This window comes from Microbacterium sp. Leaf436 (assembly GCF_001424715.1).
Taxonomy (GTDB): domain Bacteria; phylum Actinomycetota; class Actinomycetes; order Actinomycetales; family Microbacteriaceae; genus Microbacterium.
In genome coordinates this window covers 228552-451828 of record NZ_LMRB01000001.1, presented here as the reverse complement: position 1 = coordinate 451828, position 223277 = coordinate 228552, and the positions used below count along the sequence as shown (strand labels likewise).

Annotated in this window: 222 protein-coding genes and 3 tRNA genes (2 of these 225 cut by a window edge); 95 read left to right on the top strand and 130 right to left on the bottom strand. The window is 70.2% G+C overall.

The features are described 5' to 3' along the window. Nucleotides 1–1614 carry the 5' portion of a cytochrome c oxidase assembly protein gene (locus ASG45_RS02075; RefSeq protein WP_055832518.1) on the bottom strand. 372 nt of this gene lie to the left of the window's left edge, so 1614 of the gene's 1986 nt are visible here — the first part of the coding sequence; it begins with the start codon at nt 1612–1614; its stop codon lies off the left edge, out of view. Between the two features lie 77 nt (nt 1615–1691). Beyond that, nucleotides 1692–1979 carry an HU family DNA-binding protein gene (locus ASG45_RS02070; protein WP_055832516.1) on the bottom strand — a complete coding sequence of 96 codons (288 nt, stop codon included), beginning with the start codon at nt 1977–1979 and terminating at the stop codon, nt 1692–1694. Between the two features lie 431 nt (nt 1980–2410). On the opposite strand from ASG45_RS02070, the gene ASG45_RS02065 reads away from it, so the two are divergent. Together ASG45_RS02065 and ASG45_RS16545 are read left to right on the top strand one after the other, a co-directional pair. Then, on the top strand, nt 2411–3895 hold the full coding sequence (locus tag ASG45_RS02065; RefSeq protein WP_055832514.1) for a helix-turn-helix transcriptional regulator: 1485 nt from the start codon (nt 2411–2413) through the stop codon (nt 3893–3895). After that, nucleotides 3888–5360: a helix-turn-helix transcriptional regulator gene (locus ASG45_RS16545; RefSeq protein WP_055832512.1), complete on the top strand. Its 1473-nt coding sequence runs from the start codon at nt 3888–3890 to the stop codon at nt 5358–5360. The genes ASG45_RS02065 and ASG45_RS16545 overlap by 8 nt, the downstream gene beginning before the upstream one ends. Nucleotides 5361–5420: 60 nt before the next feature. Here ASG45_RS16545 and rpsN read toward each other — a convergent pair whose 3' ends face one another. The 11 genes from rpsN to ASG45_RS02005 all read right to left on the bottom strand — a co-directional run bounded on the left by rpsN (nt 5421) and on the right by ASG45_RS02005 (nt 13412). Beyond that, complete coding sequence (rpsN, locus tag ASG45_RS02055) at nt 5421–5726, bottom strand: 30S ribosomal protein S14 (protein ID WP_055832510.1); 306 nt, start codon at nt 5724–5726, stop codon at nt 5421–5423. A 4-nt stretch (nt 5727–5730) separates the two neighbouring features. Next, the gene (gene rpmG, locus ASG45_RS02050) at nt 5731–5901 is read right to left on the bottom strand and encodes a 50S ribosomal protein L33 (RefSeq protein ID WP_013584775.1); all 171 of its coding nucleotides are present in this window, start codon (nt 5899–5901) and stop codon (nt 5731–5733) included. Next, the gene (gene rpmB, locus ASG45_RS02045) at nt 5901–6137 is read right to left on the bottom strand and encodes a 50S ribosomal protein L28 (protein ID WP_055832508.1); all 237 of its coding nucleotides are present in this window, start codon (nt 6135–6137) and stop codon (nt 5901–5903) included. The genes rpmG and rpmB overlap by 1 nt, the downstream gene beginning before the upstream one ends. A gap of 191 nt (nt 6138–6328) precedes the next feature. After that, nucleotides 6329–7003 (bottom strand): DNA-3-methyladenine glycosylase, encoded by a 675-nt coding sequence (locus tag ASG45_RS02040; protein WP_055832505.1) that lies wholly within the window; start codon nt 7001–7003, stop codon nt 6329–6331. Continuing rightward, the gene (locus ASG45_RS02035) at nt 7000–8424 is read right to left on the bottom strand and encodes a hypothetical protein (protein ID WP_055832503.1); all 1425 of its coding nucleotides are present in this window, start codon (nt 8422–8424) and stop codon (nt 7000–7002) included. Before ASG45_RS02035 ends, ASG45_RS02040 begins: the two co-directional genes overlap by 4 nt. Beyond that, the gene (locus tag ASG45_RS02030) at nt 8414–9271 is read right to left on the bottom strand and encodes a TIGR03943 family putative permease subunit (RefSeq protein WP_055832500.1); all 858 of its coding nucleotides are present in this window, start codon (nt 9269–9271) and stop codon (nt 8414–8416) included. Before ASG45_RS02030 ends, ASG45_RS02035 begins: the two co-directional genes overlap by 11 nt. Next, nucleotides 9264–10292, bottom strand: coding sequence for a permease (locus ASG45_RS02025; protein WP_055832498.1), 1029 nt, complete (start codon nt 10290–10292; stop codon nt 9264–9266). The genes ASG45_RS02030 and ASG45_RS02025 overlap by 8 nt, the downstream gene beginning before the upstream one ends. Continuing rightward, a complete protein-coding gene (locus ASG45_RS02020) occupies nt 10279–10692 on the bottom strand; it encodes a Fur family transcriptional regulator (RefSeq protein ID WP_055832496.1) in 414 nt (137 codons plus the stop codon). Before ASG45_RS02020 ends, ASG45_RS02025 begins: the two co-directional genes overlap by 14 nt. Nucleotides 10693–10735: 43 nt before the next feature. Continuing rightward, entirely contained in the window at nt 10736–11596 is an 861-nt protein-coding gene (locus tag ASG45_RS02015; protein ID WP_055832494.1) for a metal ABC transporter permease, read from the bottom strand. Next, the gene (locus ASG45_RS02010; protein ID WP_055832492.1) at nt 11593–12405 is read right to left on the bottom strand and encodes a metal ABC transporter ATP-binding protein; all 813 of its coding nucleotides are present in this window, start codon (nt 12403–12405) and stop codon (nt 11593–11595) included. Before ASG45_RS02010 ends, ASG45_RS02015 begins: the two co-directional genes overlap by 4 nt. After that, the gene (locus ASG45_RS02005) at nt 12402–13412 is read right to left on the bottom strand and encodes a metal ABC transporter solute-binding protein, Zn/Mn family (protein WP_191916058.1); all 1011 of its coding nucleotides are present in this window, start codon (nt 13410–13412) and stop codon (nt 12402–12404) included. The genes ASG45_RS02010 and ASG45_RS02005 overlap by 4 nt, the downstream gene beginning before the upstream one ends. 168 nt (nt 13413–13580) lie before the next feature. Between ASG45_RS02005 and ASG45_RS02000 the strand changes: the two genes are divergently transcribed. Continuing rightward, on the top strand, nt 13581–15095 hold the full coding sequence (locus tag ASG45_RS02000) for a CoA-acylating methylmalonate-semialdehyde dehydrogenase (protein WP_055832490.1): 1515 nt from the start codon (nt 13581–13583) through the stop codon (nt 15093–15095). Between the two features lie 85 nt (nt 15096–15180). On the opposite strand, the gene ASG45_RS01995 is transcribed toward ASG45_RS02000, so the two are convergent. After that, nucleotides 15181–16692: a PucR family transcriptional regulator gene (locus tag ASG45_RS01995; RefSeq protein WP_055832488.1), complete on the bottom strand. Its 1512-nt coding sequence runs from the start codon at nt 16690–16692 to the stop codon at nt 15181–15183. Nucleotides 16693–16777: 85 nt separating this feature from the next. On the opposite strand from ASG45_RS01995, the gene ASG45_RS01990 reads away from it, so the two are divergent. Further along, a complete protein-coding gene (locus tag ASG45_RS01990) occupies nt 16778–18103 on the top strand; it encodes an aspartate aminotransferase family protein (RefSeq protein ID WP_055832486.1) in 1326 nt (441 codons plus the stop codon). Between the two features lie 346 nt (nt 18104–18449). On the opposite strand, the gene ASG45_RS01985 is transcribed toward ASG45_RS01990, so the two are convergent. From ASG45_RS01985 to ASG45_RS01970, 4 genes are all read right to left on the bottom strand, one after another. Beyond that, entirely contained in the window at nt 18450–18866 is a 417-nt protein-coding gene (locus tag ASG45_RS01985; RefSeq protein WP_055832484.1) for a DoxX family protein, read from the bottom strand. A 183-nt stretch (nt 18867–19049) separates the two neighbouring features. Next, nucleotides 19050–19649 carry a methionine ABC transporter permease gene (locus tag ASG45_RS01980; protein WP_207301769.1) on the bottom strand — a complete coding sequence of 200 codons (600 nt, stop codon included), beginning with the start codon at nt 19647–19649 and terminating at the stop codon, nt 19050–19052. Between the two features lie 53 nt (nt 19650–19702). Next, a complete protein-coding gene (locus tag ASG45_RS01975) occupies nt 19703–20728 on the bottom strand; it encodes a methionine ABC transporter ATP-binding protein (RefSeq protein ID WP_055832480.1) in 1026 nt (341 codons plus the stop codon). After that, complete coding sequence (locus tag ASG45_RS01970; protein ID WP_055832478.1) at nt 20725–21627, bottom strand: MetQ/NlpA family ABC transporter substrate-binding protein; 903 nt, start codon at nt 21625–21627, stop codon at nt 20725–20727. The genes ASG45_RS01975 and ASG45_RS01970 overlap by 4 nt, the downstream gene beginning before the upstream one ends. 193 nt (nt 21628–21820) lie before the next feature. Between ASG45_RS01970 and ASG45_RS01965 the strand changes: the two genes are divergently transcribed. After that, nucleotides 21821–23224, top strand: a complete 1404-nt coding sequence (locus ASG45_RS01965; RefSeq protein ID WP_055832476.1) for an MFS transporter — start codon at nt 21821–21823, stop codon at nt 23222–23224. Between the two features lie 26 nt (nt 23225–23250). Here ASG45_RS01965 and ASG45_RS01960 read toward each other — a convergent pair whose 3' ends face one another. The 4 genes from ASG45_RS01960 to ASG45_RS01945 all read right to left on the bottom strand — a co-directional run bounded on the left by ASG45_RS01960 (nt 23251) and on the right by ASG45_RS01945 (nt 27921). After that, nucleotides 23251–24564, bottom strand: a complete 1314-nt coding sequence (locus tag ASG45_RS01960) for a dihydrolipoamide acetyltransferase family protein (RefSeq protein ID WP_055832474.1) — start codon at nt 24562–24564, stop codon at nt 23251–23253. A 79-nt stretch (nt 24565–24643) separates the two neighbouring features. Further along, complete coding sequence (locus ASG45_RS01955; protein ID WP_055832473.1) at nt 24644–25621, bottom strand: alpha-ketoacid dehydrogenase subunit beta; 978 nt, start codon at nt 25619–25621, stop codon at nt 24644–24646. Then, the gene (locus ASG45_RS01950; RefSeq protein ID WP_055832470.1) at nt 25618–26748 is read right to left on the bottom strand and encodes a thiamine pyrophosphate-dependent enzyme; all 1131 of its coding nucleotides are present in this window, start codon (nt 26746–26748) and stop codon (nt 25618–25620) included. The genes ASG45_RS01955 and ASG45_RS01950 overlap by 4 nt, the downstream gene beginning before the upstream one ends. A gap of 96 nt (nt 26749–26844) precedes the next feature. Further along, complete coding sequence (locus tag ASG45_RS01945) at nt 26845–27921, bottom strand: histidinol-phosphate transaminase (protein ID WP_055832469.1); 1077 nt, start codon at nt 27919–27921, stop codon at nt 26845–26847. Between the two features lie 120 nt (nt 27922–28041). Between ASG45_RS01945 and ASG45_RS01940 the strand changes: the two genes are divergently transcribed. From ASG45_RS01940 to ASG45_RS01925, 4 genes are all read left to right on the top strand, one after another. After that, nucleotides 28042–28446: a phage holin family protein gene (locus ASG45_RS01940; protein WP_055832467.1), complete on the top strand. Its 405-nt coding sequence runs from the start codon at nt 28042–28044 to the stop codon at nt 28444–28446. Between the two features lie 34 nt (nt 28447–28480). Beyond that, nucleotides 28481–28987: a low molecular weight protein-tyrosine-phosphatase gene (locus ASG45_RS01935; RefSeq protein ID WP_055832465.1), complete on the top strand. Its 507-nt coding sequence runs from the start codon at nt 28481–28483 to the stop codon at nt 28985–28987. 27 nt (nt 28988–29014) lie between these two features. Then, nucleotides 29015–30394 (top strand): adenylosuccinate lyase, encoded by a 1380-nt coding sequence (gene purB, locus ASG45_RS01930; protein WP_055832463.1) that lies wholly within the window; start codon nt 29015–29017, stop codon nt 30392–30394. 192 nt (nt 30395–30586) lie between these two features. Next, nucleotides 30587–31627, top strand: a complete 1041-nt coding sequence (locus ASG45_RS01925; RefSeq protein WP_055833171.1) for a zinc-dependent alcohol dehydrogenase family protein — start codon at nt 30587–30589, stop codon at nt 31625–31627. Nucleotides 31628–31846: 219 nt separating this feature from the next. On the opposite strand, the gene ASG45_RS01920 is transcribed toward ASG45_RS01925, so the two are convergent. Continuing rightward, nucleotides 31847–32275, bottom strand: coding sequence for an amino acid transporter (locus ASG45_RS01920; protein WP_235561546.1), 429 nt, complete (start codon nt 32273–32275; stop codon nt 31847–31849). Further along, nucleotides 32272–32904: a hypothetical protein gene (locus ASG45_RS01915; protein WP_055832461.1), complete on the bottom strand. Its 633-nt coding sequence runs from the start codon at nt 32902–32904 to the stop codon at nt 32272–32274. Before ASG45_RS01915 ends, ASG45_RS01920 begins: the two co-directional genes overlap by 4 nt. Nucleotides 32905–33155: 251 nt before the next feature. Between ASG45_RS01915 and ASG45_RS01910 the strand changes: the two genes are divergently transcribed. The 3 genes from ASG45_RS01910 to ASG45_RS01900 all read left to right on the top strand — a co-directional run bounded on the left by ASG45_RS01910 (nt 33156) and on the right by ASG45_RS01900 (nt 35982). Then, nucleotides 33156–33929: an ABC transporter ATP-binding protein gene (locus ASG45_RS01910; RefSeq protein ID WP_055832459.1), complete on the top strand. Its 774-nt coding sequence runs from the start codon at nt 33156–33158 to the stop codon at nt 33927–33929. Then, on the top strand, nt 33926–35254 hold the full coding sequence (locus tag ASG45_RS01905) for an FtsX-like permease family protein (RefSeq protein WP_055832456.1): 1329 nt from the start codon (nt 33926–33928) through the stop codon (nt 35252–35254). Before ASG45_RS01910 ends, ASG45_RS01905 begins: the two co-directional genes overlap by 4 nt. A 320-nt stretch (nt 35255–35574) precedes the next feature. Next, entirely contained in the window at nt 35575–35982 is a 408-nt protein-coding gene (locus tag ASG45_RS01900) for an NUDIX hydrolase (RefSeq protein WP_055832454.1), read from the top strand. Between the two features lie 496 nt (nt 35983–36478). Here the strand turns inward: ASG45_RS01900 and ASG45_RS01895 are convergent, their stop codons facing one another. The 3 genes from ASG45_RS01895 to ASG45_RS01890 all read right to left on the bottom strand — a co-directional run bounded on the left by ASG45_RS01895 (nt 36479) and on the right by ASG45_RS01890 (nt 39479). Further along, a complete protein-coding gene (locus ASG45_RS01895; protein WP_442922815.1) occupies nt 36479–37969 on the bottom strand; it encodes an SDR family NAD(P)-dependent oxidoreductase in 1491 nt (496 codons plus the stop codon). A gap of 157 nt (nt 37970–38126) precedes the next feature. Next, nucleotides 38127–38285 (bottom strand): hypothetical protein, encoded by a 159-nt coding sequence (locus ASG45_RS16055; RefSeq protein ID WP_156459327.1) that lies wholly within the window; start codon nt 38283–38285, stop codon nt 38127–38129. A gap of 9 nt (nt 38286–38294) precedes the next feature. Next, on the bottom strand, nt 38295–39479 hold the full coding sequence (locus tag ASG45_RS01890) for an acyltransferase family protein (RefSeq protein ID WP_055832452.1): 1185 nt from the start codon (nt 39477–39479) through the stop codon (nt 38295–38297). A 260-nt stretch (nt 39480–39739) separates the two neighbouring features. Here ASG45_RS01890 and ASG45_RS01885 point away from each other — a divergent pair, with 260 nt between their 5' ends. Together ASG45_RS01885 and ASG45_RS01880 are read left to right on the top strand one after the other, a co-directional pair. Beyond that, the gene (locus tag ASG45_RS01885; RefSeq protein WP_055832450.1) at nt 39740–41581 is read left to right on the top strand and encodes an AMP-dependent synthetase/ligase; all 1842 of its coding nucleotides are present in this window, start codon (nt 39740–39742) and stop codon (nt 41579–41581) included. After that, on the top strand, nt 41578–42516 hold the full coding sequence (locus ASG45_RS01880; protein ID WP_055832448.1) for a DUF1295 domain-containing protein: 939 nt from the start codon (nt 41578–41580) through the stop codon (nt 42514–42516). Before ASG45_RS01885 ends, ASG45_RS01880 begins: the two co-directional genes overlap by 4 nt. Nucleotides 42517–42560: 44 nt before the next feature. Here the strand turns inward: ASG45_RS01880 and ASG45_RS01875 are convergent, their stop codons facing one another. From ASG45_RS01875 to pdxH, 4 genes are all read right to left on the bottom strand, one after another. Next, the gene (locus ASG45_RS01875) at nt 42561–43205 is read right to left on the bottom strand and encodes a HEAT repeat domain-containing protein (protein WP_055832446.1); all 645 of its coding nucleotides are present in this window, start codon (nt 43203–43205) and stop codon (nt 42561–42563) included. A gap of 188 nt (nt 43206–43393) precedes the next feature. Next, complete coding sequence (locus ASG45_RS01870; RefSeq protein WP_055832444.1) at nt 43394–44551, bottom strand: GTPase family protein; 1158 nt, start codon at nt 44549–44551, stop codon at nt 43394–43396. Between the two features lie 123 nt (nt 44552–44674). Beyond that, nucleotides 44675–45361, bottom strand: a complete 687-nt coding sequence (locus tag ASG45_RS01865; protein WP_055833164.1) for an MBL fold metallo-hydrolase — start codon at nt 45359–45361, stop codon at nt 44675–44677. 77 nt (nt 45362–45438) lie between these two features. After that, a complete protein-coding gene (pdxH, locus tag ASG45_RS01860) occupies nt 45439–46086 on the bottom strand; it encodes a pyridoxamine 5'-phosphate oxidase (protein WP_055832442.1) in 648 nt (215 codons plus the stop codon). A 226-nt stretch (nt 46087–46312) separates the two neighbouring features. Between pdxH and ASG45_RS01855 the strand changes: the two genes are divergently transcribed. Both ASG45_RS01855 and ASG45_RS01850 read left to right on the top strand, forming a co-directional pair. After that, nucleotides 46313–46894 (top strand): hypothetical protein, encoded by a 582-nt coding sequence (locus ASG45_RS01855; RefSeq protein WP_055832440.1) that lies wholly within the window; start codon nt 46313–46315, stop codon nt 46892–46894. 131 nt (nt 46895–47025) lie between these two features. Beyond that, on the top strand, nt 47026–48102 hold the full coding sequence (locus ASG45_RS01850; RefSeq protein WP_055832439.1) for an alkene reductase: 1077 nt from the start codon (nt 47026–47028) through the stop codon (nt 48100–48102). Nucleotides 48103–48189: 87 nt separating this feature from the next. On the opposite strand, the gene ASG45_RS01845 is transcribed toward ASG45_RS01850, so the two are convergent. Genes ASG45_RS01845 through ASG45_RS01830 form a run of 4 tightly spaced genes read right to left on the bottom strand, consistent with a single transcriptional unit; the run spans nt 48190 to nt 52024 of the window. After that, entirely contained in the window at nt 48190–48816 is a 627-nt protein-coding gene (locus ASG45_RS01845) for a hypothetical protein (protein WP_055832437.1), read from the bottom strand. Then, nucleotides 48813–49829, bottom strand: a complete 1017-nt coding sequence (locus tag ASG45_RS01840; protein WP_055832435.1) for a tripartite tricarboxylate transporter substrate binding protein — start codon at nt 49827–49829, stop codon at nt 48813–48815. Before ASG45_RS01840 ends, ASG45_RS01845 begins: the two co-directional genes overlap by 4 nt. A 46-nt stretch (nt 49830–49875) precedes the next feature. Further along, nucleotides 49876–51393, bottom strand: a complete 1518-nt coding sequence (locus tag ASG45_RS01835; RefSeq protein ID WP_055832433.1) for a tripartite tricarboxylate transporter permease — start codon at nt 51391–51393, stop codon at nt 49876–49878. Nucleotide 51394: 1 nt separating this feature from the next. Beyond that, nucleotides 51395–52024 carry a tripartite tricarboxylate transporter TctB family protein gene (locus tag ASG45_RS01830; protein WP_235561545.1) on the bottom strand — a complete coding sequence of 210 codons (630 nt, stop codon included), beginning with the start codon at nt 52022–52024 and terminating at the stop codon, nt 51395–51397. 147 nt (nt 52025–52171) lie between these two features. On the opposite strand from ASG45_RS01830, the gene ASG45_RS01825 reads away from it, so the two are divergent. Next, the gene (locus ASG45_RS01825) at nt 52172–53011 is read left to right on the top strand and encodes a MurR/RpiR family transcriptional regulator (RefSeq protein WP_055832427.1); all 840 of its coding nucleotides are present in this window, start codon (nt 52172–52174) and stop codon (nt 53009–53011) included. Continuing rightward, nucleotides 53008–54195, top strand: a complete 1188-nt coding sequence (locus ASG45_RS01820) for an MFS transporter (RefSeq protein ID WP_055832425.1) — start codon at nt 53008–53010, stop codon at nt 54193–54195. Before ASG45_RS01825 ends, ASG45_RS01820 begins: the two co-directional genes overlap by 4 nt. Before the next feature lie 10 nt (nt 54196–54205). Here the strand turns inward: ASG45_RS01820 and ASG45_RS01815 are convergent, their stop codons facing one another. Together ASG45_RS01815 and ASG45_RS01810 are read right to left on the bottom strand one after the other, a co-directional pair. Next, a complete protein-coding gene (locus tag ASG45_RS01815) occupies nt 54206–54769 on the bottom strand; it encodes a dihydrofolate reductase family protein (protein WP_055832424.1) in 564 nt (187 codons plus the stop codon). 4 nt (nt 54770–54773) lie between these two features. Then, nucleotides 54774–55775 (bottom strand): helix-turn-helix transcriptional regulator, encoded by a 1002-nt coding sequence (locus ASG45_RS01810; RefSeq protein ID WP_055832422.1) that lies wholly within the window; start codon nt 55773–55775, stop codon nt 54774–54776. 98 nt (nt 55776–55873) lie between these two features. On the opposite strand from ASG45_RS01810, the gene ASG45_RS01805 reads away from it, so the two are divergent. Both ASG45_RS01805 and ASG45_RS15790 read left to right on the top strand, forming a co-directional pair. Beyond that, entirely contained in the window at nt 55874–56329 is a 456-nt protein-coding gene (locus ASG45_RS01805; RefSeq protein ID WP_055832421.1) for a VOC family protein, read from the top strand. 371 nt (nt 56330–56700) lie between these two features. Next, nucleotides 56701–57099 (top strand): (deoxy)nucleoside triphosphate pyrophosphohydrolase, encoded by a 399-nt coding sequence (locus ASG45_RS15790; protein WP_082516409.1) that lies wholly within the window; start codon nt 56701–56703, stop codon nt 57097–57099. Here the strand turns inward: ASG45_RS15790 and ASG45_RS01800 are convergent. The 3 genes from ASG45_RS01800 to ASG45_RS01785 form a co-directional block, all read right to left on the bottom strand. Next, a complete protein-coding gene (locus tag ASG45_RS01800; protein WP_055832420.1) occupies nt 57096–58199 on the bottom strand; it encodes a hypothetical protein in 1104 nt (367 codons plus the stop codon). The genes ASG45_RS15790 and ASG45_RS01800 overlap by 4 nt on opposite strands. 279 nt (nt 58200–58478) lie before the next feature. Then, the gene (locus ASG45_RS01790) at nt 58479–59042 is read right to left on the bottom strand and encodes a dihydrofolate reductase family protein (RefSeq protein ID WP_055832417.1); all 564 of its coding nucleotides are present in this window, start codon (nt 59040–59042) and stop codon (nt 58479–58481) included. Nucleotides 59043–59172: 130 nt separating this feature from the next. Then, on the bottom strand, nt 59173–60045 hold the full coding sequence (locus tag ASG45_RS01785) for a helix-turn-helix domain-containing protein (protein ID WP_055832415.1): 873 nt from the start codon (nt 60043–60045) through the stop codon (nt 59173–59175). A gap of 142 nt (nt 60046–60187) precedes the next feature. Here ASG45_RS01785 and ASG45_RS01780 point away from each other — a divergent pair, with 142 nt between their 5' ends. From ASG45_RS01780 to ASG45_RS01770, 3 genes are all read left to right on the top strand, one after another. Next, nucleotides 60188–61456: a multidrug effflux MFS transporter gene (locus ASG45_RS01780; RefSeq protein ID WP_055832413.1), complete on the top strand. Its 1269-nt coding sequence runs from the start codon at nt 60188–60190 to the stop codon at nt 61454–61456. Beyond that, on the top strand, nt 61453–62019 hold the full coding sequence (locus tag ASG45_RS01775) for a cyclophilin-like fold protein (protein ID WP_235561544.1): 567 nt from the start codon (nt 61453–61455) through the stop codon (nt 62017–62019). Before ASG45_RS01780 ends, ASG45_RS01775 begins: the two co-directional genes overlap by 4 nt. 79 nt (nt 62020–62098) lie before the next feature. After that, a complete protein-coding gene (locus tag ASG45_RS01770) occupies nt 62099–63133 on the top strand; it encodes a zinc-binding dehydrogenase (RefSeq protein WP_082516408.1) in 1035 nt (344 codons plus the stop codon). A 101-nt stretch (nt 63134–63234) separates the two neighbouring features. Here ASG45_RS01770 and ASG45_RS01765 read toward each other — a convergent pair whose 3' ends face one another. After that, nucleotides 63235–63666 (bottom strand): cupin domain-containing protein, encoded by a 432-nt coding sequence (locus tag ASG45_RS01765; protein WP_235561543.1) that lies wholly within the window; start codon nt 63664–63666, stop codon nt 63235–63237. A 1-nt stretch (nt 63667) separates the two neighbouring features. Next, nucleotides 63668–64003 carry a carboxymuconolactone decarboxylase family protein gene (locus tag ASG45_RS01760; protein ID WP_055832409.1) on the bottom strand — a complete coding sequence of 112 codons (336 nt, stop codon included), beginning with the start codon at nt 64001–64003 and terminating at the stop codon, nt 63668–63670. A 121-nt stretch (nt 64004–64124) separates the two neighbouring features. On the opposite strand from ASG45_RS01760, the gene ASG45_RS01755 reads away from it, so the two are divergent. Beyond that, nucleotides 64125–65084 carry a helix-turn-helix transcriptional regulator gene (locus ASG45_RS01755; protein ID WP_055832408.1) on the top strand — a complete coding sequence of 320 codons (960 nt, stop codon included), beginning with the start codon at nt 64125–64127 and terminating at the stop codon, nt 65082–65084. Between the two features lie 18 nt (nt 65085–65102). Here the strand turns inward: ASG45_RS01755 and ASG45_RS01750 are convergent, their stop codons facing one another. Beyond that, nucleotides 65103–65972 (bottom strand): helix-turn-helix transcriptional regulator, encoded by an 870-nt coding sequence (locus ASG45_RS01750; RefSeq protein ID WP_055832406.1) that lies wholly within the window; start codon nt 65970–65972, stop codon nt 65103–65105. 124 nt (nt 65973–66096) lie between these two features. On the opposite strand from ASG45_RS01750, the gene ASG45_RS01745 reads away from it, so the two are divergent. Next, nucleotides 66097–67077 carry an aldo/keto reductase gene (locus ASG45_RS01745; RefSeq protein ID WP_055832404.1) on the top strand — a complete coding sequence of 327 codons (981 nt, stop codon included), beginning with the start codon at nt 66097–66099 and terminating at the stop codon, nt 67075–67077. A 55-nt stretch (nt 67078–67132) separates the two neighbouring features. Here the strand turns inward: ASG45_RS01745 and ASG45_RS01740 are convergent, their stop codons facing one another. Next, complete coding sequence (locus ASG45_RS01740) at nt 67133–67975, bottom strand: SDR family NAD(P)-dependent oxidoreductase (RefSeq protein WP_235561542.1); 843 nt, start codon at nt 67973–67975, stop codon at nt 67133–67135. 55 nt (nt 67976–68030) lie between these two features. On the opposite strand from ASG45_RS01740, the gene ASG45_RS01735 reads away from it, so the two are divergent. Continuing rightward, nucleotides 68031–68615 (top strand): TetR/AcrR family transcriptional regulator, encoded by a 585-nt coding sequence (locus ASG45_RS01735; RefSeq protein WP_055832401.1) that lies wholly within the window; start codon nt 68031–68033, stop codon nt 68613–68615. Nucleotides 68616–68697: 82 nt separating this feature from the next. On the opposite strand, the gene dnaB is transcribed toward ASG45_RS01735, so the two are convergent. The 11 genes from dnaB to rpsF form a co-directional block, all read right to left on the bottom strand. Further along, on the bottom strand, nt 68698–70065 hold the full coding sequence (gene dnaB / locus ASG45_RS01730) for a replicative DNA helicase (RefSeq protein ID WP_055832400.1): 1368 nt from the start codon (nt 70063–70065) through the stop codon (nt 68698–68700). A gap of 586 nt (nt 70066–70651) precedes the next feature. Next, nucleotides 70652–71395: an amino acid ABC transporter ATP-binding protein gene (locus tag ASG45_RS01725; protein ID WP_055832399.1), complete on the bottom strand. Its 744-nt coding sequence runs from the start codon at nt 71393–71395 to the stop codon at nt 70652–70654. Further along, nucleotides 71392–72258 carry an amino acid ABC transporter permease gene (locus ASG45_RS01720; RefSeq protein ID WP_055832397.1) on the bottom strand — a complete coding sequence of 289 codons (867 nt, stop codon included), beginning with the start codon at nt 72256–72258 and terminating at the stop codon, nt 71392–71394. The genes ASG45_RS01725 and ASG45_RS01720 overlap by 4 nt, the downstream gene beginning before the upstream one ends. Nucleotides 72259–72263: 5 nt before the next feature. Next, nucleotides 72264–73130 carry an ABC transporter substrate-binding protein gene (locus ASG45_RS01715; RefSeq protein WP_235561541.1) on the bottom strand — a complete coding sequence of 289 codons (867 nt, stop codon included), beginning with the start codon at nt 73128–73130 and terminating at the stop codon, nt 72264–72266. A 61-nt stretch (nt 73131–73191) separates the two neighbouring features. Next, on the bottom strand, nt 73192–73620 hold the full coding sequence (locus ASG45_RS01710) for a cupin domain-containing protein (protein WP_055832394.1): 429 nt from the start codon (nt 73618–73620) through the stop codon (nt 73192–73194). Beyond that, entirely contained in the window at nt 73617–74912 is a 1296-nt protein-coding gene (locus ASG45_RS01705) for an amidohydrolase family protein (protein WP_055832392.1), read from the bottom strand. Before ASG45_RS01705 ends, ASG45_RS01710 begins: the two co-directional genes overlap by 4 nt. Further along, nucleotides 74909–76279 carry an adenosylhomocysteinase gene (locus ASG45_RS01700; RefSeq protein ID WP_055832390.1) on the bottom strand — a complete coding sequence of 457 codons (1371 nt, stop codon included), beginning with the start codon at nt 76277–76279 and terminating at the stop codon, nt 74909–74911. Before ASG45_RS01700 ends, ASG45_RS01705 begins: the two co-directional genes overlap by 4 nt. Before the next feature lie 187 nt (nt 76280–76466). Continuing rightward, nucleotides 76467–76919, bottom strand: coding sequence for a 50S ribosomal protein L9 (gene rplI / locus ASG45_RS01695; RefSeq protein ID WP_055832388.1), 453 nt, complete (start codon nt 76917–76919; stop codon nt 76467–76469). 10 nt (nt 76920–76929) lie between these two features. Beyond that, nucleotides 76930–77184 carry a 30S ribosomal protein S18 gene (gene rpsR, locus ASG45_RS01690; protein WP_055832386.1) on the bottom strand — a complete coding sequence of 85 codons (255 nt, stop codon included), beginning with the start codon at nt 77182–77184 and terminating at the stop codon, nt 76930–76932. A gap of 101 nt (nt 77185–77285) precedes the next feature. Then, nucleotides 77286–77813 carry a single-stranded DNA-binding protein gene (locus tag ASG45_RS01685; RefSeq protein WP_055832383.1) on the bottom strand — a complete coding sequence of 176 codons (528 nt, stop codon included), beginning with the start codon at nt 77811–77813 and terminating at the stop codon, nt 77286–77288. A gap of 5 nt (nt 77814–77818) precedes the next feature. Beyond that, nucleotides 77819–78211, bottom strand: coding sequence for a 30S ribosomal protein S6 (gene rpsF / locus ASG45_RS01680; RefSeq protein WP_055832381.1), 393 nt, complete (start codon nt 78209–78211; stop codon nt 77819–77821). A 225-nt stretch (nt 78212–78436) separates the two neighbouring features. Here rpsF and ASG45_RS01675 point away from each other — a divergent pair, with 225 nt between their 5' ends. Both ASG45_RS01675 and ASG45_RS01670 read left to right on the top strand, forming a co-directional pair. Beyond that, nucleotides 78437–79561: a hypothetical protein gene (locus ASG45_RS01675; RefSeq protein ID WP_235561540.1), complete on the top strand. Its 1125-nt coding sequence runs from the start codon at nt 78437–78439 to the stop codon at nt 79559–79561. A gap of 28 nt (nt 79562–79589) precedes the next feature. Next, a complete protein-coding gene (locus ASG45_RS01670; RefSeq protein ID WP_055832377.1) occupies nt 79590–80708 on the top strand; it encodes a hypothetical protein in 1119 nt (372 codons plus the stop codon). 48 nt (nt 80709–80756) lie between these two features. Here ASG45_RS01670 and ASG45_RS01665 read toward each other — a convergent pair whose 3' ends face one another. Next, nucleotides 80757–81827: a putative FMN-dependent luciferase-like monooxygenase gene (locus ASG45_RS01665; RefSeq protein WP_055832376.1), complete on the bottom strand. Its 1071-nt coding sequence runs from the start codon at nt 81825–81827 to the stop codon at nt 80757–80759. Nucleotides 81828–81853: 26 nt separating this feature from the next. Further along, entirely contained in the window at nt 81854–82987 is a 1134-nt protein-coding gene (gene sfnG, locus ASG45_RS01660; protein ID WP_055832374.1) for a dimethylsulfone monooxygenase SfnG, read from the bottom strand. A gap of 123 nt (nt 82988–83110) precedes the next feature. On the opposite strand from sfnG, the gene ASG45_RS01655 reads away from it, so the two are divergent. Then, a complete protein-coding gene (locus ASG45_RS01655; protein ID WP_200943380.1) occupies nt 83111–84172 on the top strand; it encodes an LLM class flavin-dependent oxidoreductase in 1062 nt (353 codons plus the stop codon). A 481-nt stretch (nt 84173–84653) separates the two neighbouring features. On the opposite strand, the gene ASG45_RS01650 is transcribed toward ASG45_RS01655, so the two are convergent. From ASG45_RS01650 to ASG45_RS01635, 5 genes are all read right to left on the bottom strand, one after another. Then, on the bottom strand, nt 84654–85970 hold the full coding sequence (locus ASG45_RS01650) for an O-acetylhomoserine aminocarboxypropyltransferase/cysteine synthase family protein (RefSeq protein ID WP_442922813.1): 1317 nt from the start codon (nt 85968–85970) through the stop codon (nt 84654–84656). Further along, the gene (locus tag ASG45_RS01645) at nt 85957–86898 is read right to left on the bottom strand and encodes an ATP-grasp domain-containing protein (protein WP_055832372.1); all 942 of its coding nucleotides are present in this window, start codon (nt 86896–86898) and stop codon (nt 85957–85959) included. Before ASG45_RS01645 ends, ASG45_RS01650 begins: the two co-directional genes overlap by 14 nt. 157 nt (nt 86899–87055) lie before the next feature. After that, nucleotides 87056–87562 carry a hypothetical protein gene (locus ASG45_RS16050; protein ID WP_156459326.1) on the bottom strand — a complete coding sequence of 169 codons (507 nt, stop codon included), beginning with the start codon at nt 87560–87562 and terminating at the stop codon, nt 87056–87058. Further along, complete coding sequence (locus tag ASG45_RS01640; protein WP_055832370.1) at nt 87559–89325, bottom strand: alpha/beta hydrolase; 1767 nt, start codon at nt 89323–89325, stop codon at nt 87559–87561. The genes ASG45_RS16050 and ASG45_RS01640 overlap by 4 nt, the downstream gene beginning before the upstream one ends. Then, nucleotides 89322–89612: a type VII secretion target gene (locus ASG45_RS01635; RefSeq protein ID WP_055832368.1), complete on the bottom strand. Its 291-nt coding sequence runs from the start codon at nt 89610–89612 to the stop codon at nt 89322–89324. The genes ASG45_RS01640 and ASG45_RS01635 overlap by 4 nt, the downstream gene beginning before the upstream one ends. Before the next feature lie 195 nt (nt 89613–89807). On the opposite strand from ASG45_RS01635, the gene ASG45_RS01630 reads away from it, so the two are divergent. From ASG45_RS01630 to ASG45_RS01615, 4 genes are read left to right on the top strand one after another with little or no spacing between them, the layout of a single operon-like run. Then, the gene (locus tag ASG45_RS01630; RefSeq protein WP_055833146.1) at nt 89808–90737 is read left to right on the top strand and encodes an ABC transporter ATP-binding protein; all 930 of its coding nucleotides are present in this window, start codon (nt 89808–89810) and stop codon (nt 90735–90737) included. Beyond that, a complete protein-coding gene (locus tag ASG45_RS01625; RefSeq protein WP_055832366.1) occupies nt 90734–91531 on the top strand; it encodes an ABC transporter permease in 798 nt (265 codons plus the stop codon). Before ASG45_RS01630 ends, ASG45_RS01625 begins: the two co-directional genes overlap by 4 nt. A 28-nt stretch (nt 91532–91559) precedes the next feature. Next, entirely contained in the window at nt 91560–92678 is a 1119-nt protein-coding gene (locus tag ASG45_RS01620) for a sensor histidine kinase (RefSeq protein ID WP_235561539.1), read from the top strand. A 7-nt stretch (nt 92679–92685) separates the two neighbouring features. Next, nucleotides 92686–93291 carry a response regulator transcription factor gene (locus ASG45_RS01615; protein WP_082509391.1) on the top strand — a complete coding sequence of 202 codons (606 nt, stop codon included), beginning with the start codon at nt 92686–92688 and terminating at the stop codon, nt 93289–93291. Here the strand turns inward: ASG45_RS01615 and ASG45_RS01610 are convergent. From ASG45_RS01610 to ASG45_RS01590, 5 genes are all read right to left on the bottom strand, one after another. Further along, nucleotides 93288–93584: a hypothetical protein gene (locus ASG45_RS01610; protein ID WP_055832363.1), complete on the bottom strand. Its 297-nt coding sequence runs from the start codon at nt 93582–93584 to the stop codon at nt 93288–93290. The two genes, ASG45_RS01615 and ASG45_RS01610, sit on opposite strands and share 4 nt — an antisense overlap. 191 nt (nt 93585–93775) lie before the next feature. Next, a complete protein-coding gene (locus tag ASG45_RS01605) occupies nt 93776–94168 on the bottom strand; it encodes a DUF779 domain-containing protein (RefSeq protein WP_055832361.1) in 393 nt (130 codons plus the stop codon). 96 nt (nt 94169–94264) lie between these two features. Further along, nucleotides 94265–95815, bottom strand: a complete 1551-nt coding sequence (gene exaC / locus ASG45_RS01600) for an acetaldehyde dehydrogenase ExaC (protein ID WP_055832360.1) — start codon at nt 95813–95815, stop codon at nt 94265–94267. Between the two features lie 355 nt (nt 95816–96170). Then, nucleotides 96171–96695, bottom strand: a complete 525-nt coding sequence (locus ASG45_RS01595) for a hypothetical protein (protein WP_055832358.1) — start codon at nt 96693–96695, stop codon at nt 96171–96173. Between the two features lie 81 nt (nt 96696–96776). Continuing rightward, on the bottom strand, nt 96777–98063 hold the full coding sequence (locus tag ASG45_RS01590) for a GAF domain-containing protein (RefSeq protein ID WP_055832356.1): 1287 nt from the start codon (nt 98061–98063) through the stop codon (nt 96777–96779). 138 nt (nt 98064–98201) lie between these two features. Between ASG45_RS01590 and ASG45_RS01585 the strand changes: the two genes are divergently transcribed. After that, the gene (locus tag ASG45_RS01585) at nt 98202–99236 is read left to right on the top strand and encodes an alcohol dehydrogenase catalytic domain-containing protein (protein ID WP_055832354.1); all 1035 of its coding nucleotides are present in this window, start codon (nt 98202–98204) and stop codon (nt 99234–99236) included. Between the two features lie 85 nt (nt 99237–99321). On the opposite strand, the gene ASG45_RS01580 is transcribed toward ASG45_RS01585, so the two are convergent. Both ASG45_RS01580 and ASG45_RS01575 read right to left on the bottom strand, forming a co-directional pair. Beyond that, nucleotides 99322–100749, bottom strand: a complete 1428-nt coding sequence (locus ASG45_RS01580) for a CCA tRNA nucleotidyltransferase (protein ID WP_055832352.1) — start codon at nt 100747–100749, stop codon at nt 99322–99324. 98 nt (nt 100750–100847) lie between these two features. After that, nucleotides 100848–102362, bottom strand: coding sequence for a DUF7059 domain-containing protein (locus ASG45_RS01575; protein WP_156459325.1), 1515 nt, complete (start codon nt 102360–102362; stop codon nt 100848–100850). Nucleotides 102363–102468: 106 nt separating this feature from the next. Here ASG45_RS01575 and ASG45_RS01570 point away from each other — a divergent pair, with 106 nt between their 5' ends. From ASG45_RS01570 to trxA, 4 genes are all read left to right on the top strand, one after another. Then, a complete protein-coding gene (locus ASG45_RS01570) occupies nt 102469–104718 on the top strand; it encodes a DUF6049 family protein (RefSeq protein WP_156459324.1) in 2250 nt (749 codons plus the stop codon). Beyond that, nucleotides 104715–106313, top strand: a complete 1599-nt coding sequence (gene murJ, locus ASG45_RS01565; RefSeq protein ID WP_055832348.1) for a murein biosynthesis integral membrane protein MurJ — start codon at nt 104715–104717, stop codon at nt 106311–106313. Before ASG45_RS01570 ends, murJ begins: the two co-directional genes overlap by 4 nt. 73 nt (nt 106314–106386) lie before the next feature. After that, complete coding sequence (gene trxB, locus ASG45_RS01560) at nt 106387–107373, top strand: thioredoxin-disulfide reductase (protein ID WP_055832346.1); 987 nt, start codon at nt 106387–106389, stop codon at nt 107371–107373. Nucleotides 107374–107435: 62 nt separating this feature from the next. After that, on the top strand, nt 107436–107759 hold the full coding sequence (gene trxA / locus ASG45_RS01555; protein ID WP_055832344.1) for a thioredoxin: 324 nt from the start codon (nt 107436–107438) through the stop codon (nt 107757–107759). A gap of 187 nt (nt 107760–107946) precedes the next feature. On the opposite strand, the gene ASG45_RS01550 is transcribed toward trxA, so the two are convergent. From ASG45_RS01550 to rpmH, 9 genes are all read right to left on the bottom strand, one after another. Next, complete coding sequence (locus ASG45_RS01550; RefSeq protein WP_055832342.1) at nt 107947–108294, bottom strand: hypothetical protein; 348 nt, start codon at nt 108292–108294, stop codon at nt 107947–107949. 83 nt (nt 108295–108377) lie between these two features. Then, nucleotides 108378–109349, bottom strand: coding sequence for a ParB/RepB/Spo0J family partition protein (locus ASG45_RS01545; protein ID WP_055832340.1), 972 nt, complete (start codon nt 109347–109349; stop codon nt 108378–108380). Then, nucleotides 109349–110275 carry a ParA family protein gene (locus tag ASG45_RS01540; protein ID WP_374754284.1) on the bottom strand — a complete coding sequence of 309 codons (927 nt, stop codon included), beginning with the start codon at nt 110273–110275 and terminating at the stop codon, nt 109349–109351. Before ASG45_RS01540 ends, ASG45_RS01545 begins: the two co-directional genes overlap by 1 nt. A gap of 4807 nt (nt 110276–115082) precedes the next feature. Beyond that, nucleotides 115083–115712 (bottom strand): 16S rRNA (guanine(527)-N(7))-methyltransferase RsmG, encoded by a 630-nt coding sequence (gene rsmG, locus ASG45_RS01535; RefSeq protein ID WP_055832337.1) that lies wholly within the window; start codon nt 115710–115712, stop codon nt 115083–115085. Between the two features lie 5 nt (nt 115713–115717). After that, complete coding sequence (locus ASG45_RS01530; RefSeq protein WP_055832334.1) at nt 115718–116221, bottom strand: Jag family protein; 504 nt, start codon at nt 116219–116221, stop codon at nt 115718–115720. 17 nt (nt 116222–116238) lie between these two features. Beyond that, nucleotides 116239–117312, bottom strand: coding sequence for a membrane protein insertase YidC (yidC, locus tag ASG45_RS01525; protein ID WP_156459323.1), 1074 nt, complete (start codon nt 117310–117312; stop codon nt 116239–116241). Between the two features lie 2 nt (nt 117313–117314). Next, complete coding sequence (yidD, locus tag ASG45_RS01520; RefSeq protein WP_055832332.1) at nt 117315–117671, bottom strand: membrane protein insertion efficiency factor YidD; 357 nt, start codon at nt 117669–117671, stop codon at nt 117315–117317. Continuing rightward, nucleotides 117668–118006, bottom strand: coding sequence for a ribonuclease P protein component (rnpA, locus tag ASG45_RS01515; RefSeq protein WP_055832331.1), 339 nt, complete (start codon nt 118004–118006; stop codon nt 117668–117670). The genes yidD and rnpA overlap by 4 nt, the downstream gene beginning before the upstream one ends. A gap of 8 nt (nt 118007–118014) precedes the next feature. Then, nucleotides 118015–118152, bottom strand: a complete 138-nt coding sequence (rpmH, locus tag ASG45_RS01510; protein WP_013584598.1) for a 50S ribosomal protein L34 — start codon at nt 118150–118152, stop codon at nt 118015–118017. A gap of 294 nt (nt 118153–118446) precedes the next feature. Between rpmH and dnaA the strand changes: the two genes are divergently transcribed. The 10 genes from dnaA to ASG45_RS01460 all read left to right on the top strand — a co-directional run bounded on the left by dnaA (nt 118447) and on the right by ASG45_RS01460 (nt 129159). Beyond that, nucleotides 118447–119874 carry a chromosomal replication initiator protein DnaA gene (gene dnaA, locus ASG45_RS01505; RefSeq protein ID WP_055832328.1) on the top strand — a complete coding sequence of 476 codons (1428 nt, stop codon included), beginning with the start codon at nt 118447–118449 and terminating at the stop codon, nt 119872–119874. Nucleotides 119875–120323: 449 nt separating this feature from the next. After that, entirely contained in the window at nt 120324–121475 is a 1152-nt protein-coding gene (gene dnaN / locus ASG45_RS01500) for a DNA polymerase III subunit beta (RefSeq protein ID WP_055832327.1), read from the top strand. 47 nt (nt 121476–121522) lie between these two features. Continuing rightward, nucleotides 121523–122677 (top strand): DNA replication/repair protein RecF, encoded by a 1155-nt coding sequence (gene recF, locus ASG45_RS01495; protein WP_055832325.1) that lies wholly within the window; start codon nt 121523–121525, stop codon nt 122675–122677. Then, entirely contained in the window at nt 122670–123158 is a 489-nt protein-coding gene (locus ASG45_RS01490) for a DUF721 domain-containing protein (protein ID WP_055832323.1), read from the top strand. Before recF ends, ASG45_RS01490 begins: the two co-directional genes overlap by 8 nt. A 119-nt stretch (nt 123159–123277) precedes the next feature. Then, nucleotides 123278–125311: a DNA topoisomerase (ATP-hydrolyzing) subunit B gene (gyrB, locus tag ASG45_RS01485; RefSeq protein ID WP_055832321.1), complete on the top strand. Its 2034-nt coding sequence runs from the start codon at nt 123278–123280 to the stop codon at nt 125309–125311. 53 nt (nt 125312–125364) lie between these two features. Continuing rightward, a complete protein-coding gene (gene gyrA / locus ASG45_RS01480; RefSeq protein WP_055832318.1) occupies nt 125365–127995 on the top strand; it encodes a DNA gyrase subunit A in 2631 nt (876 codons plus the stop codon). After that, nucleotides 127992–128396, top strand: coding sequence for a DUF3566 domain-containing protein (locus tag ASG45_RS01475; protein ID WP_055832316.1), 405 nt, complete (start codon nt 127992–127994; stop codon nt 128394–128396). The genes gyrA and ASG45_RS01475 overlap by 4 nt, the downstream gene beginning before the upstream one ends. A gap of 68 nt (nt 128397–128464) precedes the next feature. Then, nucleotides 128465–128538: transfer RNA gene (locus tag ASG45_RS01470), tRNA-Ile, on the top strand. 14 nt (nt 128539–128552) lie between these two features. After that, nucleotides 128553–128625, top strand: a tRNA-Ala gene (locus ASG45_RS01465). 102 nt (nt 128626–128727) lie between these two features. After that, a complete protein-coding gene (locus ASG45_RS01460) occupies nt 128728–129159 on the top strand; it encodes an NUDIX hydrolase (RefSeq protein ID WP_055832315.1) in 432 nt (143 codons plus the stop codon). Between the two features lie 6 nt (nt 129160–129165). Here ASG45_RS01460 and ASG45_RS01455 read toward each other — a convergent pair whose 3' ends face one another. Both ASG45_RS01455 and ASG45_RS01450 read right to left on the bottom strand, forming a co-directional pair. Next, on the bottom strand, nt 129166–129639 hold the full coding sequence (locus ASG45_RS01455; protein ID WP_082516407.1) for an aminoacyl-tRNA deacylase: 474 nt from the start codon (nt 129637–129639) through the stop codon (nt 129166–129168). Next, complete coding sequence (locus ASG45_RS01450; protein ID WP_055832313.1) at nt 129636–130208, bottom strand: hypothetical protein; 573 nt, start codon at nt 130206–130208, stop codon at nt 129636–129638. Before ASG45_RS01450 ends, ASG45_RS01455 begins: the two co-directional genes overlap by 4 nt. A gap of 101 nt (nt 130209–130309) precedes the next feature. Between ASG45_RS01450 and ASG45_RS01445 the strand changes: the two genes are divergently transcribed. Together ASG45_RS01445 and ASG45_RS01440 are read left to right on the top strand one after the other, a co-directional pair. After that, nucleotides 130310–130867, top strand: coding sequence for a peptidylprolyl isomerase (locus ASG45_RS01445; protein WP_055832310.1), 558 nt, complete (start codon nt 130310–130312; stop codon nt 130865–130867). Between the two features lie 171 nt (nt 130868–131038). Beyond that, nucleotides 131039–131812, top strand: coding sequence for a rhomboid family intramembrane serine protease (locus ASG45_RS01440; protein WP_235560498.1), 774 nt, complete (start codon nt 131039–131041; stop codon nt 131810–131812). 63 nt (nt 131813–131875) lie between these two features. On the opposite strand, the gene ASG45_RS01435 is transcribed toward ASG45_RS01440, so the two are convergent. Next, complete coding sequence (locus ASG45_RS01435) at nt 131876–132115, bottom strand: cell division protein CrgA (RefSeq protein ID WP_055832306.1); 240 nt, start codon at nt 132113–132115, stop codon at nt 131876–131878. A gap of 53 nt (nt 132116–132168) precedes the next feature. On the opposite strand from ASG45_RS01435, the gene ASG45_RS01430 reads away from it, so the two are divergent. Genes ASG45_RS01430 through ASG45_RS01425 form a run of 3 tightly spaced genes read left to right on the top strand, consistent with a single transcriptional unit; the run spans nt 132169 to nt 133759 of the window. Beyond that, nucleotides 132169–132960 carry a class E sortase gene (locus ASG45_RS01430; RefSeq protein ID WP_055832304.1) on the top strand — a complete coding sequence of 264 codons (792 nt, stop codon included), beginning with the start codon at nt 132169–132171 and terminating at the stop codon, nt 132958–132960. Continuing rightward, entirely contained in the window at nt 132960–133115 is a 156-nt protein-coding gene (locus ASG45_RS16345) for a DUF4175 domain-containing protein (protein WP_162239381.1), read from the top strand. Before ASG45_RS01430 ends, ASG45_RS16345 begins: the two co-directional genes overlap by 1 nt. Beyond that, nucleotides 133112–133759, top strand: coding sequence for an anthranilate synthase component II (locus ASG45_RS01425; RefSeq protein WP_055832302.1), 648 nt, complete (start codon nt 133112–133114; stop codon nt 133757–133759). The genes ASG45_RS16345 and ASG45_RS01425 overlap by 4 nt, the downstream gene beginning before the upstream one ends. On the opposite strand, the gene pknB is transcribed toward ASG45_RS01425, so the two are convergent. From pknB to ASG45_RS01390, 7 genes are read right to left on the bottom strand one after another with little or no spacing between them, the layout of a single operon-like run. Continuing rightward, nucleotides 133737–135437: a Stk1 family PASTA domain-containing Ser/Thr kinase gene (gene pknB, locus ASG45_RS01420; protein WP_055832300.1), complete on the bottom strand. Its 1701-nt coding sequence runs from the start codon at nt 135435–135437 to the stop codon at nt 133737–133739. The two genes, ASG45_RS01425 and pknB, sit on opposite strands and share 23 nt — an antisense overlap. A 33-nt stretch (nt 135438–135470) precedes the next feature. After that, nucleotides 135471–137261, bottom strand: a complete 1791-nt coding sequence (locus tag ASG45_RS01415) for a serine/threonine protein kinase (protein WP_055832298.1) — start codon at nt 137259–137261, stop codon at nt 135471–135473. Continuing rightward, a complete protein-coding gene (locus tag ASG45_RS01410) occupies nt 137258–138712 on the bottom strand; it encodes a peptidoglycan D,D-transpeptidase FtsI family protein (protein ID WP_055832295.1) in 1455 nt (484 codons plus the stop codon). Before ASG45_RS01410 ends, ASG45_RS01415 begins: the two co-directional genes overlap by 4 nt. Nucleotides 138713–138761: 49 nt before the next feature. Then, complete coding sequence (locus ASG45_RS01405; RefSeq protein ID WP_055832293.1) at nt 138762–140162, bottom strand: FtsW/RodA/SpoVE family cell cycle protein; 1401 nt, start codon at nt 140160–140162, stop codon at nt 138762–138764. Beyond that, a complete protein-coding gene (locus ASG45_RS01400) occupies nt 140159–141397 on the bottom strand; it encodes a PP2C family protein-serine/threonine phosphatase (protein WP_055832291.1) in 1239 nt (412 codons plus the stop codon). The genes ASG45_RS01405 and ASG45_RS01400 overlap by 4 nt, the downstream gene beginning before the upstream one ends. 9 nt (nt 141398–141406) lie before the next feature. Beyond that, nucleotides 141407–141946 (bottom strand): FHA domain-containing protein FhaB/FipA, encoded by a 540-nt coding sequence (locus ASG45_RS01395; RefSeq protein ID WP_055832289.1) that lies wholly within the window; start codon nt 141944–141946, stop codon nt 141407–141409. Further along, complete coding sequence (locus ASG45_RS01390) at nt 141943–142680, bottom strand: FhaA domain-containing protein (RefSeq protein ID WP_055832287.1); 738 nt, start codon at nt 142678–142680, stop codon at nt 141943–141945. Before ASG45_RS01390 ends, ASG45_RS01395 begins: the two co-directional genes overlap by 4 nt. 154 nt (nt 142681–142834) lie before the next feature. On the opposite strand from ASG45_RS01390, the gene ASG45_RS01385 reads away from it, so the two are divergent. The 8 genes from ASG45_RS01385 (at nt 142835) to ASG45_RS16430 (ending at nt 149933) form a co-directional block, all read left to right on the top strand. Further along, nucleotides 142835–142918 (top strand) — tRNA-Leu (locus tag ASG45_RS01385). 133 nt (nt 142919–143051) lie between these two features. Then, nucleotides 143052–144332: a sensor histidine kinase gene (locus ASG45_RS01380; protein WP_055832285.1), complete on the top strand. Its 1281-nt coding sequence runs from the start codon at nt 143052–143054 to the stop codon at nt 144330–144332. Continuing rightward, on the top strand, nt 144325–145014 hold the full coding sequence (locus ASG45_RS01375; RefSeq protein WP_055832283.1) for a response regulator: 690 nt from the start codon (nt 144325–144327) through the stop codon (nt 145012–145014). The genes ASG45_RS01380 and ASG45_RS01375 overlap by 8 nt, the downstream gene beginning before the upstream one ends. Before the next feature lie 202 nt (nt 145015–145216). Continuing rightward, entirely contained in the window at nt 145217–147751 is a 2535-nt protein-coding gene (gene lanKC, locus ASG45_RS01370; protein ID WP_055832280.1) for a class III lanthionine synthetase LanKC, read from the top strand. A gap of 5 nt (nt 147752–147756) precedes the next feature. Further along, on the top strand, nt 147757–147879 hold the full coding sequence (locus ASG45_RS16690; protein WP_268772704.1) for a hypothetical protein: 123 nt from the start codon (nt 147757–147759) through the stop codon (nt 147877–147879). Nucleotides 147880–148385: 506 nt separating this feature from the next. Then, complete coding sequence (locus ASG45_RS01365; protein WP_055832279.1) at nt 148386–148652, top strand: GlsB/YeaQ/YmgE family stress response membrane protein; 267 nt, start codon at nt 148386–148388, stop codon at nt 148650–148652. 78 nt (nt 148653–148730) lie between these two features. Then, nucleotides 148731–149729: an endonuclease/exonuclease/phosphatase family protein gene (locus ASG45_RS01360; protein WP_055832277.1), complete on the top strand. Its 999-nt coding sequence runs from the start codon at nt 148731–148733 to the stop codon at nt 149727–149729. 66 nt (nt 149730–149795) lie between these two features. Continuing rightward, the gene (locus tag ASG45_RS16430) at nt 149796–149933 is read left to right on the top strand and encodes a hypothetical protein (RefSeq protein ID WP_181015909.1); all 138 of its coding nucleotides are present in this window, start codon (nt 149796–149798) and stop codon (nt 149931–149933) included. Here ASG45_RS16430 and ASG45_RS01355 read toward each other — a convergent pair. The 3 genes from ASG45_RS01355 to ASG45_RS01345 are packed head-to-tail and all read right to left on the bottom strand — an operon-like array spanning nt 149930 to nt 151470. Beyond that, a complete protein-coding gene (locus ASG45_RS01355) occupies nt 149930–150340 on the bottom strand; it encodes a hypothetical protein (protein ID WP_055832275.1) in 411 nt (136 codons plus the stop codon). The two genes, ASG45_RS16430 and ASG45_RS01355, sit on opposite strands and share 4 nt — an antisense overlap. A gap of 44 nt (nt 150341–150384) precedes the next feature. After that, complete coding sequence (locus ASG45_RS01350; protein ID WP_055832273.1) at nt 150385–150813, bottom strand: GNAT family N-acetyltransferase; 429 nt, start codon at nt 150811–150813, stop codon at nt 150385–150387. 48 nt (nt 150814–150861) lie between these two features. After that, complete coding sequence (locus ASG45_RS01345; RefSeq protein ID WP_235561538.1) at nt 150862–151470, bottom strand: GntR family transcriptional regulator; 609 nt, start codon at nt 151468–151470, stop codon at nt 150862–150864. Nucleotides 151471–151830: 360 nt separating this feature from the next. Between ASG45_RS01345 and ASG45_RS01340 the strand changes: the two genes are divergently transcribed. Next, on the top strand, nt 151831–152037 hold the full coding sequence (locus ASG45_RS01340) for a cold-shock protein (protein ID WP_055833134.1): 207 nt from the start codon (nt 151831–151833) through the stop codon (nt 152035–152037). A gap of 72 nt (nt 152038–152109) precedes the next feature. On the opposite strand, the gene ASG45_RS01335 is transcribed toward ASG45_RS01340, so the two are convergent. Genes ASG45_RS01335 through ASG45_RS01315 form a run of 5 tightly spaced genes read right to left on the bottom strand, consistent with a single transcriptional unit; the run spans nt 152110 to nt 158129 of the window. Next, entirely contained in the window at nt 152110–154173 is a 2064-nt protein-coding gene (locus ASG45_RS01335; RefSeq protein ID WP_055832270.1) for a bifunctional lysylphosphatidylglycerol flippase/synthetase MprF, read from the bottom strand. Between the two features lie 39 nt (nt 154174–154212). Then, nucleotides 154213–155424 carry a hypothetical protein gene (locus ASG45_RS01330; protein WP_055832268.1) on the bottom strand — a complete coding sequence of 404 codons (1212 nt, stop codon included), beginning with the start codon at nt 155422–155424 and terminating at the stop codon, nt 154213–154215. After that, entirely contained in the window at nt 155417–156109 is a 693-nt protein-coding gene (locus ASG45_RS01325) for an HAD hydrolase-like protein (RefSeq protein ID WP_055832266.1), read from the bottom strand. Before ASG45_RS01325 ends, ASG45_RS01330 begins: the two co-directional genes overlap by 8 nt. Nucleotides 156110–156165: 56 nt before the next feature. Then, a complete protein-coding gene (nucS, locus tag ASG45_RS01320; protein ID WP_055832263.1) occupies nt 156166–156861 on the bottom strand; it encodes an endonuclease NucS in 696 nt (231 codons plus the stop codon). Between the two features lie 32 nt (nt 156862–156893). After that, nucleotides 156894–158129: an MFS transporter gene (locus tag ASG45_RS01315; protein ID WP_055832261.1), complete on the bottom strand. Its 1236-nt coding sequence runs from the start codon at nt 158127–158129 to the stop codon at nt 156894–156896. Nucleotides 158130–158206: 77 nt separating this feature from the next. Here ASG45_RS01315 and ASG45_RS01310 point away from each other — a divergent pair, with 77 nt between their 5' ends. The 7 genes from ASG45_RS01310 to mnhG all read left to right on the top strand — a co-directional run bounded on the left by ASG45_RS01310 (nt 158207) and on the right by mnhG (nt 165658). Continuing rightward, nucleotides 158207–159256, top strand: a complete 1050-nt coding sequence (locus ASG45_RS01310; RefSeq protein ID WP_055832259.1) for a LacI family DNA-binding transcriptional regulator — start codon at nt 158207–158209, stop codon at nt 159254–159256. A gap of 98 nt (nt 159257–159354) precedes the next feature. Next, entirely contained in the window at nt 159355–162282 is a 2928-nt protein-coding gene (locus ASG45_RS01305; protein ID WP_055832257.1) for a Na+/H+ antiporter subunit A, read from the top strand. Then, entirely contained in the window at nt 162279–162854 is a 576-nt protein-coding gene (locus tag ASG45_RS01300) for a Na(+)/H(+) antiporter subunit C (protein WP_055832253.1), read from the top strand. The genes ASG45_RS01305 and ASG45_RS01300 overlap by 4 nt, the downstream gene beginning before the upstream one ends. Next, nucleotides 162851–164407 (top strand): Na+/H+ antiporter subunit D, encoded by a 1557-nt coding sequence (locus tag ASG45_RS01295; RefSeq protein ID WP_055832246.1) that lies wholly within the window; start codon nt 162851–162853, stop codon nt 164405–164407. Before ASG45_RS01300 ends, ASG45_RS01295 begins: the two co-directional genes overlap by 4 nt. Continuing rightward, nucleotides 164404–165018: a Na+/H+ antiporter subunit E gene (locus ASG45_RS01290; RefSeq protein ID WP_055832244.1), complete on the top strand. Its 615-nt coding sequence runs from the start codon at nt 164404–164406 to the stop codon at nt 165016–165018. Before ASG45_RS01295 ends, ASG45_RS01290 begins: the two co-directional genes overlap by 4 nt. Then, on the top strand, nt 165015–165281 hold the full coding sequence (locus ASG45_RS01285; RefSeq protein ID WP_055832242.1) for a monovalent cation/H+ antiporter complex subunit F: 267 nt from the start codon (nt 165015–165017) through the stop codon (nt 165279–165281). Before ASG45_RS01290 ends, ASG45_RS01285 begins: the two co-directional genes overlap by 4 nt. Continuing rightward, nucleotides 165278–165658 carry a monovalent cation/H(+) antiporter subunit G gene (mnhG, locus tag ASG45_RS01280; protein WP_055832240.1) on the top strand — a complete coding sequence of 127 codons (381 nt, stop codon included), beginning with the start codon at nt 165278–165280 and terminating at the stop codon, nt 165656–165658. Before ASG45_RS01285 ends, mnhG begins: the two co-directional genes overlap by 4 nt. Nucleotides 165659–165660: 2 nt before the next feature. On the opposite strand, the gene ASG45_RS01275 is transcribed toward mnhG, so the two are convergent. The 3 genes from ASG45_RS01275 to ASG45_RS01265 all read right to left on the bottom strand — a co-directional run bounded on the left by ASG45_RS01275 (nt 165661) and on the right by ASG45_RS01265 (nt 168603). Continuing rightward, the gene (locus tag ASG45_RS01275; RefSeq protein ID WP_055832238.1) at nt 165661–166203 is read right to left on the bottom strand and encodes an SRPBCC family protein; all 543 of its coding nucleotides are present in this window, start codon (nt 166201–166203) and stop codon (nt 165661–165663) included. A 191-nt stretch (nt 166204–166394) separates the two neighbouring features. Continuing rightward, entirely contained in the window at nt 166395–167102 is a 708-nt protein-coding gene (locus ASG45_RS01270; protein WP_055832236.1) for an ABC transporter ATP-binding protein, read from the bottom strand. Between the two features lie 28 nt (nt 167103–167130). Beyond that, nucleotides 167131–168603 (bottom strand): ABC transporter permease, encoded by a 1473-nt coding sequence (locus ASG45_RS01265; RefSeq protein WP_055832235.1) that lies wholly within the window; start codon nt 168601–168603, stop codon nt 167131–167133. A 121-nt stretch (nt 168604–168724) separates the two neighbouring features. Here ASG45_RS01265 and ASG45_RS01260 point away from each other — a divergent pair, with 121 nt between their 5' ends. Together ASG45_RS01260 and ASG45_RS01255 are read left to right on the top strand one after the other, a co-directional pair. Next, nucleotides 168725–169459 carry a response regulator transcription factor gene (locus ASG45_RS01260; RefSeq protein ID WP_055832233.1) on the top strand — a complete coding sequence of 245 codons (735 nt, stop codon included), beginning with the start codon at nt 168725–168727 and terminating at the stop codon, nt 169457–169459. Continuing rightward, nucleotides 169456–170916, top strand: a complete 1461-nt coding sequence (locus tag ASG45_RS01255) for a sensor histidine kinase (RefSeq protein ID WP_055832231.1) — start codon at nt 169456–169458, stop codon at nt 170914–170916. The genes ASG45_RS01260 and ASG45_RS01255 overlap by 4 nt, the downstream gene beginning before the upstream one ends. A gap of 67 nt (nt 170917–170983) precedes the next feature. Here ASG45_RS01255 and ASG45_RS01250 read toward each other — a convergent pair whose 3' ends face one another. The 6 genes from ASG45_RS01250 to ASG45_RS01225 form a co-directional block, all read right to left on the bottom strand. Continuing rightward, nucleotides 170984–172921: a YhgE/Pip domain-containing protein gene (locus tag ASG45_RS01250; RefSeq protein WP_055832229.1), complete on the bottom strand. Its 1938-nt coding sequence runs from the start codon at nt 172919–172921 to the stop codon at nt 170984–170986. Further along, complete coding sequence (locus ASG45_RS01245; RefSeq protein WP_055832227.1) at nt 172918–173532, bottom strand: hypothetical protein; 615 nt, start codon at nt 173530–173532, stop codon at nt 172918–172920. Before ASG45_RS01245 ends, ASG45_RS01250 begins: the two co-directional genes overlap by 4 nt. After that, nucleotides 173529–174134 carry a TetR/AcrR family transcriptional regulator gene (locus ASG45_RS01240; RefSeq protein WP_055832225.1) on the bottom strand — a complete coding sequence of 202 codons (606 nt, stop codon included), beginning with the start codon at nt 174132–174134 and terminating at the stop codon, nt 173529–173531. Before ASG45_RS01240 ends, ASG45_RS01245 begins: the two co-directional genes overlap by 4 nt. 123 nt (nt 174135–174257) lie before the next feature. Further along, complete coding sequence (gene argG / locus ASG45_RS01235) at nt 174258–175700, bottom strand: argininosuccinate synthase (RefSeq protein ID WP_055832223.1); 1443 nt, start codon at nt 175698–175700, stop codon at nt 174258–174260. Nucleotides 175701–175770: 70 nt separating this feature from the next. Then, nucleotides 175771–176427 carry a peptidylprolyl isomerase gene (locus ASG45_RS01230; protein ID WP_055832221.1) on the bottom strand — a complete coding sequence of 219 codons (657 nt, stop codon included), beginning with the start codon at nt 176425–176427 and terminating at the stop codon, nt 175771–175773. Nucleotides 176428–176483: 56 nt separating this feature from the next. After that, the gene (locus ASG45_RS01225; RefSeq protein ID WP_055832220.1) at nt 176484–177176 is read right to left on the bottom strand and encodes a Pr6Pr family membrane protein; all 693 of its coding nucleotides are present in this window, start codon (nt 177174–177176) and stop codon (nt 176484–176486) included. 107 nt (nt 177177–177283) lie between these two features. Here ASG45_RS01225 and ASG45_RS01220 point away from each other — a divergent pair, with 107 nt between their 5' ends. Continuing rightward, entirely contained in the window at nt 177284–178570 is a 1287-nt protein-coding gene (locus tag ASG45_RS01220; protein WP_055832218.1) for an adenylosuccinate synthase, read from the top strand. Between the two features lies 1 nt (nt 178571). After that, nucleotides 178572–179771 carry a lactonase family protein gene (locus tag ASG45_RS01215; protein ID WP_055832216.1) on the top strand — a complete coding sequence of 400 codons (1200 nt, stop codon included), beginning with the start codon at nt 178572–178574 and terminating at the stop codon, nt 179769–179771. A gap of 149 nt (nt 179772–179920) precedes the next feature. On the opposite strand, the gene ASG45_RS01210 is transcribed toward ASG45_RS01215, so the two are convergent. After that, nucleotides 179921–181045: an AI-2E family transporter gene (locus ASG45_RS01210; RefSeq protein WP_082516406.1), complete on the bottom strand. Its 1125-nt coding sequence runs from the start codon at nt 181043–181045 to the stop codon at nt 179921–179923. 81 nt (nt 181046–181126) lie between these two features. Between ASG45_RS01210 and ASG45_RS01205 the strand changes: the two genes are divergently transcribed. The 4 genes from ASG45_RS01205 to ASG45_RS01190 all read left to right on the top strand — a co-directional run bounded on the left by ASG45_RS01205 (nt 181127) and on the right by ASG45_RS01190 (nt 185035). Further along, the gene (locus ASG45_RS01205; RefSeq protein WP_055832214.1) at nt 181127–181432 is read left to right on the top strand and encodes a chorismate mutase; all 306 of its coding nucleotides are present in this window, start codon (nt 181127–181129) and stop codon (nt 181430–181432) included. 407 nt (nt 181433–181839) lie between these two features. Further along, nucleotides 181840–183159, top strand: a complete 1320-nt coding sequence (locus tag ASG45_RS01200; RefSeq protein ID WP_055832212.1) for a quaternary amine ABC transporter ATP-binding protein — start codon at nt 181840–181842, stop codon at nt 183157–183159. Beyond that, a complete protein-coding gene (locus tag ASG45_RS01195; RefSeq protein ID WP_055832210.1) occupies nt 183159–184067 on the top strand; it encodes an ABC transporter permease in 909 nt (302 codons plus the stop codon). Before ASG45_RS01200 ends, ASG45_RS01195 begins: the two co-directional genes overlap by 1 nt. A gap of 62 nt (nt 184068–184129) precedes the next feature. After that, the gene (locus ASG45_RS01190; protein ID WP_055832208.1) at nt 184130–185035 is read left to right on the top strand and encodes a glycine betaine ABC transporter substrate-binding protein; all 906 of its coding nucleotides are present in this window, start codon (nt 184130–184132) and stop codon (nt 185033–185035) included. A gap of 150 nt (nt 185036–185185) precedes the next feature. On the opposite strand, the gene ASG45_RS01185 is transcribed toward ASG45_RS01190, so the two are convergent. Then, entirely contained in the window at nt 185186–185917 is a 732-nt protein-coding gene (locus tag ASG45_RS01185; protein ID WP_055832207.1) for a YqjF family protein, read from the bottom strand. Between the two features lie 47 nt (nt 185918–185964). Between ASG45_RS01185 and ASG45_RS01180 the strand changes: the two genes are divergently transcribed. Continuing rightward, on the top strand, nt 185965–186225 hold the full coding sequence (locus tag ASG45_RS01180) for a DUF3253 domain-containing protein (protein ID WP_055832205.1): 261 nt from the start codon (nt 185965–185967) through the stop codon (nt 186223–186225). 24 nt (nt 186226–186249) lie between these two features. Here the strand turns inward: ASG45_RS01180 and ASG45_RS01175 are convergent, their stop codons facing one another. The 4 genes from ASG45_RS01175 to purL form a co-directional block, all read right to left on the bottom strand. Next, nucleotides 186250–186987: a hypothetical protein gene (locus ASG45_RS01175; RefSeq protein WP_055832203.1), complete on the bottom strand. Its 738-nt coding sequence runs from the start codon at nt 186985–186987 to the stop codon at nt 186250–186252. Nucleotides 186988–187020: 33 nt separating this feature from the next. Further along, nucleotides 187021–188010, bottom strand: a complete 990-nt coding sequence (locus tag ASG45_RS01170) for a hypothetical protein (RefSeq protein WP_156459322.1) — start codon at nt 188008–188010, stop codon at nt 187021–187023. Between the two features lie 158 nt (nt 188011–188168). Next, nucleotides 188169–188303, bottom strand: a complete 135-nt coding sequence (locus ASG45_RS16685; protein ID WP_258027439.1) for a hypothetical protein — start codon at nt 188301–188303, stop codon at nt 188169–188171. Nucleotides 188304–188357: 54 nt separating this feature from the next. Beyond that, the gene (purL, locus tag ASG45_RS01165; RefSeq protein ID WP_055832199.1) at nt 188358–190700 is read right to left on the bottom strand and encodes a phosphoribosylformylglycinamidine synthase subunit PurL; all 2343 of its coding nucleotides are present in this window, start codon (nt 190698–190700) and stop codon (nt 188358–188360) included. Between the two features lie 304 nt (nt 190701–191004). On the opposite strand from purL, the gene ASG45_RS01160 reads away from it, so the two are divergent. Next, complete coding sequence (locus ASG45_RS01160) at nt 191005–191997, top strand: glycerate kinase (RefSeq protein ID WP_055832197.1); 993 nt, start codon at nt 191005–191007, stop codon at nt 191995–191997. A gap of 89 nt (nt 191998–192086) precedes the next feature. Here the strand turns inward: ASG45_RS01160 and ASG45_RS01155 are convergent, their stop codons facing one another. Beyond that, on the bottom strand, nt 192087–194411 hold the full coding sequence (locus tag ASG45_RS01155; RefSeq protein WP_055833130.1) for an FdhF/YdeP family oxidoreductase: 2325 nt from the start codon (nt 194409–194411) through the stop codon (nt 192087–192089). 64 nt (nt 194412–194475) lie between these two features. After that, complete coding sequence (gene fdhD, locus ASG45_RS01150) at nt 194476–195354, bottom strand: formate dehydrogenase accessory sulfurtransferase FdhD (protein ID WP_055832195.1); 879 nt, start codon at nt 195352–195354, stop codon at nt 194476–194478. Nucleotides 195355–195691: 337 nt separating this feature from the next. On the opposite strand from fdhD, the gene ASG45_RS01145 reads away from it, so the two are divergent. From ASG45_RS01145 to ASG45_RS01120, 6 genes are read left to right on the top strand one after another with little or no spacing between them, the layout of a single operon-like run. Further along, nucleotides 195692–196174 (top strand): Asp23/Gls24 family envelope stress response protein, encoded by a 483-nt coding sequence (locus ASG45_RS01145; RefSeq protein WP_055832194.1) that lies wholly within the window; start codon nt 195692–195694, stop codon nt 196172–196174. After that, a complete protein-coding gene (locus ASG45_RS01140; RefSeq protein WP_055832192.1) occupies nt 196171–196359 on the top strand; it encodes a DUF2273 domain-containing protein in 189 nt (62 codons plus the stop codon). The genes ASG45_RS01145 and ASG45_RS01140 overlap by 4 nt, the downstream gene beginning before the upstream one ends. After that, on the top strand, nt 196356–196748 hold the full coding sequence (locus ASG45_RS01135; RefSeq protein WP_055832190.1) for a hypothetical protein: 393 nt from the start codon (nt 196356–196358) through the stop codon (nt 196746–196748). The genes ASG45_RS01140 and ASG45_RS01135 overlap by 4 nt, the downstream gene beginning before the upstream one ends. Beyond that, nucleotides 196748–197329, top strand: a complete 582-nt coding sequence (locus tag ASG45_RS01130; RefSeq protein ID WP_055832187.1) for a hypothetical protein — start codon at nt 196748–196750, stop codon at nt 197327–197329. Before ASG45_RS01135 ends, ASG45_RS01130 begins: the two co-directional genes overlap by 1 nt. Further along, nucleotides 197326–197913 carry a hypothetical protein gene (locus tag ASG45_RS01125; protein ID WP_055832186.1) on the top strand — a complete coding sequence of 196 codons (588 nt, stop codon included), beginning with the start codon at nt 197326–197328 and terminating at the stop codon, nt 197911–197913. Before ASG45_RS01130 ends, ASG45_RS01125 begins: the two co-directional genes overlap by 4 nt. Before the next feature lie 19 nt (nt 197914–197932). After that, nucleotides 197933–198847, top strand: a complete 915-nt coding sequence (locus tag ASG45_RS01120; protein WP_055832184.1) for an Asp23/Gls24 family envelope stress response protein — start codon at nt 197933–197935, stop codon at nt 198845–198847. A gap of 280 nt (nt 198848–199127) precedes the next feature. On the opposite strand, the gene ASG45_RS01115 is transcribed toward ASG45_RS01120, so the two are convergent. After that, on the bottom strand, nt 199128–199622 hold the full coding sequence (locus ASG45_RS01115) for a DUF1990 family protein (protein ID WP_055832182.1): 495 nt from the start codon (nt 199620–199622) through the stop codon (nt 199128–199130). 371 nt (nt 199623–199993) lie between these two features. On the opposite strand from ASG45_RS01115, the gene ASG45_RS01110 reads away from it, so the two are divergent. The 3 genes from ASG45_RS01110 to ASG45_RS01100 all read left to right on the top strand — a co-directional run bounded on the left by ASG45_RS01110 (nt 199994) and on the right by ASG45_RS01100 (nt 202183). Further along, entirely contained in the window at nt 199994–201178 is a 1185-nt protein-coding gene (locus tag ASG45_RS01110; protein ID WP_055832181.1) for a molybdopterin molybdotransferase MoeA, read from the top strand. Then, on the top strand, nt 201172–201732 hold the full coding sequence (gene mobA / locus ASG45_RS01105; RefSeq protein ID WP_055832179.1) for a molybdenum cofactor guanylyltransferase: 561 nt from the start codon (nt 201172–201174) through the stop codon (nt 201730–201732). Before ASG45_RS01110 ends, mobA begins: the two co-directional genes overlap by 7 nt. A gap of 181 nt (nt 201733–201913) precedes the next feature. Continuing rightward, nucleotides 201914–202183, top strand: coding sequence for a DUF6457 domain-containing protein (locus ASG45_RS01100; protein WP_055832178.1), 270 nt, complete (start codon nt 201914–201916; stop codon nt 202181–202183). Between the two features lie 61 nt (nt 202184–202244). Here ASG45_RS01100 and ASG45_RS01095 read toward each other — a convergent pair whose 3' ends face one another. The 4 genes from ASG45_RS01095 to ASG45_RS01080 all read right to left on the bottom strand — a co-directional run bounded on the left by ASG45_RS01095 (nt 202245) and on the right by ASG45_RS01080 (nt 205590). Then, nucleotides 202245–202565, bottom strand: a complete 321-nt coding sequence (locus ASG45_RS01095; RefSeq protein WP_055832176.1) for a type II toxin-antitoxin system VapC family toxin — start codon at nt 202563–202565, stop codon at nt 202245–202247. Nucleotides 202566–202611: 46 nt separating this feature from the next. After that, nucleotides 202612–203502, bottom strand: a complete 891-nt coding sequence (locus ASG45_RS01090; RefSeq protein ID WP_200934053.1) for a hypothetical protein — start codon at nt 203500–203502, stop codon at nt 202612–202614. A gap of 3 nt (nt 203503–203505) precedes the next feature. Then, complete coding sequence (locus ASG45_RS01085; RefSeq protein WP_055832174.1) at nt 203506–204282, bottom strand: helix-turn-helix domain-containing protein; 777 nt, start codon at nt 204280–204282, stop codon at nt 203506–203508. A 129-nt stretch (nt 204283–204411) separates the two neighbouring features. Continuing rightward, nucleotides 204412–205590 carry a citrate synthase gene (locus tag ASG45_RS01080; RefSeq protein WP_055832172.1) on the bottom strand — a complete coding sequence of 393 codons (1179 nt, stop codon included), beginning with the start codon at nt 205588–205590 and terminating at the stop codon, nt 204412–204414. A gap of 52 nt (nt 205591–205642) precedes the next feature. On the opposite strand from ASG45_RS01080, the gene ASG45_RS01075 reads away from it, so the two are divergent. Beyond that, nucleotides 205643–206728: a citrate/2-methylcitrate synthase gene (locus ASG45_RS01075; RefSeq protein ID WP_055832170.1), complete on the top strand. Its 1086-nt coding sequence runs from the start codon at nt 205643–205645 to the stop codon at nt 206726–206728. Between the two features lie 77 nt (nt 206729–206805). After that, complete coding sequence (locus ASG45_RS01070) at nt 206806–207999, top strand: MFS transporter (RefSeq protein WP_055833124.1); 1194 nt, start codon at nt 206806–206808, stop codon at nt 207997–207999. Nucleotides 208000–208044: 45 nt separating this feature from the next. On the opposite strand, the gene ASG45_RS01065 is transcribed toward ASG45_RS01070, so the two are convergent. Beyond that, complete coding sequence (locus tag ASG45_RS01065) at nt 208045–208935, bottom strand: helix-turn-helix domain-containing protein (protein WP_055832168.1); 891 nt, start codon at nt 208933–208935, stop codon at nt 208045–208047. Between the two features lie 113 nt (nt 208936–209048). Between ASG45_RS01065 and ASG45_RS01060 the strand changes: the two genes are divergently transcribed. After that, the gene (locus tag ASG45_RS01060; RefSeq protein ID WP_156459321.1) at nt 209049–209558 is read left to right on the top strand and encodes a hypothetical protein; all 510 of its coding nucleotides are present in this window, start codon (nt 209049–209051) and stop codon (nt 209556–209558) included. Between the two features lie 29 nt (nt 209559–209587). Here the strand turns inward: ASG45_RS01060 and ASG45_RS01055 are convergent, their stop codons facing one another. Next, complete coding sequence (locus ASG45_RS01055; protein WP_055832164.1) at nt 209588–209959, bottom strand: hypothetical protein; 372 nt, start codon at nt 209957–209959, stop codon at nt 209588–209590. A 101-nt stretch (nt 209960–210060) separates the two neighbouring features. Here ASG45_RS01055 and ASG45_RS01050 point away from each other — a divergent pair, with 101 nt between their 5' ends. Beyond that, entirely contained in the window at nt 210061–210819 is a 759-nt protein-coding gene (locus ASG45_RS01050) for a DUF429 domain-containing protein (RefSeq protein WP_055832162.1), read from the top strand. 9 nt (nt 210820–210828) lie between these two features. Here the strand turns inward: ASG45_RS01050 and ASG45_RS01045 are convergent, their stop codons facing one another. Both ASG45_RS01045 and ASG45_RS01040 read right to left on the bottom strand, forming a co-directional pair. Next, the gene (locus ASG45_RS01045; RefSeq protein WP_055832160.1) at nt 210829–211572 is read right to left on the bottom strand and encodes a nucleotidyl transferase AbiEii/AbiGii toxin family protein; all 744 of its coding nucleotides are present in this window, start codon (nt 211570–211572) and stop codon (nt 210829–210831) included. A gap of 95 nt (nt 211573–211667) precedes the next feature. Continuing rightward, entirely contained in the window at nt 211668–212207 is a 540-nt protein-coding gene (locus tag ASG45_RS01040) for a hypothetical protein (RefSeq protein WP_055832158.1), read from the bottom strand. A gap of 223 nt (nt 212208–212430) precedes the next feature. Between ASG45_RS01040 and ASG45_RS01035 the strand changes: the two genes are divergently transcribed. Then, nucleotides 212431–212811, top strand: a complete 381-nt coding sequence (locus ASG45_RS01035) for an ArsR/SmtB family transcription factor (protein ID WP_055832156.1) — start codon at nt 212431–212433, stop codon at nt 212809–212811. 19 nt (nt 212812–212830) lie between these two features. Next, on the top strand, nt 212831–213808 hold the full coding sequence (locus ASG45_RS01030) for an SRPBCC family protein (RefSeq protein ID WP_055832154.1): 978 nt from the start codon (nt 212831–212833) through the stop codon (nt 213806–213808). 268 nt (nt 213809–214076) lie between these two features. On the opposite strand, the gene fdhA is transcribed toward ASG45_RS01030, so the two are convergent. The 4 genes from fdhA to ASG45_RS01010 all read right to left on the bottom strand — a co-directional run bounded on the left by fdhA (nt 214077) and on the right by ASG45_RS01010 (nt 217971). Continuing rightward, nucleotides 214077–215294, bottom strand: coding sequence for a formaldehyde dehydrogenase, glutathione-independent (fdhA, locus tag ASG45_RS01025; RefSeq protein WP_055832152.1), 1218 nt, complete (start codon nt 215292–215294; stop codon nt 214077–214079). Between the two features lie 189 nt (nt 215295–215483). Beyond that, nucleotides 215484–215882 carry a hypothetical protein gene (locus ASG45_RS01020; RefSeq protein ID WP_442922812.1) on the bottom strand — a complete coding sequence of 133 codons (399 nt, stop codon included), beginning with the start codon at nt 215880–215882 and terminating at the stop codon, nt 215484–215486. Between the two features lie 368 nt (nt 215883–216250). Continuing rightward, complete coding sequence (gene sufU, locus ASG45_RS01015; RefSeq protein WP_055832147.1) at nt 216251–216712, bottom strand: Fe-S cluster assembly sulfur transfer protein SufU; 462 nt, start codon at nt 216710–216712, stop codon at nt 216251–216253. Then, nucleotides 216709–217971: an aminotransferase class V-fold PLP-dependent enzyme gene (locus ASG45_RS01010; protein ID WP_055832146.1), complete on the bottom strand. Its 1263-nt coding sequence runs from the start codon at nt 217969–217971 to the stop codon at nt 216709–216711. The genes sufU and ASG45_RS01010 overlap by 4 nt, the downstream gene beginning before the upstream one ends. Before the next feature lie 261 nt (nt 217972–218232). Here ASG45_RS01010 and ASG45_RS01005 point away from each other — a divergent pair, with 261 nt between their 5' ends. Further along, the gene (locus ASG45_RS01005; protein ID WP_055832144.1) at nt 218233–218709 is read left to right on the top strand and encodes a hypothetical protein; all 477 of its coding nucleotides are present in this window, start codon (nt 218233–218235) and stop codon (nt 218707–218709) included. 98 nt (nt 218710–218807) lie between these two features. Here the strand turns inward: ASG45_RS01005 and nagA are convergent, their stop codons facing one another. The 4 genes from nagA to kdpC form a co-directional block, all read right to left on the bottom strand. Beyond that, nucleotides 218808–219773 carry an N-acetylglucosamine-6-phosphate deacetylase gene (gene nagA, locus ASG45_RS01000; RefSeq protein ID WP_268772679.1) on the bottom strand — a complete coding sequence of 322 codons (966 nt, stop codon included), beginning with the start codon at nt 219771–219773 and terminating at the stop codon, nt 218808–218810. A gap of 5 nt (nt 219774–219778) precedes the next feature. Next, on the bottom strand, nt 219779–220450 hold the full coding sequence (locus ASG45_RS00995; protein ID WP_055832141.1) for a response regulator: 672 nt from the start codon (nt 220448–220450) through the stop codon (nt 219779–219781). Then, nucleotides 220447–222996, bottom strand: coding sequence for a DUF4118 domain-containing protein (locus ASG45_RS00990; protein WP_055832139.1), 2550 nt, complete (start codon nt 222994–222996; stop codon nt 220447–220449). The genes ASG45_RS00995 and ASG45_RS00990 overlap by 4 nt, the downstream gene beginning before the upstream one ends. 254 nt (nt 222997–223250) lie before the next feature. Further along, nucleotides 223251–223277, bottom strand: the final stretch of a protein-coding gene (gene kdpC, locus ASG45_RS00985) for a potassium-transporting ATPase subunit KdpC (protein ID WP_055832137.1). It continues 558 nt past the right edge of the window; the window shows 27 of its 585 coding nt (coding positions 559–585); its start codon lies beyond the right edge, outside the window — the gene reads right to left on this strand; its stop codon occupies nt 223251–223253.

The following is a 223277-nucleotide window of genomic DNA, read 5'->3' as shown; positions in this document are numbered from 1 at the left end:
GCGGTAGGGCACCGGATCGATGCCGACGAGGCTCAGCACGAAGAGGTACCCCGTGACGAGGAAGTGCGCGACCATCCAGATGTGGCCGACGTGGTCGTACAGCGACCACCGGAAGAGGTCGGTGTAGTAGAACGCCCACAGCGAGCCGATGAACAGCCCCGCCGCGACGTACGGGTTGGTGAGCACCTTCGCGACCGGGTTGTGCACCGCCCAGAGGATCCACTCGCGACCACCGCGGGTGCCGTCGTCGCGTTTGCGGATGGCCCGCGCGGCCAGCGTCACCGGCGCCCCCGTCACGAGCAGCAGGGGGATCGCCATCGACAGCAGCATGTGGCCGATCATGTGCATGCTGAACAGGTAGTCCTGGTACACGTTGATCGGTCCCGAGGTGACCCAGAACACCCCCAGCATGCCCAGGGTCCACATCACGGTGCGGTGGATGGGCCAGGCGTCGCCGCGGCGGTGCAGGCGCCAGACGCCGGCCAGGTAGAAGAACAGGGCGAAGGCGACGACGAACGCCCACAGCAGGTCGACGTCCCACGCGGTGAACCAGCGCTCGAGGGTGAGCTCGGGCGGCAGCGGCGAACCGGTGAGCACCTCGGCCGGGGTCTGACCGACCAGCGGCGCCTCGACGGGCGGGGCGGTGCGCGCCAGCGCGGCGGCCGCACCGCTGGCGACACCCATGAAGACCAGTTCGAGCGTGAGGATGCCCCAGAACCGCCGCGAACCGGGCTCGTCGGCCATGCGTGAGATGAGGCGGCGGCGGTACCACGCGCCGAGGACGCCCATCGCGAGAAGTGCGGCGACCTTGACCAGCACCAGGAAGCCGTAGGTCGAGAAGAGGTTCGACACGTCGAGGAGCGTGATCGAGGCGCGGACGGTGCCCGAGACGGCCACGACGACGAAGGCCACCAGCGCGATCGACGAATAGCGCAGCAGCACCGCCTGCAGCTGCCGGCGCGACATCGCCGGGCGCACGACCACGAGCAGGACGAGACCGCCCAGCCACACGGCCGCGGCGATGATGTGCAGGACGAGCGAGATCACCGCGGCGTTGTGACTGGCCTCGGTGCCCGCGTGCCCCTGCGTCCCCATCGGGATGAGAGATGCCAGAGCCAGGATCGCGACGAGCAGGGTGGGGATCCACGACCGCACGGCGAAGGTCAGCACGGTCAGCACGGCACCGGCGATGGTCGTGATGAGCCACGCCTGACCCAGCGGACTCTCGACCAGGAAACGGCCGAGCTGCTGACCGAAGACGGCGTCGAGGGTGGGCTTGGCGTTCAGGACGTTCAGGAACGTCAGGTACCCGGTGGTGGCGGCGGCGATGGTGAAGACCGCCGCGCCGATCGACGCGGTGTCGAGCGCGATCTCGAACGGCCGCTCCCCCGCGGGCAGGGCGAACAGCGCCAGCACGAGGGAGCCGACCAGGGTGGCCGCCGAGAGGTTGACCAGCACGGTCGCGATCGGGAGCCCCCACCGCACGACCGGACCGGGGTCGGCGAGCTGCACCTCGGCGGCTCCGCCGCCGTACGCCAGTCCCGCCACGACGGCGATCAGCGAGACCGCGATCAGGATGACGGGTCCCGCGACGCGGAGAAGGCGGGGATTCACCCCTCCAGACTACGTCGCGTACACACAGCACAGGGGGGATGCCGATGGCATCCCCCCTGTGAAGGTTCGAGGTCGTCTTACTTGACGGCGGCCTTCAGCTTCGAGCCCGCGGTGACCTTGACGCGCTTGCCGGCGGGGATGGCGATCTCTTCGCCCGTCTGCGGGTTGCGGCCCGTGCGAGCCGACGTGGCGACCTGCTCGAAGGCGATCCAGCCGGGGATCGAGACCTTGCTGCCCTTGGCGACCGCCTCGGAAACGGTGGAGAAGAGGGAGTCGAGCACGCCCGACACGGCGGACTGGCTCTGGCCGGTCGCGCTGGCGATGCTCGCGACGAGCTCGGTCTTGGTGATGGACTTGTCGGCCATGTGGTGTGTCCTCCAGGCGGCGACGAGCGCCGTCTCTCGTTACTCGGACGAGGAGGAATCCTCCTCGGTGGTCGGGAGACCGCCTCGACAGTATCAACCGAACCGCGGAAATACGCGGATTTTGACGGATTTCGTCCCTTTCGCCGGGGGTGTGTCGCGGGCTCGGGGATTTCGCGGGCCGGTGACGGCGCACGGGTCGACCCGTGGACGACCTCATCCTTCGAGCTCTCGGCAGGGCTCGGGTCTCCGGGCGGGTGAATCGCGAGGCGCAGGCGGGCGAAGTCCGGCGGCTTCACCCCGCGGTTGATGCGACGCTCGAATTCACCTGGAAAATAGTGAAATTCGTACCCCTATGATGTGCCTACGAGAACGGGCTCCGGTTCGTGCCCGACGAACCGCCCCCGTTCGATCGGCCCGAATGTGGAGGGTCCATGCCCCGTAGCCGCACCTCGATCGATGCGCGAGCCGCCCAGCACGCGGCCGTCGTCTCCACCGTCATTCGCCTCGCCCCCGGGCACGGACCCCCGCACCAGCGGCATCTGTCGCTCCTCACCGCCGCCGCCGCTCCGCCCGTCCCGCCGACGTGGACCGACCCCGCCGCCCGAGCGGTGATCGCCCTCTTCGCCGCGCGCGCACGCCGCGACAACCTCACCGACGGTGCGGCCTTGGTCCGCCGCTACTTCGAGGGGGTGAGACTCACCCGCCCCGCCGAGTTGGCCGACGGCACACGCTCCCAGCTCCACGCGAGCGTCGGCGAGTACTGCAACGCCGTCGGGTGGCCGCAGATGGGCGCCCGTTTCGGGGCCGAAGCCCTGCTCTTCGCCGACACCGAGGCGCTGCGCTACCGTGCGCTCACCGTCGTCGCGCTCGGCCAGGCGCTCAACGGCGAGTACGAATCAGCCCGGGTGTCTCTCGCGAACGCGCGAGAGGTGTTCGCCGCGCAGGGCTGGGCACGGGCGGACACCGCGTACGTCGAGTTTCTGGCGGAGACGCTCATCGCCTCCGCCCATCTCCAGGTCGACCGCCTGCATGCCGTGTCGGCCGCGATGGCAGCCGCTCAGCCCGACGACCCGTACTGGGCTCATTCGGCACGATCCGTCGAAGCGATGGCCCGGATGCTGCGCGGCGACATGGACGGTGGCCTGGCGGCGATCCAGACCCTGCTGTCAGAGGAGGGCGCACGGCACAGCCACACGATGACGCGGCATTTCCTCGTCTGCATGCGCTCCGACATGCTCGTCGCACAGGGTCGTTCCACCGAGGCCTTGGCGACGCTCGCGCCGTACGAGAACCCGGACGGACACGGCATCTGCTTCTCGATGCAGCGCGCGGCGAGCCTGCTCCACCTGGGCCGCGAGCGGGAGCTCCTCGCCGAGACCGACGCCTGCGTGGCGACCGGGGCCGACCATTGCCTTCGCACGCTCACCCCGCTTCTGCTGCGCAGGGCGCTGGCGCATCGGCGACTCGGCGAGCGGGACCGCGCAACCGCCAGCACCGAGGCGGCGATGGTTCTGCTGCTGCGCACGGGCACCTCGGGGACCCCCTTCGTCATGCTTCCCCACGGCGAGACCCGCGATCTCATCGCCGCCGTCATGCTCGAGCGTCCGGAGTTCCGCGACGCGATGCCGTGCGTGTTCGACGCCCTGGCGGTCGTCACCGCACCCGACCTCCCCGCACCCCGCTTCGGCCTGCTCGCCGGGCTGACCCCGACGGAGCGCACCCTGACGCACCGATTGACCACATCGCTCAGCATCGCGGGCATCGCCGAGGAACGCGGGGTCTCGGTGAACACGGTGAAGAGTCAGGTGCGATCGGTCTACGCCAAGTTGGGGGTACGCGGCCGGTACGAAGCCGTCGAGGCGCTGACGCGCTCGGCGAACGCGCAACCCGCCTGCGGTCGGACCGCCGATGGCTGATCCCGGCGAGGCGATCAGGCGGGCACACCCCCTGAACGTCGAGCCGCACGACACGCTTCGAGCGGCCGCGCTCCTCACCGCGAGTCGACTGCTTCCCGGCTCCGGTGTGCCCGAACCCCGCCACCTCGCCCTGCTCGCCGAGACGGAGGCCTTCGACCCCCCGCGACGATGGACCGACGACAGTGCACGGATCCTCTCCGCCCTCCTCGTCGCTCGCGCACGCCGCGACGCCCTGGGCGACGGCATCGCGCTGATCGCGCGCTACTTCGACGGCACGCATCTGAACCGCCCCGCCGGACTGTCGCCGGGCGCCCGGTCGGAGCTGCTCTCCAGCGTGGGCGAGTACCTCTGCGCGGTCGGGTCCCCCCAGTCGGGTGTCCGCTTCGGGGAAGAAGCACAGCTCTTCGCCGACACCGACGCGCTGCGCTATCGCGCTCTCTCGGTGAGCAGCTTCGGCCTCGCCCTGAACGGAGAGAACGAGCGGGCGGCGCCCACGGTGCGCGCGGCCGCCGACCTCTTCGTCGAGGCCGGATGGGACCCCCGCGAGGGCTCCTTCCTGATCCTGCTCGCCGACTGCCTGGTCTCAGCGGCACGCATGGACCACGACAGGCTGTCCGCGATCAGCGGGGAGCTCGCCGCCCTCGCCCCCGACGACCCCTACCTCGACTACGCCTCGCTTGCCACCGAGGTCATGTGCCGCCTCACCCGGCGGGAGTTCGCCGACGGCATCGCGGCGAGCTGGCAGTTGCTGCACGGCAGCCGGCGGCACAGCAGCCAACGGGTGGTCCGCCATCTGCTGATGTGCATCCGCTCCGACCTGTTCCTGGCGCACGATCAGCCCGCCGACGGGCTCGCGGTGGTGGCCACGGCGCTCAGCCCCGAGGGGCACGGCACGTGCTTCGCGACGCAGCGCGCCATCGCGCTGCTGCTGCTGGGCCGCGAGCGCGAGGCGCTCCTCGAGACCGACGCGTGCGCCGCCTCGGAAGACGACCACTGCCTGCGCACCCTCCCGCGGTTGATGCTGCTGCGTGCGATCGCCTTCCGGCGCATCGGTCAGGAGCGACGCGCCCGCCAGAGCATGGCATCCGCGCTGATGCTGATCTCGCGCACCGGGAGCTCGCGGACGCCCTTCATCATGATCCCCGCCGCCGAATGCGCCGATCTCGTCGAAGCCGCGGCCGAGGATCATCCCGAACTCGCGGGCACGGCGGCATCGATCCGTGACGCCCTGCTCCAGCTCGCCGCGCGCCCCCACGCCGCGCCGCCCGCCCGCGACGTACCCGGGCTCACCCCCACGGAGCACGCCCTGGCCGCGCTGCTGGCCACCGGCTCGAGCCTCGCCCAGATCGCCCGCGAGCGAGGCGTCTCGGTGAACACGGTCAAGAGCCAGGTGCGATCCATCTACGTCAAGCTCGGCGTCAGCACCCGGGCCCAGGCGGTCGCGCACCTGAGCGCGGACGCCTGAGAACGCCGAAGGGCGGGGATCCCTTTCGGAACCCCCGCCCTCGGCGTGTGTGTCTGGTGCTTACCAGCTCGACTTGGTCACACCGGGCAGCTCGCCACGGTGGGCCATGTCACGGAAGCGGACGCGCGAGACGCCGAACTTGGTGAGGACGCCACGGGGGCGGCCGTCGATGACGTCGCGGCTGCGCACGCGGGCGGGCGAGGCGTTGCGGGGGAGCTTCTGCAGCCCCACGCGGGCGGCCTCGCGGGCCTCGTCGGTGGCGGTCGGGTCGACCAGGGTCTTCTTCAGCTCGGCGCGCTTCGTCGCCCAGCGCTCGACGACGACCTTGCGCTGCTCGTTGCGCGCGATCTTGCTCTTCTTGGCCATGTGCTTAGCGCTCCTCTCGGAAGTCGACGTGCTTGCGGACCACGGGGTCGTACTTCTTGAGCACGATGCGGTCGGGGTTGTTGCGGCGGTTCTTGCGCGTCACGTAGGTGTACCCCGTGCCGGCGGTCGAACGCAGCTTGATGATGGGACGTACGTCCTGAGCCTTCTTCGCCATTACAGCTTCACGCCCTTCGCCTGCAGGTCACGAACGACGGACTCGATGCCGCGTGCGTCGATGACCTTGATACCCTTCGCCGAAACGTTGAGCTTGATGTTGCGACCCAGCGACGGAACGAAGTAGGTCTTCTTCTGCACGTTCGGGTCGAAGCGGCGCTTCGTCCGGCGGTGCGAGTGCGAGATGTTGTGACCGAAGCCGGGAACCGCTCCAGTCACCTGGCACACTGCTGCCATGGTGATGTCTCCTTCTGTACCGTGACACCGGACGGTGCCACCCAAGATCCCTTGTCTGCACCCCGCTCGAGCGCAACACGAGGCCGCGGTCGAAAGTCGGGGAGCGAACTGCGTGCTGGAGTGCGCGCAGACAAGGAGTCAGTCTAGCACGGCCCGGATCCGGACCCCCGAACCGGTCGACGGGACCGGCCTCAGCCCCCCGCCGCCTCGGCCGCGCCCCGCCCCCACCGGAACGCCGACACCGTGGCATCCCCCTCGATCCAGAACCGCCACGGGAACGCCGCGGTTCCCGCGACCCCCGCCACCCCCACGCGCGGCCCCGTCGCGACGTCGCGCACCGGCGTCTCGGCCAGCAGCAGCCGCGCCCGCGCGCCCGCCTTCTCGACCCCGGTGATCGCGTCGATGCCGTCGTGCACGGGATGCCGCAGCCCGACCGCATCGCCGAGTCGCCCGGGTCCGCGCGCGAGGTCGCGGGCGGAGCGCACCGCCCCGCGTCGTTCGAGTCGGCGCCGTTCCGCCACGTCGGCCCCCTCGACGACCTCGCCGCCGCGCAGCAGCACACCGCCGGCCACCCCGTCGGGTGCGCAGACGACGTTGACGCACGAATGGATGCCATGACTCAGGTACACGTAGAGGTGCCCCGGCTCGCCCCACATCGTGGCGTTGCGCGCGGTCGGTCCCATGCGGGCGTGCGAGCCCGGGTCGGGCTGCTCGCCGGTTCCGCGGCCGTGGTACGCCTCGACCTCCGTGACGCGCAGCACGACGCGCTCCCCGCCGACGACGGTCTCGAGCCGCGCGCCGAGCAGACGCGGCGCGACCTCGACCGGCAGGGCCGAGAGGTCGTCCCGCGTCGCGGCGCGGCTCACTGCGGGGGCACCTGGCACCACGACAGGTCGAAGCCCTGCAGCGCGACCAGCTCCTGGCCCGTGTCGACCTCGACGAGGTGCGTCTGCAGCTTCTCGGGCAGCGGCAGTTGGTAGCGGTCGAACGGGTTGTCGACGGCACGGGGCGCCACGAGCACGGCCGCGTACCGACCGCTCGGCGAGACGCAGGTCTGCAGCACCGTGTCGGAGCCCGGCACCTCGAGCAGCGATCGCACGGCACCGTCGGTGTCGACGTGCGCCACGGTCGTCGAGCGCGACACCCCGTCGGCGCTGATGTCGGCGAACGAGCGGATGGTCCCCGCCCCGGCGCCCGGCACGGGGGTCGCCCGCCCCGCCAAGCCCGGGGGGTCGACCGGTTGCACGAGCGGCTGCTCGGATCCATCGGTCAGGTTGATCTCGCGGATGCCCTCGACCCGCTCGACGATCGCCACCGACGACCCGCGGGCGATGCCGTCGATCGACACCGCGCTGCCCAGCGGAGCGGCGTTGCCGCCCTGCGCGTCGGTGAGCAGCAGGCGCGAATCGAAGGTGAGCACGAGCATGCTGTCGGTGTCGGGCACGAACCGCCAATCGGCGATGCGCACGTCGCCGCCGTTCAGGCCCACCTCGGTGGGGGCGGCGTCATCGGCCGCCGATGCCGTGAACAGGCGGCTCTCGCGTCCGCCGGCGGCGCCCAGATCGGCATCCGAGAAGGTGAAACCGATGCGCTCCCCGCGATCGGCCGACTGCAGGTTCGACACGAAGCCGGGTCCGGGCAGGGCGATGTCGCGCGGATTGCCCCCGTCGGAGTCGGTCACGATGACGCGGGCCGTGTCGCCGTCGCGCACCGAGATGACCAGGTGGTTCGCCGTCGCGCGGAAGTCCTCGATGTGCGCGTTGACGAAGACCGGCAGCCCCGCCTCGCCCTGCAGGTCGGTGCGGAAGATCGTGTCGCCCTCGGGCGTGCCGCGCTGCATGAGATAGGCCTGCAGCGGCGGTGTGCGGAACGTCTCGGTGAGGGTCGACGCCGGCCCCGCGCCGAGGCCGCTGACGCCGTTGACGGTGATGCGGTAGTCGGTGTCGTCGCGCAGCGGCAGCGTGAAGCGCACCCCGACGCTCCGTCCGGCGGTGTCGACCGTGAACGGCGTCGCCGGCTCGACCTGCACCTGCGAGGGGTCGACGGTCTCGAGGGACTGCGTCGTGGTGAGGATGACCCGGGATCCGGATGCCGCGACGGCGGCGATCGGGTCGACCTGCACGTCGGTGACACGCGGGCCCTGCGCCACGGCGACGACGCCGCCCACGCCGCCCACCAGCGCCAGCGCCCCCAGCACGGCGGCGAACGCGACGAGGAAGCCGCGCCCGCGCCGGCGGCGGGCGCGAGTACGACGGGAGTCGCCGCCGCGGCGCGAATCAGTACTCATACGGGTCCGTCGGCTCGTCGATCGAGGCGACCTGCTCGGCGTGCACCTCGAGCTTGCCGTCGCCGCTGGAGCGCACCGTTCCCGTGACCGTGACCCACTGCCCGGTCGAGGGCGCATCGCCGGTCGCAGCGATGGGCAGGCGCGCGGTCTGCGCGTCGATGACGCAGTGCGTGATGACCAGGCGCGTGAGATCGAAGCTCGCGCCGTCGCCGCCGGGGGTGATGAACCCGGTGAGGGTGACCGGCTTGCCGTCGAAGGTCTCGGGGTTGGTCGCGTGGGCGAAGACCGCCGACCAATCGCCGACGCCGAACGTCGAGGTGTCGCCGGAGGCCGCCAGGGTGATCACGTCGGATCCGGCGAACAGCGGCGGAGCCCCCACGTCGCGCGACACGGCGAGCTCGGTCGAGAGCGAGGCGGCCGGAGTCAGCAGCACCGCGATGACCGCGCCCGAGGCGAGCACGCCCCCGGCGAAGGCCGCGACGCCCCCGGGGGTGAGCCGCGGACGCGCGGCGAGATGGTCGTGCGCGGCCCGGTCGTGGGCGTCGGTCGGATCGGAGTGCTCGTGGTCGGCGTGCGCGAAGGCCTCGCGGCGAGCCGAGGCCGCCGCGGGTGCGTGCCCGTGCTCGTGATCGTGCCCGTGGTCGGCTTCCGCGCCGAGGGGCAGGGCGAACGAGGCGACCGCCCCGATCAGCGCGACGACCGACATCCCGACCGCGAACCACGCCGAATCGGGGTTGATGTACAGCGACATGCGGCCCGTGACCCACAGGGTGATCGTGGTGATCGACAGGCAGGCCGTCAGGCCCACCCCGAGCCAGCGCGTGGCGAGGGCACTCGTTCTAGACAAGGAGGTTCACCACCGTTCCGAGGGCGAAGGCGAACAGCACGACCACCACGGTCATCCCCACCAGCACACGGGTGCTGAACGTGGTGCGCAGCAGCGCCATCATCTTGAGGTCGATGATCGGGCCGACCACGAGGAAGGCCACGAGCGATCCGGGCGTGAACGTCGAGGCGAACGACAGGGCGAAGAACGCGTCGACGTTCGAGCAGAGCGAGACCACGATGGCCAGCAGCATCATCGCGGCGATCGACAGGGCCGGGTCGGACCCGATCGCCAGCAGCGCGCTGCGCGGAATGAGCACCTGCACCGCGCCCGCGATCAGAGACCCGATGATCAGCGCCGGCATGACCGACCGCAGCTCGACGACGAGCTGGGCGAGCGTCCGGCGCCCGCGGCCGCCGCGCTCCTGCACGACGATCTCGCAGGTTTCGAGGAACCGCTCGGTGAGCAGCTTGTCGGGATCGGGATGCCGGCTGTACAGCCAGCCGAGCAGGTTGGCGACCAGGAACCCGCCGATCAGGCGCGCCACCAGGATGCCGTCGCTGAAGCCGAAGGCCGCGTGCGTGCTGATGATGACGATGGGGTTCACGATGGGCGCGGCGACGAGGAAGGTCAGGGTGTCGGAGACCCCGAAGCCGCGCATGAGGAGCCCGCGGGCGAACGGCACGTTGCCGCACTCGCAGACCGGGATGAACATGCCCAGCAGCGACAGCACGGCTCGGCGCGCCCAGGGCGCGCGCGGCATCCATCGCTCGATCGCCCCCGGCGGCACCCACACCTGCACGATGATCGACAGCACGACGCCGAGGATCACGAACGGCAGCGACTCGATGAGCACGCTGAGGGCGAGGGTCAGCCCGTCCTGCGCGCGGGTGGGGAGCGGCTGCGAGAAGAACGTGGGCGCGAACGCGTCGACGAGGAACAGCGCCGAGACCACGACGACACCGAGTCCGAGCGCGACCAGCGTCCGCGACGCGCCGGTGCGCGCGGGCGTGGACGCGGCGGTGCGACTAGTCGTCGCCACGCTCGCGAGCCCGCGCCTGGGCGCAGGCGGTGCAGATGCCGAAGATGTCGACCACGTGCTCGGCCTCGGTGAAGCCGTGCTGCGCGGCGGTGCGCTGCGCCCACTCCTCGACGTCGGTGGCGGCGATCTCGACCGTCACGCCGCACGAGCGGCAGATCAGGTGGTGATGGTGACCGCGGGTCTCGCAGGCGCGGAAGAGGTTCTCGCCCTCGGGGCTCTGCAGGGAGTCGGCGTCGCCCTTGGCGGCGAGGCCCGCGAGCGTGCGGTACACCGTGGCCAGGCCGATGCCGGTGTTCTCGTCGCGCAGTGTGGCGTGCAGCGCCTGCGCGCTGACGAAGCCGCCCGCGCCGGACAGGGCTTCGCGCACGCGTTCGCGCTGCCACGTATTGCGCTGGACCATGGCGGCGAGTCTATCGAGGGGATCGGTGAATCGGCTGGGCGCGTTACAAGGCGCGGGTGGTGCGATCGCGCCGGGCGCCGATGACGCGGCAGACCAGGTAGATCAGGAACGAGATCGTCGTGATGTACGGGCTGACGGGCAGCGTGCCCGCGACCGCGAGCAGCACGCCACCCACCGCCGAGACGAAGCCGAACAGCGCGGCCAGCACGGGCACCGACAGCGGACCCGACGCCACCCGCATCGCCGCCGCCGCCGGCGTCACCAGCAGTGCCATCACGAGCAGCGCACCGATGATGTGCACCGCGACCGCGACGATCAGGCCCAGCAGCAGCATGAACGCCAGCGACACCGCCGTGGTGGGCACGCCCCGCGCGGCGGCGGACTGCGGGTCGAGCGAATCGAAGCGCAGGGGGCGCCAGATGAACAGCAGCGCGAGCAGCACGAACAGCCCGATGACCACCAGCCAGCCGAGCTGCGCGCTCTGCACCGACACGATCTGGCCGGTGAGCAGGCTGAACCGCGTGGAACTGCGGCCGTTGTACAGCGACAGGCACAGGATGCCGACACCCAGACCGAACGGCATGAGCACGCCGATGATCGAGTTGCGGTCGCGGGCGCGGGCGCCGAGCAGGCCGATCAGCGCCGCCGCGATGAGCGAGCCGACGATCGAGCCGGTCACCACGTCGACGCCGATGAGCAGCGCCACCGCGGCGCCCGCGAACGACAGTTCGCTGATGCCGTGCACGGCGAAGGCCATGTCGCGCTGCATCACGAACACGCCGATGAGCCCGCCCACGAGGCCGAGGACGGCCCCGGCGTAGACGGAGTTCTGCACCAGCTCGAGGATGGCGCCGTACTGGCTCACCCCGCCGAAGAGGGCGGTGCCGACGTCGGACCAGTTCATGCGTCGTCCTCGTCGTGGTGGTGGTGGGCCTCGTCGGCATCGGGGGCTCCGACGACGATGAGCTGATCGCCGGCGCGCACCACGTACACCGGAGCCCCGTAGAGGGCGGTGAGGGTCTCGGTCGTGAGCACCTCGTCGGGGGTGCCCAGGGTGAAGCGTCCGTGGGCGATGTAGAGGATGCGGTCGACGCGCGAGAGCACGGGGTTGATGTCGTGGGTGACCAGCAGCACGGCGGCGTCGCGCTCGCGGCGGTGCCGGTCGATGAGACGCACGACCGCCTGCTGATTCGCGAGGTCGAGGCTGGTCAGCGGCTCGTCGCACAGCAGCAGTGCGGGATCGTCGGCGAGGGCCTGGCCCACGCGCAGCCGCTGCTGCTCACCGCCCGAGAGCAGTCCCACCGGACGATCGCCGAACTCGGAGGCCCCGACGGCCTCGAGCAGCCCGTCGATGCGCGCGCGGTCCTTCTTGCGCGACAGCGGCAGGCCCAGGCGGTGGCCGTCGACGCCGAGGCCGATGATGTCGCGACCGCGCAGTGGCGTCTCCCGCGGCAGCGGGCGCTGCTGGGGGATGTACCCGATGCGGCGGTTGCCGGCGCGACGCACCGGCGCTCCGAGCGCCTCGACGGTCCCGGCGCTCAGGCGCTCGAGGCCGAGGATGGCGCGCAGCAGCGTGGTCTTGCCCGAACCGCTGGGTCCGAGCACCGCGACGAGCTCGCCGGGCTCGACCTCGAGGTCGAGCCCGGACCACAGCTCGCGGCCGCCCCGCTCGAGGGCGGCTCCGCGGATGCGCAGCGGTGCGGCGGCGTTCACGCCGCCAGGGCGTCGGACAGGGCCGTGATGTTGCTCTGCATCCACGAGAGGTAAGTCTGTCCCTCGGGGAGCGTTTCGGTGAACTCGACCACCGGGATGTTCTTGGCCTTGGCCTCGTCCTCGACCTGCGTGACCTCGGCGCCGCCGGTCTGCGGGTTCACGATCATGACCGAGATCTGCCCCGAATCCAGCAGCTGCAGCGACTCCAGCAGGGTCGCGGGCGGCACGTCCTGGCCCTCTTCGACCGACTCGCTGAACTCGTTCGGGGTGGCGTTGGTCAGGCCCGCGGCGGTCGTCAGGTACAGCGGGACCGGCTCGGTCACGAAGATCTTCGCTCCGGCATCCGTCGCCTCGATCTGGCCGAGGGAATCCTCGAGACCGGCGATCTCCTTCGTGAACGCCTCGGCGTTGGCGGTGAAGGCGGCGGCGTGGTCGGGCGCCAGCTGGCCGAGCTCGGTGGCGATGGCCGCGGTGAGGTCTTCGACCGTGTGCGGGTCGTACCAGACGTGTTCGTTGAAGCCCTCGATGTGATCGTGTCCGTCGTCGTCGGCGTGGTCGTGGTCGTCGGCGCTCTCGCTCGGCGCCGGGCTCGCCTCGTCGGCGTGGGCCTCGTCGTGCGACGCCGCCCCCGGGTAGTCGTGGTTGTACTCGACGGCCGTGATGACCGGGGCGGTCGAGCCGCTGGCCTGCACGAGGCCCTCCATGAAGGCGTCGTAGCCCGCACCGTTCTCGATGACGAGACCGGCGTTCTTCAGCGTCAGCTGGTCTTGCGCGCTCGCCTCGTACTCGTGCGGGTCCTGGGTGGGCGAGGTGATGATCGAGGTCACGTCGACGAAGTCGCCGCCGATCGCCTCGGCGATCGAGCCGTACACGTCGGTGGATGCCACGACGCTGACCTTTCCGGCCGAATCGGCGGAGGAGGCCGCGGGGGAACCGCCGGCGCAACCGGCGAGCGCGAGAACGGAGACGGCCCCGAGGGCGACGGGGGCGAGGATGCGACGGGTCATACCGACACCGTATCGCTCGTGATAATCGTTCTCAAACTCAGTCCGCGTCGCATACGACTCTCTCAGGGATCGACCCGCAGACATCCCGTGCCGATCTGTCCCGCAGTCGGCGACGAGCTCGCCGCTTTGTCAGCGGCGCGAGACGCGTGCGCGGCCTTTACTGGGGGCATGACCGACACCGATCTCCCCGTCATCACGCACTGGATCGACGGCGCCGCCGCCGCATCCGCCGGCGGACGCACCGCCCCCGTCTACAACCCGGCCACCGGCGCGGTGCGGGCCCACGTCGCCCTCGCCGACGAGGCCGACGTCGCCGCCGCCGTCGCCTCGGCCGGACGCGGATTCGTCGCGTGGAGCGCGTTCTCGATCGCCAAGCGTCAGAGCGTGCTGTTCGCCTTCCGCGAGCTGCTCAACGCCCGCAAGGGCGAGCTGGCCGAGATCATCACCGCCGAGCACGGCAAGGTGCACTCCGATGCCATGGGCGAGATCCTCCGCGGCCAGGAGGTCGTGGAACTGGCCACCGGCTTCCCCCACCTGCTCAAGGGGGCGTACTCCGAGAACGCCTCGAACGGCATCGACGTGTACTCGCTGAAGCAGCCGCTCGGGGTGGTGGGCATCATCAGCCCCTTCAACTTCCCGGCGATGGTGCCGATGTGGTTCTTCCCGATCGCCCTCGCCGCCGGGAACGCCGTGATCGTCAAGCCCAGCGAGAAGGACCCCTCGGCATCCCTCTGGCTCGCACAGCTGTGGAGAGAGGCGGGCCTGCCCGAGGGCGCCTTCACCGTGCTGCAGGGCGACAAGGTCGCCGTCGACGGACTGCTGAACGCGCCCGAGGTGCAGTCCATCTCGTTCGTGGGGTCGACCCCCATCGCGCAGTACATCTACGAGACCGCCTCGCGCAACGGCAAGCGCGTGCAGGCCCTGGGCGGCGCGAAGAACCACATGCTCGTGCTTCCCGACGCCGACCTCGATCTCGTGGCCGACCAGGCCGTGAACGCCGGGTTCGGGGCGGCCGGAGAACGCTGCATGGCCATCTCGGTCGTGCTGGCCGTCGAGCCCGTCGCCGACGCGCTGATCGCCAAGGTCACCGAGCGCATCGCGAAGCTCCGCATCGGAAACGGCGCCGCCGCCGACGAGCCCGACATGGGCCCCCTCATCAGTGAGGCCCACCGCGACAAGGTGTCGTCGTACGTCGACATCGCCGAGGCGGACGGGGCGAGGGTCGTCGTCGACGGCCGCGGCTACGTGGTCGACGGCCACGAGGACGGCTTCTTCTTCGGTCCGACGCTGCTCGACGCGGTTCCCACCAGCTCACGCGCCTACACCGAGGAGATCTTCGGCCCCGTGCTGTCGGTCGTGCGCGTGCAGACCTACGACGAGGGGCTCGCGCTCATCAACAGCGGCGAGTTCGGCAACGGCACGGCCATCTTCACCAACGACGGGGGAGCGGCCCGTCGCTTCCAGAGCGAGGTGCAGGTGGGCATGATCGGCATCAACGTGCCCATCCCCGTGCCCGTGGCCTACCACTCGTTCGGCGGCTGGAAGAAGTCGCTCTTCGGCGACGCCAAGGCCTACGGCGTGCACGGATTCGACTTCTTCACGCGCGAGAAGGCCGTCACCAGCCGCTGGCTCGACCCCGCCACCCACGGCGGCATCGACCTGGGCTTCCCGCAGAACACCTGACGCCGCCGGCCTCTCCCCCCGAGGTGCCGATTTTCGTCGCTTCACACTCGGTGGGGGCGACGAGATCCGGCACCTCACGCGGGTCTCACTCGGGGTCGGCGAACTCCAGAGCGGCCCACAGCTCGGCCCGCGCCGCGAACGACGACAGGTCGAGCTGGAGGAGCTGCTCAAGGTGGGCCATGCGCGCGCGCAGCGTATGACGGTGGATGCCAAGACCTCGCGCCGCGGGATCCCAGGCGCCATTGGCCTCCAGCCACGCCCGCGCCGACGCCCGCAGCCGCTCGCGCTCCTCGACCGGCAGCGCCTCCAGCGGTTGCAGCACGGTGCGCGCGAGCACGGAGCCCCCTCGCTCGCGGAGCGCCTCGACCAGCCCCCGACCGGCGAGCTCCGCGTACGCCCGCAGGTGTCCGGGGGCGGCGTCGCGCGCGGCTTGTTCCGCGTGGCGCAGGGTCGACGCGAGCGCGTCGCCCGCGCCGTGTCGCGCGGTGCCGACCGCGAGGCCGCGCCGCTCGGCCAGCGCCGCGAGCGCGTCGCCCGCCCCCTCGGCGAGCAGCACGATCACGTCGTCGCCGCGCTCGGCCGAGAACAGTCGCTGCGGGTCGCTCGAGACCAGATCGAGCTCGTCGAGCAGCCCGGGGACCGCGGCCGCGCCGCGGACCACCCCGACCAGGTGGGGAGCCGCGGGAAGGCCCCCGAGCGACGAGACGGCGACGCGGCGCGCCGTGTCTTCCTGCCCCGCGACGAGCATGTCGACCACGCCCGCGCGCACCCCCCTCATCGAGGTCTGCAGGTTCCGCTGCTGCTCGAGCGCGATGCTCGCCAGGGCCACGACCGTGGCCACCAGGTCGCGACCGGCCGGATCGAGCGGCTCCGGACCGCCGACGGCGAGCACCCCGCGCAGGCGGGAGCTCTGCCCGATCGTCTGCAGCAGCGCGCCGTTCGCCGACGGGATGACGAGGCTCGCCGCCGTGCGCCGTTCGAGCAATCGCCGCACTTCGCGCCCGACCTCACCCTCGACATCGTCGGGGGCCGATCGCAGCCCGGGCAGCGCCAGACGCCCGCCGACCGCGTCGTACAGGTCGACCCACGCACCGAGCAGGCGCGACAGCGTGTGCAGGATCTCGCGCAGACCGTCGTCGCGCACCGCCGCCCGTGCCACGGCCCGCTGCGCGTCGAGCAGCCACGAGAAGCGGGCCGCGCGCTCGGCGGCGAGGATGTCGGCGACGAAGCGGATGATGCCGATGAAGGGCGCCCGCCCGGCGATCTCCACGATCGGAAGCCCTGCCGCCTCTCCGGCACGCACGACGGCATCGGGCACCCGCGCGTGGATGATGTCGGTCGCGAAACCGACTCCCACGACCCCGTGCTCCCGCAGACGGCGACAGTACGCGGCCACCGTCTCGGCATCCGGATCGTCCGAGAACTGGGCGCCGTTGGTCAGCAGCAGGTTCCCCGACTCGAGCCACGGGGTGGGGTCGAGCAGGTCGGAGCTGTGCACCCACGACAAAGGCAGATCGAGCGCGTCGTCGTCGAGCCCCGTCAGGGAGCGCACGGGGAACGAGCCGTCGTCGAGGAGGACGCGAAGGGTGGCGGGCATGGGGGGCCAAACTGTCGATCGTTCCCCGACATTACCGACAAAACGGCGCTGCCGACGTGTGCCCCCGGCGTCGCACACTGGGGGCATGGCCACTCCCCTCACGACGACCCGAAACGCCGAGATCAGCGAGCGCGACCGCTCGAGCGTCTTCCATTCGTGGTCCGCTCAGCGCACCCTCGCTCCGCTCCCCCTCGCCGGAGGCTCGGGCGTGGAGGTGTGGGATGCCGACGGCCGGAGCTACCTCGACTTCTCGAGCATGCTGGTCAACGTCAACATCGGCCATCAGCACCCCCGCGTCGTCGCGGCGATCCAGGAGCAGGCGGCGCAGCTGACCACCGTCGCCCCCGCGCACGCGAACGAGATGCGCGCGCACGCCGCCGAGCTCGTGCTCGAGCGCGCCCCCGAGGGTTTCTCGAAGGTGTTCTTCACCAACGGCGGTGCCGACGCCAACGAGAACGCCATCCGCATGGCGCGGCTGACCACCGGCCGCGACAAGATCGTGTCGCACTACCGCTCGTACCACGGCAACACCGGGGCGGCCATCGTCGCCACCGGCGACTGGCGACGGATGCCGAACGAGTACTCCCGCGGCCACGTGCACGTCTTCGGTCCCTACCTCTACCGCTCCGAGTTCTGGGCCGAGACGCCCGAGCAGGAGTGCGAGCGGGCACTGCGCCACCTCGAGCGCACGGTCCAGGCCGAGGGGCCCGACACCATCGCGGCGTTCCTCTTCGAGACGATCCCCGGCACCGCCGGCATCCTGGTTCCCCCGCCCGGCTACCTCGCCGGGGTCCGCGAGATCGCCGATCGCTACGGCATCCTGCTCATCCTCGACGAGGTCATGGCCGGCTTCGCACGGGCGGGCGAGTGGTTCGCCTTCGACGCCTTCGACGTGCGACCCGACCTGATCACCTTCGCCAAGGGCGTGAACTCCGGCTACGTGCCGGTGGGCGGCGTCGTCATCTCGGATGCCGTGGCCCAGACCTTCGAGGACCGCGTCTTCCCCGGCGGGCTGACGTACTCCGGACACCCGCTGGCGGCAGCGTCCATCGTCGCGGCCCAGCAGGCCATGGCCGACGAGGGCGTGATCGAGAACGCGCGGCGCATCGGCGACGAGGTCATCGGCCCGCGCCTGCGCACCCTGGCGGAGGAGTCGCCGCTGGTCGGCGAGGTCCGTGGTCTCGGAGTGTTCTGGGCCGTCGAGCTCGTCGCCGACCGGGCCACCCGCGAGCCGCTCGCCGCCGCGCGCATCGGCGCGATCAAGGCCGCGATGCTCGAGAAGGGCGTGCTCGGCTTCTTCGCCGAGAACCGCGTGCACGTCGTTCCCCCCGCCGTCATCGGCGATGCCGACGCCCACCGCGGCCTCGACGTGCTGGCCGAGGTGCTGAAGGCCGAGGGCGCCCGCGGCTGACGCCGCGCCCCTCGGGGTTGAGCGTCCAGGACACGCCGCGGTCGCCGGTCCGGCACGGCGTGTCTCGGACACTCAACGCCTCCGCACCGCCGCGTCACCGCGTCGCGCCGCCCTCACGTTGAGTGTCCAGAACACGCCGCACGCGCAAGGCCGAAGCGGCGTGTCTTGGACGCTCAACGCCTCCGCACCGCCGCGTCACCGCGCCGCGCCCACCTCACGTTGACTGTCCAGAACACGCCGCACTCACAAGGCCGAAGCGGCGTGTCTTGGACGCTCAACAGGGTGGGGGATGCCGCGACCACGCGGCGCGTCGAGCAACGCGGAGGCCAGCGCGCCCGACCGCGACTCAGCGCCCGCGGGCTCGTCGCCCCGTTCGCCAGGCCTTCCACGCTCCGGTCGACCACAGGGCCCAGATCACCAGCAGAGGCTGGAAGAGCAGACGGATGCCGCGGGCCAGGTCGGTGTCGAGGCCGAACGCGTCGGTGCCCCGGACGAACTGCTCGATGTTGCCGGGGAAGATCGCGACGAAGAAGGCCGCGACGATCCAGCCGACTGCCACGCGCCGACGGCGGAGGACGACCAGAGCGAGTCCGAGCGCGATTTCGACGACCCCGGATGCCACCACCGTGACGTCGATCGGGAGCGGAAGCCACGACGGAACCTGAGCGACGAACTCGTCGCGCGCGAACGAGAGGTGCGCGGTGCCGGTGAACACGAGCGCGGCACCGAGCAGCCAGCGGGCGAGGGTGCGGGGGAGGCTCATCCTCCGAGGGTAGGCGGGATCGCCGTCATGACCCGTCGTCCCGGGGTCGTCGCCCTCCGTCGAGCGTCCAAGACACGCCGTGCGCAGGGGCCCCCCACCGGCGTGTCTTGGACACTCGACGAGCTCGACGCGCGAACGGTGCGCGGCTGCGCGTTGCGACGGCCGCCGGCGCCCGAGGAGGAGTCAGCGCCGCAGGATCCTCTGCGCGAGCGCGTTGCCGATCAGCTGCCCCGCCTGCACGATCACGACGATGATCGCGACCGTCACCCAGGTCGCCTGCGCGTTGAACTGCTGGTAGCCGTAGATGATGGCGAAGTTTCCGAGCCCGCCGCCGCCGATGTAGCCCGCCATCGCCGACATGTCGACGACCGCGATGAACATGAACGTGTACCCGAGGATCAGCGGCGCGAGCGCCTCGGGGATCACGACGCCGAACAGCACCCCGATCCGCCGGGCGCCGACCGCGCGGGCAGCCTCCACGGTGCCGGGGTCGACGGCGACGAGGTTCTGCTCCACCACGCGGGCGATCACGACCGTCGCCATGATCGTGATGGGCACGATCGCGGCATCCGTCCCCAGGGTCGTTCCCGTCACCGCACGCGTGACCGGGGCCACCGCGGTGAGGAAGATGATGAACGGAATGGGGCGGATCAGATTGATCACGAGGTTCGCGATCGCGAAGACCACGCGGTTGGCGAACAGGTTGCCCGGACGCGTGGCGTACAGCAGTGCGCCGATGACCAGCCCCGCGATGCCCGCGATGAGCAGCGACACGGCGACCATGTAGACCGTCTCGCCGATCGACTGCAGCAGAACCGGGGTCAGGGTCTCCCACTTCACGAGCGCACCTCCCGTGCGGGCAGCACGACGTCGGTGTGCGCGCGCAGCTCCGCCACCACGGCGTCGAGATCGTCGCTGTGCACGCGGTAGGTGAGCGTGCCCAGCTGCCGGCCGAGCACGTCGGTCACCCCGCCGTAGACGACCGAGTGACGGGCGTCGTGGCGGTGGAACACGTTCGAGACGTCTTCGCTCGAGAACTCGTTCACCTCGACGCTGACCAGGTCTCCCCCACCCGCGGCGAGCGCGGCCAGCGCCTCACCCGAGGGCACGCCCTGCGTCACCGCGGCGACGAACCGCTTCGTCAGGTCGGCGCGCGGGTGTGCGAACACGCGGTACGTGTCGCCGCTGTCGACGACGCGGCCGCCGTCCATGACGATCACCTGGTCGCACAGCTCGTGCACGATCGAGATCTGGTGCGTGATGACGACGATCGTGATGCCGAGGCGCCGGTTGATCTCGCGCAGCAGGTCGAGCACCTCGGCCGTGGTCTGCGGGTCGAGGGCGCTGGTCGCCTCGTCGGCGAGCAGGATGCGCGGGTCGGTGGCGATCGCCCGGGCGATGCCGACGCGCTGCTTCTGCCCGCCCGACAGGCGCCGGGGGTACTGCTTCGCCTTGTCGCCGATGCCGACGAAGTCGAGCAGCTCAGCGACCCGCTTGTCGCGGTCGGCTCTCTTCCACCCGGCCACCTTCAGCGGATAGGCGACGTTGGCCGCGACGGTGCGCGAGGTGAACAGGTTGAACTGCTGGAAGATCATGCCCACGCGGCGCCGCAGGTCGCGCAGCTTCGCCTCGGATGCCGCCCCCACGTCGACGCCGAGCACCTCCACGGTGCCCGACGTCGGCTGCTCGAGTCCGTTCAGCAATCGCACGAGGGTGGACTTGCCTGCGCCGGAGTACCCGATCACCCCGACGATCGACCCCTCCTCCACGCTCAGCGACACGTCGTCGACGGCCGTGGTGGTGGAGCGGCGATCGGTGCGGAAGCTCTTCGAGACGCCCCGCAGCTCGATGACCGCGGTCATCCGTTCTGGGCCTTGAGTGCGTCCTCGAGGCTGGTCAGTTCGTCCTGCAGCTGGGCGGCGGTCCAGTCCGCCTTGAACTGCAGGTTGCCCTGGTTGAGCTCGGTGACCGCCGCCTCGACCTCGGTGCTGTGATACGCCGTGACGAGCTTCTCCCAGCGGGGGTCGTCCTTCTTGTCGTCGCGCGTGACGAAGGCGTTGATGTACGGCGCGAGCTGCGGATTGTTCAGGTCTTCCTTGAAGATGATGAGCTCGTCGCCGAGCCCGCCCTTCTGCGCCTGCGTGTTGTTCACGATCGCGGCCTGGGCGCTGCCGTCCTTCAGCGCCGTGACGGTCTGGTTCGTGTCGACGGGCAGCAGCTCGACCTTGGTCGTGACGATGTCGGCCGGCGTCGAGAGGGCGCTGCCGCCGTCCTTCAGGGTGAGGAGCCCCGCCGTCTGCAGGTTGAGCAGACCGCGGGCGAGGTTGGTGGGGTTGTTGGGGATCGCGACCTTGGCGCCCTCGGGCAGGTCCTTCACATCGGTGTACTGCTCGGAGTACAACGCGAGCGGGTAGACCGCGGTGGCCCCCACCGGCACGAGGGTGCCGTTGTTCTCGACGTTGAACTGCGAGAGGTAGATGAGGTGCTGGAAGAGGTTCACGTCGAGCTCGCCGTCTTGCACGCCCTGGTTGAGCTGCACGCCGTCGTTGATCGTGCGCACCTCGAGGTCGATGCCCTCTTCGGCGAGCTTCTGCTTCAGCACCGTCCAGTGCGCTTCGGTGCCGTCATCCGCGCCGAGGACGATGCGCGAGGAGTCGTCACCGGATGCCGCACCCCCGGCGCACCCGGTGAGGGCGAAGAGCAGGGCTGCGGTGGAGGCGCCGAGGATCGTGGCCAGGCGTGCGGTGCGGCGTGAAGTCATGGGTCCACGTCATCACGCGCGCCGGGGATGCCGAAGTCGAAGCGTTACGCGTGGTCACGGGGTGTCATGCGGGGTAACGGATTGGGCGGATGCCGAGTGCTCGGCGATGATCGCGCGGCCCGGGTGCCGCGACCGACGGATAGCCTCGAGAGTGATGTCACGGGATGAGAACGCGCGAAGAAATCTGTCCCGGATGCCAGGGCAGGGCGTCATTGTGGCCGTCCTGGCCCTCGCGGGCCTGTGCTCGTCGTTCATGTTCACCCTGGTGGTGCCCATCCAGTCGCAGCTGCCCCAGCTGCTGGATGCGTCGCGCGACGACACCGCCTGGGTCGTGACCTCGACGCTGCTCGCCGCGGCCGTCACCACCCCGATCGCCGGCCGCCTCGGCGACATGTACGGCAAGCGGCGCATCGTGCTCGTGCTGCTGGCGGTGATGATGCTGGGCTCGGTGATCGCCGCCCTGTCGACCGGCATCATCGGCATGATCATCGGGCGCGCTCTGCAGGGGGCCGTCGTGGGCGTGGTGCCGCTGGGCATCTCGATCCTGCGTGACGTGCTGCACGAGAACCGCGTCGACAGCGCGATCGCGCTCATGAGCGCCACGCTCGGCGTGGGTGGCGCTCTAGGACTGCCGATCAGCGCCCTGGTGGCCGAGAACACCGACTGGCACTGGCTGTTCTGGATCGCCGGCGGCCTCGGCGCCGTCGTCTTCGTGCTGACGCTCTGGATCGTTCCGGTGAGCGTGCTCCGCACCGCCGGACGCTTCGACTACCTGGGCTCCGCGGGTCTCGCGGTCGGCCTGATCGGCGTGCTCCTCGCCGTGTCGCGGGGGAACACGTGGGGCTGGACCTCACCCGTCACCCTCGCCCTCGCGATCGGCGGTGTCGCGGTGCTGCTGCTGTGGGGCTGGTACGAGCTGCGCATCGACTCCCCGCTGCTCGACCTGCGCGTCGCCGCCCGCCGCCCGGTGCTGCTCACGAACCTCGCCTCGGTCGCGATGGGCTTCGCCCTGTTCACCTCGAACGTCGCGTACCCGCAGATGCTCGAGCTGCCGGTCGCGACCGGCGTGGGTCTCGGCCTGTCGCTTCTCGCGGCGAGCCTGGTCGTCATGCCCTCGGGGCTCGTGATGATGGTGCTCTCGCCGATCTCCGGCGCCCTCGCGCGCACGATCGGCCCGCGCGTGCTGCTGGTCGCCGGAGCGATCTCGCTCATCGTGGCCTACGGCTTCAGCCTCGCGTTCTCGAGCGAGGTCTGGCACTTCGTCGTCGCGAACATCCTCATCGGCTTCGGGATCGGCTTCGGCTACGCCGCGATGCCGATGCTCATCATGCGCGCGGTCCCGCCGAGCGAGACGGGCGCCTCGAACGGCCTCAACGCCCTGGCCCGCTCCCTCGGCACGAGCACCTCCGCCGCGATCGTCGGCGTGGTGCTCGCGACGCTGTCGACCGGTGAGGGTGACACCCGCGTGCCGACGGCCGACGCCTTCCAGGTGTCGTTCCTGCTCGGCATCGGCGCGGCCGTCATCGCGCTGGTCCTGGCGCTGCTGATCCCGAAGCGGAGTACACCGGCACCGGAGCGGGCGTCACTCCCGGAGTGACCCCGTCGACCTGAACCGCTCCCCGCTCAGTCCAGCAGCAGCGCCGGCTCCTCGAGCACGGATGCCACATCGGCGATGAACCGCGAGATCCCGTCGCCGTCGACCACGCGGTGATCGAACGACCCCGACACGGTGGTCACCCAGCGCGGGCGCACCTCGCCGTCGACGACCCACGGCTTCTGGCGGATCGCGCCCAGGGCGATGATGCCGGCCTCACCCGGGTTGATGATCGGGGTACCGGCATCCACCCCGAAGACGCCGATGTTCGTGATCGTGAACGTTCCGCCGGTCTGGTCGGCCGGGCTCGTCTTGCCCTCGCGCGCGGTGAGGGTGAGGTTCTCGAGCGCCTTGGCCAGCTCGCGCGTGTTCATCGCCTGCGCGTCCTTGATGTTCGGCACGAGCAGGCCGCGCGGGGTGGCGGCGGCGATGCCGAGGTTGACGTAGTGACGCACGCTGATCTGCGCGCCGTCCTCGGTGTCGACCCAGGCGGCGTTGATCATCGGGGTGCGGCGCAGGGCCCAGATCACGGCGCGCGCCATGATCAGCAGCGGCGAGATCTTCACGTCGGCGAAGTCGGCCGAGGCCTTGAGCCGCTTGACGAACTCCATGGTGCGCGACGCGTCGACGTCGACCCACACCGAGACGTGCGGGGCCGAGTACGCGCTCGAGGTCATGGCGTTGGCCGTGGCCTTGCGCACTCCGCGCACCGGGATCGACTCCTCGCGGGCATCGGCCACCGGCGCCGGGGCGGCGGGGGCGGCCACGGGGATCGTCTCTTCGCGCACGGCGCCCCACGCCGGCGTCTCGATGTTGCGGAAGACGCTGGCCTGGTCGGCGTGCTTCACGACGTCGTCGCGGGTCACTTCGCCCGCGGGGCCGCTGGGCGTGACGGCCGACAGGTCGACCCCGAGGTCGCGCGCGAGCTTGCGGATCGGGGGCTTGGCGACCACGCCGACCGATGCCTTGACCGGACGCTCCGCGGGCGCGCGACGCCGCGACGACACCGCTCCGCCCGTGCCGTAACCGACCAGCACGGCACCGCCGGCGTCGTCGGGCTCGGGCACCGTGGCGGGGGCCGCGGGGGGCGGGGTTGCGGCATCCGCGGAGCCGATGGTGATGATCGGAACGCCCACCTCGACGGTGGCGCCCTCGACGGCGAGGAGTTCTCCGACCGTGCCCGCGAAGGGCGAGGGCAGCTCGACGAGCGACTTGGCGGTCTCGATCTCGACGATCACGTCGTTGACCTCGACGGTGTCGCCGGGGGCGACGCGCCACTGCACGATCTCGGCCTCGGTGAGGCCTTCTCCGACGTCGGGGAGAACGAAGGTCTGCTCGGTCACGGTGTGTCCTTTGCTCGGGAGCCAGCTTGTCACCGGCGACGCCGCAACGGAATGCTCCGGCGGGCGGGAGGGCAGCGGGTCAGTAGGCGAGAGACCGGTCGACGGCCTCGAGGATGCGGTCGGCGTCGGGCAGGTACGTGCCCTCGAGCTTCGCGGGAGGGAACGGCACGTCGAAGCCCGACACCCGCAGCACGGGGGCCTCGAGGGCGAAGAACGCCCGCTCCATGACGGTGGCCGCGATCTCGGAACCGAGCGAGGTGAAGCCCGGCGCCTCCTGCGCGTAGACCATGCGTCCGGTGCGGCGCACCGAGTCGAGCAGCGGGCCGTAGTCGACCGGCGAGAGCGACCGCAAGTCGATGACCTCGCAGCTCGTGCCCTCGCTCTCGGCGAGCGCAGCGGCCTGCAGCAGGGTGGTGACCATGGCGCCGTGACCGACGAGGGTGACGTCGGTCCCGCGGCGCACGATGCGGCTGGCGTGCAGCGGCAGCGCGGGGGCCTCGGTGTCGACCTCGCCCTTCTGCCAGTACTTCGCCTTGGGCTCGAGGAAGATGACGGGGTCGGGCGAGGCGATGGCCTGCTGCATCATCCAGTACGCGTCGTTGGCGTTCGAGGGGCTGACGACCCGCAGGCCCGGGGTGTGCGTGAAGTACGCCTCGGGGCTCTCCTGGTGGTGCTCGACCGCGCCGATGTGTCCGCCGTAGGGGATGCGGATGACGACGGGCATGCGCACGCCGCCCTCGTGGCGGTTCGTGATCTTCGCCAGCTGCGAGGTGATCTGGTCGAACGCGGGGAAGACGAAGCCGTCGAACTGGATCTCGAGCACGGGCTTGAACCCGCCCATCGCGAGACCGATCGCGGTTCCGACGATGCCCGACTCGGCCAGGGGCGAGTCGATGACGCGGCGCGGTCCGAAGTCCTTCTGCAGCCCCTCGGTGACGCGGAAGACGCCGCCGAGCGGCCCGATGTCCTCGCCCATGAGCAGCACGCGGTCGTCGGTCTCGAGCGCGCGGCGCAGGCCCGCGTTCAGGGCCCGGCTGATCGGCAGGTTCTCGGTCACTTCGCGCCCCCGTCCATCGACGTCTCGTAGTCGTCGAGCCAGCGCTGCTCCGACTCGATGAGCGCGTGCGCCTCGGAGTAGACGCTCTCGAACATGTGCACCCGGGGCAGGCCGCCGAGCTCGTTCGTGCGGGTGCGCACGTCGTCGGCGAGCGCCCGGCCCTCGGCATCCGCGTCGTCGAAGAACTGCTGCGAGGCGCCGCGGCCCTCGAGGAACGCGCGCATGCGGACGATCGGGTCGCGCCGGCCCCATGACTGCTCCTCGTCGGAGGTGCGGTACTTGGTGGGGTCGTCGCTCGTGGTGTGCGCACCCATGCGGTAGGTCATTGCCTCGATCGCGCGGGGTCCGCCACCGGCCCGGGCCTCGTCGAGGGCGAGCTTCGACACGGCGTAGCTGGCGAGGACGTCGTTGCCGTCGACCTGCAGGCTCGGGATGCCGTACCCCTCGCCGCGCTTGTACAGCGGCGAGCGCGACTGGGTGGCGACGGGCACCGAGATGGCCCACTGGTTGTTCTGCAGGAAGAAGACCTCGGGGGTCTGGAAGCTCGCGGCGAAGACCATCGCCTCGTGCACGTCGCCCTGGCTGGAGGCACCGTCGCCGTAGTAGACGATGACGGCCTCGTCGCGCTCGGGGTCGCCGGTGCCGCTCTTGCCGTCGAAGACCAGGCCCATCGCCAGGCCCGTGGCGTGCAGCGTCTGCGCGCCGAGCACGAGCGTGTAGATGTGCGTGTTGCCGTTCTTCGGGTCGGTCGGGTCCCACCCGCCGTGGGTGAGTCCGCGCATGAGGCGGATGATGTCGAGCGGATCGACGCCGCGGATGCGGGTGACCACGTGCTCGCGGTACGAGGGGAAGAGGTGGTCCTGGGCCCGCGCGGCGCGGGCGGAGCCGACCTGCGCGGCCTCTTGACCGAACGAGGGGGGCCACAGGGCGAGCTGCCCTTGACGCTGCAGGTTGGTCGCCTGCACGTCGAAGGCGCGGATCGAGACCATGTCGCGGTAGAACGTCTCGAGTTCGGCGTCGGTCAGCGCGTCGATGAGCGGCAGATAGCGCTCGGCCGCGGGCGTGGGGGCCAGCGAACCGTCGGCGGCGAGAACGCGCACGAGAGCGGGGTCATCGAGCGGGGTCATGCTCCCACGCTAATGCTCGCCTTATGCCGAGGACCGCATGAGGTGCACAACGGATGCCGCGATTCGGGGTTCGATACCGACAAACGTCGCACCCGGTCAGCGCGGAGCGACCGAGGCCGCGGCCTCGACGATCCGGTCGAGGGACTCCTCTTCGCCGATCGAGATGCGCACGCCGTCGCCCGCGAACGGACGCACGACCAAGCCCGCCTCTTCGAACGCCGCGGCGACCTCGACCGCCCGCTCCCCCGCGGGGAGCCACACGAAATTGCCCTGGGCGTCGGGCACCGGCCAGCCCGCCTCGCGCAGACGCGCGACGAGACCGTCGCGGCGCTGGGCGATGACGGTGACGCGCTCGAGCAGTTCCGACTCGGCGCGCAGGCTCGCGAGCGCGGCCTCTTCGGCGGCGGCCGTCACCGACAGGGGTATGGCCGTGCTGCGCGCGGCGTCGAGCACGCGCGTGTGGCCGATGGCGTATCCGACGCGCAGGCCCGCCAGACCGTAGGCCTTGCTGAAGGTGCGCAGCACCACGATGTTGGGGCGGGCGATGATCGCGCGCACGCGGTCGCCCTCGACGGATGCGGGGTCGGTGACGAACTCGGCGTAGGCCTCGTCGAGCACGATGAGCACGTCGGCCGGCACGGAGTCGACGAAGACGGCGAACTCGTCGTGGGTGACGGTGGGGCCCGTCGGGTTGTTCGGGCTGCACACGATGATCAGGCGCGTGCGATCGGTGACCGCGGCGGCCATCGCGGGCAGGTCGTGACGGAAGTCCGCGGTGAGCGGCACCGGCACGCTCGTCGCCCCGGCGACGGCGACCAGAGACGGGTAGGCCTCGAACGAGCGCCACGCGTACACGACCTCGTCGCCGGGACCCGAGGTCGCCAGCAGCAGCTGCGCGAGTAGCGACACGCTGCCGGCGCCGACGTGCACGTCGTCGGGCGAGACGCCGTGGCGTGCGGCGAGACGTTCGCGCAGGCGGGCGGCCGTGGCATCCGGATACCGGTTGATGCCGGTCGCCCCCTGGATCGCCTCGAGCACCCCGGGGAGCGGGTCGAACGGGTTCTCGTTGCTCGACAGCTTGAACGCGTCGGGGCTGGCCTGACGCCCCTGGCGGTACGCCGGCAGCGCGGCGATCTCGGGGCGGATACGGGGCAGAACCGGCTCGTCACTCACCCCGCGAGCCTAACCGCGAGGCCCCCGCGCGCGTCAGTCCCCTCTTTCGACGGCTTCTCCACAGCCCGCGGAGCGGGATCGGTCCCGGGCGCAGCGCCCCGTCCGTGCCAAGGTGGAGGCATGCGCTTCGTCGTTCGCGTGGCCGTCAACGCCTTCGCCATCTGGATCGTCACCCTGCTGCCCGCCCTACAGGTGCGGCTCATTCCGTTCGCGCCGGGCGAGGCCCTGCAGGTCGCCCTCACCGTGCTGGTGGTCGGGCTCATCTTCGCGCTCGTGAACACCCTCATCGGCACGGTGGTGAAGTTCGTCGCGATCCCGCTCTACATCCTCACGCTCGGACTCATTTCGCTCGTCATCAACGGATTCCTGCTGTGGCTGACGGCCGTCATCACCGAGAACTGGGACTGGGGCCTGCGCACCGGCGAGTTCTGGCTCACCGCCGTCGCGGCCCTGCTCATCGGCATCATCAACGCCATCCTCGGCGGGCTGCTGCGCCCGCGCAAAGAAGAGCGCTCACGCCGCTGATGCGCGGAAAGCGCTTCCCCGCCATGATGGGGGGATGACCGCGAGTGCCGACGCGCCCTTCCGCGTCGTGTTCGTGTGCAGCGGCAACATCTGCCGCTCCCCCATGGCCGACGTGGTGTTCCGCCATCTCGCGGAGATCTCGGGGCTCTCGTCACGCGTGGCCTCCAGCTCGGCCGGTACCGGCGACTGGCACGTGGGCGAGCGCGCCGACCACCGCACCCTCGCGGTCCTCGACCGCCACGGCTACGACGGCTCCTCGCACCGCGCGCGGCAGTTCCAGTACGCCGACTTCGAGCACAACGACCTGGTCGTGGCGCTCGACCGCAGCCACGAGCGCGTGCTGCGCGGCTGGGCGCACGACGACGACGCGGCCGACAAGATCGCGCTGCTGCAGTCGTTCCTCCCCGATGCCGACACCCTCGACGTGCCCGACCCGTACTACGCCGGGGCCCCGATGTTCGACGAGGTGCTCGGTATGATCGAACGCGCAAGCCGAGCCCTGTTCCGACAGCTCGAGCCCGCCATCCGTACCGCGGGCTGACCCGTTCGCGCGATCCCCGGGAGACCCGTGTCCTCTCTGCCTCCGCAGCCCCTCAGCCCCCTCGACGGCCGCTACTTCGCCACCGTCGCAGAACTCGGCGACTACCTGTCGGAAGCGGGCCTGAACCGCGCCCGCGTCGAGGTCGAGGTCGAATGGCTACTCGCCCTGACCGACCGTTCGCTGTTCGGCACCTCGCCCGTGTCCGACGCCGACCGCACGCGTCTGCGGGCCCTGTACGAGGAGTTCGGCGCCGACGAGATCGCCTGGCTCAAAGAGAAAGAAGCCGTCACCCGCCACGACGTCAAGGCCGTCGAGTACCTCGTGCGCGACCGACTCGACACCCTCGGGCTGACGGCGCTCGCCGAGCTGACGCACTTCGCGTGCACCAGCGAAGACATCAACTCCACCGCCTACGCCCTCACCGTGCAGCGCGCGGTCGAGCGCGTGTGGCTGCCGAAGCTCCGCTCGGTCACCGCCGCCCTCGCCGAGCTCGCCGTCGAGCACCGCGACGCGGCCATGCTCTCGCGCACGCACGGCCAGCCCGCCACGCCCACCACCATGGGCAAAGAGATCGGCGTCTTCGCGTGGCGCCTCGAACGCGTCATCCGCCAGCTCGACGCCGGGGAGTACCTCGCCAAGTTCTCGGGCGCCACCGGCACCTGGTCGGCGCACGTCGCCGCCGAGCCCGACGTCGACTGGCCCGAGCTCACGCGCACGTTCATCGAGTCGCTCGGCCTGGGCTTCAACCCGGTCACGACGCAGATCGAATCGCACGACTGGCAGGTCGAGCTGTACGACCGCGCGCGGCACGCGGGCGGCATCCTGCACAACCTCGCCACCGACATCTGGACCTACATCTCGCTCGGCTACTTCACGCAGATCCCGGTCCCCGGCGCCACGGGGTCATCGACCATGCCGCACAAGATCAACCCGATCCGCTTCGAGAACGCCGAGGCGAACCTCGAGATCGCCGGTGGACTGTTCGGCACCCTGGCATCCACCCTCGTCACCAGCCGCCTGCAGCGCGACCTCACCGACTCGACCACCCAACGCAACATCGGGGTCGCCTTCGGCCACTCGCTGCTCGCGCTCGACAACCTGCAGCGCGGGCTCACCGAGATCTCGCTCGCCGAGAAGGTGCTGCTGGCCGACCTCGACGTGAACTGGGAGGTGCTCGCCGAGGCCATCCAGACCGTGGTGCGCGCCGAGATCGCCGCGGGTCGCTCGCGCATCACCGACCCGTACGCCCTGCTCAAGGACCTCACGCGCGGTCGCCGCGTCGGCGGCGCCGAGCTGGCCGAGTTCGTGCGCGGCCTCGACATCGGCGACGCCGCGAAAGAGCGCCTGCTCGCGCTCACGCCTGCCGCGTACGCGGGGCTGGCGTCGAAGGTGGTCGACGCGCTCTGAGGCGTCGCGCGGCGCGTGCGATTGGTCGGCGCGTCTCGCCGTCGCGCGGCGTGATCGCTCCGTCGCGCTTCGCGCTGCGCGGGCACGTCCCGCGCTGAGCGTCTCTGACACCCGGACGGTGTCGAGCGGCATCCGGCCACCCCCGCCCCGCGGCACCGGTCGCGCCCCGCGTGCCCTGGAACAATGGATGCCATGCGCGCGATGATCATGGATGCCCTGGCCGAGCCGCTCGAGGTGCGCGAGGTCGAGGCCCCGACCGCCCCGGCGGGCGGCGTCGTGGTCGAGGTGCACGCGACCGGCCTGTGCAAGAGCGACTGGCACGCCTGGGTCGGCCACGACGACGTGTCGCTGCCGCACGTTCCCGGTCATGAGCTGGCCGGTCTGATCGTCGAGGTGGGCGACGGCGTCCAGCGCTGGAGCGTCGGCGACCGCGTGACCGTGCCGTTCGTGATGGGCTGCGGCGCGTGCGAGTGGTGCCTCGGCGGCAACGCGCAGGTGTGCCCCGACCAGCAGCAGCCCGGCTTCACGCAGTGGGGATCCTTCGCGGAGCGGGTGGTGCTGCGTGCGGCCGACACGAACGTCGTGCGCATTCCCGACGGCGTCTCGTTCGAGGCGGCCGCGGCCCTCGGGTGCCGCTTCGCCACGGCGTACCGCGCGCTCACCGGCCGCGCGCGCGTGACGGCCGGGGAGTGGATCACCGTGGTCGGTGCGGGCGGGGTCGGACTCAGCGCGGTGATGATCGGCGTCGCCCTCGGCGCGCGCGTGATCGCCGTCGATCGCACTCCCGCCGCCCTCGACGCGGCGCGGCGCCTCGGCGCGGAGCACGCCCTCGTCGCCGACGGCTCCGACATCGCCGCGGCGGTGCACGAGCTCACCGGCGGAGGAAGCCACGTCTCGGTCGACGCGGTCGGCAGCGCGCAGACGGCCCGCGACGCGGTGCTGAGCCTGCGGCGCCGCGGACGCCACGTGCAGATCGGCCTGCTGCCCACGGCTGACGGCATGACGTCGATGCCGATGGCCCGCGTGATCGCGTGGGAACTCGACCTGCTCGGCAGCCACGGCATGGCCGCGGTCGACTACCCTGAGATGCTCTCGCTCATCGAGAGCGGCGCCCTGCGCCCGCACGACCTCATCGAGCGCGTCATCGGCCTCGGCGAAGCTGCGACGCTGCTGCCGGGCATGGACTCCGCGTCACCGGCGGGCATGACGATGATCGACCCGCGTCGGGCCTGAGCGCGGGGGCGGCACGCGCCCAACGTCACGGTCGGTGCGCGCCGAGGTCGGTGCGGGGCCGAAGCCGACGCACGGCTGGCGCGCTCCGGGGGCCGGAATCCGGCCGGGATCGGTGCTCGGCGGAGGAGATGTGGCCGAGGGAGTACCGAATCGCCCGCTGAGCCCTCCGCTCGTCCCAGACCCTCCGCTCGTCACCGCGCGGGCGCGATGCAGTCGGCGTCAGGCCTTCGGGGCGGCGGTGTCGCCGTCGGGTCCGTCTGCGGCGCTCCGGGTCGGTCGCTTCGCGTCCGTGGGGTCGGTGGACGCCGGCTCGCTGGCCGCACTGGTCGTCGCCGCCGTCGCCGCGCCGGTGGGAGCGGCATCCTGATCATCCGTCGGCAGCAGCAGCGGACGGTCTATGGTCGCGGTGACCTTCGAGGGGTCGACCATGAGCAGCAGCAGCGCCACGCTCACGAGTGTGACGATGAACGTCGCTCCCGCGGCCACCGCCGCCACCACGAGGGCGCGCTGGATCTCTTCGGCGGGCCGGGTCTGGAAGAACCCCATCGACATGAGCGTGACGAAGCCTGCGAACAGAGCGGCGACGAAGGCGAGGCCCAGAAGCTGAACGGGCTTCATCAGGTCGCGGCGGGTGGGCTTGTCGGTCATGACGCGGCCTCTTCCGAAGGTAGGGCCGGAGCGGCCTCGGGGCGGCGGGGTGAGAAGCCCGCGATGGCCAGGAACACGGCGACGACCGCCGCGTATCCGCCGAAGAGTCCCACGGCGATGGTGATTCCGGTGAGGGTGAACGAGCCCGCCCCGGCGATGCTGTAGTCGAGCGTGTACTGCTGGAACGGCAGCAGCAGCGCGGCGCCGAGAACCAGGCTCAGGATGCCGATGAGCACCCCGTCGCGCACACCGTCGGTGCGGCCGGCGCGGCGATCGCGCCGTGCCCCCAGCAGTTCGATGAGCCCGGTGAGCAGAGCCCACGCGATGACGACGCCGAAGAAGAAGCCCGTGGTGCGCCACGCGGGAACGCTGCTCGCCAGGCCCGCGAGGATCGAGACGACCGCGAGCAGCACGGGAGTCGCGCGCTCGGCGCGGGGGAAGACGAGCCAGGCCGACAGGGCGAAGACGAGGCCCGTGGCGAGCGCGAACCCGCTGAACACGCCGAGCCCGAGGGGCGCCGAGTGATCCGGCGAGAACGTCACCATGACGGCGGCGAGCGCCGCGAAAAGGGCGCGCGCGAGTTGCACGTGGCGCAGGTCGAACGAGCGCACGGAGGAAGGAGTGGTCACGGAGAGTCCCGGAGAGGCGGAGTCGATGGCATCCAGTCTATTCCTCGGCACCTGTGCGGACCTCGGGGCCGCTCGACGTCGAGACGCCCGGGCCCCACGGGTCCCTGCCACGGTCGACGCCGACGGGAGCCTCGTCTCGGCTCGGTCTTCGAGCGCTACGAGGCGACCGGGCCCGCGAATCGTCCTCGCGACCGACCCGGATACCTCCCCCGACGGACGACCCACCCGCCCCCTCTCGCTGGAATGGAGGCATGACTTCCTCCCCCGTCCTCACCGCCACCGGCCTCGTCAAGCGCTACGGAGAGCTGCGCGCCCTCGACGACGTGTCGCTGACCATCCGCGGCGGCGAGTCCGTCGCCGTCATGGGCGCTTCGGGCTCGGGCAAGACGACGCTGCTGCACTGCCTCGCGGCAGTGATCGCCCCCGACTCCGGCTCCGTCGTACTCAGCGCCCCCGGCGTCGAAGCCCGCGAACTCGTCGGACTCGGCGAGGGCGAGCGCGCCCGCGTGCGCCGCGAGTCGCTGGGCTTCGTCTTCCAGGAGCACCTGCTGCTGCCCGAGCTCACCGCCGTCGAGAACGCCGCCCTGCCGCTGCTGTTGAAGGGCGTGCGCCGACCGGATGCCGAACGCCACGCCGCCGGCTGGCTCGCCGCCCTGGGACTCGCCGGAATGGAAGACCGCCGCATCGGCCAGCTCTCGGGCGGCCAAGCGCAGCGCGTGGCGATCGCCCGCGCGCAGGTCACGGGTGCCCCGGTGGTCTTCGCCGACGAGCCCACCGGCGCCCTCGACTCGACGACCTCGGCCGAGGTGCTGACCGCGCTGCTGCACGCGACGACCGGGCAGGGGCGCACGCTCGTGATGGTCACGCACGACGCCGACGTGGCCCGCCGCTGCTCGCGGATCGTGCAGGTACGCGACGGGCGCATCGTCGCGGATTCGGCGGCGGATGCCACGGCGTCGGGCGCCGGTTCCGCCACCGCGACGCTTCCGGGTGCCGCATCGCTCTCGACGGGTCTCGACCGATGAGCGCCGTCGTCCCCCTCACCCGCCTGCTGTCGCGTCCCGCCCGGCAGGGTCGCGCGGCGATCGCCCTGCCCGTCGTGGCGTTCGCCGTCACCACCGCGTTGCTGCTGGTGGTCGCCGGGGGCGCGCGCATGTTCCTCGTCGACCCGCGCACGGCGGACGAGGGCGGGTTCTACGGCATCCTGGCCGTGCTCGCCCTGGTGCTGCTGGCCGTCCCCCTCGTCACGCTGGGAGCCGCGGCCGCGCGCCTGACCAGCCGCCGCCGCAACGACCGCCTCGCGACCCTGCGACTGCTCGGCGCGAGCGGACGCGAGCTGTGGTCGCTGACGGTGCTCGAGGCGACGGTCATCGCCGCGGCCGGAGCCGTCGCCGGTGTCGTCCTCTACGGTGCGCTTCTGCCGCTGGTGGGTCTGCTGCCGTTCTTCGGCGGCCCCGTGGGCATCGCCGCCGTCGCCGTCGACCCGCTGCTCGGCGCCGCCGTGCTCGCCGCGGTCGTGCTGATCGGCGCGGTGAGCGCGGCGGCGAGCCTGCGCCGCGTGACCGTGACCCCGCTGGGGGTGCGCACCCGCAGCGAAGCCCCGCCGAAGAAGACCGCGGCGTTCGTCACCGGCGGCATCCTGATCGTGGGCGTCGTGGCGCTGGTATCGAACTTCAGCGTCGTGGGCGAATTGGTCGGCCCCGCCGTGAGCGTCGCCGTGCTGCTGGCCCTGTTCGCGGGAGCGCTGGGTCTGCTCAACCTCATCGGCGCCCCGATCATCGCCGCCCGCGGGCGCGCGATGGCCCGCCGCGCCCGCACCGCCGCCCAGCTCGTCGCGGGCCGCGAGCTCGCCGCGCACGCCGGCCCCGCGTGGCGCCGGGTGTCGGGCATGGCCCTCGTGTCGTTCATCGCCGTCGTCGCGGGCTCCGGTCTGGCGATCGCCGACGTCGCGTCCGAGGCCGGGCCCCTCATGGCCGACATCCGCACCGGGGTGCTCGTCACCCTCGGCATCGCCTTCGTGCTGCTCGCCTGCGCGGTCGGCGTCACCCAGGCGGCGTCGGTGCTCGAGGAGCGCGAGTTGATCGTGGGGCTCGACCGCCTCGGCATCCCCGAGGCCGAACTCCGCCGCGCCCGCCGCCTGACGGTGATGGTGCCGCTGCGCTGGGCCGCCGTCGGAGGCGCGGCCCTCGGCCTGATGCTCGCCGCGCCCGTCGTCGGGATCAGCCTGCTCGTCGCCCCGCTCGCGGTGCTGACGATCGTGCTCACGTTCGCCGCCGGGTTCGCCCTGGTCGCCGCCGCCCTGGCGTCGACGCGGCCGATCGTGAACGGGATCCGCCGCAGCGCGGCGTGACGGGGGCTGGGCGGGTGGGGCTGCGAGAGCGCGCGGGCCGGGCGGCCGCGGGCCGCGAGGGCGCGGGCGGGGCTGCGGAGGCGCGGCTGCGGGGTGCGGCTGCGGGGGTGCGAGGGCGCTGGCGGGGCTGCCGACACGGGCCGTGAGCGACACGGGGCGTGAGCGACACGGGGCGTGAGCGACACGGGGCGAGCTCCCTCTCGGGCCTCGCCCACACGCCGTCGAGTGTCCAAGACACTCCGCACCCACCCCACGCGCAGCGGCATGTCCTGGACACTCGACGATCCTTCCCGCGCCCGGGCGAGTGCTACCGTGCCGGAGTGATCCCGGATGCCACTCCCCCGCGCCGTATCCACGTCTCGGCCGCGGTCATCACCGACGCCGAAGGCCGCTTGCTGGTCGTGCGCAAGGCCGGCACGACGGCGTTCATGCAGCCCGGCGGCAAGCCCGACCCCGGTGAGACGCCGGCCGAGACGCTCGCCCGCGAGCTGGCTGAAGAGATCGGCGTGCGCGTCTCGCCCGACACGCTCGAGCCGCTCGGATCCTTCACCGCGAGCGCCGCGAACGAGCCGGGCTTCGAGGTCGTGGCCGAGGTGTTCCGCGTCGACATCGGCGATCAGCAGCCGATCCCGGATGCCGAGATCGCCGAACTCCGCTGGGTCACCGCCGCAACGGCATCCGGGCTCGAGATCGCCCCCCTCGCCCGCGAGTTCTTCCTGCCCGCCTGAGCGCCCGCAGGCGGTCCAACCGCCGTTGAGTGTCCAAGACACGCCGCAAAGCCCGCCACCCGCACGGCGTGTTCCGGACACTCAACACTGGGCGGGACGCGGCAGCGACCGAGCGACGCCCAGCGCGGCGCCGCGGCGAACCGCACCGACGCGACGGCTCACCAACGCACCGCCGCCGACCGCCACACCCCGCGCGCGGTCCAACCGCCGTTGAGTGTTCAAGACGCGCCGCAAAGCACCCCGCTCGCACGGCGTGTTCCGGACACTCAACACCGGGGCACGGTGCGGCAGCGCGGCGCACCAACAACGCGCGCGACGCGACAGCGTCACACCCCCGCGGGCGGTCCAACCACCGTTCAGTGTCCAAGACACGCCGCAAAGCCCCCCGGCCGCACGGCGTGTTCCGGACACTCAACACCGGGGCGCGCGGCGCGCGACCCGCCAGCACGGCGTGCCCCGGACACTCAACCGCGCGGAACGCGACCCGCGGCCGACCTCACCACGAGCTCTTGCGGTAGTCCTTCAAGAAGATGCCGAACAGGTCTTCGCCGGCCTCGCCGCGCACGATCGGGTCGTACACGCGGGCGGCGCCGTCGACGAGGTCGAGCGGGGCGTGGAAACCCTCCTCGGCGAGGCGCACCTTGGTGAAGTGCGGGCGCTCGTCGGTGATCCAGCCGGTGTCGACAGCCGTCATGAGGATGCGGTCGCTCTCGAACATCTCGCGCGCGCTCGTGCGGGTGAGCATGTTCAGCGCGGCCTTGGCCATGTTGGTGTGCGGGTGGCCGGGGCCCTTGTATCCGCGGCCGAACACGCCCTCCATCGCCGAGACGTTGACGATGTACTTGCGCTCAGCAGTCGAGGCGGCCATGGCCGGGCGCAGGCGGCTGACGAGCAGGAACGGCGCGGTCATGTTGGCCAGCTGCACCTCGAGCATCTCGAGCGGCTCGACCTGGTCGACGTGCTGCGTCCAGCTGTTGATGCGGTCCTCGTCGGGCACGAGCCCGCCGGCGTCGATCGCGGTGCCCGCGGCCAGACGGTCGAGCGACGAGGAGCCCGCGGCCATCGCCTCGGCGGTGAGCTCGTCGGCGGTGCGGGCGGCGGCCGCGAGGATCGGATGCGACGACACCGACTGCGCGAGCGCGAGCGGGTGCGCGTCGTTGGTGTGGCCGAAGGTGAGCAGCTCGGGCAGCGGGCCGTCGGGCAGCGGTGCCAGTTCGGCATCCACCAGGGGTTTGTATGCCCCCGGCGAGCGCCGCACGGTTTGCGCGGCGTTGTTGATGAGGATGTCGAGCGGGCCCGCGGATGCCACGGACTCGGCGAGTCCGATCACCTGGGCGGGGTCGCGCAGGTCGATGCCGACGACCTTGAGCCGGTGGATCCAGTCGGCGCTGTCGGGCAGCGATGAGAAGCGCCGGACCGCATCGCGCGGGAAGCGCGTGGTGATGGTCGTGTGCGCGCCGTCGCGCAGCAGGCGCAGCGCGATGTACATGCCGATCTTCGCGCGACCGCCGGTGAGCAGCGCGCGCTTTCCGGAGAGGTCGGTGCGGGCGTCGCGCTTGGCGTGGCTCATGGCCGCGCAGTCGGGGCAGAGCTGGTGGTAGAACGCGTCGACGAGGGTGTAGTCCTCTTTGCAGATGTAGCAGGCGCGCGCCTTGATCAGCTCGCCCGCGAACGGTGTGGTCGCGCGGGTCGCCAGCGGAATGCCGCGCGTCTCGTCGTCGATGCGGTCGGCGGCCCCCGTCGCGGTGGCGGCCACGACTGCGCGGTCGGCGTCGGCGATGCGCTGGCGCTTCTCACGGCGCGACTGGCGCTTGACGTCTTTGTAGAGCTTTCCGGTCTGGCGGCGCAGGGCGATGTACGCGGGGTCTTCGGGGTCGAGGGATGCGGCGGCGTCGATGACGCGCAGCGCGATCTCGAGCTCGGTCGGATCGATGGATGCCGCGGCCCCGGCGTCGAGGGCCGAGTCGGTCGCCACGTCGCGCGGCACGTCGCGGGGCGCGTCGTGAGGGGCGTCGAGGTCGGGGTTCGAGGGCGTTTCGGGCACAGGGAAGTGTACCGAGGCGTTGCTGAACGGCGAATGGGCCGGATGCGGCGGCGGAACGGATCAGCCTGTTCCGGAAGCCGCGCCCGTTCCGGTGGCGCGGCTAGGGCTTCCCGCCGTCGATCCACCGCGTGTGCGCCTTCAGCGCGTGCAGCACGGCCACGCGCACGACGACGTACAGCGCCGCCCCGACCACCACGAGACCGAGGCCCCAGGTGAGCAACAGGATGAGCAGGTGGGCACCGCCGACGGCCGAGAACATCCGGCGATGCTACCGGCGGGCGTCGGCCGCCGCCAGGGTCGCGGTCGAGCGGGCCGTCGCGCGTGCCCGATCGCGGCGCAGCAGCCACCGCTGCGCGGGGACCTCGACCGCTTTGTGCAGCACCCAGGCGATCGCCAGGGCGATGCCGAACGCGGCGAGCGCGAGCAGCACCGCGCGCCGCCACGGCAGCTGCGGATGCCCGTCAGGCCAGGCCGACGACACCGACGCGATCACGAGCAGGTGCACCAGGTAGAACGCGAACGAGACACGGCCGAGCTCCTGCCAGAGCGGCCGGGCCAGGAACGTCGAGTTCGACCGGGCGTCGGCGTCCGCGAGCGAGGCGACGAGCAGGGCGAAGAAGCCCACCGTCGCGGCGAGGCCGGGGTGCACGTCGGTGCCGGGAAGGGTCGGGGCCTCGGACAGCGCGTATCCGGCGAGGGCGAGCGGCACCGCGAGCGCGAGGCGCACCGGACGCCAGTCACTGTTCTTCATCAGCAGCGCCAGACTCACGCCGATGACGAACTCGGGCATGCGCAGCAGCGGTGTCGATGCGGCCGACAGGGGCACGGGCGACACCGCGGCGATCTGGGGCATGAGGGCCACGAGAACAAGGGATGCCACGACCACCACCACGAGGGTGCGATTCGACGCGCGCACGAGGGGGCGGATCAGGAACGGGAAGCTCAGGTAGAAGAACGCCTCGCACACCAGCGACCAGCTCGCGGGGTTGCCCGCCTGCCACCAGTCGGGCACCCAGCCGTTGACGAGGAGCACGTTGGCGACGACGGGCGCCGCGCCGTCGGCACGGATCTCGGGCACCAGTGTCGCCGCGGCGACCAGCGCGAGCCCGACGCCGACGAGGTGCAGGGGATAGACGCGGGCGAAACGGTGCCACCAGAACGACCGCGCCGACTGCTGCGGCTTGTAGCCCCACGCCAGCACGAAGCCCGAGAGGATGAAGAACAGCGTCACCCCGGTCTTGCCGGCCTCGAACAGCACGCCCCACACGACCCCGGCGTTCCCGCCGAAGTACTCGACCGCCATGATGTGGTGGCCGAAGATCAGCATCGCGGTCGCCCAGCGCAGCCCCGTGAGCGACGGCAGGTTGCGCACGTGCGAGAGGGGGCCGGGGGCGGCCTCGGCCGCGGAGCGCTGCACGGTCGGCGCGGAGGCGGTCATCGTGCTGATGGTCATCGCCTCCGTCTCGTGTTCGGGCGCGACCCCGTGCTCGTCGACGACGCCAGAGGAGTCGACCTGAGCACGTGCAGTCGCGCAGACCGGATGAGACGGTACTCCTCCGCGTTGAGGAGATGCCTGAAAAGGTCGGGGCTTGACGGGGGGCCCCTCCCTTCCTCCCCTCCCTCGCACGCAGTACCCATCCGATTCGCGCACTCCTCCGAACACTGATCGGCGGCCTGTCTCTCCGATGGCCGCGCACTCGCACCGGAGGACACATGCTCGAGACGACCACGCCTGCGCTGGCGAGCCTGGACGCGTTCGCCAACGTGACCGACCTGCTCGCGCTTCGAGCGGCCGAAGCCCCGGAGCACGTCGCGTTCGAGGTGCCCACCGACGACGCCTCGTCGTGGCGCCCGGTGACGACCGCCGCGTTCCTCGACGACGTGCGCACTCTCGCCAAGGGAATGATGGGCGCCGGCCTCGCCGCGGGCGACACGGTCGCCATCATGGCTCCGACACGCTACGAGTGGGCCGTCGCCGATCTCGCGACCTGGTTCGCCGGCGGCGTCGTCGTTCCGGTCTACGACTCCTCGTCGGCCTCGCAAGTCGATGCGATCGTGCGCGATGCCGGCGTGCGCCTGGCCGTCGCCGGGTCGCGCGCGCACGCCGACCTGCTGCACGCGGCGCTCGCGCAGGCGGAGACCGACGCGCTCGGCACCTGGGCGATGCGGGGAGTCGATGGCATCCCCTCCCTCGACGACCTCGTAGCGCTCGGTGCGCACGTCTCCGACGCCGAGCTCGAGAGCCGGCGCACGCTCGCGGGGCACGACGACCCCGCGACGATCGTCTACACCTCGGGCACGACGGGCGAGCCGAAAGGCGCCGTGCTCACGCACGCGAACTTCCTCGGCCAGGTGCTCAACATCGCCGCGGCCTACCGCGAGGTGGTCACCCCGACGGGCAACACGATCATCTTCCTTCCGCTCGCGCACGTACTCGCCCGCGGCCTGCAGTTGATCTGCATCGCCAGCGGCATGCGCATCGCGCACCTCTCCGACCCGGCGAAGGTCGTGCCCGCCCTGGCGGTGCTGCGCCCGACGTTCCTCGTCGTCGTGCCGCGCGTGCTGCAGAAGATCCAGGCCGCCGCCGCCGACAAGGCCGCCGCGAAGGGCCTCGGCCGGGTCTGGGCGCGCGCCGTGTCGACGGCCGTCGCCCGCGGACGCTTCGCCGAGAAGCAGGATGCCGGCCATCGCCGCCGCGTTCCCCTCGGCCTCCGCGTGCGCGCCGCCGTCTTCGACGCCCTCTTCTACTCACGGCTGCGCGCGGTGATGGGCGGACGCGTCGGCTACATCCTGTCGGGCGGGGCGACCCTCGACGGCATCCTGTCGCTGTTCTTCCGCGGGATCGGGGTTCCGGTCATCGAGGGCTACGGGCTCACCGAGACCACCGCGCCGCTGACCGGCAACCTGCCCGGCCGCATCGTCTCGGGCACGGTCGGGCTTCCGCTGCCCGGCTCGACGGTGCGCATCAGCGCCGAGGGCGAAGTGCTGGCTCGCGGGGTGGGCGTGTTCGCCGGGTACCGCGACCCCCGCCACGACGCCGAGGCCTTCGTCGACGGCTTCTTCCGCACGGGAGACCTGGGCCGCATCGACGACGGAGGGCGCCTGATCCTCGAAGGCCGCCTGAAAGACGTCATCGTCACCTCGAACGGCAAGACCGTGGTCCCCGCCCGCTGGGAGGGCGCCGTCGAGGCGAGCCCGCTCGTGCAGCACGCCGTGATGGTCGGCGAGGGCAAGCCCTACCTCTCGGCCCTGCTCATCCTCGACCCCGAGCAGTCCGCCGCGTGGGCCGCTGCGAACGGCGCGGTGCTCGAGCCCGGCTCACCGGGAGAGCTGCGCGCGATCGACGAGCCGCTCCTGTGCGCGAACCTGCAGTCCACCGTCGACGCCGCCAACGCCCTCGTCGCGCGCAGCGAGCAGGTGCGCCGGTTCACCCTCGTGCTCGCCGACCTCGACGACCGCGAGCTCGTCACCCCCACGCTCAAGATCAAGCGCCGCGAGGTGCTGCATCGCGCCGCCGACACGATCGACACCCTGTACCGAGGAGCCGCATCATGACCGCACCCGTTCCCCCCACCACCAGCGGGTCCGCCGACACGCAGAACCGCAAGGCCATCGTCGCCGTCGTCGTGGCCCTCGCCATCGGCGCCGGGGTCGCCGTGGCCGGCAGCCATCGCGGCGCGCAGGTCGGCGGCATCCCGGTGTTCGCCCTCGCGGTGGCCGCGGCCTTCGTCATCCAGTTCCTCGTCTTCGTGCCCTCGGCGCTTCGCCGCACCGAGCGGTTCTTCGACCTCACCGGCAGCCTGACGTTCATCTCGGTGTCGGTCGCGCTGGCGTTCCTCGCGCCCGCGCAGGATGCCCGCGGGTGGATCCTCGCCGCCATGGTGGTGCTGTGGGCCGCACGCCTGGGGTCGTTCCTGTTCGCGCGCGTGCACCGCTCGGGCTCCGACGGACGGTTCGACGAGATCAAGACGAAGCCGCTGCGTTTCTTCCAGGTGTGGTGCATCCAGGGTCTGTGGGTCGCTCTCACCGCCTCGGCCGCGTGGATCGCGATGAGCGCGGATGCCACCGACCGGGCGCCCCTCGACGGTTTCGCCGCGGCGGGCATCGTGGTCTGGCTGCTCGGAATGGTGCTCGAGGTGGTCGCCGACCTGCAGAAGCAGGCGTTCCGCGCCGACCCGGCGAACAAGGGCGAGTTCATCCGCACGGGTCTGTGGTCGCGTTCGCGCCACCCCAACTACTTCGGCGAGATCCTCGTGTGGGTCGGCGTCTTCCTCGTCGCGGTGCCGGTGCTGCAGGGGTGGCAGTGGATCGCGGTCCTCTCGCCGCTCTTCGTCATCCTTCTGCTCACCCGGGTCAGCGGCATCCCGTTGCTCGAGAAGCGCGCCGACGAGCGCTGGGGCGACCGCGCCGACTACGTCGCGTACCGCGACAGCACGCCTGTGCTGATTCCTTCGCTCACCGCGCCGTCGGCGAAGGCGGCGCGGCGGTAGGTGCCCGCGGGATCGACCCGCGGCCGGGCTCAACGCCCCGGACGTCACTCCTCCGCGGGGAGCGCCCGCTGCGCTTCGACGACGGCCTCGGCGAACTCGGTGTCGGGGTCGTCCATGACGATCGCCGTGGCCCGCGCGTGGGCGCTCACGACGTCGTAGGGCGACGCGGCCGCGCGCGCGACGGCCGCCTCGGCCCGGAATCCGATGGCGGCGAACGCGCGGCTGAGGCTGCGCTGCGTGTCGTGGTCGCCGCGGCCGAACTGGGTCGACAGTTCATCGGCGAGGCTCTCGTGCTCGCCGTCGAGAACGAGCCCGGATGCCGTTCGCCACGCCGCCCGCGCCACCTCGGGGTGCCGATCGCGCAGCACCGCCGGGGTGATCGCCGCGAACGCCGCGGGGTCGCCGATCTTCGACAGGGTGTGCAGCGCTTGGCTGCGCGCCTGGGGGATCTCGGATGCCACTTCGGGAAGCAGGGCCGGCACGGTGCGGGCCGGGTCGTGCCGCGTGAGCGCCCAGGTCAGCATGTCGCGCACGAAGAAGTCGGGCTCGACCCCGCACCGGGCCACCAGCTCGGCGACGTAACTGTCGTCGGGTCGCGTTCCCGCGGCGAGCGCGGACTGCAGGCGCGCGGACGCATCGGGGTGTCCGAGGGCGGCGCGGAGGCGGTCGGCGGGGGTTTCGTCGGTCATGGTGCCTCCCAGGGTTTCACGCGGCGGGGCCGCGGGGGTCGTGAGGCCTGGTCGGCTGCGGTGCGGGGAGCCGTGACCAGCGGAGGGGAGGGGGCCACGGGAGGACGCCTCAGCGGCATCCGCCCTCCGCTCATCCCTCGCCCTCCGCCCTTCCCGGGCTCGATCATGCGACCCCGGCGCCGGATGCGCTATTTCTTCAGCACCCGCCGCTCGATCAGCTTCCGAGCGACGTCCATGAAGTTCGGCGCGTACTTGGCCCACTCCTGGTCGAGCTTGCGGACGTCGATCTTGCCCGTGTGCAGGAGTTCGCAGATCCTCAGCCAGCTCTCTCCGGTCGCCGCCGTGAGGGCGCCCGCCACCGCCGCATTCACCACGACGCCGGCGCCGGGGATCAGCTTCAGGAAGCTCGTCGCCAGAGCCCGACCCGCCACCTGCACGCCGAACTGGGCGAGGGCCCCGGCCGAGAGCATCGTCTTGACCTCGAGGTCGTAGACCGCGGCGATCCGCCCCATCATCGTGAGCTGGATCGGCGCAAGAGTGAAAGCATCCGAGACAGGAAGCGGAACGGTCGCCGCTCCCGCGGCTGCCGCGGCCGCTGCCGCGATGATCGGGCGAGCCATCTCGCGCTTCCACGGGAGGTTGAGGCGCTGTGCGATGCGAAAGGCGTCCTTGTCACGCTCGGGAGCGAGGGCGAGCGTCTCGGTGACAAGGTCACCGAGGCCGTGCCCCTTCCCCTTCCCGTGCCGGTCGCGCGTAGAGGTGAGGATGACGCGCCGATACGGCACACGTAGGCGTTCGCCGGTCGCGGCATCCGTCGGGTCGTTCAGCCAGTCGACGAAGGCCTCCACGTCTTTGGCCACGCTCTGATGCCCGGTGATCGGGTTCTTGATCCAATCGACCTTGGTGAGCACCAGGATGACGGGGAGTCCACGGGCGTCGAGTTCACGGATCATGGCGATGTCGGCGGGCGTGAGGCGATCGTCGTTGGCCTTCACGCAGTACCAGACGACCGAGATCTGGTGGTCGCCGGAGTGCGCCGCGATCGCGTCGAGGTGGTTTCGGAGTTGCTGATCGGGCGGAATGGGCGATCCGATCTCGAAGCCCTCGACGTCCCAGATGCCGAGGGAGTCGTCGCTGTAGAACTGCACCCCGCGCGTGACCGGGAGCCCTCGCCCGACCTTCGCCCAGTCGCGCCCGAACACGGCGTTGACGAGCGACGACTTGCCCACTCCGGAAGTCCCGACGATCGCGAGATTGAACCGGCCGTAGCGCGACCGCGCCTCCGACGACGCGTCGACGAACGCCTTCTCGTCGATCGCGGGCTTCTTCGCGTCTTTCTTCGCCATTGCGCCCCCTCGCTCGTGCATGTCTCGTCAGTGTCGCATTCGATGCGCCCCCGGGACCGCCCATGGACATCGGCGCCGCGCGGTGTCCCGAGCACGGACGACAGCGAACCGACGGCATCCGGCTCAGGGCTGACGGCTGAGAAGCTCCTGCAGGTGTGCGTACTCGGCATCCATCCCCTCGTTCGCACGCCTCGGGTCGTTCGACCGGCCGGTGCGCCGGACGTCGGTGAGGTAGCGGCGGTCGGCGTCGAGGCGAGCGCGGGCGTCGGTGCCCACGTTCCCGTGGCCCGGGATGACGAGGCGCGCGGCGTCGGCGTAGGGCTCGAGCGCATCGAGCGCCCGCTCGTAGGCCGGCACGTCATCGGGCCAGAACGGAAGCGGAAGCTCGACGTCGCTCAGCATGTCTCCTGCCACGAGCACGCGCGGCTCCGGCAGCCAGAGCGCCGTGTGCCCGGGGGCGTGCCCGTCGTGCACGATGAGCTCCACGTCGAAGGCCGGGATGCCGGCATCCACCCGTCCCATCAGGTCGACGAGGTCGTCGGAGAACGCCGGCCCGAGAGCGGCGACCAGGTCGGCACGCTCGGTGCGGGCGAGCTCGGCGGTGCGCGCCGACGCCCAGCGGGGCACGTCGCCGAATTCCGGATGCCAGAGCACATGGTCGTGGTGGGCGTGGGTCGCGAAGCCCTCGACCACGGTGATGCCGCGCTCCCGCAACTCGCGGGCGAGCGCGGCGAGTTCGTCGGGCATCCACGCGGGGTCGACGAGCAACGCGCGGCCTGAGTCGACGATGACCGTCGTGTTCGTCTGCATCGTGCGACTCGTGCTCACGAGCACACCGGGCGCGATCTCGCGCAGTGCCGACCCGCACTCAGCCGAGGAAGGCGTCGTCACGGCTGCCGCCGGTACGCCGCCCACTCCCCCGCCGGACCCTCGCGCGAGAACACGATGCGGTCGTGCAGTCGCGACGGCCGCCCCTGCCAGAACTCGATCTCGCGCGGCTCGACCCGGTATCCACCCCAGTGCGGGGGGCGCGGCACGGACTCGTCGTCGGCGAATCGGGCGCCGATCCGGGCCATCTGCTCCTCGAGGGCGGTTCGGGATGCCACCTGCTCCGACTGGTGGCTCGCCCAGGCCGACAGCTGCGAAGCGCGGGGCCGCGAGGCGAAGTACGCGTCGTCACGCTCGGGCGGCAGCGGCGTCGCCGTACCGAGCACGATGACCTGGCGCTGCAACGCGTACCAGGGGAACAGGATCGACACCGAAGGGTTCTCGGCGAGCGCGCGGCCCTTTCGCGACAGGCGGTTGGTGAAGAACCACAGCGCGCCGTCGTCGTCGATGCCACGCAGCAGCACGGTACGCGAGGTGGGTCGGGCCTCGGCATCCACCGTCGAGACCACCATCGCGTTCGGCTCGGAAAGGCCGGCAGCATCGTTCAGCCACCGGAGGAGAAGAGCGATGGGCGATGCCGAGAGCGCGGCGTCGTCGAGCTCGTCGAGCGTGTAGTCCCGTCGGTGGGCGAGGGGGTTCTCGGTCATCGCGGTCCTCCGGTCGGTCGCGGCACCATCGTATGGCGGTGTCGTCGCTCGGGGCGCGGGGTCGCGCCGAAGGAGCGGTTGAAGCCAGCGGAGGAGGTGTGACCGCGGGAGGAGGTGTGAGCAGAATCGATCCTCCGCCCCTCCCTCCCCCTCCGCTCGTCACGTGCGCGCGCACCGCCGGCGCCCCCTCTAGCCGGTGTCGGTGGCCCGGAGTACCGTCGTCGCCATGACGCCCGCCGAACTGTTTCTGCGCTCCGACGCCGCGCTGCGCGATGTCATCGACCGCCTCGATCCCGCTGACTTCTCGGCCCCGGTGCCGAAGGAATGGAGCCAGCTCGAGTCGCCCACGCTGCTCGACATCATCGGGCGGCACGCGTACGACGAAGCCTGGGTCCCCGACGTGATCGCGGGCCGCGCGGCGGCCGACGGCGACCCGTTCGCCGAGGGCGACCTCTTGAGCGGCGACGATCCGATCGCCGCGTACGACGCGCTCAACGACGCCGCGACGGCCGCGGTGAACAAGGGCGACATCGCCGACACCTTCCACTTCACGTACGGCGACTACCCGGCGGCCGAGGGCTTCGCTCATCTGGCGACATACCGCGCTTTTCAGGCGTGGATGATCGCCAAGACGTTCGGCGTCCCGTTTCACCTCTCACCCGAGCTGATCGCGGGGATGAACGAACACGTCGTTCGCCACGCCGACGAGTGGCGCCAGTGGGGCGTGTTCGGTCCGGCGATCGACCCGCCGGCGGACGCCGATGACGAGACGCGACTGCTGTGCACGCTGGGGTTCTGGATGCCGTAGACGCGGCGGCCGCGAAGCTGATGTCGCTCTCACGTCACGCCATCCGGTCTGCGGATGTGGCCCCGGTGGAATAGGCAGCCGCTGCCCCTCGTTGGGAGGCGTGGCCCCCGTTTCCCCACGAAAGGACCCCCGTGAGCCTGTTCCACCCCACCACCGTCGGCGATGTCGATGTTCGCAACCGCGTATCGCTCGCTCCGATGACCCGTCTGCGCGCGTCGGCCGACGGCGTTCCCGGCCCGATCGTGGCGAAGTACTACGCGCAGCGCGCGGGCATCGGCCTCCTCGTCACCGAGGGCGTCTTCCCGAGCGACGAGTCGCGCGCCTACCCCGGACAGCCCGGCATCGTCACCGACGCCCAGGCCGCCGGCTGGGCCAAGGTGGCAGAGGCCGTGCACGCCGAGGGCGGCACCGTCTTCATGCAGCTGATGAACGGCGGACGCGTCACGCACCCCGACATCACCGGCACCGACCGCATCGTCGCCCCCTCGGCGATCGCGATCCAGGGCGACACGCGCCTGGCCGACGGAACCAAGGTCGCCTACGCCGAGCCGCACGCGCTCGAGACCTCCGAACTCGCCACGGTGCGTGACGAATTCGTCGCCGCCGCCCGTAGGGCGGTGGATGCCGGCTTCGACGGTGTTGAGCTGCACGGCGCCAACGGATACCTGCTGCACGAGTTCCTCTCCCCCGCCTCCAACCAGCGCACCGACGAGTACGGCGGGTCGCCCGAGGCCCGCGCCCGCTTCGTCATCGAGGTCGCCGAGGCCGTCGTGGCCGAGATCGGCGCCGGTCGCGTCGGCATCCGCATCTCGCCCGCCCACAACATCCAGGACGTGTGGGAGAAGGACGAAGCCGAGACCCGCGCCACCTACGAAGCGCTCATCGCCGGCCTCGCGCCTCTGGGCCTCGCGTACCTGAGCGTGCTGCACGCCGACCCCGCGGGCGAGCTGATCCAGGACCTCCGCCGTGCGTTCGGCGGCACGGTCATCGTCAACACCGGCTTCTCGAGCATCACCACGCGCGACGAGGCCGTCTCGGCCGTCGACGACGGCATCGCCGACCTGGTTGCCGTCGGTCGCCCCGCGATCGCCAACCCCGACCTCGTGACGCGCTGGGAGCAGGGCGCCGATGAGAACGAGGTCGACCAGGCGTCGGTCTACGGCGGCGACGAGCGCGGCTACACGGATTACCCGTTCTTGCAGGGCTGAATCACGTCGAAGGGCCTCGCACGGACGGTGGATGCCGTTCGCGCGAGGCCCTTCGTCATAACCGGGGATGCGGATGCCGGTGAGGACTCAGCCCACGGACGCCCGGATGCTCGCCCGCTTCCGGGCCTCGCTCTCGAGCTTCTGCTCCGCCAGGTCGACGATGGTGTCCAGCTGCGCGCGGGGGATGAACACGACGCCGTCGGCGTCGGCGACCACGACGTCACCCGTGAGCACGGCCACTCCCCCGATGGCGACGGCGCCGCCGATCACGCCGGGACCGTTCTTGTAGGGACCGGCCGGGGTCACCCCGCGGGCGAAGACGGGCAGGCCCAGCTCGCGGATCGCGTCGACGTCGCGCACGCAGCCGTCGACGACGAAGCCCGCCACTCCGAGGCTCCGCGCCCGCTCGGCGATGAGGTCGCCGATCAGCGCCCGCGTGGTGTCGCCGAACCCGTTGAGCACGATGACCTCGCCCGGCTGGACGACGTCGAGCGCCGCGTGGACGATCTGGTTGTCGCCCGCCGCCGTGAGCACGGTGAGCGCCGGACCCACCAGGCGCGCACCCACCCACGTCGGTGAGATGCCGGCATCCGGAGACCCGAGGCGCTGCATGGAGTCGACGACCGCCGAGGCGGCCAGGGGCGCGAGACGTTCGCGCTCGGAGGCGCTGAGGGGTGCGCGCTCGGCGACGGGTGTCGCGACGGCCGAGGTCACTTCGAGACCTGCAGCAGCTCGTCGATGATGGGAGAGATCGTGGCTTCGCGCTCTTCCCACAGCGTCTCGACCTCGGCACCCGGCATCCACGAGGCGACGGTGGCCGCGTTGGTGAGCTTCTCGATGACCGCGGGGTCCTCCGCGGCGACCTTGAGCGCGGCCTCCAGCGAGGAGCGGATGTTCTCGGGCGTCTCGGCCGGCACCGACAGGGTGAAGCGGCTGTTCATCGGCGCCACCTCGTAGCCCGCTCCGGTCAGGGTGGGCACGTCGGGCATGAGCTCGCTCTGCTCGTCTTCGACGATCGCCAGCAGGCGGATGTCGCCCGACTTGTACGGGCCGTAGAAGCTCGAGACCCCGCCCAGGGCGAAGTTCACCTCACCGGACATGACAGCGGCCACCTTGTCGGCACCACTGTTGTAGTGGACGATGTTGAACCCCAGGTCGAGTTCGTTCTCGAGGATGCGCAGGTTGACGTGGTCGTCGCCGGCGCGCGAGTCCGTTCCCGCCGTGATCGTGCCGGGGTCGTCTTCGACGGCGGCGAACAGGTCGTCGATGGTCTTGTAGGGGCTGTTGGCAGCCACGCCGATCACGACCGAGTTGGTGGCGAAGGAACCGACCGGCAGGAAGCTCTCACGATCGAACGTGGCATTCTTCGAGGGGTCGAGGTAGCGACCGAGGATCGACGGGATGTTCGTGTAGCCGAACGTCGTCCCGTCGGGTGCCGAGGTGGCGAGCTTGCTGAGGCCGACGACCTGGCTGCCGCCCTCGAGGTTCACGACCTGGATGTTGGCGTCGAGGGATTCCTGCATGGCCGGCGCGACGATGCGGGCCAGGATGTCGTTGCCGGCACCGGCTGCCGAGGGGACGATCCATTCGATGTCCGTTCCGGCGGCGGGCCAGGCCTCGTCGGCGCCGTTGCCGTTCGAGGTGGTGCCGGCGGCGGACGAGCATCCGACGAGGGCTACGGCCGCGAAGGCTGCGACGGCGGTGAGGGTCAGGGAGCGGGTTCGCATGCTGATTTCTCCTTCTGGTGGGGATGACGGGTGAGCAGGGACAGGATTAGGCGTCGATCCGCGCGCGGGACCGTGACCGCGACCGCACGAAGGCGGCGAGGGCGGGGCGGCTCGCTCCGAGCGCGACGGCGAGGGCGCAGACGATGAGCAGGCCGGTGGCGATCGGGCTGCTGGTGAACACTCCCCAGTCGCCGCGCGACAGGGCGAGCGAGCGCTGGAAGTTCTCCTCGAGCATCGGGCCGAGGATGATCGCGAGCACGAGAGGTGTGAGCGGCACGCGCAGCAGGTGGAAGACGTAGCCGATCACGCCCGCGGCGACCATGACGAAGATCTCGAAGGTGCTGCCGTTGATCGAGTAGGTGCCGAGGAACATGAACGCGAGGATCGCGGCCATCAGGTAGGCGAAAGGCAGGCGCAGGACCGCGATCCAGACGCGCACAAGGGGCACGTTGAGGATGAGCAGGATGACGTTGCCCACCAGGAAGCTGGCGATGATGGCCCAGGCGACCTCGGGGTTGTCGCGGAACAGGAGCGGCCCGGGGATGAGGCCGTTGACGGTGAACGCCCCCGCCATGATCGCGACCGTGGCCGACGTCGGGATGCCGAGGGTGAACAGCGGGATCATCGACGACACCGCGAGGGCGTTGTTGGCGGACTCGGGCCCGGCGACGCCCTCCATGGCGCCGCGGCCGAACTCCGAGCGGTGCTTCTTCGAGAAGCGCTTCTCGGCGGCGTACGAGGCCAGCGACGTCGCGGCTCCGGGAGAGCCGGGGAGCAGACCCATGAAGAAGCCGATGATCGAGCCGCGGAAGAAGGGCTTCCACGAGCGCCGGAAGTCGTCGCGGGTGGGGTAGAGCCGTCCGATCGAGAGGGGCTTGGCGATGCCGCCGGGTCCACGCTGGGCCTGGGCGAGGATCTCGCTGAGCCCGAAGGCGCCCATCACGATCGCGACGAGGCCGATGCCGTCGAACAGCTGTGGCATGTCGAATCCGAAGCGCACGATGCCGACGCCCGGGTCGAGGCCCACCGTCGCGATCGCCAGGCCCACGCCGGCGCTGATGAGCGCCTTGGCGGGGTTGCTGCCCGCGAAGCTCGTGATGAGCAGCAGCCCGAGGAACGACACGAGGAACAGCTCGGGGGCGCCGAACTCCAGTGCGATCCGCGCGAAGGGGGCGACGAGCACGAACCCGACGACTCCGACCAGCCCGCCGATGAAAGAGCCCACCGCCGCGATCACGAGGGCCGGGCCGCCGCGGCCGCGCTTGGCGAGCTCGTATCCGTCGAGGGTCGTCGCCACCGAGGAGGCTTCGCCGGGGATCCGCAGCAGGACGGCGGTGATCGTGCCGCCGAAGGCCGCGCCGTAGAGGATGGCGGCGAGCATGATGATCGCCGTCGTGGGCGAGAGCCCGAACGTGACCGGGATGAGCAGCGACACGGCTGCTGCGGGCCCGAAGCCGGGCAGCACGCCGACGAGCATGCCGAGCACGCAGCCGAGAAGGGCGAAGAGCAGGTTCTCGGGGGTGAGAACGGTGAGGAGTCCTTGGAAGAGAGCGCCGAATTCCATGTCAGAGGCCGATCATGCGGAGCACGGTGATGCTCGAGTGCGGGAGGGCGGTGCCGAGCAGGTCGGCGAAGACGAACCGGCTGATGACGGCGACACCGACGGCGATGAGAAGGGCGACCCACCAGCGGCGAGCGCTCACGAGCGTCATCACGCTGAAGAGCAGCAGCGTCATGGTGATGAGGTAGCCGAGCACCGGGAGCAGGATCGCGGAGAGCACGAGCGCCCCCGCCACGATGGCGACGCGCAGCACTCCGCGCCGGTCGGGAAGGGCGATGTCGTCGTCTTCCTCGTCGATCCCGTCGACGACGAGCACGCCGATCGCCGTGTCGGTGGGCGGGTCGACGCGGTTGCCCTCGAACGGGGGCCGTGTGTCCGACCGGCTCGCCTCGCGGCGCCGCGCCGCAGCCGCACCGAGCAGCTGGAGCGCCCAGAGCACCGCGCCGAGCGCGATCGTGGCGCCCGCGACGACCGGGAAGAACCCCGCGCCGACCCCGGTCACGTTCGTCAGGCCGTAGCCGAAGCCCGACACCATGACCGCGATGCCGGCGACGGCACCGATCGCCACGACAGACCATTCCAGGTACTGCCGCGCCCTCGTCGAGGACGAGGTCTCCACCACATCAGACGCCATCGTCATCCGCCTCTCTGCGGGTTTCCGTGCTAGGTGTGTGTGCAAGGCATTTAATGCAACTTGCGCACTTGCACAGGATTGCAGGATGGTCCAGACTTGTCAACAACCGACCCGCTCGATCGGCGTCGTGCCCTCGAAGGAGAGAACATGAGCTTTCGCGCCGTCGCGACTCGCAACACCGCCGCCCTGAGCGCTACGGAGCAGAAGGTCATGACGGTGCTGCTGAGCGCCGCGACGTCGTCGACGACGGCGGCCGACGTGGCTGCCCAGGCCGGCACGCACGAGTCGACCGTGGTGCGCCTCGCGCAGAAGCTGGGCTACCGCGGGTACCCCGACCTGCGCCGCGACCTGCGCGCCGACGAGGTGAACCCCGCGCTCTCGGGTGCGCCGATGCGGCAGGAATCCGGGGCCGACCTGGCATCCTTCGTCGCCGACGAGCGAGCCGGCCTCGAACGCCTGTCGGAGTTCGTCCCCCAGTCCGCGATCGACGCCGCCGCCCGCGACATCGCCGGCGCCGGGGTTGTCTACATCTTCGCGAACGGCGACGCCCGCTCGCTGCAGGAGCTGCTCGCCCGACGCTTCCGTCGGCTGGGAATGGTCGTGGTCACCCTCTCGCCCCAGGCGAAGGATCTCGCCGAGCGCTTCGTGCCGTTCGACTCCACCAGCATGCTGATCGGCTTCGCGCTGCGCGAGACGCCGCGGATGCTCCCCGCCCTCATCGCCGAGGCGCAGCGCCGACGCGGACGCAGCCTGCTCATCACCGACGTGCCGGGCGCCCAGTTCCGGCCCGCGCCCGACCACCTGATCGCGGCCCTCCGCAGCGCCGACAGCGAGTACCGCACCCTCTTCGTGCCGATGGCCATCTGCTATGCGCTCCAGCTCGCGGTCTACCACCTCGACTCCGAGCGGTACCACGCCGTGCGCGAGGACATCGACGGTCTCACCCGCATGCTCGGCGGCACCGACGAGATCCCCCTGCGGCCGTGACCGGCCCCGCCTGGCGGGCGGCACTCAGCACCCAGGCGGCACTGTCGCAGGCCTCGTGGGTCGGTGTCCGGCTGATGGTCGGCTACCGGGCGCTCGAGCTGGGCGGGGATCCGCTGCTGCTCGCCGCGCTCGCGGCATCCTTCGCCGTTCCGACGATCGTCGCGGCGCTTCCCGCGGGCCGGATCTGCGACCGCTTCGGCGGCAGCACCGTCGCCTTCGCCGGCCTTCTCATCGCCTCGGCCGGCGCGATCGTCGTGCTCACCCTGCCGTCGACCGTGCTGCTGTTGTTCGCCGCGGCCCTCACGATCGGCTTGGGCCACCTCTGCGTGATGATCGGCCAGCAGACCTTCGTCGCGCACGCGAGTCGCGGAGGCTCGATGGACAGCGGCTTCGGCACCCTCAGCGCAGCGGCATCCATCGGTCAACTGATCGGTCCCCCGGCCGTCACCGTCGCCGCGACCCTGGCCGCACGCGATCAGCCCGACACGACCGCGGGCTTCGCCGTCTGCCTCGCCTTCACGGTGCTCGCCACACCGCTGATCCTCTTCCTGCGCCGCGGCGACACGCACCGCCGTGCCACGACCGTGAAGACCCCGCGTGCCCCGCTCTCTGCGGTGATGAAAGCCCCCGAATTGTGGCGGGCCCTCGCCGTCAGCGGGGCCGTGCTCGTGACGGTCGACCTGCTCTACACCTTCGTGCCGCTGTGGGCGGTCGAGAAGGGCATCGCCCCGGTCACCGTCGGCCTTCTGCTCGCCCTGCGCGCGATCGTCTCGGTCGTGAGCCGCCTCGGCCTCGCCCGCATCGTCGCGCGATTCGGCCGCCGCACCCTGCTCGTCGTGGCGATGCTCATGGGCGTCGCGAGTCTCGTCGCCCTGCCCTTTGCGAACCAGTGGGGTGCGATCCCCGTGATGATCGCGCTCGGCATCGCCCTCGGCCTCCCCCAACCCCTGACCATGGCCTGGACGACCGCCATCACCCCGCCCGCGGTGCACGGCGCCGCCCTCGGCCTGCGCCTGACCGCCAACCGCGTGCTGCAGGTGCTGATCCCAGTGAGCGTGGGCCTCGTCGCCGGCCCCTTCGGACTCGTGGCGATCTTCTGGTCGAACGCGGCCGTGCTCGCCGTGGGGGTGGCGATTGTCGCCACCTCGCGTACAAGCGATCGCGATGGGGCGGGTTCGGAGTAGCGGGCGGGCGCTATGAGGCGGCTCGGTATCGCTGCGCGGTGGCGCCCGAGCGGAACTCCCGGCGCTCGACGAGCTCGAGTCGCATTTGATTCCGGATGCCATCGAGCAGGCGTGGCCCGCGCCCGGCGACCACCGGGTGTACGACGAAGGTGTACTCGTCGATGAGCCCGGCCGCGGCGAGCGCGGCCGGGAGTTGCACGCCGCCGAGCGAAATGCCCCGCCCCGGCCGTTCCTTCAGCGCCCGAACGGCTTCGACAACGTCACCACTGATGAGTTCGGCGTTCCAGTCCACGGCGTCGATGGTTCCGGATGCCACGACCTTCCGCATCGGATCCATCACCTCCGAGAAGGCCACCTCATCGGCATCCATCCAGTCCGGCCACTCCCCCGACTCCGGCCGCCGCCACGCCCCCAGCATCAGCTCGTACGTGACGCGGCCGTAGAGGAGTGTGTCCGAGCGTCGCAGCTCGTCGGTCCAGAACGCCATGGATTCGGAGTCCGGCGGAAGGCCGGTCTCGTGGTGGACGCAGCCGTCGAGCGTGACGTTGATGGCGTAGCGGAGCGGCTGGGTCATGCCGCTAGCTTGGTCGTCGGATCCCCTCGGCGGAAGGGCCTCCGCCCGCCGCCGCGAACCGCTGTGCCTGCACCGCGAACGCCTCCGCCAACTCCGCTGGCCCCACCACCTCCATCGCCACCTCGAACCGTCCGAACGATGCGGCGAGGGCACCCCACGACCACGAACCGGCTTCGAGGGTGCAGCGCTCGTCGTCCACAGCCGTGACGGTGCCGTCGCCCGCGAAGGGCAGCACATCGCGGGCCGGCGCGTGCAACAGCACCGTCCCCCGGCAGGCCCACTCATTCGTGTCCGACCCCTTGAACCGCGCCGAGACGAACGCGTCGACATCACCGCCCGGCACGATCCGCGGCAGGAACGGAGCTCCCGACGGCACTCGCGGCCGCACTCGATGCGCCGAGAAGAGCCGCCAGTCCTCCCGGTCGAGGTCCCACGCGAGCAGGTACCACCTGCCCTGCGATGCGACGAGATGGTGCGGCTCGACCCGCCGGACCGGCCCCGGCTCGGCGTCGTCCCCCTCGCGAGGCAGGTAGTCGAAGCGGACTGTCACCCGGTCACGCAGAGCCTGCCCCAGCGTCAGGAGCACGTCCAGGGGCACCGCGACGGCCGGCCCGTCACCGGGTCGCCCGACCGTGGTCACCTCGATGGCATCGAGCCGGTGCCGTAGCCGCGATGGCAGCACCTGACGCATGGTCCCGAGTGCGCGCACCGCCGCCTCCCCGATACCGGCGCCCAGCGCAGGAGCCGCCCGCAGCGCGATCGCGACCGCGAGCGCCTGGTCGTCGTCGAAGAGCAGCGGGGGCATGTCGTTTCCCGCCTCGAGGCGGTATCCGCCGTCGGGACCCATCGCTGCCTCGATGCGGTAGCCCATCTCGCGAAGACGGTCGATGTCACGCCGCACCGTGCGATGGCTGATACCCAGCCGCGACGCCAACACCGACCCCGGCCAGTCGCGCCGGGCCTGCAGCAGCGACAGCAGAGTGAGCAATCTCGACGTCGTAGCCATGTCGTCCACGTTAGAGCGAATAGAGGACAGAAACAGACCTACACGGCTGAGACCGTTGATTCACAAGCCGATCCCGGCCGAGACATCGAGGAGCAGACATGTCCGTGCAGACCACCACCCACCTGAACTTCCGCGGCGACGCCCGTGAGGCGCTCGCTTTCTACCAGTCCGTCTTCGGCGGACACCTCGTCGTCAACACCTACGCCGACTTCGGGATGCCGGCCGACATCCCCGGATCCGACAAGGTCGTCTTCGGCCTGGTCGCCGCCGAGAACGGCTTCCGCATCATGGGCTACGACATCCCCGGCCGCACCGAGGGCGGCATCGTCGGCGGCGGGTCGACCCACCGCGAGAACAACACGACGGTCACGGAGCAGGCGCTGTTCGTGTCGATCACCTCTCCCACGCTCGACGAGCTGCAGGGCCACTGGGACGCCCTGGCGGTGGATGCCACGATCGTCGAGCCCCTGGCGGCATCAGCGTGGAGTGCCGGCTTCGGGATGCTGACCGACCGGTTCGGGGTCACGTGGAGCGCGTCGGTCGCGGCGGCGTGACCCCAGGGGTCGTGGCGCGGGCCTTGGGCTTGCGCCACGACCCCCCGCGAGGTTTGGCCAGAGAAGCGGGCTTTGGCTACGCGTTGCGGCTGCACGGCGCCAGCTGCGCGAATTTCTCTCCCCGCCTCTAACCAGCCGACCAGAACGCATCCCAGACCTTGTCGACCCGACTCTTCATTGGACCTGTCACCACAGACTCTCCCGACTCGCGTGCAACCCTCCTACGCTAACCGAGGCGGCGAGCACGGGAAGCTCGGCTCTGACGGGGCGATGGTGTCGTCATCGGGCAGAACGGATGCGGCGCACGCTACCCAGCCGCAGGGGCTTCAGCCGGGCGCACGTGGTGCCCCAGCTGCGACTACGGTCGTGCCATGGCCATTGTGCTCAGGGTTGTGGCAGCCGTGATTCAGGACGGAGATCAGTTCCTCGCGTGTCGACGTCGCCCAGGAAAGGCCTCGGGTGGGCGTTGGGAATTCCCAGGGGGCAAGGTCGAGGACGGAGAGAGCGCAGCTGAGGCCCTGCGCCGCGAGATTCAAGAAGAGTTGGCCATCAGCATCCGCGTTCTGGGAGAACTGACGACCGACGAAACGTTGGTCGGTGATCTCGTCATTCGGTTGACCTGCCTTCGCGCTGAGCTCGAAGGACCACGGCCGACCCAGAGCACCGATCATGACAGCCTGGCGTGGGTAGCTGCGCGAGCTCTTGAGCACTTGCATTGGGCCGAGCCCGACTGGCCCGCCGTGAAGATCCTGATTGCGCGCGGATACTAAGGCGCAGAGACCTCAAAGCCGTCATCGATTCTCCGAACCAAAGTAATACCGAGGGTGTGCATCAACTCGCGGAGATCTTCCTCCGGGGGTCCCGGGAGAAGAATGACGGGAGTGGCATCCAGCCCCGCCTTTCGAGCCACGTGGACGTAATCCAGAACCTGCCCGATCGCCGTTCGCACGTGCCCTCGCGCGGTCGACTTTTTCGCCTCCACGATCCAGTCGCGTTCCGGGACGAACATGTCTGGCTCGATCAGTGCACTCCCCGCTCGGAGCGGGAGTCGTTGCGGTGAAAGCCCCTGCGTGCCCAGCCACTCACCGAACGCGGCCTGCAGCTCAAATTCGATCCGAGAAACGACACGCTCGCCAGGGGCGGCCTCGGTAGCGGCCAACACCACATCGTCGTACTCAGGGGGCGTCCACGCGCGCGGCGTAGCCGAGTAGTGGGTAAGTGCGTCCGGTCCCAAGCCGCCCCCATAGGCAGGGAGCAGCTCGACGTTCGCATTGATCGGCAGGAGGTTGAAGATGATTCCTGCGCGGGGATTTCCAGAAGCGTCAGGGATCGTTTCGATCTCATGCGTGGGTGTACCTGTCGTGAACGCTCCGACATAGGTCGCTGACGTGCCGCGTGTTCTGAAGAGCCGGATGGTCCTCCCGTCCTTAGCGCAATCGCGCAAGGCACGGTTCCCGCGCACGAACTCCTGTTGCCCGTACTGCCCCTCACCGGTGTACGAGTAGGAGCCGTCCTCCCGTAACCCCTCGAACTTGTCGTATCCGTATCTGGCCCCCGACTCCGGGTCCGTGAAGATGAAGATGTCATTCTGTCCCCGTGGTGTGGAGATCCCACCTTGCTGCTGACCGCCGTATGCGTCGTGCATTGATCGTCTGCGAACGGTGTCGCCCGGCTCAAGCAGCCAGTCATCCCGCTTTACCCGACGACCGTCGCGGAAACGTTCTCGGACCCCCTCAGCCTGCTCGTCAGACAGATGCCAGCGCGGCGAACCTTGCTCGAGAGTCCCGTACACGGAACGCAGATGGTCCCGAATTCTTTTCTGTGGCACTTGAAGCTCGATGGAAAGTTGAGCCGGGGTGATCGTAACCATTGATGAAAGCTATCGGCCAATCAGCTATACCGATCAAAGGAGGCCATTCATTCGCCGAAATGCGCGCTGACGAGATGGCGACCGGCACGCCCACCGAGGCCACAGCCCACCCTTTCCTCCACGTCGACGCAACGTTTCGCCGTGTCGTCGATCAGCTCCATGCGGCCGCTAAACCGCGGCAGCGGGGCTTGATCCCGCGGTTGATCGAGCCGCCGGCCAACACCGACAACGAGACCCGGCTGATGTGCGCTCTGGGATTCTGGAAGCGCTAGTAGACCGTCAGGCCGATTCCGCCCGGCGGTACCGCTGCACCACAACGCCCCGCCCCAACTCCCACCGCTCAACCAACTCCAACGGCCCCCACACCCCCTCCAGCAACCGCGGCCCCCGCCCCGCGACCACCGGGTGCACGACGAACGTGAACTCATCGATCAGCCCGAGCTCCGCGAGCGCCGCCGGCAGCCGCACCCCACCCACCAAGATCCCCCGCCCCGGCTGCGCCTTCAACTCGTCGACCGCGGTACCGAGGTCACCCCGCACGAGCGAGGCGTTCCAGTCCACGGCATCCAGTTCCGTCGAGACGACGTACTTCCGCATCGGGTCCATCACCTCCGAGAACGCGACCTCGCTGGCATCCATCCAGTCGGGCCACTCCCCCGACTCGGGTCGACGCCAGGCGGACTCCATCAGCTCGTACGTGACGCGGCCGTAGAGCAGCGAGTCGGAGCGGCGCAGTTCGTCAGTCCAGAACGCCATGGATTCGGCATCCGGAGGCAGGCCCGCCTCGTGGTGAACGCACCCGTCGAGGGTGACGTTGATGCCGTAGCAAAGCGGTTGGGTCACGGCGGTCTCCCTCGACGCGGGCGGTGGTGGCGTCAGGCTAGCGCGGCCGCCGCAACGCCGACAGGGCGCGGAAACCGACACACACCGTCAGCCGCCGGGGGCGACGACGATGGCACCCCGGCATCCCCCGTCAAGACGCCGGTTGCGCCGCCGCCTCAGCAGCCCACGACGCCAGCAACCCCAACCGCTCGGCAGACGGCGAGCCGGGCTCGGCGGAGTAGATCAGCAGAACCTGCCCCGGCTCGGCCGTGATCGCGAGCTCCTCGTAGACGAGGGTCACCTCGCCGACGACGGGGTGGTGGAATCGCTTCTGACCGGATCCGTGGGTGCGCACGTTGTGTGCCGCCCAGAGCGTGCGGAACACCTCGCTTCTCGTCGAGAGTTCGCCGACGAGGTCTTGGATGCCCTTGTCATGCGGATCGCGGCCGGCCTCGGCGCGGATGACGGCGACGCACATGTCGGCGAACAGGTCCCAGTCGGGGTAGAAGTCGTGCGCGGCCGGGTCGAGGAATTGGAAGCGGGCGAAGTTCGGCACGCGTCCCGCGTCACCGATCAGGGGCGAGTAGAACGCCTTGCCCAAGGTATTGAACGCGACGATGTCCTGCCGCTGATCCCGCACCACCGCCACCGAATCGGTTATGGATGCCAGTGCCCACTCCAAGCTGTTCCGGGGTGAGGCGGGTTTGCTGCCACGGCGGCGGGTGCGGCCCGACGACGGGATCCCGTCGGCGTTGCGCGCAAGGTCGAGCAGGTGGGAGTGCTCGGCATCCGAGAGCTGCAGGGCGCGCGAGACCGCGTCGAGCACGGCCGCGGAGGCCCCCGCGATCGACCCGCGTTCCAGCTTCGAGTAGTACTCGACGCTGACCCCGGCGAGCGCGGCGACCTCGCTGCGGCGCAGCCCCTCGACCCGGCGATTCGGCCCGGCGGGGATGCCGGCGGCATCCGGCGACACCCGGGCGCGACGGGTCATGAGGAACTCCCGCACCTCTGATCGATTGTCCATGTGCCCCAGGGTAGGTCGCCCCGCCCGCGGGAGGGATGCCCTCTCAGAGGACCCCACGCTCCTCGCTCAGGAGGGGTTCCCTGCCGGTACACCTCTCATCAGAGACTCCCCGGCTACGCGCTGAGCGCGCACCGTGGATGACATGACCGCACAGATCTCACCCTCGCGGACGGAGTTCAGCCGCATCCTGCCCACTCTGCTCCTGCTGCTGACGGTGTTCGGTCCGATCTCGATGGACCTCTACCTCCCCGCCCTCCCCGCCTTGGCTGCGGAACTCGGCGCGGCCACCTCGGTGGCCCAGCTCACCGTGACGGCCTGCCTGATCGGCCTCGCCCTCGGGCAGCTGGTCGCGGGCGCCCTGTCGGACCGATTCGGGCGACGCGGCATCCTGCTCATCGGCATCGTCGCGTACATCGTCACCTCGGCGCTGTGCGCAATCAGCCCCACGGTCGAACTGCTGATCATCGTGCGATTCGTGCAGGGTCTGGCCGGCGGGGTCGGGATCGTCATCGCGCAGGCAGCCGGTCGTGACATCTACACGGGTGGCGCACTGGTGCGTTTCTACGGCCGCCTCACCGTGGTCGGCGGACTCGCCGCGATCATCGGACCGCTCCTCGGCGGGGTGCTGAACACGGTGGCCGACTGGCGGGGACTTTTCGTCTTCCTGGCTCTCATCGGCGCGGGCATCCTCGTTATCGCCCTGCGGATGTTCCCCGAGACCCTGCCTGCCGAGAGCCGCGCGACGGGCGGCCTCACGCACACCCTGCGCGACTTCCGCACGCTGCTCTCCGACCGGGTGTTCGTCGGCGCGATCCTGAACCAGGGGTTCCTGTACGGCGCCCTGTTCGCCTACCTCGCCGGGTCCACGTTCGTGCTGCAGGACATCTACGGGCTGTCCCCCCTCGCGTACGCACTCGCCTTCGGCCTCAACTCCGCGGGGTTCATGACCCTCGGCTACCTCGCCGGCCGGGCCGCGGAACGGTGGAGCATCACCGGCACCCTGACCGTCGGCATCCTGGTCGCCGGCATCGGCGCGCTCGGGTTGCTGTCGTCGGGACTCACCCGGATGCCGTTGTGGGTGGTGATCGTGTCGCTGTTCCTGCTCGCCGGTGGGGTCGCGATCTCGTCGCCACCCGCGACCACCCTCGCGCTCGTCGACTACCCGCAGATGGCCGGCACCGCCTCATCGCTGCTCGGCATGGTGCGGTTCGGGTTCGGCGGAATCGCCGCGCCCCTGGTCGGGGTAGCGGGGGCGCTCAGCATCCTCCCGCTCGGCGTGGTGACCACCGTCGCGGTGCTGCTCGCCGGCGCCGCCTTCCTCCTGCTCGCCCGCCGACCCCAGCCGCGTGCGTCAGCCGGCCCCCTCACCGACGACGAGCACGCCGGGACCGCGAAGGATCGCAGCCGATGACCGCGTTCACCGGCAAAGCACGGGAACACCGACGTCGTGCGCTGCTCGCCGTCACCGTCGGCGCGCTCATGACCGCGGCGCTCACCGCCTGCTCCCCCACCGCCGCATCGTCGGTTCCGCCCGCGGCCTCCGCCATACCGACGGCCGCCGGCGTCGAGTCATCGTCGGCACCGACACCGACCGATGAACCTGGGCAAATCGTGGGCACGGTGGTGCGGTTCACGTCCGACCGCACGAGCGTCGACGTCACCGTCGGGGAGGACAGCCCCGGCGTGCGCGACTTCCTCTCCCTCCTCCCCACGGAGCTCACGTTCGAGGAGTTCGCCGGCCGGGAGAAGATCTCGTACCTCCCCCGCGAGCTCGCCCACGACGGCTCGCCCGGCTCCGATCCCGAGGACGGAGACCTCATCTACTTCACCTCGTGGGGGAACCTCGGCTTCTACTACAACGCCGACGGCATCGGCTTTTCGGATGCCACCCTGCACATCGGTACGTACGTCGCGACCGAGGAGCAACTCTCGCTCCTCGAGGGCGGTCCCGTGACCGTCGAGATCGTCGACTGACGCCGGCGAGCGCCGTGTTCGCCTGACGCGACGGCGGCTCGTCCGATCCCACCCGCACCACCCGTAGAAAGAGAACATCATGCGCGCAACCCTCATGTACGCCGCCGGTGACGTCCGCGTCGTCGACGTGCCCGAACCGACGATCCAAGAGCCCACCGATGCGGTCATCCGCGTCACCTACGCCTGCGTCTGCGGGTCGGACCTGCACCCCTACCATGACCTCGGCGACACCCCCGAGGGTCGCCGCATGGGCCACGAGGCCATCGGCGTCATCGAGCAGATCGGCGCCGACGTCACCACCCTCGCCGTCGGCGACACCGTCATCGTCCCGTTCGCCTGGTCGGACGGCACCTGCGCGTTCTGCCGCGACGGGATCACCACCTCGTGCGTGCACGGTGGATTCTTCGACGGCGCCCCCTCGGCCACGCAGGCCGAGATGCTGCGGATTCCCTACGCCGACGGAACCGCCGTCGCCATCCCCGCCGGGACCGACGAGGCGCTCATGCCCGCGCTGCTCACCCTCTCCGACGTGTACCTGACCGGCTACCACGCCGCCGTGCGCGGCGGCGTCGAGGCGGGCAAGACCGTCGCCGTGATCGGCGACGGAGCCGTCGGGCTCTCCGCCGTCCTGGCCGCACGTCAGCTCGGCGCCGAGACGATCATCCTGATGGGCCGTCACACCGCCCGCACGGATCTCGGCCGGGAGTTCGGCGCCACCCACGTCGTCGCCGAGCGCGGCGAAGAGGGGATTGCGAAAGTCCTCCAGCTCACCGGCGGCGAAGGGGCGCACGTCGTCCTGGAAGCGGTCGGACACATGCCCGCGTACGAGCAGGCGTACGGCATCGTCCGCCCGGGCGGTGTCATCTCGCGCGTGGGCGTTCCCCAGTACGAGGATGCCGCCGTCGGCTTCGCCTCGCTGTTCGGCAAGAACGCCACCCTCACCGGCGGCCCCGCCACCGTGCGCGCCTACCTCGAAGCCGCCATCCCCCAGGTGATCGACGGCACCATCGATCCCGGAAAGGTCTTCGACCGGGAACTCCCGCTCGACGACATCGCCGAGGCCTACCGGCTGATGGACGCGCGCGAAGCGTTGAAGGTGCTCATCCGCCCCTGACGGGATGAGCGGCGCCCGCGCGGGGTGTCGGGGCGCCCGCCCCGCCCCCGCGCGTGGACACCTCCGCCGCGAGCGGGGTGCTGCTTTCAGACGATCTCGGCTCAGCCTGCCGATTGCCCTCCCCGCTCCAGGCCGAGCGCGGCGTAGTCCTCGTCGGCGACGGGCTCGAGCCACTCGTTCGAGGTGTTCTCCCCCGGCACGGCGATGGCGACGTGGCTGAACCACGAGTCGGCCTTGGCGCCGTGCCAGTGCTTCGTGCCGGCGGGGATCTCGATGACCGTGCCGGGGATGAGGCTGACGGGCTCCTCGCCCTCCGCCTGATACCAACCGCTGCCGGCGGTCGCGAGCAGGATCTGCCCCCCACCCGCGGTGGCGTTGTGGCGGTGCCAGTTGTTTCGGCATCCCGGCTCGAAAGTGACGTTCGCGATGCTCATTCCGAGGCTCGCGAGGGGGGCGAGGTAGCTCTGCCCGATGAAGTACTGCGCGAAGGCGTCGTTCTCGTCGCCGCGCGGAAACAGGCTGTCGAAGGTCATTTCAGTCATCCTTCTCGTCGGTGATGTCTTTCAGCACGGTCATCGCGGCCATGCCATTGGGCCAGCCCGTGTAGAACGCGAGATGGAGGATGGCCTCCTTCAGCTCGTCGGTGGTGACCCCGTTCGTGCGGGCATAGTCGAGGTGGAACCGCAGCTGATCGGTCTTGCCCATGGCGGTCAGGGCGGCGACGGTGATGAGACTCCGGTCGCGTTTGGAGAGGTCGCCGCGCTCCCACACCTCGTCGAACAGCACCTTGTCGGTGTAGTGGACGAGGCCCGGTGCGAAGTCTCCGAAGGCGCGCTGCCCTCCGGTCCATCCGTTCTGCACTTCGGTCATGGTGTCCTCCTTCTCAGACGTCACCACTGAACCGCCTCCCGCGCGGAGGAGGAAGTCTCTGGTGTGACGTGTACTGACAGGGCATTCCACGGCGCGCAGGCCCGCGCGTAACGTCGAACTCATGGACAACAGGGCAGAGGTGCGGGAGTTCCTCACCTCTCGTCGCGCGAAACTCATCCCGGACGACGTGGGGATCCCCGGTGGCGGCAACCGGCGGGTGCCGGGCCTGCGCCGCAACGAGGTCGCCACGCTCGCCGGCGTGAGCATCGAGTACTACTCCAAGATCGAACGCGGGCAGATCGCCGGCGCGTCCGAATCCGTCCTGCACGCGATCGCGCAGGCCCTGCAGCTCGACGACGCCGAACGCGAGCACCTGTTCGATCTGGCCCGAGCGGCTGGACAGACGCCGCCGAGATCGCGCCGCAAGCCGGGCACCCCGGCATCCATCCGCTCCGGCATGGAGCTGATGCTCGACGCGATCACGGGCGGCGCCGCGATGGTGCGCAACGGCCGGATGGACATCCTCGCCGTCAACGCCCTCGGACGCGCCCTGCAGACAGAGGTGTTCGAGTCACCGGGCGACGGGAACCTGGCCCGGTACACCTTCCTCGACCCTCGCGCCCGCGACTTCCACCCGAACTGGGAGAAGGCGGCAGACATCACGGTCGGCATCCTCCGCACCGAGGCCGGCCGCGACCCCTACGACCGCGCCCTGCAGGATCTCGTCGGTGAACTCTCCACCCGCAGCGACGAGTTCCGCGTCAGATGGGGTGCCCACGACGTGCGGCAACACGGCGCCGGGACGAAGCACTTCACCCACCCCGTCGTCGGAGCGCTGGAGCTCAGCTACGAAGACATGCAGTTCGTCCAGCATCCGGGACTCACGTTCCTCGTCTACGTTCCACAGACCGGTTCGGAGAGCGAGGAGCGGTTCCGACTGCTCGCCAGTTGGCAAGCGACGAACGATGCCGCACCGTCCACCAGACCACGTCATTCGCCGACGGCGGCGTCCGAGCGGCTGTCCCCTGCTTCAGCGAAGAGAACCGGAAAGCCAACGACCCCCTCGCGGCATCACGACTGAGTTCGAATGCCCTAGAGATCAGTGCGGGAGGGGCGTGCGGGTTTCGGCCCAGTTGGCCAAGAGTTGCATCCGCTCGTGAGTGGTCGATCCGGGTTCGGCAGAGAAGACGATCATCTGCAGGCCACGGTCGGATGCCAGATCCATGGCCTGGAATGTCAGGTCGAGGTCGCCGACCACGGGGTGGTGAACGGATTTGAGTCCGGTGCGATGCTCGCGCACGTCGTGGGCACCCCAGAGTTTCCGGAACAGGTCGCTCCGGGTGGACAGCTCCCCGACGAGGTCACTGAGCTGCCGGTCATAAGGCGAGCGGCCCGCCTCGGCGCGGAGGACCGCGACGATCTGGCGGGTCTGCGCCTCCCACTCCCGGTAGAACGTTTGCGCGCGCGACTCGAGGAACATGAAACGGGCAGCATTCGCGGGCTGCTGGGCGCCGTCGAGCATCTCCGAGAACAGCGCACGACCGAGTCGGTTCGTGGCGACAGCGTCGAGGCGCCCGTTCTGAACGTAGACGGGCACCGTCGACATCGCATCGATGGTCTGCTGCAAACCCTCGGTGACCTGCGACTTGCGAGACACGTTGCGCCGCTGCGGCGGTCGAGCGCCGGCGTTGGCCGAACGGATCAAGTCGTTGAGGTGCGCATGCTCCGCCTCGTCGAGCTGCAGCGCTCGGCTGACCCCATCGATCACCGCTTCGGACACGCCCGTCGCGTTCCCCCGCTCGAGGCGCTTGTAGTACTCCGCGCTCATCCCCGCCATGAGTGCGACTTCTTCCCGGCGCAGCCCGGGCACCCGCCGACGCCCACCGAAATCCGGAAGGCCGACGTGTGCAGGCGTCAGTTTCGCGCGCCTCGTGGTGAGGAACTCGGTGATCGCGGCGGCGGTGTCCATCTCATCGAAAGTACGCCGATTCCGAGCGGGGAGAGGGTCCCTGTCAGTGCACCCGTAACCAGGGCCACGCTAACTCGGGAACAGGAGCGTTGACTCGAACCGATCACCACGACAGGGGAACACCATGAAGAACGCACACCTCGGAGATCTCGACGTCTCCCGCATCGGCCTCGGCGCGATGACCATGGCCGGCACCTATACGACCGGCGGAGGGCTCGACAACGACGAGTCGATCCGCACGATCCACCGCGCACTCGAGCTCGGGGTCACCCACATCGACACCGCCGAGATCTATGGGCCGTACCTCAGCGAGGAGATCGTCGGTCAGGCGATCAAGGGACGCCGTGACCAGGTGAAGATCGCGACCAAGTTCGGTCTCGTCTCCCACTCGGGCGGTGGCCCCGGCACGATCGACAGCAGCCCCGCGAACATCAAGGCAGCGGTGGAGGGGTCACTGCGGCGCCTCGGCACCGACCACATCGACCTCTACTACCAGCACCGCGTCGACCCGAACACGCCCATCGAGGAAACCGCCGGGGCTGTCGCCGATCTGATCGCGGAGGGAAAGGTCTTGCACTTCGGTCTTTCTGAAGCGTCAGTGCAGACCATCCGCCGCGCACACGCCGTGCAGCCGGTGACCGCTCTGCAGACGGAGTACTCGCTGTGGACCCGCGACGTGGAAGCGGAGATCCTGCCGGTCCTGCGTGAGCTCGGCATCGGCTTCATGCCGTATTCGCCGCTCGGGCACGGCCTGCTCACCGGGCAGATCCGCTCCGCAGCCGACATTCCCGACGACGACTGGCGCAAGACCAACCCCCGCTTCGTCGGCGAGAACTTCGCACGCAACCTCCGTCTGGTCGACGAGGTCCGCGCGATCGGCGCGGAGATCGGAGCCACCCCCGCGCAGACCGCCCTCGCCTGGATCCTCACCCGTGGCGACGACATCGCCCCGATCCCCGGCACCCGCCGCGTGGAGCGGATGGAAGAGAACACCGCGGCGGATCAGGTCGAGCTGACCGAGGACCAGATCACCCGTCTGACGAGCTTGGAGCCGGCCGCGGGCGACCGCCACGACGAGGCGAACATGGTGTCGATCGACACGTGAGCCCTTCTGACACGCGCCGCCCGGCGGCACGACGAACGACCCCGATCGCAACCGGTCAAGTACCTGCCTCATCGGTCGCAGCCGACGGCCAGCGCGGGTCGAGGTCGTAGTCCTCGATCCGCCTATCCAGCGCGGCACGCACGTGCCCGGGAGCGTCCTCTCCAACGAGAAGGCGCAGGCGACGATCGCTATGGTCCGCAACGTGCGATAGGACGGCGGCCGCGATTGCGGTGGACGACGTTCCACCGCCCGTGCCGCTGGGCGGCCACGGCACTTCGGCTGTGCCGAAGAGACGGACCCGCAGGTTGTCGTAGGCAGGAGCGGGCGTCGCAAAATGCATGCTGCCGGCGCCCCATTCGGTGTCGATAGCTCCGGGCTCGACGATGGTCGTGCGGACACCGAACTCGGCGACTTCGGCCGCCATCGCCTCGCTCCACCCTTCGAGACCCCACTTCGCCGCGTTGTAGAGACCCAGCGTGGGCATAGTGCCGGCGGCTCCGACCGTCGATATCTGGACGATGTGCCCTCCTCCCTGGCGGCGCATGACCGGAAGCGCAGCCTGCGACAGCCAGAGCGGCCCGAGAAGGTCGGTATCGAGGAGATCTCGCGCCTCGTTCTCGTCCACTTCTTCGATCGCTCCGATGAGGCCGTAGCCGGCGTTGTTCACCAGGACGTCCAGGCGCCCGAGCTCCGACGCCGCTGTCTCGACGACAGCCGTCGCCATCGCCCGATCCCGCACATCCAGATGTCTGACGTGCAACTGCTCATGAGCGGGGAGGGTGTGTTCGCCGCGCACGGTAGCCACGACCGTGTGCCCCTCCGCCAGCGCAGCGAGAGTAAGGGCACGGCCGAGCCCGCGGCCGGCTCCGGTGATCATCCAGACCTGTCGAGTGCTCATCCGGTCACTCTATCCAAAACGAGACGCAGCGTTCCTTTTTGGATATGATCAGACCATGGCCAGCACACGAACGCGCGCACGGGTGCATGAGGCGGCTCTTGCTCTCGTAGGTGATGCCGGAATCGCAAAGGTCACGATGGAGGGCATCGCCGCCCGCGCGGGCGTGGGCAAACAAACTCTTTACCGAACCTGGCCGTCGACGTCGACGATCCTGTTCGACGCGTTGCTCGCCCGGAGCGAGACTCCCGAGGGCGTTGTCGCCGTGCCCGATAGCGGCGACTTGAGGTCCGATCTTCTCCTGCTGGTGCAGCAGACAATCCATGAGCTGACCTCGCCCGCGACTGAGCCGTTGTTGCGCACAGTCACCGCCGCCATTCAGACGGACTCTGACCTTGCCCGCCAGTACCGCGACCTATTGCTCGAGCCCCAGATGTCCGCCGTCGCCCAACGCCTCGAACGTGGCGGAGTCACCGAGCCCGATGCGGCGGCGGAACTCTTGCTCGGTCCAGTCCTCCATCGCTGGCTGCTCCGCAGGGGCACCTTCGACCACGGTTGGATGGAAGATCACGTCGACCGCACGTTGCGTGGCGTGGCGTGGAGGTCGACTGACCAGATGAGCTCGACTAGCCGAAGGTCGTGAACCGCGTCCGCCAGGAGCTTGTCGCCTCGAGGCATTCACGGCGGCAATCTGACGTCTTCCGCGGGGATCCACAAAAAGAGAACTACATCCCCGGCGCCATATCCGCGAACCGCGAATAATGCCCCTGGAACGCCACCGTGATCGTGTCCGTCGGCCCGTTACGGTGCTTCGCCACGATCAAGTCCGCCTCGCCCGCGCGCGGCGAGTCCTTCTCGTACGCGGCCTCACGGTGCAGCAGCACCACCATGTCGGCATCCTGCTCGATCGAGCCCGACTCACGCAGGTCGCTCAGAGCCGGCTTCTTGTCGGCGCGCTGCTCGGCACCACGGTTCAGCTGCGACAGGGCGATGACGGGAACCTGCAGCTCTTTCGCCATCAGCTTCAGCGCGCGTGAGAACTCACTGACCTCCTGCTGACGCGACTCGACGCGCTTACCGCTGGTGAGCAGCTGGAGGTAGTCGATGACGACCATCTTCAGACCCTCGCGCTGCTTGAGGCGGCGGCACTTCGCCCGGATCTCGACCAGCGTCATGTTGGGGCTGTCATCGATGTAGAGGGGCGCGTCGTTGATGCGACCGCGCGTGGAGGCGACGGTGGTCCAGTCGCGGGAGTCGAGCGTTCCCTTGCGCATGCTCTGCAGCGGGATCGAACCCTCAGCGCTGAGGAGGCGCATGGCGATCTCGGAACGACCCATTTCGAGCGAGAAGAAGATGCACGGCGCGTTCGACTTGATCGCGGCGGCGCGGGCGAAGTCGAGCGCGAGCGTCGACTTACCCATGGCGGGGCGCGCGGCGAGCACGATCATCTGGCCCGGGTGCAGACCGTTGGTGAGTTGGTCGAGACCGGCGAAGCCGGTGGGGATGCCGGTCATCGACCCGTCGCGACCGCGGGCGGCCTCGATCTCTTCGACCGCGGCATCCACCGCCATCGTCAGCGGGATGTAGTCGTCGGCGCTGTCGTCGCCCGAGACGTTGTAGATCTCGGCCTGGGCGCTGTTGACGAGATCGACCGGATCGCCCTCGCCCGCGTAGCCCATCTGCACGATGCGCGTGCCGGCCTCGACCAGGCGGCGCAGCAGCGCGCGCTCGGCGACGATCGAGGCGTAGTACCCCGCGTTGGCGGCGGTCGGCACGATCGAGGTGAGGGTGTGGAGGTAGTCCGCTCCCCCGGCTCGCTGCAGCTCACCGGTCTTGATCAACTCGTCGGTGACGGCCACGACGTCGGTGGGCTCGCCGTGCGAGTACAGGGTGAGGATGGCCTCGAAGATCAGCTCGTGCTTCGGCACGTAGAAGTCGGGGCCGCGCAGGCTCTCGATGACGTCGGCCACGGCGTCTTTCGACAGCAGCATGCCGCCCAGTGCGCTCTGCTCGGCGAGGGTGTCGTGCGGCGGAGTGCGCTCGGGACGCGGGGCTTTTCCGAGACGCTCTTCGGCGATGTCAGCGATCGACACGGGCTCTCCTTCTGATCTCGGGCGCCCTCCGTCTCGGCGTTCCCCCGCGCGCGCGTGCGGCTGCGGGGACGGGACGTCGCGGCGACCTCGGAAGCATCAGATCACGGACGTCCGACATCGACACGAGCGGGTGGTGAGGGGATGCCCGATGGGCTGCCCCCACGTTAAGAGCACCTCTTGTCCCACGCAAATGTGCCTGTGGATAACTCTGTGGAGAAGATGCGGGAAACGCCGTCCCGTCTGTGCACAACTGCTGTGGATAACCCGGTGGATGGATCGGATTTTAGGCATCGAAACACAATCTGATCAGGTTTTTACTTCTCCACAGGTTTCCTGAAGAAATTCGATGTGAAGTTTGCGTTGAAGGTTGTCCGCTAGGGACGCACATGTGTACAACTCGGGGGATAACTTCGTCGAGTCGTACTGACGGGCGGGGTCCATGTCAAGTTTTTGCCGACCCTCGGCGTGTCGTTCGGACACCCCGAGGTCAACCGGTGTTAACCCGCGCCTCAACCGTCACAGGAGCCCCGCTGCGGGCACGCCGACCGCCCCGACGACCACGAGCACGGGGTCGAGCTAATCGTCGTCAGAGCGCCCCGCCGCGACGTTCGCGCTCGAGGAACGCGATCGTGTCGGGGTGCTGTGGAGTGTCGAGGATCTGAGCCGGAGTGCCCTGCTCGACGATCCGTCCGCCCTTCATGAACACGATGCGGTCGGCCACCTCGCGGGCGAACGACATCTCGTGCGTCGCCATGAGCATGGTCGACCCGCGATCGCGCAGCACGCGCACCAGGTCGAGCACCTCACCGACGAGCTGCGGGTCGAGCGCCGAGGTGATCTCGTCGAGCAGCAGCAGCTCGGGGTCGGTCATGACCGCGCGCACGATGGCCACGCGCTGCTGCTGACCGCCCGAGAGGCGGTCGGGGAACTCCCGGGCCTTCGCCCCCAACCCCAACTGCTCGAGCAGCTCGGTCCCGCGTGCGTACGCCTCGCTCTTGCTCGCGCGGTGCACCTTGCGCGCCGCGAGGGTGACGTTGTCGATGACCCGCAGGTGCGGGAAGAGGTTGAAGTGCTGGAAGACCACGCCGATGCGGGCCCGAGCGGCATCTTGATCGACGGTCGGATCGGTCAGATCGTCGCCGTTCAGCAGGATCTGGCCGTCGTCGACGCGCTCGATGAGGTTGATGGTGCGCAGCAGGGTCGACTTGCCCGACCCCGAGGCGCCGATGAGCACGACGACCTCGTGCTGGTCGATCGACAGGTCGATGCCGTCGAGCACGACGTGGTCACCGAAGGCCTTGCGCACGTTCTTGACGTCGAGGACGCTCATACGACGCCACCCATCTGCTCGCGGCGGGCCAGTCGCGCCGAGACGTAGTCGGTGAGCCGGATCATCGGTAGGGCCATGGCCACGAACAGCAGCGCCGCCACGATGTAGGGCGTGAAGTTGTACGACTGTGCCGCGGCGATCTGCGCCGCGCGCACGGCATCCACCGCCCCCAGCACCGAGATGAGACCCACGTCTTTCTGCATCGACACGAAGTCGTTCATGAGGGCGGGGACGACCTTGCGCACGCCCTGGGGAATGACGACGATGCGCAGCGTCTGGCCGTGGGTCAGGCCCAGCGAGCGGGCGGCGACGCGCTGCGAGGGGTGCACGGCCTCCATACCCGCGCGGAGCACCTCGGCGATGTAGGCCGAGTACGTCAGCACGATGGCCACCGTGCCCCACAGCACCACCGGCACTCGGCCGAAGACGCCGAGGGCGGGCAGACCGAAGCCGACCAGGTACAGCACGATCAGCAGCGGAATGCCGCGGAACAGATCGGTGTACACCGTGGCGAGGGCGCGGAGCGGGAAGAACACCGGGCCCCGCAGCGAGCGCAGCACGGCCAGGGTGGTGCCGAGGATCGCGACCGAGATGGCCGCGACGATCAGCACCTGGATGTTGACCCACAGCCCCGCGAGCACCGACGGGAAGCTCGCCAGCGCGACGTCGACGTTGAAGAAGCTCCGCCGCACGTCTTCCCAGCCGGGACTCGACAGGATCGCCCAGCCGACGACGACGACGAACACGACCGAGCTGATCAGCGCGATCAGCACCGACCTGGTCGACTGCTGACGCCGTGTGGAGCGCCGGGCGAGTTCGAGCTCGCTCGGGCTCCACACGCCGCCGGGTGCGGGGGTGGCCACCGTGGTTACTTGAGCACGGGCGCGGCGGCCGTGCCACCGAGCCACTTCTGCTGCAGCTCGTCGAGCGTGCCGTCGGCGCGCAGGGCGTCGACCGCCTCGGTGACCGGGGTGGTGAGGGCCGAGTCCTTGGGCAGCACGTAGGCGAGCTCGTCTCCGCCGGCCGACGAGTCGGGCAGCTGGCCGACGACCTTACCGTCGTCGAGCACGGCACCGGCGAGGTAGAACGCGGTCGGCAAGTCGACGACGATCGCGTCGACCTGGCCCGACTGCAGGGCGGCGACGGCGTCGTCGTTCGAGTTGAAGACGCTGAGGTTCGTGGTACCGAGCTGGTCGGCGGCCACCTGGTAGCTCGTGGTGGCGCTCATGACGCCCACGGGAACGTTCGTGAGCTCGGCGACGCTCGTCGCGCCGGCCACGGGCGAAGCACCGGTCGTCACGACGGCCTGCGTGGTCGTGTAGTACGGCGACGAGAAGTCGACGGCCTCTTTGCGCTCGTCGGTGATCGAGAACTGCTGCACGTTCATGTCCCAGTCCTTCGGGCCGGGAGCGATGGCGCTGTCGAAGTTGGAGCGCACCCACACCACGTCGCTTGTCGCGAAGCCGAGCTTCTCGGCGACGGCGCACGAGACGGCGGCCTCGAAGCCCTCGCACGACGCGGGGTCGTCGTTCTCGACCCACGGCGAGAACGCCGGCTCGCCCGTGGCGATGGTGAGCTTGCCGGCGGTGACGGTCTGCAGCGCCCCCTCGGAAGCGGGGGCGGCGCCGGCGTCGGAGCCCGTGGGGGCGAAGGCGCAGGCGGTGAGCGAGACGACCGTGGCGGTGGCCACGGCGGTCAGGGCGGCGGCGCGGCGCAGGCGTGCGAAAGTGGTCACGATGTCTCCTCGTGGACGTATCGGGGTCATCCCCGGAGTGCTGTGATGTGCACAGCCTAAATCACGGGGCGAGGCGCCAATCCTCGAAGCTGAAACCTGGCGACACGAGGCAGCTGACGACGACCTCGGACTCCCCCGCCGGCCGAGCGGACTGCCATACCCCGGCGGGCACGGTGTGCTGCAGCACGTGGCCCGCGGCGAGGTCGGGACCGAGCGTCACGGTGCGCGCCTCCCCCGGCTCGGCGCCGTCACCGCCCAGCGACAGCTCGAGCGTTCCGGGGCCGTGCCAGAGCCACACCTCGTCGCTCGTGACGACGTGCCACGCGCTCTCTTCGCCCGGGGTGAGCAGGTAGTGGATGCAGGTCGCCGCGGGCCGCACGCCCGCCGGCGTCTCGACCGCGTAGCCGCCGGTCCACATGCGGCGGAACCAGCCGCCCTCGGCGTGGGGCTCGAGATCGAGCAGGACGGCGGTGGCGGGGCGATCGGTCATGCGAGGACTCCGGTCTCTCGGGTGAAGCCGGCCGAGACCCACCGGGCCTCGCCGTCGATGAAGGTGGCGGCCGCGGAACCCGCGCCGTCCACCGCGAGATGCTCGATGGTGTCATCGACGTCCGACACCGCGACGTTGAAGAACGCCAGGTCGGCGACGGCGCCCACGGCGAGGTACCCCGTGCGGGCGGGTCCGGTGTCGAGGCCCATCGCGTGCGCCCCACCCAGCGTGGCCGCGCGCAGCAGCAACTCCGACAGATCGCGGTTGACGTACCCCTGGGTCCGCGCCAGGCGATGCAGGGCCGAGACGTCGGCGAGCAGGTCGAGTGAGGGACTGGATGCCAGGGAGTCGGTGCCCACGGCCAGCGCATTGCCCTCGACGAGGTAGGCGGCCACGGGCGGCTCGTCGAGCCCGATGACGGCGTTGGAGCGCGGGCAGAGCGCCACCGTCGTGCCGCGGGCGCGCAGGATCGCCCGGTCGCGCGCGGTCATGTAGACCCCGTGCGCGATGTGGCAGTCCGGCCCCAGAACGCCCAGCTCGTCGACGAACTCCGTCGCCCCGGTGCCGAAGCCCTCGTCGCGCAGCGCCCGGAAGCTCGAGGGCCGATGCACCTGCCACGGCACGGCCTCGCCGTGCTCACGTTCGAACGCCGCCTCGCCCAGGTGCAGGTGCAGCCGACTCCCCCGCTCGCGCACGATGTCGGGGATCTCGAGCAGCGGCTCCACGTCGAGCGAGTACGGCGCGTGCGGCGACAGCCCCGTACCGGGAGGACCGGGCAGCGCGTCGAGCCGTGCCTCCACCTCCGCGCGGCCGCGTTGGGCCCACGCCGCGTTGGTCCAGCTCATCACCTCCCAGTAGGTGATGCCGTGCAGCCGCGCGTCGTGCAGCGCCGAGGCCGCCTCGACGTCGGTGACGATGTCGGCCACCGCCGTGGTCCCCGCGGCGATCATGGCGAGCGCGCCGGTTCTGGCATCCGCCGCCCAGTCGTGACCCTCGCGGTAGACGGGCGTGAACGCCTCGTCCCAGTCGTCGAAGCCCGCGTAGGAGCCGCGTCCGACCTCGGCCATGCCCGTGTACTGCAGGTGCGAGTGGGCGTTCACCAGGCCGGGGGTGAGCACGCCCGGCCAGTGCACCTCGTCGAACGCCACCCCTCGCGCGCGCAGCTCGTGCCGCACCCATTCCCGGTCGCCGACGTGACGGATGCGCCCGCCCGCCACGGCGATCGCCCCGCCCGGAATCGGCGGAGCCGTGATGGGCAGAACGAGGGATGCCGAATACAGCACGACGTTCATGCGGCACCGCCCCGGTAGCGCGGGGAACGCCAGTCGTCGAGGCCGTCGGCATCGAGGGCGCGAGGGGCGTCGAGGTCGGCCCCGCGCACGGCCAGCGCCGCACGGGCCACGAGGTCGTCGACGCCGACGTCGAGCGCGTGCACCCCGGGGGCAGGGCGACGCGACAGCAGTTCGCCGAGGGCGGCGAGCTGCACGGCGAAGGACAGGTCCATGATCTCGATGGGGTTGCCCTCGGCTGCGGTGATGTTCACCGCTCCCCCACCGCCGAGCAGCAGGGCGGCTCCCGCGTCGGACACCTCGCCCGGCACTCCCCCGGCGACGGCGACGATCCGCGCGCCCGTGGCGATCTCGGGGGTCACGGTCGCCGGAACACCGGTCGCCGACACCACCAGGGCTCCGGATGCCAGCTCGCGCGCCGCCCCCGTGGCGAAGCCGTCGTGCCGCGCCTCGAGGGCCCGGACGGGATCGGTCTCGGCGATCCGCACCTCTGCACCGAGGGCACGCAGGTGCGCCGCCACACCCCGACCCACCGGACCGTAGCCGAGCACCAGCGCGGGCTGGTCGGTCAGCGCGATCCCCCGCTCCTCCAGAAGATCGGCGATCGCGAATACGCACGATTGCCCGGTTCCGTAGCGGTTGTCGAACATCGTCTTGGTGCGGGCGTCGTTGACGGCCATCACGGCGCAGCGCAGCATTCCGGCGTCGTGCATCCGGCGCAGCGGCGTCAGCCCGCTCGTCGTCTCTTCGCACGCACCGATCCAGCCGTCGACGAGCGCGGGATCGTCCTCGTGGGCCAGGCGCACCAGGTGCGCACCGTCGTCGAGCAGCACGTCGAGGCCCGCCCGCAGAAAGCCGAGGGCGGCGGCCCGTTCCTCGGCTCCGGCCAGGGCGGGATCGGCGGTCACGGCGAAGCCCTGTGCGCGCAGCTCGTCGGCGACCGCGACATCGGTCTCGTCGGGGTGCGCGTAGACCGACACCTCGGCGCCCCGCTCGCGCAGTAGTAGCGACAGCACAGCGGTCTTGGGCTCGAGCACCATCGCCACGCCCACCCGCAGGCCGGTCAGGTCGAGGCGCTCCGCGAGAGCGGCGGCGACGGGCATGTGGGTTCGCGCGAAGGCGATGCGGCCGGCGGCGTCGCCGCGCTCGGGAAGGGGCACTCCGTCGAGCGTCGTGGTGTCGGCATCCAGATCGAACTCGACGCGACCGGGCGCCGGCGACGGGCTCGGGATGCCACCCAGCCGGGCGAGCAGAGCGTGCAGGTCGGCGGAGCCCTCGCCGCGCACCGCGAAGGGGCGGCCGGCGATCATGAGGTTCGAGGCGCGCGCGAAGCGGCGGACGATGCGCTCGGGTGCGCGGGGGTCGGTCACGGCTCTCAGCCTAGGCTCGGCGGCACCGGTCCCCTCGACGGTCACGGGTCCTCCCCTGGCGCGGACCGGGAGCCGTCCCGGTAGAGGAGCCGTTCGAGCCCGCCGTCGCGTATGACGGGCCCGCGGCAGGACGCGAGAAGGCCCCGCCCTACCGAAGCAGGAGCGGGGCCTATTCGTGCGTCGCGAATTACTTCGCGGCAACCACCTGGAGGGTGATCACGGCGGTGACGTCGTCACGCAGGCGAACGGTCGCCTCGTGCTCGCCGACCGACTTGATCGCCGAGGTGATCTGGATCTTGCGCTTGTCGAGCTCGCCGAGACCGGCGGCCTTGACGGCGTCGGCGACGTCGCCCGTCTTGACCGAACCGAAGAGGCGACCCTCGTTACCGGCCTTGACGGCCAGCTTGACGGTGTTCGACTCGAGCGTGTTCTTCAGGGCCACAGCATCTTCGTGATCGTGGATCGCGCGGCTCTCGCGAGCGGCACGGATCGACGAGACCTGCTTCTCGCCACCGCGCGACCACGCGACGGCGAAACCCTGGGGGATGAGGTAGTTACGGGCGTACCCGTTCTTGACCTCGACAACGTCACCGGCGCTACCGAGCCCGGTGACCTCATTCGTGAGAATCAGCTTTGCCATCGGGTGCTCCTTAGCGGCCAGCGCCGGCGTAGGGCAGAAGAGCCATCTCGCGCGCGTTCTTGATGGCGCGGGCGATCAGGCGCTGCTCCTGCACGGAGACACCGGTGATACGACGGGCACGGATCTTCCCGCGCTCCGAGATGAACTTGCGGAGGGTGGGGACGTCCTTGTAATCGATGACGCCGACGCGAATCGCCTTCGCGGGGGCTGCGTTCTTCGCGCCCTTCCGCGGCTTGCGGCGGTCGCCAGTGGCCTTTCCAGCCATGCTTCCTTCTTTCGTGTGGTTCGGATGCCTGCTCGGTCACGCGGACCGGCGGACGGCATCCGGAATTTCAGGGATCGTCACGCTCGAGAGCGCGGCGAAGATCAGAACGGTGTGTCGTCTCCGTAGGAACCGGGAGTGCTCCACGCGTCGGCGCCGCCGCCGCTGTTGCCGCCGTTGTTCGACCCGGGGGTCGACCACGGCTCATCAGCCGACTGCTGCACCTGCGGGCGCTGTCCGCCACCGCCACCGCCGCCACCACCGCTGGACGCGGCACGGGTGACCTGAGCGGTCGCGTAGCGGAGCGAGGGTCCGATCTCATCGACTTCGAGTTCGATGGAGGTGCGGTTGTTGCCCTCGCGGTCCTGGTACGAACGCTGCTTGAGGCGACCGGTCGCGATGACACGGGAACCCTTCGTCAGCGAACCGGCGACGTGCTCGGCGAATTCGCGCCACACCGAGGCACGCAGGAACAGCGCCTCGCCGTCTTTCCACTCGTTCGCCTGACGGTCGAACGTGCGGGGAGTCGACGCGATGGTGAAGTTCGCGACCGGAAGACCGTTCTGCGTGTAACGCAGTTCGGGGTCGGCCGTGAGGTTGCCCACAACGGTGATGACGGTTTCGCCGGCCATCGTCGTTACTTCGCAGCCTTCTCGGCGGACTCGACCTTGCGGGGAGCGGCGGCCTTGCGAGCAGCCTTCTCCTCGGAGCGCTTGGCTTCGGCGGCAACCTGAGCGATGGCCTCTTCAGCCCGCAGGACCTTGGTGCGCATGATCTGCTCGTTCAGCTTCAGCTGACGGTCGAGCTCGTTCGTGGCAGCGCTGGTCGCGACGAAGTTGACGACGGCGTAGATGCCCTCGTTCTTCTTGCGGATCTCGTAGGCAAGGCGACGGCGGCCCCAGATGTCGATCTTGTCGATGGTTCCCCCATCGGCCGTGATGACCTTGAGGAATCCGTCGAGCTTCGGAGCGACCTGGCGCTCGTCGACCTCGGGATCGAAGATGACCATGAGTTCGTACTGGTGCGTCACTAACCCACCTCCTTCGGACTAGAACGGCTGACGGGCATTTCCCGGCAGCAGGAGGGTGTGGTGCACGTTGTCGCGGGCTTATACGCGCATGGGCGTGACCGGACAACCTTCGTAGTCTAACGGATGCCGGCTCCCCCGGGGAATCGGCGATCGGTAGCGTGGAGCACACCGACGGCGGGGGGCCGCATGACAGGGATACGACCGTTCGACGCGAGGGCACTCCTGATGCCCGAGGATCGCGCGGGCGCGCGCGCCTTCACCGCACGGCTGCGCGCCGAGGGGCGCCTGCCGTCGGGCAACGCTGCCGTCGCGGTGGTCGCGTACACGATCGCGTTCGCGATGATCGCCGGAATGGGCGTGTTCTTCGCGTTCCTGGTCGCGGTCTTCGCCTCGGTGCTGCGCGAGGGCGCGATCGTCGTCGGGTTCCTCTTCGTCGTGCCCGTGCTCTTGGGACTCGGCGCTCTGATCGCCGGCATCCTCGTCGCGCAGCGTGGCGTGCGGGCGCAGGAAGACCGCCGGTGGCGGATCGCCGGGTTCGCCCGCGACGTGGGCATGGAGTACATCCCCGCGGTGCCGGCGCCCCCGCTTCCCGGGGTGATCTTCTCGCTCGGCAGCGCTCGCACGGCGACCGATGTGGTGCGGGGCCTGCAGCCGCGCTTCGTCGAGATGGGCAACCACTCGTACGTCGTGAGCAACGGCAAGAGCAGCACCACCGTGCGGTGGGGCTACATCGCCATCCGCCTCGGCACGCCGCTCCCCCACATCGTCCTCGATGCCACGGCGAACGACGGCGCGTTCGGGTCGAACCTTCCGGCGTCGTGGGTGCGAGGCCAACGGCTCAGCCTCGAGGGAGACTTCGACCGCCACTTCCGCCTGTTCTGCCCCGAGGGCTACGAACGCGATGCGCTGTACCTCTTCACTCCCGACGTCATGGCCCGGTTCATCGACAACGCCGCGGTGCTCGACGTCGAGATCGTCGACGACTGGTTGTTCCTCTACTCCCGCGAGGAGTTGTCGAGCGTCGATCCGGGGCGCTGGGCGTGGGAGTTCTCGGTGATCTCCGCGCTGCTCGACAAGCTCGAGCAGTGGGAGCGGTGGCGTGACGACCGCGTGACCGCCGTGTCCGCGCCGGCCCCGGCCCCCGTCGCCCACGCCGGGGGAGCGGCACCCGGGGGCGCACCCGTCGTGCCTGCCGGCCTGCTCCAGCCGCACCCGCGGGGCGTGGCACCGGCCGGCCGTCGACTGCGCCGCAGCAATCCGTGGCTCGTCGTGCTGGTGATCGTGGGCGGGGCGTTCGCCGTGGGAGCGGTGATGCTGCTCGTGCCGCTGCTGCTCCTGTTGTCGCTGTGAGTACCGTCGAGGAAGGGAGGCGATCACGATGACCCGCACCGCACCGTTCGACCCCGCGCCGCTCACCGAGCCCGTCGACCGCGCCGCGGCACGCGCGTTCAGTGCGCAACTGAGACGCGAGGGCAGACTGAGCGGTCGGCTCGTGTCGATCATCGTGCTGGTGATCGTGGGCGTCGCGTTTTTGCTCGTGGCCGTGCCGGTCTTCGGCCTGATCGTCGCGTCATTCGTCACACGCGACGGCTCCGGCCCGATCCCCCTGCTGATCCTGGCCGTCTTCCTGGCCGTCGCCGTCTTCATCGGCGGGGCGATCATCCGCGGCCTCGGGGGAGCGGCCGTACGCCGATACCGCCTGGACCGCTTCGCGCGCGCCAACGGGATGACCTGGCATCCGGGGTTCGCCAACCCCCCGCTTCCCGGCATGATCTTCGGCCTCGGTCACTCTCGCGAGACCAGCGATCTCGTGCGCGGAGAACGTCCGCGGGCCGTGGAGATCGGCAACTTCTCGTACGAGACCGGGTCGGGCAAGAACAAGCAGACGCACCGGTGGGGGTACGTCGCCCTCCGCCTCGACACCCCTCTTCCGCACATCGTGCTGGATGCCGTGGGCAACAACGGCCTCTTCGGGGGAACCAATCTGCCCGTCTCGTTCGGCCCACGCCAGCGGCTCAGTCTCGAGGGCGATTTCGACAGGCACTTCGCGCTGTACTGCCCGGAGGGGTACGAGCGGGACGCGCTGTACCTCTTCACGCCCGACGTGATGGCGCGCTTCATCGACAGCGCCGCCGCCCTCGACGTCGAGATCGTCGATGACTGGCTGTTCCTCTACTCGCGGCGCGAGCTGTCGACGCTCGACCCCGCCGTCTGGGAGTGGTTGTTCGTGACCGTCGACGCGATCGACGACAAACTCGCGCAGTGGGCGCGCTGGCGCGATGAGCGGTTGTCGGCCGCAGCGTCGTCGGGGGCGCCCACGGTTCCAGTCGACGCCGGAGTCCCGCATCCGGCCGCTCCGCTGCTCACTCCCCCACCCCGGGGCGTCGCCGTCCCCGGGCGACGGCTGAAACGCCGCTTCTCGTGGGTCACCGTCGTCGTTGCGGTCGCCATCGGCGGCTGGTGGGTGTTCACCCTCGTCTCCGACTTCCTTCGTTGACGGGATCGAGGCGATCGCATTCCGACGGAGGAATATATGCCTCTGACGTCATACGTCGATATCGGCCCCGAGATTCCGGAGCTCACGGGCGGCCTCGGCCCCGGTGCGCAAGCCGATGCGGGGGGCCACCTCCGTGGCCAGCAGCTCCAGCGAGCGCAGCGTCACCTCGTGCGCGGGGTCGACGGAGTGCACCTGGAACGCCACGTCTGTCGCCCGGGCCAGGGTGAGGTCGGCGACCAGTGAGGCCACGACCTCGTCGACGGTGCCGAGGTGGGTGTCGGAAGCACGCGCGAGATCTCGCAGATCGCCCGAGTCGTCGCGTCGAAGGAAGGTGCGGGTGAGGCGCCGGATGCCGCGCTCAGCTCCGCGCCACGTCTCGTCGAGGTCGGCAGCGTCGACCACCACCGCCGTGCGCGAAGCGAGGATGCGGGGCTCGACCCCCGACGGCAACGCCGCCAGGTAGGCCTCGATGATCGGCAGCTGGACATCGTGCAGCGCCTGCCCGGGTTCTCGCGGCTGCGTGCGCGAGAGCAGAAGACCGTCGCCCTCTCGCCCGGCGCGACGCCCGCCGTCGACCGAGAAGGTCGCCTGCCAGAGGCGTGAGCCCAGGTGGGGAGCCGGGGGGTTGAGCCGCAGCTCCGTGTCGCGGATCCCGCGCCCCGCGAAGGCGTCGCGGAGTACCGAGACGTGCTCGGCCTGGATCTCACGCCGGTCGTCGGACGAGCGGCGGAACGCGGCGAACGACGAGGGAGTGCCACCGGTACCGATGCCGAGCTGCACGCGCCCTGCGCTCAGGGCGTCGACGAACGCGGCATCCTCGGCCACGCGCACCGGGTCGTCGATGGGCAGCGTCACGATGCCGGTTCCCAGGGCGATGTGGTCGGTCTGCACGGCGGCCGCCGCCAGGAACGGGAAGGGAGACGGCAGTCCCCCCTCGTCACGGTCGAAGTGATGCTGGGCGACCCACAATGACGCGAAGCCGAGCTTTTCGGCCGCACGCACCTGTTCGAGCGCCGCGCGATACCGCTGGCCGTCGGTTCCGGCATCCAGAAGTCGGGTGAAGAACCCCAGCCGCGCGCCGCCCCGCGTGCCCTCGGGCACCCCGCTGATTCTCGCCATTCGTCGAGCCTAAGCGGGGCCTCCGGTCAGCGGGCCGGTACCGCGATCGCGTCCCCGGTGCGCGCGAGATCGGCCTCGAGTTCGCGCACGATCGGGATCACCGTCTCACCGAAGTGCTCGAGCTCCTCCTGGAAATGCAGGAAGCCCAGCAGGAACAGATCGACACCGCGCTTCTTGTATTCGACGATCCGTTCCGCGATCTGCTGCGCGTCGCCGAACAATTTCGTGCGGAAACCGTCGTTGTACTGCACGAGGTCGTCGAGCGACGAGTCGGCCCACATGCCCTTGCCGTCTTTCGTGGCGGCACCGGCTTCTTGCACGCTCCGACGGAATCCCTGCACCGCGCTGTCGTCGGCGTGCTCGATGATGTCGCGCAGCTGCGCCTCGGCCGCGGCACGGCTGTCGCGCTGGATGACGAAGCCGTTCAGGCCGAAGCGCGTGCGGCGCCCGTGCTCGGCGGCGACGCGCGTGACGTCGTCATACTGCTCGGTGAAACCGTCGAAGTCCTTGCCGTTCGAGAAGTACCAGTCCGAGAAGGCGCCGCCATTGAATCGCGCGGCGGTGCTGTTCCCGCCCTGGAAGATCTCGGGGTGGGGGCGCCCCGGCACCTCGTACGGGAACGGACGCAGCGTGAAGTCGGTGATGTCGTAGTACTTGCCGTGGAACGAGAACTTCTCCTGTGTCCAGAGGCCCCGCAGCACCTGGATGAATTCGGCGGCCCGCTCGTACCGCTCATCGTGTTCCAGCCATTCCAGACCCAGGTCGGTGTACTCGTCTTTGAACCATCCGCTGACCACGTTCACCGCGGCCCGCCCGTGCGAGAACTGGTCGGCGGTGTTGATGAACTTCGCGAGAACCGCCGGATGCCAGATCCCCGGGTGGATCGCCGAGATGACCTTGAGTCGCTCGGTGTTCAGCAGCAGCGCAAGGCTGATCGAGGTGGACTCGTGCTGCTGGGCCGCGCCGTAGCTGGAGGCGTACCGCACCTGGCTCAGCGCGTACTCGAAGCCGACGCGCTCGGCCGTCTGCGCCAGCTTCACGTTGTAGTCGTAACTCCAGTCGGTGCGCTGCTCGATCGAGCTGATGACCAGTCCGCCACTGACGTTGGGAACCCAGTAGGCGAACTTCAGGGGCTCGTGGGTGGGGGAGATGTCGGTCATGGAGTCCTCCTCGCGGATCGGAACACGGCCACCGTCGCACCGGGTCGGCTTCGGGTCAACGTCATGTGACGGCCCGTTTCGCCCCGTGACCCCGGGCGTCTGGGAACGGGTGAGGATGGACCAATGACCTCCCCCCAGCGCGTGCGATTCGGCTACTGGACCCCGATCTTCGGCGGGTGGTTGCGCAACGTCGACGACGAGCAGACGCCCGTGTCGTTCGCCCACATCGCCGAGATCGCCCGCGTCGCCGAAGAGGGCGGCTTCGACCTGACGCTCATTCCCGAGCTCAACCTGAACGACATCAAGGGCGTCGAAGCCCCGTCGCTCGACGCGTGGGCGGTGACCGCCGGTCTGGCGGCGGTGACCTCTCACCTCGAGCTCATGACGGCGGTGCGCCCGGGGTTTCACAACCCGTTCCACACCGCGAAGCAGGCGGCGACCATCGACGAGATCAGCGGGGGGCGCTTCACGCTGAACGTCGTGTCGGCCTGGTGGGCCGAAGAGGCCAAGCAGTACGACGGCCTGTTCAGTGCGCACGACGACCGTTACGCCCGCACGATCGAGTGGGTCGAGGTGCTGCGGGGCCTGTGGACGCAGACCCCCTTCGCCTACGAGGGCGAGTACTACCGCACCGAGGGCACGTACACCGAACCGAAGCCGCAGGTGCTTCCGCGCCTGTACGCCGGGGGCGAGAGCGAGGCCGGTCGCACCGCGATCACGCGCTTCGCCGACGCGTACCTGACGCACGGCGGCACGCTCGAGGAGCTGTCGACGAAGGTGGCCGACATGCGCCGTCGGCGCTCCGAGGCCGGCGCCTCGCCGTTCGAGGCGTTCGGCATGGCCGCGTACGCGGTCGTCCGCGACACCGACGACGAGGCCCAGGCCGAGATCGACCGCATCACCGACGTGCGCGGGGGAGCGGCCTACGGCTCGTACCAGGACTTCGTGAGCAAGTCGAAGCTCGACACCCCGGTCGATCTCAAGGAGTACTCGGTGTCGAACCGCGGCCTGCGGCCCAACCTCATCGGCACGCCCGATCAGGTCGCCGAACGCATCGTCGAGTTCGCGAACGTCGGCGTCTCGACCCTGCTGCTGCAGTTCTCGCCGCACCTGCCCGAACTGCAGCGTTTCGCCGCCGACGTCATCCCGCGCGTGCGGCGCCTCGAGGCGCTCCGCGACGCCTGATCGCGCCGCCGCCGCGCTGAGCGCGTCTCCCCTGGCGAGGGTTCCGGGCGCGCCCCACGCTCTACGTGCGCTTCCCCAGCGTTGAGTGTCCAGGACACGCCGCTCAGTCGGGGTGAGCTGCGGCGTGTCTTGGACACTCGACGGGGAGGGAGAATGCGGTCTGCGCGTCTCCACGCCGCGCGCGCTGCGCGGGCGTCCCCAGCGGTGAGCGTCCACAACACGCCGCTCAGGCAGGCGCGGATGGGGCGTGTCTTGGACACTCAACGGGGGGCGGGGGAGTGCGGCCTGCGCGTCTCCACGCCGCGCGCGCTGCGGCGCTTCCCCAGCGTTGAGTGTCCAGAACACGCCGCTCAGACAGGCGCGGATGCGGCGTGTCTTGGACACTCAACGGGGGGCGGGGGAGTGCGGCGTCGGCGGCAGGCCGCTGAGTTCGACGAAGCCGGAGGCCGACGGATCGGCCCGCCAGGCGGCGCAGCCGGCGTCAGACCGCGCGAAGCGCCTGATCCAGGTCGGCGATGAGGTCTTCGGCATCCTCGAGGCCGATCGACAGACGCACGAGACCGTCGCCAATGCCGAGGCGGTCGCGCGTCTCTTGCGTGAAGCCGAGGTGGGTCGTGGTCGCGGGGTGCAGCGCCATCGAGCGGGTGTCGCCGATGTTCGTCATGCGGCTGAACAGGCGCAGCGCGTCGAAGAATCGCTCGGCGCCGTCGCGACCGCCAGCCACGGTGAACGAGAAGACCGACCCCGAGAGGCCACCGTAGTCGCGGACGGCGAGCGCGTGCTGCGGGTGCGACGGGAGTCCGGCGTAGTCGACGCTCTCGACGCCGTCGTGTTGCTCGAGCCACGTCGCGATCGTGTGTGCGCTGGAGAGGTGTTGACGCATGCGCACCGACAACGTCTCCATGCCCTGCTGCAGAAGGAAGCCGTTGAGCGGCGACAGGGCGGGACCGGTGTCGTTGGCGATGCCGAACCGCAGGAAGAACTCGAACGCACGGGGGCCGAACGCGGCGACGAACGAGGCGTGTTCTGCGATCGGCGTCTCGGTGAGTCCGGGATAGGGGCGATCGGATGCCGCCCAGTCGAACGTTCCGCCGTCGACGACGGCGCCCGCGAGATTGGCGCCGTGACCCGAGAGGAACTTCGTCGCGGAGTGCACGACGATGTCGGCTCCGTGCTCGATGGGACGGATCAGGAAGGGGGTCGCGATCGTGTTGTCCACGACGAGGGGGATGCCGTGCCTGCGTGCCACTCGGGCGACGGCGTCGATATCGACGACGTCGTTCTTCGGGTTCGGCAACGTCTCGGTGAAGATGGCCTTGGTCTCGGGCCGAATGAGGGAGTCCCACTCGTGCTCGTCGCTGGGGTCCCAGACGTAGTCGACGCTGACACCCATGCGCGCGAAGGTGCGGTCGAACAGCACTCGGGTTCCGCTGTAGATGCTCGCGGTCGACACGAGGTGCTCGCCGCTGCCGGCGAGACCCAGCAGGGCCATGGTGATGGCTGCCTGGCCGGAGCCGACGACGATCGTGCCGGCCCCGCCTTCGAGCGACGCCAGTCGTGCTTCGGCGACCTGGTTCGTCGGGTTCAGGTTTCGCGAGTACAGGTGTCCCAGGTCGGCGCCGCCGAATCGATCGGTGGCCTCTTGGAACGAGGCGAAACGGTACGCCGCCGACAGGTGCACCGGGGTGATGCGCGAGCCGTGCGTGAGGTCTTCGACCTCGCCGGCGTGCACCTGACGCGTCGCGAACCCGAAGCCCTGCCACTCGGTATGCGGCGGGGCGGCCTCAGCCACGAGCACCCACCGCCTCTTGGGGGAGCAGCGAGCCCAGCCAGCGCGCGATGGCACGCGGTCCGGAGCGCGGCGCGGTCGCCTCGACATCGGGGTTGTAGTTGGTGTTGGTGTTTACGTCGTAGGTGACGGTGCGTCCGTCACGGGTCTCGATGAACTCGATCCCGGCGATGCCGACCCCCTCGGCGGCGAGGAAGGCCAGGTAACGGTCGATGAGTGCCTGATCGACGTCATCGCGGAGGCGGAAGAGGGGCTCGGGCTCGACACCGTCGGCTCCGGGCACCGCGCAGGCCTCGGCCGGGCAGAGCTCGAAGCTGCCCGCGCTCGTGTCGACTCGAACGGCGTAGACGAACTCGCCCGCCACGAACTCGGCGCGGGTGATGAACGGCGCCTTCGCGACCAGGAGTTCTTGCAGCAGCGTGATGCCGTCGGGCGACGGCTCGAACTCGGGGGAGGAGACCCACTCAGAGAACTCGGCCACGGAGTCCCAGCGGCGTACGCCGAGGCCCTTGCCTCCCTGGTTGTGCTTGCTGATGAACGGCGCCCCGAACTGCTCGGCCTTCGCGGCGAGATCGTCGACGCCGAACACCGCGACGGTGCGCGGCACATCGATACCGGCGTGACGCAGAGCCGCATGCTGAGCGACCTTGCTGACCTCGAGCTCCAGCACGTCGGCGCCGTTGATGACGGTGCGCCCCCACGACGCCAGCCAGCGCAGCACGGCACGGCCGAACTCCTTGCTGTGCGCGTGATCACGCGTGTGCGCCGACGCACTGAGACGCGACCAGAAAATGCCCTCGGGCGGCTCGACCGACAGGTCGATCGACCCATCGGTGAGCAACCACTCCTCGAACGGCACACCCTCGGCGGTGAACGCCGCCTCGAACGGCGGGAGCCACTGGGGGTTCTCATGGATGACGTAGACCTTGCCCGACATGTGGTCAGGCTAACCCGAGGCTCGGACATCGCGGGTGCGGAGCGTCACCGGAGGACACCAGTCGATCGGCACGTGGGGTCTGCCGGGCGGTGTGGCGGCGCCTCCGTACGATTCAGGTGCGTCCGGGTTTGATTGGATCGGCACGCTCAACGCCGGCCTACTTCTGGTCGGTGAGTTCGAAAATGTCACCGGGGACGCACGAACTCGTGTAACTGAAGTTTGCGATACCCGCCCCAAGTTCCAAATCGTAGAAACTTCCGTCCTTGTTCACTCCGGTCCGAAAAGGTGGATCAGAAAGGATGTATCGAGCAGGATCGAGGTCATTGTTGACAGCTATCTTGGCGTCGATCCCGAGTTTCTTCCATCCAGCCTGCACCCGCTCAGAAAGCACTGCAGGCTCGTTCGACAGGGGTTGTCGTAAGTAGGCGTCGAAGTGAAGCGTGACACCCTCGGCTCCTCCAAGAGCGTCGCAGGCCGACCAGGACTCGCTAGCAGTCCACCCGTCCTCACCCAAGGTGGCAGTGACGGCCTGATACAGATCCTGCGCGACGACTCGAAGTTCCTGGGGTGACATCGTCAATTCTCCTTTGTCGGTGTCGGTCGAGCATGCCGTCAAGATAATGGCCGTGATCAGCACGCCTAGCGCTGCGATGTATGCCCTCATGAATGATTCACGTCCCACATCCAGCCCCTGACAGCAGCGCGCTCCTGTGCACTGCCGCCTGCAATGATTCGATCGTCGTTCCCGGTTGTGGCGAGTGCGGTGTTGTAGAGCGCCGTAGTGTTCCTGGTGAAATAGCTCGACGCCCCATCGGATCCGGCCTCGAACGGCCCGTGCCTATCGACTTGATCGAAAACCGTCCCGTCGACAACCGTGGCTTCGGAGGAGAACACGCGAGCCCCGAACGTCAAATCTGTGGGGTCGGTTCGACCGGACAGCAGCTGCCCCACCGGCGCCCAACCGTCCCTGAGAGCCTGCGACGCGAAAACTTCCCCATCAGGAACGTCGAGGTCAGACGCACTGTCGATTCGAGTCGATATGCCCGCTGACCCCAGGAGAATGACGTGATCTGCGTGTGCATGCTCAAGGGCAAGCGTCGCCACACCAGTCCCATATGAGTGCGCCACAACGGAAAGGTCCACGTCCGCGTGCCTCGCTTGGTGGACCGCTTCGACCGCTTTCAGATCACGCGCTAAAGATGCCGCCCCCACCGCGGCACGGGTATCAGACGCAACCTCGGCGGCATTGATATCCGGCATTGGTGGGTGGTAACCGATCCAGGCCACCGCGGCCACCTGACCCGGGAGCAGATCGGAAACGCTGACCTGTTCGGTAATGAGCGCCTTTGCTGCCTCCACGTAGTTCTTCATGTCACCCCCGACCGTCGTCCCCATCCCCGGCACGATCACCGAAATGTGACGAGCCCGATCCAGATCGCCCACCGCCACCTGCGCCAACGGGGGCCGGTCGAGCACGAGCGAGGCGAGGGTGTTGCCCGTGGCAGCTCTCTCCAGTGCCTCCAGCGCAGCGGCCTGATCGGACTGATCCCAGGGACTGTTCCTGGCATCCTGGAGCGCTTGCGCGAGCACGATGCGATTCGCGCGGTCACGAGACGCGTACGCGACGCCGCCCAGGTTCCCGATCACCCCGGGTGCTTCGGTGATGAGCACCTCGCGCACGTCGGGGTCGAGATCGCGCCACCACGGCGCGATGGCAGCAGGATCGGCCTGTGCGAGCCTCACCACCAGGTCGGGCCGTGCCCGTAGCAGAGCGGTCAGGGCAGACGGATCGAGCGCGGACATGACCGACAGCACGTGCGCCGACGGCACCGCGGTGCGCCCGAGGCCCTCACCGATCGAGACCCAGACCTCGCCTCGCGCGCGGAGCGGCTCGATCAATGCGCGCACCGCGGCCGCGGCGATATCACCCGCGGTGAGCACGTCGGCGCACGCGTCGGCGAGCATCGCTTCGGCCCGGCGCAGGGCCTCAGCGCGGGAGCTCGGCGCTGCGCCCTGATGGCGTCCGTCCGAGATGACCAGCGGCCATCCGCTCGCGAAGGAACGGAATGCGGGGAGCTCGCCACCGTCGGTCGGCAGCGATGAGGCGTAGGCCCATGCCTCGATGGCATCCTGAGCCAGCCCCTGGGCGCGCGACAGTGCGCGGCCATAGGTCTGCATCGGTTCGACCAGGGCCTCCAGCGCCTCACCGATCAGCTCCCATCGCCGCGCGATGAGGTCGATCCGCGCGCCGTACGCGTCGGAGGCGCTCCCCGTCCATCCGTCGATCTCGTGCTGTCGCCGAAGGGAGTGAGAGATGTCATCGGCGACCGAAGATCGCTGCCCGCCGAGACGCGCGAGTTCGTAGGCCGCCTCGACGGAGCCGGGAACCAGCTCAGAGGCCAGCGTCGTCGCGCCCAGGGCACTCATCGCTGCGCGCCGATGGCGCGGGCGTCTCGTTCGCCGTCGGCATCCGCTCGCTCGTAGATCTGCGCGGTGGCGCGCAGACTCGCGGCCACGGCGTCGATCTGCGCCGTGGCCTCCGTCCAACCGCCCGTCAAGGACTGCAGCAACTCCTCGGCCGCCGCGCTCAGCCGCGCGTGCCCCAGGTTGCGTGTCGGAGTCAACGACGTCGACGCCCCGGCGTGATCCGCCGCGGCGTCGACCACGTACGCCGCACGGCGCAGTGCCTCCGGCTCGACCGTGAATTTCTGCATCCCCGCACGGTACTGAGGTCTGAGCAGTCGCCTCGGGAGTTATCCACAGATCCACCCCTCACGGGGAAAGGTTCGCCCGCGCTCGTCGCGGGAGCGCCGAACTTCACCCATCCACCCCGACCCATGACGAACGTCACCCCCACGACGTGACCCACGCCCCCCGTGCCGGCCGTCGTGCGCGGCCAGCATGAACACATGACCTCCTCCACCCCCACCCCCGTCGCGATCGACGCGCGGGGCGTCGTCAAGAGCTTCGGCTCCGTCCACGCCGTTCGCGGCGTGGACCTCACCGTCCGTCCGGGCGAGATCGTGGCCTTCCTCGGCCCGAACGGCGCGGGTAAGACCACGACGATCGACATGATCCTCGGCCTCACGAACCCCGACGCCGGCTCCATCCAGGTGTTCGGACACACCCCCCGCGGCGCCGTCGCCCGCGGCCTCGTCTCGGCCGTGCTGCAGACCGGTGGCCTCCTCAAAGACATCACTGTCCGCGAGACGGTGGCCCTCACGGCCAGCCTGTTCGCCGAGAAGCGTCCCGTCGACGAAGCCCTCGAGCGGGCCGGCATCCAGGGTCTGGCGAACCGTCGCGTGGGCCTGTGCTCCGGGGGCGAGCAGCAGCGACTCCGTTTCGCGATGGCCCTCGTGAGCGACCCAGCGCTGTTGATCCTCGACGAACCGACCACCGGCATGGACGTCGAGGCGCGCCGCTCGTTCTGGAGTGCGATCCGGGCGGATGCCGCCCGCGGACGCACCGTCATGTTCGCCACGCACTACCTCGACGAGGCCGACGAATACGCCGATCGCATCGTTCTGATGAGCCGCGGCCGGATCGTCGCCGACGGGAGCACCGCCGAGATCAAGAACCTCGTCTCGGGTCGGGTCGTCCAGGTGACGCTCCCGGATGCCGACCTCACGGCGCTCGCGTCGATTCCGGGCGTCGATTCGGTCGAGGCCGCCGGCGGGCGCGTCACGATCCACACGCGTGATTCCGACGAGCTCGCTCGACACCTGCTGACCGCCACCCCCGCGCGGGATCTCGAGATCACCGCGCAGAACCTCGAGAGCGTCTTCCTCGCCCTCACCGCCGACGCCGCGGCACCCGCCCTGAACGGAGCAGTCCGATGACCGCCATCACCCTCGACCGACCGGTGCCCACCCTCGGCGGGTTCACGCTCACCTATCTGCGCCTCGAGCTGATGCGCAAGATCCGCAACCCGCGCGGGTTGTTCTTCACCGTGGCGTTCCCGGTGCTGATGTTCTTCATCGTCGGGTATCAGCTGCTCGACGAACCGCTGACGGCGACGCCCGTGGCATCCGGGGGAGTGTCGGTGGCCGCGTACATCATGGTGTCGATGGCGATGTACGGAGCGATGATGTCGGCGACCCAGACCGGGGCGTCGGTCGCCGCCGAACGCGCGCAGGGGTGGACGCGGCAGCTGCGCCTCACGCCGCTGAACCCTGTCGTCAATGTCGCCGTGAAGACGATCGCGGGCATGATGTTCGGTCTCGTCGCCATCGTCGCGACCTACATCGTGGCCATGTTCTCGGGCGTCGAGTTGTCGGCATCCCAGTGGATCGTGTCGGGCCTGGCCGCGTGGCTGCTCGCCGGTGCGGTCTTCACGACGCTCGGGCTCATGGTCGGCTACATGGTGCCCGGTGAGAACGTCGCGCAGATCACGAGCCTGGTCGTCGTTCTGCTGTCGTTCCTGGGCGGCCTGTTCTTCCCGCTGTCGAACATGCCGGACTTCCTGCAGGTCATCGGCAAGCTGACGCCCGTGTACGGCATCGGTGAGCTGGCGCGGTCACCGCTGACGGGGGATGCCTTCGACCTTGGTGCCCTGATCAATGCGGTCGTCTGGCTCGCGGTGTTCGTCACGGGCACGGTCGCCTTCTTCCGTCGCGATACGCGGCGAGGATGAGCGACGGGGGCGTCCTATGGTGAACGTGATGAACGAGCAGGCCGCCCCCGCCGCCGGGTCGGCACCCTCCGCGGGTGCCGGCTTCGCCATGTCGAACCGCGGGTGGTTCGTCGGCGCGGGCATGTCTCTCGCCTGGATCGTGCCGACGATGTACACGCTGTGGGCGCAGCCTTCGGCCGTCACCATCGTGCCGACGCTTCTCGTGGCGGTCTTCGGCGGTGCCTTCCTGTGCACGGTTCCGGTGATGCGGCGGCTGCAGCCCGGTGCGGTGCGCCTCGTTCCGGCCGCGGTGCTCTTCCTGCTGAGCCTGTCGCTCATTCCGTGGCTCGGCGCCGACGTGCGCTGGTTGTGGACGTTCGTCGGCGTGGCCCTCGCCGTCTCGCGCATGCGGCGCAGCATGCTCTGGATCGCCCTCCTGGTGCTGGCCGGCCTCACCTTCGCCGTGGGGGTGTGGGACGACGCCGACGTCGGCAACAGCGCCCTGAACGCCGCCGTCATCCTCTCGGTGTCGGTGATGATGGCGACTCTCACCGGCAACATCACCACCCTGGCGCGTCTTCGGGCCGCGCAGCACCAGGTCGCCGAGCTCGCCGCCGAGCGCGAGCGGGGCCGCGTCGCTCGCGACGTGCACGACATCCTCGGCCACTCCCTCACGGTCATCACGGTCAAAGCCGAGCTGGCGGGGCGACTGATGGATGCCGGATCCCCGGCCGCGCGCGACGAGATCGCCCAGATCGAGCAGCTGGCGCGTGGCGCGTTGGCCGACGTGCGCGCGACGGTGCACGGTTTCCGCGGCGTGAGCATCAGCGGGGAGCTCGCCGCGGCGCGGGCCGCCCTCGAGAGCGCCGGGGTGACGCCCGACCTGCCCGGGTCGACCGAGCAGGTCCCCGCCGATCGTCGGGAGCTCGCCGGATGGGTGGTGCGCGAGTCGGTGACCAACGTCGTACGGCACGCCGGTGCTCACGCGTGCCGCGTGCGTCTGAGCGCCCGCGGTGTCGAGGTCGACGACGACGGATGCGGACCGTCCACCACGGCATCCTCGGGGTCAGGGCTCACGGGCCTCCGCGAACGCGTCGAGACCGCTGGCGCCCGCCTCACCGTGGGTCGCAGTGATCTCGGCGGGTTCAGAGTGAAAGTGACGTGGTGACGCGATGGTGATCCGGCTTCTCATCGCCGACGACCAGGCCCTGGTGCGCGGTGCCCTCGCCGCCCTGCTCGGGCTCGAGAACGATATCGAGGTCGTCGCCCAGGTCGGGCGCGGCGACGAGGTCGTCGAAGCGGCTCGCGCGTCTCAGGCGACGGTGGCGCTGCTCGACATCGAGATGCCCGGTATCGACGGCATCGCCGCGGCATCACTCCTGCGTTCCGAGGTTCCCGGATGCCGTGCCCTCATCGTCACGACCTTCGGCCGGCCGGGCTACCTGGCACGGGCCCTTCAGGCCGGGGCATCGGGCTTCGTCGTGAAGGACACTCCCGCGGCCGAGCTGGCCGATGCCGTGCGGCGCGTGTCGATGGGACTGCGAGTCGTGGACCCGGCGCTGGCTGTCGAGTCGTTGGCTCAGGGCGACTCGCCCCTCACGGAGCGTGAGACCGATGTGCTCGCCGCAGCGCGGTCGGGCGGGTCGATCGCCGACATCGCGCGGATGGTGCACCTGTCGGAGGGCACGGTGAAGAACCATCTCTCGAGTGCGATCGGCAAGACCGGCGGGCGCAATCGGGCGGACGCCGTGCGAGTGGCTGTCGACCGGGGCTGGCTCTAGCCGCGACGCGGTCGTGCGGGTCCGTCGGGCAGGAAGAGTGCCAGCGCGACCAGGGGAGACGCCACGATGCCGGTCACCGCTGTCGCGACGGACCAGGAGCCGTCGATGTACAGCGTCCGCCCACCGCCGCCCGGGTCCTTCGTTCCCGTGTAGGTGACGAGGTAGGGGACGACGATGGTCGTCGCCGCCTCGGTCGCGACGATGGCCAGCAGCATCAGCCCGGTCGCTACCAGGGCCGCGGCGATGAGCGGGGCCAGGACGAGGACGAACACGCGACCGGCGCTGAACTTCATGGGGCACCCTCCGCGCGAGCCGCTCGCGCGGCTGCCGGGTCTCGTGCCCGGACCGACGACACGCTAACGGCGCCCGCTTCCACCGCCGAGGGGGGTGGGCGCCGTTTTCGCCCGACGCCGTGGCGTTTTCGCCCGTTAGCCGTCGTACGGTGTCGCGACCTTCGTTCGCGACCGCCGGTGGCGCCGCAGCCTCATTCCGAGAGAGTCGTCACCCCGAACGCCACCGCCTCCTGCTCCGTCAGCATCCGCGAGCGAATGAGGAATCGCATGCCCGTCGGACCCTCCACCGAGAAGCCCGCCCCGCGCCCGGGCACGACGTCGATCGTCAGGTGAGTGAACTTCCAGTACTCGAACTGCGATTCCGACATGTAGACCTCGATGGGGTCGTCGAGGCCCACTTCGACGGTGCCCAGCAGTACGTCGCTCGGCCCCGTGAGGAACATTCCCACCGGGTAACACATCGGAGAACTGCCGTCGCAGCAGCCGCCGGACTGGTGGAACATCAGCGGGCCGTGCTTCACCGTCAGATCGCGCAGGAGCGCGGCCGCGGCATCCGTCACGTCGACGCGGGAGAGTTCTGGCATCCGTTCCGTCCTTCCTTCACCGCCGTGTCCCACTTGGTGCAGAAGATCGGTGTCCGATCTGCACGAAGTGAGACACGGCGCGCCCATCAGCAGGACTCAGAAGAAGCCCATGGCCCCATCGGCATACGACACCAGCAGGTTCTTCGTCTGCTGGTAGTGGTCGAGCATCTTCAGGTGGTTCTCGCGGCCGATGCCCGACTGCTTGTACCCGCCGAACGCGGCGTGCGCGGGGTACTGGTGGTAGGTGTTCGTCCACACACGCCCGGCTTCGATGGCGCGGCCGGCACGGTAGGCGGTGTCGCCACTGCGGCTCCACACACCGGCGCCGAGGCCGTAGAGGGTGTCGTTGGCGATCGAGATCGCGTCGTCGAAGTCGTCGAACGAGGTCACCGACAGGACGGGGCCGAAGATCTCCTCCTGGAAGATGCGCATGTCGTTCGTGCCCTCGAAAACGGTCGGCGCCATGTAGTAGCCGTCCGTCAGGTCGCCGCCGAGATCGACGCGTTCGCCACCCGTCAGCAGCTTCGCTCCGCCCGCTTTGCCGATGTCGATGTACGACAGGATCTTCTCGAGCTGGTCGTTCGACGCCTGTGCTCCGATCATCGTCTCGGGGTCGAGCGGATTGCCCTGACGCACCTTCTTCACGCGCTCGAGGCCGTCACCGAGGAATTGGTCGTAGATCGACCGCTGGATGAGCGAGCGCGACGGACACGTGCACACCTCGCCCTGATTCAGCGCGAACATCGTGAAGCCCTCGAGCGCCTTGTCGTAGTACGCGTCGTCGCTGCGCAGGGCGACGTCTTCGAAAAACACGTTCGGGCTCTTGCCGCCGAGTTCGAGCGTCACGGGGATGAGGTTCTGCGAGGCGTACTGCATGATCAGACGCCCCGTGGTGGTCTCACCGGTGAACGCGATCTTGCGGATGCGCTTGTGCTGCGCCAGCGGTGCCCCCGCCTCGATGCCGAAGCCGTTCACGATGTTCACGACGCCCGCCGGCAGCAGGTCGCCGATGATGTCGAACAGGAACAGCAGCGATGCCGGGGTCTGCTCGGCCGGCTTGATCACGACGCAGTTGCCCGCGGCGAGCGCCGGCGCCAGCTTCCAGGCGGCCATGAGGATGGGGAAGTTCCACGGGATGATCTGCCCGACCACACCGAGCGGTTCGTTGAAGTGGTAGGCCACAGTGTTCTCGTCGAGCTGGCTGAGCGAGCCCTCCTGGGCCCGCAGCACGCCCGCGAAGTAGCGGAAGTGGTCGACGGTCAGCGGGATGTCGGCGGCGAGCGTCTCGCGCACCGGCTTGCCGTTCTCCCACGTCTCGGCGACGGCGATCTTCTCGAGGTTCTCTTCGATGCGGTCGGCGATCTTGTTCAGGATAACGCTGCGCTCGGCGGGAGTGGTCTTCTTCCACGACGCGAACGCCTTCCAGCCGGCCTCGACCGCGCGGTCGATGTCGTGCGCGTCGCCGCGACCGACCTCGCAGAACGGCTTGCCGGTGACCGGGGTGATGTTCTCGAAGTACTCGCCGCTGTGCGGTTCGACCCATTCGCCGCCGATGTAGTGCCCGTACCGCGAGCGGTACTCGGCGACGGCTCCGCGGGTTCCGGGAGCGGCGTAGACGCTCGAGACGCCTTCTTCGACGATGGTCATGCGTGTCTCCTTCGACGGTCATGAGTCGCCGCGACGGCTTCGGGCGGCGATGCGCCGACGCTACGCCGGGGGAGGTTGCATCCGGTTGCACCCGGGACGCACGCGCGGGCGGACGGCGGCGTAGCCGTCCCAACGAGACCGCACCCGTTTGCCGAGACCGCACCCGATTGGCGGCGAACGCATGCGTCCTCGTCAAAAGGATGCGGTTCCGATCACCCGCCGTCCGTCCGCCGCCCGGGGTGGGCACGCGCGGCGAGCGAACGCCACCGGGTCCGACGCGGGGACCGCGGCCCCCACACGCACCGACGACGGATGCCACGACCCCGAGGCCGTGGCATCCGTTCAGCGCGGGAGACTACGCGTCGGCGTCAGCCAGCACCGACCGGAGCGGCGGAACATTGACCTCGTGCAGGTCGACGCCGTCGAGGCGCTCGATGCTCTGCACGCGCGGGGCGATGACGCGATCGTCGGCGACGATCCAGCTGCCGACCAGCAGGAACCGGTCGTTGCCGGCCGTGATCGGTCCGGTGAGCGCGAAGGTCTGGTGCGTAGGAGTGAGGAACGTCACGCGGACGGGCGTGCCGTGGGGGAGGGTCGAGGGATCGACGACATCGGCACCCAGGGCGGCCTCGGGCTGCTCGATGCCCACGTCGATGCGCTGGATCTCGGAGCTCGTGGCGAGGATGACATCACCGACGAGCGGCTGACCGCCCACGCCGATGCGCACGGTGCCCTCGAGGGCGTAGAGGCCGTAGCGGGGGGAGCGGACGATGACCCGGGCGATATCGCCGGCCTTCACCTCGGCGAGGGCCTCGCGAATGCGCCCCACGTCGCGACGGGCGCGAGCTGCCGAGAAGATGTCGAGCGTTTCTTCGTCCATATGTTCAGCGTAACGAGGGGTTCCGACATCGGGAACGCCCGCGGCCCATCGCCGGGCGAACACCCGGCGAACAGGGCCCGCTCACGCCCGCTCGAGACGCTCCAGCCGCGCGACGAGCCCCGAGCGCTTGGGGGAACGCGGGGGGAGCATGCCCAGGCACAGCCGCAGCACCTCCTCGTCGTCGCACGCCTCGGCGGTCTCGGCGTAGGCGAGCAGCACGTCGACGCTCGCCTCGGCGATGAGCGCTTCGCGCAGCGCCGAGCGCACCGACTCGCGCACCTCGATGACCCCCGGTGCGTCCGACTCCGGCAGCACCGAACCCGCGTACGCGGCCAACGCCACCCGGCGCGCCCCGCGATCGAGCAGCGACAGCACGTGCTGCGCGTCGGTCTCGAGATCCTCCAGCAGGCGATAGGGGCGGGATGCCGGAACCAGACGCGACGCGACGGGGACGAGCGCGCGGCGCAACCGCACCATCTCGGGCCGCAGCGTCTCGACGGCGGGGTGGCCGTAGACCGCTTCGCTCAGCGCCTCGGCCGACAGCCCTTCCCGGTGCACGGCGAGGAGCAGCAGGATCTCGGCGTGCCGGGCGCTGAGTTCCCGCACCGCCCCATCCACCTCCAGCAGCGCGCGATCGCGACCCAGGATGCGCAGCAACGCGCGCGACGGCACCGCCCGCTTCGGCGCGGGTGGATGCTGCGCGCGCAGCCGCGCGACGAGGATCTCGCTCTCGATCGCGCGGGCCGTGGCATCCACCAGCAGTTGAGCCTGGGGCGTCACGGCCTCGGGCCCGCCCGTGACGTCGATCACACCGATCAGACGCCGCGTCTCGGGATCGTGCACGGGAGCCGCGGTGCACGACCACGGCTGCACGAGGCGGTTGAAGTGCTCGGCGCCGCGGATCTGCACCGACCGGTCCAGGGTGAGCGCCGTTCCCGGGGCCGAGGTGCCCACCGCGTCTTCCGCCCAGTTCGCGCCCGCGACGAAACCCATGTCGCCGGTGAGCGTGCGGATGTGCCGGTCGCCCTCGACCCACAGCAGGCGCCCGGCGGCATCTCCGACGGCGACCACGACGCCCGATTCCTCGGCCGTGCCGGGCAGCAGGAGCGACCTCACCATGTCCATCACCCCCGCCAACGGGTGGGCGCGACGGTAGGCCTCGAGCTCGTCGCTGGCGAGTTCGAGCGAGGGAAGCCCCTCGGGTCCGACCAGCGATGCCAGCGACCGCCGCCACGAGTCCTGCACGAGGGGCCGCACGTCGTCGAGGCGTCGATCCTCGTTGCCGGCGAGCATCTCGTCGTGGGCGCGCGCGATCAGCAGTCCCGAGGTCTCGGGGGAGATGGCCGGTCGCGACCAGGAAGAGGACACAGGACTCCCATCGGCGGTGACGGAGGTGGGTCTCAGTGTAGGTCGACGGCCGTGTCGAGGGGAGGGGTCGGGCGTCAACCCCCGCCCACGATCCCGGTGCGCACGCGCACGGTGGGAGAAACGAAGGAGAGGGATGCCATGAAGGCAGTGCAGTATCGCGAGATCGGCAAAGGCCCCGAGGTCGTCGAGATCGAGGAACCCCACGCGGGTCCGGGCCAGGTGCGACTCAAGGTCACGGCCGCGGGGCTGTGCCATTCCGACTGGTTCGTGATGGACCTCCCCGAAGAGCAGTACACCTACGGCCTCCCGCTCACGCTCGGCCACGAGGGCGCCGGCATCGTCGACGAGCTCGGCGAAGGAGTCGAGAGCGTCGAGGTCGGCGCGGCCTACGCGATCTACGGACCGTGGGGCTGCGGTCGGTGCCACGCCTGCGCGAAGGGCGCCGAGAACTACTGCCCGTATGCCGCCGAGATGGGCATCACCCCTCCGGGGCTCGGAAGCCCGGGAGCCATGGCGGAGTACGTCATCGTCGACGATCCGCGTCACCTCGCGCCCCTCGGCGACCTCGATCCCGTCGAGACCGTGTCGCTGACCGACGCGGGTCTCACCCCGTACCACGCGATCGTGTCGGCGAAAGAGAAGCTGTACCCCGGCGCCGTGGCCGTGGTGATCGGCGTCGGCGGCCTGGGACACGTCGGAGTGCAGATCCTCCGCGCGATCTCGCAGGCCACCGTCATCGCCGTCGACATCGGCGAGGACAAGCTCGCCCTCGCCCGCGAGGTCGGCGCCCACCACACGGTCGCCTCCGACGCTCAGGCGGCCACCCGCATCCGGGAGCTGACGAACGGCCTCGGCGCGGCGGCGGTGTTCGACTTCGTCGGAGTGCAGCCCACGATCGACCTCGCGCGCGAGGTCGCGGCGATCGACAGCTTCATCCACATCGTGGGTATCGGTGGCGGCATCCTCCCCGCCGGTTTCTTCTCCACACCGATGGGAGCCGCCGTCCGCGCGCCGTACTGGGGCACGCGCAGCGAGCTGATCGAGGTGCTCGACCTCGCCCGTAGTGGCGCGGTCGGCGTGCACGTCGAGCGCTACGGCTTCGACGGCGCGGTCGAGGCGTACGCCAAGCTGCACCGGGGCGAGGTGCGCGGCCGCGCGGTCGTCGTTCCCTGATCACGGCGCCGCGGGGGTGGCATCCGGACCATGGATGCCACGCCCGCGGCGTTCCCGCAGGGGGAGCGTCACGCCGGGTCGGTGCCTATCCCCGCGCCGCCCACCACTGCCGCAAGCGCTTCTCGGCCTCGTCTTCGCCGAGCACGCCCTCGTCGAGGCGCAGCTCGAGCAGGAACCGGTAGGCCTCGCCCACCTCACGACCGGGCTTCACCCCCAGCACCTCTTGAATGCGGTTGCCGTCGAGCTCGGGGCGGATCGCGTCGATCTGCTCCTGCTCGCGCAGCGCCGAGATGCGGCTCTCGATGTCGTCGTACGCGGATGCCAGGCGATGGGCCTTGCGCTTGTTGCGCGTGGTCACGTCGGCCCGCGTGAGGATGTGCAGGCGTTCGAGCTCGTCGCCGGCGTCGCGCACGTAGCGTCGGACCGCGGAGTCGGTCCAGGCGCCCTCGGCGTAGCCGAAGAACCGCAGGTGCAGTTCGACCAGACGCGACACGACGGTCGTGGTGTTCGCGTCGAAGCGCAGCGCCTGCAGACGCTTGCGGGCCAGGCGTGCGCCCTTGATGTCGTGGTGGTGGAAGGTCACGCCGCCGCCCGGCTCCAGGCGCCGCGTCGCGGGCTTGCCGATGTCGTGCAGCAGCGCCGCGAGACGCAGCGGCACATCGGGGGCGGCATCCGGATGCCGTTCCTTCTCGAGCGCGATGGCTTGGCGTAGCACGGTGAGCGAGTGCTCGTAGACGTCTTTGTGGTGGTGGTGCTCATCGACCTCGAGGCGCAGCGCCGGTACCTCGGGCAGGAACTCGTCGATCAGGCCGGTCTCGACCAGCACCCGGATACCGCGGACGGGGTCGTCGGTCTGGAGCAGCCGCACGAGCTCCGCCTGCACGCGCTCGGGGCTGACGATCTGCAGCGAGGCGCGCAGCTCGACGATGGCGGCGAGCGTGTCGGGGTCGAGGGTGAACTCGAGCTGCGACGCGAATCGGGCTCCGCGCAGCATGCGCAGGGGGTCGTCGCCGAAGCTCACCGCGGGATCGATGGGGGTGCGCAGGCGCTGGGCCAGCAGGTCTTCGACGCCGCCCGTCGGGTCGACGAGGGTGCGGGCGGGAACCCGCAGCGCCATGGCGTTGACCGTGAAGTCGCGGCGGTTGAGATCGGCCTCGAGCGTGTCACCGAACTCGACGGTGGGCTTGCGGGTGACGCCGTCGTAGCTGTCGGCCCGGTAGGTCGTGATCTCGACCTGCTCACCCCTGACCCGGGCGCCGATCGTGCCGAAGGCCCGACCGACGTCCCACTGCACCGACGACACCGGCTTCACCAGGGCGAGGATCTCGTCGGGACGCGCGTCGGTGGTGAAGTCGAAGTCGTGGGTGATCCGGCCCAGCAACGCGTCGCGGACGGGTCCCCCGACCAGGGCCAGGTCGCGACCGGCGTCGGCGAAGACGCGGGCGAGAGTTGCGACCACGGGGTGGGCCGCCAGCTCCTCCAGGCGCGCGAGACCGTCGACCATGTTCAGCATGCCTTCGAGCCTATCCGGGGCCGCCGACAGCCACCGCAGACGTGCTCCGCGCCAGACGCGAGGGCCGACGGCACCCTGTCCGCAGACACCGGCGGGCGTCAGTCGTCGGCGAAGTCCACGAACCCGGTCACCAGCAACTCGCGCACACGCGGGAGCAGGTCGGCGCGGAGGGCCTCGGCATCCACCTCGAGCAGCTGCGCGATCGCGTCGACGAGCACGCCCACCGACAGATCGCCGTCGCACGCGCCCACGAGCGCCGCCAACGCGGGGTCGACCTCGAGCGCGCGCGCGAAGCCCCCGCCCTGGCGCAGCTCGATGACCGAGGGGTCCTCTTCACCCGGTCGGTGGTGCCGGGCCTCGGTCACGTCGGGGGCGACGCGCAGCACGCTGTCGGCCAGGCTCTCGTCGTCGAGCAGCGCCGCGCGATCGTGCGCGGCGAGGCAGGCGGCCAGGTGCGACCCGAACCACGCCTCGCCGCCGCCGTCGACCCGCTCGAAGCGGGCGAGCGTGGGGGCTCCGGCGAGGGGCTTGCGCACGAGCACGTAGCCGAAACCGATGCCGGTCACCCCCCGCTCGGCGAAGTCGTCGAGCCAGGCGTCGATCAGCCGCGCGTACGCGGGGGTGCCGGCGACGGTACCGCCATCGCGCACCCACAGTTCGGCGTAGGCGAGCGGATCGAGCACCTGCCGCTCGACGACCCAGGCGTCCATCGACGTTCCGATCCAGTCGCGCACCCGATCGAGTCCCGACTCGCCCTCGCGGTACTCCCAGTTGCCGAGTGACTGCGCGACACCGCCGGGGGACAGGTGCGCGCCCACGCCGCCGATGACCGACGCGACGAGCGCGTCGCCCTCGAGACCACCGTCGCGGTATTCATACGCCGGAACACCGGCCACGCGGGGAGTGATGACGAACGGGGGATTGGAGGCCACGCGGTCGAACGTCTCGCCGGCGACGGGTTCGAAGAGCGAGCCGTGCCGCGTCTCGATGCCGTCGACGTCGTTGAGCAGGGCGTTCAGCCGGGTGAACCGCAGCGCGCGCTCCGAGATGTCGGTCGCGACGACGTGGTCGACCAGACGGCGCAACCGCAGGGCCTGGATGCCGCACCCCGTGCCGAGATCGAGGGCGGTGTGCGCGCGACGCGTGAGCTGCAGCCGCGCGAGGGTCTCGGAGGCGCCCCCCACCCCGAGCACGTGGTTCTCGGGGAGCGGGCCCTCGAGCGCCGACTCGTCGAGATCGCTCGCGATCCACCATTCGACGTCGCCCTGGTCGTCGGAGAACCCCTGCGGGCGCAGCATCACCGCCGGGGTGACCGCATCGCCCGACACCTCGATGAGCCCCAGAGTCACGGCTCCGTCGACGCGCAGCGCGGGCAGCGCCGCCTCCACGTCGCCGCGTGCCACGGGCAGTCCCAGACCCCAGAGGCGTCCCAGCACGGCCAACGCGTCACCCCGGTCGCCCAGCGCGCGCGTGGCGGGGCGACGCAGGCCGCGGGCGAGAGCGTCGTCGGCTTGGGCACCCCACGCGTCTCTCAGTGCAGCGCTGGCGAAGCCCGCCGCGCGGAGGTCGTCGGCGAGGGCGCGGCACAGCAGGGCGTCGGGTTCGGGGAGCACCGGTCCATTCAACCGTCTGCGCGGGGCTATCGGGGGGCTCCGAGGTGCGCGGGCCTAGACTCGACGCGGTGCGAGGCCCCCTCGTTCCACCGACGCTCGTATGAACGTGACCTCCCAGCCTCCGGGCTCACCCGTGCCGCGGCGCTCCCTCACGCGCCGGCTGCTGGCGACCCTCGCCGCCGGCGCCCTGGCGTTCGGACTCGCGGTCCCGGCGATGCCCGCCGCGGCTGCCGCACCGAGCCCCTCGCCGTCGGCCTCGACGACGCCGGCCGTCCTGTCGGCCGCACCCGTCGCCAACGGCATCCTGCGCCCCGGAGAGGCGCTGACGGTCGCCGTGACCCTGGCGGCGGGTTCCGGGGCGGCCGTCGCGACCCCCGTCGGCCTGCAGCTGGGAACGGCGCCCCTGAGCGACGACGCGGCCCTCGAGCGCTGGCTCGGCGGCGACACCACCGGAGTCACCCTGCAGCAGGTCGCCACCGGATCGATGGATGCCACCGCCTCCGGCGCCCAGACCACCACGGCGCTGTCGGTACCGGCGACCGACGCCGCGCTGGCCGGACGCGCGGCGGGGGTCTACCCGGTGCGCGTGACGGCCGACGGCGCGGGTCTGCGCACCCCGACCGTGGTCGTCGTTCCGAACGACGCGGGCGCGCAGACACCCGTCGCCCTCGTCGTTCCCATCACGGCCGCACCGATGACCCGGGGGCTGCTGAGCGCGAGCGAACTGGCGGAGCTCACCGCGGTCGACGGCGCTCTCTCGGCCCAACTCGATGCGGTCGACGGAACCGGGGCGACCCTCGCGGTCGATCCCGCCATCCCCGCAGCGATCCGGGTTCTCGGCTCGGCCGCACCCCCCACCGCCGTGGCCTGGCTGCAGCGTCTGCTGGCGCTGCCCAACAACCGCTTCGCGCTGCAGTTCGGTGACGCCGACATCGCGGCGCAGTTGCGAGCCGGCCTCACCGCCCCCCTCTCGCCTACGTCGCTGCAGTCGTACATGGCGGCCGCCGACTTCACCCAGCCCGCGCCCGCCGTCTCGGCGGTGTCGACGCCCGATCCGTCGACATCGGCGACGCCGGGCCAGCCGTCCTACCCGTCGCTGACGTCGCTGCTCGACATCGGTTCCGCCACCCCGAACGTCTTCTGGCCCGCGACCGGGTCGGCCGGCGCCGACACCGTCACCGCCCTCGGTGCCCTGGGGAGCGCCGATCAGCCCGCCCACGTGCTGGTGCCGTCGACCAGCGTGGTCGGGGGCGCACGTCAGGCCGCCGCCGCCGTGGCAGGCGTATCCACCCCCGTCTACGACGCCGAGGTCTCGCGTGCTCTCGCCGACGCCGCCGGACAGAACGACACGACCCGACGGGGGTCGGCGCTCGCGGCCGCGCAGGCCTACCTCGCCCTGGCTCGCGCGACCACCGGTGATCAGCCCGTCCTCGCCATCCTCGACCGCGGCACCGACCGCTCGCGCGTGAGTCTCCGCGCGACCCTGGGCCTCGTCGCGACGGCGCCGGGGTACAGCAGCTCCACGCTCGCCGCGGTGTCGACGATCCCGGCATCCGAGATCACCCTCGCCGACGCGACGGTCGATACCGCCCGCGTCACCGACGTCGCCGATCTGCTCGCCGACGAGCAGGTCATCGACCGTTTCGCGACGATCCTCGACCAGCCCGAGCTGCTCACCGGCCGCGAGCGCGCCGAAGTCCTCCAGGTGACGAACGTGTCGTGGACGGGGGATGCCGCCCGCAAGGCCGTCTCGGACCACCGCGCCGCGACGCGTACGACGCTCGATTCCGTCGGCATCCTGTCGTCGGACTTCCGACTCGTGAGTTCCAGCGCGCCGCTGCGGCCGTGGGTGCGCAACGACCTGCCCTGGCCCGTCACGGTCGTGATGGCCGTGGACCCCAACGACGTGCGGCTCCGCGTGCAGCCGCGCACGACCGTCAACGCTCAGGCCTCGGCCAACACGCGCGTCGAGGTCCCCGTCGAGGCACGCATCGCCAACGGCGAGGTCAGCGTCGCCCTGCAGCTCTACAGCCCCACCGGAGAAGCCGTGGGCTCGCCGCAGGTGGTCGACGTCGAGGTGCGGGCCGAGTGGGAGAGCATCGGCCTCATCGTCATCATCCTGCTGATCGTGGCGTTCCTGAGTCTCGGCGTCGTGCGCACCATCGCCCGTCGCCGTCGAACGCGCACCGAGGGCGACGAGACTCCGGATGCCGAGCCCCCGGCCGACGGCAGCATCGTGCGCAAGAGCCCGGATGCCGATGGGCGCAGCCCGGCATCGGACGACAGTGCCCCCGACACCGACGACGACGGCACCGAGCCGCTGTCATCCGACTTCACCGAGGAGAACCGCCCGTGAGCAGTATCGGACGGGCGAGTGTGCTCATCGGAGCGGGGACCATCGCGTCGCGCCTGACCGGTCTGCTGCGCACCATCGTGCTGGTCGCAGCCATCGGTTCGATCGGTGGCGCGGGTGACGCCTTCGCCGTCGCGAACCAGCTGCCCAACAACATCTACGCGATCATCTCGACGGGTCTGCTGACCGCCGTGGTCGTCCCGCAGATCGTCAAGGCGGCCGCGCACGCCGACGGCGGCCAGGCATTCATCTCCAAGCTCTTCACGCTGGGCACGGTGGGCCTGCTGGGGGCCACGGCGCTCGCCATGGTCGCCGCGCCCCTGTTGGTGCAGGTGTACGCGAGCAAGTTCACCGACGATCAGCTGGCACTGTCGACCGCCTTCGCCTACTGGTGCCTTCCGCAGGTGTTCTTCTACGGTCTGTACGCACTGCTGGGCGAGATCCTGAACGCCCGGCGCGTGTTCGGGCCGTACACGTGGGCGCCGATCGTCAACAACGTCATCTCGATCGCCGGCTTCGGCGTCTTCATCCTGATCTTCAGCGGCCCTCAGGATCGCGTCGCCGCGTGGACGCCCTCGATGATCGCGACACTCGCCGGCACCGCCACCGCCGGCATCGTCGTGCAGACCCTGGTGCTGCTGTTCTTCTGGCGGCGCGCGGGGCTCACGCTGCGGCCCGACTTCCAGTGGAAGGGCGTGGGCCTGCGCCACATCGGGCGTCTCGCGGGCTGGACCTTCCTGATGGTCGTGGCGGGTCAGCTCGCCGGCATCGTGCAATCCAACGTGCTCTCGGGCGCCTCGGGGAACGACCCCGCCATCTTCGTCTCTCAGAACGCGTGGCTGCTGTTCATGCTCCCGTATTCGATCATCGTGCTGTCGATCGGAACGCCGTACTTCACCCAGCTCAGCGAGCACGCGGCCGCGGGTCGCCACGACCAGGTGCGCGCGGACATCTCGCGCAGCATCCGCACGCTCGGCTTCTTCATCGTCGCGTCGGCCGCGGCCCTCGCCGTCGCGGCGGTTCCGGCCAGCCGCATCTTCACCAAGAACGCCGAACAGGCCGTCGCTGCGGCACCGGTGCTGCTGTGCTTCCTGGTCTGCCTCGTGCCCCTCGCCGTGCTATTCGTCGTACAGCGCACCTTCTACGCGTACAACGACACGCGCACACCCTTCTTCTTCACGCTCCTCCAGTGCGCCCTCGTGGCCGGCGGCGCGGTCCTCGCCAGTGCCGTTCTCGGTCGGGGCGAGCTGGCGGCGGGTGTGGCCCTGACCCAGTCCATCGCCAGCGTCGTGCAGGTCGTCGTCGCCACCGTGCTGCTGCACCGTCGCCTGTCGGGCATCGGAACGGCATCGTGGCTGCTCGCCCTCGGCAGGTTCGCGTTGGCCGCTGTTCCGGCAGCGGCCGCCGGGTACGGCGTGCTGCTGCTGCTCGGTGGCACGGACGGGTGGACGACCAGCAGTGCCCTCGCGGGAGCGGCAGGTGCCGCCATCGTCGGCTCCGTCGTGCTCGCCGTGTACCTCGGCATCCTGGCGCTCTTCCGCACCCCCGAGCTCGCGCCGGCGCTCACCCTGGGCCGTCGCTTCCTCCCCCACCGCTAGCCCCGGGTTCCCGGAATATCCCGGGGCTACCATGGGTTTCATCCGACGGAATCAACGAAGGGAACGCGCTACCGTGCGTCACGTCATCATCATCGGATCGGGCCCCGCCGGCTACACCGCCGCCATCTACGCCGCCCGAGCCAACCTCGAGCCCCTCGTCGTCGCGAGTTCCGTCGAAGCCGGCGGCGACCTCATGAACACGACCGAGGTCGAGAACTTCCCCGGCTTCCCCGACGGCATCCAGGGTCCTGACCTCATGGCCAAGATGCAGGCGCAGGCCGAACGCTTCGGAGCGCAGGTGTTGTACGACGACGTCGTGTCGCTCCAGCTCGACGGCCCCGTCAAGACCGTCACGCTCGGCAGCGGCAAGGTCGAAGAGGCTATCTCGGTCATCTACGCCACCGGCTCCGCGTACCGCAAGCTCGGACTCGAGGGCGAAGAGCGCCTCTCCGGCCGCGGCGTCTCGTGGTGCGCCACGTGCGACGGCTTCTTCTTCCGTGACCGCACCATCGCCGTCGTCGGCGGCGGCGACTCGGCCATGGAAGAGGCGAACTTCCTCACCAAGTTCGCGTCGAAGGTCTACATCATCCACCGCAAGGACTCGCTGCGGGCGTCGAAGATCATGCAGGAGCGTGCTTTCGCGAACCCCAAGATCGAGTTCATCTGGAACTCCGCGGTCGACGAGATCCTGGGCGACGACGCCGTGAACGGTGTGCGCCTGCGCTCGACGGTGGACGACACCGTGAGCGAGCTCCCCCTCGACGGTCTGTTCGTCGCCATCGGCAACGACCCCCGCACCCACCTCGTGCACGACAAGCTGCAGCTCACCGACCAGGGCACCATCTGGGTCGACGGCCGTTCCTCGCGCACGTCGGTCGAGGGTGTCTTCGCCGCCGGCGACGTCATCGACCCGACCTACCGCCAGGCCATCACGGCCGCCGGCAGCGGTACCGTCGCTGCCCTCGACGTGGAACACTTCCTCGCCGCCCGCGGTGAGGCCGGCGAGCCCGCGGTCGCGGAGAGCCCCATCGAGGGCCTTCCCGACGCCGCTGTCGTCTGAGGAACAAAAGAACGCTCACCAGCGTTTTCATTCACTGAAGCTTCCATCTAAGGAGATATGCAATGACTGCCAAGGCGACGACCTCCGCAACGTTCGAGCAGGACGTCCTGCAGGCTGACGGACCCGTTCTCGTGGACTTCTGGGCCGAGTGGTGCGGACCGTGTCGCATGGTCGCCCCCGTCCTCGACGAGATCCAGAACGAGAACTCGGGCAAGATCACGATCCTCAAGCTCAACGTCGACGAGAACCCCGACCTCGCGATGAAGTACCAGATCACCTCCATCCCCGCGATGAAGGTCTTCCAGGGCGGTGAGGTCAAGACGACCATCATCGGTGCGAAGCCCAAGTACGCACTCGAGCAGGACCTCGCGCCGTTCCTCGGCTGAGTCCCCGCGATCATCGAATCCCCGGCGCCACGGCGTCGGGGATTCGTCGTTTTCGGAAGGGACAGCCCTGCCGAGGTGCCCATATGTCGAGAGAGGGATGCCGGTACGCCACCGCCGCTCGACGGAACACGGTCGGTGCCCGACGCAAAGCGGTGCCGGCTTCGCCGGTGCCGGGGGTCTCCCGCCGTCAGGAGGCGTCGAGTCGAGCGCTGGCGTCCCACACACGGTGCGACTCTTCTTCGCCCAGGATGCGCCACACAGCCCGCGTCAGAGCCGGATAGTCGAGGGCGATCTGACGGAGTACACGGTAGTTGCGGGCGCGATTGGGGCGAACGCCACCGTTCTCTGTGATGTTCTCGGCCCGCAGAGTGAGGACCACGAGTTCATCCACGTTCGGCAGGTCCTCCATGAAGTCCCAGGGATCTTCGCCGCCCCGCAGGCGTTCGTGAATCAGCACCGCGAGTTCGTCGGACGCCTCGGCACGCAGCAGCTCCAGGCTGGCACGACGGCGAGGGTTTTGGTCGTTCGAAGTCACCCATCCAGGTTACGTCGAGCCACCGACACCGGGATCGTCTGGCGCCCGGGTGTGCACAAGTGTGCGCACCTGTGGGGTCGGTCTCAGCCCGTGTACCCGTCTTCACCCAGGGTCGCCAGGATTCTGTTCAGATCCTGAATCGAGGCGAAATCTATGCTGATCTGGCCTTTTTTCGCGGTGAGAGAGACGCGGACCTTTGTGTCGAACCGATCGCCCAAACGCTCGGCGACCTCGTCGAGGCCAGCACGACGCGAGCCTGCCTGCGGTTTCTGCCGCACCGGCGCCACCCCGGGCATCTTCGCCGCGGCTTCGGCCGCGCGCACAGACAGATCCTCGTTCACGATCTTGTCGGCGAGCTTCTGCATCTCACGCGGGTCGTCGAGCGACAGGATGGCGCGGGCGTGTCCGGCACTCAGGACTCCGGCCGCCACTCGCTGCTGAACGGGGACGGGCAGCTTCAACAGGCGGATCGTATTGCTGATCTGCGGGCGCGACCGCCCGATCCTCGTGGCGAGTTCCTCCTGAGTGATCCCGAAATCCTCGAGCAGCTGCTGGTAGGCCGACGCCTCTTCCAACGGATTCAGTTGGGAACGGTGAAGGTTCTCGAGCAGAGCATCACGCAGCAGGTACTCGTCTTCGGTCTCTCGGACCACCGCGGGGATGGTGTCGAGGCCCGCCTCGCGAGACGCTCGGGTGCGGCGCTCGCCCATGATGAGCTCATAGGTGCCGTCGCCCTTGTCCCGGACCACGACGGGCTGCAGCACGCCGAACTCGCGCACCGAGTGGACGAGCTCAGCGAGATCGTCGGAGTCGAAGTGCGTGCGCGGTTGACGCGGGTTGGGAACGATCAACTTGGGGTCGATGTGCACGAGCCGCGCGCCCGGGACCGTGACGAGACCATCTGCCTCGGCAGATGCGTCAGTCTTCTCCGCGGACTCCGCCTTCGACGAACTCGACGCACCGGGGAAGAAGACGTCGACCGGACGGGACTCCGACGGCTCTGCGGTGGGAATGAGGGCGCCGATACCGCGACCCAGACCGGTTCTCTTCGCCATCAGGAATCCTTCTTCGTGGTGTCGCGCGCGACGATCTCGACCGCCGCCTCACGGTAAGCGATGGCCCCCGCTGATTGGCCATCGTACGCGATGACCGTCTGACCGAAGCTCGGCGCCTCGGAGACGCGCACCGATCGGGGAATCACCGTGTCGAGGACCTCGTGGGTGAAATGCGAACGCACTTCTTCGGCGACCTGCTGAGCGAGACGCGTACGGCCGTCGTACATCGTCAGCAGGATCGTCGAGACGTGGAGCGAAGGATTGAGGTGCTTCTGAATCATCTGCACGCTGCCCAGAAGCTGACTCAGGCCCTCGAGCGCGTAGTACTCGCACTGAATGGGGATCATGACCTCATCGGCGGCAGTGAACGCGTTGATGGTCAGCAGGCCCAGGGACGGCGGGCAGTCGATGATGACGAAGTCGAGGTGGTTGTCGTCGATCGCGAGGTAGTCGCGGAGAGCTCCGCGCAGTCGGTGCTCCCGAGCAACCTGCGAAACAAGCTCGATCTCAGCACCGGCGAGGTGAATGGTGCTCGGTGCGCACAGAAGATTCGGTGACTCCGGGCTGGTCTGCACGATGTCGGCGAGCGGGAAGTCGTCGATGAGAACGTCATACACACTCGGCGTCTCAGCGTTGTGAGCGACTCCCAAAGCGGTCGACGCATTGCCCTGCGGATCGAGATCGATCACGAGGACGCGAGCCCCGATCGACACAAGAGCGGCGGCCACGTTTACCGCGGTCGTTGTCTTCCCTACGCCGCCCTTCTGGTTCGAGACGGTGAAGACGCGAGTGCGTCCCGACAGCTCCACCTCTCGCGAGTCAAGGGCGCGACGTCGCGCGGAAAGATCAGCGATCTCACGAGCGATGGGGGAGTCCTCGAAGGAAGAGGACGCAGATGCCCCATCGGACTGTTTCACGTGAAACACCTCTCCGTTGCCGAACTTGCTCAGTCTACTCGCGCCATCCCCGGATACCCGGGCGGCACCGTCATTTGTGCAACCCACACCGCTCGACGGGGTTAAGCCGGTCCACCTTTCTCCACGGGCGGCTATCCTCGCGCCGCGATCACGATGAGCGTCCATCGCTCCGTCCTTGGGTGACACCCGAGCCTTCCTGCTGTGTTCTGTGTGGCGGGATCATGGGGCACGACGTGTCGGCTGAAGAGGCGAGCTGTCCACACAACTCGCTGCGGGCAACTTTGAGCGGACGACTCCCACGACGCGTGAGGTGTCTGCCCGACCGGCTTCAGGGAGCGGAGGGTTAACAGTGCAGGCACCTGGCGATACGATCCGCCGACACTAACGGCTCTCGTCTCGCAACGGAATCCATGCTCGCCGGTTCACGCGGGGTTGCTTTTTGCACTGCGTGGCTACGCCTGACCGGAGAATCGCGCGTGGCATCTGAGACCGCGGACCGATGTGTTTCACGTGAAACATCAGCTTTTGCCACTGTCGGGAAGTGAGTGCCCGCCTCGGTCTCATCGGCAGGCCGCTGGTGAGTGAGTGGCTACCAAATCGTGAACCCGGTCCCGCGATCTCGTCCCCACCGGGTTCGACAGGACCGCGAGCATGATCCGAGGGGAGTGCGGCGCGGCGCCGGGAGCGCCGTGTCGTAACGATGGCGACAGGCAGCGGTGTGACTCAAGGCGTGGCACGCATGCGGGACCGTTTCACGTGAAACATCTCACCCCGTCCATACGAACCCGAGATTGCGGCAATAGGGAGGCTCCCGCGCGCTTGCAGTTTGCTCGAGACTACCCAGGTCCCCGTCGACTCGCTCCGAACGGGGATGTTCATCCCGGCGCAGCGTCCAGCCGAGACCGCTCTGCGCGCGTTCGATCGCTCAGTGTTTAACGTGGAACATCGCACAGCCTGGCGCGTGCGCATGATTCACTCGGTTCCCTTCCCATCCGGACCTCGACTGCTGGGGAGGAAGCCTTCCTATTCGGCACCATCGTCCGATTTCAGGACACCTCAGTCAGTCGACAATCGTCGCGCCCCGCTGCCCGCCGGAGCGAGAGCCTCCAATGGGCGATTGCCGCCCGTCGGCTGGACTGCGGCACGCATCTGTGGGCAACCAAGCCGGTGCATCATGAGGCTCGTCTCTCCGTTCTGGGCACTGGTGTCCAGGACGGCGCCGATCGTGGTCCGCCGATGCGCCTTCCCTGAGCAGTCCGGCGCCCCACGCGAGCGCATCCTCCGGTTCGCTCACAGCCTGCGCGACGATCTCCGGCCATTGTGTGCGAGTCGACGCCGGTCACTTGGGGAGGCAGCGAACTGGGGTAATCGTCCACCATCGGGGGAGTGGGGCCCGTCCTTCACGTCATCCCCGACGCGCACGAAGCAGGTTCGCACGGAGCGCGCCCAGAGCACTCTGATGCAGCGGACACGTACAGCGTCCGCGAGCTCGGCGGTCACCGGTCAAGCCGCGTTGCCGGTGAGTCCCCGATCGACGCTCAGACAGCATCTGAAGTCCGGCCCGCTCCAGCATGGCGATGGCCAAGGCGCATCACGACGCGATCCCTGTCGTAGACGGGCGCGGAAAGGCGGGGCTATCTGTGCGCCGCTCACTGCTGCGATGCGGCGGATCTATCGGCTGGCTATATGCGCGATGTTTCACGTGAAACAGGGACTGTCATTTCAACGCCCCGGACTTCGGCGTCATGCCCGTGGACCTGGACCTGACGCCTCGCCAAGTGGCCAAGACTTCCTCGGATCGGAGGGGGCCCAGCACTGGACACCCGCGGTGCTCGTGGGGGCTCGAGACAGACTTATCGATGTCGGAAAGGTGAACGGCCTTGCCGGCATCTGGCCCCGGGATCTCGGGCGCCGCTACTCCCGAAGTGACGTCACTTCGGTGCTTTCACGTTCTCGAGCCGAAGAACTACGGCACTGGCTCACCACCCTCACGCATGACCTGGCCGAGCCGCGGCGACGCGACCCGCACAGCCACTCGCGCGCTCTCCTGTCTGCGCGAATCGCGGGGTAGTTGCGGCGCAGCAAAGCGCGGGTGCCTCAGCGTGTCGGACGACGCCACTCTCTGAGCCGCCCAGAAGCCGGAGTACGCCGCGACCGTCTCTCGATCCATGCAGGGGAGCAACCACTGGAGCGGGGGGGTACGGCGTCGTCCGACCCTCCCAGTGCGCTGTCCAGCCACGGATGCGGCAGCCAGTGCGCATGAGAGTGCTCCCGAGCGCCCTGGGCGCGGCTGCGACAACACACTTCGCCTCGCGATGTATCTCCCTGCACGACATGGGTCCGGCACGAAAGAGGTCCCGGCGCGACGTCCGCCCCCGCACGTCGCGCGGCCCAGCACATCGCATCAGCCGGCACACACGACCGGCACGGTGGCTGCAGGGGATGGCACGTTCTCGCCAGGCCGAGCCTCAGTTGCCCGGAATGGCACGCGTCCGGATGCGACTACCTCGGTGTGGCCTTCCGTGCACCGTCAGCTCCACGCCCAGCTCTCCACGCAGCGGGGCGACCTTTACACGAGACGCCGAGTGGGTCTGCGGGGCGCGCGTCGGCCTAGTGTGCACCGTTCGGCCGGCACCGGGTTGGTCGATGACGGCCGCGGTCAGTGAGCCCGCGACCGTGAGGAGATCCCGTCCTCATCCGAATCAGGCGCCGTGACCACGTCGCCAGTCCATGGGAGACATCCCAATCACCACCCACCCTCCCGTCACGCCGATGCCTCCGGCGAGAAGGCTTGTTGGGCGAACGACTGGTTGGGACCAGGGCTGTAGGCGAGGCAGGCTAGGCCCCCGCCGGCTGACCGATTCATATCTGGGCGCGGCAGGTCAGGGCACCGCTATCGCTCATTGAGTAGGCGTCCCACGTCCCACGAGAGGTGTCGCGCGGAGATCAGGCCGCACGCACTTGCGCCGTCCGCACTGGTCTAGACATGCGGGAGGTTTAAGACACCCCGCTGGAACCAACGTCTTGGGAAGAGACAACCGAAAGGCCAGCCCCACACCGACCGATCAGCATGTCGGCCCGAAGCCACTACCCAGCCCCACGGGAAGCGCCTGGGCTGCGCAGGAATGGGCGGGGGAGCGGCCCGACCATCGATTCACTGCCGCGATTCCGCGCCCGCGAGAAGAGAGCTAGGCAACGTGCTCATGCGGGAACAGCCCCGCACCGACGTTCTCTCCTGCCACCCTCTCGACCTGAACTTCAATGTTTCACGTGAAACACACACGGGCCGGTCTAACAGCAAGCCGGAGAGTCGGGATGTTTCACGTGGAACGCGAGAGCGACACCGCCTATCCGCGCCTGCTGCTCACCTCTCGCTGACCCACCAAGCCCTTTGCAAGCGCACGCCGCCACAGGGGCTCCGACGAGGCAGATCACGTCACCGATCGCTACTGTGCTCCATGTCTCGCAGGACGGTCGTTGTGCTCTGGCCGCGCCGAACGATTCAGATGGTCACAACCGAGTTCTCCGCGCCACTCCGAGACACGGTGCACATCACTGGCTCAGGCCCACACCCCAGTCAGGGGAGCGTCGAACACCGACTTGCGGCTCACGGCCAGACCTCCCCGGGCCCCACCCACGACGACCGCGTCGAGCTGGCTCCACAGCCCGTAGCCGCCACCTCACGATCGTCACCGTGCATCACGGGATCCCACCCATCGTGGGGCACGTTCACATGTGCAGGATCATTGGGGCAGCGAGAGGCTCGAACAAATCCGCCTACGATCGTGAAACCGCGAACACCGTGGCGTGCGCAGCGACATCCGGACCAGACCCGGACCCCGCTTCGTGCGGGTCATGACAACGGCCCCACGTTCTCGCAACTGGTCAGCACGTTCCTGACCCGTGCGCGAACTGCACCAGGGCATTCGCCCGAGCCACCATCACGCTTCGTAGCAGCGAGAACGGTCGACGCCTCCGAACTCCACGCACACGGCAGACGCGCTTCGTAAGGTCTCGTTGTCTCGCCCGCGCAGCAGATCCATCCCAGTCCGCGGATCCTCAGATCGAGACGGTGCCCTGTTGCATCTCACCGTCGACGAGACTCGCTTCCCACGGGCCTCGTCGCAAGCTCACCGAAGAGGACGACCATGGCCGCAGAGCCCTCGCCGTAACTCGGGATCGACCGCATCCCCCACCGCACGACGTTCCGCCCACGCGAACCGGTCGTGCGAGCGACGGCGGACGTGACGTGGTGAACAATGTCGGCGAACGCAGACGCAATGGTGACTCGTCTGGCATCCAGAAGAAGACGCGTCCCTCACGAGGCGCACGATGGATGCAAATGGACGCTCCACGCGCATCCCATCTGACAGAAATCATGCGGCGCGAGATGCGTCAGATGCACCCGTCCTTGCCGACCTCATCGTCGCCCAGAGGACCATCGCGCCGCCCACCTTCCTTCCTTCACCCATAACTGTATTCATATGGATATATATCGGAGGGGTGGTGTGAACGCGGACTACCGCAAGATGTCTCGGTACAGCCGCAGCCCTGGCCCATCGTGCGTGGGCACGCACCGAAGACAGTCCCTGGCGCTGCCTGAGACCAAGCCACACCGACACCGCGAGGAAAATGCGCACACCCGCGTCAGCGTCGTCGAGGACGACGCCGTATCCGCCCATCGCTCCATACCCGCCACGGGCGCACACCATCCGCGCTGCATCCACCGCGGCGCGGAAGCACCCGCCGCGCACGCCCACACGCTCGTGCGTGGACTCTCAGCGGCGTCTGCAGCCCCTCAGAGCCTCCACGAACGCTAGCGCGAGACGGTGGCCAAGAAGACACGCGTGGGCTCGTCGAGCACACCCTCGCCCACGACCTCGACCGAGACGTCTGTGAGGCCGAGCTTACGAACCTGCTTCGCTGCCGATTCGATCTCCGCTCCCACGCTGGCTCCCTTGAGGAATACGAGCCGCCCACCAGGGCGGACCAGGGGAGCGGTGAAGGGCAGGAGGGTGCGAAGCGCACTGACGGCTCGGGCGGTCACCACGTCGAAGATGCGCCCGCGGGCCCACTCTTCGGCGCGCATGCGCTCGACCGTCACGTTGTCGAGCTCCAGCTCGGCGACCTGCTCGGTCAACCACGCCGTACGGCGCTCCATCGGTTCGATGAGCGTCCATTCGACGTCGGGACGAGCGATGGCGAGCACGAGACCGGGAAGGCCGGCGCCCGAACCCACATCCACCGATCGCCCGGAGAAGTACGGCGCCGTGATCGCGCTGTTCAGGACGTGTCGGGTCCACAGCCGCGGAACTTCCTGGGGGCCGATGAGACCCCTCTCTTCGCCATGCTCGGCGAGAGCGGCGACGAACTGCCGCGCACGGTCGATGCGGTCGCCGAACAGCGCGACCGCTGCCGCCGGCTCAGGCTCGAGCTGTTCCGGCATCCTGATCAGCCGCGTCGCAGCACGGTGTGGCGGTCAGCGCCCTCACCGAACGACTCAGACGTGTAGCCGCGGTCCGCGGCGATGTCGTGCACCAACTTGCGCTCGTAGCTCGACATGGCCGGCAGGGATGCCTGTGTGGCACCCTCGTTGATCCGCTCGATCGCCAGGTCGACGAGGGCCTCGAGCTGGCGCTGACGCGCATCACGCGAGCCGCCGATGTCGAGGATGAGCCGAGAGAATCGGCCTGTCGAGTTCTGCACGGCCAGGCGCGTCAGCTCCTGCAGTGCCTGAACGGTGTCGGGGTGCGAAAGCGTCGAGAGGGCCTCCGCGTCGTCGGCCTCGACCGACACGTAGGCACGCCCCCCACGTACATCGAGGGCGAGGTCGCCCTCGATGTCGGCGATGTCGAGAAGTCCCTCGAGGTAGTCGGCAGCGATGTCGCCTTCTTGCTCGAGCTGCTCCTCGGTGGCGGCGGTCTGTTCGGGTGCGATCTGATCTGACGTCGTCATCGTGGTCTTTCGGGTCGTCAGGGAGCGGGGGACGAGCCGGGCGTGCCGGCCGATCCGCTCGCCGTACCGGTGTTCTTCGTGGTCTGCTGCTTCTTGGCGCGCTGCTTGCCCACGGGCTGCTGCCGCTTGGGCTGCGCCGCACGCACACGCTCGGCCTCTTCGAGAAGACGCTGCTGTTCGGCCTTGTACTTCTCGATCGGAACGACCTTTCCGGTCGCATCGATGGCCTTGCCCTTGCGAGCGAGACGCTCTTCACGAGCCTTGGCCGCGTCAGATCCGGGTGTGGGCATCTCGCGGATGACCACGAACTGCTGGACCATCGTCCACAGGTTGCTGACGAACCAGTAGATGACGACACCGAGCGGGAAGAAGACACCCGAGAAGATGAAGGCCAGCGGCAGGATGTACAGCATGATCTTCTGCATCTGGTACGCCTGACCGGTCTTGGCCTCGGGCGACAGGTTCTTCGAGATGATCTGCAGCTGCGTGAAGAACTGCGATCCGATCATCAGCACCACGAGCGTCAGCAGGATGGCGACGGTGACCTGGCCGTCGGCCTGACCCCATGCGGTGACCAGATTGACGTGCATGGATGCCACGTCGAACAGGCGTGCGTCGTAGAACTCGGTCGTCAGCTCGGGGGTGAGCAGGCCGACGCCGCCGACACCGCTCGCGGCGTGCTTGGAGACGTCGTTCAGAACGCTGAAGAGCGCGAAGAAGATCGGCATCTGCACCAAGAGCGGCAGGCAGCTCGACACCGGCGTCGTGCCGTGCTTCTTGTACAACGCCATGGTCTCGCGGCTCATGGCCTCACGAGAGAGCTGGTCCTTCTTGCCGCGGTACTTCTCTTGAACCTTGCGCAGCTCGGGAGCGATCTCCATCATCTTGCGCTGGCTCTTGATCTGCTTGACGAAGAGCGGGATGAGCGCGGCGCGCACGATGAGCACGAGTCCGACGATCGACAGCACCCAGGTGATGCCGGCGGCAGGAGCCATGCCGAACGCCGTGAACAGCGAATGCCAACCGACGAGTACGAGCTCGACAGCCCACTTGAGGGGCCAGAGAAGGGTCCCAATGAGATCGAATTGCACGATCAGTCCTTTCGGGAAGGCACGACGAAACCGTGCGGAGTGAGTTCGTGGCGGAAGGCGCGGTGCGGACGGACATCGTCGATGCCCCCCTGAGCCCAGGGATGACAGCGTGCGAGACGGGCCGCGGTGAACGCGACGCCCTTGACGAGTCCGTGTTGTTGCACCGCTCCCACCGAATAGGCGGAGCATGACGGGTAGTACTTGCACACGTCGCCGTAGACGTGCGAGATCGTCGCTCGATACGCGTGCAGCAGGGCGAGCCCTGCATTCCGGGGGAGGAGGGGGAGGGATGCCAGGACGGCATCCGGTGCCAGGCGACCGGCCCCGGTGGCCGATGTCGGCAGTGTCGACGCACTCATGCGACGGCCTTGCGTTGCAGACACCGCACCACATCGGCGCGAAGTGTCGCGTAGTCCACGGTCGCCGCTGACGGCAGAGCGCGGATGACGATAGAGGCGCCCCCGTTGATGGACGGGAGCGCCTCGGCGCACACCGCTTTGAGGCGGCGGCGAATGGTGTTGCGGGTGACGGCGGAGCCGACCTGCCGGCTCACGATGAAGCCGAAGCGAGGCGAACCACTCTCAACCGACGATCCGACGTAGGTCACGGTGTGCGCTCCGGCACAACGAGAACCCCGTCGGACTGTGGTTTTGTAGTCCGATCCGCGGGTGAGTCGGTTCGGCTTCGCGAGCACCTGGTAGGTCAGGCCGAAAGCTCGGTGCGGCCCTTGGCGCGACGCGCCGCGAGGATGCCGCGGCCGGCGCGGGTGCGCATGCGGGCACGGAAGCCGTGCTTCTTAGCGCGGCGGCGGTTGTTGGGCTGGAAGGTGCGCTTGCTCATGGGTCACTCCGGAGGTGATGTCGCCCGATGCTCTTCTGCCGGGGACGGGGGTCGGGACTGCCGTATAGGCATAAGTCAACCGACTAAGGCTACGTCGAGCGGGGCGTTAACTCAAACTGGGAAGCCGACCGCTCATTATCCCCAGGCTCCGTCCACAAGCGTGGCAAAGACACGCGGCCGGGACTTACAGTGGATTTTGCTCCTCGAGAGCCGCGAACTAGCGTGGCCCCCGGAGTTATCCACAGGTTCGACGCGACTCGTCGATCGCCGTCGCGTCTAGATCCCGGAGGGGATATGTCTCTGCACGAAGTACCGGATGTTCCCGTCTGGTCCGCCGTGCTAGACCATCTTCTCACCGACGATCGGGTCACCCCGCAGCTGCACGGCTTCCTCAATCTGGCTGTGCCGCAGGGTGTGATGGGCGGGACCCTCTACCTCGACGTCCCCAACGACCTGACCGCGGCGCAGTTCAACAAACGCATGCGCGCGTCGATCCTCGAGGCGCTCGCCCAGGTGCAGGGGAGTGACCCGGAAGTGGGCACCTTCCGCGTCGTGGTCAATCCCGACCTCGTCGAATCCCACCGCACCTCGTCCCGTGACGATGACCGGCCGTCATCATCCGGCCCCGCCGTCTCTGTGCACGCGGCCGTCATCGAACAGGCACCGGAGCCGATCGTGCCGGCGTCACGGAACGACACCCGCCTGAACCCGAAGTACACCTTCGACAACTTCGTCATCGGGCAGTCGAACCGTTTCGCGCACGCCGCTGCCGTCGCTGTCGCCGAAGCACCGGCCAAGGCGTACAACCCGCTGTTCATCTACGGCGACTCCGGCCTCGGCAAGACGCACCTCCTCCATGCCATCGGCGACTACGCGGCCAGCATGTACGCGGGCATCCGCGTGCGGTACGTCTCGAGTGAGGAGTTCACGAACGACTTCATCAACTCGATCGCGAACAACCGCGGCTCGGCGTTCCAGGCGCGGTACCGCGAAGTCGACATCCTGCTGATCGACGACATCCAGTTCCTCCAGGGTCGCGCCGAGACGCAGGAAGCCTTCTTCCACACCTTCAACACGCTCCACGACCACGACAAGCAGGTCGTGATCACCAGCGACCTGCCGCCGAAGCAGTTGACCGGATTCGAAGACCGCATGCGCAGTCGCTTCGAGTGGGGACTCATCACCGATGTGCAGGCCCCCGACCTGGAAACGCGCATCGCGATTCTGCGGAAGAAGGCGCAGAGCGAGCGACTGCTGATTCCCGACGACGTGTTGGAGTACATCGCCACCGTCGTCTCGTCGAACATCCGTGAGCTCGAAGGGGCGCTGATCCGCGTCTCGGCCTTCGCCAGCTTGAACAGGTCGACGCTCGACATGTCGCTGGCCCAGACCGTGCTTCGCGACATCATCGATCAAGACGATGCCAACGTCATCTCGCCGACCGACATCATCACGGCGACGGCGCAGTACTTCAAGCTCTCGGTCGACGATCTCTACGGTTCGAGCCGTTCGCAGGCCGTCGCCACGGCTCGACAGATCGCGATGTACCTGTGCCGCGAGCGCACGAGCCTGTCACTGCCGAAGATCGGGCAGCTCTTCGGAAACCGCGATCACACCACCGTCATGTACGCCTACAAGAAGATCAGCGACCTCATGAAGGAGCGCCGCTCCATCTTCAACCAGGTATCGGAGATCACCAGCCAGCTCGGCCGTATGCGCTGAGCGCTCCTCTCCCGTCAGGGCTCGTCCACCATCGTGGGCGAGCCCTTCGCGCATTTTCGGCCCGGAAAATCGCGCACACGCCTCCGTACGAGTGGTTCCCGACACAGTTCTACACAGTGTGGAAAACCTGTGGATAACTCTGATTTGCTGCGGATGACTTGTGTACGAACGGGGCTTGCCTGTGGAGGAGGGCTCGACCGCACTTCCTCACGTCGCTGTTAACTGCCCAGGCTGTCCGCAGCGCGTCCACAGTTAACAACGGTGTAGTTCCCAGCTGTTAACACGCATGTCGGAAGTTATCCACAGTCTCCACAGTGGTTAACAAGATGAAGATCCTTTTCCCTTCGTTAAGAGAGATTCGATGACCTTGCCGTGCCAGGCCCGTCGTCGGCTCGCCGGAAGCGTGGGGCTAGCATGGGTAAGCCGTACCCGCCATCAAGGGAGCATCCGTGAAGTTCCACGTCAATCGTGATGTGTTCAGCGAAGCCGTCTCGTTCGTGGTCAAGCTCCTGCCCCAGCGAAACCCGCAGCCGATCCTGGCCGGTGTGCTCATCGAGGCCGGGGACCAGGGTCTGACCCTCGCCGCCTTCGACTACGAAGCCTCCGCGCGCACCACCATCGAAGCCACCGTCGACGAGCCGGGCACGATCCTGGTGCACGGCCGACTTCTGAACGACATCGCCAGCCGGCTTCCCAACGCTCCGATCCAGATCACCGTCGACGACGACGGCGGCATCCTGCTCACCTGCGGCTCCGCACGATTCACTCTCGCCTCCATGCCCGTGCAGGAGTACCCGGCGATCCCCGAAGTGAGTGGAGAATCGGGCCTCGTCCCGGCCGACGAGTTCGCCACGGCCATCGCACAGGTCGCCTTCGCCGCCTCGCGCGACGACGTGACCCCGGTGCTCACCGGCGTGCAGCTCGAGGTCACGGGCACCCGCCTGAGCCTCGTCGCCACCGACCGCTACCGCGTGGCCCTGCGCGAGATCCCCTGGGACGGCGGTTCGGCGGCCTCAGACGAACCCACGTCGGCCCTGGTGCCGGCCCGCACGCTGCAGGAGGTCGGCAAGACCTTCGCGCACGCCGGCGACATCTCGATCGCCTTCTCGGGCTCGGGAGATCGCGAGATCATCGCGTTCTCGTCCGGCAACAAGACGGTGACCTCGCTGCTCATCAAGGGCAACTTCCCCCCCGTGCGCCGCTTGTTCCCCGCGCAGACCGAGCACCACAGCGTGGTCAACACCGCCGAGCTCGCCGAGGCGGTGCGCCGCGTGGCGCTCGTCCTCGACCGCTCCGCTCCGCTTCGCTTCACCTTCGGTCCCGAGGGCGTCTCGATGGATGCCTCCGGCACCGAGCAGGCGCGCGCGACCGAGTCGGTCGACGCCACCCTCGTCGGCGACGAGGTCACCCTGGGTCTCAACCCCCAGTACCTGCTCGAGTCGCTCGGTGCCGTTCGCAGCGAGTTCACGCGCATCACGTTCACCTCGAGCGACAACGCGAACAAGCTCAGTCCCGTGCTGGTCACCCCGCAGACCTCGGTCGACAAGGGTGGCGAGGGCTCGTTCAAGTACCTTCTCCAGCCGAACCTGCTCCTGCGCTGAGATCGGGCTCCGGTCGTCGTGTCGGAGGCGACGGGTAGTCTGACTCGGTGATCGTGGAGCAGCTCGGACTGAAGGACTTCCGCAATTACGCGGTCGCCGATGTCTCGCTCTCCGCGGGCGCGAACGTCTTCATCGGTCGCAACGGGCAGGGCAAGACGAACCTCGTCGAGGCGGTCGCCTACCTCGCCATGCTCGGCTCGCACCGCGTGTCTCACGACGCACCGATGGTGCGCGACGGAACGGATGCCGCGATCGTGCGCGCTCGTCTGGCACACGGTGAGCGCACGGTGCTCCTCGAGCTCCAGCTCAACCGCCAGGGTGCGAACAAGGCTCGGGTCAACGGTGTCAACGTCCGCACCTCGGAGTTGCCCCGGTACGCGCAGGTGGTGCTGTTCGCCCCCGAAGATCTGCAGATCGTGCGCGGTGACCCGTCCGCTCGGCGTCGGTTCGCCGACCAGCTCATCGTGCAACGGACTCCTCGCATGGCCGCGGTGTTGGGCGACTACGACCGCGTCCTGCGGCAGCGCAGCGCCCTGCTGAAATCGGCGCGCGCCCGCGGGGTGCGCGGCGACGCCCTCAGCACCCTCGACGTATGGGACGACAAGCTCGTCACCCTGGGCACCGAGGTGATCGAAGCGCGCATCGCGCTGGCATCCGCCCTCTCCCAGCCCGTGGCGCACGCCTACGAGGCCATCGCGGGCGACGACCACCGACCACGGCTCACGTGGGCGCTGTCGGTGGGCGGGGGCGACCCCGAAGAAGACGACGCCATCGAGACCGCGGGCTCGGCCCTTCCTCTGGCAGAGCAGTTCCGAGCCTCGCTGGCCGCACGCCGTTCGGCCGAACTCGAGCGCGGACTCACCCTGGTCGGCCCGCACCGCGACGACCTCGTACTCGAGGTGCGCGGCCTCCCGGTGAAGGGCTACGCCTCGCACGGCGAATCCTGGTCGATCGCGTTGGCGCTCCGACTCGCCTCGGCCGAGCTCCTGCGTGCCGAGTCACGGCTCGGAGACCCCGTGTTGATCCTCGACGACGTCTTCGCCGAGCTCGACGCCGGCCGCCGCGCCCGCCTGGCCGAGTTCGCGGCGGGCTACGAACAGGTCATCGTGACGTCGGCCGTCGAAGAAGACGTCCCGCCCGAGCTGCGCGCCCACGTCGTGCGGGTCGAAGCCGGTCAGATCCGTGAGCCCGGTGATGAGTGACGAGGGCGAGCTGCCCGAGACGGTGGCGACGTACCTGCGGCTGCGCGGACTCGAGCCCTCGCCGTATCGCAAGAAGAAGCGTCGGCGCCGGGTGGACGACGGCGAGAACGCACCGTTCACGCCGGGCCGTGATCCCCGGGGACTCGGCGATGTGCTGTCGGGCCTCACTCGATCGGCGGGCTGGGAGCCCCAGCTGTCGCGAGAGGACCTCGTGCGCAAGTGGGACGAGGTCGCCGGTGCCGAGACGGCGGCGCACACCCGCCCGGTGGCTCTGGATGCCGGCACGCTCACGGTCCAGGCCGATTCGACGGCGTGGGCGAAGCAGCTCCAGTTGATGCGCGCGCACATCCTCTCGGAGATCATCCGACGCTTCCCCGACGCGGGGGTCGAAGCCATCCGGTTCGTAGGGCCGGACGTCCCCTCTTGGAAATGGGGCCCCAGAGCCGTTCCAGGCCGCGGTCCGCGCGATACCTACGGCTAGGCCATGGTCGATCCCGCCTCGGTCCGATTTATCGCCGTGTAGGGGCGTACACGCCATTTTCGCGAGCCCCACGCGGTAGGATGGAGCTTCCGACGAACCGATCTGGAGCGCACGTACCCATGACGTCCGAAAACCCCGACAGCGTTTCCGAGGAACCTCCCGTCGCATCGACCAAGGTTCCCAACGAGTACGGGGCAGACGCCATCCAGGTGCTCGAGGGTCTCGAGGCCGTCCGTAAGCGCCCCGGCATGTACATCGGCTCCACCGGTGAGCGGGGTCTGCACCACCTCGTGCAAGAGATCGTCGACAACTCCGTCGACGAGGCCCTGGCCGGCTACTGCGACACGATCGACGTCACGATCATGAGCGACGGAGCCGTCCGCGTGATCGACAACGGTCGCGGCATCCCGGTCGACATGCACCGCACCGAGGGCAAGTCGACGGTCGAGGTCGTGCTCACCGTGCTGCACGCCGGTGGAAAGTTCGGTGGCGGTGGCTACGCCGTCTCGGGCGGCCTGCACGGCGTGGGCTCGTCGGTCGTGAACGCGCTGTCGACGCGCCTCGAGGTCGAGGTGCAGCGTCAGGGACACGTGTGGCGTCAGTCGTTCCGCGACGGCGGTACTCCCCTCGCCCCTCTCGCGAAGGGCGAAGAGAGCGACAAGACCGGGACGACCATCACGTTCTGGCCCGATGCGACCATCTTCGACACCGTCGACTTCGACTACGACACCCTGCGGACGCGGTTCCAGCAGATGGCGTTCCTGAACAAGGGCCTGCGCATCAGCCTGCGCGACGAGCGGCCCGACGCGGTCGTGACCGAGGGCGACCCCGGAGCAGAGGTCACCCAGGGCCGCCACGACTCGTTCCTGTACGAGCGCGGCTTGGTCGACTACGTCGAGCACCTCAATCGCGTGCGCAAGGCCGACGTCGTCAACGACGTGATCATCGAGGTCGAGTCCGAAGACACCGACCGCCACATCGCACTCGAGCTCGCGATGCAGTGGACGACGGCGTACACCGAGAACGTCTTCACCTACGCGAACACCATCAACACGCACGAGGGCGGAACGCACGAGGAGGGTTTCCGCGCGGCACTGACCACTCTCGTGAACCGCTACGCGCGGGCGAATAACCTGCTGAAGGAAAAAGACGACAACCTGACGGGCGACGACATCCGCGAGGGTCTCACCGCCGTGATCTCGGTGAAGCTGTCGGAGCCGCAGTTCGAGGGTCAGACCAAGACCAAGCTCGGCAACACCGAGGCCAAGGCATTCGTTCAGAAGGTCGTCGGCGACAAGCTCGGCGACTGGTTCGACCGCAACCCCACCCAGGCCAAGAACATCATCCGCAAGGCGTTCGACGCGGCCACCGCCCGCCTCGCCGCGCGAAAGGCGCGCGAGACCGCGCGTCGCAAGAGCGTGTTCGAGTCGGCGGCGATGCCCGACAAGCTCAAGGACTGCACGTCGAAGGATCCGTCGATCAGCGAGATCTTCCTCGTCGAGGGCGACTCGGCCGGTGGGTCGGCCGTTCAGGGTCGCGACCCCCACACGCAGGCGATCCTGGCGCTGCGCGGCAAGATCCTCAACGTCGAGCGCGCCCGCCTGGACCGCGCGCTGGGCAACAAAGAAGTGCAGGCGATGATCCAGGCCTTCGGCACGGGCATCGGCGAAGACTTCGACATGACCAAGGCGCGGTACCACAAGATCGTGCTCATGGCCGATGCCGACGTCGACGGTCAGCACATCACGACGCTGCTGCTGACGCTGCTCTTCCGCTACATGCGTGGGCTCATCGAGGCCGGCTACGTCTACCTCGCGCAGCCGCCGCTGTACCGCCTGAAGTGGTCGAACCACGCGCACGAGTACGCGTACAGCGACCGTGAGCGAGACGCGATGCTGATCGACGGTCAGGCCTCCGGTCGCCGCATCCCCAAGGACAACGGCATCCAGCGGTACAAGGGTCTCGGCGAGATGAACGATCACGAACTGTGGGAGACCACGATGGACCCGCAGACGCGCACGCTGAAGCAGGTCACGATCGACGACGCGGCCGCGGCCGACGAGATCTTCTCGGTCCTCATGGGCGAAGACGTCGAATCGCGCCGCAGCTTCATCCAGCGCAACGCCAAAGACGTCCGCTTCCTCGACATCTGATCTCGTCCGGCCCGACGACGATCGACGACGACGCACTACGAAACTGAGAAGACATGGCTGACGACTCCACTCCCGAGCCCGACGACGTCCGCGCCGAGCCCGCCCACGACCACGGCAGGATCGACCAGGTCGACCTGCAGCTCGAGATGCAGCGGAGCTATCTCGACTATGCGATGAGCGTCATCGTCGGCCGTGCGCTGCCCGATGTGCGCGACGGCCTCAAGCCCGTGCACCGCCGTGTGATCTACGGCATGTACGACGGGGGATTCCGCCCCGACAAGTCGTTCTCGAAGTGCGCCCGCGTGGTGGGCGAGGTCATGGGGCACTACCACCCCCACGGCGACGCCCCCATCTACGACGCCCTGGTACGCCTGGTGCAGCCGTGGTCGCTGCGGTACCCGCTCGCGCTCGGCCAGGGCAACTTCGGTTCGCCCGGGAACCAGGGAGCGGCCGCGCCCCGGTACACCGAGACGAAGATGTCGCCGCTCGCGCTCGAGATGGTGCGCGACATCGAAGAAGAGACCGTCGACTTCCAGGACAATTACGACGGCCAGACGCAGGAGCCGACGGTCCTGCCGGCGCGGTTCCCGAACCTGCTCGTGAACGGCTCGGTCGGCATCGCGGTCGGCATGGCGACGAACATCCCGCCGCACAACCTGCGTGAGGTCTCGGCCGGCGCGCTGTGGGCTCTCGAGAACCCGGATGCCACTCGCGAGGAGCTGCTCGAAGCGCTCATGGAGCGCATCCCGGGCCCCGACTTCCCGACCCGCGCGCAGATCCTCGGTACGCGCGGCATCAAAGAGGCCTACCGCACCGGCCGCGGCTCGATCACGATGCGCGCCGTGGTCAACATCGAAGAGATCCAGGGCCGTACGTGCCTGGTGATCACCGAGCTGCCGTACCAGGTCAACCCCGACAACGTCGCGGTCAAGATCGGCGACCTCGCTCGCGAGGGCAAGATCACTGGCGTGGCCGACATCCGCGACGAGAGCTCGGGCCGTACCGGTCAGCGCCTGGTCGTCGTGCTCAAGCGCGACGCCGTCGCGAAGGTCGTGCTGAACAACCTCTACAAGCACACCCAGCTGCAGGAGAACTTCGGCGCGAACATGCTGGCGATCGTCGACGGCGTGCCGCGCACGCTCGCGCTCGACGGCTTCATCAGCCTGTGGATCGACCACCAGGTCGAGGTCATCGTGCGCCGCACGCAGTACCGCCTGCGCAAGGCCGAAGAGCGCATGCACATCCTGCGCGGCTACCTCAAGGCACTCGACGCCCTCGACGACGTCATCGCGCTCATCCGTCGCTCGCCGACGGCACAGGATGCCAACGAGGGCCTGCAGAAGCTCCTCGACATCGACGATGTGCAGGCGCAGGCGATCCTCGACATGCAGCTCCGCCGCCTCGCGGCGCTCGAGCGGCAGAAGATCGTCGACGAAGCGACCGAGCTCGAAGCCCGCATCGCCGACTACAACGACATCCTCGCCACGCCCGCGCGTCAGCGCACGATCATCCGCGACGAGCTCACCGCGATCACGGACCGCTTCGGCGATGACCGCCGCACCGAGATCCTGCACGGGTTCGACGGTGACGTGTCGATCGAAGACCTCATCGCCGAGGAGGAGATGGTCGTCACCGTCACGCGCGACGGCTACATCAAGCGCACGCGCAGCGACAACTACCGCTCGCAGCACCGCGGCGGCAAGGGCGTGAAGGGTGCGCAGTTGCGCGCCGACGACGTCGTCGAGCACTTCTTCGTCACGACGACGCACCACTGGCTGCTGTTCTTCACGAACAAGGGCCGTGTGTACCGCTCCAAGGCGTACGAGGTGCCCGAGGCCGGTCGCGATGCGAAGGGCCAGCACGTCGCGAACCTGCTCGCGCTTCAGCCCGACGAAGAGATCGCCCAGATCCTCGACATCCGCGACTACTCGGTGTCGACCTATCTCGTCCTGGCCACACGCGGCGGTCTGGTCAAGAAGACCCGGCTCGCAGAGTACGACACCAACCGTCAGGGCGGTGTGATCGCGATCAAGCTGCGCGGTCAGGTCGCCGAAGAGGGTGACGAGGCCGAGCAGGGCGCCGCCGACGAGCTCGTGAGTGCGATGCTGGTCGACGAGGGAGACGACATCCTGCTCATCAGCCGCCTCGGCATGTCGCTGCGGTTCTCGGCCACCGACAGCACCCTGCGCCCGATGGGTCGTTCGACCTCGGGTGTGAAGGGCATGGAGTTCCGAGAGGGCGACAGCTTGCTCTCGGCATCGGTCGCCCAGGATGACGAGTTCGTCTTCGTCGTCACCGAGGGCGGCTACGCCAAGCGCACCGCCGTGACCGAATACCGCATGCAGAACCGCGGCGGTCTGGGCATCAAGGTCGCGCGTCTGACCGACGATCGCGGCACCCTCGCGGGCGGAATGATGGTGTCCGAGGGCGACGAGGTCCTTGTGGTTCTTGCCAGTGGCAAGGTGGTACGCTCTGCCGTGGCCGAGGTGCCCGCCAAGGGACGCGACACGATGGGTGTCGTTTTCGCCCGCGCCGGAGGCGATGACCGCATCATCGCCATCGCGCGCAACGCCGAGCGCAACCTTGCCGAGACGACGGAGACAACCACGGAGCCCGCCGCATCCCCTGCGGACGAGGCCGATGCCTCCGCTCCCGAGACCCCCGAGGAAAGTACTGACGCATGAGCACGGTAGCCGACAAACTCGCCAAGAAGTCGACTCACAAGACCCCTGCCAAGCAGGTGCGTCTGCGCCTGGTGTACATCGACTTCTGGTCGGCCGTGAAGCTGTCGTTCCTGGCAGCGGTGGCTCTGGCCATCGTCACGGTCGTGTCGTACTTCTTGATCTACCTGGTGGTGTCGGCGACCGGCCTCATCACGAAGCTCGATGAGTTCTTCACGAGCTTCACCGATGGCGGGGCGACGCTCTCGCAGTACGTCGGACTGCCGCAGGTCATGGCTTTCGCGGCCATCGTGGCGATCCTCAACCTCGTCGTGGTCACCGTTCTGGGCGCCGTCATGGCGGGGATCTACAACCTCGCCGTCAAGGTCACGGGCGGTCTGCTCGTCGGCTTCACGTCGAACTGACGTCGATTCGGAAAAACCTCGGTGATCCGGTAAAGTCTTCGAGGTTGACGTGATCACGTCACCGAGACGGGGCTATAGCTCAGGCGGTTAGAGCGCTTCACTGATAATGAAGAGGTCCCAGGTTCAAGTCCTGGTAGCCCCACCCTTCTCCCTCACGGGGCCTTAGCTCAGCTGGTAGAGCGCCTGCTTTGCAAGCAGGATGTCAGGAGTTCGAATCTCCTAGGCTCCACAACGGTGCAAGAGCCGGTCCATCAGGACCGGCTCTTCTCGTTTCCGGCCGCGCCGCTCGCGCCGAGACGTGCGGCCTCCCCCGCTTCGCTAGAGTTCGGTCATGGACATGCGGGTCGCCGCGTACGCCGTCATCACCGACGCCGAAGACCGCGTGCTGCTCGCCCACTGGGTGCACGGGCGACGCGCGGCGTGGACGCTGCCGGGCGGCGGTCTGGAAGACGGTGAGGACCCCGTGAGCGCCGTACGCCGCGAGGTGCGCGAGGAGACCGGGTACCGGGTCGGCATCGACGAGCTTCTCGGCATCCATTCGCGGGTCATCCCGGCCGAGTCGCGCGCCGCCGAGGGGAAGACCGGACCCCTCCACGCCCTGCGGATCGTCTACCGCGCGCACGTCGTGGGCGGGCGCCTGCGCAACGAGGTCGACGGCTCCACCGACCGGGCGGAGTGGTTCACCCTGCCGACCGCCCGCAAGCTGCGGCGCGTGCAGCTGGTCGACGTGGCGTTCCGGATGGCGGGCCTCGCTCGGCCGTGAGCCCGGTCAGGCGCGTTCGGCGCTGATGTCGGCGACCACGGCGCCGTACGACGAGAGGAGATCGTCAGCGTCGACGAACAGGCTGTAGCCATGGGCTCCGGCGCCCATGGCGATGCGCTCGCCGACGATGCGTTCGTCGGCGTAGATGGGCCAGTCCGTGGTGCTGCCGACCGGAACGATGGTCCCACGCTCGTATCCGGTGGCCGCGAGCGCCAACTCCGGCTCGGGGAGGCGGAGCTTGTTGACGCCCACGACAGCGCGGAGCTTCGGCCACGAGATCGCCCGATCGCCGGGGATCAGCGCGAACAGGTAGGTGTCGTCGGATCGCTTGACGACGAGCGTCTTCACGATCGAGGCGGCCGGGATGCCGAGAAGCGCGGCCGCCTCGTCGAGGCTCGAGGCCGCGGGGCGTTCGCGTATGACGACGGAGAGGCCGCGCTCACGCGCGGCCTCTCTGACTCTGATGGTGGGGTCGCTCACGCGTCCGGTGCACGCAGCGGGTCGTCGGCAACCCACAGCTCGTCATCGGCGCGCAGCGTCTGCCAGGCGGCGTAAGCCACGCCGGCCGCGGCGACGACACCGAGGATGATCGCGATGACACCGCCGGCACCGATTCCGTCGTGCTGCGACGGCAGCTTCTTGGCGAGACGCTTCGAGGCCTGCTTGCCGTACTTCTCGGCACGCTTGGCGTACTTGTGAGTGTCGAGCTCGAAGCCACGGCCCTTCGCGAGGCGGTCACGGGTGTCGCCCGCGGCGTCCCACACGGACATGGCTCCGCCGACCACGGCACCGGCGGCCGGGACGACCTTGGTGCTGAGGAAACGGTTGCTGTACTTCACGCTCTTGTCGACGTACGGGGCGGCGTACTTGCTGTACCCGTCCTGCACGGCGGGGACGAGGTCTTCGCGGCTGAAGCGACCGAGCTGGTGGCCGGCTTCACGAGCGACCTTCCCGCTCTCGCCCAGCAGCACCTGCTGCGACTCCCACACCTTGGCGGCGTGCTTCTGGAGCTTGCGCAGTTCCTTCTTGCTCTTGCGGCTGAGGCCCACGGCTCATCCTCCCTATCGATGGGATGTACGTTGCGTTCATCTTGCCAGAAGGGGCCGCCTGCGCCGCCGACCCTTGCAGATAACTCTGAGAGAATGTACCCATGGCCAACCACACTGCCGTCGCGACCCTCCACACCAACCACGGCGACATCGTCGTCAACCTGTTCGGTGACCACGCTCCGCGTACCGTCCGCAACTTCGTCGGGCTCTCCGACGGAACCCAGGAATGGACCAACCCGGCTACGGGTGCCCCGGGCGAAGGTCCCCTGTACTCCGACGTGATCTTCCACCGCATCATCCCCAACTTCATGATCCAGGGCGGCGATCCCCTCGGCCAGGGCATCGGCGGCCCCGGGTACAACTTCGACGACGAGATCAGCCCGGAGCTCGACTTCACGGCGCCCTACAAGCTGGCCATGGCCAACGCGGGACTGCGTCGCAACGCCATCACCGGCAAGGCCGAGGGCACCAACGGGTCGCAGTTCTTCATCACCACCGACCCGACCCCGTGGCTCCAGGGCAAGCACACGATCTTCGGCGAGGTCGCCGATGACGCCTCCAAGGCCGTCGTCGACGCCATCGCCGCGGTGCCCACCGGTGCGCAGGACCGGCCGAAGGTCGACGTCGTCCTTCAGTCGGTCGACGTCGTCTCGGTCTGAGTCCCACGGGCGGCGGGGGTGTCTACGACCGACGAGTTCCGTCGCAACAGCGACAACTTCTGTTACCGGCACCCTGACCGGCAGAGCTTCGTTCTGTGCCAGCGGTGCATGCGCACCGTGTGCTCGGATTGCCGTACCCCCGCCGCCGTCGGAGTCATCTGCCCGGAGTGCATGGCGCAGCAACGCGCCTCGCAGACTCCGGCGCAGAAGAAGGCGCAGCGCCGCTGGGCTTCGCGCCCGATGGCGATCGTGTCGTCGGACCGCCCTCGCGTGACGCTGGCGATCATCGCCGTGACGGGGCTGGTCTACATCATCGGGTTGATCCCCGGTGTGGGTCCCCTGCTCACCAACTTGCTGATGTTCAACAGCGTGTACCTGCTGCCGCAGGCCGGTGTCGTCCAGCCGTGGCGGTTGCTCACCGTCGCGCTGGTGCACGGCGGGTTCTTCCACGTGGCGTTGAACATGCTCGCGCTGTGGTTCATCGGTCGCAATCTCGAGCCGCTGCTGGGTCGCGCGCGCTTCCTGACGCTCTACGTCGTCGGCGCCCTCGGCGGCTCGGTCGCGGTGGCCCTGCTCGCCCCCGGAGTGTGGACGGTGGGCGCCTCGGGCGCGATCTTCGCTCTCTTCGGTGCCCTGCTCGTGATCGGCCGCCACATCGGTGCCGACATCCGGGTGATCGGCGTCATCATCGCCATCAACTTCGCCTGGCCGTTCGTCGCGGCCGGCGTGCAGTCGATCGGGAGCGGTGACTTCGCCGGGGCACTCGCCGCGGTGGGTATCTCGTGGCAGGCGCACCTCGGTGGGCTCGCCACGGGAGCCGCCGTGGGATTGATCTACTCCCGCACGCGCGCGCCGCGCCAGCGCGGTCTGCAGATCGGTCTGCTCGTGGCGCTCACCGTGGTGCTGGTCGGCCTGCTGGCCATTCCCGCGATCGCCTACGTCTGAGAGTTATCCACAGATCCATCCACAACCTGGGGATGAATTACACGGGTGTAACTTTCGGGCAAGTCAGCGCCAGCGCGTGGTCATGAGGAAGCCGACGAAGGCGATGCCGAAGCCGATGACGAGGTTCCACGGACCGATGCCCGGGATGGGGAACTGCGAGTTGCTGAGGTAGAACACCAGCACCCACACGAGGCCGACGAGCATGAGTCCGACCATGAGGGGCAGGAACCACACGGGGTTCGGTGCCGATCCGCCATCATTGCGTTCGGCGATCGGGTCGTCGCCTTTACCAGTTCGCGCCATGCGGTCAGTCTAACGGCCAGGTGACCACGGACCCACGGAACTAGACTCGCCTGGTGCAGACCGTGCAGCAACCACCGACCCGCCGCAGCCGACGTGGTGGCCGCGGCGACCGGCGACGTCTGTCTTTCGTCGGCGTGCTCGGCGACCTCCTGGTGACCGCCGGCGTCGTCGTGCTGCTGTTCGTGGTCTGGCAGCTGTGGATCGGCGACGCCATCATCGGCGCGCAGTTCAAAGACGAGGCCAGCAACCTCACCGACGAATGGGCCAACAGCGCCCCGGCCGCGCCCGCACCGTCGGTCACCCCGACGCCGGGAACGACGGGTCCCGCCACCGCAGAACCCCCGGTTCTGGATCAGCCCGGTGACGGCGAGGTGTTCGGTGTGCTCCGCGTACCGCGTCTGGGCGCGGACTGGCAGTTCAAGCTGGCCGGCGGGGTGAGCGCGTCGGTGACTCTCGACCCGATCGGTCTGGGGCACTACCCCGACACCTCCATGCCGGGTCAGGTCGGCAACTTCGCGATCGCCGGCCACCGCGGCAGCCACGGCGCACCGTTCGCCGATCTTCCGTCGCTGCGCGTCGGGGACGCGGTGGTCGTCGAGACCGAGGGCGGGTGGTACACCTACCGGTTCCGTAACCTCGAGTACGTTCGCCCCGACGGTGTGGAGGTGCTGCTGCCGTTCCCCCAGGCGCCGCAGATCGAGGCGACCGACCGCGTCATCACCATGACCACGTGCAGCCCTCGCTACGGTTTCTCGGAGCGCGCCATCGCCTACGGCGTCTTCGAGTCGTTCACCCCCCGCACCGACGCCGGCCCGCCGGTGTCACTGACCTCCGGAGCCGCCTGATGTACGGAGCCCTCTGGCGCGTTCTGCCCGGTCCTTGGTGGGTACGCCTGCTCATCGTCCTCGTGCTCGCGGCCGCCGTGCTGTACGGACTGTTCTTCTACGTCTTCCCCTGGGTGAGCGACATCGTCTATCCCCAGGAGGTCACGGTCGAGTGACCGACTGGCGCGTCGTCGTCGTCGACAACCGCGACAGCTTCGTCCACACTCTCGCCGGGTACGTCCGCGACCTCGGCGCCACCACCGTGATGATGTCGGCCGATGACCCCGCCCTGCTCGAGACGACGTCGGGTGCCGACGCGATCCTGGTCTCACCCGGACCCGGTCATCCCCTCGACGCCGGTCAGTCGGTGGCGGTGGTCCGCGCCGCGTACGACACCGGGGTTCCGCTGCTCGGGGTCTGTCTCGGGCACCAGGCGATCGCCGCGGCGTTCGGCGGACGGGTGGGGCACGCACCCGAGCTGCTGCACGGCATAACGAGTGTCATCCACCACGACCGCGAGGGCGTGTTCGCCGACCTGGCCGACGGGTTCGTCGCGACGCGGTACCACTCGCTCGCGGTCGACCCGTCGTCGGTGCCGGGCGAGCTCGAGGTCACCGCGCGCACGGACGGCGGCGTGATCATGGGTCTGCGGCACCGTACCGCTCCGATCGAAGGCGTCCAGTTCCACCCCGAGAGCGTGCTCACCGAGGGCGGCCACGCCCTGCTGGGTCGCTGGCTCGAGAACGCCGGCCTGCGGGGCGCCGCGCTGCGCGGCGCCCGACTTCACCCGCGGCGGCTCAGGAGCCCGAGCACGTCGTGAGCGTGATCTCGCTGTGCACCGGCACTTCGCCCGGGGCCAGCGACTGCGTCTTCACCGTCGCCGGCGACGAGGCACGGCATCCGGGGTCCTCGGTCACCTGAACGGTGAGCTGCTTCGCGTCGGACTCGAGCTCGCGCTTGGCCGCATCGACCGTGTAACCCGTGTAATCGACGATCACGATCTGACCGCTGGCCACGACGAGGTTCACCGTCGTGCCCTTCGCCACGTCGGAGCCCGAGGCGAGGCTCGAGGAGATGACGGTCCCCCCGGCCAGGGCGGGATCGGTCTGACGACGGATGGAGCCCACCGACAGACCGGCGGCTTCGAGAGCGGTGCGGGCCTCGGTCTCGGTGATGCCGTCGAGGGTCGGGACCTTGGCCGTATCGGGGCCCGTCGAGACGTAGAGCGTCACCAGCTGCCCCGCGGCGACGGACGTGTCGGCCTCGGGCGTCGAGCGCGTGACGTTGCCCGCGGCGATCGTCTCGCTGGACTCGTTCACGCGGCTCGTGGTCATCTGCTCGGCCTCGAGCGTCTCGACGGCGCGTTCGTACGACATGTCGACGACGTTGGGTACGGCGAGCGAGGTGGTGGGCACGTCGTCGGTCTGCTGGATCTGCATCACCCAGATGAGGACGGCGACCAGCAGCACCGCGAGGACGGTCACGCCGGCCCAGATCCACGCGACCGGGGGCCCGGCCTGCGTGCGCCGCATGGTGGTGTCGGTGCTCAGCTGACGCAGGGAGCGCGCGGTCTCGGCGGCCTGGCGCGGGTTCGGGCCGTAGAGCTCGTTCGACAGCGCCGACATCTGGCGCTTGGTTGGCGCCTTTCCGTCGACGGTCTCGTCGAGCGCTTCGCGGAAGCTGGCGGCATCTTGCGGACGCTGGAACGGATCCTTCGCCAGGGCGCGGAGCACGATGGCATCCAATGCCCGCGGGATGGTGTCGTTGATCTCGCTCGGCGGGAGCGGTGCCTCGCTCACGTGCTGATACGCGACGGCCACGGGGGTGTCGCCGCGGAACGGCGTGCGCCCGGCGAGCAGCTCGTACAAGACGACTCCGGCCGAATACAGGTCGGCGCGCGCGTCGACGGATTCGCCCTTCGCCTGCTCGGGGGAGAAGTACGCCGCGGTCCCCACGATCGCCGTGGTCTCGGCGACGGTCGACGAGGAGTCCGACACCGCGCGCGCGATGCCGAAGTCCATGACCTTCACGCGCCCGGCCTCGGTGATCATGACGTTGCCGGGCTTGATGTCGCGGTGCACGACGCCGGCCCGGTGAGAGTACTCCAGAGCCTCGAGGATGCCGTCGACGTACCGCAGAGCGTCGTCGGTGGGCACCGGCCCCTCGGCGATCACGTCTTTCAGCAGGCGCCCCTGGACGAGTTCCATCACGATGTACGGGACCGGGCGATCGTTGCCGTCGAGACCCGTCTCGACGTCTTCACCCGCGTCGAACACCCGCACGATCGTCGGGTGCGCCATGCGCGACGCGGCCTGGGCCTCGAGACGGAACCGCGTGCGGAACGCGGCGTCGCCGGCGAGGTCGGTGCGCAGGATCTTGATCGCCACCGTGCGGCCGAGCGTCTGATCGTATCCGCGGTAGACGCTGGCCATGCCGCCGCGACCGATGAGGTCGTCGACGCGATAGCGCCCGGACAGGACGCGCGTCTCAGTGGTCACGAAGGAACTCCTGGCGTGGGGGGATGACGGAGGTCAGGGCTTGGTGTTGCTGCCGTTGTTGCCGCCGTTACCCGTGATCGTGGGGCTCGGGGTATTGCCGCCGGTGATGCTCGCGGACGCTTCACCCGAGGGCCCGGCCGTACGATCCGTGCCCGAGCAGCTGACGGTGTAGGTCACCCGCAGGGTCTGACCCACGGAGTTGCTGACCTTCAGCGACGCGGTGCGCGCGTCGGGCTCGAACGACGCCGTGGACTGCCCATTGGTGTCGAACGTGCCGTTGACGGCGGTGAAGTTGTACGACGCGACCGATCCGGTGCCGGAGGGGCAGGTGTACTGCTGCCACGAGACCTGCACGTCGGCGCCGGCGGACACCGTCGACCCGGGGAGGGTCGGCGTACCGGGCGCGGTCAGCGGCGTCTCGTCGGCGTAGGTCGTGACGGTGATCGTCGTGCCCTCGTCGACGCGACCGGTCGGGTTGACGTCGTAGATGAGACCGACGTCGGCCGTGGTGGTCGCGGCGTTGCCGACGCGGCAGTCGGCCACGAGACCGTTGGACTCGAGGATGGCGCGCGCGTCATCGCAGGTCTTGCCGTTCAGGCCGAGAGACGCCACCTCGACACGCGTGGTGGTCGGGCTCGGGGTCGGCGAGAGGGTCGACGGCGCCGGTGCGGGCGTCGACGCCGACGGTGCGGCGCTGGTGGGCGCGGGCGCCGGGGCGTCTTGGTTCGACAGCAGGCCGACGACGGTGGCGCCGAGGATCAAGGCGAGCAAAGCGATGAGAGCGACGAGCGGCCACGTCCAGCGGCTCCGCGCCTTCTTCTGCGGCTGCACGTCTTCTTCGGTGTGCTCCTCGGTGAGGAGCGACGTCGCCGCCGCTCCCGCTCCGGCCGACGGCAGCAGACGCGTCGCGGCAGAGGTCTGCCCCGCGGTGAGCAGCTGCGTCGCGTCGTCGGCGACCGCGGCACCCGCGGCGATGGCCGGGACCGCTGCGGCAGCCGCGACGAGGTCGCCGCGGCGGAGGGCGGTGGCGGCGCGCGAGACCGCGGCCGAGGAGGCCGGTCGGTCATCGGGCTTCTTGGCGATCATCGCCATGACGAGGTTCTGCACCGGCACGGCCACCGTGGGCGGCAGGGGTGCGGGCTGCTCGTTGATCTGAGCCATGGCGATCGCGACCTGCGACTCGCCCGTGAAGGGGCGCTTACCGGCCAGGCATTCGTACGCGACGATGCCGAGCGAGTAGGTGTCGGTCGCGGGCGACGCGGGGTGACCCGAGGCCTGCTCGGGCGAGAGGTACTGCACCGTGCCCATGACCTGGCCGGTCGCGGTCAGCGGCACCTGGTCGGCGATGCGGGCGATGCCGAAGTCGGTGATCTTCACGCGCCCGTCGGGCGTGATCAGCAGGTTGCCCGGCTTGATGTCGCGGTGCACGAGGCCGGCGGCGTGCGCCGCCTGCAGGGCCGCGGCCGTCTGGGCGACGATGTCGAGCGTCTTGTCGGTCGACAGGGACCCCTCGCGCTCGAGGATGGTCGAGAGGGCCTCGCCGGGGACGAGCTCCATCACGAGGAAGGCGCTGCCGTCTTCTTCGCCGTAGTCGAAGACGCTCGCGATGCCCTCGTGGTTGACGAGGGCCGCGTGACGGGCCTCGGCGCGGAAGCGCTCGAGGAACCCGGGGTCGCCCATGTATTCGTCTTTGAGGATCTTGATGGCGACGGTACGTCCGATGACGTGGTCGTTGGCTTCCCAGACCTCGCCCATGCCGCCGATCGCGATCCGCGAATCGAGCTCGTACCGCCCGCCGAAGGTCACACCTTGTGTCGGTCTCATTTACCCAGCACCGCCTCCATGACCTTCTTCGCTATCGGGGCGGCGATCTCGTTGCCGCTCCCGCTCTGCCCCTGGCCTCCACCGTTTTCGACCACCACGGCGACGGCGACCTGGGGGTCGTCCGCCGGGGCGAAGCCGGTGAACCAGAGAGTGTAGGGACGGGAATCGTTCTCCGCGGTGCCGGTCTTACCCGCCACCTGAACCCCGTCTATTCTTGCATTCGATGCGGCGCCGTCCTGGACGTTCGCCGTCATCATGGTGACCATCTGCGCGGCGATGGTGCTCTCGAGGGCACGACCGAACTCGCTGCTGCTGCTCTCGTCTTTGACGGACAGGTTGGGCTCGATGACCCGGTCCACCATGCGCGGGTTCATCACGACACCGCCGTTGGCGATACCCGCCGAGACCATGGCCATCTGCAGGGGCGTCGCGCGCACATCGCCCTGGCCGAAGCCGCTGAGCGCGGTCTGCGGAGCGTTGGGCGACGAGGGGTAGGTGGATGCCGTGGACTCCAGCGGCATCGTGAACTGCGCGTTGAAGCCGTACTTCTCGGCCTCGGCGCGGATCGCGTCGTCACCCAGGTCGACCGCGAGCTCGGCGAACGGGATGTTGCAGCTCAGGCGCAGGGCGGTCGCGATCGTGACGGTGTCCCCACCGCCGCACGTTCCGCCACCCGCGTTGCTGACGACGTTGGTCGACTGCGGCAGCGTGTACGCGGCGAGGTTGGGGAAAGCGGAGTCGGGGGTGTAGCGACCGGATGCCAGGGCAGCCGAGGCCACGACCAGCTTGAACGTCGACCCCGGAGGGTTGAGGTTGCCGCCGATGGCGCGGTTGTCGAGGGGGCGCGACGAGTCGGCGACGAGCTGGTCGTACGCCGCGTTCACGGCGTCCGTGTCGTGCGAGGCGAGGACGTTCGTGTCGAACCCGGGCTTGGACACCATGGCGAGGATGCGGCCCGTCGACGGCTCGATCGCGACGACGGCGCCCTGCTGGTCGCCGAGGGCGTCCCACGCCGCCCTCTGCACGTTCGCGTCGAGAGAGAGCTCCACGTTCGAGCCGCGCGGGGCCTGGCCCGTGATCGCACGGTCGATGCGCGAGAAGAACTGGTTCGAGTCCGAGCCGCTCAGCACGCTGTTCTCGGCGGACTCGATCTGCGTCTTGGCGTCGAGCACGGGGTTCATGTAGCCGGTCACGGGGGCCCACATCTCGGCATCCGCGTACTGGCGCTGCCAGCTGTAGACGTCGTCGGACGGCACCGACGAGGCGATGGCCGTGCCGCTGGCGATGATCGATCCGCGCTGGATCTGGTACGAGTCGTACAGCGCACGCGTGTTGCCGGTGGTGTTGGTCAGGTCGTTCGCCTGCACGACCTGGATGACGCTGGTCGAGGCGAACAGGGCGATGAACATCGCGAGCATCACGATGCTGAGGCGTCGGAGTTCTTTGGTCACGGTGCCTCCTTCGAGATCGGGGCGCCGGGGCGCGGGGTCATCGGGGCCATCAGCCGATCACCACTCGCGGGCGGCTGCGGACGGCATCCGAGATGCGCAGGAGGAACGCGACGATGATCCAGTTGGCGATGAGCGAGGAGCCACCCGCCGCGAGGAACGGGGTGGTGAGGCCGGTGAGCGGGATGACGCGCGTCACGCCGCCGACCATGATGAACACCTGCAGGGCGATCGTGAACGAGAAGCCCGTGGCGAGCAGCTTGCCGAAGTCGTCCTGACCGGCGAGGCCCACGCGCACGCCGCGGCTGGCGAACACCATGTACAGCGCGAGGATCGCGAATAGGCCGACGAGACCCAGTTCTTCGCCGAGGCTGGGCACGATGTAGTCGCTCTGCGACAGTGGCGTGATGTAGGGCCGCCCCTGACCGAGGCCCGTACCGAACAGTCCTCCGTGCGACAGGCCGAAGATGCCCTGCACGAGCTGGTAGCTGCCGCCGTCGCGATTGACGACCTCGGGGTCGAACGCGTTCAGCCAGTTGGCGAAGCGCCCGTTCACGTACGGGAGGAACCGGGATGCCAGGAACGCACCGACGCCGACGAGCACGAGACCGATGAACACCCAGCTCGTCTTGCCCGTGGCGACGTAGAGCATGGCGACGAACATGCCGAAGATCAGCAGCCCCGTACCGAGGTCGCGCTGCAGGACGATGATGCCGAGCGAGACCAGCCAGATGATCAGCACGGGTCCGAGCTCGCGGGCGCGCGGCCAGGTCATGAAGAGGAAGCGCGTGCCGGTGGAGGTGAGGCTCTCGCGGGTGCGCACGAGGTAGCCGGCGAAGAAGATCGCGAGGCAGATCTTCGCCAGCTCGCCCGGCTGGAACGACACGAAGCCGAGCGAGACCCAGACATCGGCGTTCTGGTCGGTGCCCAGGCCCGGCACGAAGGGCAGCAGCAGCAGCAGGATGCCGACGAGACCGAAGAGATAGGTGTAGCGGAAGAGCACGCGGTAGTTGCGCACGAAGATCAGCACTGCCAGGGCGATGACCATCGCGATGACCGCCCAGGCGATCTGGCGGTTACCCGTGGCATCCCATCCGCTCGCCTCGTCGGCCAGGTCGATGCGGTAGATCATCGCGATGCCGAGGCCCGTGAGCACGGTCGCGATCGGCAGCACGAACGGGTCGGCGTCGCGGGCACGCAGGCGCAGGACGACGTGCATCACGAGGGCGAGGAACGCCGGAACGCCCGCCAGCAGGAGGAAGGCCGGGTCGACGGTACCGTTCACGCCCAGCTGCACGAGGGCGACGGCCGAACCGTAGACGGCGACGGCGAAGACCAGCAGGCCCAGCTCGCGGTTGCGCTGCGTGGCGGGGACTCGGATCTTCTTCAGCGCGCGCATGACGGCGGTGTCGGTCGAGACGGCCTCACCGCGGGTGAGCTTCTGATCGGTCATCCGCCGGCCTCCTCGGTCGGGCGCAGCCGGTCGACGATCAGCTCGGCATCGGAGAGCGATCGTGCCGAGATGGTGGCCTCGACGGTCTGCCGGTCGAAGTCGGACAGATCGGCCAGCACGATGTTGGTGTCTTCGTAGACGGTCGACAGCGAGACCGGGCCGATGGACTGCTGGATGCCGCGATAGATGACCACGGAGTTCTCATCGGCGCCGACGTAGTAGCGCGTCTGCGTCCAGTTGTACCCCGCGAACAGGGAGACGCCGATCCCCGCCAGCACGATGAGCAGGGCGGCGAGCCAGCCCAGTCGACGACGGCGGGCGCGGCGACGGTCTTCTTCGATGAGCTCCTCGAGGAACTCGGCGGCGGGTTCGAAGTGCGTGGGCTCGTTGGCCGCCTGACGGGCGGGGTGCAGCCACCCCGAGCGACCCGGACGCGCGGCGGGAACGACGACACCGCTCGGGTTCGAGGCGGATCCGACGATCGTCGGAGTGCCGATGAACACCGGGTGCTGTCCGCCGACGTCGACGAGCACGACCGTGACGTTGTCGGGTGCTCCGCCGTCGAGCGCCTGCTTCAGCAGGGCATCGGCGGTGCGCCCCGGCGGCAGGCCCAGGCCGAGGGTGCGCGCCGTGTGCGGGTCGTCGACGACGCCCGACAGGCCGTCGGAGCACAGCAGCCACCGGTCGCCGTCCTGCGTCGGCATGATGAACGTGTCGACCTCGGGATCGGGGTCCATGTCGCCGAGAACGCGCATGAGCACCGACCGGCGCGGGTGGTACCGCGCCTCTTCGGGCGTGATGCGGCCCGAGTCGACGAGGCGCTGCACGAAGGTGTGGTCGGCGGTGATCTGGGTGAGGGTGTCGTCGCGGTAGAGGTAGATGCGCGAGTCGCCGATGTGCCCGATGACGGCGTAGGCGTCGACCATCACGAGCGCGCTGACGGTGGTTCCCATGCCGGCCAGCTCGGGTCGGCGGGCGACGGTGTCGATCAGCTCGGCGGCGGTGTCGGCCAGAGCGTCGCGGATCGCGTGCTCGGCCTCGGACGGCGTCGTGAAGGGCTGATCGAGGTCGGTGAGACGGTGGATCGCGAGGCTCGAGGCGACGTCACCGCCCGCGTGGCCGCCCATACCGTCGGCGACCACGAAGAGATTGGACCCGGCGTAGCCGGAGTCCTGGTTGTTGGAGCGCACCTTGCCCGTGTGGGAGATGGCGACGCTCGAGCCCTGGAAGACCATGGAGGAGGGTTACTTCCTCAACTCGAAGGTCGTGGCGCCCACCTTGATCGGTGCCCCGACCTTGACCTGGACCGGGGAGGCCACGCGCACACCGTCGTGGGAGGTGCCGTTCGTGGAGTCGAGGTCCTGCAGCATCCACTGCTCCCCCCACAGCACGAGACGTGCGTGGTGGCTGGAGGTGTAGTCGTCGCGCACGACGAGGCCCGATTCGCTCGAGCGGCCGATCGTGAGGGGCTCGGTGCCGAGGGGCAGCTCGAGGCCGGCCTTGGGACCGCTCGTGATGACGATGCGCGAGACGCTCGCGGTGGTGGCGAGGCCCGCGGCCGGTGCGGGGACCGGGGCCGCGGGGCGCTTGACCTGGGTGGTGACCGCGTCGGGCGAGGCGGTGGGCGCCGCGGCCGCCGGAGCCGCTGCGGCGACCGGCTCGGGGAGCTTGCGCACCTTCACGCCGAACAGGTCGGCGCGCAGCGAGTAGACCACTCCGAAGACGAAGAACCACAGCAGGACGAGGAACCCGCCCTGCAGCAGGAGGAGAGTCAACTGACTCATGAAAGGGGTCCCCGTTCCCGGACGTCGAAGATGCGCGTGGCGTCGGACGCCGAGGGGCGCCGCGGCGGCTGCGCCTGCGCCACCACTCGGAACACGATATTGGTCCGACCGATCGAGATCGTCGAATCGGGCGGCAGAGCGGCCTCGGTGACCTTGTGGCCGTTGAGCGTGGTGCCGTTGGTGGAACCGAGGTCGCGGACCATCGCGCGCTCGCCGTCCCAGAGGATCTCGACGTGCTTGCGGCTCGTGCCGGCGTCGGGGATGGTGATGTCGGCGTCGCTCCCGCGCCCGATGACCGTGCGGGCCGAGGAGAGCGGATGACGCTTGCCGTCGATGTCGACGACGCCGCGCCACGCCACCTGGCCCTCGGTGGTCTGCGAGTCGACGCGCAGGGTGCCGGTGGACAGCGACCCGTCGCGCTCGATCGAGATGGCGACGGGACCGGCGAAGGAGTACCCCTGCGTGCGCGCGTGCTTCTTGACCAGGGTGTCGAGCTCGGTGACCAGGGTCGACCCGAGCGCGCTCATCTTCTCGTCGTCGGCGGGAGAGAGGCGCACCGAGAACGAGTTGGGCGCCAGGATGCGGTCGCGGGTGACCACGACGGCCTTCTTGTCGAGCTCGCTGCGGAGGGCTGATGCGATCTCCACCGGCTGGATGCCGCTGCGGAAGGTCTTCGCGAACGCACCGTTGACGGCGCGTTCGAGACCCTTCTCGAAACTGTCGAGTAGTCCCACAAGACTCCTTCAGGCAGGCAGACCAGTAGGCACATCGTAGCCAGGGCTGCTGTGCAGGTCATGGACGCGCCTTCCGGGGCCTGCGTTTCGTCGTGCGGGCGCGACCGTGATATTCTCGGGAAGTTGGTCGCGTGGCATCCTCGATGCCGCGCACGCGCGAGTGGCGGAATAGGTAGACGCGCTGGCTTCAGGTGCCAGTGCCTTCACGGGCGTGGGGGTTCAAGTCCCCCCTCGCGCACACAACACAGAAGGCCCCGGGTTCATCCCGGGGCCTTTCTCGTTTCCGTGCGCGGGCCGGCCCATTCGACCCCGGCGCCACGCGACAGCGTGAAAATGCGGGAAACCCCGGTGCGAGGCATGACGATGGAGTCATGGTGGGGGAAACGCAGACGGTGCAGGAATCCGCGGGTACCGGGCAGGTGATCCAGGCGATGCGCTCGCCCGTCTTCACGGCGGTGGTGTTCCTCGCGACCGTCGTGCAGGTGTGTGCCGACCCGCTGGTCGCCCTGTGGACGGGCGCGGGGGAGTGGGGGCACCAGCTGCCGCCGGCCGTCGTCATCGGCCTCGCCGCCCTCGGTTGCCTCGCCCAGGCGCTCTGCGTCACACAAGCGGCCCACCGCCCCGTATCGGCCATGCTGGGGGCCCTGGCCTGCTACCTCGCGATCGCGCTGTGGTTGGGGGTTCCGACCTGGGCGTCTCCGATGCAGTTGGTCGTCGCGGTGGCGATGTTCGCCGTCGGCAGCGCGCGGTCGATTCCCGTCGCGGCGGCGTGGGCGGGGGCGAGCGTGCTCGTGGCCGTGGTGGGGCTGGGCCTCTGGGCCGCGGCCGCCGGAGCACCGACCGGCGCCGTCGTCGGCTTCGTCCTCACGGAGGGCACCGCCCTGGCATCCGTGTGCTTCGCCGGTGTGGCCCTGGGGATGCTGTGGGCGGTGCTCGAGCGGCGCACGCAGCGCGCCCGTCGGCGTGCGCTCGCCTTCAAGGCGCAGCAGGCCGAGGCGGTCGAGGCATCGCGCAACGCCGAGCGCGGTCGCATCGCCCAGGAACTGCACGACGTCGCCGGTCAGCACCTGGCGGGGCTCGTCTCGCTGTGCGACGCGTCGGTGGAACTCGCGCCCGAGCATCCGCAGCAGGCGCTGCACCTCATCGAAGAGGTGCGCGCCGAGGGACGCTATGCCGCCGCGAGCCTCTACGGCGCGCTCGGCGACCTGCGGGCCGTCGATTCCTCGGCCCAGACGCCCACGCCGGATCTGCGGAGCCTTTCCGTGCTCGTCGCGTTCTGGCGCGAGCGCGGCATGGACGTGCGGGTCACGACGACCGGGGATCTGCAGTCACCGCCCGTGGTCGTCTCGACCACCGCGTACCGGGCCATCTCGGAGGGGCTCTCGAACGCCGCCAAACACGCGGCGGGAGCTGCCGTCGACATCGGGGTGCACGTCGACGCCGACCGGCTGACCGCGACGGTCGCGAACGGACCGGCGAGACGGGTGAGGGCCGACGAGGACGACCTCGGACTCGGCTGGGGGTTGGATAGCCTGCGCCAGAAGCTCACTCTCGTCGACGGGTCCGTCGACGCGTCGGCAGACGACCAGGGGGGCTGGCACCTGGGGGTGGAGATCCCCTTCCCGAGGACGACGGAGGCGGAACGTGATTGACAGTGCACCCATCCGGGTTCTCATCGCCGACGACAACCGTCCCTTCCGACGCGGCGTGCGCCTGCGCCTCGAGCACGCCGACGGGATCTCGGTCGTCGGAGAGGCCGCCACCGGTCGTGACGCGCTGGCCGGGGCGCTCGCCGCGCACGCCGACGTGGTGCTGATGGACCTCGAGATGCCCGAGATGAACGGCATCGACGCGACGCGCGCCGTCGTGGAGGAGTCGGGGGGCTCCACCCGCGTGATCGTGCTCACCAGCCATGGCGAGGACCGCCTGGTGATGCGGGCTCTGCGCAACGGAGCGGCGGGCTACCTGCTCAAGACGCACGACAGCGCCCAGCTCATCGACGCCATCCACGCCGCGCACCGCGGTGACGCTCTCGTGTCGACGCACGTGACGGCCCCCCTGCTGCGCGACATCGCCGAGCGCCGGCTGAGCGCCGACGACCGGGCCAAGGTCGCGTCGCTCAGCGCGTCGGAGAGCCGCGTGGTGCGGCTGCTCAGCGAGGGAGTCACGTCGAACGAGCAGCTGGCGGCGCAGTTGGTGGTCTCGGTGAACACCGTGCGCACCCACATCCAGTCCTCGCTGCGCAAGGTCGACGTCTCGGATCGCACGCAGCTCGCGCTGTGGGGAGTGCGGGTGGGCTCCGAGCTCATCGCTCGTCCGGATGGACGAATCTGACCGTCGTCATCTGACGCCTTCGGTCGGGCCCGGAGCGTGGCTCGACCCCCGGGATTGCGCGCGTGACCGGCTCGAATCCCCCCGCGAAACACCCTCGATCCCGCCGTCGGCCCCTCCGCGGTGAGGAGCCGCTCCGCTCGCGCGAGAACACCATGGCTTCGCGCCGCGTCAGTCCGGCGTCTCAGGCGGCGTGGGCGGGGGCATGGACGCGATCTATCCGGTGTTCGCCCGCGCGGACCAGACCTTCTACGACCATCCCTCGCGACGCCCGCCGGCAGCGGACGACCGCCGATTCGTGGTCGACGCGACCGAGGGCTGGAGCCGCGTCGACGACGGGATCTGGACGTACCTCGAGCCGGCCGGGGTCGTGCTTCCCGAGCAGGGCTGGAAGATCCACCTCAGCAGCACGGCGGACACCGCCGACACCGTGCTGCGCGAGGTCGCCGCCCACTGCCTGCGCGCGGGGATCGCCTTCAAACACCTCTCGACCGAGGGCGTGCGGGCGTCGTCGAACGCGAAGGACGCCGGTCGTGAGGGCTCCGGCAAGTTCGTCACGATCTACCCGACGTCGATCGATCAGCTGCACCGGACGTTGACGCACCTCGGGCGGCGCACCGCGCGCCTCGCGGGACCGCACGTGCTCTCGGACCTGCGATGGCGGGAGGGGCCGGTGTTCGTGCGGTACGGGGGCTTCCACCGGATGTTCGTGGACGTCGAAGGAACCGCGGTGCCGGCGATCCGGCATCCGTCGGGGCACCTCGTCGCCGACGTGCGGCGGCCGGGATTCGACCCGCCGGCCTGGGCACCCGTTCCGCCGTTCCTGCGGGAGTTGATCGATGAGCTGCGTGACCGCCAGCCGCCCCCGGGCTTCCCCGAGATCACCGGGGTCGTGCAGTTCTCGAACGCCGGCGGCGTCTACACCGCGCGCGATCACGGGCGCGAGGTGATCGTGAAAGAGGCGCGCCCCCACGCCGGGGTGACCCCCGACGGTCTCAGCGCGGTGCAACGCGCGGATCGCGAAGCCCGGACGCTGCGGCGACTCCAGGGAACCGGCACCGCGACCCTGCTGCGCGAGTTCACCGTTCTCGAGCATCGCTACCTCGTTCTGGAACGCGCACGCGGCCTGCCGCTGCACCAGGCGGTCGTGGCCCGGCATCCGCTCGTGTCGGCCGAGGTCGACGCCGACGCCGTCGACACCTACCGGACCTGGGCCCTGGAGGTCGCGCGCCGTATCGAGCGGGCGCTGACCGCGGTGCACGCGGCGGGTCTCGCGCACGGCGACGTGCATCCGGGCAACTTCCTCGTCGACGACGACGACGAGGTCACCCTGATCGACTTCGAGATGGCGCGCCCCGCGGCCGACGACGTCCCCGCGGTGATCGGCGCGCCGGGCTTCGTCGCCTCCGACGGTCGCGGCGGGGTGGCGGCGGACGTCTTCGCGCTGCGGCGCGTGCAGCTCTTCTTGTTCGCGCCGATGACGCCCGTCTTCGACCTGCACGCGGGGAAAGAGGCCGAGGTGCGCGCCTGGGTGAGCGAGAGGTTCGAGCTGAGAGACGAGGACGAACGCGCGCTCGGGTTCGCCCGCGTCTCGCCCCCGGAGCGCGACGACCTCGCGGATCCCCTCGCCGCCGTCGCCCGCCAGCTGATCGCGGATGCCACGCGCGAACGCACCGATCGCCTCTGGCCGGGCGACCCGGCGCAGTTCGACGAGCCCCCGTACGCCCTCGCGCACGGAGCCCTCGGCCCCCTGATCGCGGTGCACGCGGCCGGGGAGCAGGCGCCGCTCTCGCTCGTGGAGTGGAGCGAACGCGCCGTCGAGGCGGCCCCCGCCCGCTCAGGACTGTTCGACGGGTTGGCGGGCGCCGCCGCGGCGCTGCAGGCACTCGGGCGGATTGACGCGGCCGACCGCGCCGTGGAGCGATGCCTCGACGCTCCGCTGCGGTGGGATGCCCCGGGGCTCTACGGGGGACCGGCGGGAACGGCGCTCGGTCTGCTTCGGCTGGCGGACCGGCACCCCGAGCTGGTCGGCCGGGCGCGCGGCATCCTGGACGAGATCGCCGATCGCGCGAACGGGTGGAGCGAGCGTTCGACCGACCCGGTCGCCACGGGGGCGGGCGGTCTGCTGCGCGGCCCCAGCGGGATCGCCCTGCTGGCGATGGCCCTCTTCGACCGCGACGGCGACCCGGCGCTGCTGCAGCTGGCCGATGCGGCGATCCGCGCCGACCTCGCACGGTGCACCGAGGCCGCCGACGGCTCGCTGCAGATGAACGAGGGATGGCGGCTCCTGCCGTACCTCGGCTCGGGATCGGCCGGCGTCGCCCTCGCCCTCGCCGCGCTCGTGGAGCGGGACCCCGCGCACCCGCTCACCGCCACTCTCACCGCCACTCTCGCGGCCCTCGAGCGCGCGAGTCTGCCCGAGTTCGTGCTGGAGTCGGGTCTGTTCCAGGGGCGCGCGGGTCTCATGCTCCTGCTGGCCCGAACGCCGACACCCGCGAAGAGCCGCGCGCTGCAGCGCCATCGGCGGCTGCTGCGTCTGCACGAGATCCCCCGCCCCGACGGCGTGGGGTATGCGGGTCGCGCCCTGCTGCGTCTGTCGTGCGACCTGGCCACCGGCTCGGCCGGCGTGCTGTGGATGCTCGCGAGTCTTCGTGACGGTCAGCGGCTGACGCTGCCGTTCCTCGACCTCCCCCCGGTCGACTCCGCCCGACAGCGGGCGCCGAGCCCCGGGGGGAGGTGACATCAATGGGATACCTGCTTTCTCTGCAGACGCTCGAGCGCGGTGAGACCGAGCGCAGCGAGGTCTTCGCCAGCTCCTGGAGCACGTCGATCTGCTACAGCAGCACGTCGACCGGCCTCTGCCGCTAGGCGGTGGCACTCGACCGGTGCGGGTGGGACCAGGGGGCGGGGGCTCCTGCCCGCACCGCCGTCCGATCCCCGGGGAGGAGGCTGGGCGGAAGCCGCCCCCAATTGCGGCATCCGCCCAGCATCGGTGTGCAGACCCGAACTGACACCGAGGGCGAGACGGGGAGCGCGAGCCCCACGCGAGCGCGAACGTCTCGCTTCTGCCGACGCTAATCGCCCCCGTCGCCGCAGATTCCGCGCCGACGGCGTGCTTTCTCGCGCCATACCTCGTCGGCCGCCGTGAACAAGCAGATAAGTGCCGCGGGGCCTCGACGAAGTCGCCGTGTTTTCTCGTCTGAAAAGACGACGGCTCCCCGGGACCGCCCCGTCAGACCGACCTCATCGACCCCGAACACCATGTTCGGCTCGAACGCAACCCACCCCCCGAGAATCGAACCTGGGAGCAAGCTGGATGAATCGAGGGACCCGCGAGAGCGGTCTTCGGTTCACACTCGCGAAAGGGACACATCATGGGATTCTTCGGATTTCTTCTTCTCGGCCTGCTGGCCGGCGCCATCGCCAAGCTGATCCTGCCCGGTAAGCAGGGCGGCGGCTGGCTCATCACGCTGCTTCTCGGCGTCGTGGGCGCGCTGCTCGGTGGTTTCCTGGGTGGCCTGATCTTCAACGCACCCCTGCAGGACTTCTTCTCGATCCAGACCTGGCTGCTGGCCATCGGCGGCTCGATCATCGTGCTGCTCATCTACGGCTTCATCACCAGCCGCCGCTCCGCGCGCTGAGGTGAAACGAAGGGCCCGGGGCGGTGGAACCGCGCCCCGGGCCCTTCTGCGTGCACGGGGATCCGCTTTACTGTCCGGATGCCGAACACCCGACGCCGCCCCTTCGTCATCGCGCTGGTGATCGGTGTGCTGCTGGCGGTGATCTGCGTGTGGCCGCAGGCCCTCGGCCTGCACCGGCTGCCCCTCGTGTCGAATGCGATCCCGTTCCGCGGCATCCTGGCCCTCGTTCTCGGTGCTCTCGCGCTCGTCGCCACCGTGGTGGCGGTGCTGCGGCGACGATGGAGCGTGACAGCGGCCCTCGCGATCGCGCTCGCCGCGGCGACGGTCGGTCACGGCGCCGTCCTGCTCGCGCGGGGCGGAGGCAGTGCGATCGCGGAGGGTGATCTGACCGTCGTCGCGTGGAACACCTACGGCGGCGGCGCGTCGCCCGAGAGCATCGCGCGGCTCGTGCGCGAGACGGGGGCCGACGTGGTGAGCCTGCCCGAGACCGATGCGATCGCGGCGGCCGCGGTGGTCGGCATCCTGGCTCGGGACGGTATCGAGATGATGCACGACACCGTCGTGTCGGAGCCGGGCGACGACCCCGTGCCGACCTCGATCCTGATCGCGACCTCGCTCGGCCCATACGAACGCGACGCGTCGGCGGGATCGACTCCCGGCGTACCGAGCGGCGTGTGGCGGCCGAGCGATGGCGACGGCCCCGTGCTGGTGGCCGCTCACCCCCTGCCCCCGTTGCCGCTGATAATGACCGAGTGGGTCGACGGGCTGGACTGGGTCGCGGCGCGGTGCGCGGATCCCGACGTCATCGTGGCGGGCGACCTGAACGCGACGCTGGACCACTTCTCGGGGCTGGGTCGCGACGGAGGGGTGATCGGCGGATGCCGCGACGCCGCCGCCGATCGGGGTGCCGCGGCCGTGGGCACCTGGCCGGTACGGTTGCCGGCCGCCCTCGCGGCGCCGATCGACCACGTGCTCACCGGTGGCGATTGGCAGGCGCGCGGATTCGCGGTCGTCACCGGTTTCGACGACGCCGGGAGCGACCACCGCCCGGTCGTGGCGACGGTGTCGCGTCGATGAGGGATCTTCCGCCGCGGGCTCGTCGACCCTAGGTTGGTCGGACGATCGATCACGGAGGGGACGTTCATGTCGGAGAAGCGCCGCGTCGAAGAGGCCTACGCCCGGGCCGAGCAGCAGGCGGAGCGAGCCGAACAGGCCAGCGCCACCGACGACTCGTCGATCGAGGTCGACGAGTCACTCGAGGAGTCGGAAGAGCCGAACTAGGGGGCGCGGCGAACGTCCGCGGCGGGCGACGGCGGGTTCTGGCCGCGGGAGGCGGGTGCGCGCTCCGGGGCGGGGGAGTCGGGTGCGCCGATCGCGGTGATCCGGCGATTGTGCGCGGCGATGGCGACCACGTAGGGCACCCAGATGAGGACGATGATCGCGCCGCCCGCGAAAAGGGCCGCCGCCCATGGCTCGGTCTCGACGAGCCGAGGCATCATGCCGACCCCGAAGACCGTCAGCCCGATTCCCACGGCGCGCGACGCGACGGCTCGACGGGGCGCCTTTCGCGGGTTCGCCCAGTACGACACACGCTCCCGCGGGTACGCACCCAGGGTCAGGTGGATCGACCACCACCACAGCGCGGCTCCGACGACCGCGAAGGCGGCCCACCACCATTCGCTCACCATGACTCCAGCCGAACACGGATGCCACGGGAGGTCAACGTCCCGGCCTACTCCAGGGTCGGCGGCAGGACGTAGACGATGTCGGCGCCGTCGCGCTCGTGCTCGACGAAACCGAGGCGGGCGAGAACGGCGTGCGAAGGATCGTCGTCGGCGGACACGCAGGCGTACAGCGGGCGCTCCGGTTCGCGCACGGTGAGCAGACGCAGCGCCTCGGTGGCGGCATCGTCGCCCGCGTGCGGCGACACCGCGAGCAGGATCTCGCGGTCGTCGTCGACGTCGAGTGCGGCGGCGACCCCCACGACCGCGGCGTCTTCGACGATGGCGTGCACACTCGCGCCGTCGCCGTCGACCCACCGGTCGAACGAGGCGCGGTCGTCGATCGACACCCGTGGCCACGTCGAGGGACTGTCGCGGAGCGCCGCGAAGGCGGCATCCCGATCCTCGTCACGAAGGTCGCGCAGCTCGATGTGGGGCATGGCGCCACGCTAGCGAAGGGCACTCCTCGCCCCGCCGGCCTTGCGCCGTCAGGCGAAGCCGTGCAGAGCGAGGAACGTCCAGGTGGCACCGTTCGCGTCGCGCGCCGACACCTGCCCGCGCAGGTGTCGGAACAGGGGGCCGCGGGTGTCCCCGTCGATGCTCGTCCAACCGTCGAGATTGCGGCGCAGCACCAGCTGGGTCTGGGCGAGTGCTCGTGCGAAGACGATATTGCGCGAACCGGCCACCACGTGGGCGTACAGGGCGAGCACGGCCGTCACGTACGACGGCGAGGTCTCCGCGTCGCGCATGGCGTCGACGTGCCGGACGGCGGTGTCCATGTCGGTGGCGGTGAGGCGGGGGAGGGCCACCCGCATCGCCCCCGCGATGGTGTGCGCGGCGTACTCCCGCATGTCGGTCCGCGCGCGGTCGGTCAGCTCCGAGACGCGGGTGTAACGGTTGGCGGCGACCTCCACGAGGCCGATGCGCTCGAGTTTCTGCAGGGCCTCGCGCACGGGGGTGCGGGAGATGCCCATGAGCTCCGCCAGTTCGACGTCGCGCAAACGGTCACCGGGCCGCAGGCGCCCGTCGACGATCGCCTCGCCGAGGGCGGAATACGCCTCCTCGACGAGCGCAGAAGCGCGTCTCCGGGTGTCCATCACGCGGATCATACGACTCCCGGTTATCACAGAACATCGCCATAACTACCTGATTCTTCGTTTTCTTGTCGCGCAGAGGCTCGCGCGACCGGTAATGTCATCACGTCACGCCTCGCGTGACATATCCGGGGGGATCCGTCGACGCCCGGGCTTTGAGCAATGCTCAGCCCGGGCGTCGTATGGGCTCCGGAGCGATTCCCTCTCGCGCACCGGCCGGTCTACCGCGCATGGGGACACCACCACCCCGGCGATCGACGCAACGTTTGTGTCACGGACCTGTGCGCCGGGCGATCCCGCCCGTTACCGTGGGGGCACAGTCCGGCGCGCACGGTGCCGGCTCAAGCGGAAAACGGCATGACGATGAGCACGCAGGGCACGGTCAAGTGGTTCAACTCGGAAAAGGGCTTCGGCTTCATCGCCCCCGATGACGGCGGTCAGGATGTCTTCGCGCACTACAGTGCGATCCAGTCGGGCGGCTACCGCTCGCTCGAAGAGAACCAGCGCGTCGAGTTCGAGGTCGCCCAGGGCCCCAAGGGCCTTCAGGCCGAGGACATCCGCGTCATCTGATCTTCTCGGGCACGTCCCGGATCGGCCTCGGCCGCGCACGCGTCACTCGACGGTCGTGCGCGCCCGGGGCCTTCACTGTTCGTGGCGCACGAGATCGACGCCCGCGGAGGCGAACTGCCGGATCGTGGCGTGCGGCAGGAACGCCCGCGTCAGTGCGGCACCGATGCGCGCGAGGTCGGCCTCGTCGCGGTAGAGCAGCGAGAGCGTCTCGTACCGCGGGTGGAACTTCTGCTTGAAGCGGTGCAGCGAGGCGAACCCGTACACGGGCTCCAGCATGCTCGCCATGCGCGCCTGCAGGTCGACGATGGCCCCGGCGTCGGCGGGGTACTCGTGCGCCAGCGGCGCGCCGGACAGCGACATCACGGCCGCCCCCTCCGTGGAGAACTGCTGCGCCGACGAGCCGATCAGGTACTCCATCACCGGACCGAACCCGCCTTCGCGTCGGCGCATGAGATCGAGCGTCCACCCGCGCACCGCCCCATCGCCGTAGATCGGCAGCCACGACAGGAAGCCGTCGACGTCGCCGTGCGGCGAGACGGCGAGGGCGATGCGGACCTCGGGGTCGGCCGCCTCGTGCAGGGTGCCGAGCGTGAACCCCATCTCGGGCAGGTCCTTCTCGTCGACCCAGCTCTCGGAGATGGCGCGCAGCTGTTGACGCACGCCCCAGGTCTCGTCGGCGAGGCGCGAGAGACGGAACGTCATCCCCTCGCGCTGTGCGCGGTTGAGCGAGGTACGCACGTCGCCCCAGGCCTTGCCGGTGAAGGCCAGGCCCGGCAGGTCGACGACGGTGTCGTCGGCCACCACGATGCTGCGCCAGTCCGAGGGCACCGCCGCACGCGTCGCGTCATCGGCGCTGAAGAAGCAGGGCGCGAGCCCGGCGGCCTCGGCGCTCTCGATGAACGCCCGCACGGTGGCGGCGCGCGTCTCGACCGGACCGAGCGGATCGGCCAAGGCGAGCGCCACGCCCGAGCGCCGCTGGTACGCGACGATCCCCCGGCCGAATCGTGCGTACGACATCCCCTCCCACGTGGTCATCCACGACAGGGTCCCGCCGCCCGAGGCCCGCAGCTCGGTCTTCACGTCTTCGACCGCGGGGGCGGGCGCGTCGCCGAGGGCCGCGCGCGGGCGGGCGCGGAAAGCGGCGCGCACGAGCACGAAATACGCCGCCGCCAGGATCCACAGCGTCGACGAGGCGAGGATGCTGGTGAGGTCGGCATCGAGGTCGGCTTCGAGCTCGGTCACGCCCACGAGCACGGCGAGGACCAGCGTGAGCAGGACGAGCACGAGGTTCAGGGCGCTGTAGGTCAGGAGCACGATCCACGCCCAGCGCCGGCCGCGGTGGAGAGCCAGGGCGACGACGAGCACGAGCACGGTGTTGACGGCGACGTCGAGCCACGAGCCGTCGGCGGGGCCCGACGAGCCGAACGGGCCCGTCATGGGAGCGACGTAGCCGATGATCTCCATCGCCCCGAGGGTGCACACCAGGGCGAACGCGACCAGTCGCTGCTCTCGCACACTCACGCGTTGCGGGCGCAGGGAGCGGTCGACGCCCAGCACCAGCGCGGCGGCGAACACGTGCTGCAGATCGGACAACGTTCCCCAGTACAGGAACGTCACCGACAGGACGGCGATCAGCGTCGTGCCGGCCCGCAGGCGCCAGGGTGAGGGCAGAACCCCGACGGCGGCCGCGAGGCAGGCGACGATGCCGCCGGAGGGTCCCACGCCGAGGGCCATCGCCTGCTCCTGGGCCCACGCCCACGGGAGCAGGGCGGCTCCCCACAGGAACGCGGCCGCGGCGAGAACGGAGAAGAGCTGGCCGGTGCCGAAGTAGGCCAGTGCCACGCGACTGCCCCGACGGAACTCCAGCAGCGCCATGCCGGCCAGACCCGGAACGACGAGCGCGTAGACCCAGGGGGCGCCGACGAAGAACGAGCCGGTGAGCGGCGTCCACCAGCGGCCCGCCTCGAGCGCCGGCAGGCCATAGGCCACGCTCGGGAACAGGGGAGACGCGGTGAACGGCTGCCACAGTGCACCCACCGCGACGCCGACGAGGATCAGGATGCCGACGAGTGCGAGCGTGGCCGGGATGCGGCGCGCGACCGCGCTCACGCGGCGGGTCGTGGTGTTCTCCCTCATGCCGCTAAAGATAGGGCACGGCCGCTCTCGGCCTCTCGCTCAGAGCTCGGCCGAGGATACGGCGTGCCAGGCGGCGCGCGCGTTGGCCAGGGCGACGACCGCGTCGGTGGCCGCCCGGGCCGCTGCCAACTCGCGACGCGCGGTCTCGAGGCGCAACCGGGCGTCGATGGCCAGGACGCCCTCGCGCGCGTCGGCCGCGGCGAGGGCGGCACGCGCGCACGCGAGGGTGCCGGGCAGGGCCGTGCGGGCGACCTCGAGCCGATGCCGGGTGCTCGGCGCCTCGCGGAGGGCATCGTCGCGCACCTCGCGCACCCGCGCCACGGTTTCGACGGCGGTGCGCGGGCGACGGAGAGCGTGGGCGGCCGCATCGTCGAGGTCGCGGACCGCGGAGCGCAGACGCGCCTGCGCCCCGGGCGCGCAGGCGTCGGCACGGGCGGTCGCGAGCTCGATCGCCGCGCCCAGTTCGGCGCGGGCCGCAGCCAGCTCGGCGGTGACGTTGTCGGCAGCCTGCAGGGCGATGCGGTGGGAGTCCTCCACGGCACGCAGGTGGCGTCCGGCCCGGCGGGTGGCGTCTGTCGAGCGGTGCAGGTGCACCATCACGGTCGCGACATCGGCGTCGCGTGCCGCAGCGCGGTCGATCTCGGCGTCGGCCTCGATCAGCGCGGCATGGCCGGCCTGCGCCGAGAGGGCGGCGTCGCGCCAATCGTCGGCGTCGAAGCGGTCGCCCAGTGCCGCGAGCAGCGGGGCCGGGTCGCCCGCCGAGGTGACGGCCTCGTCGCGGCGCCGACGTGCGGCTGCGACGAGCGCGGCCGGGGTGCGCTGAGCCATCGACCAGGCGGCGAGCTGCGCGCGTGTCGCCTCGACGCGGGCGAGCTGCGACACGAGCCCGGCGCGCAGCCGCTCGGCCTCGACACGTCGTCGCGCAGGGACGACCGCGCCCCGTCGCAGCGATGAGACGTCGGAGAACCCGCGGTCGCGAGCGCGTTGGGCGGCGGTGTACGCCCGACGCAGATCTGCCGGGGCATCGCCCGCGGGCAGGGCGTCGGCCGCTTCGAAGGCGATGTCGAGGGAGTCCACCGCGTCGTCGAGGTCGAGCAGGGCGGCTTCGGCGGCGATGACGGCCTCGGCCGCCGCCGCCTGCGCACGCGGTGAGCGATGACGCACCCGGACGACCAGCACGACGATCGCCGCGACGAGCAGACCGCCGGTGAGCGCGATCGCCGCGGGGATCGCCCAGGCGACGTCAGTCACGGTCGGCGGGGGCGTCGTCGACGAGCAGCAGGGCCCGCAACTGGTCGACGTCGTCGACGGCGGCCTGCGCGCCCTCGGACTCGTGCGGCCAGCTGAACCCCCAGCGCACGAAGATCACGGGCACCTCGGCATCCCGACCGCCCTCGACGTCGTGGTGACGATCGCCGATCAGCACGGGGCGCGAGACGTCGACACCCTGCGCCTCCAGTCGCCGCAGGGCCTCGCGGACGATGTCGGACTTCGTGCTCAGGGTGCGTTCGTCGAGCGACGCCCCGACCACGGCCTCGAGGTCGGGGGCGAGACCGAAGTGGTCCATCAGGGCCACGACCTGCACCTCGGGCTTCGAGCTGGCCGTCGACTGCGGCACACCGGCGGCGTGCAGGTCGTGCACGATCTCACCGACGCCGGGATACAGCCGCGCGCTGACGGTGTAGCCCTCGCTGCGATTGAGGCCGCGATAGAACGTGACGGCCTCGGTGGCTTGCTCGGGCGTCATCCCGACGTTCACCTGGAAGGACTCGAACATGGGCGGCCCGATCCAGTGCGACAGTTCTCCCCGCGTCGGCGGAGTGCGTCCGAAATGCTCGAGGGTGATCGTCAGGCGACGGAGGATCCCCTCGGACGCGTCGACGAGAGTGCCGTCGACGTCCCACAGGACACACGAGAAGGGGGAGCGTACGGGCATGCTCCCACGCTACCGGCGCGGCATCGGCCCGGCTCGCTCCCCACGCGTGGAGTGCGTCAGAACAGCCGCGGCGCCCCCGACTGCACGCCCTTCATCTCGTCGTAGTCGAGGGTGAGGCAGCGGATGCCGCGGTCGGTGGCGAGCACGCGGGCCTGGGGCTTGATCTCCTGGGCCGCGAAGATGCCGGTGACCGGAGCGAGCAGGGGGTCGCGGTTGAGCAGCTCGAGATAGCGCGTGAGCTGTTCGACACCGTCGATGTCGCCGCGGCGCTTGACCTCGATCGCGACGGTGCCGCCGGCGTCGTCGCGCAGCAGCAGGTCGACCGGACCGATCGCCGTGGGGTACTCGCGACGCACGAGTCGCAGGCCCTCGCCGACGACCGAGACCTGCTCGGCCAGCAGACGTTGCAGGTCGGCTTCGACGCCGTCCTTGATGAGGCCGGGGTCGACGCCGAGCTCGTGCGAGGAATCGTGGACGACCTCGTGGATGCGCACCAGCAGCGCGTCGCCCGTCTTGGCGTGGGTGACGCGCCACCGCTCGATCACGCCGTCTTCGACGTCGGCCTCATCGGGCTGTTCGAGCGTGAGACTGCACGGCGGGCTCATCCAGTTGAGCGGCTTGTACGAGCCGCCGTCGGAGTGCACGAGCAGGCTGCCGTCGCCCTTGTGCACGAGCAGGCGGGTGGCGAGGGGGAGATGCGCGTTGAGTCGGCCGGTGTAATCGACGGAGCAACGGGCGATGACGAGACGCACCCGTCGAGCCTAATCGCGCTCGCCGCCGGGTGTCAGCGACGGGCCTTCTCGGCCTCGGCGCTCTCGACGACGAGCGGCTTGGCTGCGCCCGAGAAGAGGCCGGATGCCACGATCAGGCCGACCACGATGAGCAGCGTGTTGAGCAGCCCGATGTGGTCGCCGATCCATCCGAGGATCGGGGGACCGCAGAGGAACGCGACGTACCCGATGGTCGCCGCGGCGGCCACGCGCGAGGCGGCCTTGGCGGGGTCGTCGGCGGCGGCCGACATGCCGATCGGGAAGCCGAGGGAGGCACCGAGACCCCACAGTGCCGCGCCCACGAACACCCACGGGCCGAACGGCGCGAGGATGAACAGCAGCAGGCCCGCGGCCGCGGTGGCCGCCAGCACCCGCAGCACCAGCACGCGACCGAGACGATCGACCACCGGTCCGCCGGCGATGCGTCCGACGGTCATCGCGACCGAGAAGACCGCGAGCACGGCGGGGCCGGCCTCTTCGGGTGCTCCGTGACCGTAGACGACGGCCGAGGGGAGCCAGTCGTTCGCGCTGCCCTCGGCGAACGCCATGCCCAGCATGATGACGCCGAGCGTGTACGTGCGCGGCTCGCGCCAGGCCTGCAGCGAGACCGCGAGGCGCTCGCGCCAGTGAGCGCGCTCCTCGGCGACGGGAGCGTCCATCGCGACCTCGGCGCGGGGAACGTTGGCGACCGAGACGAACGCCACCACGACGATGACCACGCCCATGGCCACGCAGTGCGCGACGACCGGGATGTCGAAGCGCACGGCGACGAAGCCGAGGGCGGCGCCGATCACCGTCCCGAAGCTGAAGAACGCGTGCAGCAGGGGCATGATCGTGCGGCCCGTGGCCTTCTCGAGGGCGGCGCCCTCGACGTTCATCATCACGTCGACGGCGCCGTTGCCGAACCCGAACAGGGCGAGGCCCACGAGCGCGACGGCGAAGAGCTGCAGGGAGTCGGTGCCGAAGCCGATGATGGCCAGGCCCACGCCCACGAGCACCAGCGCGACGAGCATTCCCGTGCGGGCGCCGATGCGGGCCATGACGGCGGGGGCGATGGAGAGTCCGATGATGGATGCCACACCCATGCCGAGCAGCAGGAGACCGACGCCGGAGTTCTCGATGCCGAGCGACTCGCGGATCGCCGGCACGCGCGAGGCCCAGGTCGAGATGCTGAGTCCGCTCGCGAGGAAGATGGCGCAGATCGCGACGTGCCAACGCACGAGTTGGGACCGGGTCAGCGTGGAATGCATGGCGCCACTGTACCGAATCGATTCGACGTCGATCGAATCGATTCGGAAGCGCGCGTGTCGCGGGTTACGATCGGCCCGTGAGCACCCGACGCGCCACCATCAGCGACGTCGCCCGCGAGGCGGGCGTCTCGCCGTCGACCGCCTCGGTGGTCTTCAGCGGCAAGACCCCCACCTCGGAGGCCACCCGGGCACGCGTGCTCGCCGCGGCTCAGAGTCTCGGCTACACCGGGCCCGACCCGCGCGCGGCCTCTCTGCGGCGCGGACGGTCGGGCATCGTCGGCGTCGTCTTCGACCAGCACCTCGGAACCGCCTTCCTCGACCCGGTGACCACGCACATGATGGACGGCCTCGCCGACGGGGTCTCGCGCCTGGGTGCGGCGTTGCTGCTGCTGCGCGACGACGGTGAGACGGTGAGTGAGCCGTCGCTCCACACCGCGCCCATCGACGCCGCCGTGCTGATCGGGTGCAGCCCCCGCATGCGCGACTCGCTCGAGATCGTCCGCGGACGCGGCATCCCGGTCGTCGTCGTCGAGGGCGACGCCGGCGAGGGGATCCCGCGCGTGCTGCTCGACAACACCGAGGCGCAGTCCGCCGCCGCCGAACACCTGGCCGGCCTCGGGCACCGCGACGTCGTTCTCGTCACCCTGCCGATCGACACGTCGCGGCGGCGGGGCTGGATCGCGTCCGACGAGGTCGTGCGCGTCGACGTCACCGCCGATCGACTGGCCGGGGCCCGTCGCGTGTTCCCCGACGCGCCCGCGCTGGCCGCGGCCACCAGCTCGATCGACGAGGGCGCGATCGCCGGACGCACGCTCTTCGCCGACCCCGCGAACCGCCCCACCGCGGTGATCGCGCAGAGCGACCTGCTGGCGGCCGGGGTCATCCGCGCCGCCGAAGAGGCGGGCCTCCGGGTTCCCGACGACGTCAGCGTGACGGGGTTCGACGGCGTCGTCGTCGACGGCCTGGCACCGCACGTGCTCACGACGCTGGTGCAGCCGGCCACCGCCAAGGGCCGCGCGGCCGGCGAGGCCGTCGCCGCGATGCTCGAGGATGCCGTGCCCTCGGGTCTGCGGTTGTCGTGCACGTTCCGCGAGGGCACGACGACCGCGCCGCCGCGTACCACATGAGGTCGCGGGCAGCGGCGAGTCTCATGCTCCGCATAGAATAGTCACGACACCCCGAGAGCCCGGGCACTCCGCCCGTCGACACCCGAGGAGGCCCGACCATGCTGATATTCCTCGGCGCCTTCGCGGCTCTCCCGCTCCTGCTCCCGTGGCTCGTCTCGCGCATCGGAGCTCGGGCGTTCTACGTCGCGGCGGTGCTTCCGGCACTCGCCTTCGCCTTCGCCATCGTGCAGGCCGCGTCGGTCTTCGGCGGAGACATTCCGTTCGAGGAATACCAGTGGATTCCCGCGCTGGGCGTCTCGCTCTCGATGCGCATGGACGTGCTGGGCTGGCTGCTGACCCTCGTCGTCACGGGCGTCGGCGCGCTCGTCATGCTCTACTGCCGCTGGTACTTCCGCGGCAAGACGCAGGGCGTCGGGCAGTTCTCGGCCGTGCTGCTGGCCTTCGCCGGCGCGATGTACGGCCTCGTGCTCACCGACGACATCGTCGTGCTCGTCATGCTGTGGGAAGCCACGAGCGTGCTGTCGTACCTGCTCATCGGCTACTACCACGGTCGTGCGGCGAGTCGCCGTGCCGCCCTTCAGGCCCTGCTCGTGACGACCCTCGGCGGCTTGGTCATGCTGATCGGCGTGGTGCTGCTGGTGGTGCAGGCGGGCACCTCGAGCCTGTCGGCGATCCTCGCCGATCCCCCCGTGGGGACGGTCGTCGACATCGCCGTGCTGCTGCTGCTCGTGGGCGCGCTGAGCAAATCGGCCATCTTCCCCTTCCACTTCTGGCTGCCCGGCGCCATGGCCGCTCCCACCCCGGTGAGCGCCTACCTCCACGCCGCCGCCATGGTGAAGGCCGGCATCTACCTCATCGCGCGGCTCGCCCCCGGCTTCGCCGACACCCCGTTCTGGCGCCCGACGCTGATCACCCTCGGTGTCTTCACCATGCTGCTGGGCGGTTTCCAGGCGCTGCGCGAACGCGACCTGAAGCGCATCCTGGCCTTCGGTACGGTCAGCCAGCTCGGCTTCCTCACCGTCATGCTGGGCTATGGAACGCGCGATGCCGCCCTCGCGGGCGTCGCTCTGCTGCTCAGCCACGCTCTGTTCAAGTCGTGCCTGTTCCTCGTGGTCGGCGTCATCGACCGTCAGCTCTCCACGCGTGACATCGGCGAGCTCTCGGGTGTCGGACGCCAGGCCCCGGTCATGGCCACGGCCTCGTTCATCGCGATCGCGTCGATGGCCGGCGTCATCCCCACGTTGGGCTTCGTCGCGAAAGAGACTGCTCTCACCGCCCTGCTGCACGAGGCCGAGGGCGGCGCCGGATGGGGTCTCGTCGCCCTGATCGGCATCGTGCTGGGTTCCGCTCTGACGGCGGCGTACGGCATCCGGTTCCTCTGGGGTGCGTACTGGACCAAGCGCGACGTCGAGAAGACCGAGTGGCCCGACCCGCCCATCGGCTTCCTCTCGGCCCCGGTGCTGCTGTCGGCGGCCTCGCTCGCGCTCGGTTTCCTGGCGCCGATCGTCGACCACTGGCTCGCGCCCTACGCCGACGAGCTGCCCGAGGCGACGGCCGGCGTTCCCGCGCCCGAGTACCCGTACCACCTCGCGCTCTGGCACGGTCTGGAGCCGGCGCTGTTCATCTCGCTGGGCACGCTCGCGCTCGGCGCCGGGGTGTTCTGGGTCGTGCGCAAGACGCAGCTGCACAAGCGCCGCCGCGTGCTGCCGTTCACGGCGAACGACGTCTACAACGCCACCCTGCGCGGCATCGACCACACGTCGGAGTGGGTCACCGCGCGCTTCCAGCGCGGCTCGCTGCCGTTCTACGTGGGCACGATCTTCGTCGTTCTCGTGGTGGCCGAGGGCACCGCGTTGCTCGCCTCGAGCGAGTGGCGCGCGCAGCTCGACGCGTGGCAGTCGCCGGCGCAGCTGATCTCGGCGCCGATCATGATCGCCGCGGGCATCCTCGCCGTGCGGGCGCGCAAGCGCTACACCGGCGTCGCGCTCGTGTCGGTCACCGGCCTCGGCATGGTCGTGCTCTTCGCCACCAGCGGCGCCCCCGACCTCGCCCTCACGCAGGTGCTCATCGAGACGGTGACCCTGGTCGTGTTCGCGCTCGTGCTGCGGCGTCTGCCGGCCCGCATGGGCGAGCAGAACGAATCGGTCGCCCCCCTTGCGCGCGCCGTGCTCGGCGCCGGCGTGGGTCTCACCATGGCCCTGGTCGCCGTCGTCGCGACCGGCGCCCGGCAAGACCTTCCCATCTCGCTCGAGTGGCCGGCCCTGGCGTACGAGATCGGTCACGGCCGCAACGTCGTCAACGTCGCGCTGGTCGACCTGCGCGGGTGGGACACCATGGGCGAGCTCTCGGTGCTCGTGCTCGCGGCCACGGGCGTGGCATCGCTCGTCTTCATCACCGACCGCAGCGACAACCTGTCGCGGCGCTCGGGCACGGCCCGCAGTCGCACGGGTCTCGGTCGCCGTCGCCCGCTCGTCGAGACCGACAGCGGAGTGCGGGCCCAGCGCGTGGGCGAGACCGATGCTCCGCGGGCCTGGCTCATCTCGGGGTCGAAGGTGCAGCCCGAGAACCGGTCGATCCTGCTCGAGATCATCATCCGGGTGCTCTTCCACTCGATCATGATCGTGTCGCTGTACCTGCTGTTCGCCGGGCACAACCTCCCCGGCGGCGGCTTCGCCGGCGGTCTGGTCGCCGGCATGGGCCTGGTCATGCGCTACATCGCCGGGGGGCGATGGGAGCTCGGCGCCGCCGCCCCCACCGACGCCGGCCGGCTGCTGGGCGCGGGCATGGCGATCGCCGTGCTGTGCGCGCTGGTGCCGATGGCCTTCGGTTTCGCGCCTCTGCAGAGCTTCACGTTCGAGGGCGAGTTGCCGCTCATCGGTCACTGGGAGTTCGTCACCAGCACGATCTTCGACGTGGGCGTCTACCTCGTCGTCATCGGCCTGGTGCTCGACGTGCTGCGCAGCCTCGGCGCCGAAGTCGACAGGCAGTCGCTGCATCCCGAAGACGCGGAGGTGGTGGGCCCGTGACCATCTCTCTCGTCCTCGTCATCGTGATGGCCGTGCTCTTCGCGTGCGGCGTGTACGCGATGCTCGAGCGCAGCCTGACCCGCGTGCTCATCGGCTTCCTGCTGCTGGGCAACGCCGCCAATCTGCTGCTGCTCATCGTCATGGGCGCTCCGGGCAGAGCGCCGTTCTACGACGGGCAGACCGACCCCGCCGACATGTCCGACGCGCTGCCGCAGGCCCTGACGCTGACGGCCATCGTCATCACGTTCGGCATCTCGGCGTTCCTGCTCGCGTTGATCTACCGGTCCTGGCAGCTGGGTCAGGCCGACACGGTCATCGACGACGCCGACGACGTGGCTCTTCGTACGCGCACGGCGACCGAGCCCGAAGACGCCATGGACGAAGAGTCGCGTTCCGACGACGACGACGTCACCACCGACTTCGTGGGCGACGTGGCCTCGCCCATCCGGGTGCTGCACCAGGGCGACCTGTCGCAGCTCGTCGACGACGCACCGGTCGACCGCGTCGCCGTGCAGCGCGACGACGCTCCCACCCCCGACTCCCGCGACCCCCAGGATGGTGATCGCCCGTGAGCGCCCTCGTTCCCCTGCTCGTCGGCATCCCGCTCATCGGCGCCGCGATCAACCTCGTGTTCGGTCGTCGCAAGAAGACGCAGATCGTCGTGTCGGTGGCATCTCTCACGGCCGTGCTCGTGCTCGGCGCCGTGCTGCTCGTCGAGGTGGACACGAACGGCCCCCTCGCCGTGGCCATCGCCGCGTGGGACATCCCGTTCGGCATCGTGCTGTACGTCGACGTGCTCGCCGCGCTCCTGGTGGTGGTCACCAGCATCGTGCTGCTCGCCGTGCTGCTGTTCTCGATCGGCCAGGGAGCCGCCGACAACGACGAGGACACCCCGGTCTCGATCTTCTACCCGGCCTACCTCATCCTCGGCGCGGGTATCTTCAACGCCTTCATCGCGGGCGACCTGTTCAACCTCTACGTCGGCTTCGAGATCCTGCTCGTCGCCTCGTACGTGCTCATCACCCTCGGCGGTACCGAGTCGCGCATCCGCACGGGGGTCGTCTACATCGTCGTCTCGCTGGTGTCGTCGATCCTCTTCCTCGCCGCGATCGCGATGGTCTACGGCGCGCTCGGCACGGTCAACATGGTGCAGATCAGCGAGCGCATGGCGCTGCTACCGCAGGACACCCAGACGATCCTGCATCTCATGCTGCTTCTCGCGTTCGCCATCAAGGCGGCCGTGTTCCCCCTGTCGTTCTGGCTGCCCGACTCGTACCCGACGGCTCCGGCGCCGGTGACCGCGGTGTTCGCGGGTCTTCTGACCAAGGTGGGCGTCTACGCGATCATCCGCACCGAGACGCAGCTGTTCGTCGACAACGACCTCAACTTCCTGCTGATGATGGTGGCGCTGTCGACGATGATCGTCGGCATCCTGGGCGCCGTCGCGCAGGCCGAGCTCAAACGCATCCTGTCGTTCACGCTGGTGAGCCACATCGGCTACATGATCTTCGGTCTGGCCATCAACACGCCGCTGGCGGTGGGGGCGACGATCTACTACATCGTCCACCACATCATCGTGCAGACCACGCTGTTCCTCGCGGTGGGCCTCATCGAGCGCCGCGCGGGCAGCACCTCGATCCTCAAGGTGAAGGGCCTCATGCGGGCCGCGCCCCTCCTGGCGGTGCTGTACTTCATCCCGGCCATCAACCTCGGCGGTCTGCCGCCCTTCTCGGGCTTCATCGGCAAGTACGCGCTCTTCGACGCGGCGGCCCAGGTGGGGACGCCGGTGATGATGGTGCTGATCGTGGGCGGGATCGCGACGTCGATCCTGACGCTCTACGCCCTGATGCGCGCGTGGAATCTGTCGTTCTGGCGCGAGAACGAGGATTCGCCCGAGACGATGGAGCGCGTCGCCTACCTCGGCAACGCCCCCGCCGCGACGATCTCGACCGAGCGTCGCGCGATCCCGCGCATCATGACCTCGGCGACCGTCGGCATGGTGGCCGTCACCCTGGCGCTGACGGTGTTCGCGGGCCCGCTGCTCGACATGTGCCTGCGGGCGGGCGTCACCATCACCGACGGCGTGAGTCTCGTGCAGGTGCGGGAACAGGCGGGTCAGCAATGAGCCCGTCGCGCCGGTCCCAGGTGGGGCTGTTCCTGCACCAGCTGCCGTTCCTGGTGTGGCTGGTCGCCCTGTGGATGCTGCTGTGGGGCCAGTTCACCTGGCTGGCGTTCCTCACCGGTCTGGTGGCGGCCATCTTCGTCACGCGGGTGTTCCGCCTGCCCCCGGTCGAGCTGTCCGGCCGCATCAACCTCTGGTACGGGCTCGTCTTCGTCGTCACCTTCCTCGGCGCGGTCATCCGCGGCTCGCTCATCGTGGCGTGGCAGGTCGTCGATCTCCGGCGGCAGCCGGGGGCCGCGATCATCGCGGTGCCTCTGCGTGTCGACGACGACGTGATCATGGCGCACACCGCCGTCACGGCATCCCTCATTCCCGGCTCGCTCATCGTCGACGTCGACCGCGAGAACCGCACCCTGTTCCTGCACACCATCGGCGTGCGAAGCGATGCGGATGCCGAGCATCAGCGCCGCGTCGTGCTCGGCTGGGAAGCCCGCATCACGCGGGCCGTCGGCTCGAAGGAAGAGCTGCAGGAGCTGCGGGCCAAGATCGCCGAGTCCGACGCCGACGCCCGGCATGGAGCCGAGACCCCGCGCGACGGGAGAACCCTGCTGTGAACCCGCTCGTCGTCGTCATCCTCGCCGTCTTCGCCGCCGCCGCGGTGCTGGCGCTGATCCGCCTCGTGATCGGCCCGTCGATCCTCGACCGCGCCGTGGCCGCCGACGTGCTGCTCACCGAGGTGCTCTGCATCCTGGGTGCCGACATGGTGATCAACAAGCACACCCAGTCGCTGCCCGCGATGCTCATCATCGCCGCGGTCGGCGTGTTCGGCTCGATCGCGGTCGCCCGTTTCGTCGCGCGCAAGGAGAACCCGAGATGACCCTCGACTCCGTTCTCGACACCGTCGCGCTCGTGCTCGTGCTCATCGGCGCGGTGCTGTGCCTGACCGCGACGATCGGCCTGCTGCGCTGGCGCGACGTGCCTACCCGTCTGCACGCGGCCACCAAGCCGCAGGTGCTCGGCGTACTGCTCATCGTGTCGGCGGTCGCGCTGTCGCTGCGCACGTGGGAGGCCCTCGCCTTCGGCATCCCGATCGTGCTCATCCAGTTCGCGACCGCCCCTCTGGCCGCCCACATGGTCGGACGCGCCGCGTACCGCAACCGCACGACCGACGAGAAGAACCTGTACATCGACGAACTGCACCACAGCACCGAGCAGCCCGGGGCGACGGGCGCGCAGTCGCGCCCCGAGAGCTGAGGTCAGACGCCGGCGTCGCGCACGTCTTCGCGTGCCTGCGGCGACGGGGTGCCGTCCTGCGGGTCGGGCGTCTCGGTGCGGTGATCGAGTTCGCGCGCCTCGCGCTCTTCGCGGCGGCCTTCGGCCAGGAACGCCAGGCGGTCCAGGCACTCGTGGTTGCGCAGGACGAGCATCGGTTTCCACAGGGCCGCGGGCAGCAGCGACGCCGCGCCCGAGACGGGTTCCTCGAGGATCGTGACCGCGGTGCCGTCGGCGTGCGGCCGGGCGTCGATGCGGATCACCCCGCGACCCAGGATGCCGGCCTTCGGCCGCAGCCGCAGCCGGTGCGGCGGAGACCACTCGACGATCTCGGTCTCGTCGTGCATCATGACCGGCCAGATGCCGAGGGAGTGGTGGATGCGCGCGCCCTCGCGCGGCCAGTGCTCGTCGACGTCGCGCATGCGCGCCGCCCCGACGACCCACACGGGGTACAGCCAGCCGTCGGACAGCACGGCGAACAGGTCGTCGGGCGTGCAGCGCATCAGGCGTGTGTTGCGGGCGGCCATGGTGTCCCCTCGGTCGTCGTGACTCGACTTTACGGCGCGGGCGGCTCGGCGGCCTCGGGACTTGACGGGGGCGGGGGAGCCCCGGGGCGGGGGAGCCGTGGAGCCGTCCACGGGGACGGCGAAGCAACCGGGCGTCGAGGAACGCCCGGTCGCTCCGGTGGGCTCAGCGGCCTCGGTGTACCGAAGCCGAGTCAGCCGGCCGTGATGTCGGTCACCACGCCCTTCGCCAGACGCAGGCGACGGTGGGCTCGGCGTGCGACGGCGGAGTCGTGGGTCACCACCACGAGCGTCAGGCCCTCGGCGTTCAGTCCCTCGAGTACCTCGAGGATCTCGTCGCGCATGCTCTCGTCGAGGTTGCCCGTCGGCTCGTCGGCCAGCAGCACCCGGGGCTGCTTGGCGATCGCCCGCGCGATCGCGACGCGCTGCTGCTGCCCGCCCGACAGCTCGCCCGGGCGGTGGTCGCGGCGATCGGCGAGCCCCACGCGTTCCAGGGCTTCGGTCACGCGCCGTCGCCGCTCGTCGTTGTCGAGACCGAGCGGCTCGAGGCCCATGTCGACGTTCTCGGCGGCGGTGAGCGTGGGGATGAGGTTGAAGCCCTGGAACACGAAGCCGATCTCGGCGGCGCGCACGCGGTTCAGGTCGGAGTTCGAGGCGCGTGCGATGTCGAGGTCGCCGAGCGTCACCGACCCGGCGGAGGGGCGATCGAGAGCGCCGAGCATCTGCAGCAGCGTCGACTTGCCGCCGCCGGTGGGGCCCTGGATGGTGACGAAGTCGCCCCCGGCGATGTCGAGGTCGACGCCGGCCAATGCCTGCACCGTGGTGTCGCGTCGGCGGTAGGTGCGGGTGACGCCCCGCAGGCGGTAGGCGGTCAGGGTATCGGTGGGGGCGGTGAGGGTCATGATGTCTCCTTCGAAAACGGGATTCTGGTCACGCGACCGAGCGGAGGGCGGCGGCGGGGCTGAGGCGTGCGGCACGCCACCCGCCGAAGGCGCCGGCGAGCACGCCGCCCAGCACGGCGATGCCGACGGCCGCCACCACGACCACGGGGGTCACGGGCGCACTGAGCACGATGTCGGTGGCCTGCGCGGCGGCCTGGCCGAAGCCGCCCCCACCGCCGGGACCGCCCTGACCGCCGGGGCCACCCGTGGTGGCGTTCGACGTCACCGAGACGGTGGGCGAGATGACGTTGATCAGCAGGATGCCGCCGAGGCCGAGGATCAGACCCGCGACGCCGCCGATGAGGCCCTGCGCGAACGATTCCCCGGCGACCTGGCGGACGATCCGGCCGTTGGACCAGCCGATGGCCTTGAGGGTGCCGAACTCCCGCGTGCGGCGTGCCACGCCGGAGATCGTGAACAGCACCGCGAGCGACAGAGCCACCAGCAGGACCACGATCGACAGCCAGGTGCCGAGGTTCGAGATGAGCGATGACGCGCTGGACAGCGAGCCCGAGACCGTCGAGGCGAGCTCCGACTGCGAGCTGACGGTGGCGTCGGGCAGCGCGGTCGAGACCTCGCTCTGCACCGTGTCGATGGCATCCGCGGAATCGGCCTGCACGTAGACGGTCGAGACCACGTCGCCGACGCCCGCGAGACTCTGGGCGACGTCGAGCGGCAAGTACACGTTCGCTGCGGTGTCGGCATCGGACGACGCCGAGGCCACGACGCCGACGATCTGCATCGTCGTTCCGCCCACGTCGATCGTCCCGCCCACGGCCAGCCCGGCGCTCGCCGCGTACGTGGCGTCGATCACGGCGACGTCGGTGCCGGCGTCGGCAGCGGTGAGACCCCGGCCGTCGGTGACCGTCACCGACGACAGCGGACCGACCGTGGCGGCGGGGTCGACGCCCAGCACACTGAACGAGTCGACGCCGAACGCACTGCCGCCGTCGCCGCCGGGGCCGCCGGACGGCGGCTGGCCCGCACCGCCGCCCATGCCGCCTCCGGTGCCCGTGCCCGCGTCGGTGGTGGCGCTGCGGTCGGGCATCTGGCCCGAGAACGTCGTGTTCGTCAGGGCCAGGGCCCCGGTGGCGGCGGACACGCCGTCGAGACCGGTGACGGTGGCGACGGTCGAGGCATCGAGGGTCGCGCGCATCCTGTCGGTCATGAGGCGCGACTGGCTGAGGGTGGTCGTGCCGTCCTGCGTCGAGCCGGCGTCGGCGCCGAAGTCGAACCGCGGCCCGCCCCCGTCCTCGCCGGGCTGGGCCTGCGCCCCGGTGACGGTGAGGTCGGTGCCGACCCCGTACACCGACGAGAGGGCCTGCGACTGCGCGTCGCGCACGCCCGCCGAGAGCGCGTTGACGATGATGACGAGCGCGATGGCGATCGCGAGTCCGACCGCGACGATCACGGTCTGTTTGGTGCGGCCGGCGAGTTCGCGCCGCAGGTAGGTGCCGTACATGTCTCTCCTCTCGGACGCGGGGTGCGGCCGTGTTCCCGAAGGTAGGAACGACGCCCTCACCCTTCCCTCACCGTTGCTATGAAGCGGGTATGTCGCGTGACTCCGGGGCCCGTGAGGCTGCATGCTGGCTCTCGTGACCTCCCGCCCCGCACCCCTGGCCCGCCCCGACGGCTCTCCCATCCGTGCCGTCGTCGTCGACGACGAAGCGAACCTCAGCGAGCTGCTGCGCATGGCGCTGCAGAACGAGGGCTGGGACGTGCGCACGGCCGCGAACGGACAGGAGGCGTGGGGTGTCATCCGCGAGTTCTCGCCCGATCTGCTCGTGCTCGACATCATGATGCCGGGCGTCGACGGCAGGGAACTGCTGTCGCGCCTGCGCGCGGCCGGCAACGACGCCCCGGTTCTGTTCCTCACCGCGAAGGACGCGGTGGAGGACCGCATCGCGGGGATCTCGGCCGGGGCCGACGACTACGTCACGAAGCCCTTCAACCTCGAGGAGGTCATCGTGCGTCTGCGCGGGATGGCCCGGCGCCACGTCGCCGCCGTCGCAGACGCCGACCCGCGGCTGCGCGTGGGCGACCTGTCGCTCGACGAGGAGTCCTACGAGGTCGAGCGCGGTGGCATCCCGATCAAGCTCACCGCGAGGGAGTTCGAACTGCTGCGCTACCTCATGCAGAATCCGCGGCGGGTGCTGAGCAAGGCGCAGATCCTCGACCAGGTGTGGAGCTACGACTTCGGCGGCAACGGCAGCGTGGTGGAGATTTACATCTCGTACCTGCGGAAGAAGATCGACACCCTCGGCGAGCCCCTCATCCACACGGTCCGCGGGGTCGGCTACACGATCAAGACGCCATGACGCAGAGGCGATCGACCCGGCGTCGCTGGACGCTGCGGCGCACGCTCGTGGCGGGGACGAGTGTGCTCGTGGCCCTCGCCTTCGTCGTGATGAGCGTCGCGACGATCCTGTCGCTGCGCTCCTTCGCGTTCGACCGCCTCGACGATCAGGTGCGCGAGGGACTGTCGTTCGCCGCCGGACGGGGCGGCTTCGACGGGCGGGGCGATGCCGACCGGCCCCCGGGAATGGATGCCGCGAGCCCCGCGCCGCGGGTCGGCACCCTGCTGGTGGTGATCGCCGGCGACGGCTCGGTGCAGACCTCGGAGTACACGCGCGCCGACGGCACCGAGGTCACGGTGAGCGACGATCAGGTCGCCCAGCTGCGCTCTTCGGTCGCGACCGACCGCACACCGACGACCGTGGATCTGGGCGGAGACCTCGGCGCCTTCCGCATCGCGGCGGCCGAGAACGACGGCACCACGGTCATCGCCGGCAACTCGGAGGCCGACGTGACGGCGACCACGTCGGCGCTGACGGGGATCCTCATCGCGGTCTCGGCGGTCACCCTGCTCATCGCGGTGCTCACCCTGTCGCTCTTCGTGCGGAGGAGCCTGCGGCCGCTCGACCGGGTGGCCGACGTCGCCCAGCGCGTGTCGACGCTGTCGCTCGACGCGGGGAGCGTCGACATCCCCGACCGGGTCGCCGCGGCCGACACCGACGCCGATACCGAGGTGGGCCGGGTGGGCTCCTCGCTCAACGATCTGCTGGGGCACGTGCAGTCGTCTTTGTCCGCGCGCCAGCACAGCGAGGAGCAGCTGCGGCGGTTCATCGCGGATGCCAGTCACGAACTGCGCACGCCGCTGTCGAGCATCCGTGGCTACGCGCAGCTGTCGCTGGGCGAAGCCGGTCCGATGACCCCGACGCAGGCCCGCTCATTCGACCGGATCGAGTCGGAGGCCGAGCGCATGGCATCCCTCGTCGACGACCTGTTGCTGCTGGCGCGTCTGGACGCCGGCCAGCCGCTGCGCCGCGAAGAGGTGGAACTGACCCTTCTCGCCGTCGACGCCGTGAGCGACGCGCAGGCGGCGGACGCCACGCACGAGTGGCGTCTCGACGTCACCGACGACCTCATATCGGTGCCCGGCGACGAGAACCGCCTGCGCCAGGTCGTCGCGAACCTGCTGCGCAACGCCCAGACGCACACGCCGGCCGGAACGGTGGTGACGCTGTCACTCGCACGCGCGGGCGGCGAGGCCGTCTTGCGCGTCGCCGACACCGGCCCGGGGATCGACCCCGGCATCGCGGAGCGGCTGTTCGAGCGCTTCGCCCGCGGCGACGACTCGCGCAACCGCGACGCCGGCAGCACCGGCTTGGGATTGTCGATCGCCCAGGCGATCACGGCGGCGCAAGGGGGCTCGATCGCGGTCGAGAGCGTGCCGGGCCGGACGGTGTTCGAGGTGCGGCTGCCTGCGGCGTGAGTCGCCAGAATTCGTCGCCGTCGGGCTGTTCCCCGCGACGAATTCTGGCACTTCACGCCATCGCGCGTCAGCCGATCAGGCTCGGCTGCAGATCCCGCAGCGTGCGGTGATGCGTCATGCGCGTCACGCCGATCGCGGCGAGCAGCACCCCGCCGACCATCCACGCGCCGAGCACGAGCAGGTCGTAGCCGACGCGGCCGACGTCTCCTCCGTACATGACCTGCCGCATGGCATCCACGACGTACCCCATGGGCAGCACGTGGTGCAGCGCCGCGAGAGGAGCGGGGAGGGTCTGCCAGGGGAACGTGCCGCCGGCCGTCACGAGCTGCAGCACCATCAGCACGAGGCCGAGGAACTGTCCCACCGATCCGAGCCACACGTTCAGCGCCAGCACGATGGCCGCGTACGTTGCCGAGGCGAAGATCAGGATGCCGAGGGCCGCCCACGGGTTGGCGAACGAGAACTGCAGCGCGACGGCGAGCACCGTGAACAACCCGACCATCTGCAGGGCGCCGAGGCCCGCCGGTGTCAGCCACCCGGCGAGGGTCACGCGCACGGGGGAGCGCAGCGCCGTCACCGCGCGCTTGGACACGGGCTTGACGATGAGGAACAGCGCGTAGATGCCGATCCAGCCGGCCAGGGCGGCGAAGAACGGGGCGAGGCCCGCGCCGTAGTTCTGCGCCTTCGTGACCGCGCTGGTGCCCACGGCGACCGGGTCGGAGATGGCCGAGGCCTGCGCCTGCCGCGTCGTCTGATCGTTGTCGGGGATCTGCTGCACCCCCGAGGCCAGCCCGTCGCGCAGCTGCGTCGCGCCGGTCGCGAGCTGGGCGAGGCCGGCGTCGAGCTGGCTCGCGCCGTCGCGCACCTGCGCGGAACCGTCGCGCAGCGAGGCGGCTCCGGATGCCGCCGAGCCCGCGCCGTCGGCCAGGGCCGAGGCTCCGTCGGCCGCGGTCGCCGCGCCCGAGGCCACGGACGCACTGCCCGAGGCGACCTGTCGGGCGCCATCGTCGAGCTGGTCGATCTGGTTGACGGTGTTCTGGACGCGACCGTTGGCCTCGGTGAGCCGCTGACCCACGGGGTCGAGTCGCGACAGGATCTCGTCGATGCGGGCCTGGTCGAGACCGGCGTCGGCGAGGGCCTTCGCGATGTCGGCGCGCGCCTCGGGCAGGCGGGCGGCGGCGTCGGAGGCGACCGAGCCGACCTCGCGCGCGGCGGCGTCGATGCGATCGACACCCCCGGCGACCTGCTGCGCACCGTCGGCCACCTGCGCGGCCCCGTCGCGCAGCTGGGCGGTTCCGTCGCGCAGCCGGCTCGCTCCGCTCGAAAGCTGAGCGGTGCCGTCGGCGAGCTGCGACGAGCCGTCCGCGAGCTGCGACGAGCCCGAAACGAGCTGCGACGAGCCCGCCTTCGCCGAGTTCAGACCGTCGACGACCTGCGTCGCCCCGGTCGTGGCATCCACGAGACTGACCCGAACCGTGTGCAGGGCGTCGAGCAGCGTGAGCCCCGCCTCGTCGACGACCTTCTTCGCCACCGACGCCTGGATGCGGGCCACGGCCTGCGTGCCGATGGTCGAGGCGAGGTAGTTGTTGGCGTCGTTGGTGCGCAGCTCGATGTCGGCCTGGCGCGGGGTCGCGCTCGACAGCGACGCGACCGCCTCGGTGAAGTCGGCCGGAAGCGTCACGATGAAGTCGAAGTCGCCCGCCTGCAGCCCGGCGTCGGCGGCGTCGGAGCTGACCCGGTGCCACTCGAACGTGTCGCTGTCGAGCAGTTGATCGGCCGCCTCGTCGCCGAGGTTGCGTTGCTGTCCGTTGACGTCGGCGCCCTCATCGTCGACGACGAGCGCGACGGGGACGCTGGACAGGTTGCCGTAGGGGTCCTGGTTCGCCCAGAGGTACAGGCCGCCGTAGAGGATGGGCACGGCGAGCAGCGCCACCAGAGCGATCACCGACATGCGGGTGGAGGTCAGTCGGCGCAACTCCGCCGCGATCATCTGCGGGATCTTCATCGGACCTGTTCTCCTGCGTTCTCGATCGCGTCGATGGCCGTGCGAGAGGCCTGTCCCGCGATCACGAGCACCGCGTAGCCGCGCTCGGCGAACTCACGGGCGATGGCCCACCAGGCCGAGGGCTCGCCGCCGTGGCGGTCGGGGGCGACGAGCACCAGCGCCTCGACGTCCTTGCGCAGCGCGGCGAGTTCCAGCAGCAGGCGGATGCGGGCGGCCGGCTCCACGTTGCCGATCGGCAGCCCGGCGATCTCGTCGAGCCCGATGCCCTCCAGCCAGCGCGCGGCCGCGAACGGCGTCGGCGCGCGGCCGGCGAACATCAGTTCCTCGGCGACGACGCCGGTGACCGTGACGTTCGGTTCGGGTTCCGAGACGACCGGCGCATCGACCAGGGCGACGCGACGGCGCAGGGTCCTGGCATCGGCGTGCCCGTCGACCAGTACCGAACCGCTGTCGATGTTCATGCGGCCGGATGCCACGAGGCCCAGCACCGTGGGACGCTGCTCGGTCTCGGCGACGACCAGGGTCGCGCGCCCGGTCTCGTAGGCGGTCGACGTCGCGGGCAGCGCGCGCTCGGCGCGACCCTTCGCGACCGCGTTCAGGACGATTCTCACTGCGCCTCCAGTTCGGGGTACTGCGCCACCAGGTCGCGTGCTTCTGTCCACGAGAGTCCCGCGATGCCGAGCACGGCGCGCACGGCGATGGACCGGGCGGTGCTCGATCCAGCGTCGACGCGGGCGACCACGGTGCGCCCGGTCTCTTCGAGCAGGCGCGAGAGCGTGGGCGCGGGAAGGTCGGTGCGCAGCTCGCCCGACTCCTGGCCGCGACGCACGATCGCGTCGATGCGGCGGCGGAGCGGCGCGAGGGCGGCCGAGGTCTCGGGCAGGTGCGCGTCGTCGAGCGCGAGGGCTGCGGCGGCCTGCACGTGCGCGGCCTCGGCCCACAGCTCGGATGCCAGACGGGCGAGCGCGACGCGGGAATCGGCGTCGTCGACACGATCGGCGATGGCGTTGAAGCGGGCGGCACCCGCGGCGATGACCTCGCGCACGATGGCGTTGCGGTCGTCGAAGTGTCCGTACAGGGCGCGCCGCGAGAGACCGGCGCGCCGCGCGATCGTGTCGATCGACGCGCGAGGGTCGTGGCCGATGACCGCGGTGGCGGCGTCGACGATACCGGCGCGGTTCTCGACGGCGTCGCGGCGGGTGGAAGTGGTCACGGTGCCTCAGTGTACGCCGAAAGTGCACGGTCGTGTGCAACTTATTGGCGGCGGCACCCCGCCCCCCCGAATACACGAGAGCCCGCGACGTCGAACGCCGCGGGCTCTCGGGAGGACGTGCGGTCAGTCGGTGCCGGAGTCGAACGCGGCGGCTTCGCCCGCGGCATCCGTCGCCTCGGCGAGGCGCTCGCCGGCGGCGTCGAGGGGAGAGGCCGACTCGATGATCTCGTTCGCGCCGCCCGCGGCGACGTCGCCGACGAGCTCGCCGGTCGGACCGCCGAGCAGGCCCATGCTCGCGTACTGCTCGAGGCGGGCGCGCGAGTCGGCGATGTCGAGGTTGCGCATGGTGAGCTGGCCGATGCGGTCGACCGGGCCGAAGGCCGCGTCGCCGACGCGCTCCATCGACAGCTTCTCGGGCGAGTACGACATGCCCGAGGCCACCGTGTCGAGGATCGTGTAGTCCTCGCCGCGGCGCAGGCGTACCGTGACCGAACCGGTGATGGTCGAACCGACCCACTTCTGGATCGACTCGCGCAGCATGAGCGACTGCGGCTCGAGCCACCGGCCCTCGTACATCAGGCGGCCCAGGCGGCGACCCTGCTCGTGGTAGGTCGCGAGGGTGTCCTCGTTCAGGATGCTGTTGACCAGGCGCTCGTACGTGAGGAACAGCAGCGCCATGCCCGGTGCCTCGTAGATGCCGCGCGACTTGGCCTCGATGATGCGGTTCTCGATCTGGTCGCTCATGCCGAGGCCGTGGCGGCCGCCGATGGTGTTGGCCTCGCGGACGAGCTCGACCGGGTCGTCGAAGCGCGTGCCGTTGATGGCGACGGGGCGACCGGCCGCGAACTCGACCGTGACGTCTTCGGTCTCGATCTCGACCGCGGGGTCCCAGAACCGCACGCCCATGATCGGCTCGACGATCTCGAGCGAGACGTCGAGGTGCTCGAGGGTCTTGGCCTCGTGCGTGGCGCCCCAGATGTTGGCGTCGGTCGAGTACGCCTTCTCGACGCTGTCGCGGTAGGGGAAGTCGTGGGCGACGAGCCACTCGCTCATCTCTTTGCGCCCACCGAGCTCGGTGACGAAGTCGGCGTCGAGCCACGGCTTGTAGATGCGCAGCGAGGGGTTGGCGAGCAGGCCGTAGCGGTAGAACCGCTCGATGTCGTTGCCCTTGTAGGTGGAGCCGTCGCCCCAGATGTCGACGCCGTCTTCTTTCATCGCGCGCACGAGCAGGGTGCCGGTGACGGCGCGGCCCAGCGGCGTGGTGTTGAAGTACGTGCGCCCGCCCGAGCGGATGTGGAATGCGCCGCAGGCGAGGGCGACGAAGCCCTCTTCGACGAGCGCCGTCTTGCAGTCGACCAGGCGCGAGACCTCGGCGCCGTACTGCGTGGCGCGACCCGGGATCGACGCGATGTCGTCTTCGTCGTACTGGCCGAGATCGCCGGTGTACGTGCAGGGGACGGCGCCCTTGTCGCGCATCCACGCGACGGCCACCGAGGTGTCGAGACCACCCGAGAAGGCGATGCCGACGCGCTCGCCGACGGGAAGGGACTGCAAGACCTTGGACATGCCGTCGATTCTATTGCGCCCCGCCCGCACACCCCGATTCGTGGGCGCCGCGGCGCGCGGGCGGCGCGGGTCAGCCGACCGTGACGTCGGAGATCGTGACGGGGGTGGCGGGAGCGCCGTCGGCGGCGCCGCCGGCCGTACCCGCGGCGGCGATGGACTTCACCACGTCGAGTCCCTCGGGCGACATGGTGCCGAAGACCGTGTAATCGGGCGCGAGCTGCGTGTCCTCGTAGACGAGGAAGAACTGCGAGCCGTTGGTGCCGGGGCCCGCGTTGGCCATGGCGACGGTGCCCGCGGGGTAGGTCTCGCTGCCGTCGAGCTCGTCGGCGAAGCGGTATCCGGGGCCGCCGCGGCCGGTGCCCGTGGGATCGCCGCACTGCAGCACGAAGATGCCCGACGTCGTGAGGCGGTGGCACTCGGTATTGGAGAAGTACTGCTGCTGCGCGAGCGAGACGAAGCTCTCGACGGTGCACGGGGCGCTCTCGCCGTCGAGGGCGATGGGGATGTCGCCGGCGGAGGTCGACAGGACGACGTCGACCTGCCCCGTCGGGCGGTCGGTGCCCGCGGCGGGCGGCGTGACGTCGACCGCCGGCTGACCCGAGGCGGCATAGGAGCATTCCCCGGCGGAGGCGCCCGCCGACGGAGCGGCCCCGTCGGACGCGCCTCCGGAGCAACCGGCGAGCAGGAGCAGGGCGGCAGCGGCCAGGGCCGCGGACATCGATCGCATACGCACGCTCCCAGGGTAGGTCGTCGGCGCGGCCCGCCCGGCGAGAACGCGTCGGTCTAGTTCGGGCGGATGCCGCGCGCCCGACCGATCGCCACGACGCCGACGGCGAGAGCGACGATGGCGACGGCGATGACCACGATGTACCCCGCGACGCTGCCCCACCCGCCGGTGCTGGGGTCGAGGAAGGGGTACGGATACCAGAACGGGGCGCCGGTGGTCGGGTTCGTCACCAGCGGCGCCCGCAGGAGCGTGTAGACGATCCAGGCGATCGGGAAGACGGCGGCGCCCAGGGCGGCGGTCCAGCGGAGACGGCGCCGGTTCGGCCCGAGGCACACGTCGAGGAGCAGGAAGAGCGGCCCCCACACGTGCAGGATCTCGTTGGACCAGCCCACCGTCTCGGGCTGCAGGGGGAGGCCACGCAACAGCAGGTTGTAGACGATGCCCGTGACAATCATGTAGGTCGACACCCACGCCAGCACCGTCGCGAGCGCGGGCGGATCGACCTCGAGACGGCGACCGCGCACGAGGAAGCGCACGCCCAGCAGCACGAGCACGATCGCGGCCGAGACGTTGGAGAGGATCGTGAAGAAGCTGAAGAAGTTCGCGATCACGGTCGTGGTGTCGCGGCCCCGGGCGACGGCCTCGCCGAGCGTCGAGACGAATTGCGCGACGACGGCGACGACGATGAGCACGGCCACGGCGATCCGTGCGAGGTTCCATCCGGTGGCCCACCCGCGCGATCGGTGCATCGCCCCAGGCTAGCGGCGGCCCCGTCGGTCGAGGGGGCTTGCGAGGGCGGTGTCGGACCCGCTCGATAGGATGGGGTGACCGCCGGAATCAGACGCGAGGAGCGCACATGCCCGGAATTGTGATCGTCGGAGTCCAATGGGGCGACGAGGGCAAGGGCAAGGCCACCGATCTGCTCGGTGAGCGCACCGACTGGGTGGTGAAGTTCAACGGCGGAAACAACGCCGGCCACACCGTCGTCATCGGCGACGAGAAGTACGCACTGCACCTGCTGCCCAGCGGCATCCTGTCTCCCGGGGTGAACGCGGTGATCGGCAACGGCGTCGTCGTCGACCTCGAGGTGCTCTTCGCCGAGCTCGAGGCGCTGAACGCCCGTGGCCTCGACACGAGCCGACTGAAGATCAGCGCCAACGCGCACCTCATCACGCAGTACCACCGCACGCTCGACAAGGTCACCGAGCGCTTCCTCGGAAAGCGCATGATCGGCACGACCGGTCGCGGCATCGGCCCCGCCTACGCCGACAAGATCAACCGCGTCGGCATCCGCGTGCAAGACCTCTTCGACGAGAACATCCTGCGCCAGAAGGTCGAGGGCGCCCTCGACCAGAAGAACCACCTGTTGGTGAAGGTCTTCAACCGTCGCTCGATCACCGTCGACGAGATCGTCGACGACCTGCTCTCGTACGCCGAGCGCGTGCGCCCCATGGTCGCCGACACCTCGCTGCTGCTGAACGAGGCACTGGATGCCGGTGACGTCGTCGTCTTCGAGGGCGGCCAGGCCACCATGCTCGACGTCGACCACGGCACCTACCCCTTCGTCACCTCGTCGTCTGCGACCGCGGGAGGTGCCTCCACCGGATCGGGCGTGGGGCCGAACCGCCTCGACCGCATCGTCGGCATCGTCAAGGCCTACACGACGCGCGTCGGTTCGGGGCCCTTCCCCACCGAGCTGTTCGACGAGAGCGGCGACTGGCTGCGCTCGCGCGGATTCGAGTTCGGTACGACGACGGGTCGCCCCCGCCGCGTCGGCTGGTACGACGCGCCCATCACCCGCTACGCCACGCGCATCAACGGCATCACCGACCTGGTGCTGACCAAGCTCGACATCCTGGGCGGTCTCGACGAGATCCCCGTCTGCGTCGCGTACGACGTCGACGGTGTGCGCTACGACGACCTGCCGGTCAATCAGACCGATTTCCACCACGCGAAGCCGATCTACGAGACCTACCCCGGCTGGAGCGAGGACATCTCGACGGCCCGTACGTTCGACGATCTGCCGCAGACCGCGCAGGAGTACGTGCTCGCCCTCGAGAAGATGAGCGGCACCCGCATCTCGGTCATCGGCGTCGGCCCGGCGCGCGACCAGGTGATCGTGCGGCACCCCCTGGTCGACTGACGTGCGGTTCTGGGTCGGGGCCTACGCCGCCGACAGCGGAGCGGCCGAGGGCATCGGCCTGCTCCAGGCCGGCGAGGCCGACTCGCCGGCGGCCTCGGGCCCTCTCGGCATGGTCGGAACGGCCGTCGCCGCGCCCGGTTCGCCCTCGTGGGTCGCCGCCCACCCCACGCTCGACGTGCTCTATGCCGCGCTGGAGTCCGACGGCACCGTGCAGGCCTACCGCCGCAGCGCCGAGACGCGGCTGACGCCGCTCGGCAGGCCGATCGACGCGGGTGCGGCGGTCTGCCACGTGGCGGTCGCCCCCGACGCCTCGCACCTGGTCGCCAGCTGCTGGGGCGACGGCCGGGTCGTGAGGATCGACCTCGATGCCGAGGGGCGCCCGTCGCGCCCCGTGATCGCCGCCGACGCGTCGGATCCCTACGGCGCCGGTCCGACGGGCGAGACGATCTCGACCGGCGCACGCGTCTCGGGTGCGGCGGTGCCCGATCTGGCTGCGGCCGCCCGGGCGCTGCGCGAGGCCGTGGGTGAGCAGTACGCGCACTTCGTGCCCGCGTACGACGACGCGCCCGTGACCGATGCCGAGTCCGAAGAAGCCGCCGCGGGTGAGCGCGTGTCGCGCGCGCACCAGGCCATCTTCCTTCCGGGCGGCCTGGTCGCGACGACCGACATGGGCCTCGACCTGGTGCGCTTCTGGCGCTCGGGCCCGGCGGGCCTACGTCCCGTGCAAGAGGTCGTTCTGCCCCAGGGCAGCGGCCCCCGGCACGGGCTGTGGCACCCCTCCGGACACCTCTACGTCGTGACGGAGCTCAGCCGAGAGGTCTTCGTGCTGGCCGCCGACGCCTCGGGGCGGTGGAGCATCGTGTCGGGGCAGCCCCTGATCGGCACCCTCGACACCGACACGGCCGCCGAGCTGTGCGCGAGCCGTGACGGGGCGACGGTGTACGCCGGGGTGCGCGGCAGTGACACCGTGGGGGTGCTGTCGGTGCGCGGCGCCGGCGAGCAGCTGCAGCTCCTCGCGCTCGCCGACACCGGCACGCACTGGCCGCGCCATCACGTCGTGGTCGCCGACACGCTGCTGGTCGCCGGGCAGCTCGCCGACGAGATCGTCTCGCTCCCGCTCGATGTGCGCACCGGCATCCCGGGCCGCGTCCGTCACCGCACCCCGTCGCCCTCGCCGACCCGGCTGCTGCCGTTGCGCTGAGCCGCCCCAGCGGTCCGGCCCGCGCGCGGGCCCCGCCCGCTCAGCTGCGTCAGCGACGGACCGGCTCGGGATGCCGCTCTCCCCGGACGCCCGTCATGCGCACGCTCGCGAGCACCGAGGCACGCCCCGGCGGCGGCACACGTCGGTGCCTACTTCTTGGCATCCTGACGCGGGATGACGATCTGCTTGATGATGAGCAGCACCGAGGCCGTGACCGGGATCGCGACCAGCGCACCGAGGAGCCCCAGCAGGGTGCCGCCGACCAGCGCGCCGATCACCACGAGCGAGCCGGGAACCGAGATCGTGCGGTTCATCACGCGGGGGGTGAGGAGATATGCCTCGACCTGCATGTAGACGAGATACACGATTGCGAAGATGAGGCCGGCGCTCGGGCTGACGATGAGCGTGAAGACCGTGGCGGTCGCCCAGAAGAGCACCGAGCCGACGAGCGGGATGAGCGTGATCCCGAAGGCGAGGGCCGCCAGCAGCGCGGCGAAGGGCTGCTGCAGGATCGTCAGCACGATGAACGCGAAGACGGCGTTGCACAGCGCCAGCACGACCATGCCCGCGAGGTACCCGCCGACCGAGTCGGTGATCTGACCCGTCATGTCCGAGACCGTCGCGCGGCTGCGCGCGGGCGTCAGACGCACGAGGCTGTTCTTCATCTTGGGCAGGGACGCGAGGAAGTACAGGCTCAGCACCAGCACGATGATCGCTCCCGAGACGAACGTGCCGATGGTGATGCCGACCTGCAGAAGACCGCCGCCGATCGCCGCGATGTTCGTGGGGTTGGTGGCGAAGCCCTGCACCTCTTTGAGCACGTCGCCCAGGCTGTCGCCGAAGTTCGACTCGACCCAGTGCACGGCGTCGCTGTCGATGAGGTCGTTGACGAAGTTCGGGATGTCGCGGACGAACTGCTCGACCTGACGGACGACGGGCGGGATCAGCAGCCACAGGGCACCGGCGAGGATGACGGCGAGGCCGCCGAACACGATGACGATCGACCACGCGCGCGACAGGCCGCGGCGCACCAGCATGCGCACGAGGGGGTCGAGGGCGAGGGCCACGAAGAGGGCGATCGCGATGTAGATGAGCACCGTGGAGATGTTCGAGAGCGCAGCACCCAGCAGGAGCGCGGTGAGACCGCCGAGGGTGAGGAAGAAGCCGGCGGCGTAGGGGCGCGAGACCGCGGACCAGACCGGCTTGTCGCGGGAGGTGGGGGTCCCCGCCTCGGCGCCCTCGGAGGTGGGGTCGGGGCGCGTCGATCGGCTCATGCTCAACACTGTAAGGGTCTACGGGGAGCGCGTTACGTCGACCCTCGCGCGCGGTATCCTCGGAGCGATCTGGGAGGACATATGACCGACGCCGACCCCACCACGATCCTGCAGGGCCTGCGGGGCAGCATCGACAACATCGACGCCGCGCTGATCTTCCTGCTCGCCGAGCGATTCCGCTGCACCAAGCAGGTGGGTGTGCTCAAGGCCCAGCACGGCATGCCGGCGTCCGATCCCTCGCGCGAAGAGCAGCAGATCGCCCGGCTCATGCGGTTGGCGGAAGACGCCGACCTCGACCCCGCGTTCGCCGAGAAGTGGTTCAACTTCGTCGTCGCCGAGGTCATCCGTCACCACCGGTCCGCCGCCGCGCACCCCGGGACCGACTGAGCGGCAGTCGCCTCGGCGCGACGGTTTCGGGATGCCGGAGCGCCTCCGCCGACGTCGCGCGACACGCCCGGGCTCGCATCCGGGGATGCCCGCGGGGGAGAGCCCGGGAAGCATCGGGCACGCGCACGCGCGTGCCACAGGGTGCTCGAGAGCGCAACGCGGCGGGCGATTTGCCAGCCGATCCATCACCGTGAAACCTTGGTGGAGGCCCGAATTCGGGCCGCCCACCCGACCAGTCCGCGGTCGCCGGTGACGACTCGGGGGAGTCGACGCCGCGAGCGTACGGTCGGCGGCCTGGGCGTCGGATCCGACATTCGACGCCGACGCACTCCACCCCCCGAAGAGTGCTGACGGCTGCCACCCGGGCGTGACCGCTGCGGCCACCCGAGGCCGCTGAGGTGCACACAGTGACCCATCCGCCTGCGTTCGAGGCGCCTGCCCTCGCGGCGAAGAACCTGTTCAAGGTCTTCGGCCGCGCCCCCCAGGCCGCCGTCGAGAAGCTCCGCTCCGGCGCCCGTCGCGACGAGATCGCCGACCACGGGACCGCCGCCGTCATCGACGCGAGCTTCGAGGTCCACCCCGGTGAGATCTTCGTCATCATGGGGCTCTCCGGCTCCGGCAAGTCCACCATCATCCGCATGCTGAACGGCCTCCATGAGGCCAGCGCGGGCACCGTCGAGGTGCAGGGCGATCCCCTCACGGGCGTCGGCACCGCGCGACTCCGGTCGCTGCGGCGCGATCGTCTCGCGATGGTGTTCCAGCACTTCGCGCTGCTGCCGCACCGGACGGTCGCGGCCAACGTGGCCTACCCGCTCGAGCTCCGCGGCGTCGGCAAGGCCGAGCGCCTCGCCAAGGCCGACGAGATCCTCGCTCTCGTCGGGCTCGAGGGATGGGGCGACAAGCTCCCCTCCGCGCTGTCGGGCGGTATGCAGCAGCGCGTCGGCATCGCCCGCGCTCTCGCCGCCGACACCGACATCCTGCTCATGGACGAGGCCTTCAGCGCCCTCGATCCCCTCATCCGTCGCGAGATGCAGGAGCAGCTGCTCGAACTGCAGCGGACGCTGAAGAAGACGATCGTCTTCATCACCCACGACCTCAACGAGGCCATGTTCCTCGGCGACCGCATCGCGGTCATGCGCGACGGGCGCATCGTGCAGATCGGCACGCCCGAAGACATCCTCACCGACCCGGCCAACGACTACGTCGAGCAGTTCGTGCAGGACGTCGACCGCGCCCGCGTGCTCACGGCCGGCAACGTCATGGAGCGTCCCCGACCGCGCGTCGACGCGTCGGCGGGCCCCCGGACGGCGCTGCGCCAGATGCGCGACGCATACATGTCGGCCGCCTACGTCACCGACCGCGACCGCAAGCCGCTCGGCATCATCACCGACCGCGACGCCATCAAGCTCGTGCGCGCGGGAGAGAACTCGCTACTCGGCAGGCTCCGGCCGCTGCCGCAGAGCGTGCGCGAAGAGGACGTGCTCATGAACCTCTTCGTGCCGTCGGTCGAGTCGCCGCTGCCGCTGGCCGTGCTCGACGCCGAGGGACGCCTGGCCGGCGTCATCCCGCGCGTCACCCTGTTGGCCGCTCTCGGCCCCGGCCCCACCGCCACCGAGGAGATCACCGTGCTTCCGAACCCGCTCCCGTCGGCAGAGATCGACGCGGTGCTCGACGCGACCTCCGCCGACCCCGGGGTCCCGGCATCCGAGACCGGAGGGATGCGCTGATGGATGGTTTCCGCATTCCGGTCGGCCAGTGGGTCGACGCCGGCGTGGACTGGCTCCGCGACAACCTCTCGGGTCTCTTCGATGTCATCGCCGTGACCGTGCGCTTTCTCGTCGGGGGCCTCAGCGATGTGCTGCTGGCCGCCCCGATCATCGTCGTGATCGTGATCGCGGCACTGCTGGCGTGGCTCCTGCGCTCGTGGAAGCTCGCCCTCGGCACGGTGATCGGCTTCGCCCTCATCCTGGGCATGGGTCAGTGGGTCACGGCGATGCAGACGCTCGCCCTCGTGCTCGTGGCGACGATCGTGGCCGTGGCGATCTCGGTGCCGCTCGGCATCTGGTCGGCGCGCAATCCCACCGTGCGCGCCGTCATGAAGCCGATCCTCGACTTCATGCAGACCATGCCCGCCTTCGTCTACCTGATCCCCGCGATCACGTTCTTCAGCATCGGGGTGGTACCCGGTGTCGTCTCGACCGTCATCTTCGCGCTGCCCCCGGGCGTGCGTCTGACCGAGCTCGGCATCCGCGGGGTCGACTCCGAGACCGTGGAGGCCGGGCACGCGTTCGGCGCGACGCCCGGACAGATCCTGCGTGGCATCCAACTGCCGCTCGCGATGCCCACCATCATGGCGGGCGTCAACCAGGTCATCATGCTCGCCCTGTCCATGGCGGTCGTCGCCGGCATCGTCGGCGCCGACGGCCTGGGCAAGGAGGTCGTGCAGTCGATCTCGACCGTCAACCTGCCCAAGGGCGTCGAGGCGGGCCTCAGCGTGGTCGTGCTGGCGGTGTACCTCGACCGCCTCACCGCCGCCCTCGGCAACCGGGCCGACAACGCCTCGTCGCTGCTCGCGGCGCTGGGCCGACGTCGCGCCCCGGCCGCCCCCGCCGCCCTCACCCCCACCCCCGCGTGAGTCCTGGCACCTCACGCGCGCGCACACACGGAAACGCATACGAAAAGGAAGAGAACACAGCGATGAACAAGCGACACCTCACCACCACCCTGGCCCTCGGGGCCGTCAGCGCCCTCGCGCTCGCCGGCTGCGCGAGCGGCAACCAGGCCGAGGGCGGAGACGGCGGCGGCGGCGACAAGGGCACGATCACGCTCGGGTTCCTGCCGTCGTGGACCGACGGCCTCAGCACCGCCTACCTGCTCGAGGACCAGCTCGAGAAGCTCGGCTACACCGTCGAGATGCAGACCCTCACCGAGGCGGGCCCGCTCTACGCCGGCCTCGCCCAGGGCGACGTCGACATCTACCCGTCGGCATGGCCCGAGTTGACGCACGCCGACTACATGAACACCTACGGCGACAAGATCGAAGACCTCGGCGCGTACTACGACAACGCCAAGCTCACGATCGCGGTGCCCAGCTACGTCGACATCGACTCGATCGAGCAGCTGCAGGCCAACGCCGACCGCTTCGAGGGGCGCATCTACGGCATCGAGCCGGGTGCCGGCCTCACCAAGCAGACGCAGGAGACCATGCTGCCCGGCTACGGCCTCGACGGCGACTTCGAACTCGTCACCTCGTCGACCGCGGCGATGCTCACCGAGCTCGACAACGCCATCGCGGCGCAGAAGGACATCGCGGTCACCCTGTGGCGTCCCTTCTGGGCGAACGACGCCTACGACGTGAAGGACCTCGAGGACCCCCAGGGTCTGATGGGCGACCCCGAGGCGCTGCACTTCCTCGCCACCTCCGGCTTCGCCGAGAAGTACCCGGATGCCGCCGAGCTCATCGCCGGCATCCAGCTCGACGACGAGCAGTACGGCTCGCTCGAAGACCTCGTGGTCAACGAGTACGGCGAGGGCAAGGAGCCCGAGGCCGTGCAGGCGTGGCTCGAGCAGTACCCCGACGCGTTCCCGACGCAGCGCGACTGAGATCCCGCGAGAAGACGGCCCCCTCCGGCATGGAGGGGGCCGTCTTCTCGTGCGCGGACGCCGGGGAGAGGGCGCCCGAGCGCGGCGAGTTCGCGTCATGTCGCCCCACGCCGCGGGTGGCCGGCGGTCGTGACAGGAGGAACGGTGGAGTCAGGCGATCGCGTGCGCCGTCGTGAAGCGCGTGATGAAGCCGGGGTGGCCCGCGGGCATCGCCAGCACCGAGTCGGGCGTGCGGCCGGCGAGCTGGGGGAAGCCAGCGTCGGCCACGAGCTCGTCGTCGAGCACGTCGAGCTGCGCCTCGACCAGGGGCCACGGTTCGTGGCTGTTCGCGGCCCAGATCGTGCGGCCCAGGTGACGCTCGTGGAAGCCCCATCGCGCGGTCAGGAACCGCGAGAGGGGGGTGTCGACCGTGTCGGTGCCGAGGGTGGCACGCACGTGGGTTCCCGGATGCCGACCCCCGTGACGCCGCGAGCGGTACTCGATGCGCGCCCCGTCGGTGCGGACTCCGGCTCGAGCCCATCGGTAGGGCAGGCCGAACAGCGCGCGGGCCCCGAGGACGGGGGCCAGATGCTCGGCCTCGAGCGTGCGGAACACGACGCCGCGGCGGCCCTCGTCGTCGATCGCGTAGGTGCGAACGTTGATCTCGGTGAACGTGCCGACGAAGGGCACGGGCGGCAGGGGCAGGAAGCGGAACTCACTGAGCACGAAGGGCACGAGCCCCACCCACGCGGAGCCGTCGTGCACGTCGGGACGGGTACCGGCCGGGAGCAGCGGCGCGACGTCGGCCGCGTCCACCCGCCAGTGCACGAAGACGGCGCGGTTCCACCGCTGCTCGATGACGGCGCGTCCGGGCAGATCGGGGGCATGGCGGTCGGTGATCACCGGCTCATTCTGACCCCGGCACCGCCGCGCGGAGGGACACTGGACAGATGACCCCGGCATCTGGTGCGGATCCTCGGCTCGTGGCATCCATTCGCGAACTGCTCGCCGCGCGCGACGCCGACAAGACGATCTGCCCGTCGGAGGCGGCTCGCGCCGTCGGCGGCGACGACTGGCGAGACCTCATGCAGCCGGCGCGCGACGCCGCGCACGAACTCGTCGGCCTGGGCGAGGTCGAGGTGACGCAGAAGGGTCGCGTCGTCGACGTGACGACGGCACGGGGGCCGGTGCGGATACGCCGCAAGAGCTGACGACTCCGCGCGGGAGCCGTCGCGTCAGACCGCGGGCTCGGGCGGGATGAGCGGAGTGCGGGGTGTATCGCCGCTGCCGCGGGGCAGTTCGAGCGCGACCTTCTTCTCGAGCACGTCGACGGCCTCGTCGGACAGCCAGATCAGACCGTTCAACTCCTCGCGCACGCGGCGGTAGGCGACCTGCCGCTCGTTGGGGGTGGCGGCCTGGTCGGTGGCGACACTGAGCAGCTGCTTCGCGGTGTCGAGGCGCTTGCGCTCGTCGGCGGTGAACGCGGCGTCTTTGACCCGTCGGGCATCGCGCTCGGCGACCTCGAAGGCCACTTCGTAGTCGGTGACGGCCTCGCGGTACTCCTTGAGCCGATCGGGCGACAACACCTCATCGGTGCGGGGGCGCAGATTGTCGGCGACCTTCTTCGCGCGCAGGAACGCCGCCGTGAGCGGCTGGCGGCCGTCGCTCATCGCCGGGTAGGTGATGAGCTTCGACGCGTCGAGCTCGTACTCGAGCCAGCGGTGGGTGACGGCGTCGTGCGCGTCCACGGCGCGCTGCTGGGCGTCGGCGACCGGGGCGCCCACGGTCGGAGCGGAGATCGACGCCGGAACGGCCCCGCCCTGCGCGCGGATCAGCTCGATCTGCTCGCGGTGGCGCCGACGGGCGGCGACCTCGCGGTGCTTCACGCGCGCGTTGACCGCCCCCATGGTCATTCCGAAGACGGGGAAGACCAGCCACCAGTACTGGCCGGCGAAATTCCAGAACTCCTGCACGGCGCCATGCTACGCCGCTCGCCCGACGGCGGCTCAGGATGCCGGCGGTCGCGGCGTCTCGCGCGCGGGCGGCGGCCACACGGGGCGCTCGTTCGGCGTGGGGGGAGCGGCGTCGGGGCCCTTCTTCTGCGCGCGCTTCGCGCCCCGTTCGCTCCAGTTGCGGGCCGCCGCACGGCCCATCGACTCCATCGAACGGGCCAGCGCGCGCTGAGCCGTCTCGGCGAGATCGGAGGCCACGCGACCCCACGCGTCGGTCCCCTCGACGCTGGGCTGCTCGCCGCCGCGCCGCGCGGCGCGCTCCGCGCGGTCGAACGCGTGCGAGACGTGACGCACGGCATCGCGGTACGCGAGGAACTCGGCGGGCTCGAGACGCGTCGTGGTCGAGGCCGGACGCAGCCACTGCGCGCGTTCGTGCGCGCGCAGGAAGTCGGCGAGCAGGGGAGAGCGCGAGTCGGTCATGGCGGGGTAGTCGATCGCCAGCGCGGGGTCGGTCTCGTACGACATCCAGCGGGCGAGGACGGCGTCGTGCTCGGCCAGCAGGCGCGCGACCGGAAGGGGCGCGCCACCGGAGCGGATCGCCGGGAGCATGGCCTTCGCCGCTTTCACTCCGGCGCGGCTGGCCCGCACCTCGGCGGTCGCGGCGCGCAGGTCGCGTTGGGCGTCGACGAGTCGACCGCGGGCGGCGGCGACCACGTCGGCCGGAACGCGGGACGCCGCCCGCTCGGCCTGAGCGCGCACCACCTCGGCGTCGGCGACCTTCACCTCGGCGCGTCCGCGCATGACGGCGTGCCGGGCGCTCTGCAGATCGAGCTGCGCGGCGTCGAGCTCGAGACGACGGGCGGCGTTCTTGCTCAGCGGGCGAGAAGCCCAGGCCCGGGCCGCTCGGTCGCCGGTGGTCGTGGTTCCCGCGGGGAGCGCGCGTTGCCGTGTGCGGCGCACGCCGACCCACCCGAGTGTGCCGGCACCGGCCGCTGCGGGGCCGATCCACCACCACTCGGTGAGAAAGATCACCAGCGGTTCCACACCCCCATGCTACGGGCGGTGTCTGACATCACGCCGGGCATTCGGCCGGAACGCGCAGGGGAAGCACCCCCGACGCCCGAGTCGGTTCGACGCGAGAGGGGGCGCTCCGCCGGGACGCACCCTCGGCGACGGGGAACGCCCCTCGCGTGGGACGCGCGTCAGCCCAGAATCAACGTCAGCACGGTCGCGCCGCCACCGGTGAGGATGAGCGCACCGATCACGACCCACGCGGTGAGCTTCACCCGCCGCTGGCGCTTGTCGCTGAACACCGTCATGTCGTCGTCGTCGCTCATCGCACTTCTCCTCTGGGCGGGCGGGCGGGGTGTCGGGGCCGAGGGCCCGAACCCTCAGGCCACGGGCTCCGCGACGGTGGGACCGAAGACGGCGGGCAGGGTCTCGTTCGACAGGCGGCGCAGCTCCGGAACCGTGACGGTGAAGACGTCCTGGATCTCGAGGGATGCCACCGTGCCGGGCTCGACGTCGGTCACACCGATGCGCAGCACCGGGTAGCCGCGGCCGTTGCACAGGCCTCGGAACTTGACGTCTTCTTCGCGCGGGACGCTGACCAGGACGCGGCCGGTCGACTCGCTGAACAGGGCCGCCGTGGCATCGACGCCGTCGCGCTCCATGAGCTCGGTCAGCCACACGCGCGCACCCACGCCGAAGCGCAAGACGCCCTCGGCGAGGGTCTGCGCGAGCCCGCCCGACGACAGGTCGTGCGCGCTCGACACGAGCGACTGCGAACCGGCGGCCTTGAGCAGCTCGGCGAGCTTGCGCTCCTGCGCCATGTCGACCCGGGGCGGGCGGCCGCCGAGGTGGTCGTGGATCGTGCCGGCCCACTGCGAACCGTCGAGCTCGTCGGCGGTGGTGCCGAGCAGGTAGAGGTTCTCACCGGCATCCTGCCAGCCGCTGGGAATGCGGGCGGCGACGTCGTCGATGATGCCCAGGACGCCCACGACGGGGGTCGGGTGGATCGGCTGGTCACCGGTCTGGTTGTAGAACGAGACGTTGCCGCCCGTGACCGGGATGCCGAGCTCGAGGCATCCGTCGCTCAGACCCTCGACGGCCCGGCTGAACTGCCACATGACCTCGGGGTTCTCGGGGCTGCCGAAGTTGAGGCAGTCGGTGACGGCGGTGGGCACGGCGCCCGTGACCGCGACGTTGCGATAGGCCTCGGCGAGGGCGAGCTTGGCGCCCTCGTACGGGTCGAGCTGGTTGTAGCGGCCGTTGCAGTCGGTCGCGATCGCGAAGCCGAGGCCGGTCTCTTCGTCGACGCGGATCATGCCGGCGTCGTCGGGGAAGCTCAGGGCCGTGTTGCCGAGCACGTAGTAGTCGTACTGGTTCGTGATCCACGAGGTGTCGGCGAGGTTGGGGCTCGCGACCAGGGTGGTGAACTGCTGGCGGAGGGTCTCGGCATCCGTCGCCCGCGCGAGGGTCGTCGCCGTGTCGTCGTTCAGCGCGTCGATCCACGTGGGGTAGGCGACGGGGCGCTCGTACACGGGGCCGTCGACCGCGACGGTCGAGGGGTCGACGTCGACGATGCGCTCGCCGTACCAGTCGATGACGAGGCGGCCGTCTCCGGTGACCTCGCCGAGCACGCTGGTCTCGACGTCCCACTTGCCGACGACGGCGAGGAACGCGTCGAGCTTCTCGGGCGCGACGATCGCCATCATGCGCTCCTGCGACTCCGACATGAGGATCTCTTCGGGCGTCAGCGAGGGGTCGCGCAGCAGCACCTTCGACAGCTCGACCTTCATGCCGCTGTCGCCGTTGGCGGCGAGCTCGCTCGTGGCGCACGAGATGCCGGCGGCCCCGAGGTCCTGGATGGCCTCGACGAGGTCGTCTTTGTACAGCTCGAGGCAGCACTCGATGAGCACCTTCTCGGCGAACGGGTCGCCCACCTGCACCGCGGGGCGCTTGGTGGGGCCGCCGTCGGCGAAGGTGTCGGATGCCAGGATGCTGGCGCCGCCGATACCGTCGCCGCCCGTGCGGGCACCGAACAGCACGACCTTGTTGCCCACCCCGGTCGCGTTGGCGAGCTTGATGTCTTCGTGGCGCATGACGCCCACCGCGAGGGCGTTGACCAGCGGGTTGCCCTGGTAGACGGCGTCGAAGACGGTCTCGCCGCCGATGTTCGGCAGGCCCAGGCAGTTGCCGTAGAACGAGATACCGCTGGTGACGCCGTGCACCACGCGCGGGGTGTCGGGGTGGTCGATGGCGCCGAAGCGCAGCTGATCCATGATCGCGACGGGGCGCGCGCCCATCGAGATGATGTCGCGCACGATGCCGCCGACGCCGGTGGCCGCGCCCTGGAACGGCTCGATGTAGCTGGGGTGGTTGTGCGACTCGACCTTGAAGGTGACCGCCCAGCCGTCGCCCACGTCGACGACGCCGGCGTTCTGGCCCATGCCCACCATGAGGCGGGTCTTCATCTCGTCGCTGACCTTCTGGCCGAACTGGCGCAGGTAGATCTTGCTGGACTTGTAGGAGCAGTGCTCGCTCCACATGACCGAGTACATCGCCAGCTCACCGCTGGTGGGGCGGCGGCCCAGGATCTCGCGGATTCGGGCGTACTCGTCGCTCTTGAGACCGAGGGCGCCGTAGGGCTGCTCTTTCTCGGGCGTCGAGATGGCGTTCTCGACGGTGTCGGCGAGTGCCGTACGGGCGGCGGATTCGGGTGAAGTGGTCACGCGGCTGAGCTCCAGAAATCGCAGGGGCCGGACGGAGTCAGTCTAGTTGGGTGGTCGGACCTCGCCGGGGCCGTCTGCGGGCGGCCCGCTCGGGGCGTTCGGGCGCAAGGTCAGTGATTCTCACAACATCGGTTCGATTCGGGCTTGATCGGCTGGGGGTGCGCGAATCGCTGAGGTTGTGTGCGGGCGGGGGCTCGTGGCATCCGGGCTGAGGGTGCGCGGATCGCTGAGGGCGTGCGGCGGCCGCCCGGCCGCGCGATGCCCGGCGGTAGGGTGCAGACACCCGCCCCGACCGAAGGTGCCCATGCGCGTCGTGATCGCCCCCGACAAGTTCAAGGGCACGCTCACCGCCCAGGAGGCGGCGGATGCCATGGCCTCGGCGGTCCGCGAGCGGTGGGCCGGGGCCGAGATCGTCGTCCTCCCCATGGCGGACGGCGGTGACGGCACGCTCGACGCCCTCGGCGGCCGGCCCCGTCACGACACCGTCACGGGGCCGCTCGGTCTGCCGGTCGCCGCCGCCTGGCGTCTCGACGGTGACAGTGCCGTGATCGAGTCGGCCGCGGCATCCGGGCTCGTCCTCGCCGGAGGTGCGCGAGGCAACGACCCGTGGGGCGCGACGAGCCGCGGCGTCGGCGAGTTGCTGGCTCTCGCCCTCGACGCCGGGGCGACGCGGATCGTCGTGGGAATGGGCGGATCGGCGATGACCGACGGCGGGCGCGGGGCGCTCGACGCGCTGGGCGCTCGCGTCCCCTTCCCGCCGGGAGTCATCGTGCTGACCGACGCCACCGCCGCGTTCGGCGATGCCGCGCGCGTGTTCGGCCCGCAGAAGGGGGCCGACCCGGCGATGGTCGAGCGCCTCACGGCGCGACTCCAGACGGATGCCGCGGAGTGGACCGCACGGTTCGGTCGCTCGCTCGACGGGGTGGCGCGGACGGGCGCGGCCGGGGGTCTGTCGGGCGCGCTGTTCGCCGCCGGGGCGGAGCTCGTCGACGGCGCCGCCTTCGTCGCCGCCGCGCGGGGGCTCGACGCGGCGATCGCCGGAGCCGACCTCGTGCTGACGGGGGAGGGCGCGTTCGACGCGACCACCCTTGAGGGCAAGGGGCCGGGTCACGTGCTCGCGCTCGCCGCGGGGTACGGCGTGCCCGCCGCCCTGATCGCCGGGAACGTGGCCCCGGGAGTCGGCGGTCCCCACGTCTTCTCGATGACCCGGACCGTGGGGGCGGACCTGGCCTGGCGCGACCCGGTCGTCGCCCTCCGCGCGGCGACCGCGGAGGCCCTGTCGCGGCTCGATCACTGACCGCCCTGGAGCGGATGACGGGCGGAACGCGGCACCGGCCCGGGTGTCCGGGGAAGGGGGCCCGCCGTTGTGCACGGCGGGCCCGGCGGTCAGGACGCGGTCTTCGCGATGCGCACCCGGATGTCCTTCATCAGCGGCTGGTCGCTCTGGCGGCTGTAGTCGTCGGGACCGAGCAGCACGTTCAGCTCGGGGAAGTAGCCGGCTGCGCTGCCACGCGGGGTGTCGTACTCGAGCGCGCGGAAGGCCGTGACGCTGCGGACCGACCCGTCGCGCGAGGTGGCGACGATGTCGACCAGGTCTCCCTCGGCGATGCCGCGCTCCTTCATGTCGCGACGGTGCATGAACACCAGCTCGCGGATGTTGCGGACGCCGCGGTACCGGTCGTCGGCCGAGTAGATCGTGGTGTTCCACTGATCGTGCGAGCGCATGGTCTGCAGGACCAGCACATCGGCTTCTTCGGGGATGACGTTGGGCAGCTCGGCATCCGAGAACTCCGCCTTGCCCGACGGGGTCTGGAAGTCGCGCTCGCGAGCGGGCTGCGGAATGCGGAAGCCGTACTGCTGGCGGACGAGCTCGTTGAAGCCCTCGAAGCCCGGCAGCACCTTCGCCATGGTGTCGCGGATGCGGTCGTAGTCGCCGACGTACCACTCCCACGGCGTCGCCGACTCGGGCATCGTCGCGCGGGCCATGCGCGCGATGATCTCGGGCTCGCTGAGCAGGTGCGACGATGCCGGGCGGCGGGAGCCGAGCGACAGCATGACCGAGCTCATGGCATCCTCGGTCGAGATCGACTGGGGGCCCGCCTCTTGCACGTCGCGTTCGGTGCGGCCGAGGCACGGGAGGATCAGCGCGTCCTTGCCGTGGGTCAGGTGACTGCGATTGAGCTTGGTGCTCACGTGCACCGTCAGTTCGCACCGGCTCATCCCCTCGGCGGTGAGGGCGGTGTCGGGGGCCGCCCGCACGAAGTTGCCGCCCATGCCGACGAACACCTTGACGTCGCCGCGGTGCAGGCCCGCGACCGTGTGCACGGTGTCGAGGCCGGGCTCGCGGGGCGAGACGATGCCGCAGACCTCGTCGAGCTTGGCGAGCCATTTCTCGGTGGGCTTGTGATTGATGCCGCAGGTGCGGTTGCCCTGCACGTTGCTGTGACCGCGCACGGGCGAGGGGCCGGTGCCCGTGCGTCCGACGTTGCCGCGCAGCAGCAGCAGGTTGACGATCTCGCGCACCGTGTCGACGCCGTGCTGATGCTGGCTGACGCCCAGGCACCAGCTGATGACCGTGCGCTCGGCGCTCAGGTAGACGTCGGCGGCTCCGCGGATCTCGGCCTCGGTGAGTCCCGCCTGCTCGACGAGCTCGTCCCAGCCGGTCGCCTCGACCAGGGCGCGGTAGGCGTCGAGGCCCGTCGTGTACTCGTCGAGGAAGGCCTGGTCGAGCGCGGTGGGGTCGGTCTCGGACGCCTCGAACACGACCTTGGCCATGCCGCGGATGAGGGCGAGGTCGCCGCCGGGGCGCACCTGCAGGTTCATCGTGCTGGTGGGGGTGGACTGGAACGTCGCCATGTCGACGATCTCGTGGGGCACGATCGTGCGGGTCGCCGCCGCTTCGCGCAGCGGGTTCACGTGCACGACCTGTGCGCCGCGGTCGACGGCCTCGGCGAGGCTCGTGAGCATGCGCGGAGCGTTCGAGGCGGCGTTGACGCCGAGCACGAAGAGGGCGTCGCAGCTCTCCCAGTCTTCGAGGTCGGCGGTGCCCTTCGGGGTGGCGAGCGAGGCCGTGAGGCCGCGTCCCGAGCCCTCGTGGCACATGTTGGAGCAGTCGGGGAGGTTGTTCGTGCCGAGCTCGCGCGCGAACAGCTGGTAGAGGAACGACGCCTCGTTGCTCAGGCGCCCCGAGGTGTAGAACGCCGCCTGGTCGGGCGAGTCGAGCGCGGTGAGGTGCTGCGCGATCATGCGGAAGGCGTCGTTCCACGAGATCGGCACGTAGTGATCGGATGCCGCGTCGTAGGCCAGGGGGCCGACGAGGCGACCGGCGTCTTCGAGGTCGAAGTCGGTCCACTGAGACAGCTCGGTCACGGAGTGCTCGGCGAAGAACTCCTTGCCGACGCGCTTGTGCGTCATCTCCCACGTGACGTGCTTGATGCCGTTCTCGCAGATGTCGAGGGCGACGCCCTTGTCGTCGGGCCACGCGCAGCCGGGGCAGTCGAACCCGCTCTTGGGGTGGTTCATCGTGAACATCGCGCGCGTCCCCGCGACGGGCTGGCGCTGCTCGAGCAGCACTTTTCCGACCGAGAAGGCGGCCCCCCAGCCGGCGGCCGGGTGCTCGTACTCGCCGGTGCTCGACCACTCGGTCGTGACCGCCGGCCCGAGCCCGCCCTGTCGCGGCTTCTCGGCCATCAATCCGAACGACTCACCCATGTTCACCCTCCGAAGTCTTCAGCGCCGGGGCGGTGGCATCCACCCCCACCCCCGTGCGCGTTCGTCAGCGTACGCTCGCGACCTCGTCCGTCGCGGGGGTTGTGGACGGCGCCTGGATGCGATCCGCCCGCGTGTACAGGTTCATGCTGCCACCGCGGACGAACGCGGCCAGCGTGAGCCCCGCGCGCTCGGCCAGCTCGACGGCGAGAGAGGAGGGCGCCGACACCGCCGACAGGACCGGGATGCCGGCCATCACGGCCTTCTGCACCAGCTCGAAGCTCACGCGGCCCGAGACCTGCAGCACCGTCCCCCGCAGCGGCAGGCGGTCGTTCAACAGCGCCCACCCGACGACCTTGTCGACGGCGTTGTGCCGACCGACGTCTTCGCGGGCCACGAGCATCGCGCCGCTCGCAACGTCGAAGAGGGCGGCGCCGTGCAGTCCGCCGGTCTTGTCGAACGTCTTCTGCTGCTCGCGCAGGCGGTCGGGGAAGGCCGCGACATCGTGCGCCGACACCCGGATGCCGTCGGACGAGACGTCGTAGGACGACACCTTCTCGACCGCCTCGATGGAGGCCGTGCCGCAGACGCCGCACGAGCTCGTCGTATAGAACGAGCGGGCGATGTCGGGCGAAGGAAGGGCGACGCCCGGTGCGAGCGTGAGATCGAGCACGTTGTACGTGTTGCCGTCGGCGCCGCCGGTGCCGGGGCCGCCGCAGTGGATCGCCCGGGCGAACTCGTCGCCGCGGCTGATCACGCCCTCCGACACGAGAAAACCGGCGGCCAGTTCGACGTCATGACCCGGGGTGCGCATCGTGACGGCCAACGGCGACCCGGCGACGCGGATCTCAAGCGGCTCTTCGACGGCGATGGCATCCGGTCGCTCGCGACGGACCCCGTCGAGGGTGAGGCGGGTGACGCGGCGGGAGGCGGTGAGGCGGCCCACGTCAGGACCGGAGGAACGCACGGAGGGGGCTCATGGATCGAGCGTACGCCCGGCGGCGCCGACCGGATCGGGAGGGGCGGGGAGGGTGGATCCGGGGGGCGGGGACTACGGGGATCCGCTTCGTCGGGCGTCCGGGGCCGCCGACGCGGGACGCGTCGTGGGAGCGCATCCACCCGCGGAATCACGCGGAAGGCGTTCATTCGCATTCATGCGAATACAGATTTCGGAGTTTTTTTCAATCCCGACGTGACGATTCCTGCACCCGGTACGTCTTATCCATGTAGGCCAAAGCGCCCACCCCGGAACGACCGGGTCACGACTGTTGAAAGGCACGGACATGGCTGAGAACGCCCCCACCACCCCCGCCGCGCAGAACGTCCCCCAGACGGCGTCGCGCGTGAACCGCCCGCTGAGCGCCCGCGGACAGGACGCCCACACCGAGGGCAAGACCACGATCGCCGAGGGCGTCGTCGCCAAGGTCGCCGGGATCGCTGCCCGCGAGGTCGCCGGTGTGTACGCGCTCGGCGGCGGCGGAGCCCGCGCGCTGGGTGCCATCCGTGACGCGATCAACGCCACCGACCTGACGCAGGGCGTCAAGGTCGAGGTCGGCGAGACCCAGGCCGCCGCCGACATCACCATCGTCGTCGAGTACGGCGCCCCCATCCAGGAAGTCGCCGACCAGGTGCGCGGACGCGTCGCCGGTGCCATCAACCGTCTCGTCGGCCTCGAGGTCGTCGAGGTCAACGTCGACGTGAACGACGTCCACATCCCGGGCGACGACAACAACGACGACGACAGCAACGAAAAGCGCGTCCAGTGAGCGCCACGACGAAGGGCGCCCTGGTCGGGCTCGTCCTGGCCCTCAGCGCCCTGATCTTCGGCTTCTGGGGATTCATCCTCGTCGCCCTGTTCATGGCGATCGGAATCGTCGTCGCCCGCATCACGGCGGGTGAGATCGACTTCGGCAACATCGTCAACGCCTTCAAGGGTCGGAGCACATCGTGACCACCGTCACCGCTTCTCCCGGGGTCGGCAACCGCAGCTCGGTTGCCGGCCCCGGCCTCCCCGCGGGCCGCGTCGCCATCTCGGACCGCGTGCTGCAGAAGACCGCGGAGCGGGCCGCCGCCGACATCATCGGCGTGGACGCCAAGAACGTCCGCGTCGAGATCGTCTCGTCCCGCGACACGGCCGTGGTCCGCGTGACCTCGGCCTTCCCCGTGCCGCGCCTCGACGACACCGAGGCCGTGCGCGCCGCCACCCCCGTGCTGGAAGCCGCCCGCGTCGCCCAGAGCGAGCTGCGGTCGCGTCTGACCCGCCTGTTCGGCCGCGAGGTCTCGCGCGTCGACCTGACCATCTCGGGCGCCTCCGCCCCCCAGCGAAAGCGAGTGCTGTGATGACCGACGCCGTGCTCCGCACCGTCGTGCGCCGCGAGACCCACTCGCCGCGCACCGTGGCCATGATCGTCGTGGCCGTGCTGCTCCTTCTCGTCCTGGCCTACGCCGCGGTCGAGATCATCCTCAACCTGGTCGGGCAGCCCGCTCTGCTCGTCGCCCCCGGCGAAGCGCTGAACGCCATCGTCGCGGCCCCCACCGCCCTGCTTCCCGTCGCGTTCATCGTCGGCGGCATCGTGCTCGCCCTCGTGGGTGTGCTCGTTCTCGTCCTCGCGCTCAAGCCCGGACGCCTGTCGCGTCACGAAATGGCGTGGGGTGAGCGTGCCGTCGTCGTCGACAACGGCGTCGTGGCCTCCGCCGTCGCCCAGCACCTGAGTAACGAGTCGGGCATCGCCCGTGACGACATCGTCGTGGGCGTGGCCCACCGCTCGGTCGACGTGACCGTGCGGCCCCCGGTCGGCATCCCCGTCGACGAAGCCGAGCTGCGCCGCCTCGTCGAAGAAGAGGTCACCTCGTACAAGCTCTCGCCCGCCGTGCGCACCCACCTGCGCGTGCAGCGTCCCGACACCAAGGAGTCCCGATGAATGCGACGCGTCGCGGTCTGAACCGCTTCCTGCTCTTCCTGGTCGCCGTCGTGCTGCTGGCCGCCGGTGCCCTCGCTCTGCTCGTCGGGCTCGCCCCCGGCGGAGCCGACACCTGGACCTCGGTCATGGGCGGCTTCCAGGGCTGGCTCGTGGGCCTCGGTCGCGAGTCCGCCGGCTGGGGAGCGGTCGCCGCCTTCGTGGTGCTGGCCGTCATCCTCATCGTCATCGCCTCGTCCGCCGTGCGCGGTCGTCGTCAGGCACCCCTGCAGTCCACCGGCAGCGCGAGCGACGAGGGCCGCATCACGGTCACCGACAACTTCGCCTCCGAAGCGCTGAAGAACGCCCTGGCCGAGCGCGACGAGATCCTCTCGGCCCGCATCACCGCCGGCGAGATCAACAAGGAGTCGGTGCTGCACGTAGCGGTGACCCCGCGACAGAACACCTCTCCCCGCCAGGTGGCCGAGCACGTCGACACCCTCGTGTCGAACCTCGCCGCCCTGACGGGTCAGAACCTGCGCGCCTACATCTCGATCCACTCGGGTCTGCGCGCGAAGCTCGCGCACGACAACACCCGCGTGCGCTGACACCCCACAAGGAGACGTCATGACCACCATCGACCCCGCCATCGACCCCCCGGGCCTGGACGCCGCGGCCGCGCTCGCCGCGACCGCCGCCGGATCCGTCACGGGCGTCCACTCCCTCGGCAGCCTGCTGGGGCGTGCGTCGGATGCCGTCCGGGAGCGCGTGGGACTCGCGAGCACCGCGCCCGGTGTGAAGATCGACACCGATCGCGCCGACTCCGTCACCGCCACCATCTCGCTCGTCGTGGACTACCCGCACAAGCTGCGCGAGGTGTCGGATGCCGTGCGGACCGCCGTCCGCGACGCGCTCGAGCCCCTCGGTCGCGGTCGGATCGACGTCGACGTGGTCGTGACGGGCGTCTTCGGCCCGTTCGACCGAGACGTCGTCGACGAGGCGGAGCAGAAGGCGGATGCCGTCTCGGCCCGCGCCCGTGACGTCGCCGGCGAGGTGAAGGAGCGCACGGATGCCGTCGCCGACCGCGCATCGGTGGCGGTCGACGACATGAAGGCGAAGTCGAAGGACGTCGCGGCCGGTGCCTCGGCTGCCGTCGATGACGCGGTGGCGAAGTCGAAGGACCTCGCCGCCAGCGCGTCGGAGACCGTCGACGTCGCCGTGGCCAAGTCGAAGGACGTCGCCGCCGGTGCCGCAGCCGCTGTCGAGCAGACGGTGCAGGCGGCACGCGAGCGGGTGGCCTCCGCCGATGCGGACGCGGACATCGCTGCGGCGGACCGCGTCACGGAGGGCCTCGAGCCCGAGAGCCCCGTCACGAGCACGCCCGCCGACGACCGCGGAGACGTGCGCGACGTGGTCGCCGAGGCCCTCGAAGACGCCGCGGTCGACCTCGCGATCGCTGCCGACGAGGTACGCACCGACGACGAGACGCCGGCGACGGACAGCGTGCAGTCGGTCGTGGAAGACGACCGTCCCCGCCCCTGACCCCAGGCACGACGAAAGGGCGCTCCGGCTTCGGCCGGAGCGCCCTTCGCGTCGCCGTCGGCGATCTCGGTGCCCGAGCCGTCGCCGACCGCCCGTGCACAACTCCGGAGGATCGGGCGGTGCGCGGGGGCCGATACGCGGATTTCCGCCCCCGCGGCGGACGGGTGCCGCCAGAACTCAGGAGTTGTGCACGCCGCGGCGCCCCGACGCCGCGCTGCGGAGCTCACCCTGTCGCCGCGTTGTCGGAGGCCCGAGTTCATCCGACACCGGGCACCAGGGGTCAGCGCGCGTCGAGTGCCCGCAGGTACCGCCGCGTCATCCAGGCCTGCACGACGCGGCCGAGCGGTGCGCCCAAGCGTGTGAACCAACGGCCCGGTGCCGAGAAGGCCGCGATGTCGAACGCCACCTCGCCCGACGGGCGCAGCGTCAGCGTGAAACGTTCCTCGCCGCGTTCGGGATGGCCCGCACGCGTGCCGTAGGCGAAGCCGGCCGAGGTGTCGGTGCGCTCGGCCCAGACGACGAGGCAGGGGATGCGGAACGCCAGGATGCCGACACCCAGGCGCATCGTGACGCGCGTGCCCTCGCGCATCGGCGTCTCGGACAGCTCGACCCGGGCGCCGGCGCGCCGCTGGGCCTCGCCCGCGAGGAGGGCGTCGGCCGCGCGCTCGAAATCGCCGCGGCCGTGCCCGATCACGCGGTGGCCGCGGACGTGGTGGTACCCCGGGGGCATCTCGCCGGCCGTCGCGCCGACCTCGTCGTAGGTCAGGTCGTCCATGTCTTCACGGTAGACCGGGCGCGTCCGGGGCTCCGGGGGTTGCGGCGAGGTGACGAGCGGAGGATGTGGGACCGCCGGAGGGCGTGATGAGCGGAGGGTGTGATGAGCGGAGGGCGTGGGACCGGCGGAGGGCGAGAGACCGCTCTCGCGTCCTCCGCTTGTCCCACGCCCTCCGCTGGCCCCGCTCTCCGCCGCCCGCGCGCCGCCCCGCACCGAGGCCTCGGCGCCGCCCAGCCCGCCCGCCCCGCTCCGGCCATCCGCGCAGCGCCCGCTCGCCGAGCCCGCCTGCCCAGCCCGCCCGCCCCCGCCCGCCCGCACACCCCCCGCGCCTACGCTGGAACCATGCCCGTCCCCTCCGCACGGACCCCCGCGTGATCGACGTCGCCGACCACCTCGCCGCCGTCCTCGACGCGGTCGAGCCCCTCGACCCCGAGTCGCGCGACGTGGCGGCGGCCCGTGGCCGGGTGCTGCGGCATCCGGTGCGGGCAGCCGTCGACGTGCCGGCCTTCGACTGCTCGGCCATGGACGGCTTCGCCGTCCGCGATCTCGCGCCCGCGATCCTGCGCGTGGTCGCCGATCTTCCCGCGGGGACCGACCTCGACCCGCGGATGGATGCCGGCGACGCGGCCCGCATCATGACGGGGGCGCCCGTGCCCACCGATGCCCTCGCCGTCGTCCCGTTCGAGGACACCGCGCACGGACTCGCCGGCGGCGTCGAGTCGGTCACGATCGTCGTGCCGCCGCGAGGACCCGGTGCCCACGTCCGCCGCCGCGGGTCGGACGTGCGCGCGGGCGACCTCGTCGTCGCGGACGGACTGCGGGTCACCGCGGCGCGGGCGGGTGCCATCGCGGCATCCGGGGTCGGCACGGTCACCGTGTCGCGCGCCGCTCGCGTCGCGGTCGTGTCGACCGGCTCGGAGCTCGTCGCCCCGGGCGCGCCGCTGGCGCGCGGTCGGATCCCCGAGTCGAACAGCGTGCTGCTCGCCGGGCTCGCCGAAGAGGCGGGTGCCGAGGTCGTGCTGCGCGCGAGCGTGGGCGACGAGGGCGACGGACCCCGCCGGGCGATCGCCGCGGCGGAGGCGGCCGGGGCCGACGTCGTCGTGTTCTCGGGCGGCGTGAGCGCCGGGGCGTACGAGGTCGTGAAGAACACCCTCGGTGACCTCATGCGCTTCGACCGCGTGCGCATGCAGCCCGGCAAGCCGCAGGGCTTCGGGCGTACGCCCGCGGGAACCCTGCTGTTCGGCCTCCCCGGCAACCCGGTGAGCGCGGCGGTGTCGTTCGAGCTGTTCGTGCGGCCCGCGCTGCGCGCGCTCGAGGGCGATGTCGACCTCGGTCGCGCCGCCGTGCGCGTGGCGCTCGCCGCGGGGTGGCGTGCGCGTCCCGAGCGGGTGCAGTATGTGCCGGTCGCCCTCGACCGCCGTGATCCGGCGCACTGGCTCGCCCGCCCGGTCGAGCGCGGCACCCGCGGCTTCGGCGATGCCGACGGCCTGGCGGTCGTCCCCCCGGGCGAGACCGATCTCGTCGCGGGCGATCTCGTGAGCGTGACGCTGTGGTGAGGGCCGACGCGATCCTGCTGGCCGGGGGGCGCGGATCGCGGGTGGGCGGGGCGGTGAAACCCCTGTTCGAGGTGAACGGCGCGACGCTGCTCACCGCGGCGATCGCCGCCGTCCGTGCGGCGGGGGTGGAGCGCATCGTCGTCGCCGCGCCCGAGCTCGCCCCCGGCCTCGACGTCGAGTGGGTGCGCGAGGAGCCCCCGTTCGGCGGCCCGGTGGCGGGGATCGTCGCTGCCCTGTCGTCGGTGGATGCCGACGAGGTCTACGTCGTCGCCTGCGACCTGCCGACCGTGGGGCAGGCGGTGGCGCTGCTGCCCTATGCGCTCTCGCCGGGCGTCGACGGCGTCTGCCTCGACGACGGTCGACGCCAGTGGCTGATCGGCCGGTACCGGACGGCGGCGCTGCGTGCAGCGGCATCCCCTCTTCCCGACCGCGGACGCGATGCGTCGATGCGGGCCCTGCTCGGAGGGATGGCGGTGACCCCGGTGTCGGTCGACCCGTCCCTGACGCACGACGTCGACACGTGGGACGATCTTCGAGCAGCCCGAGCCCGGTGACCCTCGCGCCCGCCGTGCACAACGGCGGGGCGGTGGGGAGACACGCCGGTGACAAGGCGCTTCGAGGCGGCGGGTCGTGGCGCGGCCCGCGTTTGTGCACGGCGGCGCGGGATGCCGCGGCGCCCTGACGCACGACGTCGACACGTGGGACGATCTTCGAGCAGCCCGAGGAGGAGCAGCCATGACCGAATCCCGCACCCTGCCGCCCGAGGCGCTCAACGACTGGAGCGCGGCGCTCGCCGAGCGCTTCGACCTGGGCGAGGGCGACATCCCCATCTCGCTGATCCTCGACCTCGCGCGTGACGTCGCGAACGGTGTGGCCCGGCCCGCGGCGCCGCTGAGCGCCTTCGTCGCGGGGCTCGTCGCCGGTCGCGCGGGCGGCTCGCCGGCCGACACCGAGGCCGCGGTGGCGGCGGTCGTGGAACTCGCGCGCGGGTGGGAGAACCGCTGAGACGCCGGGGCGGCATCGGCCTCGAACGCCGGAGGGGGCGCAGGGCACGCAGGTGGGGGAGCTAGCGAGCGCTGCCGATGACGTCGACCGCGAAGCCCCCCGACGCCGTCTCGAGACGCGAGTCGTTCGTCCAGAGAGCGCGGCACCCGGCCCGTCGGGCGACGGCGAGATGCAGGGCATCCGCCGTCTGCAGGCCTCGATAGCGGGCACGCAGCAACGCCGCGTCGAGAAAGGCGTCGGGGTCCACCGGCAGCAGTTCGAGAGCATCGAAGGCGCTCCACATGGTCGACTGCGCCTGGGCGTCGGCATCCCGTATCGGTTTCACGAGCGCCTCGAGCATGACCAGGGGGCTCGTCGCGAGCGGCTTGTCGTCGGCGATCACCGCAGTGACAAACGCGACGCGGAGGTTCCGCAGATCAGCGGCGTTCTCATCGTCGGTCCACCATGGTGCATGTCGTGAGGAAGGAGATCAGCCGGGTCCCGTCGTCCGTGCGGAACACCTCGTCCAGCGCGACGTTGAATTCCTCGTGCCGCGCGTAGGGGATGTTGATGGGCTCGAAGCCCGACTGGACCAGCGCGCCCGTCATCATGATTCTGGCGGTGCGTTTGTTCCCGTCGAAGTAGAACTGGGACCGGGTTGCCGAGGCGAAGTACACCAGGGCGCGGGCTCTCGGATCGCCGAGTGCGCCGAGCCCGGCGAGCAGGTTCGTGTAGTCCTCCCGGAGCTGCTCCCCGTTCTTCCCTGTCGGGTCACCGTCGACGGTCCCGCCGCTGGCGAGCGTGACGGAACCGCCGCCGTGCACGCTCCCCTCGCCACGGAAGTTGCCCGACTCGATCGCTTCGTATCTGGCGATCACACCGTGGATGCGGTCACTCATCTCTTTGCGCAGCGAGAAGGAGCCGTCACGCACCGCGCTGATCATCAGGCCCATGCCCTCGCTCAGGGCGAGGATCTGCTCCGCCTCCTCGAGCTTCTTCCCACCGACGGTGACACCATCCAGCAGGGTCTGCACCTGCGGCAGCGTGAAGGTGTTGCCCTCCAGGGCGGCCGCGTTCCAGACGAGTTCGGGCAGCGACTTCTCTAGGCGGAAGAGCGACCGCTGCACCGCAGACGGCTCGACGAGTTCGAAGTTGACCGCACCCGGTCGCCAGGTGATCCGGCCCGTGCGCTGCTCACGGGTGGCGTCGCCGACGAACGGATCACGGATCGAGGCCCCCGCCTGGTGTCGGTCACGGTTCTCCTGCGCACGCTTGGCGAAGTCCGCCGCGGTCATACCCCACTTCTTCGGAGACCGCTCCTCCGTGCTCTCTTCGCTCATCGTTCACCACCCTTCGGTGATCTCGTCGGCCAGCTGGTCGTAGCCCAGTCCGTACAGGTCGATCGCCGCCTGGATCGGCGAGACGATCTGCTGCTCCCAGTCCGGCGGGATCATCATGTCGACCAGGTAAGCCTGCATCGTAGGCGCGACCAGAACACCGGCCGGCTGATACTCGTCGACCTCGCGCATCGTCGCCGACAGCCGCTCGGCCACCGCGTCGGTATCCGTCGACCAGACCACCACGGGACCGGGGTCCGGGGCGTGGCCGAGGTAGGCGCGAGCAGCCGCAACTCCCGAAAGTGCCCCACTCAGCGGACGCAGTGCACTGTTGGCCACCTCGATCGTCTGCTGCTGCGTGAGCCCCGGCTTCGGGGCGAAGAACCGGGCACCCTTCCGGTGCTGCGCGGCCGAGTACCGGCCCGCCAATTCGAGCAGTCGATTCCGGTCGGGGCCGGCGTGACGCTCGAGGCGAGCCATCCATTCGTCGATCTGCTGGACTTCCTCAGGTGACGTCATCCCCCAGCCCTCAAGATCTTCCCGGGTCGGGATGGCCGGGTCGGCGACTACTCGCGCCGCCACGGCGGCTGCCGGGTCGCTCACGGGCACCAGCTGCACGTCGATGTCGTACCCGGCCGCCAGCGCGAGCTCGCGTAGCGTCTCGATCGTCGGCGCGGACACTCCATCGCGCACCCGGCGCACGGTCATACGAGAGAGCCCGGTCGCGCGCGCCGTTGCGGTCGGCGTGCGCCCGAGGAGCTCGATCAGAGACGGAACATCCATGTGTCTAGGGTAACAAGTATGTGTCGTGTGACACAAGGATGTGCCAGACACTGACGGGCGAGGGGGCGGTGCTTTGCCATGACCCCGCCCCGGGCGAGCGAGTCGCAGACCCGGTTGCTTCGCGCGGGGTCACGGCCCGACATACTCCCCACGCGGTCGCAGGCGCATCGGCGCTTCGGCGTATTCCGCGCCGATGTGCGCGATCCACCCCGCCAGCCGGCCCACGACGAAGATCGAGCTCGCCGCGTCGTCGGGGAGACGGGCTCCGGATGCCAGGGCGGCCAGCGCGAGATCCACGTTGGGCCGCGCGTGCGCACGGGCGGCGACGGTGTCGCTGAGCCGGGTCACGGCATCCATCGTTCGTTCCCCGTCGGGGAGCTGCGCGAGCAGCGGGAAGAGCGCGTCGGCGCGGTCGTCGACACCGCTGTACAGGGGATGCCCGAAGCCCGGGATGCCGTTGCCGTCCTGCACCGCGTCGGCCAGCGCGCGCTCGGGCTCCCTGCCCCGGCGCACCTGCGTGAGCAGGCGGGAGGTGCGGGTGGCGGCGGCGATGTGCAGGGGCGAGTCGGCGGCTCCCAGAGCTGCGCCGACCGCCGCGTACCCGTCGGCGCGGGCCGAGGCCGCCACCCGCGCGGCGAAGGTCGACACGGCCAGGTCGTGATCGATGAGCAGGATGAGCGCCGCGTTGATCGCGCGGACGGTGGGACCGTCGCTCACGCCCCAGGCGCCGGCGAGGGAGCGCGCCACGTCGAGCTGCGCGTCGCCGCCGAGGGCGACGGGGAGCCCGGTGAGCAGGGTCCAGCCGATGCGGTGAAGGGTCGTGGGGGCGGTGTCGTGGCGGAGCGGGTCGTCGGCGGCGAACCCGGTGAGGGCGGCACGCAGGCGATCCATGGCCCCCGCGTGCGGGGGGAGGGCCTCGACCATGGCGCGGGCGCTGCCGATCGCGGTGTCGGGGGCGTCGATCCGCTCCGCGCCCCACAGCCACGCGACGACCTCGGCGAACGGGTGGTCGATGAGGTCGCGGGCACGCCGGCCCCGGTACAGCAGCTCGCCGTCTTCGATGTCGGCGATGTCGGTCTGCACGATGCCCAGCGGCATCCCCGTCGTGGGGTGGCTCGGGGTGCGCCCGGCCGTGCGTCGCCGCCCGGCCGCGAAGGCCTCGAGCTCGAGGGCGTCGAACGTCGAGCCGCGCGCGTCGCGTTCGCGCGTCACGAGGCCGCGCGAGACGTAGGCGTAGAGGGTCTGCGGTTTCACCCCGAGACGGGCGGCGGCCTGCGCGGCGGTGAGGCGGGGGAGCGGGGCGGTCATGGTGATCCGATCAACGTTGACGCTGGGTTCGTCATGTTCGCACACTGGGCGCATGAGCGAGCTGATCGACGTACCCCGCGGTCTGAACGGCGTCGTCGCCGCCGAGACCACCATCGGCGACGTGAACGGAGAGGCCGGGTACTTCCACTACCGCGGGCACTCCGCCGTCGAGCTGGCGCGCGAGCGGTCGTTCGAGGAGGTCTGGCATCTGCTCGTCGTCGGACAGCTTCCCGACGCCGGCCGTGGTGCCGCGTTCGCGGAACGCATCGCCGCGGCTCAGGCGGATCCTCGGATGCCGGAACGGATCGCCGCCGTCGCGATGCACACCGACCAGCCGCTCGCGGCGCTGCGCGCGGTGTGGACGGTCGCGGCATCGGTCCGCCGATCCGCGGCGCTCTACGACCTCGACCCCGATGCGCGGCTCGACGAGGCGATCCGGTTCGCGGCGATCGCCCCCCTCGCCCTCGCGCCGCACCGCGGGGCAGCGGGAGCCGGGGTGGTCGCCGACTACCTCGAGCGCGTCACGGGTGCGACGCCCGACGCGGCGCACGTACGGGCGCTGTCGGCGTACCTGATCGCGGCGATGGACCACGGCTTCAACGCCTCGACGTTCACGGCCCGGGTCATCGCGTCGACGGGGGCAGACATGGCATCGTGTCTCACCGGCGCGCTCGGCGCGCTCTCGGGTCCGCTGCACGGCGGAGCCCCGGCGCGGGCGCTCGACAGCCTCGACCGCGCGGGCGACGACCCGTCGGCCTGGATCGCCGGGGAGCTCGCCGCGGGGCGCCGGCTCATGGGCTTCGGGCACGCGGTGTACCGCACGGCCGACCCGCGCTCGGAGCTGCTGCGCGGCGTCGCCCTCGACCTCGGCGGGCCGCGCGTGGCGCAGGCGCTGGCCTTCCAAGAGGAGGCGGAGCGGCAGCTGGCGGCCCGGCACCCCGAACGCCCGCTGCACGCGAACGTCGAGTTCTACGCCGCGGTGGTGATGGAGCAGTGCGGCATCGCGCGCGACATGTTCACGCCCACCTTCGCTCTCGCGCGCACGATCGGCTGGACGGCGCACGTGCTCGAACAGGCGCGCGACCCCAAGATCATCCGCCCGTCGGCGCGGTATGTCGGGCCGGCGTTCCGAGGCTGAGTCCCCCGCGGACGAACGGTCGGATGCCGCGGACGAACGGTCGGGCGCGCGACGCCGCCGCTCGCGAGCATCGATACATGACCACCACCGCCCCGGTTCCCGTCTCCGCGCCGTCCACCATGAGGTACGGCGGACTCATCGTCGTGATGCTGCTGAGCTTCCTGCTGGTCACGGCAGAGTTCCTGCCCAACGGCGTGCTGACCGAGATGGCCGCCTCGCTCGGCATCACGCCCGGGCAGGCGGGCCAGACCGTCACCGTCACGGCCCTGGCCGGGCTGCTCTTCGCCCCCACCGTGGGCCTGCTGCTGCCCCGCCTCGATCGCCGCACCCTGCTCACCGGCGCCGCGGCCGCGGCCACGGTGTCGAGCCTCGTCGTGGCCGCCGCGCCCAGCCTCATCGCCATCCTCGCCGCGCGCTTCCTGCTCGGCGCCGCGATCAGCGCGTTCTGGGCGATGTCGATCACGGTCGCGGCGCGCCTGTCGAGGCCCGACCGCATCGGGCGGGCCGTGATGTTCGGCTCGGCGGGACTGTCGCTCGCGACCGTGGCGGGCGTTCCGATCGGCGTCGCCCTGAGCGAGGTGCTCGACTGGCGGGTCGCCTTCCTGCTCATCGGTGTCATCACGGCCGTCGTCGGTGTCGCGGTGCGTGTCGTGCTCCCGCCCGTACCGGCGGCCTCGGCGTCGAGCCTGCGCATCCTCGTCGACACCCTGCGGCGCCCGGGCGTGGGCGGCGGCATGATCGGTCACGTGCTCGTCGTGCTGGGCCACTTCCTCGCCTACACCTACGTGCGTCTCGCTCTGGAGCGCGTCCCGGGGGTCGACGGGGGCACCATCGTGCTGCTGCTCGCGTTGTTCGGGGTGGGCGGGTTCGTCGGCAACCTCGTCATCGGCATCGTCGTCGACCGCGCCTTCGTGCGGCTCTCGGTCATCGGACCGCTCGTCATCGCGGTCGCCGTCGCGGTCGTCGTCCTGCTTCCCGCGGCGATCATCGCGGTCGCAGCGGCCGTGCTCGTGTGGGGCTTCTTCTTCTCGTCGTGGCTGATCATCGTGAACACGTGGGTGGGGCACCGCATGCCCGACCGTCTCGAAGCGGGCGGCAGCCTCGTGGTCACGGGCTTCCAGCTCGCCATCACGATCGCGGCGGGCGTGGGCGGAGTGCTCGTCGACGCGGTCGGGGTGGTGACGGTGGATGCCATCGGCATCGCGCTGCTCGTGATCGGCGCCGTGCTGTTCGGGGTCTCGGTGCGCGAGCGCCGCGCCGTCGCGGGCTGAGGGGGGAGCCGGCCGGGCCGCCCCGCAGCGGCGGCGGCGAGGGCGTCAGATCGCGACGGTCGCCCGGCGTCCGCCCCGCCACGCCGACGGGGCGACACCCGTGTGCCGGCGGAACGCGCGGCTGAACCCCTCGTCCGACGCGTAGCCGAGCACCCGTGAGGTCTCGGACACCGGCGTTCCGGCCTCGAGCAGGTCTTTCGCCCTTTCCATGCGCACCGCGCTCACGTACGCGGCGGGGGAGAGCCCGACGTCCCGGCGGAACCGCTCGGCGAACACCGATCGCGACATCGCGCCGAGCGACGCCAGTTCGCCGATGCTCCAATCGTGACCGGGGTCGTGGGCGATCGCGGCGACGACCCGCGCGAGGAACGGGTCGTCGGCGCGGGGCGGCCAGGCCGCGTCGCGGTCGGTCGAGGCCCAGGCCCGCAGCGCTGAGAGCAGCACGGTGGTCACCATGAGCTTGCAGATGGTCTCGTCGCCCTGGCGCTCGGCGGTCTCCGCGTTCGGGGTCGTGCCCAGGTGCGCCGCCAGCGCCGCCGCCGCGGGTTCCGCGTGCGCGAAGCCGCTGACGAAGACGAACGGCGGCAGGCTGCGCGCGTCGCCCGACGGGGCGACCTCGAGGGGGACGACCGTCACCTCGGCGCCGGACTGCGAGGCCAGGGCGAGCCCGTGGCATCCGAGGCTCACGAACGCGTCTCCGGCCAGCAGCGTCCGCCCGCCGACGGTCGTGGCGACCGACCCGCTCGCGGCGTCGACCGTGCAGGCCGTCCGCGCCGAGGCCGATCCGCTGATCTCACCGACGCGGACGTAGACGAGGGCCGCGCCGCCGCGCGGCAGGGCGAGGCGCTCTCGGGGGGCGAGCGTCAGCTGATGCGCGCGACCGGGGCGCACGTCGAGCGTCGACAGGGCACGATCCAGCGCAGGCTCCGGCGTCATGCCTGCGCAAACCTCCGCGGCCCGCCCGCTATTCCGGGCGACCCGCGCGCCCGGGGTCCCGCCCACCGCGAAACGGATGGCCTCCGTCGCCGATCTCGGTGACAATGGAGGGCATGCGATCCCCCCGCCCGCTGCTGTTCGTCGCGCTCGCCGTCGCCGGCGTCGCCCTCTCATCGTGCACGGGCCACGTGGCATCCGAGCCGTCCACCGCCGTCGCCGAGTCGCCGTCGCCGCACGGGAGTCCCTCTGCCACGGCCACGCCGGTGCCCGATTCCGGGCCGGTCGAGGCCTTCCGCGCGTGGTGGACCGCGGTGCGCTCCTCCGACACCGTCGCCGCCTGCGGGGCGCTCACCCCGGGCCTGCAGGAACGGATGATGACGGAGTACACGACGTCGACGGGACTCGAGGTCGAGGACTGCGCCGAGCTCGTGCGCCAGAGTTCGCTGTTGTACGCCGCGGCGGGGATGTCGCCCGATGTCGATGTCGCCGTCGTGACGGAGCAGGGCGATGACGCCGTGCTCGACGTCACCTACGCGAGCGGAGACTGCGGCACGGTGCACCTCTCGCACACCACCGGGGTGTGGATGCTCACCGAACTCAGCCAGGAGTGCGCCGCGCGCTGACCGTCGCCGGCCTCGGGGTCGACGCGCGATCAGCCGAAGAACTCCGCGGCCGTCGCCACGCCGACCGAGATCGAGAGCAGGCCGGCGGCGACGCCCGCGATGAAGCCGGCGGCCGCGAGCTCCCGCGCCATCCGCGCGTTCAGGCTCAGGATGCCGCACACCGCCGACACCGCGGCGAGCACCCACATGCCGATCTGGATCCACATCAGTCCCTCGAGCTCGGCGATCGCGCTGACCGTGACCAGGAACAGGTACCAGGCGATCACGACGACGCCCGTGACCAGGGCGATGACCGACACGACCCGCAGATCGCCCTTGGGTCGCGGCGGCGCGGGCGGTTCGGGGCGGGGCGGGATGCCGAGGGCAGGCTCGAGCGAGTCGGGGAGGTCGTCGTCTGCCATGAAGCGATCCTCGCACCTCGAACGCGATCACGGGCGGCGGTTGCGCGCGCACCCGGCCCCGTTCGGAGAGCCGCCGCCCTGTCGCGCCTAGGCTGCTGCCGGTGAGAACCATCGGCATCGACCTCGCCGCGAGCACCCCCGGCACCGCCTTGGCCGAGATCGTCTGGTCGGGCGGCGGCGCGCGACTCACGCGGCTCGAGGCGGGGGTCGACGACACCGACATCGTGGCGTCGGTCTCGGACGGCGACGCCTGGCTCGGCATCGACTGCCCCCTCGGGTGGCCCGACGCGTTCGTCGACTTCGTCCAGGCCCACCATGCCGAGACGGCGCCCGCGCTCGGACCGGTCGACGGGGGAGCGGACTGGCGGCGCCCCCTCGTCTACCGGCACACCGACCACGTCGTCCGCGAGCGCATCGGTCGCTGGCCGCTGAGCGTGTCGACCGACCGGCTGGGCGTCACGGCGCTGCGGTGCGCCGGGGTGCTGCGGCGCCTGGCCGAGGCCGGCTTCGCGGTCGATCGTGCGGGGGAGAGGCGCCTGTTCGAGGTGTATCCCGGCGGCTCGCTGCGCGTGTGGGGCTTCGACACGACGGGGTACCGAGTGGATGCCGCCCGCCGCAGCGCCCTGCTCGACACGGTGTGCGCGCGGGTGCCGTGGTTCGACGTCGGGCCGTTCGCCGCGCTCGCGATCGCCAAGGCCGACGCCTTCGACGCGGTCATCGCCTCCCTCGCGACGCGCGCGGGGGCGCTCGGGCAGTTCGAGCCCCCGGCATCCGAGATGCTCGCCGTGGCGCGGCGGGAGGGGTGGGTCGTGTTGCCCAGTGGGGGGTTGGAGGGTCTTGTTCGGGACGGGTGGGGATGACGCTTATTGTCAGTTCGTCCCCATAGCTCGGGCCGCGTCGATGCGCGTGATGAAGTCGTTCGCCCACTCCGCGGCAGCGGCGATACCCGGGATGACGTCTACTCCGGTAGAGGATGCGTCGTAGAGGGTGTCCCAGTTCTCGTTCACGACCACGACGGGGGGCCACTGCTGCCCGGCGCGATAGGTGAAGAGGCGTGTGCACGTCTCGCGCACGAGAGCGAGGTCGAGGTCCTCTTCGCGATCGAGCAGCTGTAGGTCGATGAGGTCGTGTGCGCGCTCGCTACCAGGGCCCGTCGCCGCGTGAAGCTTCTGCGCAATCTGATGGTCACTACGCATCACACTGACCGGCTCCGGGCGGGGAAGGCCGACGGATGGGAACAGGTCCGCGAGGTCGTCGGCGAGCGCTGTCTCCGGCGCATCAGCGTCGCCGATCTCGTTGTGGCCCAGCTCGAACGTGACGGTGCACCACGGCTTGCCGAGATAGTCGAGCTTCACATCGAAGGGCCGCATGACGTACGTGGTGGGTACGTCCGCCGGTTTCGGCGCCGTGCGTTCGATGAGGCGACCGGTGAATCCCGACCACCCCGTGCGCAGCCGTTCCTCGAAATCATTGGTGAACTCAGCCAGCGTGCCCGGTCGCGCGGCGTCGAGGTCTTTGGTGAATCGAGTGGCCCGGCCGTAGCGGAGAGCCATGGCGCTTCCACCTTTGACGGCCCCGGCTGGGAGCATCTGGCCGACCACGACCAGCGCCATCCCGACCGTGCGTCTGTTGACCGCTCCTTCATCGCCCTCGATGTTGGCGAGCCGCTGCCGTAGCGAAGCGAGGTTCGCTGGGGCTTTGTCGTACGTCACGCGGCCAGCGCTACTCGCACTCGCGACATCTCTGCCATGGTCAGGTACCCCTCTGCGCGCGCTTGGGCGGCAGCTTCGAGCAGCCGTCCGGTCTGGACGCGGCCCCGACATTCGAGGAGCGCGTCCACCACGGGCTGCGCCGCGATGCCCTCGTACACGGTTGGCTTCGCGCCCGCAGGGGCCGGGGTGAGTTCAATGTGTGCGGGCACCGTGCGCCGAGTGCGCTTAGGGGTTGCGAGGGTGATGTTCCGGGGGTTCACATCGGCGAGCCCCAGGAGCGCGAGGACCGTCTCTCCTCGCAGGAACGCACCCTCTCCCGCGCGGAGTGCCGCTTCCGCGTACTCATCCAGAGGGGTGTGCGGGATGGTCTCGTCGCGGTACAACCCGTAGGCGATGTGGGTGAACCTGTTGCGCGTAGCGAGCTTCACCAGCTCGATTCGGGGGACGCCCGCGCTCTCGGCTTCCCGCGTGGTGACGTACCCGTAGTTGTCGACGGCGATCTCGTGGACGATGTCGCGGTAGGTGGGCCGAGTCATGTCAAAACTATACCACTTTCGGTATAGTGTTGACATGACTCGGGGAGCTTCGAGGGTCGGCGTGAGTGCTCCGAAGATGGCGTGACTCGGTCCTGTCGGCGCCACCAGCCGGGGCCGCCCTGAACGTGTACCTACTCAGGCTCTCCTCGCGCCCGAAGTACAACGCGAATGCGTGCTCGACAGGCCTTGCGCCACACTCCCACCCGCGCTAACGTGCAACCAAATGGTTGAACAACAGCACCTCGACTCCGCCGACATCGACCGCGTGTTCCACGCGCTCGCCGATGCGACGCGTCGCGACATCGTGCGGCGCACGCTCGTCACCGAACAGTCGGTGTCGGACCTCGCCGCGGGATACGCCATGTCGTTCGCCGCCGTGTCGAAGCACATCGCGGTGTTGGCCGAGGCCCGGCTCATCACCAAGCGTGCGGAGGGGAGGGTGCGACTCGTGCGTGCCGACCCCGCCGCCCTCGCTCGGGCGCAAGAACTGCTGCGCTCGTACGAGAACCTCTGGCGCGGACGCATCGACCGACTCGATGCACTGCTCCTCGAAGAACCGGATGCCGTCGCATCCACCCCTGCGCCCGAATCGACCGAGAACTGACCCGACGAAGGAGTCCGTCATGCCCGTCACATCCGTCGAGAGCGACACCGAAGCGCTCACCATGAGCCTGGTCGCCGACTTTCCCGTCGGTCCCGAGCGCCTGTGGGCCGTGTTCACCGACCCGCGCCAGCTCGAGCGGTTCTGGGGTCCTCCCGGCTGGCCGGCGACCTTCGATGCGTTCGACTTCTCGGTGGGCGGGCATGCGAAGTACCACATGACCTCGCCCCAGGGTCAGCACGCCGGTGGGGCGTGGGAGTTCACGCGCATCGACGAACCGCGGGGATTCGAGGTCATCGACTCGTTCGCCGACGACAACGGCGACCCGATCGAGGGGATGCCGTCGATGCGCATGGTCTTCTCGTTCGAGGCCACGCCCGAGGGCTCACGGCTGACGAACGTGAGCCACTTCGCCTCGGCCGAGGCCCTCGAGCAGGTCGTGGCGATGGGCGCCGTCGAGGGTTCGACCCTCGCGATGAACCAGCTCGACGCCGTGCTGCTCGGACTCCGCGAGTTCGCCCAGGGCACGGGCACGCAGCTCGAGGTGCTCAGCGACCAGCACGTGCGCATCACTCGCCTCATCGACGGCCCGCGCGAGCTGGTGTGGCGCGCGCACGTCGACCCCGAGCTCATGCGGCAGTGGATGCTCGGCCCCGACGGCTGGCGCATGACCGTCAGCGAGGTCGACGTCTCGGTGGGGGGTCGGTACCGCCTCGCGTGGGAACCCGAGACCGGTACCGAGGGCGAGGGCTTCGGCTTCGACGGCGAGACGCTGCTCGTCGACGAGCCGCGCCGCATCGTGCAGACCGAGCACATGACCGGCACCGACTACCCCTCGACCACGAATGACCTGTCGTTCTACGAGGAAGACGGAGCCACCCTCGTGACGCTGCTCATCGAGTACCCGGATGCCGCGACCCGCGACGCCGTCCTGTCCACCGGCATGGTCGACGGCATGGAGAAGAGCTTCGAGCGGATGGAGCGCGTCGTCCTGGCGTAGCCGGTGCACAACTCCTGCAGATCGGCTGTCGCTCGGCGGAAGAGGCCGTGGCGCGTCGGATGTGCAGGAGTCGTGCTGATCGGGCGGGGGGACCCGCCCGGCTGACGACGTTCCGCGAACGGATGCCGCGGCCTCGGGGCTGCGGCATCCCGCCCGCAGACGGGCTCTCGCGGACCCGCGCGCCGAAGCTCGCAGAAGTACGCGAACCTCGCAGATTCCGCGGGGAAGTCTGCGAGCAAGGCGCCGTTCTGCGAGCTCCGGCCTCGCCTCAGCTCTTGATGTACCCGTTCGGGTTCAGCACGTACTTGCGCGGGGCGCCCTTGTCGAAGTCGGCGTAGCCCTGGGGCGCGTCGTCGAGGCTGATGGGCGTGGCGTTGACGGCCTTCGCGATCTGCACCTTGTCGTGCAGGATCGCCATCATCAGCTGCCGGTTGTACTTCATCACCGGGCACTGGCCGGTCGTGAACGTCAGCGACTTGGCCCAGCCGAGGCCGAGTCGCAGCGAGAGCGAACCGACCTTCGCTGCGTCGTCGACCCCGCCCGGGTCGCCCGTCACGTACAAGCCCGGGATGCCGAGGGCGCCACCGGCTGCGGTGACCTCGAACAGTGAGTTGAGCACCGCCGCCGGGGCCTCGTGCGATGAGTCGGAGCCGTGCCCGCGCGCCTCGAAGCCGACCGCGTCGACCGCGGCATCCACTTCGGGGGTGCCGAGGATTTGGTCGATCTGGTCGCGCGGGTCACCCTTCGACACGTCGACGCTCTCGAATCCCAGCGACCGCACCTGCGCGAGGCGTTCGGCGTTGAGGTCGCCGACGAGCACCGCCGCCGCGCCCAGCAGCTGCGCGCCGACGGCCGCGGCGATGCCGACCGGACCCGCGCCCGCGACGTACACGGTCGATCCCGGGCGGACGCCGGCCGTGTAGGCGCCGTGGAAGCCGGTGGGGAAGATGTCGGACAGCATCGTCAGGTCGAGGATCTTCTCGAGCGCCTGCTCGCGGTCGGGGAAGACCAGCAGATTCCAGTCGGCGTAGGGGACGAGCACATACTCGGCCTGCCCGCCGACCCACCCGCCCATGTCGACGTATCCGTAGGCACTGCCGGGGCGGTCGGGGTTCACGTTCAGACAGATCCCGGTCTTGCCCTCCTTGCAGTTGCGGCAGCGGCCGCACGCGATGTTGAAGGGCACCGAGACGATGTCGCCGACCTTGACGAACTCGACATCGGGACCGACCTCGATCACCTCCCCGGTGATCTCGTGGCCCAGCACGAGACCCGCGGGGGCGGTGGTGCGACCGCGGACCATGTGCTGGTCGGAGCCGCAGATGTTCGTGGAGACGGTGCGCAGGATCGCGCCGTGGGGGACCTTCCGGCCGACGTTCGCCGGGTTCACGCCCGGGCCGTCCTTGAGCTCGAACTCGGGGTAGGGGGTGTCGATGACCTCCACCACTCCGGGTTCTTTGTACGCCACTGCCTTGTTACCGGACATCGTCGTCCTCTCCGGCCGGTCGACCCGACCTGGTCGCGTCGTGTGGGCGGACCCGCAGCGACACCCGACGCGACGTGCGACCGGATTCGGCCGTGAGCGATGCGGGGGTGCCCTCAGCCAAGACGCCGATGACCGGAACGTCAAGGGATGGCGCGAGACGCCACTCGATGCATCATCCGCGCGACCCGTCTACTCCGAGGGTGAGGCCCGGCGGACGGCGTCGCGAACGGCCCTCTCGACCTCGGCTGTCACCTCGACCACCGCGAACGACACCGGCCACATCGGACCGTCGTCGAGGTGCGCGGTGTCGTCGAAGCTGACCGTGCCGTAGCGCGTCTTGAACTTCGACGCCGGTTGATAGAAGACGACGACCTTGCCGTCCTTCGCGTAGGCCGGGAAGCCGTAGAAGGTCTTCGGATTCAGGTGCGGCGCCTCCTCCAGCACGATGACGTGGAGGCGTTCGGCCATCGCCCGGTCGACGCCCTCGAGGTTGTCGATCGCCTCGAGGCAGGCCTCGTTCTCCTTCTCGAGCTTCGCCGCGCCCTTGAGCCCCTTCGTGGCCTTGAGCTCCTCGGCACGCTGTTTCATCGCCGTACGTTCTTCGTCGCTGAATCCTGCTCCGCCTGCTGCCATGGCATCCACCTCTCGTCGGTCTGCGGGCAGGATAGCGCCGTTGTCGGCGCCGATACAGGGCCGTGCGCGACGGCGCGCGAGGCGCGCTCGCTCACGGATCTGCGCAAGGTCAGTGGCGATGGGGTGGATGCCGCTGAGGTTGTGGGGATTGGTGAGGTTGTGTCGGGGTGGGCCGGCGGCGGCCGGGGGTGGTGGCGCGAGGCACGCTCGCTCAGGGATCTGCGCAGAGTCAGTGGCGATGGGGTGGATGCCACTGAGGTTGGGCGGATCGCTGAGGTTGCGCCGCGCTGCGCCGGGCGGGGCGGGCCGGCCCGAGTCGCGGCTCAGGCCAGCCGCAGCCCCTCTTCGAGCGCGACCCACGCGAGCATCGCGCACTTCACGCGCGCGGTGTACTTCGACACCCCCGACAGCGCGGCGGCGTCGGCGAACGTCTCCTCGTCGAGGGGGATCTTGCCGCGCGAGCGCATCGCCTCGCGGAACTGTGCGATGAGAGCATCGGCGTCGGCGCGCGGCATCCCGTCGTCGCCGCCGTCTTCCTGCAGCAGCGCGACGAGCATCGACGCCGACGACTGCGAGATCGAGCATCCCGCGCCCTCCCAGGTGACGGATGCCACGCGCTCGCCGTCGTCGGACAGCTCGACGCGGAGCGTGATCTCATCGCCGCAGATGGGATTGCGCTGGTGCACCGTGGCGCTGTGCGCGCCCGGTTCGGCGAGGCCGAAGCCGCGACGGTTCTTCGCGTGGTCGAGGATCAGTTCCTGGTACAGCGACTCGAGCCCGCTCATGCGCGTGCTCCCGCCGTGGTCGCGCCGACGCCGAAGAAGCCGCGAACGCCCGAGACGGCATCGAGGAACGTGTCGATCTCGGCGGCGGTGGTGTGGATCGCCGCGCTCGCGCGCACCGACGCCGTCAGGCCGAATCGGCGGTGCAGCGGCTGTGCGCAGTGGTGACCGACGCGCACGGCCACGCCGCGGGAGTCGAGGAACTGGCCCACGTCGTGCGCGTGCACGCCGTCGACCACGAAGGCCTGCAGGGCGATGCGCTCGGCGGCATCCGTGTCTCCGAGCAGGCGGATGCTGTCGATCGAGCGGAGTCCCTCGCGCATGCGTGCTTCGAGCGTCGCCTCGTGGGCGTGAGCGGCGGCGAGATCGTGCTCGCCGAGCCAGCGCACCGCGGCGGCCAGCGCCACCGCCTGCGACACCGGCTGCGTGCCCGCCTCGAAGCGCTGCGGCGGCGGGAGGTATTCGGCCTTGTCGAGTGTGACGGTGGTGATCATCGACCCGCCGGTGGTGAAGGGCGGCAGCGCGTCGAGCACCTCGTCGCGACCCCAGAGCGCGCCGATGCCGTAGGGGCCGTGGACCTTGTGCCCCGAGAAGACGGCGAGGTCGACTCCGGATGCCGGTAGGTCGAGCGCGAGGTGCGGAGCCGACTGGCACGCGTCGAGCACCGTCAGCGCGCCGACGCCGCGGGCGAGGGTGACGAGCTTCGCGACGGGGTTCACGATGCCGAGCACGTTCGAGACGTGCGGGAACGCGACGACCTTGGTGCGCTCGCCGATGAGGTCGGCTGCGGCGTGCATGTCGAGCATGCCGTCGTCGAGCACCGGGATGTGGCGCAGGCGCGCGCCCGTGCGGGCGGCGAGCTCCTGCCAGGGAATGAGGTTGGCGTGGTGCTCGGCCTCGGTCACGACGATCTCGTCGCCGTCGCGCAGCCGCCCCGCGTAGCCGAGCGAACCCGCGACGAGGTTGAGCCCGGCGGTGGCGCCCGAGGTCCAGACGAGCTGCTCGGGCTCGGCGCCCACGAACTCGGCGACGGTGACACGGGCGTCTTCGAACAGCTCGGTCGCCTCGGCCGCGAGCGTGTGCGCACCGCGGTGCACGGCGGAGTTCGCGCGCTCGAGGAACCCGCGCTCGGCATCCAGCACGGCACGCGGCTTCTGGCTGGTCGCTCCCGAATCGAGGTACACGAGGGGCCGGCCGTCGATCTCGGTCTCGAGGATCGGGAAGTCGGTGCGCACGGCGGCGACGTCGAAGGGGAGTGTCACCCCTCCAGGCTACGCGGGGATGCGTCCGCCCCGGCCTGCCGGAGCTCCCGCAGTCCGGCCTTTCCCTCGCCCGCCGATCGGGGCCCGGGCCGAACTCCGGAGAAACAGGGCCTCGGGGGGAGTGCGACCGCCGATCGGGCGCTCCGCGCGCGGGATCTCCGGAGTTTCGCACGCTCCGGAGGCGTGAGGTTCGCGCGGCGTCCCGCATGAGAACCGTCAGCGCGACGGATCGCGGCGGGCATGGCGCGTAGACCGGATGCCATGACCCTCACGGCCCTGCTCCCCACCCTCCGATCCAGCATCCCGGCGCCCTTCGACTCCGCGGCGTGGCCCGCGGGTTCCGTGCCCACCCTCGACGACGTCACGGTGCGGGCGATGTCGGTCGGCCGTTACGCCGACATCTGCGGCACGCCCTGCGTGTGCACGGGACCCGCCGTCATCCCGGCGTCGGGTGGGGTGGCATCCGCGACGCTGTCGACGACGGTGATCGTGGCGACGGTGGTGCAGGCCGCACCTGACGCGCTGCGCCTCGACGCGTGCACAGCGGGACTCGACGTGGTGTGGCGCGAAGCGCGTCTGCTCGGCCGCGTGTCGCACGCGTACGACGAGCCCTTCGCGGTGATCGACACGCACGGCAGCGAGGCGTGCGCCCGGGTCGTGCTCCCCGGTGACGTGCGGGTGGGCGACCGCATCGCCGTTCCCTGCCCCGGATGCCACACCCTCGGGGAAGTGCGTTGATGCTGCTGCACTCGATCGTCTACGCCTGCCGCTGCGCACGGGTGCAGGCGGAGTCGAGGCCTGCGCCGACGACGAGGACACGCCGACGCGGTGACGGTTCAGTCTCGCGCGAGCAGTCGCGCCGGCACCGTCGAGGCCGCGGCGCGAGCAAGGTCGAGGGGGACGCCCGCCGCCGTCGCCATCTCGATCGCGCGCTCCATCGTCAGGGTGGAGCCGGCGAGGGTGTCGGTGCCGGCGAGCACGGGGCGCCCGTCTTTCACCTCGACATCGAGGCCGCCGAGGCGATACTCACCGTCGCCGAGTCCGGTGGCCGACATCGCGTCGGTGACCAGGATGACGCGTCGCGGCGCGGCCGCGAAGAGCGTGCGGATGACCTCGGGGTGCACGTGAACGCCGTCGGCGATCACTTCGAGGGCGACGTGGTCGCGCCCGAGCGCCGCGCCGACGGGGCCGGGAGCACGGTGCCCGAGGCCCGGCATGGCGTTGAACGCGTGCGTCACGAGCTGCGCACCGCGATCGAACGCCGCGGCGGCGACATCGTGATCGGCCTCGGTGTGCCCCACTGCGACGACGACGCCCGCCGCCACGAACGCGTCGACGGCATCCATCGCCCCGGGTAGCTCGGGGGCGAGCGTGACCTGGCGCACGATGCCCTCGCCCGCCGCCAGCAGCCGCTCCACGGCCTCGGGCGACGGCGGCACGAGAGCTGCGGGGTCGTGGGCACCGCGGCGCGCGGGCGCGAGGAACGGCCCCTCCAGGTGAACGCCCGCCACGCCCGGCAGCGCGGGAAGCGCCGCGCGCAGGTCGCGCAGCCGGCGCTCGAGGCGGTCGATGGGGGCGCTCACCAGGCTGAGCAGCAGCCGCGCGGTTCCGTGCGCGCGATGGTGGGCGACGGCGGCGGCGAGCCCCTCGAGGTCGGCGTCGTCGAACGAGTGCCCGACCGCGCCGTGGCAGTGCAGATCGACGACCTCGGCGGGGAGGGGCGCGGCGGCGGTCTCGCTGGTGCTCATGGGATGTTCATCCTCTCGCGCCGGAGGCTCGGGCAGGAGTCGTGCGCGGCGCACCGGCCTCAGAGCACCAGCCGGTACCCCATCCCCTGCTCCGTCAGCAGGTGCACGGGCGCCGAGGGATCGGCCTCGAGCTTCTTGCGCAGCTGCGACATGTACAGCCGCAGGTAGCCGCTGTCGGCAACCTGCTCGCTGGCCCAGATCTCTTTCAGCAGCGTCTGCCGGGTGACGAGCGAGCCGGGGTTGCGGGCGAGGAACTCCAGCATGCGCCACTCGGTCGGGGTCAGGTGCACGCGGGTGCCGTCACGCAGCACGGCCTTCGCGGCCAGGTCGACCTCGACCGCGCCGAAGCGCACGATCGCCTCGCCCGAGGCCGGCGTGACCCGCCGGGCGTGCACCCGCAGTCGGGCGAGCAGCTCGTCGATCTGGAACGGTTTGGTCACGTAGTCGTCGGCGCCGGCGTCGAGCGCGTCGACCTTGTCGGCCGAACCGGTGCGGCCCGACACGACGATGATCGGCACGCTCGTCCAGCCGCGCAGCGCCTGGATCACCTGCACGCCGTCGAGGTGCGGCATCCCGAGGTCGAGCAGCACGATGTCGGGATGCGATTGAGCGGCGAGCGTGATGGCCGCGGCACCGTCGGCCGCGGCGACGACGTCGTACCCGTGGGCGGCGAGGGTGATGCGCAGGGCGCGCACCAACTGCGGGTCGTCGTCGGCGATGAGCACCTTCACGGCGTCCTCCTTCGGATGGCGGATGCCACCGACACCGCGCTCTGGTCGGCACCGGCCGCGTCGCCGCCCTCGACGGGGAGGGCGATCACCATCGTGAGTCCGCCGCCGGGGGTGTCTTCGGGGGTGAGGGTGCCGCCCATGCCTTCGGCGAAGCCGCGCGAGAGGGCGAGACCGAGGCCCAGCCCCGCGGTGTTGTCGGTGTCGCCGAGGCGCTGGAAGGGCGCGAACATGTCGTCGCGCCGTTCGGCCGCGATGCCCGGTCCGTGATCGATCACGCGGATCTCGGCCGTGCCGCTGAGGCGGCTCGTGGCGATGCGCACCCGCGTGCCCGCGGGCGAGTAGCGATCGGCGTTGGCGAGCACGTTCACGAGCACGCGCTGCAGCAGCACGCCGTCGGCGCGGAGGGCCGGCAGGTCGGGGTCGAGCGCGAGCTCCACCTCGTCGGGACCGAGGCCGAGCTCGTCGAGGGCGGCGATCACGACGTCGGCCGCGTCGACGGGGGCGAGCGAGACCGCGAGCACCCCGGCCTGCACGCGGCTCACGTCGAGCAGGTCGGTCACCAGCAGCGACAGCGTCGCCAGGCTCTCGTCGGCGGTCTCGATCAACTCGCGGCGGTCGCTGTCGGAGAGCTGGTCGCCGGCGGCGCGAAGCCCCCCGAGGGCCGCCACGGCCGACGCCAGAGGTCGGCGGAGGTCGTGGCTGACGGCCGAGAGCAGGGCCGTGCGCACCTGGTCGGTCTCGGCGAGGGCACCGGCTTCGGCGGCGGTCTCGGCCAGATCGGTGCGCTCGAGGGCGGCCGAGAGCTGCGCGACGACCACGTCGAGAAGACGGCGCTCGCTCGCGTCGAGATCGCGGCCGTGCAGCTCGAGCATCGCCCGGTCGGCACCCACCGGCACGGTGGTCGACCGACCGTCGCGCACCGGCTCGCCGTCGGTGGCGATGACCTGACCGTCGGCGGTGATCAGGCGCACGCCCGCGAGACCGAACGCCTCGCGCGCGCGGCTGATCAGGGCGGGAACCGCGCTCTCGCCCCGCAGCACGCTGCCGGCGACCGTGGCGAGAAGCTCCGCCTCGGCCGAGGCGCGGCGGGCGGCGCGGGCGCGACGGGCGGCCTGATCGACGACGATGCTCACCAGCATCGCGATGATCACGTAGAGCACGAGGGCGATCGCGTGCACGGGATCGCTGATGGTGACGGTGTAGAGCGGCGCGATGAAGAGGAAGTCGAGGGTCACGCCCGACAGCACCGCGGCGAACACCGCCGGCCAGATGCCGCCGATCAGCGCCACGATCACCACGAGCAGCTGGTACGCCAGCACGTCGGTGGTGATCGAGTCGTCGGAACCGGTCGACAGCAGAAGGAGCGAGATGAGGGGGCCGCCCACGAGCGCGGTGACGAACCCAAGGATGCGACGCTTCGCGCTCAGCGCGGGCCCGGTCAGGCGGGGGAGGGCGAACCGCCCGCCGGCGCGCGCGTGGTTGACGATGTGCACATCGATGTCGCCGGAGGCGCGGATGACGGTGGCGCCGATGCCGGGACCGGTGAGGGCCGCGCCCAGCCGTCCGCGGCGGCTGACGCCGATCACGAGCTGCGAGGCATTGACCGACCGCGCGAAGTCGACGAGGGCGGTGGCGACGTCGTCGCCGACGACCTGGTGGTACGAGCCGCCGAGCTGCTCGACGAGGGCCCGCTGTGCGTCGAGGGCGCCGGGCGTGCTCGCCCGCAGGCCGTCCTGCGTCGACACGTGCACGGCGAGCAGCTCGCCTCCGGCCGAGCGGGCGGCGATCCGCGCGCCGCGGCGCAGCAGGGTCTCGCCCTCGGGGCCGCCGGTGAGGGCCACGACCACGCGCTCGCGCGCCTGCCACGACCCCTCGATGCCCTGCTCGACGCGGTAGCGCTGCAGGGCCGAGTCCACCTCGTCGGCGAGCCACAGCAGGGCCAGTTCGCGCAGCGCCGTGAGATTGCCCAGACGGAAGTAGTTCGACAGGGCGGCGTCGATGCGCTCGGCGGGGTACACCGACCCGGCCGACAGGCGGTCGCGCAGGGACTGCGGCGCCAGGTCGACGACCTCGATCTGGTCGGCGGCGCGCACCACGGCATCCGGGACCGTCTCGCGCTGCACGACCCCGGTGATCTTCTCGACCACGCCGTTGAGCGAGGCGATGTGCTGCACGTTCAGCGTGGTGATCACGTCGATCCCGGCCGACAGCAGCGCGTCGACGTCGAGCCAGCGCTTGTCGTGGCGCGAGCCCGGGGCGTTGGTGTGCGCGAGCTCGTCGACCAGGGCCAGCGCGGGGCGCCGGTCGAGGACGGCATCCAGGTCCATCTCGTCGAGCGCCACCCCGCGGTGCTCGACGGCGCGGCGGGGCAGCATCTCGAGGCCCTCGGCCTGCGCGGCGGTGGCGGCGCGGCCGTGCGTCTCGACGATCGCGATGACGACGTCGCGGCCCTCGGCGGCGAGCCGGCGCCCCTCTTCGAGCATCTCGTAGGTCTTGCCGACGCCGGGCGCGGCCCCGAGCAGCACACGCAGATGCCCGCGCCTCACGAGGCGCTCCCGTGGCGTCGGTCGCTCGAGATGCCCGACCCCGTGGTCGGGACCGCCCGGTCGCGCGGCGCTGATACCCCGTCGAGTGTCCACGACACGCCGCATCCGCGCGCGGCCAGCGGCGTGTTCCGGACACTCGACCGGGGTTGCCCCGCCCGGCACCGCCCCGACGGGCACTGCGCGCGAACCCGCCGTCGCGCACGGAGCGCGACGGCGGGGACCACGACGAGAGCCATGTCAGCGATTCTCGTCGCTCATCGGGCGTCGAGCGCGCGATTGAG

What these genes read in the sequence shown, in the direction of transcription:
- ASG45_RS02070 (WP_055832516.1), bottom strand. Translation starts at nt 1,979, where the DNA reads ATGGCCGACAAGTCCATCACCAAGACCGAGCTCGTCGCGAGCATCGCC.
- ASG45_RS02065 (WP_055832514.1), top strand. Translation starts at nt 2,411, where the DNA reads ATGCCCCGTAGCCGCACCTCGATCGATGCGCGAGCCGCCCAGCACGCG.
- ASG45_RS16545 (WP_055832512.1), top strand. Translation starts at nt 3,888, where the DNA reads ATGGCTGATCCCGGCGAGGCGATCAGGCGGGCACACCCCCTGAACGTC.
- rpsN (WP_055832510.1), bottom strand. Translation starts at nt 5,726, where the DNA reads ATGGCCAAGAAGAGCAAGATCGCGCGCAACGAGCAGCGCAAGGTCGTC.
- rpmG (WP_013584775.1), bottom strand. Translation starts at nt 5,901, where the DNA reads ATGGCGAAGAAGGCTCAGGACGTACGTCCCATCATCAAGCTGCGTTCG.
- rpmB (WP_055832508.1), bottom strand. Translation starts at nt 6,137, where the DNA reads ATGGCAGCAGTGTGCCAGGTGACTGGAGCGGTTCCCGGCTTCGGTCAC.
- ASG45_RS02035 (WP_055832503.1), bottom strand. Translation starts at nt 8,424, where the DNA reads ATGAGTACTGATTCGCGCCGCGGCGGCGACTCCCGTCGTACTCGCGCC.
- ASG45_RS02020 (WP_055832496.1), bottom strand. Translation starts at nt 10,692, where the DNA reads ATGGTCCAGCGCAATACGTGGCAGCGCGAACGCGTGCGCGAAGCCCTG.
- ASG45_RS02015 (WP_055832494.1), bottom strand. Translation starts at nt 11,596, where the DNA reads ATGAACTGGTCCGACGTCGGCACCGCCCTCTTCGGCGGGGTGAGCCAG.
- ASG45_RS02005 (WP_191916058.1), bottom strand. Translation starts at nt 13,412, where the DNA reads ATGACCCGTCGCATCCTCGCCCCCGTCGCCCTCGGGGCCGTCTCCGTT.
- ASG45_RS02000 (WP_055832490.1), top strand. Translation starts at nt 13,581, where the DNA reads ATGACCGACACCGATCTCCCCGTCATCACGCACTGGATCGACGGCGCC.
- ASG45_RS01995 (WP_055832488.1), bottom strand. Translation starts at nt 16,692, where the DNA reads ATGCCCGCCACCCTTCGCGTCCTCCTCGACGACGGCTCGTTCCCCGTG.
- ASG45_RS01990 (WP_055832486.1), top strand. Translation starts at nt 16,778, where the DNA reads ATGGCCACTCCCCTCACGACGACCCGAAACGCCGAGATCAGCGAGCGC.
- ASG45_RS01985 (WP_055832484.1), bottom strand. Translation starts at nt 18,866, where the DNA reads ATGAGCCTCCCCCGCACCCTCGCCCGCTGGCTGCTCGGTGCCGCGCTC.
- ASG45_RS01980 (WP_207301769.1), bottom strand. Translation starts at nt 19,649, where the DNA reads ATGGTCGCCGTGTCGCTGCTCATCGCGGGCATCGCGGGGCTGGTCATC.
- ASG45_RS01975 (WP_055832480.1), bottom strand. Translation starts at nt 20,728, where the DNA reads ATGACCGCGGTCATCGAGCTGCGGGGCGTCTCGAAGAGCTTCCGCACC.
- ASG45_RS01970 (WP_055832478.1), bottom strand. Translation starts at nt 21,627, where the DNA reads ATGACTTCACGCCGCACCGCACGCCTGGCCACGATCCTCGGCGCCTCC.
- ASG45_RS01965 (WP_055832476.1), top strand. Translation starts at nt 21,821, where the DNA reads ATGCCAGGGCAGGGCGTCATTGTGGCCGTCCTGGCCCTCGCGGGCCTG.
- ASG45_RS01950 (WP_055832470.1), bottom strand. Translation starts at nt 26,748, where the DNA reads ATGACCCCGCTCGATGACCCCGCTCTCGTGCGCGTTCTCGCCGCCGAC.
- ASG45_RS01940 (WP_055832467.1), top strand. Translation starts at nt 28,042, where the DNA reads ATGCGCTTCGTCGTTCGCGTGGCCGTCAACGCCTTCGCCATCTGGATC.
- ASG45_RS01935 (WP_055832465.1), top strand. Translation starts at nt 28,481, where the DNA reads ATGACCGCGAGTGCCGACGCGCCCTTCCGCGTCGTGTTCGTGTGCAGC.
- ASG45_RS01925 (WP_055833171.1), top strand. Translation starts at nt 30,587, where the DNA reads ATGCGCGCGATGATCATGGATGCCCTGGCCGAGCCGCTCGAGGTGCGC.
- ASG45_RS01920 (WP_235561546.1), bottom strand. Translation starts at nt 32,275, where the DNA reads ATGACCGACAAGCCCACCCGCCGCGACCTGATGAAGCCCGTTCAGCTT.
- ASG45_RS01910 (WP_055832459.1), top strand. Translation starts at nt 33,156, where the DNA reads ATGACTTCCTCCCCCGTCCTCACCGCCACCGGCCTCGTCAAGCGCTAC.
- ASG45_RS01905 (WP_055832456.1), top strand. Translation starts at nt 33,926, where the DNA reads ATGAGCGCCGTCGTCCCCCTCACCCGCCTGCTGTCGCGTCCCGCCCGG.
- ASG45_RS16055 (WP_156459327.1), bottom strand. Translation starts at nt 38,285, where the DNA reads ATGTTCTCGGCCGTCGGCGGTGCCCACCTGCTCATCCTGTTGCTCACC.
- ASG45_RS01890 (WP_055832452.1), bottom strand. Translation starts at nt 39,479, where the DNA reads ATGACCATCAGCACGATGACCGCCTCCGCGCCGACCGTGCAGCGCTCC.
- ASG45_RS01885 (WP_055832450.1), top strand. Translation starts at nt 39,740, where the DNA reads ATGCTCGAGACGACCACGCCTGCGCTGGCGAGCCTGGACGCGTTCGCC.
- ASG45_RS01880 (WP_055832448.1), top strand. Translation starts at nt 41,578, where the DNA reads ATGACCGCACCCGTTCCCCCCACCACCAGCGGGTCCGCCGACACGCAG.
- ASG45_RS01875 (WP_055832446.1), bottom strand. Translation starts at nt 43,205, where the DNA reads ATGACCGACGAAACCCCCGCCGACCGCCTCCGCGCCGCCCTCGGACAC.
- ASG45_RS01870 (WP_055832444.1), bottom strand. Translation starts at nt 44,551, where the DNA reads ATGGCGAAGAAAGACGCGAAGAAGCCCGCGATCGACGAGAAGGCGTTC.
- ASG45_RS01865 (WP_055833164.1), bottom strand. Translation starts at nt 45,361, where the DNA reads ATGCAGACGAACACGACGGTCATCGTCGACTCAGGCCGCGCGTTGCTC.
- pdxH (WP_055832442.1), bottom strand. Translation starts at nt 46,086, where the DNA reads ATGACCGAGAACCCCCTCGCCCACCGACGGGACTACACGCTCGACGAG.
- ASG45_RS01855 (WP_055832440.1), top strand. Translation starts at nt 46,313, where the DNA reads ATGACGCCCGCCGAACTGTTTCTGCGCTCCGACGCCGCGCTGCGCGAT.
- ASG45_RS01840 (WP_055832435.1), bottom strand. Translation starts at nt 49,829, where the DNA reads ATGCGAACCCGCTCCCTGACCCTCACCGCCGTCGCAGCCTTCGCGGCC.
- ASG45_RS01835 (WP_055832433.1), bottom strand. Translation starts at nt 51,393, where the DNA reads ATGGAATTCGGCGCTCTCTTCCAAGGACTCCTCACCGTTCTCACCCCC.
- ASG45_RS01830 (WP_235561545.1), bottom strand. Translation starts at nt 52,024, where the DNA reads ATGGCGTCTGATGTGGTGGAGACCTCGTCCTCGACGAGGGCGCGGCAG.
- ASG45_RS01825 (WP_055832427.1), top strand. Translation starts at nt 52,172, where the DNA reads ATGAGCTTTCGCGCCGTCGCGACTCGCAACACCGCCGCCCTGAGCGCT.
- ASG45_RS01815 (WP_055832424.1), bottom strand. Translation starts at nt 54,769, where the DNA reads ATGACCCAGCCGCTCCGCTACGCCATCAACGTCACGCTCGACGGCTGC.
- ASG45_RS01810 (WP_055832422.1), bottom strand. Translation starts at nt 55,775, where the DNA reads ATGGCTACGACGTCGAGATTGCTCACTCTGCTGTCGCTGCTGCAGGCC.
- ASG45_RS01805 (WP_055832421.1), top strand. Translation starts at nt 55,874, where the DNA reads ATGTCCGTGCAGACCACCACCCACCTGAACTTCCGCGGCGACGCCCGT.
- ASG45_RS15790 (WP_082516409.1), top strand. Translation starts at nt 56,701, where the DNA reads ATGGCCATTGTGCTCAGGGTTGTGGCAGCCGTGATTCAGGACGGAGAT.
- ASG45_RS01800 (WP_055832420.1), bottom strand. Translation starts at nt 58,199, where the DNA reads ATGGTTACGATCACCCCGGCTCAACTTTCCATCGAGCTTCAAGTGCCA.
- ASG45_RS01785 (WP_055832415.1), bottom strand. Translation starts at nt 60,045, where the DNA reads ATGGACAATCGATCAGAGGTGCGGGAGTTCCTCATGACCCGTCGCGCC.
- ASG45_RS01780 (WP_055832413.1), top strand. Translation starts at nt 60,188, where the DNA reads ATGACCGCACAGATCTCACCCTCGCGGACGGAGTTCAGCCGCATCCTG.
- ASG45_RS01775 (WP_235561544.1), top strand. Translation starts at nt 61,453, where the DNA reads ATGACCGCGTTCACCGGCAAAGCACGGGAACACCGACGTCGTGCGCTG.
- ASG45_RS01770 (WP_082516408.1), top strand. Translation starts at nt 62,099, where the DNA reads ATGCGCGCAACCCTCATGTACGCCGCCGGTGACGTCCGCGTCGTCGAC.
- ASG45_RS01765 (WP_235561543.1), bottom strand. Translation starts at nt 63,666, where the DNA reads ATGACCTTCGACAGCCTGTTTCCGCGCGGCGACGAGAACGACGCCTTC.
- ASG45_RS01760 (WP_055832409.1), bottom strand. Translation starts at nt 64,003, where the DNA reads ATGACCGAAGTGCAGAACGGATGGACCGGAGGGCAGCGCGCCTTCGGA.
- ASG45_RS01755 (WP_055832408.1), top strand. Translation starts at nt 64,125, where the DNA reads ATGGACAACAGGGCAGAGGTGCGGGAGTTCCTCACCTCTCGTCGCGCG.
- ASG45_RS01750 (WP_055832406.1), bottom strand. Translation starts at nt 65,972, where the DNA reads ATGGACACCGCCGCCGCGATCACCGAGTTCCTCACCACGAGGCGCGCG.
- ASG45_RS01745 (WP_055832404.1), top strand. Translation starts at nt 66,097, where the DNA reads ATGAAGAACGCACACCTCGGAGATCTCGACGTCTCCCGCATCGGCCTC.
- ASG45_RS01740 (WP_235561542.1), bottom strand. Translation starts at nt 67,975, where the DNA reads ATGAGCACTCGACAGGTCTGGATGATCACCGGAGCCGGCCGCGGGCTC.
- ASG45_RS01735 (WP_055832401.1), top strand. Translation starts at nt 68,031, where the DNA reads ATGGCCAGCACACGAACGCGCGCACGGGTGCATGAGGCGGCTCTTGCT.
- ASG45_RS01725 (WP_055832399.1), bottom strand. Translation starts at nt 71,395, where the DNA reads ATGAGCGTCCTCGACGTCAAGAACGTGCGCAAGGCCTTCGGTGACCAC.
- ASG45_RS01710 (WP_055832394.1), bottom strand. Translation starts at nt 73,620, where the DNA reads ATGACCGATCGCCCCGCCACCGCCGTCCTGCTCGATCTCGAGCCCCAC.
- ASG45_RS01705 (WP_055832392.1), bottom strand. Translation starts at nt 74,912, where the DNA reads ATGAACGTCGTGCTGTATTCGGCATCCCTCGTTCTGCCCATCACGGCT.
- rplI (WP_055832388.1), bottom strand. Translation starts at nt 76,919, where the DNA reads ATGGCAAAGCTGATTCTCACGAATGAGGTCACCGGGCTCGGTAGCGCC.
- rpsR (WP_055832386.1), bottom strand. Translation starts at nt 77,184, where the DNA reads ATGGCTGGAAAGGCCACTGGCGACCGCCGCAAGCCGCGGAAGGGCGCG.
- ASG45_RS01685 (WP_055832383.1), bottom strand. Translation starts at nt 77,813, where the DNA reads ATGGCCGGCGAAACCGTCATCACCGTTGTGGGCAACCTCACGGCCGAC.
- ASG45_RS01675 (WP_235561540.1), top strand. Translation starts at nt 78,437, where the DNA reads ATGCCCGAGGATCGCGCGGGCGCGCGCGCCTTCACCGCACGGCTGCGC.
- ASG45_RS01670 (WP_055832377.1), top strand. Translation starts at nt 79,590, where the DNA reads ATGACCCGCACCGCACCGTTCGACCCCGCGCCGCTCACCGAGCCCGTC.
- ASG45_RS01665 (WP_055832376.1), bottom strand. Translation starts at nt 81,827, where the DNA reads ATGGCGAGAATCAGCGGGGTGCCCGAGGGCACGCGGGGCGGCGCGCGG.
- sfnG (WP_055832374.1), bottom strand. Translation starts at nt 82,987, where the DNA reads ATGACCGACATCTCCCCCACCCACGAGCCCCTGAAGTTCGCCTACTGG.
- ASG45_RS01655 (WP_200943380.1), top strand. Translation starts at nt 83,111, where the DNA reads ATGACCTCCCCCCAGCGCGTGCGATTCGGCTACTGGACCCCGATCTTC.
- ASG45_RS01645 (WP_055832372.1), bottom strand. Translation starts at nt 86,898, where the DNA reads ATGTCGGGCAAGGTCTACGTCATCCATGAGAACCCCCAGTGGCTCCCG.
- ASG45_RS16050 (WP_156459326.1), bottom strand. Translation starts at nt 87,562, where the DNA reads ATGAGGGCATACATCGCAGCGCTAGGCGTGCTGATCACGGCCATTATC.
- ASG45_RS01640 (WP_055832370.1), bottom strand. Translation starts at nt 89,325, where the DNA reads ATGAGTGCCCTGGGCGCGACGACGCTGGCCTCTGAGCTGGTTCCCGGC.
- ASG45_RS01635 (WP_055832368.1), bottom strand. Translation starts at nt 89,612, where the DNA reads ATGCAGAAATTCACGGTCGAGCCGGAGGCACTGCGCCGTGCGGCGTAC.
- ASG45_RS01630 (WP_055833146.1), top strand. Translation starts at nt 89,808, where the DNA reads ATGACCTCCTCCACCCCCACCCCCGTCGCGATCGACGCGCGGGGCGTC.
- ASG45_RS01625 (WP_055832366.1), top strand. Translation starts at nt 90,734, where the DNA reads ATGACCGCCATCACCCTCGACCGACCGGTGCCCACCCTCGGCGGGTTC.
- ASG45_RS01620 (WP_235561539.1), top strand. Translation starts at nt 91,560, where the DNA reads ATGAACGAGCAGGCCGCCCCCGCCGCCGGGTCGGCACCCTCCGCGGGT.
- ASG45_RS01610 (WP_055832363.1), bottom strand. Translation starts at nt 93,584, where the DNA reads ATGAAGTTCAGCGCCGGTCGCGTGTTCGTCCTCGTCCTGGCCCCGCTC.
- ASG45_RS01605 (WP_055832361.1), bottom strand. Translation starts at nt 94,168, where the DNA reads ATGCCAGAACTCTCCCGCGTCGACGTGACGGATGCCGCGGCCGCGCTC.
- exaC (WP_055832360.1), bottom strand. Translation starts at nt 95,815, where the DNA reads ATGACCATCGTCGAAGAAGGCGTCTCGAGCGTCTACGCCGCTCCCGGA.
- ASG45_RS01595 (WP_055832358.1), bottom strand. Translation starts at nt 96,695, where the DNA reads ATGGACGAAGAAACGCTCGACATCTTCTCGGCAGCTCGCGCCCGTCGC.
- ASG45_RS01585 (WP_055832354.1), top strand. Translation starts at nt 98,202, where the DNA reads ATGAAGGCAGTGCAGTATCGCGAGATCGGCAAAGGCCCCGAGGTCGTC.
- ASG45_RS01580 (WP_055832352.1), bottom strand. Translation starts at nt 100,749, where the DNA reads ATGCTGAACATGGTCGACGGTCTCGCGCGCCTGGAGGAGCTGGCGGCC.
- trxA (WP_055832344.1), top strand. Translation starts at nt 107,436, where the DNA reads ATGACTGCCAAGGCGACGACCTCCGCAACGTTCGAGCAGGACGTCCTG.
- ASG45_RS01545 (WP_055832340.1), bottom strand. Translation starts at nt 109,349, where the DNA reads ATGGCGAAGAGAACCGGTCTGGGTCGCGGTATCGGCGCCCTCATTCCC.
- rsmG (WP_055832337.1), bottom strand. Translation starts at nt 115,712, where the DNA reads ATGCCGGAACAGCTCGAGCCTGAGCCGGCGGCAGCGGTCGCGCTGTTC.
- ASG45_RS01530 (WP_055832334.1), bottom strand. Translation starts at nt 116,221, where the DNA reads ATGACGACGTCAGATCAGATCGCACCCGAACAGACCGCCGCCACCGAG.
- yidD (WP_055832332.1), bottom strand. Translation starts at nt 117,671, where the DNA reads ATGAGTGCGTCGACACTGCCGACATCGGCCACCGGGGCCGGTCGCCTG.
- rpmH (WP_013584598.1), bottom strand. Translation starts at nt 118,152, where the DNA reads ATGAGCAAGCGCACCTTCCAGCCCAACAACCGCCGCCGCGCTAAGAAG.
- dnaA (WP_055832328.1), top strand. Translation starts at nt 118,447, where the DNA reads ATGTCTCTGCACGAAGTACCGGATGTTCCCGTCTGGTCCGCCGTGCTA.
- ASG45_RS01490 (WP_055832323.1), top strand. Translation starts at nt 122,670, where the DNA reads ATGAGTGACGAGGGCGAGCTGCCCGAGACGGTGGCGACGTACCTGCGG.
- gyrB (WP_055832321.1), top strand. Translation starts at nt 123,278, where the DNA reads ATGACGTCCGAAAACCCCGACAGCGTTTCCGAGGAACCTCCCGTCGCA.
- gyrA (WP_055832318.1), top strand. Translation starts at nt 125,365, where the DNA reads ATGGCTGACGACTCCACTCCCGAGCCCGACGACGTCCGCGCCGAGCCC.
- ASG45_RS01475 (WP_055832316.1), top strand. Translation starts at nt 127,992, where the DNA reads ATGAGCACGGTAGCCGACAAACTCGCCAAGAAGTCGACTCACAAGACC.
- ASG45_RS01460 (WP_055832315.1), top strand. Translation starts at nt 128,728, where the DNA reads ATGGACATGCGGGTCGCCGCGTACGCCGTCATCACCGACGCCGAAGAC.
- ASG45_RS01445 (WP_055832310.1), top strand. Translation starts at nt 130,310, where the DNA reads ATGGCCAACCACACTGCCGTCGCGACCCTCCACACCAACCACGGCGAC.
- ASG45_RS01440 (WP_235560498.1), top strand. Translation starts at nt 131,039, where the DNA reads ATGGCGCAGCAACGCGCCTCGCAGACTCCGGCGCAGAAGAAGGCGCAG.
- ASG45_RS01435 (WP_055832306.1), bottom strand. Translation starts at nt 132,115, where the DNA reads ATGGCGCGAACTGGTAAAGGCGACGACCCGATCGCCGAACGCAATGAT.
- ASG45_RS16345 (WP_162239381.1), top strand. Translation starts at nt 132,960, where the DNA reads ATGTACGGAGCCCTCTGGCGCGTTCTGCCCGGTCCTTGGTGGGTACGC.
- ASG45_RS01415 (WP_055832298.1), bottom strand. Translation starts at nt 137,261, where the DNA reads ATGAGACCGACACAAGGTGTGACCTTCGGCGGGCGGTACGAGCTCGAT.
- ASG45_RS01405 (WP_055832293.1), bottom strand. Translation starts at nt 140,162, where the DNA reads ATGACCGATCAGAAGCTCACCCGCGGTGAGGCCGTCTCGACCGACACC.
- ASG45_RS01400 (WP_055832291.1), bottom strand. Translation starts at nt 141,397, where the DNA reads ATGGTCTTCCAGGGCTCGAGCGTCGCCATCTCCCACACGGGCAAGGTG.
- ASG45_RS01395 (WP_055832289.1), bottom strand. Translation starts at nt 141,946, where the DNA reads ATGAGTCAGTTGACTCTCCTCCTGCTGCAGGGCGGGTTCCTCGTCCTG.
- ASG45_RS01380 (WP_055832285.1), top strand. Translation starts at nt 143,052, where the DNA reads ATGGTGGGGGAAACGCAGACGGTGCAGGAATCCGCGGGTACCGGGCAG.
- lanKC (WP_055832280.1), top strand. Translation starts at nt 145,217, where the DNA reads ATGGACGCGATCTATCCGGTGTTCGCCCGCGCGGACCAGACCTTCTAC.
- ASG45_RS16690 (WP_268772704.1), top strand. Translation starts at nt 147,757, where the DNA reads ATGGGATACCTGCTTTCTCTGCAGACGCTCGAGCGCGGTGAGACCGAG.
- ASG45_RS01365 (WP_055832279.1), top strand. Translation starts at nt 148,386, where the DNA reads ATGGGATTCTTCGGATTTCTTCTTCTCGGCCTGCTGGCCGGCGCCATC.
- ASG45_RS01360 (WP_055832277.1), top strand. Translation starts at nt 148,731, where the DNA reads ATGCCGAACACCCGACGCCGCCCCTTCGTCATCGCGCTGGTGATCGGT.
- ASG45_RS16430 (WP_181015909.1), top strand. Translation starts at nt 149,796, where the DNA reads ATGTCGGAGAAGCGCCGCGTCGAAGAGGCCTACGCCCGGGCCGAGCAG.
- ASG45_RS01355 (WP_055832275.1), bottom strand. Translation starts at nt 150,340, where the DNA reads ATGGTGAGCGAATGGTGGTGGGCCGCCTTCGCGGTCGTCGGAGCCGCG.
- ASG45_RS01350 (WP_055832273.1), bottom strand. Translation starts at nt 150,813, where the DNA reads ATGCCCCACATCGAGCTGCGCGACCTTCGTGACGAGGATCGGGATGCC.
- ASG45_RS01345 (WP_235561538.1), bottom strand. Translation starts at nt 151,470, where the DNA reads ATGGACACCCGGAGACGCGCTTCTGCGCTCGTCGAGGAGGCGTATTCC.
- ASG45_RS01340 (WP_055833134.1), top strand. Translation starts at nt 151,831, where the DNA reads ATGAGCACGCAGGGCACGGTCAAGTGGTTCAACTCGGAAAAGGGCTTC.
- ASG45_RS01335 (WP_055832270.1), bottom strand. Translation starts at nt 154,173, where the DNA reads ATGAGGGAGAACACCACGACCCGCCGCGTGAGCGCGGTCGCGCGCCGC.
- ASG45_RS01325 (WP_055832266.1), bottom strand. Translation starts at nt 156,109, where the DNA reads ATGCCCGTACGCTCCCCCTTCTCGTGTGTCCTGTGGGACGTCGACGGC.
- ASG45_RS01315 (WP_055832261.1), bottom strand. Translation starts at nt 158,129, where the DNA reads ATGCATTCCACGCTGACCCGGTCCCAACTCGTGCGTTGGCACGTCGCG.
- ASG45_RS01305 (WP_055832257.1), top strand. Translation starts at nt 159,355, where the DNA reads ATGCTGATATTCCTCGGCGCCTTCGCGGCTCTCCCGCTCCTGCTCCCG.
- ASG45_RS01290 (WP_055832244.1), top strand. Translation starts at nt 164,404, where the DNA reads ATGAGCCCGTCGCGCCGGTCCCAGGTGGGGCTGTTCCTGCACCAGCTG.
- mnhG (WP_055832240.1), top strand. Translation starts at nt 165,278, where the DNA reads ATGACCCTCGACTCCGTTCTCGACACCGTCGCGCTCGTGCTCGTGCTC.
- ASG45_RS01275 (WP_055832238.1), bottom strand. Translation starts at nt 166,203, where the DNA reads ATGGCCGCCCGCAACACACGCCTGATGCGCTGCACGCCCGACGACCTG.
- ASG45_RS01270 (WP_055832236.1), bottom strand. Translation starts at nt 167,102, where the DNA reads ATGACCCTCACCGCCCCCACCGATACCCTGACCGCCTACCGCCTGCGG.
- ASG45_RS01265 (WP_055832235.1), bottom strand. Translation starts at nt 168,603, where the DNA reads ATGTACGGCACCTACCTGCGGCGCGAACTCGCCGGCCGCACCAAACAG.
- ASG45_RS01260 (WP_055832233.1), top strand. Translation starts at nt 168,725, where the DNA reads ATGCTGGCTCTCGTGACCTCCCGCCCCGCACCCCTGGCCCGCCCCGAC.
- ASG45_RS01255 (WP_055832231.1), top strand. Translation starts at nt 169,456, where the DNA reads ATGACGCAGAGGCGATCGACCCGGCGTCGCTGGACGCTGCGGCGCACG.
- ASG45_RS01250 (WP_055832229.1), bottom strand. Translation starts at nt 172,921, where the DNA reads ATGAAGATCCCGCAGATGATCGCGGCGGAGTTGCGCCGACTGACCTCC.
- argG (WP_055832223.1), bottom strand. Translation starts at nt 175,700, where the DNA reads ATGTCCAAGGTCTTGCAGTCCCTTCCCGTCGGCGAGCGCGTCGGCATC.
- ASG45_RS01230 (WP_055832221.1), bottom strand. Translation starts at nt 176,427, where the DNA reads ATGCGATCGATGTCCGCGGCCCTGGCCGCTGCCGCCCTGCTCCTGCTC.
- ASG45_RS01225 (WP_055832220.1), bottom strand. Translation starts at nt 177,176, where the DNA reads ATGCACCGATCGCGCGGGTGGGCCACCGGATGGAACCTCGCACGGATC.
- ASG45_RS01220 (WP_055832218.1), top strand. Translation starts at nt 177,284, where the DNA reads ATGCCCGGAATTGTGATCGTCGGAGTCCAATGGGGCGACGAGGGCAAG.
- ASG45_RS01210 (WP_082516406.1), bottom strand. Translation starts at nt 181,045, where the DNA reads ATGAGCCGATCGACGCGCCCCGACCCCACCTCCGAGGGCGCCGAGGCG.
- ASG45_RS01205 (WP_055832214.1), top strand. Translation starts at nt 181,127, where the DNA reads ATGACCGACGCCGACCCCACCACGATCCTGCAGGGCCTGCGGGGCAGC.
- ASG45_RS01195 (WP_055832210.1), top strand. Translation starts at nt 183,159, where the DNA reads ATGGATGGTTTCCGCATTCCGGTCGGCCAGTGGGTCGACGCCGGCGTG.
- ASG45_RS01190 (WP_055832208.1), top strand. Translation starts at nt 184,130, where the DNA reads ATGAACAAGCGACACCTCACCACCACCCTGGCCCTCGGGGCCGTCAGC.
- ASG45_RS01180 (WP_055832205.1), top strand. Translation starts at nt 185,965, where the DNA reads ATGACCCCGGCATCTGGTGCGGATCCTCGGCTCGTGGCATCCATTCGC.
- ASG45_RS16685 (WP_258027439.1), bottom strand. Translation starts at nt 188,303, where the DNA reads ATGAGCGACGACGACGACATGACGGTGTTCAGCGACAAGCGCCAGCGG.
- ASG45_RS01160 (WP_055832197.1), top strand. Translation starts at nt 191,005, where the DNA reads ATGCGCGTCGTGATCGCCCCCGACAAGTTCAAGGGCACGCTCACCGCC.
- ASG45_RS01155 (WP_055833130.1), bottom strand. Translation starts at nt 194,411, where the DNA reads ATGGGTGAGTCGTTCGGATTGATGGCCGAGAAGCCGCGACAGGGCGGG.
- ASG45_RS01145 (WP_055832194.1), top strand. Translation starts at nt 195,692, where the DNA reads ATGGCTGAGAACGCCCCCACCACCCCCGCCGCGCAGAACGTCCCCCAG.
- ASG45_RS01130 (WP_055832187.1), top strand. Translation starts at nt 196,748, where the DNA reads ATGACCGACGCCGTGCTCCGCACCGTCGTGCGCCGCGAGACCCACTCG.
- ASG45_RS01125 (WP_055832186.1), top strand. Translation starts at nt 197,326, where the DNA reads ATGAATGCGACGCGTCGCGGTCTGAACCGCTTCCTGCTCTTCCTGGTC.
- ASG45_RS01120 (WP_055832184.1), top strand. Translation starts at nt 197,933, where the DNA reads ATGACCACCATCGACCCCGCCATCGACCCCCCGGGCCTGGACGCCGCG.
- ASG45_RS01115 (WP_055832182.1), bottom strand. Translation starts at nt 199,622, where the DNA reads ATGGACGACCTGACCTACGACGAGGTCGGCGCGACGGCCGGCGAGATG.
- ASG45_RS01100 (WP_055832178.1), top strand. Translation starts at nt 201,914, where the DNA reads ATGACCGAATCCCGCACCCTGCCGCCCGAGGCGCTCAACGACTGGAGC.
- ASG45_RS01090 (WP_200934053.1), bottom strand. Translation starts at nt 203,502, where the DNA reads ATGAGCGAAGAGAGCACGGAGGAGCGGTCTCCGAAGAAGTGGGGTATG.
- ASG45_RS01085 (WP_055832174.1), bottom strand. Translation starts at nt 204,282, where the DNA reads ATGGATGTTCCGTCTCTGATCGAGCTCCTCGGGCGCACGCCGACCGCA.
- ASG45_RS01080 (WP_055832172.1), bottom strand. Translation starts at nt 205,590, where the DNA reads ATGACCGCCCCGCTCCCCCGCCTCACCGCCGCGCAGGCCGCCGCCCGT.
- ASG45_RS01075 (WP_055832170.1), top strand. Translation starts at nt 205,643, where the DNA reads ATGAGCGAGCTGATCGACGTACCCCGCGGTCTGAACGGCGTCGTCGCC.
- ASG45_RS01070 (WP_055833124.1), top strand. Translation starts at nt 206,806, where the DNA reads ATGACCACCACCGCCCCGGTTCCCGTCTCCGCGCCGTCCACCATGAGG.
- ASG45_RS01065 (WP_055832168.1), bottom strand. Translation starts at nt 208,935, where the DNA reads ATGACGCCGGAGCCTGCGCTGGATCGTGCCCTGTCGACGCTCGACGTG.
- ASG45_RS01060 (WP_156459321.1), top strand. Translation starts at nt 209,049, where the DNA reads ATGCGATCCCCCCGCCCGCTGCTGTTCGTCGCGCTCGCCGTCGCCGGC.
- ASG45_RS01055 (WP_055832164.1), bottom strand. Translation starts at nt 209,959, where the DNA reads ATGGCAGACGACGACCTCCCCGACTCGCTCGAGCCTGCCCTCGGCATC.
- ASG45_RS01045 (WP_055832160.1), bottom strand. Translation starts at nt 211,572, where the DNA reads ATGGCGCTGGTCGTGGTCGGCCAGATGCTCCCAGCCGGGGCCGTCAAA.
- ASG45_RS01040 (WP_055832158.1), bottom strand. Translation starts at nt 212,207, where the DNA reads ATGACTCGGCCCACCTACCGCGACATCGTCCACGAGATCGCCGTCGAC.
- ASG45_RS01035 (WP_055832156.1), top strand. Translation starts at nt 212,431, where the DNA reads ATGGTTGAACAACAGCACCTCGACTCCGCCGACATCGACCGCGTGTTC.
- ASG45_RS01030 (WP_055832154.1), top strand. Translation starts at nt 212,831, where the DNA reads ATGCCCGTCACATCCGTCGAGAGCGACACCGAAGCGCTCACCATGAGC.
- fdhA (WP_055832152.1), bottom strand. Translation starts at nt 215,294, where the DNA reads ATGTCCGGTAACAAGGCAGTGGCGTACAAAGAACCCGGAGTGGTGGAG.
- ASG45_RS01020 (WP_442922812.1), bottom strand. Translation starts at nt 215,882, where the DNA reads ATGAAACAGCGTGCCGAGGAGCTCAAGGCCACGAAGGGGCTCAAGGGC.
- sufU (WP_055832147.1), bottom strand. Translation starts at nt 216,712, where the DNA reads ATGAGCGGGCTCGAGTCGCTGTACCAGGAACTGATCCTCGACCACGCG.
- ASG45_RS01005 (WP_055832144.1), top strand. Translation starts at nt 218,233, where the DNA reads ATGACCCTCACGGCCCTGCTCCCCACCCTCCGATCCAGCATCCCGGCG.